We start from the raw sequence: 229,676 nt of genomic DNA on the forward strand, positions 1-229,676 counted from the left end.
AAGGACGGTGTCGGCAGTTGGAATGAGCGGTCCCCGCTTGCGGGACTAAGCTGCGGAAGGACAGCGAGGGGAGCGTCCCCTCACTGCCTGACCGCTCTGAGGAGCGATTAACGATGTTCGAGAGGTTCACCGACCGCGCGCGGCGGGTTGTCGTCCTGGCTCAGGAAGAAGCCCGGATGCTCAACCACAACTACATCGGCACCGAGCACATCCTCCTGGGCCTGATCCACGAGGGTGAGGGTGTCGCCGCTAAGGCCCTGGAGAGCCTCGGGATTTCGCTCGAGGCGGTCCGCCAGCAGGTGGAGGAGATCATCGGCCAGGGCCAGCAGGCCCCGTCCGGGCACATCCCCTTCACTCCCCGTGCCAAGAAGGTCCTGGAGCTGTCGCTCCGCGAGGCCCTTCAGCTGGGCCACAACTACATCGGCACGGAGCACATCCTGCTCGGCCTGATCCGTGAGGGCGAGGGTGTCGCCGCCCAGGTCCTGGTCAAGCTGGGCGCAGACCTCAACCGGGTGCGGCAGCAGGTCATCCAGCTGCTCTCCGGTTACCAGGGCAAGGAGACCGCCGCCGCCGGCGGTCCTGCCGAGGGCACCCCCTCCACGTCCCTGGTCCTCGACCAGTTCGGCCGGAATCTCACCCAGGCCGCTCGTGAGTCCAAGCTCGACCCGGTCATCGGGCGCGAGAAGGAGATCGAGCGGGTCATGCAGGTGCTGTCCCGCCGTACGAAGAACAACCCGGTCCTGATCGGTGAGCCCGGTGTCGGCAAGACCGCCGTCGTCGAGGGCCTCGCTCAGGCGATCGTCAAGGGCGAGGTGCCCGAGACCCTCAAGGACAAGCACCTCTACACCCTGGACCTGGGTGCGCTGGTCGCCGGTTCCCGCTACCGCGGTGACTTCGAGGAGCGCCTGAAGAAGGTGCTGAAGGAGATCCGCACCCGCGGCGACATCATCCTGTTCATCGACGAGCTGCACACGCTCGTCGGTGCGGGTGCCGCCGAGGGCGCCATCGACGCGGCTTCGATCCTGAAGCCGATGCTGGCCCGCGGTGAGCTGCAGACCATCGGCGCCACCACACTCGACGAATACCGCAAGCACCTCGAGAAGGACGCGGCCCTCGAGCGCCGCTTCCAGCCGATCCAGGTGGCGGAGCCTTCCCTCCCCCACACGATCGAGATCCTCAAGGGCCTGCGCGACCGTTACGAGGCACACCACCGCGTCTCCATCACGGACGAGGCTCTCGTCCAGGCCGCGACGCTCGCGGACCGTTACATCTCGGACCGCTTCCTCCCGGACAAGGCGATCGACCTGATCGACGAGGCGGGTTCCCGGATGCGGATCCGCCGGATGACCGCGCCGCCGGACCTGCGCGAGTTCGACGAGAAGATCGCGGGCGTGCGCCGCGACAAGGAGTCCGCGATCGACTCGCAGGACTTCGAGAAGGCGGCTTCTCTCCGCGACAAGGAGAAGCAGCTCCTGGCCGCGAAGGCCAAGCGGGAGAAGGAGTGGAAGGCCGGCGACATGGACGTCGTCGCCGAGGTCGACGGCGAGCTGATCGCCGAGGTCCTCGCGACCGCCACCGGCATCCCGGTCTTCAAGCTGACCGAGGAGGAGTCCTCGCGCCTGCTGCGCATGGAGGACGAGCTCCACAAGCGGGTCATCGGCCAGAAGGACGCCGTCAAGGCGCTCTCGAAGGCGATCCGTCGTACGCGTGCGGGTCTGAAGGACCCGAAGCGGCCGGGTGGTTCGTTCATCTTCGCGGGCCCGTCCGGTGTCGGTAAGACCGAGCTGTCCAAGGCGCTCGCCGAGTTCCTGTTCGGTGACGAGGACGCGCTGATCTCCCTCGACATGTCGGAGTTCAGCGAGAAGCACACGGTCTCGCGTCTGTTCGGTTCGCCTCCCGGCTACGTGGGCTACGAAGAGGGCGGGCAGCTGACCGAGAAGGTCCGCCGCAAGCCGTTCTCCGTCGTCCTGTTCGACGAGGTCGAGAAGGCCCACCCGGACATCTTCAACTCGCTGCTCCAGATCCTGGAGGACGGTCGTCTGACCGACTCCCAGGGCCGGGTCGTGGACTTCAAGAACACGGTCATCATCATGACGACCAACCTCGGCACCCGGGACATCTCCAAGGGCTTCAACCTGGGCTTCGCCGCCCAGGGCGACACGAAGTCCAACTACGAGCGCATGAAGAACAAGGTCGCGGACGAGCTCAAGCAGCACTTCCGCCCCGAGTTCCTCAACCGCGTCGACGACGTGGTCGTCTTCCCGCAGCTCACCCAGGACGACATCCTCCGGATCGTCGACCTGATGATCACCAAGGTCGACGAGCGCCTCAAGGACCGGGACATGGGCATCGAACTCGCCCAGTCCGCGAAGGAACTGCTCGCGAAGAAGGGTTACGACCCCGTTCTGGGCGCGCGGCCGCTGCGCCGCACGATCCAGCGCGAGATCGAGGACACCCTCTCCGAGAAGATCCTCTTCGGGGAGCTGCGTCCGGGCCACATCGTGGTCGTCGACACGGAGGGCGAGGGCGAGACCAAGACCTTCACCTTCCGTGGCGAGGAGAAGTCGGCCCTGCCCGACGTCCCCCCGATCGAGCAGGCGGCCGGCGGCGCCGGTCCGAACCTGAGCAAGGACGCGTAACCCTCCGGGGTTCGCGGCACCAAGGGGTGGCCCTGGGACTTCGGTCCCGGGGCCGCCCCTTTTTTTCGTGGGCCGTGCTCACAGCACGCTGTCGGTCCTCTCGATGACGGGACGGCTCGGGAAGAGCCCGAGGACGTGGTCCGGTACGCCGGTCACGTCCGGAGCGAGGTGAAGGGTGACCGTACGCACCCCCGGAAAGAGACCGGGTGCTTTCGTCAGGTCCTCATTGCCGGAGAACTTGTTGAGCCGCAGACGGGTGACGCGTGGGAGAACCGGGCCCGCCTCCCACCCGGTCGCATTCCAGTTGACGCGCAATTCCTCCAGCGCGGGCAGCCGGGTGATCTCCGCGAACTCCGGAGGGGTGAGCCTTACCGGAAGGTTGGCGAGGCTCAGCGTCTTCACCGAGTGCCTGTGGCGCAGGCCGCGCAGTCTGGTGAACGCGAGCGCGTTCCTGGTGAATCGTAGATATTCCAGGGGCAGTTCCCTGGGGAGAGCCGCGTCGAGGGAGTCGGTGCGCAGGGGGATGCCGATGTCGAGCGAGTTCAGGGTGGACGAGCCGGACAGGGGGCTCAGGGAGTCCGGTGCTTCGAGGCCCGGCAGCAGGGCGAGCGACAGCCAGGTGAGGGGCAGCTCGGCGAGCGGTGTCAGGTCGTCGAGGGGGAGACCGCTGAGGTCCAGGCGGGTGAGCCGGCCCTGGTCCGACAGGAACCGCAGGTCACGCAGGCCACGATTGTCGCGTACGACGAGCTCGCGCAGCTGGCCGGGGCGGAGGGCGGAGCGGATGTCGGCCGGGTCGATGTCGCCGACGAGCTGGAGCAGGGACGGTCCGCCCAGTTCGCGCAGTACCCGCAGTTCGGAGGCCGACTGCGCGGTGAAGTACAGCCCCTCCGGCCGGAGATGGGCGATGACCTCCTCCGCGTACCGCTCCGTGTCGAACCGGTGCCAGGTCCACGTCAGCTGGGCCCGTACCGGCAGGGAGGGGTGCGAGCGGAAGCGGGCCAGCACGGGGATGGCGGCGTCCGTACCGACCAGGGAGGCGGTGACGACCACGGCCCGCGCCTCGGCGTCGGTGAGTCCGTCGGGCCCGGGGAGGAGTTCCAGGACGAGCGGCCCGGCCTGGGCGAGCGCGCGGGCCTCCTGCGACGTACGAGGAGGGATGAGCGGGGCGGCGTTCCCCTCCACGACGGCTCGGATACGCGGGTCGAGTTCCGTCGCGTGTTCCAGGGAGGCGAGCGCGAGGAGCCGTACGCGGGTGCCGGCCGGTTCGTCGAGCCGCCCCGCCGTCTCGCTCAAGTCGCCCAGCAGCTGGGCCCGTTCACGCGGCCGTGCATGCGCCACCGCCATCCGGATGACGTCCGCCCACTGCTCGTCGACGGCATTGCGGACGAGCATCCCGAAGTCGCCGTCCTCGACCGCGGCCTTCGCTCCCAGATAGTCCTGGAAGGTGCGGTGGACGAACTCGACGGTGCCGAGGGCGGGTTCGCGCAGCAGGCCGCTGCGGACGAGGAGGTGGCGCAGGATCTGCTCGGCGTCGCCCTGTGCGGCGGCGGACGGCAGGGACGGCAGGACGTCGGCCACGATCCGCTGCGCGCGCTCCCGGTCCATCTCGGACTGGTTGTTGCGGATGAGCCAGTAGGCGAGGCGCTGGAGGAGCTGGATCTGGGGGAGCTCGGTGAGGTGGATGCCGTGGTCCTGGCCCGGCAGGAACATGTCCCGCTCCTCGTCGCGGCGCGACAGCAGCATCGACAGGGCGGCGTCGTACAACTCCTGCCGTCCGTGCGGCAGATAGCCGCGCCGGTCGCGGTGCAGGGCGCAGATGAGCCCGCACATCAGGGGGTTGGTGGCGAGGCGGCCGAGGGCGGGCTTGGTCCCGACGGCGTCGAGGAGCGAGCGTTCGTAGCCGTCGAGGCGTTCGGTGTCGGAGGCGTCGATGCGGGCGGCGGTGTGCCAGCGGCGGACGAACGCGGCGACGTCGTCGCGGTCCATGGGGGAGAGCATGAGTTCGGTGAAGCCGTCCGGGGTGAGCCAGTTCTCACGCACGGCGGAGGGGCGGGAGGTCACCAGCCACTGGTTGCCGGGGTAGACGTCCAGCAGCTCGCGCAGCCATCGCCGGGTCCGCTCCCGTTCCCGCTCGGGTATCTCGTCGATCCCGTCGACGAGGAGCAGCCCGCGCCGGGCGCTCAGCACCCGGTCCGCCCAGCCGTCCGGCTGGGTGGCGTGGAAGGGGACGCGGACGGCGTCGAGGAAGCCGTCGGGGGCGGGCAGTCCGCCGGGCCGCCGTACGAGGCTCCGCAGCGGCAGCACGAACGGAACGCGGTCGCCGCGCTCCCCCCGGGCCGTGGTCACGGCCAGCCACTGCACGAGCGTGGTCTTGCCGGAACCGGCGACACCGCGCAGCAGCACCAAGTCGTGCTCCGCGAATGCCTGTTCGGCGGGCAGGGTGGTGTGGGGGGCGGCGATTCCGGCGGTGGTGTCGTTGTCCTCCGCGGGACGCAGTGCCTGGATGCTGAGGTAGGCGGCGTCGAGGGGCCAGCGCTCGGGGGAGTTCACGAGGTCGATGCCGTAGATGGTGAGGCGGCTGTGCTTGGTGGCGACGTAGGCGAGATAGCGCTCCTCGAAGGAGGGGTCCGTGCCGCCGGTCGGGGGAGTCCGGGCGATCAACTCGTCGATCTTCGCGATGAGTTCGCTCTGCCGCCGGGTCTGCTCGACGAGCGTGCGGGCCACAAAGGTGGAGCGCTGGGTGAAGAAGTGCAGGATGTGCAGGCAGGCGTTTTCGAGGAGACGCTCGTAGAAGAGGGTGGCGTCGAGGGAGAGATGGCGGTCGGGGGCCTCGCTCGCGACCCGCAGATGCAGGGCGAGGGTCTGGTGACCGAGCCGCACGGCCTGTACGTCCGTCATGTCGAGGTCGCCGAGGGAGTGCAGGGTGCGGGCGAGGGCGTGCACGACGGCGGGCTCCTCGTCCACCGGGAGCGGCCGCTCGCCCTCCGACTTGACGGCTCTCCGGACCAACTCGGCCGCGAGCTTGGTGAGTTCCTTCTCGGCGAGGGCGCGTTTCTCACCCTTGAACGACACGAACTCCGATACGCGTACGGGCTTTTCGACGAGCCCGGCTCCCGGCCCCTCGGCCACGAAGAGCTTCTTGACGAGCGGGGTGACCACGCTCGAGGCCAGCTTGACGCCGATGGACGCTGCTTCCATGTCGCTCCCCCGCGGGCATGGTGGGTCGGTCGAAGGTGATCAATTGTGGGTCAGCCGACGGCATGCGGGCATCACTCGGTTTCGGCGACGGTGACGTGCGCCGTGCAGACGCAACGTGGTGAGCGCGCGGAGCCCGGCGAGACCGCCGACTCCCCGCGGGGTCAGCTCCCGCAGCCGGAGGGGGCTGGTCAGCACCTCCGGGGCGAGGACCGACAGCATGTCGTGCGTCTCGTACTCGCCGTTGAACCTGGCCCCGGACCGTGGCCCGATGCCGCGCGGCGCCGTCCGCTGTCCGGAATTGCGCACCCCGAGGGCGAGGAGCCTGCGGCTGCGGACGTCCGTGACCGCCGTCTTCTCGTCCGGCGGGAACGGGCGCTCGCCCGGTGAGTCCACCGCCTCCCGGACGAGCCGCGCGGCGAGTTTCGCCACGCCCTTCTCCGCCGGCGACCGCTGCTCGCCGCGGAAGGAGACCAGAGCGGACAGGCGTACCGGCCGGTCCACCGGGCCCGCGCCGGGCGCCTCGCGTACGAAGAGCTTCTTCACCAGCGGTGCGACGAGGCTCGAGGCCGGCCGCGTGCCGAGGACCACGGGATCCATCTGCCGTTCCCCCTGAACACCGTCCCGAAGCAGGGCAGTCAGAGTAGCCCGCGTCACATTGCCAAGTCCCCTGATCTTGGCGGCTGGTGACATGGCGCACAGGCGATTTGTCCGGTACTAGGCCGAATAGTGGATGCGCATAGACGGGCAAAAAGGACTTTCGACCCAGAGTCCCGGGTGGGGTTCCCATGGTGCTGACCGGGTTGTATGCCGAATGTCCGTTCTGTCAAGGGTCGTAAGTTTTCGGGCGAACTACGAGCTTTCGTCGTAGATCACAGGTTTGGGGGTCTGTGGGGGGAGGGGTTACCAAGGGATGGTCCACGCGGCGAGTACGTCGATCGCCGGGTGGTTTCTTGTGCCCCCGCCCCCGTCATCACGAGGTATCCATGTCGAAGCGCGTCACGTCCCGTCTCTCCCGTACGTCCCTGATCCGTAAGCGTGCGGCCGCCCTGGCCGTGGGCCTGGGGGCCTCGGCCGTGCTGGGCGCCGGGGTCGCGTCCGCCGCCGACACCGGGCTCCACGCCAGTGCGGCCGGTGCCGTGCAGACCCAGGCCGCCGCGGCCAAGAAGGCGCCCTCCGCCTCCTGGATCGACCCGGTCAAGAAGTACGCGCTCTCCGCGGGCTTCAACCAGGCCGGCGGCATGTGGGCCCACAAGCACTCCGGTCAGGACTTCGCCGTGCCCAGCGGTACCGAGGTCCTCGCCGCGCACGGCGGCACCGTCGTCAAGGCCGGCGGCAACGGCGCCGGTGACGGTCCCGCGTACGGCAACGCCATCGTCATCAAGCACGGCAACGGCACCTACTCCCAGTACGCCCATCTGTCGCGCATCGACGTGCGGATCGGGCAGGTCGTCGCCACCGGTCAGCACATCGCGCTCTCCGGCAACACCGGTAACTCCAGCGGCCCGCACCTGCACTTCGAGATCCGTACGACCCCGAACTACGGGTCCGGCATCGACCCCGTCGCCTTCCTCCGGGCCCACGGCGTCACCGTCTGACGAGCCCCGGAGGACTCAGGCGGCGCCGTGCGCCTGGGTCACCAAGTCGATCGCGACCTCCAGGACAGCCTTGCGCTTGTCCTCGGGGTCGCCTTCGACGTCTTTGAGGACGAACATCCCCGCGTGCATCGTGAAGAGCGCGCTGACGCAGCGGACCTGGTCGGTCAGCGCGGCCTCCGGCTCCCTGATGATGTCGAGCATGCTGAGCATGCGGTCCTTGAACGTCTCGCCGACGCTCAGTTCGCGCACCGTCGCCTGGTTCTCCTGCATGAAACGGAAGAGCGGCGCCGCGCCGGTGAGGGCCTCGCTGTAGCGGGTCAGGACCTGCTGCTTGGTCTCCAGGGTGTGTGGCTGCTGCCGGCCCCAGTCGATCAGCTCGTCCAGCGGCCTCGTCAGGTCCTCGAAGAGGCTGATGAGGATCTCTTCCTTGGTCTTGAAGTGGTAGTAGAGCGCCGCCTTCGTGACATCGAGGTGCTCCGCGATCTCGCGCAGTGACGTCTTCTCGTAGCCCTGCTCGGAGAAGAGTTCGAGGGCCACGTCCTGGATGCGCTGGCGGGTGTCCCCGCGGCGCTGTCGCTTGGTGCCGTCCATGGTGCCGCCCATCCTCGTACTCCTCGCGCTCCCCTGAAAACTTACTTGCCGCCCGACTAGTGAAGCTAAACTTACTTGACGCCCGGCTAGTTACGGGTCTAGTTTCCCAGCGTAGTCAACTTGCCGGTCGGCAAGTAAGTAGTTCGGGCAGAGGCCGGCACGGTCAGCGGCACCTAGGGGAGTGGGAAAGTGGCGGACAACACAGGAGCGGGTGGCAGCGGCGACAGCGCCGTCGGCACCGAGAAACAGCCGCGCAGCGTACGGGTCGTACTGCTCGCGCTCATGATCGCGATGCTGCTCGCGATGCTGGACAACATGATCGTCGGCACCGCGATGCCGACCATCGTGGGCGAACTGGGCGGGCTCCAGCACCTGTCGTGGGTGGTCACCGCGTACACCCTCGCGACCGCCGCCTCCACCCCGCTGTGGGGCAAGATCGGCGACATGTACGGGCGCAAGGGCGCCTTCATGACCTCGATCGTGATCTTCCTGATCGGCTCCGCGCTGAGCGGCATGGCCCAGGACATGGGGCAGCTCATCGGGTTCCGGGCCGTTCAGGGCCTCGGTGCCGGCGGGCTCATGGTCGGCGTCATGGCCATCATCGGGGATCTCATTCCGCCCCGTGAGCGCGGCAAGTACCAGGGCATGATGGCCGGTGTGATGGCGCTCGCGATGATCGCCGGACCGCTGGTCGGCGGCACCATCACCGACCACCTGGGCTGGCGCTGGTCGTTCTACATCAACCTGCCGCTGGGCGCCGTGGCGCTGGCCGCCGTCAGCGCCGTGCTGCACCTGCCGAAGAAGCGCTCGCAGGCGCGGATCGACTACCTGGGCGCCGGTCTGCTGACCGTCGGCATCACCTCCATCGTGCTCGTCACCACCTGGGGCGGCAGCGAGTACGCCTGGGGCTCCGCCGTGATCATGGAGCTCATCGGGATCGGTGTCGCCGCGCTCGTGGGCTTCGTCTTCTGGCAGACCAAGGCGGCCGAGCCGGTCATGCCGCTGCACATCTTCCGCAGCCTCAACTTCACGCTGATGTCCGTCATCGGCTTCATCACCGGCTTCGTGATGTTCGGCGCCGTCCTCTTCCTGCCGCTGTACCAGCAGTCGGTGCAGGGCGCGTCCGCGACCAACTCCGGGCTGCTGCTCCTGCCGATGCTCGGCGCGATGCTGGCCGTCTCGATGGTCGCCGGACGGGTCACCACCAACAGCGGCAAGTACAAGGTCTTCCCGATCGTCGGCAGCGTGCTGATGACGGCGGGGCTGTTCCTGCTCGCCCAGATGGACACGGACACCAGCCGGTTCACCTCCGGTGTGTACATGGCGGTGCTCGGCGCGGGCATGGGCTGCCTGATGCAGATCACCATGCTGGTCGCGCAGAACAGCGTCGAGATGAAGGACATGGGCGTCGCCTCGTCCTCGACCACGCTGTTCCGGACCCTCGGCTCGTCCTTCGGCGTCGCGATCATGGGCGCGCTGTTCAACCAGCGGGTCGAGGACGAGATGGCCGCGCGGGCCGGGGCGCTGGGCTCCAAGGTGACCGAGCAGTCGGCGCAGCTGGACGCGGCGAGCCTGGCGAAGCTGCCGGTCGCGGCCCGGGAGGCGTACCAGTACGCGGTCTCCGCCGGTACGCACTCCGCGTTCCTGCTGGGCTCGGTGGTCGCCGTGGTCGCGCTGGTCGCCTCGGTGTTCGTGAAGGAGGTCCCGCTCAAGGGGGCGGGGCCGCAGAAGCCGGCCGAGGACGCGGCTGGGGACGCCGCGAGTGACGTGCCGCCGAAGCAGACGGTGGCAGAGTCCGTCTGATCCGACGCACGTCCACCTCGGTCCGAAGGCCCCCGGCGTTGTCCGCCCCGGGGGTCTTCGCCTGTCCGGGGCGGGGCGAGGCGGTGGCGAACCTGGGGTCCGTGGGGCGGTGCGATGCCGGCGGCCCGTAGCGGTGCCGGGCTCGCCCCGGAACCGGGCCGCTGTCAGCCGCCCGACAGTGGCAGCTCAGCCGCCCGACAGTGGCAGCATCGGGAAGCTCCCGGTGTTCGTCGGTGCGTGCTCCGGCAGCCACAGCACCGCCACCGCGCCCTCGGCCGGTACGTCGCCCGGGGCGCCCGCGGGGCGTACGTTGCGGAAGGTCAGCCGGGCGCCGAGCACCCGCGCCTGGCCCGCCGCGATCGTCAGTCCGAGGCCGTGCCCGTGGCCGGCACGGTCCGTGCTGCCCGTACGGAAGCGACGGGGGCCGTCGGCGAGCAGTTCCTCGGGGAAACCGGGACCGTGGTCGCGCACGCGGATCACCCGGCCCTCGACGGAGACCTCGATCGGCGGCTTGCCGTGCCGCGCCGCGTTGGCGAGCAGGTTGAACAGCACGCGCTCCAGACGGCGCGGGTCCGTCGTGACCTCCGACTCGTGGACCACCCGCACCTCGATGTCCGCGTCCTTCGCCGCCACCCGCCGGGACACGAACTCGCCGAGCATGATGTCCTGCAACTCGGCCCGCTCGGACGCCCCGTCGAGCCGCGCGACCTCCAGGACGTCCTCGACGAGCGTGCGCATGGCCTGCGCCCGGTCGCGGACGAGCTCCGTGGGGCGGCCGGGCGGCAGCAGCTCCGCGGCCGTCAGCAGGCCGGTCACCGGAGTGCGCAGCTCGTGCGCGATGTCGGCGGTGACCCGGCGCTCGGCCTCGATGCGCTGCTGGAGCGCGTCCGCCATCGCGTCCACGGCCCGCGCGAGATCGTCCGTCTCGTCGCGTACGACACCGCCGATGGCGTCCCGCACCCGTACGTCGCGCTCGCCCTGGGCGACCTGGTTCGCCGCGGCCGCCGCCTTGCGCAGCCGCCGCGACAGCTGGCCGCCGATGAGCACACCGAGCGCGGAGCCGCCGAAGACGACCGCGATCGAGCCGATGATCAGCGCCTGGTCGAGGTCCTTCATGATGTCCGCGCTGCGGTCCGTGAACCGGGTGTGCAGCGAGAGAACCCGGCCGTCCTTGAGCGGTACGGCGGCCCAGATGTCCGGCACGCCGTGCGGCCCGTCGGCCACGTACGTCGCCCGCCGGCCCTGCGTGACCTTCATCATCAGGTCCCTCGGGATGGCCGGGTCGTCGAGCTTGACCCCGAAGCTCTGGGCCCGGCCCGCCTCGTACATGCGCTCGGCGACCTGGATGCGCTCGTCCGCCAGGTCACGCGCGTTGTCCAGCATCGACACCCGCGCGGCGTTGTGCACGACCAGGCTCAGTGCGAGCGCCACCAGCGCGCCGACCAGCGCGATCGCCGCGCTGATCTTCCACCTCACACCGGTGCGGATGCCCGCGCCGACCCCTACGACACCGGACCGGACGCCCGCGCGCACGCCGGTGCCCGCTCCGGTCCGGGGGCGCGCGCGTCCCCCGTCGGCGCTGGTGCGGATGCCCGTGCGCCCCGGGCCCGCCGTACCGGCCGGACCCGGGCGCCGAAGATTCCCCCGCATACCCCTGCTCAGGCCTTCAACTTGTAGCCGAAGCCACGGACCGTGTCGATCCGGTCCTGGCCGATCTTCGTCCGCAGCCGCTGCACATGGACGTCCACGACCCGGGTGTCACCGCCCCAGCCGTAGTCCCACACACGTTCGAGCAGCTTGTCGCGGGACAGTACGGTGCCGGGCGCCGAGGAGAACTCGAGGAGCAGGCGCATCTCGGTCGGTGTCAGTGCCACCGGCTGTCCGGACCGCCGTACCTCCATGCCCTCGGTGTCGATCTCCAGTTCGCCGAACGTGAGCACGCCGCCGTCCGGTGCCGAGGAGTCCTCGGCCGGCCGGGAGTTCGGCCCGCTCGCGTGGCCGAAACGGCGCAGCACCGCGCGGATGCGTGCGACGAGGACCGCTCCGTCGAAGGGCTTGGTCACATAGTCGTCGGCGCCCGCCTCCAGGCCCAGCACGACATCGATCGAGTCGGCGCGCGCGGACAGCATGATCACGGGCACAGTCGACTCGTCCCGGATGCGGCGGCACAGCGAGACGCCGTCGAGCCCGGGGACCATGACGTCGAGGAGGGCGATGTCGGGGCGGTTCGCGCGGAACGCCTCCAGGCCCGACAGGCCGTCGGGCATGGCGGTGACCGCGAAGCCGTCGCGCTCCAGCGCGAGTTGGGTGGCCTCGCGGATGACGTCGTCGTCCTCGACGAACAGGACGTGGGTCTGCTCTGCCATCCGGTGCTCTCAGTTGCTTTCGGTCGGGGCCGGGGGCGGGCCGTCAGTTGGGGGCCGGGGTGGCCGAGTCCGTGCCGCCCACCGCGTTGCTGTACTCGGTGTGGGTGCGGGACTCCTCGGAGAAGCGGTTCGCCGACCAGCTGTAGGTGATCACTTCCTCGCTGGACGGATAGGAGACCGGGTCGTCCTTCTCGTACATCTGCTGGGTGACCACCAGCTCACCCCGGTCGATCTCCGCGTACACCGGCGGTTCCTCGGCCCTGAACACATTCTCGTACGAGTGGCCCTGCTCGCGATAGACGTACGAGCCGATGCCGACCGCGTCACCGCAGGTCATCACGTTGACCACGATGTCGTCCGCGGACCCTCCGGTCAGATCGCCGTACGACACGTCGACCGGGTACTCGTCGGCGACGCACGGCTTCAGGGCGCGCTTGACCGCCGCGCCGACCTTCGGGTCGTCCTTGACGAGCTTGACCGCGTCCACGGACTTGGGCGCCTTGCTGGGCGAGACCGTGGGGGTGGCCGCGCCCGCCGCCACCGAGTCGCTGCCCGCCGGGCCCTCGTCCCGGGCGCCGGTGCCGCCGGTGCCGCAGGCGGAGACAGAAAGGCCGAGGACGGCGAGCCCGGCCACCGCCGCGATCGCCGCCTTGAGGGCGCCCCTGGCCCGCAGGGACTCCGTTCCTAGGCCGCGCAACGCTCCCGCTCCTCACGCTCCAGCGCGCGTGCGTCCAGGTCGCGGCTCTCCAACTCCTCGCGGAGCCGGGCGAGCGCCCGGTGCAGCGTGCTCTTGACCGTTCCGGCCGACATGCCGAGCGCGGCGGCCGTCTCCTCCGTGGACATCTGCTCCCAGTGTCGCAGCACGACGACACTGCGTTGCTTCGGAGCGAGCACCTTCAGGATGTCCATCAGCAGGGCGCGGTCCGCGTGCTGCTCGGTGGAGTCGTCGACGGACGCGTCCGGGAGCTGCTCGGTGGGGACCTCCTCGAGCTTGCGGGCCCGCCACCACTCCGTCCGCGTGTTGATCATTACGCGGCGCAGGTACGCGTCCGCCAGCCGCTTGTCCGCGATCCCGTCCCAGCGGCCGTACGTCCGTACGAGAGCGGTCTGGAGCAGGTCCTGGGCGTCGACCGGGTCCGGGACCAGGCGGCGTGCACTGCGCAGCAGCGCGTCCTGCCGGGTACGTACGTACTCTTCGAACTCGAGCACCTCGCCGTGCGCCATGTTCAACCGCCTCCCGTTCCCCGTTTCCGACCTGTCCGCTGTCGGCTCTTCATCGCTGCCGCGCTTCTGGCTTTTCGCTTCGAAGCCGCTCGCACCGCGGCGTCCGCGGTACGCCAATGAAGCTACGGAGGTGTTGTCACGGGGTTGTCCGAGGCAGCCTGCGGCGAACGCTCGGCTGTCCGTCGGTTGTGTAACGGATGTAGGAACGGGGTAAGACGGGGCGGCGGATGGGGTGGAATTGGGGGTTTTTGTCGCGGGCGAGGCTGTGTTTCGAAGGCCGGGGGCTGTGTATCGGCAATCGATGGGCTGTGAAGAACGGCCGGCGGTCGGTGGACTCAGCTGTGGGGGAGGCGGTAGAGGCCGCCGGGGAGGGGCTCGACGAGGCCGTCGGCGACCAGGCCGTCCAGGGCGCGGGCGCGCTGCACCGGCTCGTCCCACACGCGGTCGAGCGCCGACTGCGGAACCGGGGTCACGGCTTCCCGCAGGACGGCGAGGAGCCTGCCGCGGACCTGACGGTCCGTACCGGCGTACGTCTGGCCGCGGCGCGGCGGCCCGTCGTGCTCGGGCTTGCCCGCGAGTCGCCAGGCGCACTGGCCGGCGATCGGGCAGCGGTGGCAGGTCTCGTTCTTCGCCGTGCAGACCAGCGCGCCGAGCTCCATGGACGCGGCGGCCCAGCGGGACGCGGTGCTCTCGTCCTCGGGGAGCAGCGCGCGGGCGAGCTTGCGCTCGGCTGCGGTGGTGGCGTTGGGCGGGTACTGCACACCGGTGACGGCGCGGGCGAAGACACGGCGGACGTTGGTGTCGAGAACGGCGTGGCGCTGGCCGTAGGCGAACGACGCGACGGCCGCGGCGGTGTATTCGCCGATGCCGGGCAGCGCGAGCAGCTGGGCGTGCTCCGTGGGTACGTCGCCGTTGTGGCGTTCCGTTATGGCGACGGCGGCGCCGTGCAGGCGCAGCGCGCGCCGGGGGTAGCCGAGGCGGCCCCAGGCGCGGACGGCTTCGCCGGGCGCCTCCTTGGCGAGGTCGGCGGGGCGGGGCCAGCGGGCGAGCCACTGCTCGTAGACGGGCAGCACGCGGTTGACCGGTGTCTGCTGCAACATGAACTCACTGACCATCACGCCCCAGGGGCCGGCGTCGGGGCGGCGCCACGGGAGGTCACGGGCGTGCTCGTCGAACCATGCGATGACCTGGGCGTGCAGGGCCTCGCCTGGGGCGCCGGGGGCGGGGGAGGTGGGGCTCGGGCTTTGGCTTGGCGTGGGCTTCGTGGGTGCAGTCATGGCGAAGTCGATCCTGCCATGCGGGGTGGTGTGGGTTCGCGTTCTGACGGGGGTGGGTCGGGGGTGTGCCGGGGTGGGGCGGGCGGTGCCGGGCCGTGCCGGGGTGTCCTGGCGTCGTCGGGGGCGTTGCGTGTGGGGGCTGTGGGGGCTGTGGGGGCTGTGGGGGCTGTGGGGGCTGTGGGGGCTGTGGGGACTGTGTCTGGGTGTCGTGGGCGGGGCGGGGCGGGGCGGGTGCGGGGCTGTGCGGTTGCGTCGGGGCGCTGGGACCGTGGTGGGGCGCTGGGACCGTGGTGGGTGGGGCCGTGCCGGTGTGCGGGCCCGTCGCGGCGCGGCGCTTCCTCTGTCCTCCTCGCCCGCCCCTCCACCCACCCGGCGTGGCGTCCGCCCCAAAGAGGGCAGGCGCTCGGGCAGTTGATCGGTGGTCGGCGTGGCGCGACCGTGATGATGATCTGGAAAAAGTTGAGGTGTGGGGCGGCGGGTGGGGCGAGCTGCGCTGCCGATCTCTCGTAGAGTTTGCGCCGTGGGATCTATGCGCAATCCGGTCGGGCCGCTTCCCTCCTCCATCTACTGGCGACGGAGGGCCGTTCTGCTGTCCGTGGTCGGTCTGTTGGCACTGCTCGTCGTGTGGGTGGTGGGATCCGGCGGCGGTGGCGGGAAGAACGGCGCGGACGGGTCCAACGGGAAGCACCCCACGTCCTCGATCACACCCGGGCCGTCCAGCTCCGGGCCCGCGATCAGCCAACACCCGGGCGGGCGCGACGAGTCGGGCAGTGGGGACGGCTCGGGTTCGGGTTCGGGGTCGGAATCCGGCTCCGGTTCGGGGTCAGGGTCCGGCGGTTCGGGAGGTGCGGCCGGAGGGTCCGACGACGGATCCAACGGTGGTGGCGGTGCCGACGGTCAGCTGCCCGCCGGTTCCACCCTCCCCAACTGCACCGCGAGCATCGTCAAGTTGACGCTGCGCAGTCTCCGTAACTCGTACGCCCCCGACCGGACGCCGACGTTCGAGCTGACCGCCAAGAACTCCTCGGGCAGCGACTGCAAGGTCGATTTCGGCCCGAAGAACTCGGTATTGACGATCACGCAGGCCGACGGCGACAACGACATCTGGTCCTCGGCCGACTGTCCCAAGGACTCCGGAAGCGCCCTGTTCCGTGTCCCGGCGGGCGACAGCGCGACGTACACGGTGAAGTGGGACCGCAAGCCCAGTGCCCCCGAGTGCGCCACGCCTCCGGCCGGTTCGGCCGCGGCGGGAACGTACCTGGTGGAGGCCAAGGCGCCGGGCTTCAAAAAGGCCCAGACGTCATTCGTCCTGGCGAAGGACTAGCCGGGGGGCCGACCGGATCCGCCCAGCCCCAGGGGGGCGACCGGAATGCACGGCCTCAGGAGGGCGGGCCGGATCCGCCCGGCCCCACGGGGGCGACCGGAATGCCCGGCCCCAGGAGGGCAGCGGGCCGGAAATGCCCGGCCCCAGGAAGGCAGCGGGCCGGAAATGCCCGGCCCCAGGAGGGCGGCAACCCGCCGACGCGAGTAAGCGACCCCACCCCCGTGCGGCCGCCCCCACACACCGCACCCCACCCCCGGCCAAGCCGCCGGCAGGCTAGACGTACCGCTCCAGAATCGAAGACTCCGCCAGCCGCGACAGCCCTTCCCGGACGCTGCGCGCCCGCGCCTCGCCCACGCCGTCGACCGTCTGCAGGTCGTCGACGCTCGCGGCGAGCAGCTTCTGCAGGCCGCCGAAGTGCTCCACGAGGCGGTCGATGATCGCACCCGGCAGGCGCGGCACCTTCGCGAGCAGACGGAACCCGCGCGGGGAGACCGCCGAGTCCAGTGCCTCGGGGGAACCCGTGTACCCCAGTGCCTTGGCCACGGTGGCGAGCTCGAGCAGCTCCGCGTGAGTGAGCGCGTCCAGCTCGTACAGCGCCTGGTCGACCGTGCGGGAGCGCTTGGCCGTCGGCTCGGGCACGTAGTCGCGGACCACCAGCTCGCGCTCGGGCTCCACGCCGGCGATCAGCTCGTCCAGCTGGAGGGCCAGAAGACGTCCGTCCGTGCCCAGTTCGACCACGTATTCGGCGATTTCGGTGGCGATGCGGCGCACCATCTCCAGACGCTGGGCCACCGCCGACACATCCCGGACCGTGACCAGATCCTCGATCTCCAGCGCGGAGAGGGTGCCCGCCACCTCGTCCAGACGGAGCTTGTAGCGCTCCAGGGTCGCCAGGGCCTGGTTGGCCCGGGACAGGATCGCCGCCGAGTCCTCCAGGACGCGGCGCATTCCGTCCACGTACAGCGCGACGAGCCGCATGGACTGGGAGACGGAGACCACGGGGAAGCCGACCTGCTTGCTCACCCGGTCCGCGGTGCGGTGGCGCGTGCCTGTCTCCTCGGTGGGGATCATGGGGTCGGGGACCAGCTGCACGCCCGCCCGGAGGATCTTGGAGAGATCCGAGGAGAGCACGATGCCGCCGTCGAGCTTGCACAGCTCACGCAGGCGCGTGGCGGTGAACTCGACGTCCAGCACGAAGCCGCCGGTACACATGGCTTCGACGGTCTTGTCGGACCCGAGCACGATGAGTCCGCCGGTGTTGCCCCGGAGAATCCGTTCAAGCCCGTCGCGCAGCGCCGTGCCGGGCGCCACGGCGCTCAGTGAGGCGCGCATCAGGCCATCGGCACCGGAGCTCCCGCCGGATTTTCCGGGAGCTGCTGCCCGGTCGTTGGCTGCCACTGCACTCCTCCGGTCGCAGGTTCTGAGGCGCTCCCGTTTCGCACACTTGGTTCGTACGGACGGGCGAGACCAGGGCAAAGTCTACCGGCGGTCCTCCTCGTCCCGTGGGGCCTCTCGCCGACGGGAGCGCGGAAGGACTCGCAGGGCGTCCCCGATGTCCGCCACTTCCAGGACCTTCATACCCGAAGGGATCTTGCCGGGGTCGGTCGGGACCAGGGCGTGAGTGAAGCCCAGGCGGTGTGCCTCGGCAAGCCGGCGCTGGACGCCCGTGACCCGTCTGACCTCGCCCGCGAGGCCCACCTCGCCGATCGCGACCAGGTTTTTCGGCAGCGGGGCGTCGCTCGCCGCGGAGGCCAGCGCGAGGGCGATCGCCAGGTCCGCGGCCGGCTCCGAGAGGCGTACGCCGCCGACCGTCGCCGAGTAGATGTCCCGTTTTCCGAGGGCGCTGATCCGGCCGCGCTGCTCCAGGACGGCCAGCATCATCGAGACGCGGGAGGTCTCCAGGCCGGACGTCGTGCGGCGCGGGGTCGGGATCTGGGTGTCGACCGTGAGGGCCTGCACCTCGGCCACCAGGGGGCGGCGGCCCTCCAGGGTCACGGTCAGGCAGGTGCCCGGAACGGGCTCGGCACGCCGGGTGAGGAACAGGCCGCTGGGGTCGGCCAGGCCCGTGATCCCCTCGTCGTGCAGCTCGAAGCAGCCGACCTCGTCCGTCGCCCCGTATCGGTTCTTGACGCCCCGAACGAGACGGAGGCGTGCGTGGCGGTCGCCCTCGAAGTGCAGGACGACGTCCACCAGGTGCTCGAGGAGGCGGGGGCCCGCGATCGTGCCGTCCTTGGTGACATGGCCCACCAGGAGCGTGGACATCCCGCGCTCCTTGGAGGCGCGGATGAGCGCCCCGGCGACCTCGCGGACCTGGGCCACGCCGCCCGGCGCCCCGTCGATCTCGGGCGACGCCACCGTCTGCACGGAATCCATGATCAGCAGCGACGGCTTCACCGCGTCCAAGTGGCCGAGGACGGCGGCCAGATCGGTCTCGGCCGCCAGATACAGGTGGTCGTCGATGGCCTTGATGCGGTCGGCGCGCATGCGCACCTGGCTCGCCGACTCCTCGCCCGTGACGTACAGCGTGCGGTGCTCGTCGCTCGCCGCCTTCGCCGCGACGTCGAGCAGGAGCGTGGACTTGCCGACGCCGGGCTCGCCCGCGAGGAGGACGACCGCGCCGGGGACGAGCCCGCCGCCCAGGACACGGTCCAGCTCGGGTACGCCGGTGGAGCGGGCGGTGGCCTGGCGCCCGTCGACCTGGCCGATGGGCAGGGCGGACGTGGTGACCCGGCCGGGCGTCGTGGTCCGCACCGCGGGCGTGCCGTACTCCTCGACCGTCCCCCAGGCCTGGCATTCGGGGCAGCGGCCGAGCCACTTGGCCGTCTGCCAGCCGCACTCCGTGCAGCGGTAGGACGGCCGATCCTTCGCGGTCTTCGTACGGGCAGCCATGCACGAACCGTAACCGAGCCCACTGACAACGCCGTCCGCGTACCGCGACCACGGCCGTACGGGGCCCCCGGCCGGGCAGGCCGCACATCAAGAAGCGCAGCCCGCACATCAAGAAGCCGGTCGCGGTTCTCCCGGGGCGGGCGGTGGGCGCGGGGCGACGTCATCGCGCCGGGGAGCGCCCGCCGCGCCCGCCGCCACCCCGCGATTCGGCCACCGTCCACCAGGAACGAGCCACGGAATCCTGGGTTCGTGTCCCCTTATGAGGGATCGTTTCACCCGTACGGAGTAAATGTGCGCAAGGGGGCAGAAGGGGCCACCTGTCGGCGCCTACGGTCGCACGAGTGATGAGCAGCAGTCCGGAAACCTTCACGCACACAACCGGCGCACACCGGGCGCACGGAGATGCACGCAAGCGGGTGACAGCGCCCCGAGGCGCGACGGCCCGCACCACGGCCCAGCGCCCGTCCGCGCGCTACGAGCCCTATCTGGACGGCCTGTTCACCTACTGCCTGTCGGTGCTGTGCGACCACGACGCCGCGACCGCCGCGCTCGGCGACGTCCTCGCGCTCGCCGAGCGCCGTCACCCGCGCGGCCCGGCGGCGGGTGACCGCCGGGCCTGGTTGTACGCCCTCGCCCGCTGGGCCTGTCTGCGCAAGCTCGCCGAGACCAGACGCCACCGGCAGGCCACCCACGCGGTCGGCCGGCGCGCGGCCCGCGAGGACGGCGAGAACCTCTCGACGCGGCCTGCCGCCGACCGGCGCACGGCCGAGCCGACCGGTTCCGTCCCGGCCACCGAGGAGGACCGGGCCCGGCGGCAGCGCGAACTCGCCCTGCTGGCCTGGCCGGAGGCCGCCGGCACCACCCCCGAGCAGCGCGAGGCGCTCGAACTCGCCGTACGCCACCAGCTCGGCGCCCCCGAGGTCGCCGCCGTCCTCGGCATGAATCTCACCGCGGCGCGCGAACTCCTCGCCGCCGCGGCCTGCGAGGTCGAACGCACCCGCGCGGTCCTCGCCGTCGTCGAGACCGGCAGCTGCCCGAGCGTCGCCCGTCTGACCGGCGACAACCAGCTCGTCCTCAGCTCCGCCCTGCGCCGCGAGCTCGTCCGGCACGTCGACGACTGCCCGTGCTGCCGCCGCACCGCGGAACGCGCGCTCCCGGACGCCGCCTGGCCCGGCACCAGCGTCACGCCCGCGGAGCTGCCCGTGCTGGAGGCCCCGCGCGCGGCCCTGCACCTGGCGATGGCGCACGTCCCACGCGCGCGTGGTGGCGCCCCCCGCTTCGACCGGCGGGGATTCCCGATGGACCCCAAGGACCGGGCGGCCCGTCGGGACCGCTTCCGCGCGCGTGCCGTCACGACAACGGTCGTCGCCACCGTCATCGCCGCCCCCGTCCTCGCCCTGTGGGCCGCCTACCGGGGCGCACCGCTCACCGGCGAGGGCGTGGACGGCCGCTCCGCCACCGCGAGCGAGGCCCACGCCACCGACACCCTCGACGGCGAGGAGGCGAGCGGCTACGAGAACGCGGGCAACGCGAGTGCGCGTCCCGTCTCCGGCTTCACCAAGGGCGGCCGCTCGCCCGACGTCTCCGTGGAGGTCGTCAGCGCGAAGACCGGGGGCAGGGCCGCCCACCTTTCCGTGACGGCCGGCCACAACGGCGACACGACCCTCGTCACCCTGACGGCGTCCGGGAGATCACCGGTCCACTGGTCGGCCCGCTCAGGAGCGCCCTGGCTCTATCTGAGCCGGTCCTCAGGAACCCTCGAACCCGGCGAATCGTTCACGATCAAGGTGTACGTCGATCATCTGCGCGAGCCGGTGGGTCCCTGGCACGCGAGCGTGTCGGTGGCACCCGCGGGCGCGGTGGTCACGATCGACGGATACGGGACCGCGGGCCCGCCCGCCCCGCGTCCGACCCCCAGCCACTGGACGCCGCCCGCCCCCGACCCGAGTGCCACGAGCCCGGACCCCACGCCCAGCGACCCGCCCCCCACCGCCGAGCCCACACCGACGCCGACCGACCCGACCCCCTCGGATCCGCCCGGCTCGACGCCTCCGTCCACCGACGGCGGTGCCCCGGACCCGTCCTCGTAGAGCTGTATCTCTCAGTTCACGATCTCTCAGTTCACAGGGTCGGCCGGATGAGGCGCCAACAGCGGCAGCTGCGAGGCCAGCCGCTCCTCGCACAGCTCGACCAGCCGGTCGTATCCCGGCTTGCCCATCAGCTCGATCAGCTCCGGCCGGTACGAGACGTACACCGGGTCGCCCGCGCCGTGCGCCGACGTCGCCGAGGTGCACCACCAGTGCAGGTCATGGCCACCCGGGCCCCATCCCCGACGGTCGTACTCACCGATGGACACCTGGAGCACACGCGTGTCGTCGGGCCGGTCGATCCACTCGTACGTCCGCCGCACGGGCAGCTGCCAGCACACGTCGGGCTTGGTCTCCAGCGGCTCGCGCCCCTCCTTCAGGGCGAGGATGTGCAGCGAGCACCCCGCACCGGCCGCGAACCCGGGCCGGTTCTGGAAGATGCAGGACCCCTGGTACGGCCGCGTCTGCCGGTCCCCATCCTCGTCCTCCGACACCCAGCCGGTGCGCAGGCCCACGTCATGGTTCTGCCAGATCTCCGGCGTGAGCCGCGCCACGTGCTCCGCCACCCGCTTCTCGTCGTCCTCGTCCGAGAAGTGCGCCCCCAGCGTGCAGCACCCGTCGTCCGCGCGGCCCGCCTGGATGCCCTGGCAGCCGCTTCCGAAGATGCAGTTCCAGCGCGAGGTCAGCCATGTCAGATCGCACCGGAAAACCTGCTCGTCGTCGGCGGGATCCGGAAACTCCACCCACGCACGCGCGAAGTCGAGCCCCTTCTCGTCGCTCACCTTCGGGGGCTTCGCCGACTTCGTGGCCGACGGGGACGCCTTCGCCTGCGCAGAGCCCTTGGAACCCTTGGAAGCCCTGGAGGATTTGTCGGCCTTCGCCTTTTTCGTCTTTGGCACGAGACAAGGGTAAGTCGCCGGAGCCCGCTCCGGGGACGGTCGATCGTCCCGTGGGCAGTAGCGTTCCGTACATGAGACTCGGTGTCCTCGACGTGGGTTCGAACACGGTGCATCTGCTGGTGGTGGATGCGCACCCGGGCGCGCGCCCCCTGCCCGCGCATTCGCACAAGGCGGAGCTGCGGCTCGCCCAACTCCTCGACGAGGGCGGCGCCGTCGGCCCCGAAGGCGTGGACAAACTCATCGGCGTCGTCCACGAAGCGTTGCAGGCGGCCGAGGACAAGGGTGTCGAGGACCTCCTTCCGTTCGCCACGTCCGCCGTGCGGGAGGCCACCAACGCGGATGACGTACTGGCCCGCGTCAAGGCCGAGACGGGCGTCGAGCTCCAGGTCCTGACCGGCGCGGAGGAGGCCCGCCTGACCTTCCTGGCGGCCCGCCGCTGGTTCGGCTGGTCCGCCGGAAAGCTGCTGGTCCTGGACATCGGCGGGGGCTCGCTGGAGATCGCGTACGGCATAGACGAGGAGCCGGACGCCGCGGTGTCGCTGCCACTGGGCGCGGGCCGTCTCACCGCGGGCTGGCTCCCGACCGACCCCGCCGACCCGGACGACGTCAGGGCGCTGCGCCGCCATGTCCGGGCCCAGATCGCCCGGACGGTCGGGGAGTTCAGCCGCTTCGGCGCGCCCGACCATGTCGTCGCCACGTCCAAGACCTTCAAGCAGCTGGCCCGCCTCGCCGGAGCCGCCCGCTCGGCCGAGGGCCTGTACGTCCAGCGGGAACTGAAGAGGGAGTCGCTTGAGGGCTGGGTCCCGCGCCTCGCCTCGATGACGGCGGAGGAGCGAGCGGAACTCCCCGGCGTCTCGGACGGCCGCTCCAGCCAACTCCTCGCGGGCGCGCTGGTCGCCGAGGGAGCGATGGATCTCTTCGCAGTGGAAACCCTGGAAATCTGCCCCTGGGCCCTACGCGAGGGCGTGATCCTACGACGCCTGGACCACATGGGCCCGGTATAGGACACCCGCCCCCCGGGCCAGGGGCGCGGCCGGCCAGGGGCGCGGCCGGCCAGGGGCGCGGCCGGACAGGCGCGCCCGGACAGAGGCGCCCGGACAGGGGCGCGGGGAACTGCGCGCCCAGCCCCACCCGACCGGCAGACACCCACGGCGGCGCCTGCCCACGTGGGCCCGGCGCAGGGCACCTGGTCACCCGGTCGACCTGAACCCCGGACAGGGGCGCGGGGAACTGCGCGCCCAGCCCCACCCGACCCGCACACACCCACCGCGCAAACCCGCAACGCCCCCCGGGCAGGAGCCCAGCAGCCTCCGGGCAGGAGCCCACGAGCCTCCGGGCAGGAGCCCACCAGCCCCCGGGCAGAAGCCCAACACCCCCCAGTCCAGCCCCCAACACCCCCCAGTCCCGGTCCCCACCACCCCCCTGGCCGAAGCCCACCACCCCCCACCCAACCGCCGGAGGCAACCCGTACGCTGTCCCTCGTGGCAGAACCAGTGGTGCGCATCCCGGATGCGAAGGTCGCGCTGTCCACGGCCTCCGTGTACCCGGAGTCGACGGCGACGGCCTTCGAGATCGCCGCGCGTCTCGGCTACGACGGCGTAGAGGTCATGGTGTGGACCGACCCGGTCAGCCAGGACATCGAGGCCCTCCGCCGCCTCAGCGACTACCACCGGATCCCGATCCTCGCCGTCCACGCCCCCTGCCTGCTGATCACCCAGCGCGTCTGGTCCACCGACCCCTGGGTCAAGCTCCAGCGCGCCAAGGCGGCCGCCGAGAAGCTCGGTGCCACCACCGTCGTCGTACACCCCCCCTTCCGCTGGCAGCGCCAGTACGCCCGCGACTTCGTCAGCGGAATCTGGCGCATGGCCAACGAGACGGACGTACGGTTCGCCGTCGAAAACATGTACCCGTGGCGCTATCGCGACCGCGAGATGCTCGCGTACGCCCCCGACTGGGACGTCACCAAGGACGACTACCGTCACTTCACGATCGATCTCAGCCATACCGCCACCGCCCGCACCGACGCCACGCAGATGATCGACCGGATGGGCGACCGCCTCGGCCACGTCCACCTCGCCGACGGCAACGGCTCCAACAAGGACGAGCACCTCGTGCCCGGCCGCGGCACCCAGCCCTGTGCCGAACTCCTGGAGCGTCTCGCCCGCACCGGCTTCGACGGCCACGTCGTCATCGAGGTCAACACGCGCCGCGCCATGTCCAGCGCGGAGCGCGAGGCCGACCTCGCGGAGGCCCTGGCCTTCACCCGCCTCCACCTCGCCTCCGCGGTCAAGGTGCCGCGCCGATGACGGAGGCCGACGCCCCCCGCCGCCGGGGGCGCCCCTCCCGTACGCAGACGGAGGCGGCCCCCGCCACCCGGGACCGCATCCTGGAGGCGGCCCGCGAGGAGTTCTCCGAACGCGGCTACGAGAAGACGTCCGTCCGCGGTATCGCCAAGGCGGCCGGCGTGGACTCCGCGCTCGTGCACCACTACTTCGGCACGAAGGAACAGGTATTCGAGGCGGCCATCGAGGTCGCCTTCGCGCCCGCCCTCAACGCCCCGGACGCCGTGGCGGACGGCCCCCTCGACGGCGTCGGCGAACGCCTGACCCGCTTCATCCTCGGTGTCTGGGAGAACCCGGCGACCCGTACGCCCCTGCTGGCGATCGTCCGCTCCGCCGTGAACAACGACACCGCGGCCGCCGTCTTCCGCCGCCTCATCGCCGCCCAGCTGCTGCGCCGCATCGCCGGACAGCTCGACTTCCCGGACGCGGAACTCCGTGCGGAGCTGGCGGCGGCCCAGCTGGTGGGGACGGCGATCCTGCGCTACGTGATCAAGGTGGAGCCGCTGGCCTCGGCGGACCCGGAACAGATCATCGCCAGGCTGGCCCCCGTGGTCCAGGGGCACCTGACAGCCCCCTGACACCCCCACCCCCACCGGCCCCCCCGGACCCCAGGACGTCCACCGCCGACGGCCGCGCGCCAACGCGTACGCACCGCCACCGACCGGCCGCACCCGAGACGTAGGCACCGCCGCCGACGGCCCGTACGTCGAGGCGTGCGCACCGCCACCGACGGTCCGCCCCCCCGAGGCGTACGCACCGCCCCCGACCGGCCGCACACCGAGACACGCATCCCACATTCCGGACACCGGTCCACCTCCCCGAGGCACCGGCGTACGCTCGACTTCAGTCATTACTCTCCGAAGGAGCGAGCGACGATGCCCGAGCTGAGGTCCCGCACAGTCACCCACGGTCGCAACATGGCGGGCGCCCGCGCCCTTATGCGCGCCTCCGGTGTACCGGGCGCGGACATCGGCCGGAAGCCGATCATCGCGGTCGCCAACTCCTTCACGGAGTTCGTGCCCGGCCACACCCACCTCCAGCCGGTCGGCCGGATCGTCAGCGAGGCCATCACGGCCGCCGGCGGCATCGCGCGCGAGTTCAACACGATCGCGGTCGACGACGGCATCGCGATGGGCCACGGCGGCATGCTGTACTCCCTCCCGTCCCGCGACCTGATCGCGGACTCGGTCGAGTACATGGTCGAGGCCCACTGCGCCGACGCCCTGATCTGCATCTCGAACTGCGACAAGATCACGCCCGGCATGCTCATGGCCGCTCTGCGCCTGAACATCCCGACGGTCTTCGTCTCCGGCGGCCCCATGGAGTCCGGCCGCGCCACCCTGGTCGACGGCACGGTCCGTACGCTCGACCTGGTCGACGCGATCTCCGACGCCGTGAACGACAAGATCTCGGACGAGGACATCCTCCGTATCGAGGAGAACGCCTGTCCCACCTGCGGCTCCTGCTCCGGCATGTTCACCGCCAACTCGATGAACTGCCTGACCGAGGCCATCGGCCTGAGCCTGCCCGGCAACGGCTCGGTCCTCGCCACGCACACGGCCCGCAAGGGTCTGTACGAGGACGCGGCCCGCACGGTCGTGGACATCACGCGCCGTTACTACGAGCAGGACGACGAGTCGGTCCTGCCCCGCAACATCGCCACGCACGCCGCCTTCGAGAACGCCATGGCCCTCGACATCGCCATGGGCGGCTCCACCAACACGATCCTGCACCTGCTGGCCGCCGCCCAGGAAGCGGGCGTCCCCTTCGGCCTGGACGAGATCAACGAGGTCTCGCGCCGCGTGCCCTGCCTCGCCAAGGTCGCCCCGAACGTCGCCAAGGACCGTACGTACTACATGGAGGACGTGCACCGCGCGGGCGGCATCCCGGCCCTGCTGGGCGAGCTGCACCGGGCCGGCCTGCTGAACGAGGACGTGCACTCGGTGCACAGCCCGTCCCTCTCCGACTGGCTGAAGACGTGGGACGTGCGGGCGGGTTCCCCGTCCCCCGAGGCCATCGAACTGTGGCACGCGGCCCCCGGCTGCGTCCGCTCCTCCGAGGCCTTCTCCCAGTCCGAGCGCTGGGAGGCGCTCGACGAGGACGCGGAGGGCGGCTGCATCCGCTCCGCCGAACACGCGTACTCCAAGGACGGCGGCCTCGCGGTCCTCAAGGGCAACCTGGCGGTCGACGGCTGCGTCGTGAAGACGGCGGGCGTCGACGAGTCGATCTGGACCTTCGAGGGCCCGGCGGTCGTCTGCGAGTCGCAGGACGAGGCCGTCGACAAGATCCTCCGCAAGGAGATCACCCACGGCGACGTGGTCGTCATCCGCTACGAGGGCCCCAAGGGCGGCCCCGGCATGCAGGAGATGCTCTACCCGACGTCGTTCCTGAAGGGCCGGGGCCTCGGCAAGACCTGTGCCCTGATCACGGACGGCCGTTTCTCCGGCGGCACCTCGGGCCTGTCGATCGGCCACGCCTCCCCCGAGGCGGCGTCCGGCGGCACGATCGCGCTGGTCCAGGACGGCGACCGCATCCGCATCGACATCCCGAACCGCACGATCGACCTCCTGGTGGACGAGGCCGAACTGTCCCGCCGCGACCAGGCCCTGAACGGCGTCTACGCCCCCGTGAACCGCGAGCGCAAGGTCTCCGCGGCCCTGCGCGCGTACGCCGCGATGGCCACGAGCGCGGACAAGGGCGCGGTCCGGGACGTGTCGAAGCTGGGCTGACCCCCGCTGCACCCGTACAGCCGAAAGGGGCCGTTCCTCCGGGAACGGCCCCTTCCGCGTCCCCGGGCCGCTACCGGCTCACCAGCCCGCCGGCTCACCAGCCCGCCAGCCCGCCAGCCCGCCAGCTCACCAGCCCCCCGGCCTGCGCGCGTCGACCGCGAACAACGACCCGTCGGGAGCCGCGGAGTACACCTTCCCGTCGGCGGCGACCGGCGACGGCAGCCCGGAGACGAGTGAGCCGTGTGCGCCGCCCAGCCGCGCCTTGGTCTGCCCGAGCAGCACACCCTTCGAGGCGTCGACGGCAAGGAGCCGTCCGTCCGCGCCCGCGAAGTAGACGCGGTCCCCGGCGGCGACGGGCGCCGAGGCGAAACTGACGGAGGTCTCCAGCCGCCAGAGCTCCTTGGACGTCCGGGTGTCGACGGCGACCAGCGCACCGCCGTTCGCGAGGACGTAGACCGTGTCCTTCCGCACCACGGCCTGGGCTCCCTGGAGCGGGAAACGCAGGCCGACGCGGCGGACCGTACGGCGGGTGACGTCGTAGCGCACCACCGCGTCCGTGTCCGAGTCGGCGGTGGTCGAGGCGAACCAGACCGCCCCGTCATGGGCACCCACCAGGCTCAGCACACCGTCGAACCGCCGCTGCCAGCGCGTGGCGCCGCTCTCCGGGTCCACCGCGGCCACCTTCGTCCCGGACCCGGCCGCCGCGACCGCGTACGCGAGCCCGTCCCCGTACGACACGAAGGCCGGCTGTGGCTGCCCGGGGATCCGGCGGCGCCACTTCTCCTCACCCGTGGCCGCGTCCAGCGCGGTCACCCGCGCGTCGGCGCCGGTGAGCAGGACGACCCCGCCGACCTGGGCGAAGCGACCGCCGTAGGCCGCGAGATCGTGACTCCAACGGGTCTTGCCGGTGGCGGGGTCGAGCGCCGCCAGCCGCTTTCCGCCTTCGCTGACGACGTGCAGCAGTCCGCCCGACAGCACGGGCGGCCGCACGGTGCCGTCGCTGTGCCGCTTCGCGTCGCCGCGTGACCACAGGACCTTCCCGTCGGCGGGATCGACGGCGGCGGCCAGGACACCGGGGCGGGTGCAGTACAGCCTGTGGGGCGCGTACGCGCACTGCGCCATGCCGGTGGCTTTCGAGCCGCCCGCGCTCAGCCCGATGTCCCACGGCTGGAAGGCGGCCTTCGACGGCGCCGCGTCCTGTTCGCGCGGGGCCCCGGTACCCGGGCCGAGGAGGACGAGGGCGCCGGCGACGCAAGCCAGCACGGCGACGGCGACGGCGGGAATCCACAGCCGACGCCCGAGACGCTTCCTGGCAGCCGGTGCGGCGACCGGCTCGGGCTGCCGCACCTGATGGGTCACCACGCGCTCGCCACCGTGCCCCGGTCCCGGCCCCGGTCCCGTCCCTGGTCCCGTCCCCGGTCCCGGTCCCGGTCGCCACGCCGACCCGGAACTCCCGTCCCGCTGCACGGGGATGAACGCCTGGGTGTCGTACGAGGCGGACACCGACCGAAGAGCCGTCATCAGCTCGTCCGGTGTGGGCCGGTCGTCCGGCTCCTTGGCGAGGCACCCGGCGACGAGTTCGGCCAACTCCTCCGGTACGCCCGTCAAGTCCGGCTCGTCATGGACGACTTGATACGCCACCAGATAGGGACTGTCGGAATCGAAGGGCCCGCTGCCGGTCGCCGCGTGCACGATCACGGACCCGAGCGCGAAGACGTCGGCGGCCGGCCCGACCTCCCGTGGCCTGCGGAACTGCTCGGGGGCCATGAACGGCGGCGTGCCGATCAACTTGCCCGTCTCGGTGCGCAGTTCACTGTCGGACGGCCGGGAAATACCGAAGTCGATGACTTTGGGGCCGTCCTCGGCCAGCAGGACGTTGCTGGGCTTGAGATCGCGGTGCACGACACCGGCGCGGTGGATGTCGCGCAGCGCCTCGGCGAGCCCCGCCATCAGGTGCCGCAGCCGGGCAGGAGGCAGGGCGCCGTTCCGCTTGACGTGTTCGGCGAGGGTCGGGCCCGGGATGAACAGCGTCGCCATCCAAGGGCGTCCGGCCCCCGGGTCCGCGTCCACGACGGGCGCGGTGAAGGCGCCGCTGACCCGCCGCGCGGCCGCGACCTCCTGCCGGAAACGCCCCCTGAACTCGGGGTCCTGGGCGTACTGGGCGTGCACCACCTTGACCGCGAGGCGCAACCCGGAGGCGGACCTGGCCAGATGTACGACCCCCATGCCACCGGAGCCGAGTGCCGCCTCCAACAGGTACTGCCCGGCGTACTGCGGATGTTCCGCTTCCGGATCCGTACCGGCGCTGCGCTGTGGCGGCATCACTCACCCCCGTGGGTCCGTCCGCTGCGCGACGCGCTGAGCCTAGTCGATGCTTCGTGCGAATCATCGGCGGCTTGCTAGCCTCGGCGCCCCACACGCATTGGCGTGAACTATTCAACGGGGGAGGCCGACATGGCCACGGAAGACATCCAGATCTCGGGTACGGAAGAGGCGGCCGAAGCCGACTCGAGCGCGGCGGCCACCCGCACCTACCCGGTCGCACCGGGCCACAGAGTCAACGTCCGCAGCGGTCCGGGCACGCACTACAGCATCGTCCGCACCCTGCCCGAGGGCGCGAGCGTTCCCATCTACTGCCAGCGCTCGGGGGACTCGGTCAGCGGACCGTACGGCACGACGAGCCTCTGGGACTGCATCGCCAACGCGCAGTACGTCTCGGACGCGTATGTGAAGACGGGCAGCGACGGGTACGTCGCTCCGCGCTGCTCCTGACCCCGAGGTGCCCCGGCCGGACCACGCGCCCGGCCGGGGGCCCGTCGCGGCCCGGAGCGATAATCGACGCGTGAGCGACGACGAGAACGGCACCCCGGCCACCCCCGCGGGCCCCCACCCCGAACCCCTCCGCTTCTTCGGCACGACCTGGGTGGACCACGAGGGCGGCTACGCGGCCCGCCGCGCCGGCGTGGCCGTCGGCTCGCTCGCGGCGGCGGTCGTCGGCTGCCTCGTCCTGCGGTTCGCCTACCAGGGCCTGGAGATCGCGGCCGTCGGCAGATTCGTGACGCTGATGGTCGTGGGCATGTTCGCGGTGTGCAGTGCGCTCGCGTTCGGTCACACCTGGGGCTCGTTCGGCAAGCGCCCCGACCCCGACCGCCAGGCCTCCCTGCGCGGACTCCTGGCCATCGGCTTCATCGGCTCCCTCCTCGCGTACTTCTTCCGGTCCCTCACGGAGGCCCCCGGCGAGAAACTCCACCGCGAGGAGTACGAGACGGCCCGCGAGCAGTACGCGAAGCGCACCGCCCGCCGCACCCCGCAATCCGTCCCGCATGCAGCGCAGCTCATAGCCCGGGGCCCGGCGTGCGGGGCCGCCCCACCACCGCACCGAAACCACTGGCCCGCATCCCCCACCCCCGCCACCATGGAGGTATGACCACCTCCGCGCACACCGCCCCGGGCCCGCTCCTTCAACGCCGCGGCCGCCCAGTACGCGGCGAACCGTCCTTCCTACCCACCCGCCCTCTTCGACGCGATCGAGGAACTCGCCGGGCGCCCCCTCGCCGGCTCGCGGACCGTGGACGTAGGCGCGGGCACGGGCATCGCGACCGCACTCCTCACCGCGCGCGGCGCCGACGTGATCGCGGTGGAGCCCGGCGACGGCATGGCCGCCCAGTTCCGCCGCACCCTCCCCGGCGTCCCCCTCCTGCGCGGCGACGGCAATGCCCTCCCCCTCGCCGACGCCTCCGCCGACTTCCTCACCTACGCGCAGGCCTGGCACTGGACCGACCCGGCCCGGTCGGTCCCGGAGGCGATGCGCGTCCTGCGCCCCGGCGGCGCGCTCGCCCTGTGGTGGAACACGGACGCCGCCGACGTCCCGTGGATCGCGGAGCAGTCGGAGCGCGTCAGGCGGTACTTCGGCGGCGAACACGGCAGCAAGCAGGGCGGGGGCGGCACCCGTGGCGACGCCGCGTTCGGGGGCGCGGTCCTGCGCCCCGACCACACCCACCGGGTCGTCCGCTGGAGCCGCACGGTCCCCGTCGACACCCATCTCGCCAACATCGGCAGCCACTCGATCTTCCTGCTCCTCGGCGAGGAGAGCACGAACACCTTCCTCACCGAGGAGCGCGGACACCTCCTCGCGACCTTCCCGGACGGCCTCGTCGAGGAGGTCTACGACGTCGTACTCATCGTGGCGACGCGCCCGTGACCTCGTGACGTACTGATCGGTGACGTACTGCTCGTCACGACCCGCCCGTCCCTACGGCGACGTACTGCTCGTCGCGACCCGCCCCTGACCCCCCTGCCGCGCGGCGGCCCATCCGTCCAGTGCCGCCGCGCACGCGTGATCCACATGCCGCAGCCCGCCGAGTTCCAGCCGTACCTCCCGGTCGTGCGGCAACGCCTCCAACGCGTCCAGCAGCTTCGGCAGCCGCAGAAACGTCGCGTGGCCGACGACCCGCACGACGATCCCCGCCGCCCCCAGATCCTCCGTCTCCACGTGCACATGGCTGATGTCCCACGCGGTCTTGGCGACGGCAAGCGCGAGCCCCACGAGTACGCCCTCGAACAGGTTCCCGATCACGATCGCCACCGCCGTCACACCGAGCACCACGGCCTCCCCCCGATGCGCCCGCCACAACGCCCCCAGCTCCCGTACGGGCACGAGCTTGGCCCCCGCGTGCACCAGCAGCCCGGCCAGCGCCGCCACCGGAATCACCCCGAGCACTTCCGGCAGCAGAGCCGTGAAGACGAGCAGCCACACCCCGTGCAGCACCCGTGACGCCTTGGTCCGCGCCCCGGCCCGCACATTCGCCGCGCTCCGCACGATCACCGCGGTCATCGGCAGCGCCCCCAGCACCCCGCACACGGCATTGCCGGTGCCCTGCGCGATCAGCTCCCGGTCGTAGTCGGTCCGCCTTCCCCCGTGCAGCCGGTCCACCGCGGCCGCGCTGAACAGCGACTCCGCGGAGGCGATCAGCGCGAAGGCGACCACCGTCCCGAGCACGCCCACTTCCGTGAGCCGCCCCAGATCACCGACCGAGGGCGGCCGTACGACATCCAGCAGGCCCCGCACCTCCACCCGCCGCACCGGCAGATCGAACAGAGCCGTCGCGGCCGACGCGAGCCCGACCGCCAGCAACGGCGCCGGCACGGCCCGCGCCCCGCGCCGCCAGCGCGGCCACAGCACCAGGACGAGCACGGTGGCACCGCCGGTCAACAGCGCCACCGGAGCCACGTCCCCCGGCAGCGAGACCAGCCCGGCCAGCTTCGCGGCCCCGCTCGCGGGCGAGGGAACGTCACCCATCGCGTACACCTGCCCGGCGACCAGTACGAGCCCGATCCCGGCGAGCATCCCCTGCACCACGGCCACGGACACGGCCCGGAACCACCGCCCCAGCCGCAGCACCCCGAGCGCCAGCTGCACCAGCCCGGCGCCGAGCACGAGCACGCCGAGCGCCTGAGGGCCGTACGTCTTCACGGCCTCGTACACCAGGACCGTCAGCCCAGCCGCAGGCCCGCTGACCTGCAAACTGCTGCCGGGCAGCGCCCCGGCGACCAGCCCGCCGACGATCCCGGTCACCAGCCCCAGTTCGGCCGGCACCCCGGATGCCACGGCGACTCCCACGCACAGCGGAAGCGCCACGAGGAACACGACGAGGGACGCGAACAGATCGGCTTTGCCGGACCGGTTCACGAGCTTGCCTACGGCATCTGCGACATCTACGACACGCATGACAACTGCACCTCCGGCTGCGAACGGATCAAACGGGAGATGCGTGGGCCGCCGAACCGGGGGAGGGCTCGGCGCGAGTTCGCGAGGAACCACGAGCAATCGCGAGGAACCACGAGCAATCGCGAGGAATGGCGGGGATCACGGGGAACAGGGCGCGGCATATGACCGTGCACTGAAATCCATTGTCAGGAAAGGGCGTTGATCGCGCACCGGCCCGTCGCCACCGTCTGGTGAGAGCGGAAGCACAAGCCCGCGGAGTCTCCCCTTCCGATCACTCCGCCGAGCGCCTGCGCCCTCCAGTGCGACCGCACTTGACGCCGCGCCCCCACTTGACGGTGCGGTGCCGCCGGAGCATTATTCATCATGTGATGAATATTCGGCGTCCTCGCCCACCCGACCCCGGCAACCCGGCCACTCCCGCCCTCGCCGTCCGCGCCGAGGGCCTCACCGTCGTACGCGGCACCCGCAAGGTCCTGAAAGGCCTCGACTTCGCCGTCCCGCCCGGTCGGATCACCGGCCTGCTCGGCCCTTCCGGCTGTGGCAAGTCGACCCTGATGCGCTCGATCGTCGGCACCCAGGCCAAGGTCACCGGCACCCTGGACGTCCTCGGCCTCCCGGCCGGCGACCCCGCCCTGCGCTCCCGCATCGGCTACGTCACCCAGGCCCCCTCCGTCTACGACGACCTCACGGTCCGCCAGAACCTCGACTACTTCGCCGCGATCCTCGACCCGGGCCGAGCCGCCGCCGAGCGCCGCCGCGCGCACGTCACCAGCGCCATCGCCGACGTCGACCTCGTCTCGCACGCCGACGCCCTCGCCGGCAACCTCTCCGGCGGCCAGCGCAGCCGCGTCTCCCTCGCGGTCGCTCTCCTCGGCACCCCGGAACTCCTCGTCCTCGACGAACCGACGGTCGGCCTGGACCCCGTCCTGCGCCGCGACCTGTGGACCCTCTTCCACGCCATCGCGGCCGACCGCGGCGCCACCCTCCTCGTGTCCTCCCATGTCATGGACGAGGCCGAGCGCTGCCACCGCCTCCTGCTCATGCGCGAGGGCGAGATCCTCGCCGACGGCACGCCGGACGCCCTCCGCACCCGTACGGCATCGGAGACCGTCGAAGCCGCCTTCCTGCGCCTGGTCGACGAGGCGAGCGCGGCGAGCCCCGCCGCGACAGCCCAAGGAAAGGAGCCGGTCCGATGACCACCACCGCGACCCCGACCACCACCGCCGGCCCCTTCGGCGGAAGCGCGATCAACCACTCCCGTACGACCGCGACGGCGGCCCGCGTCCTGCGCCAGCTCCGCCACGACCCGCGCACGATCGCGCTGATGATCCTCATCCCGTGCGTGATGCTGTTCCTGCTGCGCTACGTCTTCGACGGCAGTCCGCGCACCTTCGACTCCATCGGCGCCTCACTCCTCGGCATCTTCCCGTTGATCACGATGTTCCTCGTGACCTCGATCGCCACCCTGCGCGAGCGCACCTCGGGCACCCTGGAACGCCTCCTCGCCATGCCCCTCGGCAAAGGCGACCTGATCGCGGGCTACGCCCTCGCCTTCGGCGCCCTGGCGATCATCCAGTCGGCCCTGGCCACGGGGCTCGCGGTCTGGTTCCTGGGCCTCGACGTCACGGGCTCCCCCTGGCTCCTGCTCCTCGTCGCCCTCCTGGACGCCCTGCTCGGCACGGCTCTCGGCCTGTTCGTCTCCGCCTTCGCCTCCTCGGAGTTCCAGGCCGTCCAGTTCATGCCGGCCGTGATCTTCCCCCAACTCCTCCTCTGCGGCCTGTTCACCCCCCGCTCCGCCATGCACCCGGCCCTGGAGGCCATCTCCGACGTCCTCCCCATGTCGTACGCGGTGGACGGCATGAACGAGGTCCTGAAGCACACCGACATGACGGCGACCTTCGTACGCGACGCACTGATCGTGGCGGGCTGCGCCCTCCTGGTCCTGACCCTGGGCGCGGCAACCCTGCGCCGCCGCACGCCATGAACCACCGGCCGAGGGCTGTTGCGCCCGGACGGCTGTCCCGCCCAACGGACACCCCGGCAGCACGCCCGCCCCCGGTGCGAGGATGACCCCAGGACGACGCACCCCCCGGAGGGCACCCGCACCATGACCCAGAAAGTCGCAGTCCTCGGCACCGGCAAGATCGGCGAAGCCCTGCTCAGCGGAATGATCCGAGCGGGCTGGGCCCCCACCGACCTCCTGGTCACCGCCCGCCGCCCCGAGCGCGCCGAAGAGCTCCGCGCGCGCCACGGCGTCACCCCGGTCACCAACGCGGAGGCCGCCAAGACCGCCGACACCCTGATCCTGACGGTCAAGCCGCAGGACATGGGCACCCTCCTCACCGAGCTCGCGCCGCACGTCCCCACCGACCGCCTGGTCATCAGCGGCGCGGCAGGCATCCCCACCTCCTTCCTGGAGGAGCGCCTCGCTCAGGGCACCCCCGTCGTCCGGGTCATGACGAACACCCCCGCGCTCGTCGACGAGGCCATGTCCGTCATCTCCGCCGGCAGCCACGCCACCGCCGGGCACCTCGCGCACGCCGAGGAGATCTTCGGCGCGGTCGGCAAGACCCTGCGCGTCCCGGAATCCCAGCAGGACGCCTGCACCGCACTCTCCGGATCGGGCCCGGCGTACTTCTTCTATCTGGTCGAGGCCATGACGGACGCGGGCATCCTGCTGGGACTGCCCCGCGACAAGGCGCACGATCTGATCGTCCAGTCCGCGATCGGCGCCGCGATCATGCTCCGCGACAGCGGCGAGCACCCCGTCAAGCTCCGCGAGAACGTGACGTCACCGGCCGGCACGACGATCAACGCGATCCGCGAACTGGAGAACCACGGGGTACGCGCCGCACTGATCGCCGCCCTGGAGGCAGCCCGCGACCGCAGCCGCGAACTGGCCTCCGGCAGCAGCTGACCCGCCCCGGCGCGGCGGTTACGCCTCCAGCAACCCGATCGCCCGGTACGCCGCGTCGACTCTCGGCCTCGCCAGCTCTCGGGCCCGGCGCGCGCCGTCCCGCAACACGCCCTCCACGTAGCCCGGCTCCGCGCACAACGCCTTGTGCCTCTCCTGGAGAGGCCTGAGGAGCTCGACCACGGCCTCCGCGGTGTCCTTCTTCAAAGCTCCGTACGACGCGTACGCACCGCTCAGGGCTTCGGGGCTCCCACCCTCACACGCGGCCAGGATCTCCAGCAGATTGGACACCCCCGGCCGCGACTCCCGGTCGTACACCACGTCCCGCCCACTGTCGGTCACCGCACGCATGACCTTCTTCCGTACGGCCTCGGGCTCGTCGAGCAGATAGACGATCCCGGGCCCGACGTCATCGCTCTTGCCCATCTTCGACGTCGGCTCCTGCAGATTCATCACCCGGGCCGCCACCTCCGGACGGGTGGCCCGCGGCACGACGAAGGTGTGCCCGTACCGCTGGTTGAAGCGCACCGCGAGATCCCGGGTCAGCTCCACATGCTGAGTCTGGTCGTCCCCGACCGGCACCTCGTCCGTCCCGTACGCCAGGATGTCCGCCGCCATCAGTACCGGGTACGTCAGCAGCGACAGCCGCACACTCCCGCCGCGCTGCTGCTCCCGCGCGGCCTTCTCCCTGTACTGGATCATCCGCCGCATCTCGCCGTCCGTGGCGACGCACTCCATCAGATACGACAGCCGCGCGTGCTCATCGACATGACTCTGGACGAACACGGTGCACAGCTCCGGATCCAGCCCCGCCGCCAGCATCAGCGTCGCGGCCTGCCTACTGAGCCGGCGCACCCGCGCCGGATCGTGGTCCACGGTCAGCGCGTGCAGGTCGACGACGCAGAACAGCGCGTCGGCCCCGTGCTGATCGACGTCGACCCACCGCCGCACGGCCCCCAGGTAGTTCCCCAGCGTCAGATGCCCGGTCGGCTTGACCCCGCTGAAGATCCGCTTCATCTCTCCACCTCCTGGTCGAGACCGCCACCGCCGGCCGGCCGACCCTCTGGAGGGAGAAACGAGAACGGCCGCCGAGGCGGCGGCCGTTGAGTACATACGTGTGTACGGCCGCCGTCAGGCGGCCCACCACTGCTGGGTACACGTACGCGTAGTCATAGGGGCGAGAGTACGCCTCAGAGGGGCCTCCTGGAGTGAAGTTGACACGCCCCGACCCGATCCGTACTGTTCTCCGAGTTGTCCGACGTGAGCGCCGACCCAGGTCGGTCCCCGGACAGCCATTCCGCAGCAAGCACCCAACGAACGGTGACTCGTCATCGCCTCGTTTTCATGCGCGTTTGCGAAATGAGGAATCCGCGTTCGAAAGGACGCAACCCCGATTAGCTCGGGAGCAAGGATTCCGCTAAAGTCTCACTCGTCGGAACGGCCCAACGGCCACGAAGACAACTCCCGCTGACTGGGAATCAGGCCCGAAAGGATCTGATAGAGTCGGAACCGCCGGAAAGGGAAACGCGAAAGCGGAAACCTGGAAAGCACCGAGGAAATCGGATCGGAAAACGGTCTGATAGAGTCGGAAACGCAAGACCGAAGGGAAGCGCCCGGAGGAAAGCCTGAGAGAGTCTCTCGGGTGAGTACAAAGGAAGCGTCCGTTCCTTGAGAACTCAACAGCGTGCCAAAAATCAACGCCAGATATGTTGATACCCCGTCTCCGGCCGATCGGCTGGGACGAGGTTCCTTTGAAAAAGTCCTGCCGACGTTGTTCGGTAGGCGCACAGCGAGGACGCTGTGAACGGCTGGGCTTATTCCGCCCGGCTGTTCCGCTCTCGTGTGTGTCGTCCCGATTACGGGAAAACATTCACGGAGAGTTTGATCCTGGCTCAGGACGAACGCTGGCGGCGTGCTTAACACATGCAAGTCGAACGATGAAGCCCTTCGGGGTGGATTAGTGGCGAACGGGTGAGTAACACGTGGGCAATCTGCCCTGCACTCTGGGACAAGCCCTGGAAACGGGGTCTAATACCGGATAATACTCTCGCAGGCATCTGTGAGGGTTAAAAGCTCCGGCGGTGCAGGATGAGCCCGCGGCCTATCAGCTTGTTGGTGAGGTAGTGGCTCACCAAGGCGACGACGGGTAGCCGGCCTGAGAGGGCGACCGGCCACACTGGGACTGAGACACGGCCCAGACTCCTACGGGAGGCAGCAGTGGGGAATATTGCACAATGGGCGAAAGCCTGATGCAGCGACGCCGCGTGAGGGATGACGGCCTTCGGGTTGTAAACCTCTTTCAGCAGGGAAGAAGCGAAAGTGACGGTACCTGCAGAAGAAGCGCCGGCTAACTACGTGCCAGCAGCCGCGGTAATACGTAGGGCGCAAGCGTTGTCCGGAATTATTGGGCGTAAAGAGCTCGTAGGCGGCTTGTCACGTCGGGTGTGAAAGCCCGGGGCTTAACCCCGGGTCTGCATTCGATACGGGCTAGCTAGAGTGTGGTAGGGGAGATCGGAATTCCTGGTGTAGCGGTGAAATGCGCAGATATCAGGAGGAACACCGGTGGCGAAGGCGGATCTCTGGGCCATTACTGACGCTGAGGAGCGAAAGCGTGGGGAGCGAACAGGATTAGATACCCTGGTAGTCCACGCCGTAAACGGTGGGAACTAGGTGTTGGCGACATTCCACGTCGTCGGTGCCGCAGCTAACGCATTAAGTTCCCCGCCTGGGGAGTACGGCCGCAAGGCTAAAACTCAAAGGAATTGACGGGGGCCCGCACAAGCAGCGGAGCATGTGGCTTAATTCGACGCAACGCGAAGAACCTTACCAAGGCTTGACATACACCGGAAAGCATTAGAGATAGTGCCCCCCTTGTGGTCGGTGTACAGGTGGTGCATGGCTGTCGTCAGCTCGTGTCGTGAGATGTTGGGTTAAGTCCCGCAACGAGCGCAACCCTTGTTCTGTGTTGCCAGCATGCCCTTCGGGGTGATGGGGACTCACAGGAGACCGCCGGGGTCAACTCGGAGGAAGGTGGGGACGACGTCAAGTCATCATGCCCCTTATGTCTTGGGCTGCACACGTGCTACAATGGCCGATACAATGAGCTGCGATACCGCAAGGTGGAGCGAATCTCAAAAAGTCGGTCTCAGTTCGGATTGGGGTCTGCAACTCGACCCCATGAAGTTGGAGTTGCTAGTAATCGCAGATCAGCATTGCTGCGGTGAATACGTTCCCGGGCCTTGTACACACCGCCCGTCACGTCACGAAAGTCGGTAACACCCGAAGCCGGTGGCCCAACCCCTTGTGGGAGGGAGCTGTCGAAGGTGGGACTGGCGATTGGGACGAAGTCGTAACAAGGTAGCCGTACCGGAAGGTGCGGCTGGATCACCTCCTTTCTAAGGAGCACTTCTTACCGATCCCTTCGGGGTGAGGTCAGAGGCCAGTACATCAGCGACTGTCTGATGCTGGTTGCTCAAGGGTGGAACGTTGATTATTCGGCACACTCGACCTGCTCAGGTTGGCAAGTACTGCTTCGGCGTGGAAAGCGAACATGGGAGGGCGAGGGTGTCGGGCACGCTGTTGGGTGTCTGAGGGTACGGCCGATTGTGGCTGCCTTCAGTGCCGGCCCCGGTAAAGATCTGCTTCGGCGGGTTGTGACGGGTGGTTGGTCGTTGTTTGAGAACTGCACAGTGGACGCGAGCATCTGTGGCCAAGTTTTTAAGGGCGCACGGTGGATGCCTTGGCACCAGGAACCGATGAAGGACGTGGGAGGCCACGATAGTCCCCGGGGAGCCGTCAACCAGGCTTTGATCCGGGGGTTTCCGAATGGGGAAACCCGGCAGTCGTCATGGGCTGTCACCCATACCTGAACACATAGGGTATGTGGAGGGAACGCGGGGAAGTGAAACATCTCAGTACCCGCAGGAAGAGAAAACAACCGTGATTCCGGGAGTAGTGGCGAGCGAAACTGGATGAGGCCAAACCGTATGCGTGTGAGACCCGGCAGGGGTTGCGTATACGGGGTTGTGGGATCTCTCTTTTACGGTCTGCCGGCCGTGAGACGAGTCAGAAACCGTTGATGTAGGCGAAGGACATGCGAAAGGTCCGGCGTAGAGGGTAAGACCCCCGTAGTCGAAACATCAGCGGCTCGTTTGAGAGACACCCAAGTAGCACGGGGCCCGAGAAATCCCGTGTGAATCTGGCGGGACCACCCGCTAAGCCTAAATATTCCCTGGTGACCGATAGCGGATAGTACCGTGAGGGAATGGTGAAAAGTACCGCGGGAGCGGAGTGAAATAGTACCTGAAACCGTGTGCCTACAAGCCGTGGGAGCGTCGCGCATCGAGTTTACTCGGTGCGTCGTGACTGCGTGCCTTTTGAAGAATGAGCCTGCGAGTTTGCGGTGTGTTGCGAGGTTAACCCGTGTGGGGAAGCCGTAGCGAAAGCGAGTCCGAATAGGGCGATTTAGTAGCGCGCTCAAGACCCGAAGCGGAGTGATCTAGCCATGGGCAGGTTGAAGCGGAGGTAAGACTTCGTGGAGGACCGAACCCACCAGGGTTGAAAACCTGGGGGATGACCTGTGGTTAGGGGTGAAAGGCCAATCAAACTCCGTGATAGCTGGTTCTCCCCGAAATGCATTTAGGTGCAGCGTCGTGTGTTTCTTGCCGGAGGTAGAGCACTGGATAGGCGATGGGCCCTACCGGGTTACTGACCTTAGCCAAACTCCGAATGCCGGTAAGTGAGAGCGCGGCAGTGAGACTGTGGGGGATAAGCTCCATGGTCGAGAGGGAAACAGCCCAGAGCATCGACTAAGGCCCCTAAGCGTACGCTAAGTGGGAAAGGATGTGGAGTCGCACAGACAACCAGGAGGTTGGCTTAGAAGCAGCCACCCTTGAAAGAGTGCGTAATAGCTCACTGGTCTAGTGATTCCGCGCCGACAATGTAGCGGGGCTCAAGCGTACCGCCGAAGTCGTGTCATTCATACAATAGGGCCAACGCCTGTATGGATGGGTAGGGGAGCGTCGTGTGCCGGGTGAAGCCGCGCCGGAAGGCAGTGGTGGACGGTTCACGAGTGAGAATGCAGGCATGAGTAGCGATACACACGTGAGAAACGTGTGCGCCGATTGACTAAGGGTTCCTGGGTCAAGCTGATCTGCCCAGGGTAAGTCGGGACCTAAGGCGAGGCCGACAGGCGTAGTCGATGGATAACCGGTTGATATTCCGGTACCCGCTGTGAAGCGTCAAACATCGAGCCCATTAATGCTAAGGCCGTGAAGCCGCCCTGGAGCCTTCGGGCAAAGGGGAGTGGTGGAGCCGCTGACCCAAGGTGGTAGTAGGTGAGTGATGGGGTGACGCAGGAAGGTAGTCCATCCCGGGCGGTGGTTGTCCCGGGGTAAGGGTGTAGGCCGTGCGATAGGTAAATCCGTCGCGCATTAAGGCTGAGACCTGATGCCGAGCCGATTGTGGTGAAGTGGATGATCCTATGCTGTCGAGAAAAGCCTCTAGCGAGTTTCATGGCGGCCCGTACCCTAAACCGACTCAGGTGGTCAGGTAGAGAATACCGAGGCGTTCGGGTGAACTATGGTTAAGGAACTCGGCAAAATGCCCCCGTAACTTCGGGAGAAGGGGGGCCATCACTGGTGATCCAATTTACTTGGTGAGCTGGGGGTGGCCGCAGAGACCAGCGAGAAGCGACTGTTTACTAAAAACACAGGTCCGTGCGAAGCCGTAAGGCGATGTATACGGACTGACGCCTGCCCGGTGCTGGAACGTTAAGGGGACCGGTTAGTCAAACTTCGGTTTGGCGAAGCTGAGAACTTAAGCGCCAGTAAACGGCGGTGGTAACTATAACCATCCTAAGGTAGCGAAATTCCTTGTCGGGTAAGTTCCGACCTGCACGAATGGCGTAACGACTTCTCGACTGTCTCAACCATAGGCCCGGTGAAATTGCACTACGAGTAAAGATGCTCGTTTCGCGCAGCAGGACGGAAAGACCCCGGGACCTTTACTACAGTTTGATATTGGTGTTCGGTTCGGCTTGTGTAGGATAGCTGGGAGACTTTGAAGCCCGCACGCCAGTGTGGGTGGAGTCGTCGTTGAAATACCAGTCTGGTCGTGCTGGATGTCTAACCTGGGTCCGTGATCCGGATCAGGGACAGTGTCTGATGGGTAGTTTAACTGGGGCGGTTGCCTCCTAAAGAGTAACGGAGGCGCCCAAAGGTTCCCTCAGCCTGGTTGGCAATCAGGTGTTGAGTGTAAGTGCACAAGGGAGCTTGACTGTGAGACCGACGGGTCGAGCAGGGACGAAAGTCGGGACTAGTGATCCGGCGGTGGCTTGTGGAAGCGCCGTCGCTCAACGGATAAAAGGTACCCCGGGGATAACAGGCTGATCTTCCCCAAGAGTCCATATCGACGGGATGGTTTGGCACCTCGATGTCGGCTCGTCGCATCCTGGGGCTGGAGTCGGTCCCAAGGGTTGGGCTGTTCGCCCATTAAAGCGGTACGCGAGCTGGGTTTAGAACGTCGTGAGACAGTTCGGTCCCTATCCGCTGCGCGCGCAGGAATATTGAGAAGGGCTGTCCCTAGTACGAGAGGACCGGGACGGACGAACCTCTGGTGTGCCAGTTGTCCTGCCAAGGGCATGGCTGGTTGGCTACGTTCGGGAGGGATAACCGCTGAAAGCATCTAAGCGGGAAGCCTGCTTCGAGATGAGTATTCCCACCTCCTTGAGAGGGTAAGGCTCCCAGTAGACGACTGGGTTGATAGGCCAGATCTGGAAGGCGGGTAACCGCTGGAGGTGACTGGTACTAATAGGCCGAGGGCTTGTCCTCAGTTGCTCGCGTCCACTGTGTTGGTTCTGAAACCACGAACAACCCCATTCCATGGTCACGGGATGGTGCGGTTGACAGTTTCATAGTGTTTCGGTGGTCATAGCGTGAGGGAAACGCCCGGTTACATTCCGAACCCGGAAGCTAAGCCTTACAGCGCCGATGGTACTGCAGGGGGGACCCTGTGGGAGAGTAGGACGCCGCCGAACAAATTTTATAGAAAACCCCCGCCCGGGATTCCCGGTGCGGGGGTTTTCTGTTTTCCCGGGTCGTTTAGGGTCGAGCCATGCGCTATGACCTCGTCATCTTCGACAACGACGGCGTCCTCGTCGACAGTGAGCCCCTCTCCAACACGCTCCTCGCCGCCTATCTCACCGAGCTCGGCCATCCGACCTCGTACGAGGAGTCCCTCCGCGACTACATGGGCGCCGCCATGCATCGCGTACACGACCTCGTCCAGGAACGGACCGGGCAGCGGCTGCCCGACGACTTCGACGAGGTCTTCCACGGCCGGGTGTTCGCCGCGTTCGAGCGAGAGCTGGAACCCGTCGCCGGCGCCGTGGACATACTCGAGAAGCTCACCGCCGACGGGGTGCCGTACTGCGTCGCCTCGTCCGGGAGCCATGAGCGGATCCGGGTCGGGCACCGCAAGACCGGGCTCGACCGGTGGTTCGAGGACGGGCGGATCTTCAGTTCGCAGGACGTCGGGCGGGGGAAGCCGGCGCCGGATCTGTTCCTGTACGCGGCCGAGCGCATGGGCGTACCACCCAAGAGGTGTGTCGTCGTCGAGGACAGTCCCCTGGGCGTGCAGGCGGCGAACGCGGCGGGAATGGACGTCTTCGGGTACACCGCCATGACCCCCGCCGCCAAGCTCGCCGGTGCCACTCAACTCCTTTCCGACCTGGGAGAGTTGGCTGACCTGCTCGTATGACGGAGACCATGACGGTGGCCACCGGGCGGCACTGACATTTGTCACGCCCAGCTCCGGACGATCGTTTCTACTGCCGCACGGGGTCCGGCCGCGAAGCTGAGTACATCAGGAAGCGGGACGTACACAGTGACGACGGAGGGACCCGATCATGAGCATCACGGCCATCGAGACCAGCACCGAAGCGACCGCCGCCGCGGCGACCGGCACGGCCGCCGCCCGGCCCAGCTTCCTGCCGCTGATCCTGGACGTGGCGGTGCCGGTCGGGGCGTACTACCTCCTGAAGAACGGGTTCGGCATGAGCACCATGGCGGCGCTCGGCTGGAGCACCGTGGTGCCGGCCGTCCGGACCGTGTGGAGTGCGGTGAAGGAGCGCAAGGTCAACGCCCTCGCCGGGCTGATCCTCTTCGTCAACGTCGTCGCCCTGGCCCTCAGCCTCGTCGCCGGTGACCCGCGGCTGATGCTGGCCAAGGACAGCGGGGCCGGCAGCGCCATCGGCATCGGCATCCTGGTGTCCGTGAAGCTCGGCAAGCCGATGATGACGGCGGGCATGAAGCCGTTCCTCATCAAGGGCGACGCGGCCAAGAACGCCGCCTGGGACCGGCTCATCGCCACCTCCCCGCGGTTCCGGAAGGCCGAGCGGACCTTCTCTCTCATCTGGGGCGTGGCCCTGCTCGGCGAGTGCGTCCTGCGGGTCGTGGGCGCGTACACGCTGCCGATCGACACCATGGTCGGGCTCGGCACGGTCGTCATGATCACCACGATGGTCCTGGCCTTCCTGGTCAGCGGGCGCTTCGGCGTCGTTCCGATGGAGAAGATGCTGGAGGCCGAGCTCGCCGAGCAGGCCAAGTAGAAGCCCAGCCACACCGATCCAGCGCAGAGCTGAGCAGAATTCATCTTCGGCTTGATCTACCCACCGGTAAGTCGGGGCCCTACGCTCGCCGCCATGACAGATGTGCTGCGGCGCGGTAGGGCCTCGTTGGCGTTCGGCTTCTTCGCTCAGGGCGTCGCCTTCGCGCTGCTCGTGACGCGCATCCCGGCCATCCAGGACCGGTACGGGGTCTCCGACGCACTGCTCCCCGCCTTCCTGGCCGCCGTGCCGATCCTCGCCGGCGTCGGGAGCGTGACGACCGAGCATCTGGTGAAGCGCATACCGCCCAGCCGGGTGCTGCGCTGGTCCCAGCCCGTCGTGCTCCTTGCGCTGCTCGGGGTCGGGTGGGGGGACCGGCTCGTCGAACTGGCGGTCGCGCTGGGCGCCTTCGGGCTCGCGGTCGGCGCGCTCGACGCCTCGATGAACATGCTCGGGGTGAGCCTGCAACGGACGTACGGACGCAGCATCATGCTCGGCTTCCATGCCACGTACAGCCTGGGTGGGATCGTGGGTGCCTCGCTGGCCTGGGTCGGGGCGCACTGGCATATGGCGCTGTCGGTGTCGTATCTGCCGCTCGTGCTGGTGCTGCTTCCGGCCACGCTGGTGGGCAGCCGGTGGTACGTCGACGGGAGCGCCCCCTCTCCGCAGGCGCACGAGGCCGCGGCCACCCCGCTCGTGTTCAAGCTGCTGCTGCCGCTCTGTCTGGTGATGACCTTCGCGTACATCGGGGACTCGACCGTCTCGAACTGGAGCGCGAAGTACCTACAGGACGTGTTGGGCAGTTCGGAGCAACTGGCGACCCTGCCGTACAACGTCTACATGGTGACCACCCTGCTGGGGCGGGCCATCGGGGACTTCGGGGTGCGGCGGTTCGGGGCCGTGGCCGTCGTACGGGTCGGCGCGCTGGTGGCGGCGCTGGGTTTCGCGGTGGTGGCGGGCGCGCCGGGGGCCTGGGTGGGGATGCTCGGGTTCACCCTGCTGGGGCTCGGGCTGTGTGTGCTCGTGCCGGGGACCTTCGCGGCGGCCGGGCGGCTGTTTCCCGGGGCTTCGGACGCGGCCGTCGCGCGGCTCAATATCTTCAACTACGTCGGTTTCCTGATCGGCTCGCCGTTGGTGGGGGCGCTGGGGGACACCTGGAGCTACCGGGGTGCCATGCTCGTACCGATGGTGCTCGTCCTGGTGACACTGGTGTACGCCCGCTCGTTCGCGTCCGGAACGGACCGATACGGTGACAGACATGAGCGGCCGCGCACAGCTGATGTGGGACGAGGCAGTAACGGGCTATGACTTCGGTCCGGATCACCCGATGGATCCGGTCCGGCTGGCGTTGACCCGCCGGCTGGTCGACGCCTTCGGTCTCGACCGGGAGATCGAGGTGGTCTCGGCGAAGCCCGCCGGGGAGTCGACGCTGCGGCTCGTGCACCGCGAGGACTACATCGAGGCCGTGAAGGCCGCGTCCGCGGAGCCGGACGCGGCGGACGGGAAGTACGGGCTCGGGACCCTGGACGATCCCGCGTTCGCCGGGATGCACGAGGTGTCCGCGCTGATCGCCGGACAGTCCGTCGGGGCGGCCGAGGCCGTGTGGCACGGGGACGCGCTGCACGCCGTGAACTTCGCGGGCGGGCTGCATCACGCGATGCCCGGGGGCGCCTCCGGGTTCTGTATCTACAACGACGCCTCGCTCGCCATCGCGCGGCTGCTCGAGCTGGGTGCCGAGCGGGTCGCGTACATCGACGTCGACGTGCATCACGGGGACGGCGTGCAGGCGGCCTTCTGGGAGGACCCGCGGGTTCTGACCATCTCGCTGCACGAGCATCCGCAGACGCTGTTCCCGCAGACCGGGTGGCCGACCGAGACCGGGGCCGACCGGGCGGAGGGGTCGGCGGTCAATGTCGCCCTGCCCGCCGGGACCGGGGACGCCGGCTGGCTGCGTGCCTTTCACGCCGTGGTGCCGGAACTGATCGCCGATTTCCGGCCGCAGGTGCTGGTCACCCAGCACGGCGCCGACACCCACTTCGAGGACCCGCTCGCCCATCTCGCCGTGTCGCTGGACGCCCAGCGTGCCGTGCAGCTCGCGTGCCACGACCTGGCGCACCAGTACGCCGACGGGCGCTGGGTGGCGCTGGGCGGTGGCGGGTACGCGGTCGTGGACGTCGTACCGCGGTCCTGGACGCATCTCGTGGCGATCGCGGCGGGGCGTCCGCTGGAGCCCGAGTCCATGATCCCGGAGAGCTGGCGGCAGGAAGTCTTCGCCCGTACCCGGCAGTTGGCGCCGATGCGGATGACGGACGGGCGGTGGCCGGTGTCCTGGGCGGACTGGGAGTCCGGGTACGACCCGGCGGACCGGCTGGACCAGGCGGTGCTGGCGACCCGGAAGGCGGCGTTTCCGCTGCGCGGGATGTTGCCGTAGGGGCGTGCCGGACGTGCCCGGTGCGCCGGCCGTCGTCCCTGGCGCCGACGGCCGGGGCGGCGGGGGCGGCTGACGTTCGACCGCCTCGAACGGAGGCGCCGAGGATCGCACGATTACGCCGACTGTGGGGTGTTTTCCCATTTTGGGCATACGGGAGGGATGGGTGCGTCAGCATCGCTGACGTGTTGAGCACCGGAGCATTACGTGCGCATTTGCTGGCTGCCCGGCTGGCCGGGCCCGTGGCCACTTCGCGTGAGGAGAGCCTGCGCAGCTATCGGCTCTTCGCGGCGCGCGACCCCCGTGTCATGATCGGACTCGATCCCGAATGGACATGGGAGCCCCGGGATCTGATCGAGTTGATGGCGGACAAGTGCGGGGTTTCGGCCGATCCCACCCACACCTCCGGTCACGATGTGATCGATCCGGAGCGGACGCTGGAAGCCCTGGACGCCTTCGCCGCACGGCTCGGGAAAGCCGCACGGGACAAGGTGCCCGTCCTCCTCGGCACCGGCCACCCGCACCGTCTGCTCGGCTTCTACGCCGCCTTGGCGGACGCATTGTCGGCGGCGGGATGTACGGTTCTCACCCCAGCGCAGGGTCACTGTGTCGACATAACGACCCGGTTCGGTCTACGCACGTACAACCTGGACTACGTACGAGGAGTCGCGCTCGTCCGCGAACCCGATGTGCTGACCGCCGGTCGTGAGACCGGCGCACACAGCCATTCCCCCCTCCCGGTTCGCACCGCGCTGGCGGCTGCCGCGGAGGCCGGCGACCCCCTCCCGGAACTGGTCGTCGGGGACCATGGATGGGTCTGCGGGGCAGGTCAGCTGGGGTTCGAGGCCATAGGTCTGGCTGATACGGACGATCCCGCGCTCTTCGTCGGGGAGGCAGAGGGGCGGGTGTCCGTCGTCGTTCCACTTGATGACGCTGTGCGGTCTGATTACTACCGACCGCTTACTCGCTATGTACTCAATCGAGCGTGTCTGTCACAGTAGGCCGCCGATGGCATCCCCTCTTCCCCACTCGCATCACCCGCCCCTACATTGGGGAGTGAGCACGCAACGACGAAGAGTCACCGGAAGGGGAAGCCGGTGGCCGTCGAGTGCGGAAGGTTCAGGTGTGTCATGGCTGCAGCTGGCGAGAGGCCTCTGAACGAGGTTCAGTTCCTGACCGTGGCGGAAGTCGCCTCGGTGATGCGAGTGTCGAAGATGACCGTGTACCGGTTGGTGCACAGCGGTCATCTGCCGGCGATCCGGGTGGGAAGGTCCTTCCGGGTGCCGGAGCAAGCGGTTCACGAGTACCTCCGCGAGAGCTATGTGGGGGTGGAGACCGCCTGACGGCGTCCGGGGGATGCCCGGGAAGGCCCTGCGGGGCTGCCCCGGGATCCCCCGGATCTCCTCGATTACGACCTCAGCGCTCGGGCGGGTAGGCTAGCCCCTCGTAGGTCGTGTGGGCCCCGGCGCCCAGCACCGAGTGAAGAGAAGTGAGCGAGGGTAGTCGTGGGCTCTGTTATCAAGAAGCGGCGCAAGCGGATGGCCAAGAAGAAGCACCGCAAGCTGCTCAAGCGCACCCGCGTTCAGCGTCGCAACAAGAAGTAGGCGACGCCGCGAGAGCGCGTTCTGCCGGCCCCCCACCGTTCTGGTGGGGGGCCGCAGTCATATCCGGAGCCGAACGGGAACTCGTCCGGCCGTACGAGAGCCGTGAAGACCCGCTTTCGGGCGGCCGGAACCCGTTGTGCGTATGTCTGGACGGCGTCTTGGCTTGGTCTGACCGTACGCATGGCCGCCTTCGTCACTTCGTGCATCGGGGGGTCATCACAGCGCAACATCGACCCGCTAACGTGGCCGTACACGGGGAACACGGCAGAGTACGAGCAGCAGCACACCGATGTAGGCAGACGGCTGGAAGGAAGGCGCTGATCTTGGGCAAGGTCGTGCTCGTGACCGGAGTGGCCCGTCAGTTGGGGGGCCGGTTCGTACGACGGATCCAGCGTGACCCGAACGTCGACCGGGTGATCGCCGTCGACGCGGTCCGTCCCGAGCATCATCTGGGCGGTGCGGACTTCATCCAGGCCGACATAAGGCAGCCCACCATCGCGCGCGTGCTCGCCGAGCACTCCGTCGACACGGTCGTCCACATGGACGTGACCGGCACCGCGCTGGGCACCGGCAGCCGGGCCACGGTCAAGGAGACCAACGTCATCGGCACCATGCAGCTGCTGGGTGCCTGCCAGAAGTCCCCGACGGTCAAGCGGCTCGTCGTGAAGTCCAGTACGAACGTGTACGGGTCCGCGCCGCGCGATCCGGCCGTGTTCACCGAGACGACCCCGCCCAAGTCCCTGCCCAGCGGCGGCTTCGCCAAGGACACCGTGGAGGTCGAGGGGTATGTGCGCGGCTTCGCCCGCCGCCGCCCCGACGTGGCCGTGTGCGTGCTCAGGTTCGCGAACATTCTCGGCCCGAGCGCGGACTCGCCGCTCGCCTCGTACTTCTCGCTGCCGGTGCTGCCGACCGTGTTCGGCTACGACCCGCGGCTGCAGTTCGCGCACGAGGACGACGTGATCGACGTGCTGCGCATCGCCTCGTACGAGCCCCGGCGCGGAACTCTCAACAGCGGCACGTTCAATGTCGCGGGCGACGGCGTCCTGCTGCTGTCGCAGTGCGCACGCAGGCTCGGCCGTCCGACGGTCCCGCTGCTGCTGCCGGCGGTCACCTGGGTCGGCTCGGCGGTGCGTACGCTGGGCATGACGGACTTCTCGCCCGAGCAGATCCGGCTGTTGACGCACGGCCGGGTCGTGGCGACGAACCAGATGCGCGAGACGCTGGGATACGTGCCGAAGTACACGACCGCAGAAACGTTCGCGGACTTCGCGCGCAGCCGCGGTCCCGGACTTCTGCCGCCGGAGGCCCTCGCGGGGGCCGTCGACCGGATCGCCGCACTGCCCGCACTGGGCGGTGGCCACCCCCCGACGCAGAGCGCCAACTGAGGAGCGCACCAACGATGGCGGACGCCAAGGTCATTCCGTTCGACGACGACCGGTCCCGTGGGGCTGCCGTGCAGCGGCCGCCGCGGCGCCGGGGTGCGGGGAGCCGGCGAGGCGGCGAGCCCGCGGTGGTACGGGAGGTCCAGCCCCTGCCCGGGCGGGCTCTTCCGCAGGATGATGTTCCCGTGACGCGTGAGGAACAGCCGCCGCAGCGGCCGCAGGACGGCGGTCTGGAACGGCGGATCGCCGGAGGGCTGGCCTTCCTGCGGCGGCGGCTGACCGGGGACTACGAGGTCGACGACTTCGGCTACGACGAGGAGCTCACCGACCAGGTCCTCATGTCGCTGCTGCGGCCGGTGTACGAGAAGTACTTCCGGGTCGAGGTGAAGGGCATCGAGAACATCCCGGCGAAGGGCGGGGCGCTGATCGTCGCCAACCACTCGGGCACGCTCCCGCTGGACGGGCTGATGATGCAGGTCGCGGTCCACGACAACCATCCGGCGGGCCGTCACCTCCGGCTGCTGGCGGCCGACCTGGTCTTCATGCTGCCGGTGGTCAACGAGCTGGCCCGCAAGGCCGGTCACACCCTCGCGTGCGCCGAGGACGCCGAACGGCTCCTGGAGCGCGGTGAGCTGGTCGGTGTGATGCCGGAGGGCTTCAAGGGCATCGGCAAGCCGTTCGGCGAGCGCTACAAGCTCCAGCGTTTCGGCCGGGGCGGCTTCGTCTCCACGGCGCTGCGGCAGGGCACGCCGATCGTCCCGTGCTCGATCGTGGGTGCGGAGGAGATCTACCCGATGATCGGCAACGCGAAGACGCTCGCGCGGCTGCTCGGCTTCCCGTACTTCCCGATCACTCCGACGTTCCCGTGGCTCGGCCCGCTGGGCGCCGTTCCCCTGCCCACGAAGTGGACGATCCAGTTCGGCGAGCCGATCCCCACGGACGGCTACCCGCCGGAGGCGGCGGAGGACCCGATGCTGATGTTCAACCTGACGGACCAGGTCAGGGAACAGATCCAGCACACGCTGTACAAGCTGTTGGTGCAGCGCCGGTCCGTGTTTTTCTGATCCCGTCCGTACGACGGTGGGGCGCCCTTCCTGCGAAGGGCGCCCCACCGTCGTATGAGCTACTTCGTCTCCCCGCTGTCGATGCCCAGGCCCGGGAGGAGGCCCGGGAGCAGGGGCGGCAGGGTGACGTCCGGGGCGCCGCTGGTCGGAGGCTTGCTCGAGGCCGGCGAGCTGCTCGTGCTGTCCTTCGGCGGGTCCAGGAGGCCGCCCGTGTTGCCGCCGAGGAGGCCCTCCTCGCCGCTCTTCGACGTGGACGGCTGGGGCTTGCCGCTGCTGTCGCTGCCGGTGGCGGAGTCGCCGGTGGCGCTGGGCTCGGGCTGGTCCGTGCCGGCGGAGCGAGAGGACTCCGTGCCGGACCCATGCCGCTTGCCGGTGCCGCCGGGGGCCGGGGGCTGCGGCAGCAGTGACTGGAGCGGAGCGACCTCTTGGTCTATGGCGTCGAAGACCGACGAGACCTGCTGACTGACGTCGCCGAGCTGCACGGGCAGCCGGTCGCGCAGGGCGCCCCAGGCCTCGCGGTGCGAGCGGGAGAAGGTGGAGAGGGCCTGGATGGGGCCCAGTGAGCCGTCCCGCTCGTACGCCTCGTGCAGCAGGCGGTGGCCCTCGGCCGCGTCGTGCTGCATGCCGGACAGGGTGCGCCTGACCTCGCCCACGGACTCGTGGTCGAGGGGGCCGCCGCGGTCGCGCTCCATCAGCCGGCGGGCCTCGCTGAGCCTCGTCGAGGCCTGGTCGAGGTAGAGCTGTCCGCGGTCGCTGTCGCCGTGGACCAGCCCCAGTTTGACGTCCTCGATGCCCCGTTTGAGGCCGTAGAGGGAGTCACCCGGCAGGGCGTCGGAACTGGCAGCGGCCACTCCGCCGAACGAGGCCGCGGCCACACCGACGCTGAGTCCACCCGCGGCGAGGCCCTTCGTGAGCCGCGTACGCGGTCGCAACTTCCCCAGTCCGGTCGCCCGGTGAGCGCCCCGGGCCCGATGGGACCGCTGCTCGGGCACCGAAGGGTCCGCCGCCTCGCCTCCCGGCACCGTGCCGTCCCGCAGCATGGCCTCCATCGCGGCCACGAGCTGCGCCCGCTGCACGACCTTGACCTCGGGGTCCAGCTTCGGCTTCGGCAACTCGCCGAGACCGGTGGTGAGGGCCAACATGCGGCCCTGCCCGGTCCGTTCCGCGGCAGTCGGGGGCGGAGCGGGTCCATCGGGCTGCCCGGCCGCCGAGTCCCGGTCGGACTGCTCCTCCAGGGCCTGGGCGAAGGCGTTCGCCCGCCGGTGCGCCGATACGTTCGCGATCACTGGCGGCACCTCCTCTCGTCATGACGGTCGACTCCCCAGGGGGTCCTGAGGGTGCACGCCTTTCGACCGCTTGCACGATCGAGTGATCGTAGACGGCCGGAGTGTGACCACAGGGAGCCTGTATCCCGCGTAACGAGTGGCGCGGCACTTGGGTTACGGACGACGGATGATCGGACCGCGAAGTCAACGGACTTTCACGGAAGGTGAGTTGGGGGTCGCTCAGCGTACGGAGCCGCGATCCGCCGGTGCGGGGACGGATGCGCCGCTCGGCGCGGTGTTCGCTGTGCGGTGCTCACTGTGCGGTGCTCAGCGGACGTCGTCGGGGAGGAGTCGGGCGAGCGTGCGTACGGCCCGGTACTGGAGGGTCTTGATCGCGCCCTCGTTCTTGCCCATCACACGGGCGGTCTCGGCGACCGAGAGGCCCTGGAGGAAGCGCAGGGTCACGCACTCCTGCTGCTGGGGATTGAGCCGCCGTACGGCGTCGAGCAGGGCGGCGTTGGAGAGGGACTCCAGGACGGAGTCCTCGGGGGAGCGCTCGACCTCGTTGGCGTCGAGCATCTCGCCGGTGGTCACTTCCAGCCGGAAGCGGCTCGACTTGAAGTGGTCGGCGACGAGGTTGCGGGCGATCGTGACCAGCCAGGCGCCGAAGTCGCGGCCCTGCCAGGTGAACGTGCCGATGCGGCGCAGGGCGCGCAGGAACGTCTCGCTGGTGAGGTCCTCCGCGGTCGCCTTGCCGCCCACGCGGTAATAGATGTAGCGGTACACGGTGTCGCTGTACTGGTCGTAGAGGCGTCCGAAGGCGTCGGCCTCGCCGGCCTGGGCGCGCTCGACGAGGTCCATCATGCGGGCGCTGTCACTGTCGGCGGCCGGACGGCGTGCGGTGGTGGCGGCCGAGCTCGAACGGCCCCGTCTGCCACCGACCGCGGCGCTGCCCTCGGCCAGTGCGTAGCACGGGCCGAGCGGTGCGGCGGTGGCGAAGGCGGGGACGGCGTACGCGGTGGGGACGAAGCCGCGCAACAGGTCGAGGACCGTTGTGCGCAGCGTAGCCAGGCCCGAGGCGTCAACCCCGACGTGTGGGTACACGGGACTCCCAGAGGCAGAGCTTCCATCACGTGCAGTACGGAACCTTTCACCCGTCGTAGCGACGGAGGGGTACCGGATTGCGTCTGAGGAGAATAACGCTTCGTACAGGCAGCACTACACCCAGTTGCTCAAATCATCGATTACGTCGCTTCTGTTACGCATTGGCGCCTGATCAAGTGCCGAATCGTGAACGGTTGTTGATCGGATGAGTTCGGATTCCGTATGGGTGCGGGGCGTGTTGTGGCCGGGTGTGCGTAAGGGGACTGGCGGGAGCGGTGCGGGGGTAGGACAGAAAGAATGCCGGGCGCCCTCTCGTTGGAGAGGGCGCCCGGCATGGTGCTGAGCTGGGAGTTGTGGTGATCCGCCGTCAGCGGCGCAGCGGCGTCAGCGGCGCAGCGGCGTCAGCGGCGCAGCGGCGTCAGCGGCGTCGGCGGTGCAGTGCGATCGCCGCCGCGGTGCCGCCGGCCACCGCGCCCACGCCGGCCGCCGCCGGAATGCCGACCTTCGCCGCCTTGCGGCCCGTGCGGTAGTCGCGCAGTCGCCAGTCCAGGTTGCGGGCGTGCTTGCGGAGCTTGGCGTCCGGGTTGATCGCGTAGGGGTGGCCCACCAGGGACAGCATCGGGATGTCGTTGTGGGAGTCGCTGTACGCGGCGCAACGCGAGAGGTCCAGGCCCTCCGCCGCCGCCAGCGCGCGTACCGCCTCCGCCTTGGCCGGGCCGTGCAGCGGCTCGCCCACCAGCTTGCCCGTGTAGACGCCGTCGACCGACTCCGCGACCGTGCCCAGCGCGCCGGTCAGGCCGAGGCGGCGGGCGATGACCGTGGCGATCTCCACCGGCGCGGCCGTGACCAGCCACACCTTCTGGCCGGCGTCCAGGTGTGCCTGGGCCAGCGCGCGTGTCCCCGGCCAGATCCGCTCCGCCATGTACTCGTCGTAGATCTCCTCGCCGATCGACATCAGCTCGGAGACGCGGTGGCCCTTGACGATGGACAGCGCGGAGTCGCGGGCGTCCTGCATGTGCTCGGGGTCCTCGACCCCGGCCAGCCTGAACCACGCCTGCTGCCAGGCGAACCTGGCGAGGTCGCGGGTCTCGAAGAACTTCCGCTTGTACAGGCCCCGGCCGAAGTGGAAGAGCGCGGCGCCCTGCATCACGGTGTTGTCCAGGTCGAAGAAGGCGGCGGCCTTGTCGTCGCCGAGCACCGGGAACGCCGGTTCCTGGTCCGTGACGTCGGGCGCGGCTTCGTGCGCGAGTTCCTCCAGCTCCTGGGAGGACTTGCGCGCTGCCTCCGCCGAGGCCTCGCCTGCCAACACGCTCCGCGCGGTGGCGGAGCGCCTACGGGGAGTGAGCCATCCGAGAGCGGCCATGGCGTGAGCATAGCCAGTTTGTTCGGTGCTTCCGGAGTCGAGAGGTTTGGAGGCTGTGAACTCTCTGCGGCCGCACCGTTAAACAAGTGGTCCCGTCGGTGCGCCGCGGGGGCGCCGCGCGGCCGTTCGCGGGGTGAGAATGGCCGACATGAGTCCCATCTTTCGGCGAAAGGCCGCTCAGAGCGCCCCCCAGGACCGGCTCGTCACGCTGATCCGCAAGCCGGGGTGTCATCTGTGCGATGACGCACAGCAGGTCATCGAGAAGGTCTGCGGTGATCTCGGCGTCCCCTGGGAGCAGAAGGACATCACCCAGGACGCGGAGCTGCACCGTGAGTACTGGGAGCAGATTCCGGTCGTCCTGGTGGATGGCGCGCAGCACACCTTCTGGCGCGTGAACGAGGAACGCCTTCGCAAAGCCCTCACCCAGGGCCTGCCGGGCCGGTCCTGACCGGAGGGCCACCCTTCGTGACTGACCGAGTAGTCCAAACAGCCCGGAAAGTCGCTTAGGATCGGGGGCGGTTTGGTCTCGGGGGGCGTGGATCGTTGAGGAGTGTGTGCGGTTTTGCCCCCGTCGAGTGAGGAACGAAGGCGCCTGTGTGCCGGTTCCATACGCATACGCCGGGGGCGCGTGACCCCGGTCACGTTGGCCGGGCAAATCGGACACTATCTTTGTGCACGCGTTCACAAAGACATAGCCTGCTTTCGACGGGGCGGTCTAGGTACGTGTGACCGCCTGCAGCCCCGCGCTACCCGCAGGAGCACCGTGGCAACTGGCCGAACTCACCGACCGGCGACCCGCAGCCGAGGGATTCCCGAGGCCACCGTCGCCAGGCTTCCGCTGTACCTCCGAGCCCTCACCGCACTGTCGGAGCGCTCGGTACCCACGGTCTCCTCCGAGGAGCTCGCGGCCGCGGCGGGGGTCAACTCCGCGAAGCTGCGCAAGGACTTCTCGTACCTCGGGTCGTACGGCACGCGCGGTGTGGGCTACGACGTCGAGTATCTCGTGTACCAGATCTCCCGCGAACTGGGTCTGACCCAGGACTGGCCGGTTGTGATCGTCGGTATCGGTAACCTCGGCGCCGCGCTGGCCAATTACGGCGGGTTCGCCTCCCGTGGATTCCGGGTCGCCGCGCTGATCGACGCCGATCCGGCAATGGCCGGAAAGCCCGTCGCCGGGATCCCGGTCCAGCACACGGACGAGCTGGAAAAGATCATCGACGGCAACGGCGTCTCGATCGGGGTCATCGCGACTCCGGCCGGCGCGGCCCAGCAGGTCTGCGACCGGCTCGTCGCCGCGGGCGTCACCTCCATCCTGAACTTCGCGCCGACCGTGCTGACCGTCCCGGACGGCGTCGACGTGCGCAAGGTCGACCTCTCCATCGAGCTCCAGATCCTCGCCTTCCACGAGCAGCGCAAGGCGGGCGAGGAGGCCGCGGCCGAGGGCGCGATCCCGGCCGCCGCCTCCAAGGAGTCCGCCGACAAGGGGCCTGACGGGGACGTCCCCGCCGTGATGCCGGCATGAGTCTCCTCGTCGTCGGGCTGAGCCACCGCAGCGCTCCGGTCAGCGTTCTGGAGCGGGCCACGCTGACCGCGGACGCCCAGGTCAAGCTGCTCCAGGACACGGTCGCCGCGGAGCCTGCCACCGAGGCCGCGGTCCTTGCCACCTGCAACCGCATCGAGCTGTACGCCGACGTGGACAAGTTCCACGCGGGCGTCGCCGAGCTGTCCACGCTGCTCGCCCAGCACAGCGGGGTCGGGCTCGAGGAGCTCACTCCCTATCTCTACGTGCACTACGAGGACCGGGCCGTCCACCACCTCTTCTCGGTGGCCTGCGGCCTCGACTCGATGGTCGTGGGCGAGGGCCAGATCCTCGGCCAGATCAAGGACGCGCTGGCCACCGCGCAGGAACTGCACACCGCGGGACGGCTCCTCAACGACCTGTTCCAGCAGGCACTGCGGACCGGCAAGCGGGCGCACTCCGAGACCGGCATCGACCGCGCCGGACAGTCGCTGGTCACCTTCGGCCTGGAGCAGCTCTCCGCCGGTACGGCGGTCGAGGCCTGGGCCAAGGGCAAGCGGGCCCTGGTCATCGGTGCCGGCTCCATGTCCTCGCTGGCCGCCGCGACGCTCGCGCGTGCCGGGGTCGCCGAGGTCGTGATCGCCAACCGCACACCGGACCGCGCCGAGCGCCTCGCGCAGATCCTCACGGAGGGCGACGACACGGACGTGCTGGCCCGCGCGGTACCGATGGACGCGGTGCCGGCCGAGCTGACACGTGCCGACGTCGCCGTCTCCTGTACCGGCGCCACGGGTCTCGTCCTGACGGCCGAGGCGGTCGCGGCGGCGGTCGAGGGGCGTACGGGTACGCCGGTCGCCGTGCGTGAGGAGACCCCGGCCTCCGCGGCGGGCGGCCTCGCCCCCGCCGGTACCGACGAGGGCTGCCCCCTCGACCTGTCCGCGGTCCAGGGCGCCACGGGCTTCTCCGTGATGGGAGAGGCCGCGGTCGCCGGGATGGACGCGGCCACCCTGGAACAGCACGCGGCCTGGGTCGACCGGGGAACCGTCGACCGCCGCGACAGCCGCCGCACGCCCGAGGTCGAGGCCGAGCTGATCACCGCGCTCGCCGCCACGGTCGCCGCCGGCGGCCGTCTCCCCGAGCGCCGCCGGCCCGAGCCCGTCGTCGAGGCCCCCCGGCCCGCGCCCGCGCTCGCACTGCTCGACCTCGCGATGCCCCGTGACATCGACGCCGCCGTGCACCGGCTGCTCGGGGTGCGGCTCGTCGACATCGAGTCGCTCGCCGAGGCCTCCGCGGACGCGCCGATGGCCGCCGACGTGGACCTGGTGCGCCGGATCGTCGCCGACGAGGTGGCCGCCTTCGGCGCCGCCCAGCGCGCCGCGCACATCACCCCCACCGTCGTCGCCCTGCGCACGATGGCCGCCGACGTCGTCGCGAACGAGATCGCGCGGCTCGACGGACGGCTGCCCGGCCTCGACGAGAAGCAGCGCGGCGAGATCACCCAGACCGTGCGGCGCGTCGTCGACAAGCTGCTGCACGCGCCGACCGTACGGGTCAAGCAGCTCGCGGCCGAGCCCGGCGGCGCCGGGTACGCGGACGCGCTGCGGACCCTGTTCGACCTCGACCCCGAGACGGTCGCCGCCGTCTCCCGGGCCGACGACAGGGACACCAGTGACAGCACCGAGAACGCCAAGAACCGAGGGCGAGAATGAGTGAGCAGGCACTGCGGCTGGGGACCAGGCGCAGCAAGCTGGCCATGGCCCAGTCCGGGCAGGTGGCCGACGCCGTGAGGCAGGTGACCGGACGGCCCGTCGAGCTCGTGGAGATCACGACCTACGGCGACACCTCGCGCGAGCACCTGGCCCAGATCGGCGGCACCGGTGTGTTCGTGACCGCGCTGCGCGACGCGCTGCTGCGCGGCGAGGTCGACTTCGCCGTGCACTCCCTCAAGGATCTGCCGACCGCGCAGCCCGACGAGCTGGCCCTGGCCGCCGTACCGGTCCGCGAGGACCCGCGCGACGTGCTCGTCGCCCGCGACGGACTGACGTTCGAAGAGCTGGGCGCTCCTTCCCCGAAGGGGACCGCGCGGGTCGGCACCGGCTCGCCGCGCCGCATGGCCCAGCTGAACGCTTACGCGCGCAGCCACGGCCTGGCCGTCGAGACCGTCCCGATCCGCGGCAACGTCGACTCCCGGATCGGGTACGTCCGCAGCGGTGAGCTGGACGGCGTCGTACTCGCCGCCGCCGGGCTCCACCGGATCGGCCGGATCGACGAAGTGACCGAGTTCCTGCCGGTCGACACTGTTTTGCCCGCCCCCGGCCAGGGGGCCCTCGCGATCGAATGTGCCGCGGACAACGCGGACCTGATCGCTGCGCTCGCCGAGCTCGACGACCCGTTCACCCGGGCCGCCGTGACCGCCGAGCGATCCCTGCTCGCCGCCCTGGAGGCCGGCTGCAGTGCCCCTGTGGGGGCGCTGGCCGACCTGCTGGCCGACGGGCAGATTGTCACTGAGATGCGCCTGCGCGGCGTCGTCGGTACAACCGACGGCTCGACGCTGGTGCAGCTGTCCACCACCGGTCCCGTGCCCGAGACGCACGACCAGGCAATGGCGCTCGGTCGCGAACTCGCTGCCGAGATGCTCGCCAAGGGCGCGGCCGGTCTGATGGGGGAGCGAGAACATTGAGCCCCACCACCCTTCCCGCCGGTCCGGAACACGGGCACGTCACCTTCCTGGGTGCCGGTCCCGGAGATCCGGGACTGCTCACACTGCGCGCCGTGGAGGCGCTGGCGAGAGCGGACGTTCTTGTCGCCGAGCATGAGGTGCTCGACGTGGTCCGTACGCATGCCAGGCAAGGCGTCGCCGTGCTGAACACGTCTTCGGATGCGTATTCGGATACGTCGTCAGGTACGTATTCGGCCACAAGCACGCCTCAACTAGCGGTTGTTGACAGCACGTCGACGACCGCTGGGACCCCCGCGTCGAGGGATGCCGCCAATCTTGTCATGGAGGCCGCGCGGGGCGGCAGGCGGGTCGTGCGTGCGGTGTCCGGTGACCCCGGCCTCGACACGTACGCGGCCGAGGAGATGCTGGCGTGCGCCGCCGCGGGCGTGCCGTTCGAGGTGGTGCCCGGCATCGCGGCCGCCGTGGGTGTGCCCGCTTACGCGGGTGTGCCGCTGCGGGACGCGCAGGGCGCCGACGTGCGGTTCGTGGACGCCCGTTCGGCGTCGGAGCGGTGCTGGACCGAGGTGGGCGCGTCCGATGGGACCGTCGTCGTCTCGGCCACGCTGGATTCCGTGGCCGCGGCCGCGGGCGAGCTGGTCGCCGCCGGCCGTAAGCCCGACACTCCGATGTCGGTGACCATCGCCGGTACCACCACACGGCAGCGCACCTGGTCCGCCACGCTCGGGTCCATCGCGCAGACGCTGAAGCAGGCGAAGGTGCTGCCCTCGCCCGACGGCGGCCGACCGGTGATAGCCGTGGTCGGTGAGCGTTCCGCCGCCGCCCAGCGCGACCAGCTGTCGTGGTTCGAGTCCAAGCCGCTGTTCGGCTGGAAGGTGCTCGTGCCGCGGACGAAGGAGCAGGCGGCGTCGCTCTCCGACCAGCTGCGGTCGTACGGGGCCGTGCCGCACGAGGTGCCGACGATCGCCGTCGAACCGCCGCGGACGCCCCAGCAGATGGAGCGCGCGGTCAAGGGCCTGGTGACGGGCCGGTACGAGTGGATCGCCTTCACCTCGGTGAACGCGGTCAAGGCCGTGCGGGAGAAGTTCGAGGAGTACGGGCTCGATGCCCGGGCCTTCGCCGGGATCAAGGTCGCGGCGGTGGGCGAGCAGACCGCGAAGGCGCTGGTCGCCTTCGGTGTGAAGCCGGACCTGGTGCCGAGCGGTGAGCAGTCGGCCGCCGGTCTGCTGGAGGACTGGCCGCCGTACGACCCGGTCTTCGACCCGATCGACCGGGTGTTCCTGCCGCGGGCGGACATCGCGACCGAGACGCTGGTCGCCGGGCTCATCGAGCTGGGCTGGGAGGTCGACGACGTCACGGCGTACCGGACGGTGCGCGCGTCGCCGCCGCCGGCCGAGACGCGGGAGGCCATCAAGGGCGGTGGCTTCGACGCCGTGCTGTTCACGTCGTCCTCGACGGTGCGCAACCTGGTCGGCATCGCGGGCAAGCCGCACAACGTGACGGTGATCGCGTGCATCGGTCCCGCCACGGCCAAGACGGCCGAGGAGCACGGGCTGCGGGTGGACGTCATGGCTCCCGAGCCCTCGGTGCTCAAGCTGGCGGAGGCGCTGGCGGACTTCGGGCTGCGGCGCCGTGCGTCGGCGCTGGACGCCGGGGATCCGGTGACGCGGCCGAGCGAGCGGCGGCCGGGGTCGCGGCGGCGGCGTACGACGTAGCCGGGACGGCGCCGGGGTGGTGCCGGGGCGGGTGTCTCCGGGGGCTTTGCCCCCGGACTCCCTTTGCCCCGGACTCCCTCGGTGATCCCCGACTCGGCGTCGGCAAAGGTGCTCCCGCGGCGGGCGTAGCGTGGAGGGCATGACGAAGTACGGATCCTTCCCCGGTACGCGTCCCCGGCGGCTGCGTACGACCCCCGCTCTGCGGCGCATGGTCGCCGAGACCCGGCTGCACCCGGCCGACTTCATCCTCCCCGCGTTCGTGCGCGAGGGCGTGAGTGAGCCGGTGCCGATCACGGCCATGCCCGGCGTCGTGCAGCACACGCGCGACAGCCTGAAGAAGGCGGCGCTGGAGGCGCTGGAGGCCGGTGTCTCCGGGATCATGCTCTTCGGGGTGCCGGAGGACGCGAAGAAGGACGCCCAGGGGTCGGCGGGCACGGATCCGGACGGGATCCTCCAGGTCGCGCTGCGCGATGTGCGGGCCGAGGTCGGGGACGAGCTGATCGTCATGTCCGACCTGTGCCTCGACGAGTTCACCGACCACGGCCACTGCGGGGTGCTCGACGGGCAGGGCCGGGTCGACAACGACGCGACCCTGGAGCGGTACGCCGAGATGGCGCAGGTGCAGGCCGACGCGGGCGCGCATGTGGTCGGGCCGAGCGGGATGATGGACGGCCAGATCGGTGTCGTCCGGGACGCCCTGGACCAGATCGGGCGCGAGGACGTCTCCATCCTGGCGTACACCGCCAAGTACTCCTCCGCCTTCTACGGGCCCTTCCGGGAGGCCGTCGGCTCCTCGCTCAAGGGTGACCGCAAGACGTATCAGCAGGATCCCGCCAATGCGCGCGAGTCGCTGCGGGAGCTGGCCCTCGACCTGGAGGAGGGCGCCGACATGGTGATGGTCAAGCCGGCCGGTCCCTACCTCGACATCCTCGCGCGGGTCGCCGACGCGGTGGACGTACCGCTCGCGGCGTACCAGATCTCCGGCGAGTACTCGATGATCGAGGCCGCCGCGGAGAAGGGCTGGATCGACCGGGACAAGGCGATCCTGGAGACGCTGACCGGCATCAAGCGGGCCGGGGCACAGAACATCCTGACGTACTGGGCCACCGAGGTGGCGCAGAAGCTGCGCTGAGGACGGCGCCCGGCGTCTGCGGCGCGAACTCCCTTGCGGGTGACGTCAGTACGTGAGCGCGGTGTCCATGGACGACTGCCAGTACGTCACCGTGAGCCGGTCGTCGACGTGGACCCCCCTGGGCGGGAGCGCCGGGCGGGCGGTGCTGCCGTCCTTGAAGGTGATCGTGAGGGTCTTGGCCGTGGAGCCGGATGCGCCGCTGCCGTCGCCCGAGGACAGGAGCACGCCCGCGTAGGCGGACTCGCGGGGGGACAGCCGGACCGCCGCCCGCGGCCTGGTCTCCCGCGCCGCCGGGACGGACCGGGCCTCGCCGAACCGGGTGACCGGGTGGCCGGTGAGGGTGCAGGTCCTCGAACCGGTGTTGGTGAGGGTCAGGAGCAGGTGGTTCAGGGGGCGGGAGACCTCCGTGGCCATGATCCTGGTGGTGTCGGCGGTGCACGGGGGGCTGCCGGCGGTGGTGGTGCCTGGGGTGGTGTCCGCCGTGTCCGGTGCGGTCGTCGGCGTCGAACCGGTCGGCCGGGTCGCCGACTTGGACGCCGCGGACGGGTCCTCGTCGCGTACGCCCTCGCCGTTCTCGCACGCCGTGAGGGCGAGCGCCGCGAGCGCGACCGCGGCGGCGGCGAACAGCCGGGTACGGGCGGTGCGTTCGGACATGGGTCGGCCCCCTCTGGTGTGGCTGGTCGGCGTGGCCGCTCGACCGGTTGCCGGGAGCGGCGTGCTTGGATGGCCCAAGCTTGTGGGGTGATCCGTCCCGGCCGCCACAGTCGTCGGGTGATTCGGGACGCCGGGATGGCGGTACCGGCTCTGACCTGGGGGAATGTCATCCCTCTGGAATACGGTCCGGGACGCGGGTGAGGGAGAGAACGTGGCCGGGGACGAGTTCGCGGGACTGCTGAAGGAACTCAAGGAGCGGTCCGGACTCAGTTACGGGACGCTCGGGAAGCGGCTGCACATGAGTGCGTCGACGCTGCACCGGTACGTCAACGGGGAGGCCGTACCGGCGGATTACGCGCCCGTGGAGCGCTTCGCCCGGGTGTGCCGGGCGACGCCCGAGGAGCTGGTGGAGCTGCACCGGCGGTGGGTGCGGGCGGACGCGCTGCGGGGGCAGAAGGGGGCGCCCGAGCCGGCGGTGGCGTCGGCGGTGGCTGTGCCGGAGCCGGAGGTGGAGGCGGCTTCCGGGACCGAGGGTGCGCCTGAGCCGGATGCGGCCTCCGGGGCCGAAGATGCGCCTGAGGTGGAGTCGGACGCAGGAGCCGAGCCCGAATCGCCGGTACGGCGTCGGCGTACCGTCGTGCTCGCCGGTGCCGCCGTGGCCGCGGCCGTCGTGGCCGCCGCGCTCGTCGTGAACCTCGTGCCCGGCAAGGGCGACGACCACGGCCGCAAGCAGTCGGCGGGTGCCGCCGCCTCGTCCGCCGGCGTGACGTCCGACGGCACCGCGTCGGCCGGTGCGAAGAGCGCGTCGCCCTCGCCCTCGCCGTCCGCCTCGCGCGGCGCCGGTCCTGCCCCGTCCGGCTCCCGGAGTGTCGGGGCGGAGCGGACGCGGGGCCCGGACGACGGGGCCGCCGCGCCGATCGTCGTCGCCAACGCGTACAAGTGGGACAGCCCGTGCAGCCAGCACTACCTGGTGGACCGGGACGCCGCGCGGATGCCGCCACCGCCGACCGAGCCGGACGCGCGCGGGTGGGTCACCGCGCTCGGCGGGGTGCCCGCCGGGCAGCAGATGCTCGCGCTGACCGTGCAGGGCACCGGCAAGGCCACCGTCGTCCTGGAGTCGCTGCATGTGCGGGTGGCCAAGAAGGACGCGCCGCTCGCGTGGAACGACTACGAGATGGGCGTCGGATGCGGCGGCGGCGTGGAGACGCGGTCGTTCGAGGTGGATCTCGACGCCGGCCGGCCGGTGGCCGTGCCCAAGGCCGGTCAGCGGGACTTCCCCTACAAGGTCAGCGAGTCCGACCCCGAGGTGTTCTATGTGTTCGCGGACGCGCGGACCCATGACGTGAGCTGGAACCTGGAGCTGGAGTGGTCCAGCGGGACGAAGCACGGGACGGTCCGCGTCGACGACAACGGCGAGCTCTTCCGCACCAGCGGCAACGTGGGGCGTCCCGCGTACAACTACCCGCTGGGTTCCACAGAGTGGGGCAGGAACGCGTACGAGCCGAACGTCAAAGGCTGAGCGAAGGTGATCGGGTGGGCACCGAGATGATCGGGCGGGCACCAACAAGTCGCCCTGGGAGTTAGGTTGTTGCCCGTTGAATGACGCGACTCTCCAGGGAGAGGCCCTATGCCCGGTGACGCCCTCAGCCACGACCCCGCCGAGCTGAGAAAGAGGATCGACACCACCAAGGCGCATCCGGCGCGGGTCTACGACGTGTTTCTCGGTGGCAAGGACAACTACCCGGTGGACCGTGCCGCGGCCGCCGCGGCGCTCGCGGCGAACCCGCGCGGCTATCTGGACGTGCGGCACAACCGCGACTTCCTGCGGCGGGCGGTGACGCGGCTGGCGCAGGACGACGGCATCCGGCAGTTCCTGGACATCGGCACCGGTCTGCCGACGCAGGAGAACGTGCACCAGATCGCCCAGCGGATCAATCCGGACTCACGGGTCGTGTACGTCGACAACGACCCCGTCGTGCTCGCCCACGCGCGCGCCCTGCTGAACAGCGGCCCCGAGGGCGCCACCGACTACATCGACGCCGACCTCAAGAGCCCCGGGCAGATCCTGGAGGCGGCCGCCAAGACTCTCGACTTCGACCAGCCGGTCGCGCTCGTGCTCGTGGCGGTCCTGCACTTCGTGGAGGACGCGGAGGCCTACCCGATCGTGCGCGAGCTGGTGGAGGCGCTGCCGTCCGGCAGCCGGCTGGTGCTCAGCCATCTCACCGAGGACCTCAACGCCGAGAACATCCGCGCGGTCCAGCGGACTTTCACGGAGCGCGGCTTCACCTTCGTGCTGCGCACCAAGGGCGAGGTCGAGCGGTTCCTCACGGACAACGGCCTGGAGCTCGACGACCCGGGCGTCGTTCCCGCCCATCACTGGCGGCCCGACGACGCCGCTCCGGTGCCCGAGCAGCCGGACGCGTCCTACCTCGCCTCCCTCGACGACATCGAGAAGGTCCGCTACCGCGACATCAACGACGTCACGGACGCCGACATCAACGTGTACGCGGTCACCGGCAGGAAGGCGTAGGGCGCCCGCGGCCGTCGCGGACCGGGACTGAGCCTCGAGGAACGCCCTATCCGTCCGTGCCGAACCACGTCTCGGCGAGCGCGTCGAGGCGTGGGTGCGGCGGGGCCGGCATCTCCCGCAGATACCAGGCCAGATCGCTGTACACATGCAGCAGCGTATACGCGAGCAGTTGGTACGGGTCGTGCGGCGGCCGGCCGTACGCCTGGTAGAACCTCCGGAGCAGGCGGGGGTCACCGCGCGACATGAACAGGCCGACGCTCACGAAGTCGTACGCCGGGTCGCCGATCATGGCCGGCTCGAAGTCGAAGAGACCGGTCAGGCGCCACCCGTCCTGCGGGTCCACCGTCAGGTGCTCGCGCATGAACTCGGTGTGCAGCAGGACGCGTTCCCCCGACGCCGGCAGCCGTACCGCGTCCAGGAAGCCGGGGATCTGGTCCAGCCACGGCTTCGGCAGCCCGGCCGCGCGGTGGTGCTCCAGTACGCCGGCGCGCTGCCGGCGCAGGAACGTGCCCCAGTCCGCCGGTCCGACGACGTCGGCCAGCGGCTTCCAGTCCACGGAGTGCAGCGCGGCCAGGGTCTCGGCCGCCTCGTCGACGATCCGGTCCTGCTCGACGGCCGGGATCCGGGACCAGGCCGTCGAGAGGCTCACTCCGGGCAGCCGGGACATCAGCACGTAGCGCCAGCCGTTCTTGTACATCTCGCCGGCGTGCAAGCGGGGTGTCGGCACGGGCAGTTGACCCCAGAGGTGGGACAACACCCGTGCCTCTCTGACGCCTTCGGCCGCCTCGAAGCCCGGGAACAGCTTCAGTACCAGGGTCCCGCCGACCGCGTACACGGGCAGCGAACCATCGTCGAAACGGACCAACCGGGCACCGGTCAGCCCCAGATGGGCGCAGAGGTCCTGGGCCGCCGGTCGCAGCAGCGCCTCGTCCCTGACCATCGCGTCCAACTCTTCACTTGTGTCCACGCTGGGCAGCATGGGCGGCAGCCTAAGGGGCAACGGACGTCGTCCGCATCGGGAAACAAAACGTATGTAGTCGACATGTAGGCCCCCGGGGTGTCCGCCGGGAATGTCCCCTCACGCACCGGTGCGAAACGGACGTACACCTGCGCGAATCGGTCGTACAAGTGGTCGTATCAGTCCCACCAGAAGGACCAGGTCCGCCGGTTGAGGACCTCGTGTGCCGCGTAGGAGCGCAGCGTCTTGTGGTGGCCCCGCGTGATGTTGTCCGGGCAGAACGCGAAGTGCTCGGCGGCGACCGCTTCCGCCTCGGCCGGTGTGGTGGGCGGGGCCGCCACCGAGAGAACCAGCTGGTCGAAGGTGAGGGCCACGACCCGTATGCCGAAGCGGTCCTCCCAGGAGCGCAGAACGGCACACAGGCGGGCCGGGTCGCTCTCGTGGTTCAGCGGGCCGCTCCAGCCGAGGGCCGCCGGGATGTCCGCGCTGCGGCGGGCCGGGACCAGGGCGAGCCGCGGCTCCTTCAGCCAGGAGCCGTCGGCGGCGAGGGAGTCGGCCGTCCCGGCGGCATGGGCGTCGGGGTCGGCGCTCTCGTCGGGGCCGGCGCCGGCGTCGGTGGTGAGGTGTGCGGCGGGGGCGAGGCCGGGCCATACCGGGCCGAACGGTGCCACCGTCTCGTCACCGGACGCGGGTGTCCCGAAGACCTCCTCGGCCCGCTCCTCGCCCGGCCGGCCCTCGCCGTCGGACAGCTCGTCCGCCGCGTACTCCTCCCAGAACTCGGCCAGCACCTCCTCAGCGTCGTGATCACCCGGATAGGACGCCTCGGCGGGCATCAACTCCCATTCGTCCGGCTCTCCTTGAGGGCCGCCCACGTCCAGGAGCACCGGCAGCAGCCCCGCCGTCCGCCGGGCGGGCGTGAGCGCGGCCCAGGCGCCGGGGGTGGCGGGCCCGTCCGCGCACCACAGCAGCGGCTCGGGCCACGGCCCGTCGTGCGTCGCGTCGATCAGTCGCCCGGCCGGGAGTTCGAGCCCGAGCGTGCGTCCGCTCGGGTCGGCCGCCAGCTTCGGCAGCGGATTGGGAAGTGTCGCCATGCCCGTGACTGTAGGGGCGGCCACTGACAACCGGCGGGAGCCCAGATGGGGAGACCGCAAAGCCGGGACCGCTGCCGAACGCGGCAGAGCACCGGTTCACGGCTCATGCGGCAGTGGTGCCACAGCTGCCGGTACCGGTGCTCTTCGAGCGGGCGTGGGCCGTCAGAGGCGCTCGGGCGTCCTGATGCCGAGGAGGGCCATGCCCTGGTGGAGCGTGCGGGCGGTGAGGTCGCACAGGAAGAGGCGGTTCTCCGCGACCTCCTGCGCCGGCGCCGGCTTGATGACCGGGCACTGGTCGTAGAACGTCGTGTAGAGCGACGCCAGTTGGTACAGGTACGCCGCCAGCTTGTGCGGGGCGTACTCGGCGGCGACCTCGTCCAGCGTCTCCCCGAACCGGTCCAGGTGCAGTCCCAGCGCCCGCTCCGCCGGGGCCAGTTCGAGCTCCGGGTGGGCCAGCGGCGTACGGTCGCCGGCCTTGCCGAAGATCGACCGGATACGGGCGTACGCGTACTGGAGGTACACGGACGTGTCGCCGTTCAGCGACACCATCTGGTCCAGGTCGAACTTGTAGTCCCGGACGGCGGAGGTGGAGAGGTCCGCGTACTTCACGGCGCCGATACCGACGTACCGGCCGTTCTCCTCGATCTCCTGCTCGCTCAGGCCCACCTTCTCGGCCTTCTCCCGTACGACGGCGGTGGCGCGGTCGATCGCCTCGTCCAGGAGGTCGACCAGCCGAATCGTCTCACCCTCACGCGTCTTGAACGGCTTGCCGTCCTTGCCCAGGACCGTGCCGAACGCCAGCTGCTGCGCCTGCACGTCGTCGTTCAGCCAGCCCGCCCTGCGCGCGGTCTCGAAGACCATCTTGAAGTGCAGGGACTGACGGGCGTCCACCACGTAGATGAGGCTGTTCGCCTTCAGGTTGAAGACCCGGTCCCTGATCGCCGACAGGTCGGTCGCCGCGTAGCCGTAGCCGCCGTCCGACTTCTTCACGATCAGCGGGACCGGGTTGCCGTCCGGGCCCTTCACGTCGTCGAAGAACACGCACAGCGCACCGTCGGAGCGGACCGCGACGCCCGACTCCTCCAGCAGGCGGCAGGTCTCGTCCAGCATGTCGTTGTAGCCCGACTCGCCGACCACGTCCGGATCCCGGATCTCCAGGTCCAGCTTGTCGAAGACCGAGTAGAAGTAGATCTTCGACTCGTCCACGAACTTCTGCCACATGGCGAGGGTCTCGGGCTCGCCCGCCTGGAGGTCGACCACCCGGCGCCGCGCCCGCGTCTTGAACTCCTCGTCGGAGTCGAAGAGCGTCCGCGCCGCCTTGTAGAGCCGGTTCAGGTTCGACATGGCCTCCTCGCCGGAGACCTCCGCCGCGCCCTTGTGGTCCAGCTCGTGCGGGTGCTCGATCAGGTACTGGATGAGCATGCCGAACTGGGTGCCCCAGTCGCCGATGTGGTGCCGCCGCACCACGTTCTCGCCCGTGAACTCCAGGATCTGGACCACCGCGTCACCGATGACGGCAGACCGCAGGTGGCCTACGTGCATCTCCTTCGCCACGTTCGGCTGCGCGTAGTCGATCACCGTCGTGCCCGGGTGCTCGGCGAGCGGCACGCCGAGGCGCTCGCCGTCCTCGTACCGCGCCGCCAGGTTCCGGGTGATGGCCTGGTCGGTGATCGTGATGTTCAGGAAGCCGGGGCCGGAGACCTCGATGTCCTTGATCACCTCACCCGACTCGACCCGCGCCACGACCTGCGTCGCCAGGTCTCTCGGGTTCGCCTTCGCCTTCTTCGCGAGAGCCAGGATCCCGTTGGCCTGGAAGTCGGCCCGGTCGCTTCGGCGCAGCAGCGGGTCCGCGGAACCGGCCTCCGGCAGAGCTGCCGAGAGGGCGTCCGCGAGGCGCTGATGGACGGAAGCGGTGAGGGACGTGACCGAGGCCATGGAGTGGCTGCCGTTCTAGTCGGGTTCCAGGGTTTCTGCGTACAGGAAAGCCAGTATCCCACGCGGTGAAAAGCCGTTTTCGCGGTTGCGGCCCGAGCTGGGAGAATGGTCGGGTCAGCCGTACTGGCGTATGAGAAAGAAGGACGTGCCGATCGTGGCTCAGAGCACCGAGACCACCGACTGGGTCTCCCGTTTCGCGGACGAGGTCATCGAGGAGTCGGAGCGTCGGGCCCCGGGCAAACCTGTGGTCGTCGCGTCCGGCCTCTCCCCGTCCGGCCCGATCCACCTCGGCAACCTCCGCGAGGTCATGACCCCGCACCTGGTCGCCGACGAGGTCCGCCGCCGCGGGCACACGGTGCGCCACCTGATCTCCTGGGACGACTACGACCGCTACCGCAAGGTCCCGGCCGGCGTCCCCGGCGTCGACGAGTCCTGGGCCGAGCACATCGGCAAGCCACTGACGTCCGTGCCGGCCCCGAAGGGCTCCGCGTACCCGAACTGGGCCGAGCACTTCAAGGCCGCGATGATCGAGGCGCTGGCCGAGCTGGGCGTCGAGTACGACGGGATCAGCCAGACCGAGCAGTACACCTCGGGCGTCTACCGCGAGCAGGTCCTGTTCGCGATGAAGCACCGCGGTGACATCGACGCGATCCTCGACCAGTACCGCACCAAGAAGGCCCCCGCCAAGAAGCAGCAGGGCCAGAAGCCGGTCGACGAGGCCGAGCTGGAGGCCGCCGAGGGCTCGGGCGCCGCCGCGGAGGACGACGGCAGCTCCGGCTCCGCCGGCTACTTCCCGTACAAGCCGTACTGCGGCCGGTGCGAGAAGGACCTCACCACGGTCACCGCGTACGACGACGACACCACCGAGCTGAGCTACACCTGCACCGCCTGTGGCCACTCCGAGACCGTGCGGCTGAGCGAGTTCAACCGCGGCAAGCTGGTCTGGAAGGTCGACTGGCCGATGCGCTGGGCCTACGAGGGAGTGGTCTTCGAGCCGAGCGGTGTCGACCACTCGTCCCCGGGCTCCAGCTTCCAGGTGGGCGGCCAGATCGTCGGCATCTTCGGCGGCAAGCAGCCCATCGGACCCATGTACGCGTTCGTCGGCATCAGCGGCATGGCGAAGATGTCGTCCAGCAAGGGCGGCGTCCCCACCCCGGCCGACGCGCTCCAGATCATGGAGCCGCAGCTGCTGCGCTGGCTGTACGCCCGCCGCCGGCCCAACCAGTCGTTCAAGATCGCCTTCGACCAGGAGATCCAGCGGCTCTACGACGAGTGGGACAAGCTGGCGGCCAAGGTCGCCGACGGGGCCGTACTCCCGGCGGACGCCGCCGCGTACGCGCGTGCCATCGGCACCGCCGCCGGGGAACTGCCGAGGACCCCCCGCCCGATGCCCTACCGCACCCTCGCCTCCGTCGCCGACATCACCGCCGGCGCCGAGGACCAGACCCTGCGGATCCTGAGCGAGCTCGACCCCGAGAACCCGCTCACGTCCCTGGACGAGGTCCGGCCCCGGCTCGACAAGGCCGAGACCTGGATCAACACGCAGGTCCCGGCCGAGGAGCGCACCGTCGTGCGCGACGAGCCCGACGCCGACCTCCTGAAGTCCCTCGACGACCAGGGCCGCGAGTCGCTGCGGCTGCTGCTGGAGGGACTGGACTCCAACTGGTCCCTGGACGGCCTCACCCACCTCGTGTACGGCGTCCCGAAGGTGCGGGCCGGCTTCTCCGCCGACGCCACACCCAAGGAGCTGCCGCAGGAGATCAAGGTCGCCCAGCGGACCTTCTTCGCGCTGCTGTACCACCTGCTGGTCGGCCGTGACACCGGACCGCGTCTGCCCACGCTGCTCCTCGCGGTCGGGCAGGACCGGGTGCGCAAGCTGCTCGGCGCGTAACCCCGGCGGCTACGACGAAGGGGGCGCCCGGTGTTCGCCGGGCGCCCCCTTCGTCGTACACGAGCTCAAGATCGCCGTACGCCCGCGGGAGCGTACGCGAGCTCGGGAACTACGCGATGTGGTCCTCCTCCAGCTCCGTGTTGAAACGGTTCTGGAAGCGGTTCATATAGCGCTTCAGCTCGCTGTCGGTGAGCGTGACGCCATACGTGGCCTCGACGTTGTTGCCGAACTCACCCTTCGTGGGCAGCCCCTGGCCAGGCATTATCGACTGGCGGAACACCTGGTAGAAGCTCTCCTCGCGGGACTTCTCGTCCGAGAGCGGCGACTGCTCCACCCGCTGGGCGGGGATGGGCAACGGCTCCGGCTCCGGGGCGCCGCCGTCGCCCAGCTGGCGCGTACGGCCGGGGCCCGCCGGGATCGGAAAGTTGCCGGTCTCTTCCGGGTCCGGCTCATTCTGCTCGGGCCCCTGCTCCTCGTACCACTGCTCGTACGCCTCCTCAGGCTCGTACGACGGATCGTAGCCGCCCCCGTAGACGACCTGCTGTTGAGGTGCCTGGAACCACGGGCTCTGGTCCGGCCCCGGCTCCTCGGGGTATTCCGGTTGCTCGGGAGGCCGGTTGTCCTGAGGCGCCGCCGCCTGCTGCGGGGCGGGCGCCGGCCCGGCGGCAAGGCTGCCCGCGGCGGGGTCCGCGGCCTCGAGCTGCGGTTGCGGCTGCGGCGCCGGCGGCAGCAGCACCGGTTCGATACCCGCCGCCGCCAGGCCCGACGGCGCCGTCTGCGCCAGCGGGACGCCGTAGCGCGCCAGCCGCAGCGGCATCAGCGACTCCACCGGGGCCTTGCGGCGCCAGCCGCGGCCGAAGCGGGAGTGGAGGCGCGCCTGGTAGACGAGACGTTCCTGCTCCAGCTTGATGACCTGCTCGTAGGAGCGCAGCTCCCACAGCTTCATCCGGCGCCAGAGCAGGAAGGTGGGGACCGGGGAGAGCAGCCAGCGGGTGAGGCGTACGCCCTCCATGTGCTTGTCGGCCGTGATGTCGGCGATCCGGCCGATCGCGTGCCGGGCCGCCTCCACCGCGACCACGAAGAGGATGGGGATCACCGCGTGCATCCCGACCCCGAGGGGGTCCGGCCAGGCCGCCGCGCCGTTGAACGCGATCGTCGCCGCCGTGAGCAGCCACGCCGTCTGGCGCAGGAGGGGGAAGGGGATGCGGATCCAGGTGAGGAGGAGGTCCATGGCGAGCAGGACGCAGATCCCCGCGTCGATGCCGATCGGGAAGACGTACGAGAAGTTCCCGAAGCCCTTCTTGATCGCGAGCTCACGGACGGCCGCGTACGAACCGGCGAAGCCGATACCGGCGATGATGACCGCACCGGTGACGACCACGCCGATGAGAACCCGGTGCATCCGTGTCAGCTGGAGTGGCGCGGACACCTGTACTCCCCTCCCTGTGCATGTTGTTGCGCGCAACAGGGTGGCACATGCGTACGGCGAACGGGCGGCCGGTACGGCAGGAGCCCGATCCGTGGGAGGACCGGGCTCCGGCAAGTGCCCTGGTGGCGCTACGAATTGAGCGGCATCCGACGGCCAGGATCCGGGTCAGTTCTTCTTGGACGCCGACGCCGACGCCGACGCGGACGGCGAGGCGTCCTTCGAGGCGGACCCGGAGGCCGGCTTCGAGGCCGACTTGGACGGGGAGGCGCTCTTCGAGGCCTCCTTCGACGGCGCCGCGCTCTCGCTCGCCGTGCCGTCGCCCTGGTTCGCGGCGATGACCGCGGCCACCGTCTCCTTCGCGGCCTTCTCCGCCGCCTTCGTCAGGTCGGCGGCGTCGGGGGTCTTCTCACCGGCGAGTCCGGCGCCGTTGTAGTCGAGCGTGACGACCACGTTCTCGATCCGCGTCACGACCGTCTGCTGCTTGAAGGAACCCTCCTTCTTCTTCAGGTCGTACCGCACCGCCGTCGCCTCGTCGCCCGTCCCGGACACCGGCTGCGTCCTGGCGTTCTTCGCGCCCTCCACCGCCTGCGCGTCCTTGACCTGCTTCACGTAGTACTCCTGCGCGAGCTCGTTGCCCTCGCCGCGCGCCGCGTCCGAGTCGAAGCGCAGCAACGACACGTTCAGCCAGCGGAACTGCGAGCCCTTGACGCCGTTGTTGTCGAGGCTGTCCCAGGAGCAGCTGCCCCGCGTCCCCGACTCGTTCGAAGCGCCCGCTTTGCCGGACTTGTTCGCCTTCGGGACGAGATCCGCCAGCGTCTTCTTCGCCAGCGCGTCGCAGGGCTTGGGCAGCGTCGCGTACGCGGCCTCCTGCACGGCCTTCTCCGAGGCGCTCTGCGAGGGCTGCGCACTGCTCGTCGCGGCTTCCTTCTGCGCGTCGTCACCGGAGCCGGAGTCCGAGGAGCAGCCGGAGGCGACGAGCATCACCGGGACGGCGGCCGCGCAGACAAGGGCGACGCGGTGGAGTCGCGAGGTCCGGCGCGCCGGCTCCTCGCGCTGCTCGAGCGGTCGGCGCTGCTCGCACTGGTCTCGCTGGTCTCGCTGTGCAGGTCGGTGCATGGTTCCTTCACTCATGACGCTCGTGGTTCCACTCATGACGCTCGTGGATCGTGCGGTCGGATCGGGTCCGAGGGGCCACGGTACGCGGTGGAGAACCTGTGCGGTTCCCGTTCGGGGGCTTTGCGGATCGGGGCCGCCGACCGGCCCAAGGGGGCTACCCGGCGAACGAATCGGCGAGCTGCTGGGCCAGTTTCCGCACCCTGTCCTGCATTTCCTCGCTGTCGGGGACCGTGCCGGGATGCGCCGACTGCTCGTCGTACCCGATGCTCACGACGACGTTGGACGTGCGGAACACCACAGTCACGGTGCGCTGCCTGGCCGTGCTCAGCACGTCGTTCAGGAACGCCGCGTCGCCGAGATCGTCGAGGGTCCGGGGCTGGAGGTCGGCCGGGGTTCCGGTGGCCGTGGCACCGGCGGTCGCGGTGGCGGAGCCGGACGAAGAGGCGCCGCCGGAACCCGCACTCCTGCTGCTGTCGCCGGAGGGCGTGGGCGACGCCGAGCCGGACGGGCTCGTGCTCGTGGACGACTCGGAACCCTCGGAACCCTCGGAACCCTCGGGACCGGAGCCGCTCGCGGACGGCTCCGGAAGGTTCGCGTCCGTCTGCTTGGCCGCGAACACCTTCTGGGCGCGGGTGTCGTCGCTGACCGCGTTGTCGTACGAGACGACCCGCTCGAAGTCGACGAGCAGATGGTCCGTGGCGTCGGTCGACTCGGCCTTCCAACGGCAGCCGGAGCGGCGGTCGTTGTCATAGGTGGGCGTGGCCTCGCCCTGGTACGCCCGGTCGCGCTGCTCCTGGTCCGTGAGCTGCTCGATGCCGGGCAGCAGCGAGTCGAGCGTGCCCTGGCTCAGGGCGCTGCACGCGTCGGAGAGGGTGCGGTACTTGCCGGGCTGGGCGGCCGTGGCGCTCGGGCCGGTATCGCCGGGCTTCGGGTCGTCCGGCGGGCTGTCGCTGCCGGATCCGCCGGTGCAGGCGGCCAGCAGCGCCGCGAGGAGCACGGCGGCGCCGGGTACGTACGCCTTCCGCTGCACGGTGAGGCTCCTCTCGACGGTTCTCTGGTCCCCGGGGTCGGGGTGCGTCCAGTGGTGACACGGCTGGTTACGGCTGGTGAGGGCCGTAATTCGGTTGCCGCGAGGGGCGGGCCCCTGCAGACAATGTGTATCGCACGCACTGCCGTGAACGCCGGTCCGTTGTCCTGAACGTTGACCTTGGCGCTGGTTTTTGCGATCTGAGACTTCTGTTTGTTTTTCGGGGGAATGAGGACGATATGTCGTACGTGGAGATGCCGGGCGCGAAGGTTCCGATCCGTATGTGGACGGACCCGGCGACGGTCGAGGACGTCGCCCTGCGCCAGTTGCAGAACGTCGCGACCCTGCCCTGGATCAAGGGCCTCGCGGTCATGCCGGACGTGCACTACGGAAAGGGCGCGACGGTCGGATCGGTCATCGCGATGCAGGGCGCGGTGTGTCCCGCGGCGGTGGGGGTGGACATCGGGTGCGGCATGTCCGCCGTCAGGACGTCACTGACCGCCAATGACCTGCCGGGGGATCTTTCACGGCTTCGGTCGAAGATCGAGGAGGCCATTCCGGTGGGGCGGGGGATGCATGAGTCTCCGGTCGAGCCGGGGCGGTTCCATGGCATGGCCACGGCTGGCTGGGACGACTTCTGGGGGCGGTTCGACGGGGTTGCCGAGGCTGTGAAGTTCCGGCAGGGGCGGGCCATAAAGCAGATGGGAACGCTCGGCGGAGGGAATCACCTGATCGAAACTTGTCTCGATGAGTCAGGTTCGGTCTGGTTGATGCTGCACTCCGGTTCCCGGAACATCGGCAAGGAGCTGGCCGAGTACCACATCGGCGTCGCGCAGGGGCTCCCGCACAACCAGGGGCTCGTCGACCGTGATCTGGCGGTGTTCGTCTCGGACACACCGCAGATGGCGGCCTATCGAAATGACCTCTACTGGGCTCAGGAGTACGCCAAGTACAACCGCGCGATCATGATGGCACTCCTGAAGGACGTGATCCGGAAGGAGTTCAAGAAGGCGAAGCCCACCTTCGACCAGGAGATCTCCTGTCACCACAATTACGTCTCGGAGGAGCGGTACGAAGGCATGGACCTGCTGGTCACCCGCAAGGGCGCGATCCGCGCGGGTTCCGGTGAGTACGGGATCATCCCCGGATCGATGGGCACCAGCTCGTACATCGTGAAGGGGCGTGGAAACGAAAAGGCCTTCAACTCGGCCTCGCACGGCGCGGGCCGGCGTATGAGTCGCAACGCGGCGAAGCGGCGCTTCACGGTCCGGGATCTGGAAGAGCAGACGCGGGGAGTCGAGTGCCGTAAGGACTCCGGCGTGCTCGACGAGATCCCGGCGGCCTACAAGAACATCGACCAGGTGATGGAGCAGCAGCGCGATCTCGTCGAGGTCGTGGCAAAGCTGAAGCAGTTCATCTGTGTAAAGGGCTGATGCACGAGGTCCCCGGGGAAAGTCGGGGACCTCGCCCATCTGGTTATTGGTCGCTTGGCATGGGCACCTGGCCGGTGCGCAGGCGCCAAAGACGGATGCAGCAGCTCTTCTCGGTTCGGCCGAGTTCTTTTGCCGCTGCCGCGTCGTTGTTCAGCCTCAGCAGTACGCGGTCCTCCCAGCCGTTCCAACGCCGGCGGTCGGGCGCGACCTTCATGCCTTCCGGACGAACCCAAGCGCCCAGCGAGTCGGCGGCGGTTTGCTTACGCGCCAGCGACAGACAGTCTTTGTAGTAGAGGTGAGCCGCCAGCTCCTGGGCGTTCTCCTTCGTGTAAGGGATGTTGTAGATGCGGTCTCGGGCGTTGCGCTTGAGGGTGCGCTCGGCTCCTGTCACCTTCCCGGCGTAGAAGCACAGGTAGGCGCCGATGGCCGTGCTCTGCGTGGTGAGAGAGACGAACGGGTAGCCCTGGCTCGTGTAACCCACCGAACCGTCGGCGTCGATGACGCCTCGGAGGTAGTCGCGGTGGGAGAACTGTCCTTGTGGCGGGGCGACATCCTTGGAACCTGCGAAGAATCTCGATGTCCCGGACGCTGATCTCGACGGACAACTTGCCCTTCTGTCCCACTCCTTGCTCCAGGTGCCCGTCGGCTTGCAAGAACCCGAACATGTAGGCGTAGTGGGGGTCTTCGAGGTCCATGAACCCCGTCGTGTCGACGCCGAGGGCGTCGGTAAGCGTGCTTCGGTGCGCGCTAGGCTCGCGGTCAGCCATGAGGAAGATGGTCCTTCCTTGCTGGTCAGGCCCTCGGTCGGGATTGCCGTCCCGGCCGGGGGCCGTCCTGTTTGATGTTGTGGCGCGAGCCTAGGTCGGGAGTTCGGTCATCGCCCGGGTGATCGAGACGGTTCATCCGTGTGAGTGAGCCGCCGCGTCGTCGAGTCTTGTGGGGGCGAGGCCACCGGTCTGTCTGAGGGGGCCCATGCCGAGGCGGCTCCCCGGCTGCGCCTACTTCGTGTGGGTCACCGCGTAGATCATCACGAACGCGACGATGTGGATGCCGAAGAGGAAGTACGCGAGGTAGTACCAGACGTAGCGTTCCCGTTTCTTCTCCAGGGCCAGCCGCTGCTGCTCCCCGTCGCCGGCGGGCTCGGCCATCACGACTCCCGGTGGACCTTCGTGTTCGAGGCCTGTGCGCGGGGGCGGACGACGAGGAGGTCGATGTTGACGTGGCTGGGGCGGGTGATCGCCCAGGTGATGGTGTCGGCGACATCGTCGGCGGTGAGCGGTGCGGCCACGCCCGCGTAGACCTTGGCCGCCTTCTCCTGGTCGCCGCCGAAGCGGGTCAGCGCGAACTCGTCCGTCTTGACCATGCCGGGCGCGACCTCGATGACGCGGACGGGCGTGCCGACGATCTCCAGGCGGAGGGTCTCGGCGAGGACGTGCTCGGCGTGCTTGGCGGCGACATAGCCCGCGCCGCCCTCGTACGTGCCGTGCCCCGCGGTGGACGTGAGCACGACCACCGTGCCGTCGCCGCTCGCGGTGAGCGCGGGGAGCAGGGCCTGGGTGACGTTCAGCGTGCCGATGACGTTCGTCTCGTACATCTGGCGCCACTCCGCCGGGTCGCCGCTCGCGACCGGGTCGGCGCCCAGTGCGCCGCCCGCGTTGTTCACCAGGACGCCGATGGTCTTGAAGGCCGTGGCGAACTCGTCGACCGCCGCGCGGTCGGTGACGTCCAGCGCGTACGCCGTCGCCTCGTGGCCCGCCGCGCCCAGCTCCTTGGCGAGCGCCTCGATACGGTCCGTGCGGCGGGCGGTGAGGACGACGCGATAGCCCGCCTCGGCGAGCTGCCGGGCCGTCGCGGCACCGATTCCGCTGCTGGCGCCGGTGACGACGGCGATACGGGAGGCGGCGGACGGGGCGGCGGGGGCGGTCATGGACGTGACTCCTTGCGGTGCGCTTGCTCGTCGCTCTGGCGGGCTCTTGTGGGTATGCCTGCCAGGATAGGCCGGTGCCGTGCGCGCGGGGGCGGGTGCCGTCCCTCGGCTCAGTTGCCGCCCCGCGGCGCGTACATGATCACTGTCATTCCGGCGAGGCAGATGAGCGCGCCGGTGACGTCCCAGCGGTCGGGCCGGTAGCCGTCCGCGACCATGCCCCAGGCGAGCGAGCCGGCCACGAAGACGCCTCCGTACGCGGCGAGGATGCGGCCGAACTCGGCGTCCGGCTGGAGGGTGGCGACAAAGCCGTACACGCCCAGCGCCATGACGCCCGCGCCGATCCACAGCCAGCCGCGGTGTTCGCGCACGCCCTGCCAGACGAGCCAGGCGCCGCCGATCTCGAAGAGGGCGGCGGCGACGAAGAGGGCGGCGGAGCGGAGGACGAGCATGCGGTCACTGTGGCACGCGGTTTCTCGGCACGCGGTTTGTCGGGAGCGACCGGCCCCTGACCCACGAGACGTCTGCGTCGTACGATTTCTGCACCACGCAGACGAAAGGCGGGTGCCATGTCCGGGAAGGCCGACGGCGGCGGAAGCGCGCGGGAGCGGCTGCTCGACGAGCTGTCCGACGTGTCCCGGCGGTACATGGCCTCGTACGCCCTGTTCAACCAGGCCATCGCCGACCACCTGAAGCTGCATCCGACCGATCTCCAGTGCCTGAACCTGCTCGGCCTGGAGGCCGGGCCCGTGACGACCGGGCGGATCGCCGAGCTGACGGGGCTGACGACCGGTTCGGCGACGCGGCTCGTGGACCGGCTGGAGAAGGCGGGCTACGTCGTACGGGAGCGGGACGCGGCCGACCGGCGGCGGGTGCTGGTGGCGACCGTGCCGGAGCGGATGGCCGAGTTCGGGCGGCTGTGGGACCGGCTGGGCCCCCGGTGGTACATGCTCTTCGAGGAGCTGGACGCGAGTGAACTCGCCCTGATCATCGGCCATATGCGGCGCACGGTCGACTTCACCGCCGGACAGGTCGCCCGGCTGCGCGAGGGCGACATCTGAACCGGGGGCCCAACTCCCGCCCCGGCCCTAGTGCTCCTCCGCGTCGTACTGTTCCCGCGCCTCGTTGACCTGCTCGATGTGCAGCTCCGCCCAGTCCTTCACCGCGCTGAGCAGGCAGCTGAGGCTGGTGCCGAGGGGTGTCAGCTCGTAGTCGACGCGGACCGGTACGGAAGGGGTCACGGTCCGGGCGACGATCCCGTCGCGCTCCAGTGCGCGCAGCGTCTGCGTCAGCATCTTGGGGCTGACGCCCGCGATCTTGCGGCCGAGGTCGCTGTAGCGCATGGATCCGGCGGCGAGCGCGCTGACGACGAGGCTGACCCACTTGTCACTGATGCGGTCGAGAAGCTGGTTGGTGGGGCAGCTGCGGATGAACGCGTCGTACTCGCGTCGCGCCTGATCGCGCCGCTGGGCGGCGGTCATGGTCGCCATACGGGTCACCTCCCGGTGAGGTACGCACCTTCAGGTGCCTACTTTCCAAAAGATAGTAGCTCTTCCTAGGGTTGTTGCAACGGGAAAGAAAGCCATGTGAACCCCCGTGAAGCCCTGCAAAACCCTATGAATCTGGAGATGCTTCATGCGTGCTGTAGTCGTGACGTCCTTCGGTGGGCCCGAGGCCGTCGAGATCGTGGAGACCGGGGTGCCGGAGCCGGCTGCCCGGCAGGTGCGGATCAAGGTCGCGGCCGCCGCGCTCAACCCCGTTGACGCGGGCGTGCGTTCGGGTGTCTTCGGTGGCGCGGGCAAGCGGCTGGGGCTCGGCTGGGATGTGGCCGGGACCATCGACGCGGTGGGCGTGGCCACGGGCTGGACCGTCGGCGAGGAGGTGGTGGCTCTGGCGTACGGCGCCGCCAAGTCCCTCGGTACGCACGCCGATTACGTGGTCGTGGATGCGGACGCGGTCGCGAAGGCGCCGGTCTCGGTGGACGCGGTGCACGCCGCCACCGTGCCGCTCAACGCCCTCACCGCCGCGCAGGCCCTGGACCTGCTGGCCCTGGAGCCGGGGCAGCGTCTGCTGGTGACGGGTGCGGCGGGCGCCGTCGGCGGTTACGCCGCCCACCGCGGCATCGCGGTGACCGCGCTGGCCCGCGAGGCCGACGCGGAGCTCGTACGTTCCCTGGGGGCGGCCGAGTCGGTGACCGGGCCCGTGGCGCCGGGGAGTGTGGACGCGGTGCTGGACGCGGCGATCCTGGGCGCGGCGGCGCTGGAGTGGGTGCGGGACGGCGGCGCGTTCGCCGGTGTCATCCCGCAGGCGCAGCCGGCGTCGGAGCGCGGGGTGCGGACGGGCGCGGTCGAGGTGAGCCCCGACGGGGCGCGGCTCGCGGAGCTGGTGGCTCTGGTCGACGAGGGCGTGCTGACCCCGCGGGTGGCCGAGACGTACGCGCTGGCCGAGGTGGCCAAGGCGCACGCCCGGCTGGCGGAGGGGGGCCTGCGGGGGCGGGTCGTGCTGATCCCCTGATCCCTTGATCCCCTGATCTTCCGATGCCCAGGTTCCCTGGCCCCGGCTCCCCCCTGCGACTGCTAATGGTGCTCTTCGCGCGCCTTGCGCGGCAGCAGTCGTACGAGGGAGCAGCACAGCAGGGTCACGGCGGCGACCACGGTGAGGCTCACGGTCATGGCGTGGGTCGCGCCGCCGGCCGTGTGGAAGTAGACGGTGGTGACGGCGGCCGCTCCGACGGCGCCCGCGAGCTGCTGGGCCGCGCCGAGCGAACCGCCGGCGCTGCCCGCCTCCTCGTCCGTGATGTCGCCGAGGGTGACGTCGTACATGCTCCCGAAGCAGGTGCCCATCCCGAGGCCGATGACGAGCAGGGGCGGTACGAGGGTCCAGGCGCCCGTGTCCGTGCCGGAGAGGGCGACGAGGGTCAGCAGGTACGCCGTTCCGGCGAGGGTGATGAGCAGCCCGCCGAGGACCAGTCGGCGGCCGAGCCGGCCGATCAGCCGGTAGCAGGCGATGGACGCGATGACGATGCCGGCGGACAGCGGCATCAGGCCGAGCGCGGCCCCGGAGGGCGAGCGGCCGAGGCCCTGTTGCAGGAAGAGCGAGATGACGTAGAGGAGTCCGGCGACGGCGGCGAAGAAGACGGTGCCGAGAGCGAGTCCGGAGGTGAAGCCGCGGTTGCGGAGGAGGGAGGGCCGGATGAGGGGGTTCTCGGCGGTGCGCTGACGGTGGCAGAAGAGGGCGAACAGGACGAGGCCGGCGGCGGTGAGGAGGGCGGGCGTGGCGGTCCAGCCGTGTGCCGAGCCCTGGATCAGCCCGCCGAGCAGGCCGAGCATGGCGCCGCCGAGGAGGGCCGATCCGGGCCCGTCGACGGTGACCGCGCGGTCACCGGTGTCACGGGGGAGCAGCCGGGCGGCGGCGAGGAGCGCGGCTCCGCCGAGCACCAGGTTGATGAGGAACATCGGGCGCCAGCCGAGTCCGGCGAGGTCGGCGTCGACGAGGAACCCGGCGAGGACCGGGCCGCCGACGGCGGACAGGCCCATCACCGGTCCGAAGCAGCTGTAGGCCTTGCGTATCTGGTCGCGTGGCCAGGTGGCGCCGAGGATGCCGAAGCCCTGCGGGATGACGAGCGCGCCGAACGCGCCCTGGAACAGGCGGGCGACCACGAGCGCCTGCGGGTTCCAGGCGAGCCCGCAGACGAGCGAGGCGGCGGTGAACCCGCTGAGCCCGGCGAGGAACAGCCGGCGGCGGCCGTGGCGGTCGCCGAGCCGTCCGCCGAGGACGAGCAGCACGCCGAGCGCGAGCGCGTAGGAGGCGCCGAGCCACTGGACGAGGGCGGTGCCGCCGCCGAGGTCGGCGGCGATCGTCGGGGCGGCGATGTTCGTGATGGTGCTGTCGAGGAGGTCGAGGACGTCGGCGGCGAGAACGACCCCGAGGACCGCCCAGCGGGTGCGGGCGGGCAGCTGTTTTTCTTTTGCGTCATGCAGTATCTGCGTCACGCAGATAAATGTGGGTGAGGCGCCCGGGTGGTGTCAAGGCGAATACCGCGAATGCCGGTACGGGACCCGGCCCGGACCCCGGCTCGCTAGGGTGCCGGGGTATGAAGATCATCGACCTGGAGCCCGGCGACGCGCGGCTCGACGCCGAGATACTGCCCGTCCTGCGCGAACTGCGTCCGCACCTGACCCCGGAGCTCTTCGCGGAGGTGTACGCCGAGGGGTACGCGCAGGGCCTGCGCTTCACCGCCGCCTACGCCGACGACGGGACCTGTGCCGGTGTCGCCGGCTGGCGCGTGATCGTCAATACGAGCGCCCTGCGCAAGCTGTACGTCGACGACCTGGTGACCGCGGAGAGCGCCCGTTCCGGCGGGGTCGGCCATGCTCTCCTCGCGCACCTGGAGAGCCGCGCCCGCGTCCTCGGCTGCCATGTGCTGAACCTGGACTCCGGCACGAAGCGCACCGCCGCCCACCGCTTCTATCTGCGCGAACGCATGGACATCACCGGGTTCCACTTCGTGAAGCGGCTCGACTAGGTCCTGTCGTCGCGGAGCGGACGGGAGTCTGACGACAGGGCCCAGGGCGCTCGAACGACCAGGACGCTCGAACGCCGATGTTGTCTCCGGTCGACATCAGCCGGTGTGCGGGCCCGCCGCGTACGCCGTCGGTGGCACCCCCACCGTCGCGGTGAAGTCGCGCACCAGATGGGCCTGGTCCGCGTAGCCGAGGTCGGCGGCGAGGCCCGCCCAGTCCACCTCGCGGGAGTTCTCCGCGTGCTCCAGGGCCTGGTGGATGCGGTAGCGGAGGATGATCCACTTCGGGCCGACGCCGACGTACGCGGCGAACAGGCGCTGCATCACGCGTACGGACACGCCCTCCGCGCGGGCGAAGTCGCCGACGCGACGGATCGTACGGTCGGTGCGGATGCGGTCGACGAGGGCCATCGCGAGGTCGGCCTGGGGGTCGGGCCGCGGGCCGATGCTCAGCAGGAAGGCGTCCAGGGCGGCCACGCGCGCGTCCTCGTCGTCCGGGGTGAGGACGGCCGGGAGGTCGGCCCCCGGGGACACCTCCGGCAGGGGGACCCGGCGACCGGTCCACTCCGTCGCCGCGTGGTCCGGCGCGAAGGGGCGGAAGCCGCCGGGCCGGAACTTGATCCCGCACACCCGGCCCCGCCCCTGGAGCTTCTGTGTGAACAGCTCCAGCCCGATGCCCGCGACCTCGCCGAAGCCCTCCTGGCCCGCGTACTTCTGGAAGACGACATTGACGGACGGGTGCGGGACGACATGGGAGGCGTACGGCTGCGTCAGGTCCCAGTCGATCAGCCAGTAGTGCTCCAGATACGGGCGCAGCGGCTCGGCGGGCTCGCGGCGCCGGAAGTCGACGCGCGCGAAGAGCTCCGCGGCGTCGACGATGCCTTGGGTGTCCCGGCGTGGAGCGGCCATGAGGGGATCGTAGGGCGGGCCACTGACGGTCGGGCGGGTGGAAAGCCGCCGAGGGGACTGCCGCCGAGGGGATTGCCGCCGAGGCGGCGCCGCCGGGGCGGAGGGCGTGCCGCGGCGGGGGGTGGAATACCTCGGGGGGTGTGGTCGTTCAAGGGTATAGTTGAATCGTAAACAACCTGCGGAGGGTGAGCGACCATGCAGTTCGGGATCTTCAGCGTCGGCGATGTCACACCGGACCCGACCACGGGTCGGACGCCGACCGAGCGCGACCGCATCAAGGCCATGGTCGCGATCGCGCTGAAGGCGGAGGAGGTCGGCCTGGACGTCTTCGCGACCGGCGAGCACCACAACCCGCCGTTCGTGCCGTCGTCCCCGACCACGATGCTCGGCTACATAGCCGCGCGCACGGAGAAGCTGATCCTCTCCACCTCCACCACCCTCATCACCACCAACGACCCGGTGAAGATCGCCGAGGACTACGCGATGCTCCAGCAGCTCGCGGACGGCCGGGTGGACCTGATGATGGGCCGCGGCAACACCGGGCCGGTCTACCCGTGGTTCGGGAAGGACATCCGCCAGGGCATCAACCTCGCCATCGAGAACTACGCGCTGCTGCACCGCCTGTGGCGCGAGGACGTGGTGACGTGGGAGGGCCAGTTCCGTACGCCGTTGCAGTCGTTCACCTCGACGCCCCGGCCGCTGGACGGCGTACCGCCCTTCGTCTGGCACGGCTCGATCCGCTCTCCCGAGATCGCGGAGCAGGCCGCGTACTACGGTGACGGCTTCTTCCACAACAACATCTTCTGGCCGGCCGACCACACGAAGCAGATGGTCGAGCTGTACCGGGAGCGGTACGCGCACTACGGCCACGGCACGCCCGAGCAGGCGATCGTCGGGCTCGGCGGGCAGGTGTTCATGCGGCACAACTCGCAGGACGCGGTCCGCGAGTTCCGGCCGTACTTCGACAACGCGCCGGTGTACGGGCACGGGCCGTCGCTGGAGGACTTCACGGACCAGACGCCGCTGACGGTCGGCTCGCCGCAGCAGGTGATCGAGAAGACGCTGGCCTTCCGGGAGTACGCGGGCGACTACCAGCGCCAGCTCTTCCTGCTGGACCACGCGGGTCTGCCGCTGAAGACGGTCCTGGAGCAGCTCGACATCCTCGGCGAGGAGGTCGTACCGGTGCTGCGCGAGGAGTTCGCGAAGGGACGGCCGGCCCAGGTGCCGGACGCGCCGACGCACGCGTCGCGCGTGACGGCGGCCGCGGCCGCCAAGGAGGTGACGGTGTGATGAAGCTGGTCGTGGTCTCCGCGGGGCTGAGTGTGCCCTCGTCCACGCGGCTGCTGGCCGACCGGCTGGCGAAGGCGACCGCCGCGAGGGTCCCGGCGGAGGTGGAGGTCGTCGAACTGCGCGACCTCGCCGTCGAGATCGCGCACAACTTCACCAACGGGTTCCCCGGACGCGCGCTGGCCGCCGCGATCGGGGCGGTGACGGAGGCGGACGGCCTGATCGTCGTCACGCCGGTCTTCTCCGCCTCGTACAGCGGCTTGTTCAAGTCGTTCTTCGACGTGCTCGAACAGGGCGTGCTCGCCGGAAAGCCGGTGCTGATCGCGGCGACCGGCGGTTCCGCCCGGCACTCGCTGGTCCTGGAGCACGCGCTGCGCCCGTTGTTCGCCCACCTGCGGGCCGTGGTCGTACCGACGGGCGTCTACGCGGCCTCGGAGGACTGGGGAGCGGAGGGGCTGGCCGAGCGGATCGAGCGGGCGGCCGGGGAACTGGCGGGGCTCATGACGGGGCTCATGTCAGGGGTTTCGGCGGTGGGGCCGGCGCGTGACGCGCAGCCGCGGGCCGGGGCGGAGGTCTCGGCCGACGGCCCGGCGGCGGCCCCGGCGGAGGGGTCCGTACCCCGGCCCCGGGAGACCGTCGCGCAGTCCGCGACCGCCGGCCGCGGGTCTCGCACGGACGGTTTCCAGGTGGTGCCCTTCGAGCAGCAGCTCGCCGCCCTGCGCACGCGGTAGCGGTGGCGGGCTACGGCCCCGGGTGCTGCCCGCCTAGCGGGAGGCACCCGGGGCCGGTGCCAGCCAGGCCGTCCAGCCGTCGGTGCCCGGCAGCGGGTGCCGGGTCCAGTCGCGGGCGTAGCGCGGGGGCCGCTGGGCGTCGGCCGTCAGGACGGCCGTGGGCATCCGCTCGGCCCGCCGCAGTACGGAACTCGGCGTGGTGTTGCGGTTGTTGCCCTTCGTCGCGGCGGAGGCGCAGCCCGCGTCGTACCCCACCGGCTGCGCGTGCGAGCCCACGAGCAGGCAGGGTGCGCGCAGCCCGAGGGCGTTCAGTTCGTCGGCGGCGACACGGTAGCGCTGGTCCAAGGACGCCACCTGAGCGGTCATCCGGTGCAGCACCGGGTACTGCGCGACGAGTTGCAGGGCGACCAGACAGCCCACCGTGACCGCGAGGGCGGGCCGCGGCCGTGCGACACGGGTGAGCAGCCCGCCGACCGGCAGCGCCAGCAGGGCGTACGCGGGAAGCAGGAAGCGCGGCGCCGAGTAGCTGAGCAGGAGCAGGTACGGCGCGGAGAGGCAGACCGCGACGGCCAGCGGGACGAGCGTGCGGTCGGCCGGGACCCCCGTGCGCCGCTCGCGCAGGGCGACGGCCAGCGCGGCCAGCGCGAGCAGGGGCAGCGCCAGCCACCAGAGGGTGAGTTCGGGGTGGTGGACCGGACCCGAGCAGGGGCGGCACAGTTCGGGGCCGTTGAGGCTGCGCCAGGCGTTGAAGAGGTTGAGGTGCGGGTGCATGCCTCCCTCGGTGGCGCCGGAGACGTGCAGCCGCTGCGGTACGCCGCCGAAACGGCTGTACGCCTCCACGGTCCACTGCGTGGCGCCGGCCGCGAGACCGCCGAGCAGGTACGGCAGGGTGCGGCGGTGGGAGCGTACGCACCCGGCGGTCGCGAACAGCGGAAGGCCGAGCCAGGCCGCGTCCGGTACGCGCATCAGGGCGACCCCGGCCAGGCAGGCGGCGAGCCACCAGCGGGCGTTCGGTTCCCGGGGCGCGCGCAGGAACAGGCCGGTGGCCGCGACGGCGCCCAGCGCCACCCACAGGTTGGGCATCGCCTCCGGGCCGGAGATCTGGGCGATCCACAGGCCCGAGAACACCAGCGCGGCGAGGGCGGTCGTGGCGGGGCCGAGGAGCGGGCGCCAGACGCGGTACGCGGCGTACAGCGCGGCCGTCGACAGCAGGGCCAGCGCGATCCGCAGGGCGAGCACCGAGTCGGTCACCGCGAGGACGGGCGACACGAGGACGCTGATGCCGCGGGACCGGGGGGCGCTGAAGAAGGCGGCGGGCGTGCGGGGGTCGACCTGCGAGACGTAGACGGTCTCGTCCCAGCCGAGAACGTGCGCCAGGTGCGGGACGACGAGGGTCAGCTGGACCAGGAGGTAGAGGAGGGAGACGGCTTCGAGCCCGCGGCCCTGGGGGAACCTCGGGCGCCAGGGGGCCGTGGCGGTGCCGGGGGGAAGGGGGGCGGGGCGTTGGGGGGCGGTGCGGGTTTCGGCTCCGGTCGCGGTCCCGGTTTCGGTCCCGGGTTCCCGGCCCCGGTTCCCGGTCCCGGCCCCGGTCCCGGTCCCGGCCCCGGCCCCGGTCCCGGTCTTGGTCTTGGTCCCGGTGGTCCCCGCTCTCGTCTTCGTGCCCGCGGCATGGGCGGGGACCGTGGCGGTGGGGCCCGCGGGGCCGACCGCGATCCCGGCGGCCGCGCCCGCCGTGGCGATGGTCAGCAAGGTGGGCCGGAAGGCGGTCAGCAGGAGGGGCCGAAAGGTTTGTTCGGCGATGGCCCGGAGCGCGGGCCAGGGGGCGGGCCGCCACCGCCGAAGCGCTGCGGCCCACCCCCTCCGCCGCCCAGGCCGCACCCGGGTGGGGGGAGCCCCCGGCCCGGCCATGGGGGTCTGCGCGGGCGGTGCGACGGACGTGACGGGGACCGGTGCGGCCGGGACGGGGATCGCCGCGGTCGTGGCCGTGCTCGCGGGGCGCGTGGCCCCGCCCGCCGCTGTCGCGGCCGTATCGGCCGCGGTGTCCTCGTCCGTCACATGGGCCGTCATGCGCCACCTCTCTCCGTCTGCGGTCCGGCGGTCGGACCCTGGACGGACCGGAGCTCCAGTGCCGGGCCGGCACACCCTGCCGCCCCCGGCGTGCCGTCCGGTCACGTCTCCCGTGCTGTACGCGTCCTCGCCCCCGTCAGTTCAGGGCGGCGGCCGCCACCCCAGGCGCGCAGCCGGCGCCGGGCCGCCCGGACCGTGCGGCGGGCCCAGCCCCGTGCGCGCTCCCGCTGCCGGGACCACGCCCGCCCGGGGCGGGCCGCCCGCAGCTCGGCGAAGAGCCGCTCGTAGTGGTCGACGATCGGCTCGGGGTCGTAGCGGTGGGCGCTCGCGCGGGCCGCGGCGCCCATCGACCTGCGCAGATCGTCGTCCAGGACCAGGTCGAGCATCGCGTCGGCGAGGGCGCGGGTGTCGCGCACGGGCACCAGCCGGCCGTCCACGCGGTCCGTGATGATCTCGGCGGGGCCGAGGGGGCAGTCGGTGCTGACCACGGGCACCCCGCAGCGCATCGCCTCGACCAGCGTCATCCCGAACGACTCCGCGTCCGAGGCGCTGACCACCAGCGACGCCTGGGCGAACTCCGCCTCGATGGGCGTACGCACCCCCATCAGCCGGGCCTGACCGGCGAGCCCCAACCCGTCGATCAGCCCCTGCAACCGCTCCTTCTCGGCCCCGCCTCCATAGATGCGCAGTTCCCAGTCCGGATCCTTGGCGGCCACCGCGCAGAACGCCTCCAGCAGGACGTCGTACCGCTTCCCGGGGACCAGCCGGCCGGCGGCCGCGATCACCTTCGCCGTGCCGTCGGAGGGCGCGACGCCGACCTCCGGCACGATGTTCGGCACCGACACCACACGGACGCCGGGCAGGGGCATCCGCGTCCGGTACACCTCCGCGTCCGCCCCGGTCATCGTCACCACCGCGTCGAGGTCCCGGTAGTGGCGCGCGAGAACAGTGCGCAGCCGCTTGGCGTGCGCGTCGTGCCGCAGGTGCTCCTGTGCGATGCGCAGCGCACGGCGCGGCCCGAGGGCGATGTACACGTTGATGCCGGGCCGGGTGCCGATGACGACGTCCGCGTCGCAGCTCTCCAGATACGCCCGCGCCCGCAGGTCGGTGAGGCGCGTGTACTGGTGGTGGCGCTTGTCGGCCACCGGGAAGTCGACGGCCTCCCGCGCGTACGCCGGGTCCGCCAGGTCGGCGCTGCCCTCGCGGGTGTCCACCAGGGGGACGAGGGTGATCCGCGGGTCGACGGCGAAGCGCGGCTCGGCGCGGTGCCGGGACATCGACACGATCTCCACGTCGTGCCGCTCGGCCAGCGCCGAGGCGAGGTTGAGGGTGGTGCGGACGGTGCCGCCGATGGCATACGCGTTGTGCAGCAGGAACACGATCTTCCTGCGCCCGGCGCGGCTCGTCATGCGTGTCATCCGCTTCATTCAGTGCCTTCCCCTGCGCGGCCTCGGTCCTTCTGGACGCGCCTGACATGGGGGACACAGTGACCGGACGAGGTAAGTCACTGGCCCGGCCGCGGTGAGAGGCGGGTAAGAAGCCCACCCGCGCCCCGGCTCATCAGGTGGTATGCCGCCGCGGCCTTGGCAGACTGGCGGGGTGACCCAGACAGTTCTGCTCGCCGAGGACGACCGCGCCATCCGTCATGCCCTGGAACGCGCGCTGACGCTTGAGGGTTACGCGGTGACCGCCGTCGCCGACGGGGTCGAGGCGCTGGCCCAGGCCCACCGCACCCCGCCCGACGTGCTCCTGCTCGACGTGATGATGCCGGGCATCGACGGCCTCCAGGTGTGCCGCGTGCTGCGCGCCGAGGGCGACCGCACCCCGATCCTGATGCTCACCGCGCTGGTGGAGACGGCCGACCGGATCGCGGGTCTGGACGCGGGCGCCGACGACTACGTGGTGAAGCCGTTCGACGTGGAGGAGGTCTTCGCACGGCTGCGGGCCCTGCTGCGCCGCACCGGGAACGCCTCCCTCGACGCGCCGAAGGAGGAGCCGTCGCCCAGCGGGCAGGTGTCCGTGGCGGGGCTGCGGATGGACGTGCAGGCCCGGCGCGCCTGGCGCGGGGAGCGTGAGGTGGAGCTCACGCGCACCGAGTTCGACCTCCTGGAACTGCTCGTCCGCAACGCGGGCATCGTCCTCGACCACACCACCATCTACGACCGCATCTGGGGCTACGACTTCGGCCCGGGTTCCAAGAACCTCGCCGTGTACGTGGGCTATCTGCGGCGCAAGCTCGACCAGCCGGGGGCTCCAGCGCTCATCCACACGGTGCGGGGCGTGGGGTACGTCTTGAGGGAGGACTGAGTGCCCCTGGTGTCCCGGCTGCCCCGGAGCCTGCGCACGCGCTTGCGCGGCATCTCCTCACTGCGCGCCACCTTCACGCTGTCGTTCGCGGCGGTGGCCGTCGGGGTGACCGTCCTCGTCGGCTTCCTGAGCTACGACGCCGCCGCCCGGCTGGTCCGCCTGGACCAGCAGACCGTGTTCGCGCAGGTCGTGCACGACCTGCGCGAACAGGTGCGGCACGACGCACTGGACCCCGAGGACTTCGCCTCCTCCGACCCCGACCACGACGGCCCGCTCGACGACATCATCCGGCCCAGCCGTACGGACGTGCAGGTGCTCGGCCCCGGTGGCGCGGTCGCGGACCGGGGGCACCCGGTGCTGCCGGTGGCCGCCGCGGACCGGCAGGTCGCCGAGGCCTCCTCGGCCGGGAAGCTGGCGGAGCACAAGGAGGTCGAGGTGGCCGGCGACTTCTACCGGGTGGCGGCCGTCTCCCTCGGCCACGGGCGGGGCGCGGTGCAGATCGCGCAGCAGTTCAGCGACACGGAGGATCTGCTGCGCCAGCTTCAGCAGCGGACGTTCCTGCTGGTCGGCGGCGTTGTGATCGCGGCGGGACTGTTCGGCTGGTGGTTGGCCCGGCGGATAACGCGGCGGCTGGTCCGGCTCACCGCGGCCGCCGAGGACGTGGCCCGCACCCGGCGACTGGGCATTCAGGTGCCGGTCACCGGGCGCGACGAGGTGGCCCGGCTCGGCCGCGCCTTCGACCGCATGCTGGGCCGCCTGGCCCAGTCGGAGGAGGACCAGCGCCGCCTGGTCCAGGACGCGGGCCACGAACTCCGTACGCCGCTCACCTCGCTGCGTACGAACATCTCGATGCTCCGCCGCATCGACGAACTGCCACCCGCCGCCCGCGAGGAACTGGTCGCCGACCTGGCCCTCGAGTCGCGGGAACTGACCGACCTGGTCAACGAGCTGGTGGATCTGGCGGCCGGCCAGTCGGACACGGAGCCGGTGCAGCGGCTGGACCTGGGAGACCTCGCGGAGGACGTGGCGATCGTGGCCCGCCGCCGCACGGGCCGTGACGTCATCGTCCGCGTCACCGGCGACCCGACGGCCGACGGCCGCCCCGCGGCGTTGCAGCGGGCGCTGTCGAACCTGGTGGAGAACGCGGCGAAGTTCGACCGCGACGGCGAGGAGGCGATCGAGATCGTGGTGACGGGCGCGGCGGGGGCCGGGACGGTGCGCGGGCCCGGGACGGCCCGGCCGGACACGGCCCGCGCCTCGGACTCGGCCCGTTCGGAGGCGCTCCGTGCCTCGGGCTCGCTCCGCTCGGACGTGCTCCGCGCCTCGGGCTCGGCTCGTTCGGAGGTGCTCCGTGCGCCGGGCTCGGCCCGTTCGGACGGCGCGGCGCCGTCCGAGGCCGCCGTCGGGCCGGGCAGCGTGCGCGTCGAGGTCCGGGACCGCGGCCCCGGCATCGCGGACGCCGACCTGACGCGCGTCTTCGACCGCTTCTACCGGGCGGCCGACGCCCGCAGCCTGCCCGGCTCGGGGCTGGGCCTGTCGATCGTGCGCGAGGTCGCGATGTCGCACGGGGGCACACCGTTCGCCTACCGGCGCCGCGGCGGCGGGTCGGTCATCGGGTTCACCGTGGGTGGGGGTGCGCCGGGGGAGGGGGAGTGACCGGGCGCCTGCGCACGGCGGCCGGAGCCGGCTCGGGGTCTCAGCCGACGTGCACCCGGGGGCGCCGCCTCCGGTCCGGTTCCGCTTCCCGCAGTACCTCCCGGGTCACCGGCGCCACCTCCCCCTGGCCGAAGAGGAAGAAGCGCAGGAAGTTGGCGAAGGGGCTGCCCTCGGTCCACTCGAAGTAGATGTGCGGGGTGCCGCCGGTGGTGTCGCGGACGTGCAGGAGGAGGGCCGCCAGCGCGTTGGGGATCGAGGACGACTCCAGGGTCAGTACGCGGTAGCGGCCGTGCAGGACCTCGCCCCGTACGCTCAGACCCGCCTCGAACTCCGACGGGTCGAGGACCGTCACCTCGACGAAGACGAAGTCCTCCTGCGCCGGAATGTCGTTGTCGTGCCGGATCTGCTCGATCTTGTCGCGGTACTCGGCGATGTCGCGGTTGTCGGGCTCGTTGGCGATGAACCGGATCTTCCGGCTGGCGATGTCCCGTACGAACCGCTGCGCCAGCTCGTCCAGCGTCACGCTGGTGACGCGGAGTTCGAAGGCGCGCGCCAGCCGGGACAGCAGTGAGACGAGGATGATGCCCGCGATGAAACAGGCACCGATCTTGACGCCGTCCGGGCGTTCGATGACGTTGACGACGGTCGTGTAGAGGAAGACCGCCGAGATCACCGCGAAGCCGATAGCCGCGTTGCGCTGGCCCGCCTTGCGCGCCGCGATGGTCACCGCGATCGCGGCGGAGCTGATCAGCACCAGCACACCGGTGGCGTACGCGCCGCCCTGCGCGTCGACGTTCGCGTCGAAGATCCACGTCACCAGGAAGCCGACGAGCGTGAAGACGATGACCATCGGGCGGACGGCGCGCGCCCAGTGCGGGGCCATGCCGTAGCGGGGCAGATAGCGGGGCATGAGGTTGAGCAGGCCGGCCATCGCGGAGGCGCCGGCGAACCATAGGATGGCGATCGTCGAGACGTCGTACACCGTCCCGAAGGCGCCGCCCAGGTACTCGTGGGCCAGGTACGCGAGGGCGCGGCCGTTGGCCTGGCCGCCGGTTTCGAACTCGCTCTCCGGGATGAGGAGCGTCGTGATGAAGCTCGTGCAGATCAGGAACGCGCTCATGATGACGGCGGCCGTGGTCAGCAGCTTCTTCGTGCCCCGGATGCGGCCGGCCGGCCGGTCCTCCGTGTCGCCGGCGTCGCCCGCGACATGCGGCATGACCGCGACGCCGGTCTCGAAGCCGGAGAGGCCGAGCGCCAGCTTCGGGAAGACCAGCAGGGCCACGCCGACCATGGCAAAAACGTTTCCGTGCTCGGCGGTCAGCGCGGTGGACCAGTCGGTGACCACATGGCCGGCCGTGACCACGTGCCACAGGCCGGCGACCACGACCACCACGTTCAGCGCCAGGTAGAGGCCCACCAGGGCGACCGCGACCCCGATCGCCTCCAGGAAGCCCTTGAGGAACACCGCGCCGAGCAGTGCCACCAGGAACAGGGTGATCGGCATCTGGTAGCCGTGCAGGGCGCTCGTCAGATGCGGGTTCTCGACGAGGTGGGTGGAGGCGTCCGCCGCCGAAAGGGTGATGGTGATCAGGAAGTCGGTGGCGGCGAAGCCCAGCAGCGTCAGGACGAAGAGCTTGCCCTTCCAGAACGACAGCAGCCGCTCCAGCATCGCGATCGAGCCCTCACCGCGCGGGCTCTCCTCGGCGACCCGCCGGTACACGGGCAGCGCGCCCGCCAGGGTGACGATCACCAGCACGATCGTCGCGACGGGCGACAGCAGCCCGGCCGCCAGGGCGGCGATGCCCGGCTGGTAGCCGAGCGTGGAGAAGTAGTCGACACCGGTCAGGCACATGACCCGCCACCAGCGCTGCCCCTTGTGCGCGGGCTCGGGCGGGGCGTGCGGCCCCTGCGGGGGCCTGGCCATGTCGGACAGCCCCTCCAGCATCCACGCCCGCAGTCGCTTCGTGCGGTCGCGTGGGACGGTGGCGGCCATCTGCGGGCTCTCCTGACGTACGGCTTTGCGAACGGTTCCGGCCATCGAGGAGACGGCGGAAACAGCGTATGCAGAGAGTGACCCAGGGGCTCATGGATGCATGGGCCGAACGCATCAAGCTTCCGTTAAGACCGAATGGGCGGGTGGCAGCGGGGCATCGAGGCGGTGGCGTGCCTGGCCGAAAGAGGTCTGGTGCCGGCATGCCGAGCGGCCGGGGGGGGGCGTCGAACGGGCCCGGCGGCCTGCCCCCGACGGGGAGACCGGATGCGTTCCGCCCCTGGCGGGAGATCGGAGGGGCTCCGCCCTCGGCGGGATGGAGCCAAGGACAGCTACTGGAGCCCGCCCTCAAACGCTCAGGAACGGGCCGACTGGATCGCGGCGAACAAGGAGATCATCAAGGCTGCGGCACGGAACTCGGGGCTGCCGCCGGACATGGTGGGCGTGGGTTCACGAACAATCTGGACGAGGCAAGGAACGCACTGCGCTGATGACCAGCCCTTCCCACGTGGACGACGACCGCGGTTGCCTCCGTCTGGTCCTCGCTGTACCCCTCACCCTTCTCACGCTCATCGCCGCCTACTTCTGTTGGACCGCATTGACCATCAGTCCGTCCGGCACCTGGGACGACGACGCGTACGCCGGAATCGTTCTGTCCTGCGTCCTCACCATCGCGGCAGCCGGTGCCGCGGCGGCCCTGTGGCTGGTGCCTTCGGTGCGGAGGGCCACGCCATGGTGGTGGATGCTTCCGGTGCTCTTGTTGGGCGTGGTCGCAGGAGTGCGATGGGCCGTGAGCGGTTAGGCCCGCCGCCCTCGCCGCACCCCTGACGTTCACGGCGGCCGAGGCCCTCGGGCTGGTGATGGCCGTACTGGACGGCGACCATGACGCCGCCGACGCGGACGGCCCCGTGGGCAGCGCCGTCGGCAAGATCATGCGCGTGCTCCCGGAACCGGTCGCGGGCCTGGCCGAGGCGGTCCGCGGGGTGAGCGCCCGGGGCCGGGACCCCGCTGCCGTGAGCCCGCGCCCCGAGACCACGGCCGTCCTCGTCCGGTCGTGCGCCGCGCACCGCCGACTGCGGCTCGGCTACCGGACGCGCCCGGCGGGTCATGGAGGTCGACCCGTGGGGCGTCGTCGTACGCCACGGCCGGTGGTACCTCCTGTGCTGGTCGCACACCTGGTCGCACACCTGGTCGCACACGAGGAACGCCAGACGCGTCCTGCGGGTGGACCGGGTCGCCTCCGTCGACGTACTCGAGGAGACGTTCACCCCGCCGGCCGGTCTCGACCCGGTGGAGACGCTGGAGGAACACTTTGCCGACGGCTGCAAGTACCAGGTGGAGGTCGTGATCGACGCCCCCGCGGACACGGTCGCGGAGTGGCTCCCGCGGAACCTGGGCCGCCGGGAACCGATCGACGCGCACACGACCCGCCTCGTGGCCACGACCGACGAACCGGACTGGTACGCCGAACAACTCACGGTGATCAAGGCCCCGTTCCGCATCGTCGGGCCGCGCGAACTCCGGGAGGCCGCCGAGGCCGTCGGGCGACGCCTCCTCGGGGCCGCCGGCGCCGGCCGCCCGAGCCCGGGGAAGCAGCCGCCGCCGACGGCTGACGGGCCCGTCCCTCGTTCGGGACGGGTTCTCCGCTCCCCGGGCCGGTTTCTCAGGCCAGCTTCTTCAGCAGTTCCGTGGCCAGCGGGGCGGAAGAGGCCGGGTTCTGGCCGGTGACCAGGTTGCGGTCGACGACGACGTGCGGCGCCCACGGCTCGCCCTCCCGGACGTCGACGCCCGCCTCGACGAGACGGTCCTGGAGGAGCCACTTCGCCTTGTCGGCGAGCCCGGCCTGGATCTCCTCGGCGTTGGTGAACGCGGCGACGCGGTAGCCGGCGAAGGCGTTGGCGCCGTCCCCGTCCGTGGCGGCGAGCAGCGCGGCCGGGCCGTGGCAGACGACCCCGAGCGGCTTGCCGGAGCGCAGGGCGAGGGTCAGGAGCCGTCCCGAGCCGGCATGGACCGCGAGATCCTCCATCGGGCCGTGGCCACCGGGGTAGAAGACGGCGGCGTACTCGTCGAGGTCGACGTCCTCCAGCGCGACGGGGTGCTGGAGCTCGGAGAAGGAGGCCAGCGTGGCGGCGACCCGGTCGGCGCCTTCCTGACCGCCGTTGACCTCGGGGGCCAGGCTGCCCTGGTCCACGGTGGGCGCGACACCGCCGGGGGTGGCGACGACGACCTCGTGACCGGCCGCCTTGAACGCCTCGTACGGGGCGGCGGCCTCCTCGGCCCAGAAGCCGGTGGGGTGCTTGGTGCCGTCGGCCAGGGTCCAGTGGTCGGCGCCGGTGACGACGAACAGAATCTTCGACATGGGGTGCGCTTCCTTGAGTGGTGGAGGGGGAGTGCGGCGACGAGCCGAACGTGTCGGACGTGTCGAACGTAGGACGGACGACGGCTGGTTTCCAATGACAGATCCGATGGCTGCCATAGAAATCCGCATGGGTTCTACGCTCGCTGTCGTGAGCCATGAGATTCCTGATGGGCCGGCCGCCGCGCCCGCACCCGCCGACCTCAACCTCCTGCGCACGTTCCTCGCGGTCTACCGGTCCGGTTCCTTCACCGCCGCCGCCCACCTCCTGGGACTCTCCCAGCCCACGGTCACCACCCAGATCCGGTCCCTGGAGCGGCAGACGCGGCGGGAGTTGTTCGAACGGCTGCCGCGCGGGGTCGCGCCGACCACGGTCGCCGACGAACTCGCCGCCCGCGTCGCCGCCCCGCTCGACGCCCTCGCGGCGGCCACGGGACAGGGCACCCTCGAGGAGACGCGGGCCGAACCGGTCCATCTGGCCGGGCCCGCCGAATGGCTCAGCACGGTCGCGCTGCCCGCCCTCGGCCCGCTTCTCGCGCAGGGCGTACGGCTGCGGGTGACCACGGGGCTGACCGACGCGCTCCTCGACGAACTGCGCGCGGGCCGCCACGACCTGGTCGTCGCCACCAGCAGGCCGCGCGGCCGCACCCTGACAGCGGTGCCGCTGGCGGACGAGGAGTTCGTCCTGGTCGCCGCTCCCGTCTGGGCCGAGCGGATCGGGGAGCGGCTCGCGGCGGACGGTCCGGGTGTGCTGCACGAGGTGCCGTTGGTGACGTACGCCGAGGATCTGCCGATCGTCCGGCGCTACTGGCGGCACGTCTTCGGCCGGCGCCTCAACTGCCAGGCGGCCGTCACGGTGCCCGATCTGCGCGGGGTCAGGGCGGCCGTCGCGGGCGGCGCCGGGTTCAGCGTGCTGCCGCGCTATCTGTGCGCCGACGAGCTGACCTCCGGCGCGCTGGTCCTCCTGGCCGACCCCGAGGACCCGCCGATCAACACCAGCTTCCTCGCGCAGCGCCCCGGTGCCTTCGGCAACCCTCATGTGGCCCGGGTGCGGGACCACTTGCTGGAGGCGGCGCGGTCGTGGTGAGCCAGGCCCGGCCGCGGTGATCCACCGCGGGGGCGCACGCCTCGTCGGCCCCGCGCCCTACCGGTCCCGCACCCCCACCGGCCCCCGCTGATCCCCCTGCGGCTCCCCCCGCCGCACCGACCCGGGCGCCCGCGCCGGCGGGTGGTCCGCGCGGGCCGAGGAGCTGAGCTGCCACGGCACGCTGATGACCATCACACCCGGGGTGAACAGCAGCCGGCTCTTGAGCCACAGCGCCGACTGGTTGTGCAGCAGGTTCTCCCACCAGTGGCCGACGACGTACTCGGGGATGAACACGGCGACGACATCGCGCGGGCTCTCGCGGCGGACGGAGCGCACGTACTCCATGACCGGCCGGGTCACCTCGCGGTAGGGCGAGTCGAGGATCTTCAGCGGTACGTCGATGTCGTACTCCTCCCAGCGCCGCTCCAGCTCCGTCGCCGAGTCCCGGTCGACGGAGACCGTCAGCGCCTCCAGCCGGTCGGGCTTGAGGGCATGCGCGTACGCCAGCGCCCGCAGCGTCGGCTTGTGCAGGGTGGAGACGAGGACGATCCCGAACACCCTTGAAGGGGGCCTGAGTTCGATCTTCGGGTCGGTCACCGCCAGCTCCGCCGCCGTGGTGTCGTAGTGCCGCCGGATGCCGCGCATCATCACCCACAGCACCACGGCCGCGAGCACCGCCAGCCACGCGCCCTGCGTGAACTTGGTCGCCAGCACGATCACCAGGACGAGCCCGGTGACGACCGAGCCCACCGCGTTGATGACCCGCGCGACGTGGTGCCGTCTGCGCAGCGCCCCGTCGCGCTCCACGCGCAGCTCGCGGTTCCAGTGCCGGACCATGCCGAGCTGGGACAGCGTGAAGGAGGTGAACACGCCCAGGATGTAGAGGTGGATGAGGCTGGTGACGCTCGCCCGGAAGCCCCACAGCAGCAGTGCGGCGACGACCGCCAGGGCGAGGATGCCGTTGGAGAAGGCGAGCCGGTCGCCGCGGTTGTGCAACTGGTGGGGCAGATAGCGGTGCTGGGCCAGGATCGAGGCGAGCAGCGGGAAGCCGTTGAAGGCCGTGTTGGCGGCCAGGATCAGGACGAGGGCGGTCGCGGCCTGGATGACGTAGAAGCCGACGCTGTGCTCGCCGCCGAAGACCGCGGCGGCGATCTGCGCGATGACCGTCCGCTGGGTGTAGGAGGCGCAGTCGCCCGGCAGCCCCGTCAGGCGGCAGGCGTCGGACGTGATGCGCACCTTGGCGATCAGTGCGAGCGCGGTGACGCCGACGAACATGACGATGGCGAGGGTGCCCATGGCCACCAGGGTCGCGGCGGCGTTCTTCGACTTGGGCTTGCGGAAGGCGGGTACGCCGTTGGAGATCGCCTCCACGCCGGTCAGCGCCGTACAGCCGGAGGAGAACGCGCGCAGCACCAGCATGGTCAGCGCCAGGCCCGTGAGGTGGGCGTCCCCGGGGTCGGGGGTGATCCCGTACCGCGCGCTCTCGGCGACCGGCGGGTCCCCGAGGGCGTACCGGATCAGCCCCGTGACCACCATGACGAGCACGCCGCCGATGAAGAGGTACGTCGGCGCGGCGAAGGCCCGCCCCGACTCGCGCAGGCCCCGCAGGTTGACGGCGGTCAGGAGCGCGACGAAGACGAGGGCCAGCGGGACGCGGTACTCGGCGAGCCGGGGAACGGCGGAGATGATGTTGTCGACGCCGGAGGCGACCGAGACCGCCACGGTCATGACGTAGTCGACGAGCAGTGAGGCCGCGACGACCAGACCGGTCGAGGGGCCCAGGTTCGTGGACACGACCTCGAACGAGCCGCCACCGCTCGGATACGCGTGCACGACCTGGCGGTACGACAGCACGACGACCGCCATCAGGGCCACGACCGCCGCCGCGATCCACGGCGTGAAGTGGAGGTAGGCGAGGCCGCCGAGGGTGAGGACGAGCAGGATCTCCTGGGTCGCGTACGCCACCGAGGACAGCGGGTCGGAGGCGAAGACCGGCAGGGCGAGCCGCTTGGGCAGCAGGGCCTCGTGCAGCTCCTCGCTCCGCATGGCCCGGCCGATCACCAGACGCTTCAGGATCCCGGTCACGTTGAACACGGCGGGAGCGTATGCAGGGGGACGAACCGGAGAGAGCGGACCGTGGGCGTATCCGGTGTTAAGGGACCTTTAGGGTTCCGTCCGGCGCGTGCATATGGAGCAAGGGCGGCCGATTCGACCGCCCGCGCCTGCGACGTCTTCGACCGTCCGCGCCTGCGACGTCGCCCGTGACTCGGGCGGCCGGGGCTGTCGGGGCCGGCTGTCGGTAGCGACCTGTCGGTATCGGCAGTCGGCGGTCTGCGTGGTCAGCCGGGCGGCCGGTGGATCCACACCTCGCGCGGGGCGGCCCCGGGGCCGGGGGCCAGGGTGCCCAGCCGCGACCAGCCCCAGGCCCGCAGCACGTGACCGGCGGCCTCGGTGGGAGCGTCGTCGCCGTCGAGGTCCAGGGTGGTCACCACCAGGTCCGCGGGCCGTCGTTCCAGCAGCCGCTCCCGCAGCCGGGTGGCGATGCCCTGGCGCCGGAAGGCGGGCAGCACCATCAGCTCCGCCAGCACGAACACCCGCCCGGAGGCGGTGAACTCCTCGATGTCCGGCGGGAGTTCTCCGTCGAACCCCGACCACCACCCCCCGGTGCGGGAGGCGTGGAAGCCATAGGCGCAGCCGACGAGCCGCGCCGCCCCGGCGACGACCATGTCGAAGTCGGGACGCCGGACGTCCTGCTCGAACCGGCCGAGGAAGTCCTCCCGGTCCCGGTACTCGGTGCCCACGTCACCGCGGTACACCATGACGTGGACGTCGCCGATGTCGTTGCGCTGCTGCTCGGCCTGCCACCGGCTCAGCCGCCGCAGGAACACCTCCGCCGCCATGAACCGCCTCCCCCCGCCACTGGGGGCGCGCGCCCCTCGACCGGAATGGTGACACCGGAGACCGGCGAGGGGAACGGGGCGGCAGGCGGCCGGCCTCGTTCCCGCCGCGGTGCCACCGCCGCCGTTACCCGTCGGTCGGACGAAAATGTCTGCTGCCGGGGACGGAGGAAACCTGTACGGCGGGTAGACGATTTTTCATTCCCCCGGGTGGAGTGACATTCACAACCGTGCCTCACGCGCCGGTCCGTGCTAGTGTCGATTTCAGTTGCAGTTTTGGTTCCCAAGCATTTTGAGTGTTTTCGCCGGTTAACCCCGGCCATGCATCTCTGGATTTCCGGTTCTCCGGGCAGGGCAATCATCGCGGCGACGCGAGACCTCACACAGTGTGGGGCCTCCAGTACTGCCCCGAAGGAGAATGACATGGCTACTGGTACCGTGAAGTGGTTCAACGCGGAAAAGGGTTTCGGCTTCATCGAGCAGGACGGTGGCGGCGCTGACGTCTTCGCCCACTACTCGAACATCGCCACCCAGGGCTTCCGCGAGCTGCAGGAAGGCCAGAAGGTGACGTTCGACGTCACGCAGGGCCAGAAGGGCCCGCAGGCGGAGAACATCGTCCCGGCCTAACCCGGACGAAGCATCACGTGGCCGAGGCCCGCACCGCAAGGTGCGGGCCTCGGCTCGTTTGTGCGCCGCCGCGGCTGCGATCCGACGGCCCGGAGGAAATGCCGGTGAATCCGCTTGGCCGCATCCGGTGATTGCGGTAGTGCGGTCGACAAATGCTCCGGATACTCCGCCGTAATTCATCTGGCCGACAGGCAGATTCCCGCGCGTATTTTCGTACGGTGTCGGCTCGGTGTATCCGCCGACCCTCGTGGCGACGATCGCGGCCAAGCCGCGCGGCGCACCGGCATGCCAGTGGTGGTGCGCCGCGACGTGTGTACCGGCGATGCGAGTAGGGGCGCGGCGCGCCGCGTACCGGTCATGCCGGCGGTGGTGCCACTGGCATGACCGGGCCCCGAGGATCAGGCCCAGGGTGGGCTCATCGCGGGACGCGAACGGTGCCGCCCCGGATCAGAGCCGGCCGAGGATCCTGTTCATCTTCGCGATCTCGGCCGTCTGGTTCGTGATGACGGTGCCGGCCAGCTTCTTGGCGTCGGCGCTGCGGCCGCTCTTCTGTTCGTCCTCGGCCATGGTGATCGCACCCTCGTGGTGGTCGATCATCATCTGGGCGAACATCTTGTCGAAGGCGGTGCCCTGGGCGGCCTTCAGTGCCGTCATGTGCTCGTCGGACATCATCCCGGCCATGTCCGTGCCGCCCGCACCGTGCTGCATACCGGGCATGCCGCTCGCCGTGGACGAACCCGGCCTGCCCCAGGACTTCAGCCACCCTCGCATGGTGCTGATCTCGGGGTCCTGTGCCTTTTCGATCGCGGCGGCCAGGTCCTTGACGTCCTGGTCGGAGGCGCGGCCTTCGGCCAGTTCCGCCATCTCCACGGCCTGCTGGTGGTGCGGGATCATCTGCTGCGCGAACGTCACGTCCGCGCCGTTGAACCGCCCGGAGGAGGACGACGAGGAGGACGACGCGGAGGACGACGCGGCGGCGGAACCGCTGCCGTGGTGCATCCCGGGCATGGACGAGTCCTTCGGGTCGCCGGAGCCACAGGCCGCGAGCGTCAGCGCGAGAACAGCCGCCGTAGCGGCCGCCGAGAGGGCACGCCGGGGTGCGGAGGAACGCGGGGAAGTGAACATTTCAGGGGTCTTTCCGGGTGGGCGCACCACACCGGTGGCGCGCGGGTGAACAGGACACCTGGCCGGAGGGGCCGAACGGCCGGACTCCGGCGGGCGTCCGTCACGTCCGCGCGACGCACACCTGGAGGAGGAGATGGCGCCCGTATAGGGGCGGGCCGCGCCTGGCCGGTTCCCCGAAGACACCGGACCGCCCCGTCGGATGCCACGCCACCAGGGCCACCAGGCCGAGGAGCGCGAGCAGGCCCGTCGCGGGCAGGGGCGTCCGGTCGCGGGCCGGCGTGGACACGCACAGCTCTCCGCTCATCCCCGGCATGGCGACGCCGTGGGCAGGGGGAGCCGTCGGGGCCATGGCCGAGGCGCCCGGTGCCGTGGCACCCGGGGGACGCAGGGCGGCAGCGTCCATGCGGACGTCCTCGCCGTGCCCCGTGCCCGGAGACATGACCATCGCCGTCGAGCCGTGGCAGCCCTCGGCGGCGTTCGCCGGAGCCCCGTGCATGAAGAACAGCCCCAGCAGGACGGCGCACAGCACGAGCAGCCGAGCCACTCCCGGCCCCCGCCTCCGCCTGCCGTCCACGTCTGCCTTCCTTCTGCCCGTCAGTCGGTCTGCTCGTCAGCTCGTCGGTTCGTCAGCTCATCGAGCACCTGTCCGCCGACGATACCCCCGGAGGGTTCCCCGGACCCGCACATCGGTACGGATCCGCGAGTCCAGACGCTCACCGAACCCCGGACTCCGCCGTCGATTCCGTACCACCGCACCCCGAAGACGGCGCTTCACGAGAGGCGAAGGCCGAGTCTGTCCGCCCAGGCCGAGATGGCCCTGGCGATCAGCACGGGCTGGTCCTCCGGCGTGTGATGCCCGGCGACGGCTTCGGAGTGCTCGATCTCCAGGCCGGCGATGTTCGCCGCGCACCACGCGACGATGCCCTCGTGCATCATCGCCCCCGGTCCGGGCGCGAACGTGAGCAGCAGCTTGGGCACGTCCACGCTGGCCTTCAGCCACCGGTCGTACGCCTCGATCCGGGCCACCACGTCGGCAGGCTCGCCGCCCAGCGGCATCGAGCGCGGCCACCGAAGAAGCGGCAGCCTGCTCTCCCGGGTCGGGTACGGCTTGCGGTAGACATCGAGGTCGCCCTCGGTGAGCGCCGTGGCGGAGCTGCCGGGCAGGCCCTGCTCGATGAAGGCGTTGTCGTCGAGGATCATGGACTCGCCGACGCCCCGCGTCTTGATCGCCCGGAACAGCTCCCGGCCGCCTTCGGGGAACTCGGCCCAGGCCATCGGCTTGACGATGGTCTCGGTGAACGCGATGCCGCGCACCCGGTGCGGGTGGCGCGCGGCCCAGTCGAAGGCCAGCGCGCCACCCCAGTCGTGCCCGACCAGGATCACGTCGCGCAGATCGAGCGCGTCGAACCAGGCGTCCAGGTAACGGGCGTGGTCGGCGAAGGTGTAGTCGAGGGCGGGTTTGCCCGACTCGCCCATACCGATCAGGTCGGGGGCCAGCAGCCGTCCGGATCCCACGGCCGGCATGACGTCCCGCCACAGGTAGGACGACGTCGGGTTGCCGTGCAGGAAGACGATGGGCACCCCGGTGCCGGACTCCCGGTGGTACATGGTCGAGTCGAGGATGTGCTGTACAGGCATGGTTCAGTCCCTTATCGGAGGTTGAGCCGGGTGATGCGATCAACCGCGATCTCGATGACCACGAGGCCGGGCGGGGCGGGAGGCGGCGTTCCATAGCGCGCGGTGTAACGGCGTATGCCTTCGGCCACTCGCCTGGGTGCGTCGTGCACGATGGCGAGTCCTTCCAACGTCACCCACCGGAACCCCACCGCCTGGCAGAGCGCCGCGCGACCGCCCGGCCCGGCGATGACGTTCCTGGCTTTGCGTGTGGTGTCCACGGTCAGGACCCGGGCCGTCCCCGTCCGGCCCTCCCAGGTGAAGCGCACCGCGACGACGTGCGGCGAGTTGTCGGGACGCAGGGTGGTCAGGGTCGCCACCTGCGGTTCGGCGAGGAAATCCCCGACCGGAGTGCCCACCTGAGTACTCATCGGAGTGCACCCCGCGGGCTCACCGGAGTGCCCTCGTGTGCTCATCGCGGCGCCCACGGCGTACTCATCGTGGCGCCCACGGCGTGCTCATCGCGGCGCCCACCGCGCGCTCACCGGAAGGCCGCGGTGTTGCGTTCGGCCCAGGCGGCGAAGGTGCCCGGCGCCCGGCCCAGGACGCGTTCGACATCGGGGCTCACCCGCTGCTCGTCCTCGGTCGGTTCGCCCAGGATCGCCAGCGTGCCCTCGACCACCGGCAGCGGCATGAACCGCGCCATCAGCGCATGGGCCTCCTCCCGGGCCTGGTCGGTGAACCGCACCGGCTCGCCCAGCGCGGCCGCGATGGCCGCGGCACGCTCGCGCGGGGTGGTCGGTGCGGGACCGGTCAGGGTGTAGACGGCGCCCGGGTGAGCGTCCCGGCGCAGGGCGACGGCGGCGACCGCGGCCACGTCGTCGGGATCGATGAACGGCAGGCCGACGTCCCCGAAGGGCGCCGCGGCCTCCCGCCGTGTGCGGATCGACTCGGCCCAGGCGAAGGCGTTGGTCGCCATGCCGCCCGACCGCAGGACCGTCCACGCGAGCCCGGAGTCCCGTACGGCCTCCTCGAAGAGGCGCGGGTGCCGGTAGGTCTCCGGGCGGGTCCCCGCTCCCTGCGAGGACAGCAGCACGACCCTGCGGATCCCGGCGGACTTCGCCTCCTTCAGGACGCCGTGCGGGTCCTCGCCCGCCACCAGCAGGAACAGTGCCTCCGCCCCTTCGAACGCGGACCGCAGGCCGGCCGGCTCGGCCAGGTCGGCGGTCACCGCCCGCACCCCCGGCAGGACGTCGGCGTCGGTGATGTGCCGGGCCACGGCCGTCACCGGCACCCGCGCCTCGGTGAGCAGCCGCACCAGCGCTCGTCCGACGTTCCCGGTCGCACCAGTCACCACGATCATGTCGTTCCCCCAGCTTCGGTGATGAGTTAGTTGGCTGACTAACTCCGTGGGGCAAGACGCTAGCACGGCCGGGTGGGCGGCTGTCTATAGTTAGTCGGGTGACTGACTCAGTGAATTCCCGAAGTCCTCGGGCGAAGGACGCCGGCAAACGGCAGCGGCTCATGGCCGCCGCCGCCCGGATCCTGCACGAGCAGGGCGTGGAGCGCACGACCATCGCCGACATCGCCCGCGCCGCCGACGTCCCGGCCGGAAACGTGTACTACTACTTCAAGACCAAGGACGAGTTGGTCGAGGCGGCCCTCTCCCAGCACACCGAGTACCTGAAGGAACTCACGGGCCGGCTCGACCGGCTTCCGGACCCGCGCGAACGCCTCAAGGGCCTCGTCACGGCCTGGGTCGGCGCGCGTGACGTCGCGGCCCGCTACGGCTGCCCCACGGGCACCCTCGCCGTCGAACTCGACAAACGCGCCGAGGGCGGTCTCGATCTCTCGGTCGGCCAGGTCATCCGGCAGCTGCTGGAGTGGGTGGAACAGCAGTACCGCCAGATCGGGGTGCCCGAACCCGACGGGCACGCGCTGGCGCTCGTCGGCGCCTACCAGGGCATGTCGCTGCTCTCCAACGCTCTGCGCGACCCGGAGGTCATGACCCGCGAGGGAGCCCGCCTCCTTCGTGAACTCGACAGCCTGGCGTGACGCCGGCCCGACTCCGGGCCGTGCCGCGGCCGGGTGTGCGCGGTCCGAACGGTGCCGCCATCGATGATCCCGGGTCAATTTCGTTGACCACGAAGCGACTTCCCTTCCTCACGGCCCGAACGGTAAACGCTCGGTCACCTTTTGAGCGTAAGCCCGAGTGACACCTCTCGTATACGGAAAGTCATGACTCGCACACGCTGTGGGTTGGCCGCTACGACGAAGGGGCTGCGATGGACGCCACCGTGCCGAGGACGACGACGAGTACGCCACCAGGCGGGCCGAAACCCGGGCCGAAACCCGGGCCGAAACCCGGGCCGAAACCCGGGACGGCATCGAGGGCACCGGCGGAGCCGCCCGCGGAGGAGGACGACCTTCCCGCTGGTGCGGTCGAAAGCCGCGTGTTCTCCGCCCAGTTCACGTCGTCACCCCGAGGCGCACGGCTCGCCCGGCATCTCACGGCGCTCTGCATGACCGACTGGGGCTACCCGCCGTCATCGGACACGTCCGGCGTGGCCGCACTGCTGGTCGCCGAGCTGGCCGCCAACGCCGTACGGCACGGCCGGGCGCCCGGCCGGGACTTTCACCTCCGTATCGCCCTCGACGTGCGAACGCGGCTGATCCGCATCGAAGTGGCGGACGCTTCCGCGCGACAGCCCCGGTTCGGCTCGCAGACCGTCGCCCGGCCGGAGGACGAGTCCGGGCGCGGCCTGCTCCTCGTGGCGGTGCTCGCCGCGCGCTGGGGAACGGAACCCCGCACGCCCACCGGCAAGACGGTGTGGGCCGAAGTCGTTGCGGACGCGCCGGAAGCCGGATAGCTCCTTTCGGTGACCGCCGTCGCGGAACGGTCCGTTCGGCTCGGCCGAAGAGTACGCTGAAGGTACCGAGGATATTCCGCGCACCGGCTTCCACGCCTCTGTCGTTTTCGGCGATCGATTACACCGGGCCGGTTCCGGCCGGCCCGGGGCAGGGTTCGCGTCATGACTGCGACCGTTTCCTACCCGCCGCCGACACTCGAAGACCGGACCTCGTCCTCGTACTCCTCGTATCTCCGCCTGTCGCTGGCTCCCGTCGGTCCCGCACCGGCTCTGCTGGACGGCGCCTGGTGGCCCCGTTCCCGCGATCTCGACGCGGAACTTCCCGCGTTGACGGCCGTGCTCGATCCGCTGTGGGGGCGCATCACCCGGGTCACGGTGAATCCCACCTACTGGCCGGTCTTCCCGCGCAAGGTGCCCGTCGCCGGGCATGTGGTGAAGGTGGGCTGGTTCCTGGCCGAACAGGACCCGCACGAGCTGATGCTGCTCTCGTACCAAGTGGGCCGCTGGGACCTCCTGGTGATCCCACCGCGGACGCCTCCCGCCTCGGCCGCCTGGCTGATGGCCGCCGCGAGCGACCCCCTGGGCACATCGACCGCGAGCCGGTTGATGGAGGAGGCGGCACGCCTGCGGACGGTGGCCGAGACCGACCGGGCCGTGGAAGCGGTCTGGGACTCCGAAGGAGGGCATGAGGCGCGCGATCCGGCCTCACGTCCCCGCATTCCGGCAGTCGCCGCCGCGATACCGGGTCAGCCGAAGTGGATGTGAGCGGCCATGGAGATCTTTGTGAACGTGCTCGTGCTCCTGGCGATGATCGCCCTGGGCGTGCTCCTGATCCACCTGCTCAACTCGCAGCACGACGACCGCATCGCCGCCTTCCACTACGCGGACCGCTTCGCCGCCTTCCACCAGGCCCGCTCCCGGCCGACCGGCCCGGGGACCGGCGCCGCACCCGGAAGCGAGAGGGGTGAGCCCGATGCTCCCCGTGAGGCTGCTGGCAGACACCGGCAGTGAGCCGGTGCTCCCCGGCACCGCGGTGCTGCGGATGGAGACGACACCCAAGCGCACGGGGACGTTCGACGGCGCGTGGTGGCCACATTCCCGCGACCTCGCGAGCCAACTGACCGGCCTGCTCACCGCGTTGACCGCCCGGCTCGGTCCCCTCGCCCGCGTCGGCCTCGACGCGAGCGCCTGGGACGAGAGGCCGGGCCATCTGGTCGTCGAGGGGCATACGGTGCGCATCGACTGGTCCGCCGTCGAGGACAACACCATGATCATCACCCGGGGCGACCAGGACCACTTCCTGTTCCTGGTGATCCCTCCGCAGGCGGCTCCCGCGTCCGCACGCGCCGCGATGACCATGGCGGTACGGGACGACAACGACGCGTCGGCCGAACGGATCCTCACCGCGACCGGCGTCACCCCAATCGGCTCCTCCGACTAGGCCGGGATCTTCCCGTGCCCCGCGATCGGCTCTTCCGACTAGGCCGGGATCTTCCCGTGCCCCGCGCTCCCCGTGAAGGGCGGCCGGGCGTGGACAGGGAGCGGGCGCGAAGGGCCGGTTTCGGCCGTCGCGCCCGCCCGGCCCGCGGACTACGCTGCTGAACAGGACGTCCCAGACCCCGGCGGCACACCACCACTTGGACACGATGCCCGCCGAGGCGGACCTTCCGTCCGATCGCCCGGCGCATCCCCGGAAAACGGTCCGGCGACCGCGTCCACCAACTCGGGCTGCCGGACCGGCCGTTCACTCTGTCACCGCGCAGACCCGCACCTCTGCCGGTCGACGCGACGTCCGAACCGAGGAGCCATGGCCCTTCCCCAGCTGAACGTCCACCGGCACGACCGGAACACTCATGCTCTGCTCACCCTTGCGGGAGAGATCGACCTGACCACGGCGCCGTTGGTGCGCGCGGCGCTGACCGAGTGCCTGCGCGACGGCATCCGCACCGTCGACGTCGACCTCACGGCGATCACTTTCTGCGACGGCAGCGGGCTCAACGCCTTCCTCACGGCGTACCAGATCGCCCACGAGGCCGGAACGACGGTCCAACTGCACCATCCGCCTCCGCCCACGGCTCGCGTCATAGAGATCACCGGCTCCGGCTTCCTGCTGCACGAGCTCCACGCCCTCCCTCGGACACCCGCCGCGCGTCGGGTTCCCGCTGCCTCGGGCGGTGCGCTGTGACGGCCCCGCCCCGGCGGGAGCCGCAGCCGCCGGGAGGCGGAAGCGTGCCTTCCCCCAGGGACGCGACGGTGCGCCTGCGCCGGCTGAACCGCTGGCAGGCCGAGACCCTGCGGGAGGACCTGGCCGATCTGTACGTGGAGTCCTTCCAGGCGCGGCCCGGCGAGGAGTACCGGGGCCGGGAGGCGTTTCTGCGACGGCTCACCGGCGACATCCGGCGGCCCGGGTTCGCGCTGCTGATCGCGGAGGACACGGCCTTCGCCGGGTGCGCCTACGGATTCCCCGTACGACGCGAGGGCACATGGTGGCGGGGATTCGACGGCCCCCTCCCGCGGAGCGTCGAACAGCTCACCGCGTCCGGACATGTCTTCGCGATCACCGAGATCGTGGTGCACCCGCACGCACAGGACCCGGACCTCGCCCGCCGACTCCAGGAACGGCTGATCACCGACCACCACGCCTCGCTCGGCGCCACGATGGTGGATCAAGCCGACGCCGCGACCTGCGACGCCTTCCTGTCGTGGGGATGGCGGGACATCGGGGCGGTCCGTCGACCGCCGGACCCGGTGACGCGTCGTCCATCGGACCCAGCCGTCCGCCGGCCGGCGGACCCCGCCGCGCTACGGGTGCTGGTCCTGCCCCTCGGACCGCGCACGGCTACCCGCCCCGACGGGCTCGCTCACGAAAACCGCACCCAACGGCCCGACTGACGAACAACGGCCGGCCGGCCCGGATCACGCGCCGGCGACCGAGCAGGCGGCCAGGCGCGGGCCGCAGCCGTCCTGACGCCACGGACAAGAGCCGTCGGCCGGTCAGCTGTTCCTGCGGGCCACTCCGCCGTAGATGCCGATCGGTGGGGCGTCGAGCTTCGGCGGTTCGTCGGGTTGCCAGTCCGGGACCGGGACCAGGCCCGGGTCGACCAGGGTGAAGTCGCCGAAGAAGTCCAGGACCCGGGCGTGGGGGCGGAGGTTCAAGGTGGCGGTAGCGGCGTTGTAGACGGACGCCGCGTCCTCGCGCCGGTCCTCGTGGACGTCGCCCGTGGCGTGCGACAGGACGAGGTAGGAGCCGGTGGGCAGCGCGTCGCGGAGGGTGGCGACGATGCCGTCCGGGTCCTCCGCGTCGGCGATGAAGTGCACGACGGCGACCAGCAGCAGCGCCACCGGCTGGTCGAAGTCGATGGTCTTGCGCACCTCGGGGTGGTCGAGAAGGGCCCGGGGATCACGCAGGTCGGCCAGGATGACGGAGGTGTCGGTGGCGTCGTCCATGAGGGCCATCGAGTGGGCGCTGACGATCGGATCGTTGTCGACGTAGACGACGCGGGTCTCGGGAGCGATGGCGTGCGCGATCTGGTGCACGTTGGGCTCCGTGGGCAGGCCCGTGCCCACGTCGAGGATCTGTCGGACGCCGCCCTCCGCGACGACGTGCCGGACGGCGCGGTGCATGAAGCGCCGGTTGGCGCGGACGCCCGCCCGCACCTCCGGGGCCACCTTGATGAACTGCTCGGCGGCCTCCCGGTCGACCTCGTAGTTGTCCTTCCCGCCGAGGAAGTAGTCGTACATCCGGGCCGGGTGAGGCTTGCTCGTGTCGATCTTCAATGGCTGGGCGCCGCTGCCGCTGAGGGGAGAGGTCATGATGCCTGGCTCCGTCCTGGACTCGTACCCCGCCACCGGATGAACCGTGGTGAGTGACTGTCAGAACATCATCCTTGAAGTCGCTGTCGTGGGTCAGGACACTGTGGACGGCGGTCTGACGCCGAGGACGTCGAGCATCGCCCGGGTGGCGGGGCTGGGGTTGAATCGGCTCCACGCCAGATACTCGATGCGATGCGGCCCGTCGACCACCGGGACCAGCGCCAGTTCGGGGTCGTCGGCGGCCAGCGGTCGGATGAACGCCGACGGCAGCAGCGCGATGCCGAGCCCGCGCGTGATCAACCGGGTGATCAGCTCGACGACACCGGCCTCGTACGCGACGTCGCGGACCAGGCCCGCAGCGGCGAACGCCTGATCGGACTGGGCCCGGGCGGGTGTCCCGGCCACGAAGTCCACGTACGTCTCCTCGGCGATCTCGCGCAGCGTGACCTGGGAGACACCCGCGAGCCGGTGCCCGGCCGGCACCACCAGTACGTGCTCGTCGTGATCGAGAACAACGGTTTCCACACCGGGTGGCCGTTCGCCCTCCGGCAACCCGAGGAAGGCGATGTCCAGTTCGCCGTTCCGGATCGCCGCCACCAGTTCGTCGCTGCGCCCGGAACGGAGCAGGACATGGACGTCCGGGTGCTGGGCGCGGTACCGCTGCAGCAACTCGGGTACGTCAACGGCAGCCGTGGTCACGATCACGCCGACGGCGAGCCGGCCGCGTACCACGCCGGTCGCGGCCGCAGCATCGGCAACGGCGCGGTCGGCAGCGGCCAGGCACTCGCGCGCGCCGACGAGAAACGCCGCTCCGGCGCTGGTCAGCTCGACGCGGCGGCTGGATCGGGCGAACAGCTTGACCCCGAGCTCCCGTTCCAGGCCGGCGATCCGGTGACTGAGTGACGACTGCACCACGGAGCAGCGCTCCGCGGCGCGGGTGAAGTTGCGGGTTTCGGCGACGGCGACGACGTATCGCATCTGCTGGAGATCCACGCGGCCATCGTTCTGATTCATGGCTGCGATGACAAGCATGCTTTGGAAACATGATGGGTCGCTGCCGAGACTTCGGCACATGCATTCCTCGACCGAGCGGTCACCGGGCTCGCTGCGGACCTCGTACGCGCAGCAGGTGGCGACCGTCGCACTGACCGCACTCGCTCCCGCGTCCTGGGGCACCACGTACGCCGTGACCACGGAACTGTTACCGCCGGGGCATCCGCTGTTCGCCGGGTTGATGCGCGCCTTGCCCGCTGGGCTGCTCGGCCTGGCGATCACCCGCGTGCCCCCGCGCGGGGACTGGTGGTGGAAGGCCGCAGTCCTCGGCGTGCTCAACATCGGCGCCTTGTTCCCCTTGTTGTTCCTGGCGGCCGAACGACTCCCCGGCGGTGTCGCCGCCACCCTCAGCGCCACGCAGCCGCTGCTGGTCGCCGGGCTGGCCATCGCGGTGCTCCGGGACCGGCCGACGGCCTGGCGGTGGACCTGGGGTGCGATCGGCGTGATCGGCGTGGGACTCGTCGTGCTCGGGCCACAGGCCCGGCTGGACGGCGTCGGGGTGCTCGTCGGCCTCGGTGGTACGGCCGCCATGGTCGGTGGGGTCGTCCTCACCAAGCGCTGGGGCCGTCCCGCGGAGGTCGGGCCACTGACCCTGGCCGGCTGGCAACTGACGGCCGGCGGCCTGCTGCTGCTCCCGCTCACCCTCGCGATCGAGGGAGTGCCGCAGCGGATCGACGCCGGAGCGGTCGGCGGCTACCTGTGGCTCGGCAGCATGGGTGGGCTGATCGCGTACACGCTGTGGTTCCGCGGGATCGGAAAGCTGCCGGTCGGCGTGTCCGCACCGCTGGTGCTGCTGTCTCCGCTGGTCGCGACCCTGGTCGGCATCGTGCTGGGCGAGTCGCTGGGCCTGCCGCAGACCCTTGGTTTCGTCCTCGCCCTGGCCGCCTTGCTCGCCACGCAGCTCAATGCCCCGAACGTCTTCGGCCGCATCGCGCGCGGCGGCCCGGCAGAAGACCCCATTCCAGACCGCATTCCAGACCCCAGTCGAGAAGACCAGATTCGAGGAGGACGGATTCGATGAGTACAGGTTCGATGAGGGCGGGCATGACGATCGCTGTGCTCGGCGCCACCGGGATGGTCGGCAGCCGGGTGATCACCGAGGCCGGTGCCCGCGGACACCGGGTGCTTGCTCTGTCCCGGAAGCCTGCGAGCGAGGACCCGAACGTGACGCTGATCGCGGCCGATGCGAACGACCCGTCAGCCGTACGCGAGGCGCTCGCCGGCGTCGCCTCGAACCGCGCCGCGGACGCCGTCGTGCTGACCGTGCGGACCCATCCGGTCGACCAGGAGTTCTTGATCGGCGCCACCCGTACGGTGCTGGACATCGCCGCACAACTCGGGATTCGCGTCCTCGTGGTCGGCGGCGCCGGCGCATTGCGCAGCCCGGACGACCACGATCTGCTGGTCGCCGACAACCCGACGTATGTGCCCGCCGAATGGAAGACCACAGCCGCCGCCGGGATCGCTCAGTTGCGGGCCTGCCAGGCCCATGCCGATGCCGACTGGGTCTACCTGAGCCCGCCGGCCCTGCTCGAGCCCGGTGAACGAACCGGCCGCTATCGGCGCGGCACCGACACCTTGCTCACCAGCGCAGACGGCCGATCGTGGATCAGCGCCGAGGACCTGGCCGTCGCCGTGGTCGACGAACTCGAGACCCCCGGCCGCGAACGTCTCATCACGGTCGCCCACCGCGACGAACCCCCGTCAGCGTGAGCCGGTGAACGGGCACTGCCGAGGGCGGGGCCCGAAATCCCCGCCCACACCGTGAACCCCAGGTCAGGTCAGGGCCACACCAAGCAGTACGGCTGATGCCCCGCCTCATGCAGGCGATGCGAGAAGTCCTGCCACTCGTGCAGCAGCTGGTACACGTTGAACGCGTCCCGTGGGCCGCCCCGGTCCGGCACCGTCGACCAGATGAACGCCGCGGCGCCCACCGCCTCCTCGCCGATGCCGCGCAGTGGGTCCACGACCGTCATGGGGAGTTTGACCACCGCGTAGTCGGGGTGCAGGACGACCAGCTCCAGTGGGGGCACCTTGCTCAGGGGGACGCCCTCGATGCCGGTGAGGACCATCGCGGCCATCGTCTCCGGCTTGATCTTCGTGAACATGCCGTTCATGCCGAGCTCGTCCCCGCCGAGCTCCTCGGGGCGCATCGAGATCGGGACGCGGGCCGCGGTCGCGCCGTCGGGCGCGCCGAAGTATTTGTACGTCACCCCCACCCGACCACCATTCCCGCTCCCTGCCCCGAGCCGGTCAACCCTGCGGTCCCTATAGTCCATACCGTCGATACGGGCCGTGCGGTCGATCCGCTCAGGCTCACCGCGCGAACTCTGGAATCCCGGAGCGCCCGGCAATCCCAAAGATCCCAAAGATCCCTGTGAACCCGCAGCTCCCAGCGGTCCTGTCGCTCCCGAAGGTCCCTGCGGGTCCGCAGCTCCGGAAGGCCCGAAGAGTCCGGAAGGTCCCTGTGACCCCGGAGTGGCTCCCGACGGTCCGGAAGGCCCCTGCGGTCCCGGAGCGGCTCCCGAAGGTCCCGAAGGTCCTTGTGATCCCGGAGGCCCGGAAGGCCCCGAAGGTGCGGAAGATCCCTGCGGTCCCGGAGTTCCGGAAGGGCCGGAAGGCCCCTGCGGTCCCGGAGCGGCTCCCGAAGGTCCGGAAGATCCCTGCGGTCCCGAAGCGCCGGCGGGTCCCGAAGATCCCGACGAACCCGAGGATCCCGACGAGCCCTGTGCCTGACGTCTCTCGGCCGCTTCCTCCGCGTCGCGCCGGTGCCTTCCCCGCCGGGCACGCCGAGGACCGAGGTCATCGGTCCCCTCGCCCAGTCCGCCACCGCGATGCATATCTCCACCCGACTGCTGTTCTGGGACGCGTGGCCCCCGCCGCGCAACCCGATCATCGTGTCAGTGACCTCCCCCACGGCGTCCCGCCGAAACGTGCGGTGAAACACCTGTCCGCGGGATCTTGGCGGCCTCTGACACCATGGCTTGTGTGAGCTATCCGTACGAAGCCCCAGTTTCGCAGACTCTTTTCGAGCGCGCGGCGGCCGTCACGCCCGGCGGCGTGAACTCTCCGGTGCGCGCCTTCCGCGCCGTGGGCGGTACGCCCCGGTTCATGGTGTCCGGTAACGGTCCATACCTGACCGATGCCGACGGCCGTACATATGTCGACCTTGTTTGTTCGTGGGGGCCGATGATCCTCGGCCATTCCCACCCCGAGGTCATCGCCGCCGTCCAGGAGGCCGTCGCGCGCGGCACCTCCTTCGGTACGCCCGGTGAGGGCGAGGTGGCGCTCGCCGAGGAGATCGTCGCCCGCGTCGAGCCTGTCGAGCAGGTGCGGCTCGTGTCCAGCGGGACCGAGGCGACCATGTCCGCCATCCGGCTCGCCCGCGGCTTCACCCGGCGGGCGAAGGTGATCAAGTTCGCCGGGTGCTACCACGGGCACGTCGACTCGCTCCTGGCCGCGGCCGGCAGCGGACTGGCGACGTTCGCGCTGCCCGACACCCCGGGCGTCACCGGCGCCCAGGCCGGCGACACCATCGTCCTCCCCTACAACGACCTCGATGCCGTGCGCGAGGCCTTCCGTGCCCACCCGGGCGAGATCGCCTGCGTCATCACCGAGGCCTCGCCCGGCAACATGGGCGTCGTCCCGCCGGCGCCCGGGTTCAACCAGGGGCTCAAGGACGCGTGCGCCGAGAACGGCGCGCTGTACATCTCCGACGAGGTCATGACCGGCTTCCGGACCAGCAAGGCCGGCTGGTACGGCGTCGACGGCGTCCGGCCCGACCTCATGACCTTCGGCAAGGTCATGGGCGGTGGCTTCCCCGCCGCCGCCTTCGGTGGCCGGCGGGACGTCATGGCGCACCTCGCGCCCGCCGGGCCCGTCTACCAGGCCGGCACCCTCTCCGGTAACCCCGTGGCGACCGCCGCCGGGCTCGCCCAGCTGCGACTCCTCGACGACGCGGCCTACGCGAAGGTCGACGCCGTGTCGGCCGAGATCCGTACGCTCGTCACGGACGCGCTCACCAAGGAAGGCGTCGCCCACCGGCTGCAGAACGCCTCCAACATGTTCTCCGTCTTCTTCACCGACCGACCCGTGAACAACTACGAGGACGCCAAGGGCCAGGAGTCCTTCCGGTTCACCGCGTTCTTCCACTCGCTGCTGGCGCAGGGCGTCTATCTGCCGCCGTCGTCCTTCGAGTCATGGTTCGTCTCCACCGCCCACGACGAGCAGGCCGTCCAGCGGATCGCCGACGCCCTGCCCGCCGCCGCCCGTGCCGCCGCGGAGGCCACCGCATGAGCATCCCCTCGTCCGACCAGGACATCACCGTCGTCCACGTCATGCGGCACGGCGAAGTCGCCAACCCGGACGGGGTCCTGTACGGGCGCCTGGCCGGCTACCACCTCTCCGAGCTCGGGCGGCAGATGGCCGACCGGGTCGCCGAGCACCTCGCCTCACGTGACGTGACCCACGTCGTGGCGTCCCCGCTGGAGCGGGCGCAGGAGACGGCCACCCCGATCGCCAAGGCGCACGGTCTCGACCTCGCCGTCGACGAGCGGCTGATCGAGGCGGAGAACGTGTTCCAGGGCAAGACCTTCGGCGTGGGCGACGGCGCGCTGCGGCGGCCCGAGAACTGGAAGCACCTCACCAACCCCTTCAAGCCGTCCTGGGGCGAGCCGTACGTGGAACAGGTCGTACGGATGATGGGGGCGCTGGACGCGGCCAAGGACGCCGCCCGCGGTCATGAGGCCGTGTGCGTCAGCCATCAGCTGCCGATCTGGACCCTGCGCAGCTTCGTGGAGAAGCGGCGGCTGTGGCACGACCCGCGCAAGCGGCAGTGCACGCTGGCGTCGCTGACGACCTTCACGTACCAGGGCGACAGGATCGTGTCCGTCGGCTACAGCGAGCCCGCCCGGGAACTCGTACCGGCTCATCTCCTCGCGGGCGCCAAGCCGGTGAAGGGGAAGGACAAGGCGTTCGGGGCGTGATAACACGTACGTCCCGCATCAAGGCGTACGCCTCGCCATAAGACGTATTCAGTCACGGCATCCACACTCATCTTCACAAAAACACGTAAATATAAGTGCGATTGACGGAACCCCCGTCTTCGTCGCGCCCTCTCAACGAGTGACCACCGAGAGGGCGCGATGAGATGGGGACGCAATGCGGGACATCAGCCGGCGGGGACTGATCGGGCTCGGAGCGGGGGCCGCCGCGGCGATGGGACTGGCTGCCTGCGGTACCCAGGAGCAGGACGGCGGGAGCCACTCCGGCGGTTCCGGCAAGGGGAAGCCGGGTAAGCCCGAACACACCGCACGTCCCCTCGGTGACGGTTCCACCTCGAACACCGGCAAGCAGCCGCGCCAGCCGGGAAAGCCGGTTCCGCTGGAGCCCGGCCAGACCCCGCCGCAGTTCGTGATCTTTTCCTGGGACGGCGCCGGAGAAGTCGGCAATGGTCTGTTCCCGCGTTTTCTGGAGCTTGCGAAGGAACACGACGCGCATATGACGTTCTTCCTCTCGGGGATCTATCTCCTCCCCGAGTCGAAAAAGCGCCTCTATCGTCCGCCGAACAATGCGCCGGGCGCCTCCGACATCGGTTATCTGACGGACGACCACATCAAGGCGACCCTGAAGAACGTCCGCCAGGCCTGGCTCGACGGCCACGAGATCGGCACGCACTTCAACGGCCACTTCTGCTCCGGCTACGGCACGGTCGCCAACTGGACGCCCAAGCAGTGGCGCAGCGAGATCGACCAGGCGAAGTCGTTCGTGAAGGAGTGGCGCACCAACACCGGGTGGACCGACCTGGCGCCGCTCCCGTTCGACTACGACAAGGAGCTGATCGGCGGCCGTACGCCCTGTCTCCTCGGCCAGAACAACCTGCTGCCGACCGCCCGCGACCTGGGCTGGCGCTACGACGCGTCCTCGCCCGGCGGCCGTCAGCGCTGGCCGGAGAAGAAGGCGGGCGTGTGGGACCTGCCGCTTCAGGCGATCCCGTTCCCCGGGCACACCTTCGAGGTGCTCTCGATGGACTACAACATCCTCGCCAACCAGTCGATCAACTCGACCAAGGCGCCGTCCTACAACTACCCGGGCTGGCGCACCCAGGCGACCAACTCCTACATAGCCGGATTCAAGCGGGCATACGAGACAAACCGCGCACCCTTCTTCATAGGCAACCACTTCGAGGAGTGGAACGGCGGCATCTACATGGACGCCGTCGAGCGGGCCTTCAAATACATCGCGCGGGAGAAGGAGAAGGGCGGCGACGTACGCCTCGTCTCCTTCCGGCAGTTCGTGGACTGGATGGACGTACAGCCGCCCGAGGTGCTGGCCAAGCTCCGGTCCCTGGACGTGGGGCAGCAACCGGCCGGTGGCTGGAAGGCGTTCCTCGGCGAGGCCGGCAAGGGCTCTTCCGCGGGGGCCGGAAACGCCGCCTGAAATGCGGGTTTCCGCCCGCAAGGGGGGTGGGCAAGATCCCCGGAACGGACATGCGAAACTTTTCACATGAGTGCCGCCTGCCGCGTCCACCAGCGCCTGAACCGCACGAACCGCACCCGTAGCCGCGCCGCCCTGCTGAGCGCGGGGGCGGCCGTCGCCGCCCTCGTCCTGTCCGCGTGCAGTTCCGGGGGCACGCACGGGGGAGGGGGCGACACCAACTTCGTCGCCGGCAAGGACGGCATCTCCACCGTCGCCAAGGGCAGCCGGGTCGACGCCCCCGACCTGTCCGGCAAGACGGTCGACGGCAAGCAGCTCGACGTCGCCGACTACAAGGGCAAGGTCGTCGTCCTCAACGTGTGGGGCTCCTGGTGCCCGCCGTGCCGGGCCGAGGCGCCGAACTTCGTCAAGGTCGCCAAGGACACCGCGGCGCAGGGCGTGCAGTTCGTCGGCCTCAACACCCGTGACCCCGGCACCGCTCCGGCCAAGGCGTTCGAGAAGGAGCAGGGGATCACGTACCCCAGCCTGTACGATCCGACGGGCAAGCTGATGCTCCGCTTCAAGAAGGGCACGCTCAACCCGCAGACGATCCCCTCCACGCTCGTCATCGACCGGGACGGGAAGATCGCGGCCCGGACGCTCCAGGCTCTCACCGAAGAGAAGCTGCGCGAGATGCTCGATCCGATCCTCGCGGAGAAGTGACCCGACGTGTCCCTTCTCGTCGCGTCCACGGACCTCGCCGCGGTGGCCGACAAGAACGCCACGGTCTACAGCGGGGCCCTGCTGCTCGCTCTGCCGGTCGCCGTGCTCGGCGGCCTCGTCTCCTTCTTCTCGCCGTGCGTGCTGCCGCTCGTACCCGGCTATCTGTCGTACGTCACCGGGGTCACCGGTACCGATCTGGCGGAGGCCAGACGGGGGCGGATGGTCGCGGGCGCCAGCCTGTTCGTGCTCGGGTTCACCGCCGTGTTCGTCTCCGGCGGGGCGCTGTTCGGGTACTTCGGGACGACCCTGCACGAGTACCAGGACACGCTCAGCAAGGTCCTCGGCGTGCTGATGATCGCGATGGGCGTGTTCTTCATGGGGCTGATGCCCTGGCTCACGCAGCGCGAGTTCCGCTTCCACAAGCGGCCGGTGACCGGCCTGGTGGGCGCCCCCGTTCTCGGCGCGCTCTTCGGCATCGGCTGGACGCCGTGCCTGGGCCCGACACTCACCTCCGTCATCTCTCTCTCCATGGAGCAGGCGAGCGCGGGCCGCGGGGCCATACTGACCGTCGCGTACTGCGTCGGTCTGGGCGTGCCCTTCGTCTTCGCCGCCGTCGCCTTCCGCAAGGCGCTCGGTGCCTTCGACTGGGTCAAGCGCCACTACGCGTGGGTGATGCGCATCGGCGGCGGCATGATGATCGTGACCGGCCTGCTGCTGCTGACGGGTGCGTGGGACAGCATCGTGCAGCAGATGCAGACCTGGTCCGACGGCTTCACGGTAGGGATCTGATCCATGAGCACCACTGACACCGGCAAGACGACGGATCCGGCCGCCGCCGGGCAGCCCGTCGACGGAGGAGCCGACGGCGATCTCGGCGAAGCCGGATCCCAGCTGTCCACCGCCCCGGTGGAGACGGCCATGCCCGGCTCCTTCGGGGGGCCCCGCGCACCCGGTGCCATCGGATGGCTCGCCTGGACCCTTCGCGAGGTCATCGGCTGGTCCCGCTGGTTCTGGCGGCAGCTGACCTCCATGCGGGTCGCGCTGATCCTGCTCTTCCTGCTGTCGCTGGGCGCGATCCCCGGGTCGCTGATCCCGCAGTCCGGGACCGACGCGGCGAAGGTGCAGGAGTTCAAGGACGCGCACACCACGCTGGGCCCGGTCTACGACAGGCTCGGACTGTTCCACGTCTACAGCTCGGTGTGGTTCTCGGCGATCTACATCCTCCTGTTCGTCTCGCTCATCGGCTGCATCGTGCCGCGGACCTGGCAGTTCGTGGGGCAGTTGCGCGGCCGTCCGCCGGGCGCGCCGAAGCGGCTGAACCGGCTGCCCGCGTACGCGACCTGGCGCACCGGGGCCGAGCCGGAGCAGGTCCGTGAGGTGGCGCTCAAGGTGCTCGAGCGGCGCCGGTTCCGGGCGCATGCCGCCGGGGACGCCGTAGCCGCCGAGAAGGGCTATCTGCGCGAGACCGGCAACCTGCTCTTCCACATCGCGCTGATCGTGATGCTGGTCGCCTTCGCCTGGGGCCAGCTCTTCAAGTCCGAGGGCAACAAGCTGATCGTCGAGGGCGGCGGCTTCTCCAACACGCTGGCGCTGTACGACGACTTCAAGTCCGGCAGCCTCTTCAGCACCGACGACCTCACGCCGTTCAGCTTCGACCTGAAGAACTTCACCGGCACCTACGAGCTGACGGGCCCCAACAAGGGCACCCCGCGCACGTACCAGGCGGACGTCACCTACAGCGTGGGCGCCTACGGCAAGGAGAAGAAGACCACCGTCAAGGTCAACGAGCCGCTGGAGATCGGCGACTCGAAGGTCTACCTCACCGCCCACGGCTACGCGCCCGTCGTCACCGTCCGGGACGGCAAGGGCAACGTCGTCCTCCATGACGCCGTGCCGATGCTGCCGCTCGACTCGAACGTCACCTCGCAGGGCGCGATCAAGGTCATGGACGGCTACCGGAACGCGCGGGGCGTCAAGGAGCAGCTCGGCTTCGCGGCCTTCTTCGTGCCGTCCTTCGCGGGTGACGGCAACGGCACGATGTTCTCCCAGTTCCCCGCGCTGCTCAATCCGCGGCTCGCGGTGTCCGCGTACCACGGCAGCCTGGGCGTCGACGCGGGCATCCCGCAGAACGTGTACCAGCTCGACACCTCCCGGCTGAAGCAGTTCAAGACCGCCAAGGGCGCCATCCTCAAGCAGCGGCTGAAGCCCGGTCAGACCATGAAGCTGCCGAACGGCGCCGGCTCGATCACCTTCGAGAAGGACGTCAAGGAGTGGGCGAACTTCCAGGTCACGCAGCAGCCCGGCAGCGACTGGGCACTGGCCGGAGCCTTCGGCGCGATCCTCGGTCTCGCCGGGTCGCTCTTCATCCAGCGCCGCCGCGTCTGGGTGCGGGCCACCACGGGCGCCGACGGTGTCACCGTCGTCGAGATGGCCGGCCTGGGCCGCAGCGAGTCCGCGAAGCTCCCCGAGGAACTCGGCGACCTGGCCGCGCTCGTGCACGAGCAGGCGCCCACCAAGACCGACGAACCCGACCCCGCCGTCGCACCCCCCGTACCTGCCGAAGGGGCTGAGAAGCAGTGACTCTCGCCACCGCAACCAACGAACACCTCGCCAACATCAGCAACACGCTGATCTACTCCGCGATGGCCGTCTACACCCTGGCCTTCTTCGCGTACATCGCCGAGTGGCTCTTCGGCAGCCGCAGCAAGGTCGGCCGCACGGCCGCCGCGCTCACCCACAAGACCGCGGCGAAGGCGCCCGCGGTCACCGTGAAGTCGGCGGGCGGCACCGCCGTCCTGGACCGGCCGCAGGTCGTCACCCGGTCCGCGCCCGGCGCCCGTGACGTGCCCGACGGGCCCGGCGCGCACGGTGGGGACGAACAGGGCGACCTCTACGGCCGTATCGCCGTGTCCCTCACCGTGCTCGCCTTCGCCGTCGAGGCGGCGGGTGTGGTCGCCCGCGCCCTGTCGGTGCAGCGTGCGCCGTGGGGCAACATGTACGAGTTCAACATCACCTTCTCCACCGTCGCCGTCGGGGTGTACCTCGCGCTGCTCGCGCTGAAGAAGAACATCCGCTGGCTCGGCCTCCCCCTGGTCACCACGGTCCTCCTCGACCTCGGGCTCGCCGTCACCGTCCTGTACACCGCCAGCGACCAGTTGGTTCCCGCACTCCACTCGTACTGGCTGTACATCCACGTCTCGACCGCGATCCTCTGCGGCGCCGTCTTCTACGTGGGCGCGGTCGGCGCGCTGCTCTACCTGTTCAAGGACTCGTACGAGAACAAGCTCGCGACCGGCGGGCAGCCCGGCCGTTTCGCGACCTCCGTCATGGAGCGGCTGCCCGCCTCGGCCTCCCTCGACAAGTTCTCCTACCGCGTGAACGCCGCCGTCTTCCCGCTGTGGACCTTCACGATCATCGCGGGCGCGATCTGGGCGGGCGACGCCTGGGGCCGCTACTGGGGCTGGGACCCCAAGGAGACCTGGGCGTTCATCACCTGGGTCGCCTACGCCTGCTACCTGCACGCCCGGGCCACGGCCGGCTGGAAGGGCCGCAAGGCCGCGTACATCGCGCTCATCGCGTTCGCCTGCTGGCTGTTCAACTACTACGGCGTCAACATCTTCGTCTCCGGCAAGCACTCGTACGCCGGGGTCTGACAGAACTCCGACTGAACAAAGCGGCCCGCCCCCCGAGGGGCGGGCCGTTCGGGTTGTCCGGGGGGCCGGGGGCCGCAGGTCAGCGCCCTTCACGCGTGCGGAAGCCCGGTTCGCGGGCCACGCTGGTGTCATGACCCATCCCCTCGATCCCCTCGATCCCCGCGATCCCCGCGATCCCGCTCATCCCGCTGGTCCTACCGGTCCCATTGGTCCCATCGGCTCCATCGGTGCCATCGAGAAGGGGCCCGTCGAGACCCGGGGGAACGCGTACGTACGGCACTACCGGCTAAGTTTTCCCCAGCCTGTGGACAAAGTCTGGGCGACGGTGGCGACCTCCGAGGGGCTGCGGGCGTGGCTGGCCGTCGCCGAGCCGTTCGAGCCGCGGCTCGGCGGTGCGGTCGGGCTCCAGGGCGAGGGCCGGATCACCGCCTGGGACGTCGAGCGGGTCGCCGAGTACACGGTGCAGGGGCGGGGCCGGGTCCGCTTCCACCTGGAACCCGCACACCCCACCGGCACGACGGTCCGCTTCACCCACGAGTCCGACGAGGCCACGGACCCCGGCTGGCACGCCCGCTTCGAGCGGCTGGTCCGGGCGGTCGCGGACCAAGGCCGGTAAGGCAGGGTCCGTAGGCCGGGCTCCTAGGACGGCGGCAGGCACTCCTTGGCCGGTGGCCGGCCCTCCGGCCAGGCCATCCTGAGGAAGCGGGCGCGGGCGTCGGGGGTCAGTTCCACGATCGGCACGGCCTTGTCGTACGGGTTGCCGTGGGCGTCCAGGCAGATCCATCCGCTCGCCCCGTTCACCCGCAGCTGCTTGCCCTTGACCTGCGGCCACTGGAGGCCCACGTCCGCGAGCGCCGGGATCCCGCCGGTCGGTGAGGCCCCGCGGATGCCGCGCACGGCGAGCCGCATGGCGTCGTACGCGATGATCAGCTGGCCGTCGGACAGGTCGACCGAACCGATCGGGCCGACCTCCTTGTCCCGCTTGCCGAGGGCCAGCAGGTCCGTGAGCACCTTCGCGTCCGCCGCGCCGCCGCCCGTCCTCGCCGCGTCCTTCGCCCAGGCGTCCGGATGGGCGAGGGCCGTGTAGCGCACGGACAACAGGGTGTCCCTGAGGGCACTGGGGTCGAGGTCCTTGTCGCCGGTGAGGTACGAGCCCTCGTCGCCGGTGAGCAGGGTGAACCGGCGGTCGCTGCACCCGCGGGCGCCCAACGCGTTGATGAACTGCCGCAGTTGGGTGTGCCGGCCCGCGAACAGCACCGTGTCCGTGCTCTTCGGCGTGTCGCACAGGATGTTGGTGATCTGCGCGAACACGTTGGCGGTGCTGCCCTCCTTGCTGCGGTCCGTGGGCGGCGTGAACGGCTGCGCCCCGTAGCGCGAGCCCTTGAGCATCTTCTCGAAGGACCGCTGGATCGTCCGCGTGTACGGGTCGCCCGTCCGGTCGTACACCAGGAACGCCCTGGTGGCCGAGACCTTGGCGAAGGAGGCGAGCGCGCGGGCCTCGTCGGTGTTGGTGGGGGAGACCCGGGCGAGCCCGGGGAAGGGATCCTTGCCGTTCTGCCCGTTGGCGAGGTCGTCGGCCGTGATGGACGAGCCGACGACGGGGATGCCGCGCGCGGTCAGCGCCTTGACGGCCTTCTTGTTGTTCTCGGTGCTCAGGCCCACCCCGGTCACCGCGCGCAGCCGGTTTCGCCCCTTCGTCATGCCCTCCAGCTGGTCGACCGTCTGCCGCCAGTGCGCGCCCGTGGCACCGGGGTTGGCCAGCACCAGGCGGATCTTCGGCTTCAGGCCGGTGGAGTCGTGGTTGGCCTGGTACTGGGCCAGATAGGCGCCCTGGAGCTCGTGCAGCACATCGCCGAGGTTGTCGGCGTCGGTCGCGGTGAAGGGTTCGAGCAGCGCGACGGTGACATAACTGCCGGGCTTCAGGCGGGCGTTCTCGCGGTGGATCGCCCGTACGGTGTCGGCGAACTGCGGACGTCCGAAGGCGTACGTCGTCCACGAGACGCCCACGCACTCCTGGCTGCCCCGGGGCCGGACGACCCCGGGAGCGCAGGAGCGGTTCTCCTTCGTCGCCGTCATGCCGCCCCACACCCCGAGGCTCACGAGAACGGCCGCGAGCGCCAGGGCGACATACCGACGGAATCGAATCTCCCAGACGTCCTCGCGCAGCCATGTCCACACCCGTGCCATCACCGGCCCCCGTCCCCGCTGTCGTGGTCGTCGCCCGGGATGCGGAAGGGGCGGCCGGCGAGCGCGTCCGACGGCCAGTCCCGCGAGGCCCGCCACAGCAGGGCGTTGCCCGCGGGCCGCAGATTCGACAGCTGCTCCAGCTCGAAGCGCAGCCGCTCGGTCACCTTCGGGTCGGGCAGCACCAGTGGGTCGGTGAGCTGCCAGACGGCGTGCAGCAGCCGTCGTACCCGCAGATGCAGTACGGCGTTCACACTGTCCGGCGGCTGCTGGTCCGCGTCCGTGTGCCCGAGCGCGACGGAGGACCGGTGGTCGTGGCCGTCGAAGTCGCGGCCGTCGGGGTCGTGCGCGTGGTAATAGGGCGCGGACGCGATGAAGACGAGGGACGCCAGCCAGCTGCGGGTGTCGGCGCGCGGGAAGGTGTCCCGCAGGTGCGCCACCGCGAAGTCGGCCTTGCCCAGGGCGAGTTCGTGATGCAGTCGGTAGCGGGCGCTGTCCGGTGGGTCCTCGTCGCCGTAGTGGTCGATGAGCGTGCGGTGCGCGGCCCGCCACCGCTCGTGGTCCGGGTCGCCGTGGTGCAGCCGCAGCAGGAGCAGCGCGCGCAGGAAGGGATCGCCGACGAACTGCCCGGAGGCCGCCGCCCAGCCCTCCGCCCCGAGCCGCTCCTCCAGATCGAGCACGCCCGAGGTGCCGAAGTCCTCCGGGAGCTGGGCCTCGGCGAGCGCGCACGCCGAGTCGCGGTCGTGGGCGGCGGCGAGCACGGTCAGCTCGTCGAGCCGGCCGCCGGGCACGAGCCGGTCGAGGAGTTCCTGGTAGGCGGGGCGGCCGTCGTGGTCCTCGTGCATCGCGACATCGGCGGTGAGCAGTTCTCCCAGGGAGGCGGCCCCCTGGGGCAGGTTCTGCCTCGCCGACTCGGCGAGCAGGGTGATGCCGAGCGGGCTGCCGCCGGTCAGCCGGTGGGTGGCGTGCGGGAGCTGGGGCGGCACGTCCAGGCCGTGCGAGGCGGCGCCCACGAGGTGCAGTGTGTCGTCGGGGGTCAGCGGCGGCAGCGAGACGAGCAGCGCACGGGAGGACGGTGAGGCACCCGGCTCCCAGCCGGTCCCCCGGGCCACCTCGGGCAGGGCGCGGCGGCCCGCGTTGCGCAGCGCCGGGTGGGTGTACCCGCGGAGAGCCGCGAAGAAGACGACCTGGTCGGCGATGCCGTCGGCACGGTCGCGCAGCACCGACTCCAGGACGCCGAGGCCCGCCGGCCGCTGCACGTTGTCGATCAGGACGACCGGACGGCCCAGGCGGTGCGAGCGCTGCATGACGCCCGCGTACGCGTCGTCGAGATCGGCCAGCAGGGCCCGTACGAGATGGCGCTCGGCGTGCGTGCGGGAGTCGCCGCCCGCCCTGAAGTGCCGGGAGAGCAGGATGAGTCCGAGCTTGGGGTTGCCGCCCGCGTTGGGATAGTCGCGGTACCAGGTGGCGGCCCTGCGCAGCCGGCGGGTGGCCGGGCCGATGCCCTCGGCGAACGCCTCCAGGGTGGCCTCGATGATCGGCGCCACGACCGGACCCGTACCGCTCATCGAGGCGATCAGCTTGGCGACGACCTTGCTCACCCAGCGGCCCGCGAATCCCGACAGCACGGACCCCGTCTCGTTCAGCAGCAGGATCCGCTCGGCCTCCTGCCGGATGCGCGGCACGTCCCGGTCGCTCCAGCCGCCCGCCGCGACGGCGAGCAGCCCGGACGCGAGCCGTGGAAAACCGATCCGTCCGGCGCCCCGCACCGGCTCCGCGAGCTGCTCGGCGACCGTGGTGAGCGCCTGGCCCACCGGTGACCAGGCCTCCGCGGGCCGCTCGGGCGGCGGAGCGGCGAACTGCTGCTCCTCGCCGTCGATCAGCGCGACCGGGGTGTGGCCGTGGTAGGCGTCCCGCAGCTCACGCAGTGCGGCGCTCTTGCCGAGCCCGCGACCGCCCGCGAGCACCACGAACGGCAGCTCCCCCGCGTGCTCGTACGGCGACGAGCGGAGCTGGTACGGGCGCAGGCCGATGAGTCGTGGAGCGAGACCGGGCGGATCGCTGTCGAACAGCGCCCCGCGTCCGTGCAGCCCTCTGTGCACCGCATCTCCCCCCGGCGCGGTCCGTCCCGATGTGCTGCTGTGAGGTGTATCAACACCAGCGTAAATAGGGGGACTTGGTTCGGGATAGGGCGCGTGGTGTCCGTTGGGTTACGAAAGTTGCCCGCTGATCAGTCGACTGTGATCGAATTCAGCTTCTCCCGTAGGTACGTGTGGGAGTCGACCGGTTCGTATGCGACGCGGCCCACCGGCGCCGGGACCGACTCCACGAGTGTCCCCGGTGTGCACTCGCCGAAGTAGACCAGCGACATCAGCTCCTCGGCGGGCGCGTCGGCGGGCGGGGGCAGCACGCGGTGCCGTCCCGAGCGCCACCGGTCTCCCGTCCAACGGGCCATCAGATCGCCGATGTTGATGGTGAACGCCGCCGGGTCGAAGGGCGCGTCCGCCCAGCCGCCGTCGTCCGTGTACACCTGGAGACCGCCCTTGCCGGCCTGGCGGTCGAGGATCGTGACCGTGCCGAAGTCGGTGTGCGGGCCGATGCGGAACTGGCCGGGGGCCGGGTCGCCGGTCACCTCCGTGCCCGGGTACCAGTTGATGTTGAAGCCGTAGGTCGGATGGGTCATGTGCTTCGTGAAGAAGTCCGGCTCCAGGCCGAGGGCCTCGCCGAGGAGCGTGAGGAGGCGGTCCTCCAGCCCGGCCATCTCCGCCAGATACTCCTCGCACGGTTCTCGCAGCTCGGGTGCCTCGGCGGGCCAGACGTTCGGCGCGTACCACTCCGCGTTGGTCTCCGGGTCCTCGAACGGCTCGTGCGTCGCGAACGTCAGCGACTCCTTGAGGTCGGGCGGGGTCTCGGTGCCCTCGGAGTAGCCGTTGGCCTCGGCACCGGGACCGAGCCAGCCGCGCCCGCCGACCCGGGCGGCGTACCGCTGCTTGGTCTCGGCGGGCAGCGTGAAGAAGGCGCGGGCGGCCACCCGGATGCGGGTGCGGAGGGACGGGTCCACGCCGTGGCCGGTGACCAGGAGGAAGCCGGCGGTCCGAAGGGCGTCGTCGACGGTGCGGGCGATCCGCGCCCGGGCGTCGGGGTCGCCGGAGAGCCAGGGGCGCAGGTCGACGGTCGGGATGCGGGGGGTACGGGCGTCACTCACCGATGTCCTCGTTCCACAGTGCCGGGTTGTTCTTGATGAAGCCGCGCAGCAGGGCGGTGCACTCGGGATCGTCGAGGAGCACGATCTCCACGCCGTGCTCCGCCAGCCAGTCGTGGCCGCCGTGGAAGGTGGCCGCCTCGCCCACCACGACCCGCGAGATGCCGAACTGGCGGACCAGGCCGGAGCAGTACCAGCACGGCGAGAGGGTCGTCACCATCGTCGTACCGCGGTACGTCCGCTGCCGTCCGGCGCTGCGGAACGCCGCCGTCTCCGCGTGCATCGACGGGTCGTCGTCCTGGACGCGGCGGTTGTGGCCGCGGCCGAGCAGGGCGCCGTCCGCGCCGTACAGCGCGGCGCCGATGGGGATGCCGCCCTCGGCCAGCCCGGCGCGGGCCTCCTCGACGGCCGTGGCGAGCCATGCGCGTGCCTGTGCCTGATCCATGACCTGATCCATGTCCTCACTCGCGTGCGGCGAAAACACGCGGGCGGCGGGCGGCGGCCCGCGCACGGTGGCGTGACCGTCAGCGGCCCCGCTGTCCGTGCAGCCGGGCCAGCGCGCGGAAGGACTCCTTCGGCCCGACGTCGTGTCACCGTCCTGGGACCAGTCCGGGAAGCGGCCCGTGTCCCGCCGTCCGCCGATGGTCTACGGAGGGGCGCCGAAAGTGTGGCCTCCCACACCCGCGGCGCACGGTCAGACGGAGAGCCGGAGGTCGATCCAGGGGACGGTGTCGCCCGGCAGCAGATAGCGCTCGGTCTCGGCGAACCCGTGCTTCAGGGCGAACCGCAGGCCGTCCGGGTTGGAACTCAGGACGACGGTCTCGATCACCTGCGCGCCGAGTGCGCGAGCGTGCTTCAGCCCCCGCTCGTACATCTCCCCGCCGAAACCCCGCCCGCGGTGGGCGGCGAGAACGCGGGCGATCACCGTGGCGGTGGCCGGGGCGTCCGGGGTCGGGGCGTCCGCGGGCGGGCGCACGGTCGAGCAGCCGACCAGGACGTCGTCGAGGTAGGCGACCTCCAGGCGGTTGCGGCCGGCGCGCTCACGTACGTCGTCGAGGGACAGGACATGCGCGGGGATGATCGTGTTGTGGACGTGCCGCCAGTCCTGGAGGGACCGGGGAGAGGCCTCGCCGCCCACGTGTTCGAAGCGAAGAAGGGTCACCGGAGCAGCAAATCGGCGCGCATGACGGCACGTCAACCACGTTTACGGACCGGGTCCGGCCACCGGGCCGCCCCGGCCCCCACCGACCGGGACCGGCACCGCGACCCCGGTCGACCGGTCCCGTCAGTCCTTGGAGTCCTCGCCGCTCTCGCGCCGGCGCAGTTCCTCCTCGCGGCGGCGCAGATCGGCCTCCCAGTCCTTCAGCAGTGCCTCGTCCTTCTTGCTCTCGGCCTTGAGGGACTGGAGGAACTCGGGATTGTCGTCGGGCGCGACGAACTCGGCGCGGTGGTTGCGATGCCATTCGGACGGCGTCGAACCGCCCGCCGGGCCGCGCCGCGCCCGGCCCGCGACGAGCCAGGCGATCGGGCCGACGAGCACCTCGCCGAAGAGCAGGATGATGATCACCCACACCACCTTCGGCAGCCCCCGCACCTCCTCCTCGGGGGTGTTCAGGCAGTCGATGAAGGCGTAGATCCACAGCGCCAGGACCAGCAGGAACGGCAGATACCTGAGCATGGTCGAGCGATCCCCCAGAGAACGACGGCGGGGCGGCTAAGGCCCCGGTGACGGGCACAGGGTAGCGGGTACCGGATACTGGACCGCATGGCTTACGACGATCTTCGCTCGCTGCTGAGGGCGCTGGAGCGCGAGGGCGACCTCAAGCGCATCAAGGCCGAGGTCGACCCGTATCTGGAGGTCGGGGAGATCGTCGACCGGGTGCAGAAGGCGGGCGGCCCGGCGCTGCTGTTCGAGAACGTGCGCGGGTCGGCGATGCCGCTCGCGATGAACGTGTTCGGCACGGACCGGCGGCTGCTCAAGGCCCTCGGGCTGAAGTCGTACGGCGAGATCACCGACAAGATCGGCGGCCTGCTGAAGCCGGAGCTGCCGCACGGGTTCGTCGGGGTGCGCGAGGCGTTCGGCAAGCTGGGCGCGATGACGCACGTGCCGCCGAGGAAGGTGAAGGACGCCCCGGTCCAGGAGGTCGTCCTGCGCGGGGACGACGTCGACCTCGACCAGCTCCCGGCCCTGTTCACCTGGCCCCAGGACGGCGGCTCGTTCTTCAACCTGGGCCTGACCCACACCAAGGACCCCGAGAGCGGCATCCGCAATCTCGGGCTCTACCGCCTCCAGCGCCACGACAAGCGCACCATCGGCATGCACTGGCAGATCCACAAGGACAGCCGGAACCACTACCAGGTGGCCGCGCGGCGGGGCGAGAGGCTGCCCGTCGCGATCGCCTTCGGGTGCCCGCCCGCGGTGACGTACGCTTCCACGGCCCCGCTGCCCGGGGACATCGACGAGTACCTCTTCGCCGGGTTCATCCAGGGCAAGCGGATCGAGATGGTCGACTGCAAGACGGTCCCGCTCCAGGTCCCGGCGCAGGCCGAGGTCGTACTGGAGGGGTGGCTGGAGCCGGGCGAGATGCTCCCCGAGGGGCCGTTCGGCGACCACACCGGCTTCTACACGCCGCAGGAGCCGTTCCCCGCGCTGAAGATCGACTGTGTGACGATGCGGAAGCGTCCGCTGCTCCAGTCGATCGTGGTCGGCCGGCCGCCGACGGAGGACGGACCGCTGGGCCGGGCGACGGAGCGTTTCTTCCTGCCCCTGTTGAAGATCATCGTGCCGGACATCGTGGACTACCACCTGCCCGAGGCGGGCGGCTTCCACAACTGCGCGATCGTCTCCATCGACAAGAAGTACCCGAAGCACGCCCAGAAGGTGATGCACGCGGTCTGGGGCGCGCACATGATGTCCCTGACCAAGCTGATCGTGATCGTCGACTCCGACTGCGACGTGCACGATCTGCACGAGGTCGCCTGGCGGGCGCTCGGCAACACGGACTACGCCCGCGACCTCACGGTCGTCGAAGGCCCCGTTGACCATCTCGACCACGCCTCGTACCAGCAGTTCTGGGGCGGCAAGGCGGGGATCGACGCGACGCGGAAGTGGCCCGAGGAGGGCTACACCCGGGACGGCGGGTGGCCCGAGATGGTGCTCTCCGACGCGGAGACGGCGGCGAAGGTCGACCGCCGCTGGAAGGAGTACGGACTGTGACCTCCGCATCCGCGGCGCTCCCGCAGCAGCCCGGCCGCACCAAGGCCTTCCTGCGCCTGGTGATGATCGAGCACTCCGTCTTCGCGCTGCCCTTCGCCTACATCGCCGCGCTGACCGCGATGTTCCAGTGGGACAGGAACATCCACTGGGTGAGGCTGCTGCTCGTCACGGTCGCGATGGTCGGTCTGCGCACCTTCGCCATGGCGGCCAACCGGATCATCGACCGGGAGATCGACGCCCGCAATCCCCGTACGGCCCACCGTGAGCTGGTCACCGGCGCGATGTCGGTGCGGCACGCGTGGACGGGCGCGCTGGTGGCGCTGGTCTTCTTCCTGGGCGCGGCGGCGCTGCTGAACCCGCTGTGCCTGGCCCTCGCCCCCATCGCGGTGATCCCGATGGTGGTGTACCCGTACGGCAAGCGGTTCACGAACTTCCCGCAGGCGATCCTGGGTCTGGCCCAGGCGATGGGACCGGTCGGCGGCTGGCTGGCGATCAGCGGCGAGTGGTCCTGGGACGCGGTGATCCTGGGTCTCGCGGTCGGCGTCTGGATCGGCGGCTTCGATCTGATCTACGCCTGCCAGGACGTCGAGACGGACCGTGAGGTCGGGGTGATGTCGGTGCCGGCGCGCTTCGGCATCCAGGCCGCGATCTGGGGCGCCCGTGTCTGCCACGCCATCACCACGGCGCTCCTCGTCTGGTACGCCTTCGCCACCGACGCGGGTGCGTTCTTCTGGTTCGGCCTGGTCATCGTCGCGGGCGCGTTCCTCTACGAGCACTCCATCGTCAAGCCGCACGACCTGTCCCGCCTGAACCGGGCGTTCTTCTCTACGAACGGTTTCATCGGGATCAGCCTGTTCGTGTGTGCGCTGGGTGATTTGCTGGTGCGCGGGCTCACCGTGTAGCCGGTTCAGGTGATCGGAGCACCCGGCCGCCCCACGGCGAACCGGCGAGCCGTACGGTTTCGCGGAGTGCCCCCGCACACGCGGGATGGCCCGAGGGCTGTGCCGATGAACCCGTTCACGCTCGATTGCTCCCCGCGCACGCGGGGATCGTGAGGCCCGCTCGCCTTCCGGTGGACCCGAAGGTGTCCGGCCGCTCCTGAACGTCGTCCGACTCGCCGGTAGGCTCAGGGTGTGAACGCAGGAGAATCGCAGCGCGTGCCTTGGATCGTAGGGGTGTCCGGTGCATCCGGTACGCCGTACGCCGCCGCGGTGCTGCGGGCGCTTGTGGAGCGGGGAGAGAGCGTCGACCTGGTCGTCAGCAGGGCCTCCCGGCTCACGCTGCTCGACGAGACCGGTCTGCCCTTCCGGGACGCCCACTGGCGGGACGATCTGCGGGCGTGGCTGGCGCGGGGCGCCGACGGGAAGCCGGACACCTTCGACGCCTTCGAGGACCATCTCGACGCCGTACGGCACTGGAGCGCCGGTGACCTGGCAGCGGGGCCGTCCTCCGGTTCGTACCCCTCGAAGGGCATGCTCATCGTGCCCGCCTCCACGGCCTGCGTCGCCGGAGTCGCCCTCGGCCTGTCGAAGGACCTGTTGCAGCGCGCCGCGAGCGTGACGCTCAAGGAGGGGCGCAAGCTGGTCGTCGCCGTGCGGGAGACCCCGCTGAACGGGCAGACGCTGCGGCACCTGGTCTCCCTGGACGAGGCGGGCGCCACCGTGCTGCCCGCCTCGCCGGCGTTCTACGCGGGGGCCACGCACATCCAGGACCTGGTGGACTTCGTCGCCGGGCGGGTGCTCGACGCGGCGGGCGTCGAGCACCACCTGTACCGCCGGTGGGAGGGCGAACTCGGCGGCGGCTCCCGCGGCGGCACCACCTGAGCAACGCGCAACTCGCACGACCACTCATCACTTTCAGGAACTCTCCAGACCTTTTCAGCGGAAGGCTTCGATCGCATGGACGCGGTGGACAGGCAGCTCATCCAGGCCCTCAGGGAGAACGGCCGGGCCTCCTACGCGGAGCTGGGGCGCCTCGTCGGTCTGTCGGGACCCAGCGTCACCGACCGCATCAACCGGCTGGAGGCGGCCGGGGTCATCACCGGTTACCGCGCCACCGTCGACTCCGCCTCGCTCGGTCTCGGCGTCACGGCCCTGATCGGCATCTCGCTCTCCGACGCCGCCGACCACGAGGACGTGGCCCACCGGCTGCGGGACCTCAGCGAGATCGAGGACTGCTGGTTCATCGCGGGCGACGACTCGTTCATGCTCAAGGTGCGCTCGAGCGACGTGGACGAGCTGGAGAAGACCATCCGCCGGCTGTCCGGAACGAAGGGTGTCTCCCGGACCCGTACGACGATCGTGCTCTCCACGAAGTGGGAGAACCGGGTCGGAGAGTTGCCCGAAGAGGGCTAGGGCACGACGTGCCTGATGGGGGCCCCTCCCGCCCGGAGGGTGGGGGAGTACGGTTTACGAAGGCTGTCTGAGGAAGAGGTAGAGGCATGGATGTCGGGCTCAAGCGCGAGCTGGAGGACAAGGTCCGGGCCGGTGAGCGGCTGACCCGCGAGGACGGCATCGCGCTCTACGAGTCGGACGACCTGGCCTGGCTGGGCGGGCTCGCCCACGAGGTGCGGACGCGGAAGAACGGCGACGTCGTCCACTTCAACGTCAACCGCCACCTCAACATGACGAACGTGTGCACCGCGTCCTGCGCGTACTGCTCGTTCCAGCGCAAGCCGGGCGAGAAGGACGCGTACACGATGCGCATCGAGGAGGCCGTCCGCCTCGCCAAGACGATGGAGGGCGAGAACCTCACCGAGCTGCACATCGTCAACGGCCTGCACCCGAACCTGCCGTGGCGCTACTACCCGCGGTCCCTGAGCGAGCTGAAGAAGGCGCTGCCGAACGTCTCGCTGAAGGCCTTCACGGCGACGGAGATCCACCACTTCGAGACGATCTCCGGGCTGTCCGCCTCCGAGATCCTCGACGAGCTGATCGAGGCCGGTCTGGAGTCGCTGACCGGCGGCGGCGCGGAGATCTTCGACTGGGAGGTCCGGCAGCACATCGTCGACCACCGCACCCACTGGGAAGACTGGTCGCGCATCCACCGGCTGGCGCACGAGAAGGGGCTCAAGACCCCGTCCACCATGCTGTACGGGCACATCGAGGAGCCCCGCCACCGCGTCGACCACGTGCTGCGGCTGCGGGAACTCCAGGACGAGACCGGCGGCTTCCAGGTCTTCATCCCGCTGCGCTACCAGCACGACTTCGTCGACATGAAGGACGGCAAGGTCCGCAACCGGCTCCAGGCGCGCACGCAGATGGCGACCGGCGCCGAGGCCCTGAAGACCTTCGCGGTCTCCCGCCTCCTCTTCGACAACGTCCCGCACGTCAAGGTCTTCTGGGTGATGCACGGCGTGCAGACCGCCCAGCTCGCGCTCCAGCACGGCGCCGACGACATGGACGGCTCGGTCGTCGAGTACAAGATCACGCACGACGCGGACAACTACGGCACGCCGAACAAGCTGACCCGTGAGGACCTGCTCGACCTGATCCGCGACGCCGGTTTCCGTCCGGTCGAGCGGAACACGCGGTACGAGATCATCCGCGAGTACGACGGCCCGGACCCGGCGCGCCGGGAGTCGCCGCAGCCGATGCGGGTCTGACCGCACGATGGCGCCCACCTTCGAACTGGACCCCGCGATCACGCCCGCCCTGCGGGAGGGCGTGCTCGCGCTGTGGGCGGACGTGTCGAACGCGGGCGGCTCCGTCGGCTTCGTGCCGCCGGTGACCGTGGACGACATACGGCCGGAACTGGTGAAGCACTTCGTCGCCCTGGCGGAGGGGCGGACCCGGCTTCTCGTCGGGCGGGACGACGAGGGGGCGGTCGCCGCGACGGCGTTCCTCACGCACAACACCCACCGGCTGATGCGGCACTGGGTGTGGCTCTACACGGTGATGGTGCACCCCCGCCACCAGGGCAAGGGCTACGGGCGGGACCTGCTGGCCGCCGCCGAGGACGCCGCCTCGGGCCTCGACGGGATCGAGGCGATACGGCTCACCTGCCGGGGCGGCGAGGGGCTGGAGAACTTCTACGCGTCCTGCGGCTACAAGGAGGTCGGCCGCGTGCCCGGCGCGATACGGGTGGCGCCCGGGGACGAGCGGGACGACATCACCATGCTGCTGCCGCTGGCGCGCACCGGGTACTGAAGGCCCCCCTGCAAGATCGCGGGGCGATCGTGCTTCACTGGACGGTGCCCTTTGGCATCGTTGGGAACCGTTCGGAACGGAAGAGTGGATTGAGATGCTCCGCTACACACTGATGCGCCTCGGGATCTTCGTGGGCTGCCTCGTGGTCGTCTGGGGTCTCGTCTACTCCGGTATCGCTCCCCGCGGCCTCGGTGACTCCAACTACATGTGGGTCGTCCTGCTCTCGCTCGTGATCTCCGCGCCGATCAGCTTCGTGGTGCTGCGGGGGGAGCGCGACCGGGCGTCGGCCGAGGTGATCGCACGGGTCGACCGGGCGAAGGCGAACCTGGAGGCCAACCGCAACCAGGAGGACGTCGCGGACGACGCGGCGCGGGCACAGGGCCGGGCTTCCTAGCCGACGGCGACAGCGCCACGCCGTTCGGCGGCGGCTGCGGGGCACTCGTTTCCCGGCCGGTCCGTCGGCAGGCAAACCGTACGCTTGCCCGTATGGGCGCAGTGAAGAACAAGCGGATGCCTCGTGCGGTACGCGAACAGCAGATGCTGGACGCCGCCGTGCACACCTTCGGACAGCGGGGGTACCGGGCCGCCTCGATGGACGAGATCGCCGAACTGGCGGGCGTGTCCAAGCCGTTGGTGTACCTGTACCTGAACTCCAAGGAAGACCTCTTCACCGCCTGCATCCGGCGTGAGGCGAAGGCGCTGACCGCCGCGGTGCGCGCGGGCGTACGGCCGGGGCTGCCCGCCGACCGCCAGCTCTGGGACGGGCTGACGGCGTTCTTCACGCACACCGCGCAGAACCCCGACGCATGGTCCGTCCTGCACCTCCAGGCGCGGACGCACGGCGAGCCGTTCGCCGCCGAAGTCACCGCGATGCGCGAGGAGATCGTCGCGTTCGTCACCCAGCTGATCGTGGTCGCCGCGCGTGCCGCACACCGGAACCCGTCCCTCCCGGAGCGTGAAGTGGCCGGGCTCGCGGAGGCGTTGGTCGGTGCGGCCGAGTCGCTCGCGGCCTGGGCCAACACCGCCCCGGGCGTCTCCGCCAAACAGGCCGCGGCCACCTTGATGAACTTCGCCTGGGCGGGACTGGGCGACCTCATGGAGGGCCGCCCCTGGGCCCCGTCGGCCTGAGGAACGACCGGCCGACCGGGACCCTGGTCAGGCGGAGTTCGCGCGATACTCGCGCAGTTCGCCGGTGAGGTGCACCCGCTCCCCGCCCCGCAGCTCGAACCGCCCCCCGTCGGCCGCGTACGTCACGGTGCCCGGCAGCAGCACGGGCGACTTGAACTCGGCCCGCAGTTGGACGGAGGCGTCGGCCGGCTGCTCGGCGAGGCAGCGGGCGACGGTCCACATCCCGTGCGCGATGGCCCGCGGGAAGCCGAACAGGCGGGCGGTGAGCGGGTGCAGGTGGATCGGGTTGCGGTCCCCGGAGACGGCCGCGTACCGCCGCCCGACGTCCGCGGCGAGCCGCCACTCGGCGACCACGGGCAGGGGCTTCGGCTCGGCGGACGGCACGGGTGCGGCCGTGCGGGCGTCCGCTGCGGTGCGGGCGTCCGTCGCGGTGCGCGCGTCCGCCGGGGTGCGGGCGTCCGTCGCGGTGCGCGCGTCCGCCGGGGTGCGGGCGTCCGTCGCCCTCCGGTGCCGCGCCAGATAGGTGCTCCTCGACTCCCATACGAGGCTGCCGTCCACCCGCGCCCCGGTCACCACGGTCGCCTCCGTACCGCGCCGGTGGGGCGTCAGTCCCTCGACGTGCACGGCGAGTTCGTACTCCCCGGTGGCGGCCGGCTCCCGCAGCCGCGTGACCTCGATCGAGGTGTGCACGAGCCCGAGCAGCGGCAGCGGGAAGGCCCGGCTCGCCATGATCCGCATGGCGAGGGGAAAACCGAGGACGTGCGGATAGGTGAGGGGCAGCGCGTCGGCGCCGGTGGGGAAACCGCAGGCGCGCTCATAGGCGGCGAGCCGCGCGAGATCGATCCGCACACCGGACAGGACGAGCCGGCTGTGCGGGAAGGCCGCGTCGGGCCGGGGCCGCTTGAACGGCGACAGCACGGCACCACGGGCGAGAAGGGGAAGCAGGGTCTGCACGGTCGGCTCCCGGCTCGGTCCTAATTTACTCTGGAGTAAGGTTACCGGGGGTAAGGCTACTCAAAGGGCAGGGGCGGGTCGAGATGGGTGACCCCGGCCGAGTGCGCCGACGGCGTTACAGGAGCGCCCGTGAGGTTGCACATCCCCAGCTCCGGACCATCTCGGAACCCGCACGAACTCCCCACTCCGGCCCCGTACGATCCACCTTCTACCACCGGTAACACGGCCGCGGGCGACACCGGCGGTGAACGACCCCCTACGCACGGCACGTACGACAAGCAGCAGAGAACCAGTTCGCTGCCCGCCCCAGGAGCCGCCCTGTGTCCACCCCGTACCCGACCTCGTCGTCGTTCGACCCCGCCGCGCCCGCCTCCGTCGAGCCCGAGATCCGGCGGCTGGACGGGGTGGTGCGCGAGGTGGCCGTGCCGCCGCTCGTCGGGCAGGTGACGCACGGTTCGCTCGCGGACATCCCGTTCGACAACGCGGACGTGGCGCCCGAAGACGTGGTCCTCAGCCGGAAGACGCCGGACGGCGGCTGGACCGATGTGACGGCGGCCGAGTTCGCCGGCCAGGTGCTGGCCGTGGCCAAGGGGCTGATCGCCGAGGGGCTGATGCCGGGCGACCGCCTCGCGATCATGGCGCGTACGACGTACGAGTGGACGCTCCTCGACTTCGCCGCGTGGGCGGCGGGCCTGGTGACCGTCCCCGTCTACCCCACCTCCTCCGTCTTCCAGACCCGCTGGATCCTCCAGGACTCGGGAGCCGTCGCGCTCGCCACGGAGTCCGCGGGCCAGGCGGCCGCCCTCGGCCCGGAGCTCTCCCGCCTGCCCGATCTGCGGCACGTGTGGGTCTTCGACAAGGGACATGTGGAGCGTCTGGCGGAACTGGGGCGCGATGTCCAGGACCAGGAAGTCGCCGTACGACGCGGGGTGCTGGGCCCCGACACCCTGGCCACCCTCGTCTACACCTCGGGCACGACGGGGACCCCCAAGGGCTGCGCCCTCACGCACGGCAACTTCTTCGCGGAGATCGACAACGCGGTCGAACTCCTCTACCCCATCTTCAAGTCGAAGACGAAGGAGGAGGCGTCGACGCTCCTCTTCCTGCCCCTGTCGCACGTCTTCGGCCGGATGGTCGCGGTCGCCTGCGTCCGCGCACGGGTGCGCCTGGGCCATGCGCCGAGCCTCACGACGGAGGATCTGCTCGCGGACCTCGCGAGCTTCCGGCCGACCTGTCTGCTGGCCATCCCGTACATGCTGGAGAAGGTCTTCAACGGGGCCCGGGCGACGGCCGAGAAGGGCGGCCGGGCGTCTTCCTTCGACCGGGCGGTCTCCGTGGCCCGCAAGTACGGCGAGGCGATGGAGACCCGGCAGCAGGGCACCGGCTCCGGCCCCAGCCGGGGCCTGAAGGCGGGCCGCGCCCTCTACGACCCCCTGGTCTACCGCCGCATCCGCAACGCGCTGGGCGGCAGGGTGCGGTATGTGATCTGCGGCGGCTCCCCGCTGGGCCGCCCGCTGGCCGCGTTCTACGCCGGTGCGGGCATCGAGATCTACGAGGGCTACGGACTGACGGAGACGACGGGCGCGGCCACGGTCACGCCTCCGCACAAAACCCGCCTGGGCACGGTGGGCTGGCCGCTGCCCGGCACCCGGGTCCGGATCGCGGCCGACGGGGAGATCCTGCTCAGCGGCGGCCAGGTGTTCCGCGGCTACTGGGATCCGCACGCGGGCGGGGTGGTCCCGGCGACGCCGGACGGCTGGTTCGCGACGGGCGACATAGGCCGGCTGGACGACGAGGGCCATCTGACGATCACGGGCCGCAAGAAGGAGATCCTGATCACCGCGGGCGGCAAGAACGTGGCCCCGGCGCCGCTGGAGAACTGGCTCCGCTCGCATCCGCTGATCTCGCAGGCCTTGGTGGTGGGTGACGGCCGCCCCTATGTCACGGCCCTGCTCACCCTCGATCCCGAGGGCATCACGCACTGGCGCCAGATGAACGGCAAGCACGGCGTCCCGCCGGAACTCCTCATGGACGACGAGGAGTTGTTCTCGGTACTGCAACGCGCGGTGGACGAGGCGAACAAGCTCGTCTCCCGCCCGGAGTCGATCCGCCGCTTCGCCGTCCTGCCGGTGGACTTCACGGAGGAGGCGGGGCATCTGACGCCGTCGATGAAGCTGAGGCGGGAGGCGATCGCCCGGGACTTCGGGCGGGAGATCGAGGGGATGTACGCGCAATAGGGCCGTTCCCGAGGCGGCGAGGCCCGGTTGCGGAACAGCATGAGCATCACAAAAGCGCCCCCGCTAGGGTCGGTACATGAACCCACGACGACGCCTCGCGGCCTACGGCGTGCCCGGCGCCCTCGCGATCGTTCTGCTGCTCGTCGCGGCGGCGTATCTCCGCCCCGGCGGCGAGGTGGAGGCGGCGGTCCCCGCCGTGGACGCGAAGACCGGCCGCATCTGCCGGGCCCTGGCACACGACCTGCCCGACACCGTGGCCGGTCTGAAGCGCCGGGCGACGGACCCCTCGTCGCCGCTCACCGCGGCATGGGGGGACCCCGCGATCGTGCTGCGCTGCGGTGTCCCGCGACCGGCCGAGATGAACAGCGCCGGCGCGGTGGGCGCGGACCTCAAGGGGGTCGGCTGGATGCTGGGCAGCCGCGTCGTGGACGGCCGGCACCTGTGCACCACCACGCTCCGCGAGATCTACGTCGAGGTGAGCGTCCCCACGCGGTACGGCGACGTCTTCGCCCTGGAGGGCCTGGCCGCCGCCGTGCGGAAGAACGTCCCCGAGGGCATCAGCGACCAGTCCTGACACCCTGACCCCGCCCGGCACAAAGGCAGGAGCCCCGACACCTGACGGCGCGGGGCTCCTTGGGTACTGCATCCGTTCCGGATCAAAGCATTGGGCTCAGGAGAGCCGAAGGCTTAGAGCGGGGTGACGTTCTCCGCCTGCGGGCCCTTCGGACCCTGCGTGACGTCGAAGGAAACCGACTGGTTCTCTTCGAGAGAGCGGAATCCGCTCGCGTTGATCGCGGAGTAGTGGACGAAGACGTCCGGGCCGCCGCCTTCCTGGGCGATGAAACCAAAGCCCTTTTCGGCGTTAAACCACTTCACGGTTCCGGTAGCCATAAGCCCTCCTTGGGCCCAAAGGGTTGCCCTGCTCCAGAACCTGCAAGTGTATAAACAACTGCATACGTCTGAAAACGACTAGAGCCCGCGGTCACATGCTCCGCAGGCTCTGTACTGCAAGGGAAACCAAACTGCAACTTGCGGCGAGCCTAGCACGCAGGCAGCCGAATGCAATAGAGGGAAAGATCACGTCACCCGGATGTTTGACCAGGTCGGGTGAAGGGTTGACGACCGGGTGTACGCGCCCTGTCGCAGGCCTTGACACAAGAGGTGCGCGGGGTTTCGAAAACCACACCGGGACCCTGGAGCCTGCACCGTACCTCATGGGGTCTAGCCTCACGATGTGGACAATTCTCGCACCCGGCCGCGCGTCGGCCACATCCAGTTCCTGAACTGCCTGCCGCTGTACTGGGGGCTCGCGCGGACCGGGACGCTCCTCGACTTCGAGCTGACCAAGGACACTCCGGAGAAGCTCAGCGAGAAGCTGGTGCGGGGTGATCTCGACATCGGTCCCATCACGCTCGTCGAATTCCTCAAGCACGCCGACGAGCTGGTCGCCTTCCCGGACATCGCCGTCGGCTGCGACGGCCCGGTGATGTCCTGCGTGATCGTCTCCCAGGTCCCCCTGGACCAGCTCGACGGCGCCCGCGTCGCCCTCGGCTCGACCTCGCGCACCTCCGTGCGCCTCGCCCAGCTGCTGCTGGCCGAGCAGGTCGGCGTGCAGCCCTCGTACTACACCTGCCCGCCGGACCTCCCCCTGATGATGCGGGAGGCCGACGCCGCCGTCCTCATCGGCGACGCGGCGCTGCGCGCCAACCTGAGCGAGGGCCCGAAGTTCGGGCTCGAGGTGCACGACCTGGGCGCCATGTGGAAGAAGTGGACGGGGCTGCCGTTCGTCTTCGCCGTGTGGGCCGCCCGCCGCGACTACCTGGAGCGCGAGCCGGTCGTCACCCGCAAGGTGCACGAGGCCTTCCTCTCGTCCCGGGACCTCTCCCTCGACGAGGTCGGCAAGGTCGCCGAACAGGCCGCGCGCTGGGAGGCCTTCGACCAGGCCGTCCTGGAGCGGTACTTCACCACCCTCGACTTCCGCTTCGGCGCCGCGCAGCTGAAGGCGGTCGCGGAGTTCGCGCGCCGCGTCGGCCCGACGACCGGCTTCTCCGCGGACGTGAACGTGGACCTGCTGACGCCCTGAGAACCGCCCGCGCGTCGCGTACGGCACTACCCTGCTCAGGGAGTGCGGAGCCGGAGCGTACGGGGGAGGGGTGGCGCCATGCAGCCGCTCGAAGTCGGCGAACCCACGGTCGTGGGGCCCTACCGGCTGCTCGGCCGGCTCGGCTCCGGCGGTATGGGCCGCGTCTATCTGGGGCGCAGTACGGGCGGCCGCACGGTCGCGGTCAAGATCGTGCACCCGCACTTCGCCCTCGACGAGGAGTTCCGCGCCCGCTTCCGGCGCGAGGTGGAGGCGGCGCGCCGGGTCGGCGGCGCCTGGACCGCGCCGGTGCTCGACGCCGACCCGGAGGCGTCCGTGCCCTGGGTCGCGACCGGGTACGCGGCGGGTCCCTCGCTGGCCGCCGCCGTCACCGACGGCGGACCGCTGCCCACCCATTCCGTACGGGCCCTGGGCGCCGGACTCGCGGAGGCGCTGTCGGCGGTGCACGGACTGGGCCTCGTCCACCGGGACGTGAAGCCCTCGAACGTGCTCCTCACCCTCGACGGGCCCCTGCTCATCGACTTCGGTATCGCCCGCGCCACCGACGGCACGGCCTCCCTGACCTCCACGGGCGTCTCCGTCGGCTCGCCCGGCTACATGTCGCCCGAGCAGATCCTCGGCAAGGGGATCGCGGGCGCGGCGGACGTCTTCTCGCTGGGCGCGGTCCTGGCGTACGCGGGAACCGGCGCACCTCCCTTCCCCGGCGACTCCTCGGCCTCGCTCCTCTACAAGGTCGTGCACGAGGAGCCCGAACTCGGCTCGCTGGAGGGGGAGTTGCGGGAGCTGGTCGCCCACTGCCTGGCCAAGGACCCGGACGGGCGGCCCGGCCCCGCCGAGGTGGCCGAGCGGCTCGCCCCGCAGGGCGCGGCCCGGCTGGTCACGGGCGGCTGGCTGCCGGGACCCCTGGTGGAGCAGGTCAGCCGCAGCGCCGTGCAGCTGCTGAACCTGGACGTGGCGGGGGCGGCGGAGGCGGTGCCCTCGGGGCCCGTGGAGTTCAGCACTCCTTCGGTGCGGCCGCCGACCGGTGTCTTCGGACCGCCGCCCGACCTGGCCACGCCCGCCTATATGCCGGCGCCCCGCCCCGCGGAGGCGCAGCCGCGCCCCGAGCCGCAGCCGCAACCACAGCCGCAACCGCAGTCACAGCCGCCCGCGCAGCCGCAGGACGCCGTGCCGGGAGTGCCGCTGGCCGTCGCCCCCGAGTCCGGGCCGCCCGGCAGGGTCTCGGTGAGCGTGGCCGCGACCTCGGCGCCCGGAACCGGTGGCCGGGGGCGCCGGGTGAGTTGCACGGTCGCGCTGGCTGTCGCGGGCGCGCTGGCGACCGTGACCGTGGGGTCCGCGTTCCTCTTCGGCCTGCTGGAGGGCGGGGATTCGAGCGGCGGCGACAGCAGCGGGAGCGCGGACAGTCCGCCCGCCGCGACCGCGAGCGCCAGCCGGTCGGACCCCGGTGACGGGGCGGACGGTGCCGTCCCCAAGTCCTACCTGGGCACCTGGGAGGGCGACGCCCTCGCCCTGGGCGGCACACTGCCCGCGGGCACGTTCCGCGTGACCATCGGCGAGGCCGCCGTCGGCAAGGAGATCGGCACCTTCCGGTCGACCGATCAGCTCGGCGGCACCTGCGACGACGTACTCCTTCTCAAGAAGGCCACGGCGCAGCAGCTCGTCGCCACGAGCGTGGCCAAGGACACCAACCCCTCGACGTGCACGACCGGGAGGCACGAGGTGCGGCTGACGCCCGTCGGGGACGACCTCAGCTACGAGACGGACAATCAGGCGGCCGGGAATCCGACATCACGGATGTCGAAGGTCAAGTAGTCGGCGGGGGAGGGCCGTTCGGGGCCTGCCGGCGGAAGTACGCGGCCAGGCCGCCGGCCAGCAGGGCCGTGCCGGTCACGGTCGCGGCGAGGCCCACGGCCCACACGTAGGGGTACTGCGTGTGGACCCAGCAGGCGCCGCCCTCGCGGTAGCAGTCGTACCCGCGGTGGCGTTTCTTCGGCACGAACGCCGCGAAGACCACGAGGAGCAGCAGCGCCGACAGCGCCGCACCGGCCAGGGCCGACGCGGACCAGCCGAGCGAACGGGCCCTGCTCCGACGCCAGTTCACCCGGCCGAACGACGTGAGCGCGGCGGCCGCGGCCCACGGCAGCAGCACGCCCACGGTGGCCGCGAAGCCGTACCCCCCGCCGGGCCAGCCGGGAGCCGTGCCGCGCCAGATGTCCGGCCCCCAGGCCCGGTCCGCGACGGCGAATCCGATCAGCAGCGCGGCCACGGCCAGAGCGACCGCACAGCCCAGTACCGTCTCCCGCTTCGACCCCCGGGACCCTCGCACGGGCCCGCGGTCGCGCACATGCGCGTAGCGGAGTGCGGCACCCGCCGCCTTCCGCCGCTTCGGCCGTGCCGATCCGCCCACGCGTCCCGCCCCTCCCCGTCCCACGGCGACGGCCGCCGCCGGTGACCCATGCTGACGAAATCCGCGCCCTCCCCGCAATGTGATCCGCTCCGTAAGGTGTCGGCGTGGACGTGGACTTCGATGTCTGGCTGACCGGCCCTGCCGCTCTGTGGGGTGCGGCGGCGGGTCTGCTCGTGCCCCGGGCCGCGTATCGCCTCTGCGTGGAACCCGACGAGCCGTGGCGCGACCGGTGTCCGCGGGGGCACCCGATCACCGGTGGCCCCGGCGGCTGGCTCGGACGGGCGCGGTGCCCGGACGGCACGGTGTACGGGCCCTCCGCCGTCCTCGTCTGCGCCGCCACCGCCCTGGTCTGCGCGGCCCTCGCCCTCGCCACCGGCACCCGCCCCGAACTGGCCGTCTGGCTGCTGCTCGCGCCCCTCGCCGTGCTGCTGACGATCGTGGACTTCCGGGTGCAGCGGCTGCCGGACGTGCTCACGCTCCCGCTCGCGGGTGCCGCGGCCGCCCTGCTGGGCGTGGCCGCGCTCGCGCCCGAGCACGCGGGGGAGTGGCTGACCGCGCTGCTCGGGGCGCTCGCGCTCGGCGGCGCGTACTTCGTCCTCTTCCTCGTCAACCCGAACGGCATGGGCTTCGGCGACGTCAAACTGGCGCTGGGGCTCGGGGCGGTGCTCGGCTGGTACGGGTGGAGCACGGTCGTCCTGGGCACGTTCGCCGGGTTCCTGTTCGGCGGGCTGTACGGGCTGGGGCTCGTGGCCTCGCGGCGGGCCGGGCGCAGGACGTCGATCCCGTTCGGGCCGTTTCTGATCGCGGGGGCGTTCGTGGGGCTGCTGATCGGGGCTTACACCAGTTAGTGCCGCTCACGTGGGGCAGCGCTGCTCGCACCCGCTAGCGCTGCCTGACGTCGGGTGGCGGACGGCCCTGGCGTAGGCTGGTTCGGACTGTCCACAACCCTTACGAAAGGGACGCTCCGGTGACCGAGAAGGCCGACCTTCAGTCCGTCCTCGACCGTGCCGCCGCGGGCGGGCGGATCACCCCCGAGGAGGCGCTCGACCTCTACCGGGACGCCCCGCTGCACGCGCTGGGCGCCGCCGCCGACGCCGTACGCCGGCGGAGGTACGCAGGGACCGAGCACATCGCCACGTACATCATCGAGCGGAACATCAACTACACGAACGTGTGCGTCACGGCGTGCAAGTTCTGCGCCTTCTACGCGGCCCCCAAGGACACGGCCAAGGGCTGGACCCGCGACCTCGACGACATCCTGCGCCGCTGCGCGGAGACCGTCGAACTCGGCGGCACGCAGATCATGTTCCAGGGCGGACACCACCCCGACTACGGCGTCGAGTACTACGAGAAGCACTTCGCCGCGATCAAGGAAGCCTTCCCGCAGCTGGTCATCCACTCCCTCGGCGCGTCCGAGGTCGAGCACATGGCCCGGATCTCCGGCGTCTCCGTCGAGGAGGCGATCCAGCGCATCCACACCGCCGGCCTCGACTCCTTCGCGGGCGCGGGCGCGGAGCTCCTGCCCGAGCGGCCCCGCAAGGCGATCGCCCCCCTCAAGGAGTCCGGGGAGCGCTGGCTGGAGATCATGGAGACGGCGCACCGGCTGGGGGTCGAGTCGACGTCCACCATGCTGATGGGCACGGGCGAGACCAACGCCGAGCGCATCGAGCACCTGCGGATGATCCGTGACGTACAGGACCGGACGGGCGGCTTCCGGGCCTTCATCCCGTACACGTACCAGCCGGAGAACAACCACCTCAAGGGCCGTACGCAGGCCACGCTCTTCGAGTACCTGCGGATGATCGCCATCGCCCGCCTCTTCTTCGACAACGTGGCCCACATCCAGGGCTCGTGGCTGACCACCGGCAAGGAGGTCGGCCAGCTCTCCCTGCACTACGGCGCGGACGACCTCGGCTCGATCATGCTGGAGGAGAACGTCGTCTCCTCGGCCGGCGCCAAGCACCGCTCGAACCGCATGGAGATCATCGACCTGATCCGCAAGGCGGGACGGGTGCCGGCCCAGCGCGCGACGACGTACGAGCACCTCGTCGTGCACGACGACCCGGCGAACGACCCGGTCGACGAGCGGGTCATGTCCCACATCTCGTCGACGGCGATCGAGGGCGGAACGGCGCACCCCGAGCTGAAGCTCCTCACCTCCAACTAGCGTCCCGGTGCTGACCATTCACGCCGCCGACGAACTGCGGTACACGTGGGACGACCCGGAGCCGGTCAAGGACGGCGCCGTCGCCGTGCAGGGCGTCCGGGTCGCCGCCACGGGGTCACTGGCCGAGCTCCAGGAGCGGTTCCCGGGGGCTCGTGTACGGCGCTGGCCCGGTGTCCTCGGGCCCGCCCGCGTCCACGAGGGCCCGCTCCCGGACGCGCCGACACCGCGTGAACGCGTTCACGCGGTGCTGAAGCTGGGCGCGGTGGCCGTGCTGGAGGAGTACGCCGGTACGCCCGAACTCCGGGCAGCCGCCGAGCGGAACGACGTCGTCGTCCTGTCCCGCGGCCGGCGCACGGCGATCGTCGACATGGGCCGCGCCGACCTCGCGGTCTTCGACGGGGCGGGCGCGTGCATCGCCACGGTGTGCGCCGGGCGCCTGGTCCACCGCCGCCGTTAGGGTCCCTCCGGCGGGCGGCCACGGGGCCCGGTCACCCCGCGAACGCCTCGGCGAACGCGCCGCTCGTCTGCTTCACCCCGCTGCAGTCGGTCGCCGCGTCGTTCGACTTCGAGCCGTCGTCACACTGCTGGTCCCGGAACGTCGACCACATCGACACCCACGCCACGCCCTTCTCCTCTGCGAACGACCGCACCTGGGCCGCGTCCGCGAGCGTGAACGTCTCGTTGTCGACGTCGTTGACACCGATCATCGAGGTCAGGGCGAGGCCCTGCCAGGCGCCCTTGCTCGACAGCCCGAACACGTCCGCCAGTTGGTCGTGGGCCGCCTCGGCCGAGGTGAGGGCGTAGTCGCCCATGTCGCCGTCGTACGAACTGCCGTAGTTCATCGTCATGATGTTGACGGTGGCGACCTGTACGGAGTTGTCGTTCGCGGACTCCAGCAGGGCGATGCTGTCGTCGTCCAGGCCCGCGGGCATGACCGGCAGCGTGAAGGAGACGCTCAGGTCGGAGCGGTCCTTCTGCAGCAGCGCGATCGCTTGGGAACGCAGCTCGACCGAGGCCGAGTCCGTGAGCGTGTCGCCCTCGATGTCGAAGTCGGCCAGCGTCGCCCCGGCGGCGTCCAGCGCCGCACCGTAGGCCTCCGCGAGCTTCGACGCGCTGGAGCAGGTTTCGGCCAGTTCCTTCCCGGACGCCCCGCCGAAGGAGACGCGGACGCTCGCACCGGATTCCTTCAGCGCCGAAATCCGCGATGCCACCGCCGAGTTGCCGATCGCGTACGTCCCGTTCCACTTCGGCGTGCAGTCGCTGCCGTCCGAGATCACGAAGGCCAGGTTGTACGTCGACGGCGACCCGGCCGGGTCCATGTCCGAGGCGGTCGTGGCACTCACGTACGGGGCGTACGCGGTGCTGGACGTCTGTGCCTGCCGCGTCGGTGAGCCGGTCGGTGAGCCGGCCGGTGAGCTGGTCCCCGACGGCTCGGAGGAGGCCGTGTCCGACGAGCCGTCACCGCCCGAGGAGCACCCCGCACAGGCCATGGTCACCAGGCAAACAATCCCGGCGGCCGGCTTCAGGAAACTCCTCATTGCGCATGCACCCGCTCTCGTGATTTCTGTCTCAGGATGGAAACAAAGCGCGATTCCCAAGTGGAAAGGTGTCACACCCGACCGTGGACCTTGAATGCGGGAGAGGCACGGAATCCCCGTGAGGGAAAGTGCATAAGACGGATAAGTCGGGTGCTGAAAGGGTGCATATCGCCCATATGTGTCGGTCATTGGCTGCGCAGACGTTCTGGGATTCTCTCAGGAAAGTGACAGGATGGACCGTTTCTCATGGGCGCCTCACATGTGAAGCAAAGGAGTCGGCACATAAAGGGCCCCTAATATCCGGGGAATGCAATCCGAGTCCGACATCGAAAACCGTTCCCCTGTGCGCGGCCGCGGCCGCAAACGCGGCAATGGGTCCGAAGAGGGCCCCGTATTCGTTGACAACTCCGGGCGCAGGTCACGACTGCTGCGCCGGTTCGGGATCCTCGTCTGCGTGGCCTGTCTGGGCTACGTGGTCGTGCTCGGCATGGCGTTCATGGGGTGGGGCACCTCGCTGAGCAACTCGATCACGCCCTTCGGCGGCGGCCAGGCCGCCCCCGGCGGCGGGGGTCTCGGGCCGCAGGGCGGCGGCGCTCGCACCGGCACCCCGCCCTCGGGCGTCCCCACCGGAGCGCCCACGGGCGCCGCCCCGTCGGCGGCAGTGACCCCCGGCGCGGCCTCCTCCACCGGCGCCAACTGACCCGGAGCGCAGACACACCCATGACTAAGACGACGCCTTCGCGCGGCCGCCGGCGCGCCCCTTCCCGGATGGAACGGGCCGCCGGCAAGGCCGCCGCGCTGCAGAAACCGCGCGTGATCCTCGCCCTGCTGCTCCTGCTGGGCCTGACGAGTGTGATGCTCCTTGACGGCTACCTGCGGGGCGAGGTTTTCAGCGACCAGCGCGTACGCGACAGCGCCGCCTACGACAAGGTGCCGAAGAAGATCCTCGAAGCGGGCCCGATCTTCACGTCCAGCAACGGCACGGTGGACCCGAAGTCGGTACCGAAGAAGACCATCGTCCTGACCTTCGACGACGGTCCGAACCCCACGTACACCGAGAAGGTCCTCAAGATCCTCCAGGACAACGACGTGCCCGGCACGTTCTTCCTGGTCGGCTCGATGGTCACGCGTTACCCGGACGCCGTGAAGGACATGGTCGACCAGGGCAACGAGGTCGGCATCCACACCTTCACGCACGTCGACCTCTCGTACCAGAGCACCGCGCGCGTCGAACGCGAGCTGAACCAGACCCAGCTCGCCCTCGCGGGGGCGGCGGGCATCACGACGACGCTGTTCCGCGCGCCGTACTCGGCGGAGGCCGACGCCATCGACAACTACAGCTGGCCGGTCTACCAGCGGATGGCCAAGCTGGGCTACACCAGCGTGTTCATCGACACCGACAGCGACGACTGGAAGCAGCCGGGCGTCGCGAGCATCATCAAGACGGCCACGCCGAAGAAGAACAACGGCGCCTCGGTCCTGTTCCACGACGCGGGCGGCGACCGCGACCAGACCCTGGTGGCGTTGCCGAAGTACATCAAGAAGATGAAGGCGAAGGGCTACACCTTCACCACCGTCAGCGGCGCCCTGGCCAAGGACCGGGCGTCGACCGCCGCCGGCAGGGCGGGCGCGGGGACCGGGACCGGGCAGCAGCCGATCGATCAGACGGCGAACGGCGGGGCGGCGAACGGTGGGACGGCGAACGGTGGGACGGCGAACGGTGGGACGGCGAACGGCCGGCAGCCCGGCGCGGCTGCCGGCACGGGCACGGCCACCGGCGCGACCGCGACCTCGATCGAGCAGGCCGCCCACCGGAAGGCCACCGGCGCGACCCTGTACGAGGGCAAGGCCCTGGTCGCGGCGGTCGCCCTCGCCGAGTGGAGCATGCCGGCGCTCGCGTCCGGTCTGGTCGTCGTGGGCGTCGCCGTCATGGGCCGGTTCGCGATGATGCTCGTCCTCGCCCGCACCCACTACCGGCAGCGCAACAAGCGCCGGTTCAGCTGGGGGCCGGAGATCACCAGGCCGGTCAGCGTGATCGTGCCCGCGTACAACGAGAAGGAGTGCATCGAGAACACGATCAACTCCCTCGCGCAGTCCACGCATCCGATCGAGATCATCGTCGTCGACGACGGCTCGACGGACGGCACGGCCGACATCGTGGAGGCCATGCGGATACCCAACGTCCGGGTCCTGCGCCAGGAGAACGCGGGCAAGCCTGCCGCGCTCAACAACGGAGTGCGCAACGCCAGTTACGACATCGTCGTGATGATGGACGGCGACACCGTCTTCGAAGCGGACACCGTGCGCCGGCTCGTGCAGCCCTTCGCGGACGACGAGGTCGGCGCGGTCGCGGGCAACGCCAAGGTCGGCAACCGCGACACCGTCATCGGCGCCTGGCAGCACATCGAGTACGTGATGGGCTTCAACCTCGACCGCCGCATGTACGACCTGCTGCGCTGCATGCCCACCATTCCGGGCGCCATCGGCGCGTTCCGCCGCGAGGCGGTCCTGGAGGTCGGCGGGATGAGCGAGGACACGCTCGCCGAGGACACCGACATCACCATCGCCATGCACCGGGGCGGCTGGCGGGTCGTCTACGAGGAGCACGCGCGCGCGTGGACCGAGGCGCCCGGCTCGCTGAAGCAGCTGTGGTCCCAGCGCTACCGCTGGTCGTACGGCACCATGCAGGCGCTGTGGAAGCACCGCAAGTCCCTGACGGACCGGGGTCCATCGGGCCGCTTCGGCCGGGTCGGGATGCCGCTCGTCGTGATCTTCCAGATCGTCACGCCCGTCTTCGCGCCGCTGATCGACGTCTTCACGGTCTACTCGATGATCTTCGTGGACTTCTGGGCGTCCCTGCTCGCCTGGCTGGCGGTGCTCGTCGTCCAACTCGTCTGCGCCGCCTACGCGTTCCGGCTCGACCGCGAGAAGTACCGGTATCTCCTGATGATGCCGCTGCAACAGCTCGCGTACCGCCAGATGATGTACCTCGTCCTGATCCACTCCTGCATCACGGCCCTCACCGGCGGCCGCCTGCGCTGGCAGAAGCTGAAGCGCACGGGCGAGGTCGGCACCCCGGCGGGGGTGAGCTGATGAGCTGGGGACCCGAGCAGCAACAGGGGTACGGCTACGGGCAGCAGCCACAGCCGCAGTCACAGCCGTACGGGCAGCCCTCGCAGTCACAGCCTCAGCCGTACGGACAGCAGCAGCCACTGGCACAGCCGTACGGGCAGCAGTATCCGCCGCCGTACGGGCAGCAGCAGCCGTACGGGCAGGGGTACGTCCAGCCCGGACCGTACGAGCAGCAGTGGCAGCACGCTCCCGCGCAGCCGGAGGCCGCGGCCGTCACCAGCACGGTCCAGATGGATCCGGTCCCGGCGGCACCCGAAGCGGAAGCGCCCGAGGGCGCGACATCGGGGGCGGACGCCCCGGCACCGGGGGCGGACGCTCCGGAACCCCGGCCGAAGGCGAAAGCCGGCGGGCGCGACCGCTACTTCGACGCGCTGCGCGCCGTCGCGCTGGTCCGTGTCGTGACGTACCACACCTTCGGCTGGGCCTGGGCCGGCCTGGTCTTCCCGTCCATGGGTGTGATGTTCGCGCTCGCCGGCACCCTGATGGCGAAGTCGCTGGAGCGTCCCGCGCTCAAGGTGGTCAAGAGCCGGATGCGCCGGCTCCTGCCCCCCTTCTGGTTCTGGGGAGTCTTCGTCGTGCTGGCGATGATGATCCATGGCTGGATGCCGGGCTGGGAGATCGTCTACTGGATCGTGCCGGTCGGCGACCCGCCGGGCAACGCGTGGGGCTCGCAGGCGTACGAGATCCTCTGGTACCTGCGCACGTACCTCTGGTTCGTCTGGCTCTCCCCGGTGCTCCTGTGGGTGTTTCGCAAGGCGCCGATCCCGGTGCTGCTGCTCTCCCTCGTCCCGATCGTGGTCTTCCAGTTCGGCTGGCAGCCGCCGTGGAACCGCTTCGGCAGCGCGCTGACGGACATCGCCACCTATCTGTTCTGCTGGCTCGTCGGCTTCGCGCACCGCGAGGGCGTGCTCCAGCGGCTGAAGCCCGTCGCGGTGGTCGCGCTGTCGCTGGCCGCGCTCGCGTACGGCGGCTGGTACGCCTTCGCGCACCAGGGGGAGTTCGGCACCTACGACCTGGACGAGAACCCGCTCGCCCAGGCCTTCTGGTCGGCCGGCTTCGTGGCGCTGCTGATGTACTTCAAGGCGCACTACGACGTCGACTTCGCGTGGCTGGCCCGCTTCAAGCGGCTCGACCGGATCGTGACGATCTTCAACGGGCGAGCGGTGACGATCTATCTGTGGCACGAGATCGCGCTGATCCTCGCGGTCCCGCTGATCGACCAGTTCTGGAAGGTGCCCGCCTTCGAGAAGTGGCTGCCGCTGGAGAGCCAGTGGTTCATGTTCGGCATCGGCTGGGCGCTGATCTGGATCGCCGTCCCGCTGGTGGGCTGGGTCGAGGACGTGGCCGCGAAGAAGAAGCCGAAGCTGCTGCCCTGAGGAGCAGTTCACCGACCGGCGTACGGGCCGGGCGCCTCCGACGCGCCCGGCCCGTGCTGCCACAATGGGGGCGTGACCCGCGCATCTCTGGACAAGCAGCCGCACGAAGTCGCCTCGATGTTCGACGACGTGGCGGAACGGTACGACCTGACGAACGACCTGCTGTCGCTCGGACAGGACCGGGTGTGGCGCCGGGAGGTCGCGAAGGCGGTCGACGCCCGGCCCGCGCAGAAGATCCTGGACCTGGCGGCGGGCACCGCCACCTCCTCGCTCCCCTTCGCCCGTGCGGGTGCGTACGTCGTCCCCTGTGACTTCTCCCTCGGGATGCTTCGCGTCGGCAAGAAGAACCACCCCTGGCTGCCGCTCACGGCGGGCGACGCGACGAAGCTGCCCTTCAAGGACGACACCTTCGACGCGGTGACGATCTCCTTCGGGCTGCGCAATGTCCAGGACACCGATACCGCGCTGAGCGAGCTGTACCGGGTGACCAAGCCGGGCGGCCGCGTCGTGATCTGCGAGTTCTCGCACCCGACGTGGGCGCCGTTCCGCACGGTCTACACCGAGTACCTGATGCGCGCGCTGCCGCCGGTCGCCCGTGCCGTCTCGTCCAACCCCGACGCGTACGTCTATCTCGCCGAGTCGATCCGCGCCTGGCCGACCCAGCCCGAGCTGGCCGAGCGGCTGCGCAAGGCCGGCTGGTCGAAGGTGGCGTGGCGGAACCTGACGGGCGGAGTCGTGGCGCTGCACCGGGGATTCAAGGCCGTCTAGCCCCAGATTCCTGAGGTGCCGGTCAATTCATCCGTACGAGGGTGGGGCTGACGGGAACCGGTCAACGAAAATCTCCGTCCGTTGCTTACGTCCGATCACGGCATGAGACTTATGAATGACGGAGCGTTTGCATGGCGTCGTACTGCCCGCACTGCGGGGCACCCTCTCCCGCCGAGGCCCGCTTCTGCATGCGGTGCGGGCGCGAACGGGTAGCGGTGGCGTCCGACGCGTCCGACGTATCCGACGCGTCCGAAGCACCCGACGCATCTGCGCCCGAGGTGTCTGCGGCGCCCGAGGTGCCCGAGGTGTCCGCCGTTTCGCCGGTCGCGCCTCCCGCCGTCCCGCCCGTCGCGCCTCCCGTCGGCCCGCCGCCCCCGGCGTACGCCCCCGGTCCCGCCCGGCCCTCGCCCGTCGGCGCCTTCCTCGGCCGTACCTTCCGCGGTGACTGGGCCGGAGCCGCACAGGCCGCGCTGTGGCCCGTAGGACTGCTGCTGGTCTCCGCCGTGGCCCTGGGAATCCCCAAGTACGGGCAGGACTCCGAGGAATTCGTCGGCTTCGGCGACCGGCTGCGGATCGCGCTGGCGCTGCTGCTCCAGGCGCTCGGCGGCGGCTTCGAGGTGAAGGCCGCGTCGGGCTCCGGCTACGGCTACGGCTCCGGTACCGGGTTCGGCGGCGGCTACGACCAGGGAGCGGCCGGGGACGTCACGGGCGGGGGTTCCTTCTCGCTGGTGCCGCTGACGGTCACGGTCCTGTGGATCGCCGCGCTCTGCGTCGGCGTACGCCTCCTGCGCGGGCGGCTCGCGGTGCGCGCCCCGGGCAGTCCGACCGCCGGACTCGAGGCCGCCGTGCGGGTGGCGCTCCTGGTGACCGGAGCCGTACTGCTCCTCGGCCTCTTCGCCCAGCCCACCATCGCGGGCGTCGAGATCTCCGCCTCCCCGGCGCTCTCCGCACTGGGTGCCCTGCTGCTCTCCCTCGCCGTGGCCTGCGGCGTGCTGCACCGCGTCGGCCCGGACCAGTGGTGGGCCGCTCACCCCGGCGCCCGGACGCTGCTGCGCGCCACGGGTACGGCGCTGCGCGCCCTGACCGTCGTCCTCGCGCTCTGCTCGGTCGTCGCGTTCATCACCGTCGCCCGGCTCGACGACCTGGACCAGGCGTGGAGCGCGGACGGCGTCTCACCGCTCCTGGTCGCGCTCCTCGTACTGCCCAACCTCGCCGTGCTGGCGCTCGGTCTTTCCTGGGGCGTGCCCGTCGGGGCGCGGGCGCAGGGGAGTTCGCCGTACGGCGGCGGCTACGAGCACCACGCCTTCGGGCTCTCCGAACTGGCCGACGTCACCAACGCCTGGGCGGTCGTGGGCGCGCTGGCGCTCGGTGTGGTCTGCGCGCTGATCCTGGGCGTCGTCGCCGCGCGCCGCTCGACGAGCCGCGGGGAACAGCTGCTGGCGGCGGGCGTCTTCCTCGGCCTGTTCCTGATCCTGGCCGGGCTCGGCGGCCTCGGCACCGAGATGTCGGGCAGTACGTCCTCGGACTTCGGTTCCTCGGGCCTGTCCGCGGGCGGCACGCTCGACGCGGGGCTGAGCTTCCCCGAGGCACTGCTCTTCGGGCTGCTGTGGATCTCCGCGGCGACGTTCGTGGCGCCGTATCTGGTGCGGGTGGCCGGCGGACGGACGGGCATGAGCGCACCGCCCACGGTTCCGCCGGGCCCGCCGGTTTCCCCGGTTTCCCCGGTTTCCCCGGTTTCCCCGGTTTCCCCGGTTCCGCCGGTTCCGCCGGTTTCCCCGGTTCCGCAGACTCCGGTGGGCCGGCCGATGCCGCCCGTGCCGCCGGTGCCGAGCACGCCCGCGCACACTCCCACCGCGTACGACCTCCACGCCTTCCCACTCGGCCCGCAGCCGCCCGCCGCCGCCCCGAAGCCCCGCAGCCGCGCCGTGGTCTGGGCTGTGACGCTCGCCGTCGCGTTCGTCGTGGGCGGGGGCGCGGCGGCCGGTGTGCTGGTCTGGCAGGACCACCAGAAGGGCGATACGTCCTCCGGCAAACCGAGGACGAAGCCGACGGCGACGGCCTCCGACTCGCCGTCGGCGACGCCGTTCGCGGACCCGACGAGCGGGGCGACGGACACGGCCACGGACGAAGCGACGGACAGGGCGACGGACGGGGCCACCGGCGAAGCCACTGCCTCCCCCTTCGAACTTCCCGCCGGCTACCACCGGTTGGACGACCCCTTCGGTTTCTCCCTCGCCGTACCCGACGTCTGGGCGCGCGAGGGCGTGAAGAACGGCACGCAGGTGACGTACGCGGGCTCGACCGGTCTGGAGCACGTGCAGGTCGGCGTCATCGCGAACGCGGGCTACACCTCGTACGACAACTTCCTGACCCTGGAGAAGACGGCGAAGAAGAAGGACGCCGGCTACCAGCGGATCAGGCTGGAGCGGAACACCTTCCAGGGCCGCGACGGCGCGATCTGGGAGTACACGTACACCGACGGGTCCGGCCGCACCGTCCACGCGGCGGACCAGGGCTATGTCGCCGAGGACGGCACCGAGTACGCGATCATGCTCGTCGGCAAGGACGAGCTGTGGGAGGGCGGCCTGGCCGAGACGTTCCGGGTCGCCCTCGACTCCTGGCAGCTCACCTGAGGACCTTGAAGGGGTCACCCGGTTCGTCCAGCTCGCGGCGCAGCCCGCCCGGTGGCGGAATGGGCCGGCGCGGCTCGTGCACCCCCGCGCCCCCGCCGCCCCCGCCCTCGCCGAGGTCGAACCACACGGTGACCACGGCACCGCGCGGCACCTCCGTGCCGGGCGGGGGATATTGGCGCACGACGAAGTCGAGGAACGTGAGAGGGGAGTCGGGGCGGTCCGGCGCGGCGAGCAGCACGCCGCCCGCCTCGGCCGTCTCGCGCGCGTCCACGGCCATCAGGCCGACAAGCCGCGGCACGCGCACTTCGGGTGTTTTGGGCGGTATATGCACAGATGTCACCCCCAGCGGTACTGGAAGGGTAACCGCACGGGGGTGTCGGCCGGAAGCGTCAGATGTCTTTCTGTAGCAGTTGGTTACATACAGTCACAGCTCGCGTCGGTAGCAGTGCCCGAGTCGCTGGGCGGTCGGCGTGGTGAAGGTCTCCACCAGCTCCATGCCGAGACGTCGGGTCACGGCGATGGAGCGTTCGTTGCGGGCGTCGACCATGGCGACGACGCCGGACACGCCCGCCGCGCGCACCCGTTCGAGGGTGGCGTGCGCGGCGGCGGTGACGTACCCCTTGCCCCAGTGGGCCCGCCCGAGCCGCCAGCCGATCTCGATCTCGCCCTTCGGGCCCCACTCGTGCGGCCACGGCTGCGCGCCCGTGAAGCCGATGACCTCGCCCGACTCGTCGAGCAAGGTCCACAGACAGAAGCCGCGCTCGGCGTCGTGCCTGCGCTGACGGGCGGTGAGCTCCTCGTAGACCGACAGTTCGGCGGCCTTGCCGCCGTGGAACTCCATGACCTCGGGGTCGGCGAAGATCCGGTGCCAGGCGAAGGCGTCCTCGTCGGTGGGGACGCGCAGCCGTACGTCGGGGAGAGCTCTGTTCACAGGGGCAGCCCTTCAGGCAGGTGGGTCGGTACCGCTGAATAGACTGCCCATGTCCAGTGCCCGTCAGCACGTTGATTTCGAGTCTTGGGGAGCCCCCGCCGTGACCGAGCCCCAGCCCCTCTCCGAACACACCGCCGATGTGATCGTCGTCGGGGCCGGGCCAGCCGGTTCGACGACGGCGTACTACCTGGCGAAGGCCGGTCTGGACGTCCTCCTGCTGGAGAAGACCGCCTTCCCGCGCGAGAAGGTCTGTGGCGACGGCCTGACGCCGCGCGCCACGAAGCAGCTGGTCGCGATGGGCATCGACATCTCCGAGGAGGCGGGCTGGCTCAGGAACAAGGGCCTGCGCATCATCGGCGGCGGTGTCCGGCTCCAGCTGGACTGGCCGGATCTCGCCTCGTTCCCGGACTACGGCCTCGTCCGCAAGCGCGACGACTTCGACGAGCAACTGGCCCGTCAGGCACAGAAGGCGGGCGCGCGGCTGTACGAGCGCTGCAACGTCGGCGCGCCGATCATCGACGACCGCACGGGCCGCATCACAGGCGTCCACGCGAAGCTCGGTGACGCCGACTCGAAGGAGAAGCGCGAGGTCACCTTCCACGCCCCGCTGGTGGTGGCGGCGGACGGCAACTCGACGCGCCTGTCCCTGGCGATGGGCCTGCATCGCCGCGAGGACCGCCCGATGGGCGTGGCCGTGCGTACGTACTTCACGAGCCCGCGGCACGAGGACGACTACCTCGAGTCCTGGCTGGAGCTGTGGGACCGCCGAGGCCCCGGCGAGGACCGGCTCCTGCCGGGCTACGGCTGGATCTTCGGCATGGGCGACGGCACGTCCAACGTCGGCCTCGGCGTCCTCAACACCTCCGACTCCTTCAAGGAACTGGACTGGCGGGAAGTCCTGAAGGCGTGGTGCGCCTCGATGCCGGAGGACTGGGGATACACGCCCGAGAACATGACGGGCCCGATCCGCGGCGCCGCGCTGCCGATGGCCTTCAACCGTCAGCCCCACTACACGCGCGGGCTGCTGCTCGTCGGCGACGCCGGCGGCCTGGTGAACCCGTTCAACGGCGAGGGCATCGCGTACGCCATGGAGTCCGGCCAGCTCGCGGCCGACGTCATCGTCCAGGCCCACGCCCGTGCGACCCCCGCCCAGCGTGAGATCGCGCTCCAGCGCTACCCGCGCGTGCTCAAGGACACGTACGGCGGCTACTACACGCTGGGCCGGGCCTTCGTGAAGCTGATCGGCAACCCGAAGGTCATGAAGATCGCGGCGGAGCGCGGCCTCACGCACCCGCTCCTGATGAAGTTCACCCTGAAGATGCTCGCCAACCTGACGGACCCCACGGGCGGCGACGCGATGGACCGGATCATCAACGGGCTGTCGAAGGTGGCGCCGAAGGCGTGACGCCCCGGTGCGGGCGGCATGACGCAACACGGCTCCACGCCCCGCGTGACCGTCCGCCCGCGCTGCCCGCGCCTTCTCCGCCCGCTGTCCCTCTGCCATGACTCCCGGCGATCCGGGCGTCGAGCGGTGTGCGATCCGGGTGCGCGATCCGGGAGTTGACCGACATGTCCGGTGTGAGGTGATGTGACTGTGGGGCGCCCGTCCCGAAGGAGGGGCGCCCCACAGACGGGACTTCGGCGCGTCGCCGGGTCAGAGCACGCGCACCGCACCGGTCGGCGGGTCGTACGAGAGGGGCTTCTCGACGACGCCGGTGGACGGGTTCTGCGCGCCGACGAACATGCCGTCGCCGACGTACACCCCCACGTGGTACGCGCTGCCCGCGCCACCCCAGTACAGGATGTCGCCCGGCTGCAGGTTGCTCAGCGAGACCTGGGTGCCCGCCGTCGACTGGTCCTGCGAGACGCGCGGCAGACTCACACCGACCTGCTTGAACGCGGCCTGGACGAGGCCGGAGCAGTCCCACGAGTTGGGGCCGGTGCCGCCGGAGACGTACGCGTCGCCGATCTGCGCCTTGACGAACGCGATGACCGCCGCGGCCGAACCGGTGGCCGTGGACGTGGACGTGGACGTCGACGTGCCCGTAGAGGCGCTCGCCGAGGCGCTGAGGGTGGCCCGCTCGGCGCTGCGCGAGGCGGCACGCTCGGCAGCTGCCCTGCGTGCGGCCTCGGCCTTCTTCGTGGCCTCCGCCTTCTTCTTCGCGTCGGCCAGGTCCGACTTGGCCTGCTTTGCGGCCTTGGCGGCGGCCGCGTCACGCTCGGCCTGCAGCTCGTAGTTGGCCGCTGCCTGCTGGGTGGCGTCCGCGGACTGCGCGACCTGAGTGGCCAGGTCGGCCGTCAGGGTGGGCAGTTCCACGGTCTGCGTCACGGGTTCGGCCGCGTTCGCCGCACCGGCAGCGCCGGCCACTGCCAGGGTGCTGAGAACGCCACCGGCGACTCCGGCGCGCACCGAGATTTTCGGGGTGCTGCGGCGGGGCTTCCGATGGCTTCGTATGTGAGCGGTGTGGGACATGGGTACAAGCGGTACCAGGGGCTCCTCCATACCTTCAAGAAACGTGTGGTGCGCCACAGTTGTTCAATCGATGCCCCGAATCCTGGGCGCGCCGTTCTTTATTGACGCCGTAACGGGCATTGCGGACACCGCGGATCAAGCCTGTGATCACGGTCTTTCATCGTTACGCCCGAATTGCCCTGCACCTACCACCGGTTGTGCCCGGTGGCCAAGCCCGGTTTATTTGACCCCCCTGCGGATGTGGCACAGGTCACAGTTCGGCCGCCCGAGCGAGGGCGTCCCGCGCGGGGCCGACGAGCGCGCCCGCTCGTGAATGCGTGCACGCGTCCACTTCCGTCCGCTTCTCTTCCCTCGGGGGTGTGAACGGGCCCCACTATCAAGGGATCTGGTCCAGCACCAATTTGCCCTGAGTGGACGCGCCTTGATAATGCAAGACCGCCTCGACCAGCGGCGACGAGGGAAAATGTCACCGCTTGGTGATCACTCGGATGCTTCGCGTATGAAGATCACCGCTCATCCGGCTTCATGATCCTTCGCCAGGTGGCAGAGATCACAAACTCCTTACTTACCCCCGTGTCGCAGATCACAGACCGCCGGGCATAGGATGCGCAGCAGTTGGGCTTGTGACCTGCTTCACATGTACGCGATCTTCGTCGGGACGCACGGGGTTCGTGGGACGTGTGAGGCGGGAGTGCTCGCCCGACGCAACCTCCCCCAAGGTCTCGGCTCCGCTCGACCAGGGGGGACCCCCATGCAGTCAGTGCCGACTGAGAGGAGCGAGGAGCGTGAACGCGTATGCGCCGATCCTCGTACTGGGAGCCCTCGGGGCAGGCTTTGCGATCTTCTCCGTGGTCATGGCCACGCTGATCGGTCCGAAGCGGTACAACCGGGCCAAGCTCGAGGCGTACGAGTGCGGTATCGAGCCGACCCCCACGCCGGCCGGCGGCGGGCGCTTCCCCATCAAGTACTACCTGACGGCGATGCTCTTCATCGTCTTCGACATCGAGATCGTCTTCCTCTACCCCTGGGCCGTCACCTTCGACGCCCTGGGTGTTTTCGGGCTCGTGGAGATGCTGCTCTTCGTGCTCACCGTCTTCGTCGCGTACGCGTACGTATGGCGGCGCGGCGGTCTGGAATGGGACTGAGGGGCCTTTAACGACATGGGACTCGAAGAAAAGCTGCCGAGCGGATTCCTGCTGACGACCGTCGAGCAGGCCGCGGGCTGGGTGCGCAAGGCGTCCGTCTTCCCCGCCACCTTCGGCCTGGCGTGCTGCGCCATCGAGATGATGACCACCGGCGCCGGCCGCTACGACCTCGCGCGCTTCGGCATGGAGGTCTTCCGCGGCTCACCGCGCCAGGCGGATCTGATGATCGTGGCCGGCCGGGTCAGCCAGAAGATGGCGCCGGTGCTCAGGCAGGTCTATGACCAGATGCCCAACCCCAAGTGGGTGATCTCCATGGGGGTCTGCGCGTCATCGGGCGGAATGTTCAACAACTACGCGATCGTCCAGGGCGTCGACCACATCGTGCCGGTCGACATCTATCTGCCCGGCTGCCCGCCGCGGCCCGAGATGCTCATCGACGCGATCCTCAAGCTCCATCAGAAGATCCAGAGCTCCAAGCTCGGCGTGAACGCCGAGGAGGCGGCCCGCGAGGCGGAGGAAGCGGCGCTCAAGGCGCTCCCGACGATCGAGATGAAGGGGCTGCTGCGGTGAGCGACGCCAACGCCAACGGCAACGGGGTCAACCCCGAGAAGGACCTCGGCGCCTCCAACCTCCCCGGCCAGCGTGGCGAGGGGGGCGAGGAGATCCGCCTCCAGCGCGGCATGTTCGGCGCCAACAACGGCGGCGACACCTCCGGCTACGGCGGCCTGGTCCGCTCCATCCGGCTCCCCGGCCCGGCCGCCCGCCCCTACGGCGGCTGGTTCGACGAGGTCGCCGACGAGCTGGAGGGCGCCCTGGAAGAACAGGGACTCGTCCCCGGGAACGCCATCGAGAAGACGGTCGTCGACCGCGACGAGCTGACGTTCCACATCGAACGCGAGTACCTGCTCCGCGTCGCCCAGACCCTGCGCGACGACCCGGCCCTCCGCTTCGAACTGTGTACGGGCGTGAGCGCAGTGCACTACCTGGAGGACAAGGGCCGCGAGCTGCACGCCGTCTACCACCTGCGCTCGATCACCCACAACAGGTTGATCCGCCTCGAAGTCAGCGCCCCCGACGCCGACCCGCACATCCCGTCGCTCGTCTCCGTCTATCCGACGAACGACTGGCACGAGCGGGAGACGTACGACTTCTTCGGCCTGATCTTCGACGGTCACCCGGCGCTGACGCGGATCATGATGCCGGACGACTGGCAGGGCTTCCCGCAGCGCAAGGACTACCCCCTCGGCGGCATCCCCGTCGAGTACAAGGGCGCCCAGATCCCGGCTCCGGACCAGCGGAGGTCGTACTCGTGAGCACTTCCCACGCATCCGCCGCTTCGGCGCGCGAGACCACGGAAGGGACCGTCTACACGGTCACCGGCGGCGACTGGGACGAGGTCGTCCAGTCCGCCGCCAAGTCCGACGACGAGCGCATCGTCGTCAACATGGGTCCGCAGCACCCGTCCACCCACGGGGTGCTCCGCCTCATCCTGGAGATCGACGGCGAGACGGTCACCGAGGCCCGCTGCGGCATCGGTTACCTGCACACCGGCATCGAGAAGAACCTCGAGTACCGGACGTGGACCCAGGGCACCACGTTCGTGACGCGCATGGACTACCTGACGCCGTTCTTCAACGAGACCGCGTACTGCCTCGCCGTCGAGAAACTCCTCGGCATCGAGAACGAGATCCCGGACCGCGCCTCGATCATCCGGGTGCTCCTGATGGAGCTGAACCGGATGTCCTCGCACCTGGTGTGCATCGCCACCGGCGGCATGGAACTCGGCGCCACCACGATCATGATCTACGGCTTCCGTGATCGTGAACTCATTCTCGACATCTACGAGCTGATCACCGGCCTGCGGATGAACCACGCGTACATCCGTCCCGGCGGACTCGCCCAGGACCTGCCGCCGGGCGCGGTGGACCAGATCCGCGAGTTCGTGAAGAAGATGAAGAAGAACCTCCCCGAGTACGACAAGCTCGCCACCGGGAACCCCATCTTCAAGGCCCGTATGCAGGACGTCGGCTATCTCGACCTGGCGGGCTGTATGGCCCTCGGGGCCACGGGCCCGATCCTCCGCTCCGCCGGCCTCCCGCACGACCTGCGCAAGTCGCAGCCCTACTGCGGCTACGAGACGTACGACTTCGACGTCCCGACCGCCGACACCTGCGACTCCTACGGGCGCTTCCTGATCCGCCTGGAGGAGATGCGCCAGTCCCTGCGGATCGTCGAGCAGTGCCTGGACCGGCTCGCTCCCGGACCGGTCATGGTCGCCGACAAGAAGATCGCCTGGCCCGCCCAGCTCGCCCTGGGACCTGACGGGCTCGGCAACTCCCTCGATCACATCAAGAAGATCATGGGCACCTCCATGGAGGCCCTGATCCACCACTTCAAGCTGGTGACCGAGGGCTTCCGCGTCCCGCCGGGACAGACGTACTCGGCGGTCGAGTCACCCAAGGGCGAACTAGGGGTGCACGCCGTGTCCGACGGCGGCACCCGCCCCTACCGGGTCCACTTCCGCGACCCGTCCTTCACCAACCTGCAGGCCATGGCGGCGATGTGCGAGGGCGGCCAGGTCGCCGACGTCATCGTCGCCGTCGCGTCCATCGACCCCGTGATGGGAGGCGTCGACCGGTGACCACCAGTTCCTCGGAGCAGGGCGTCAGCCTGGGCATGCCCCGACTGCCCGCGCCCGACTACCCGGACGACGTTCGAGCCCGGCTGGAGCGGGACGGGCGCGAGATCATCGCCCGCTACCCGGACTCCCGCTCGGCGCTCCTGCCGTTGCTGCACCTCGTGCAGGCGGAGGAGGGCCATGTCACGCGCACCGGCATGCAGTTCTGCGCCGACATCCTCGGCCTGACCACGGCGGAGGTCACCGCGGTCGCCACCTTCTACACCATGTACCGGCGGCGGCCGTCCGGTGACTACCAGGTGGGCGTCTGCACCAACACCCTGTGCGCGGTGATGGGCGGCGACGCGATCTTCTCCGCCCTCCAGGACCACCTGGGCGTCGGCAACGGAGAGACCACCGACGACGGCAAGGTCACCCTGGAGCACATCGAGTGCAACGCGGCCTGCGACTTCGCTCCGGTCGTGATGGTCAACTGGGAGTTCTTCGACAACCAGACCGTGGCCAGCGCCAAGCGGCTCGTCGACGACCTGCGCGCGGGAGCGCCGGTCGAGCCCACGCGCGGTGCCCCCTTGTGCACGTTCAAGGACACCGCCCGCATCCTGGCCGGCTTCCCCGACGAGCGGGACGGGGCCGTCGAGGCGAGCGGCAGCGCGGGACCCGCCTCGCTGACCGGCCTGCGCCTGGCCAAGGGAGAGAGCGCCCCCGCGCGCGTGGTCCACCCGAGGGGCTCCGGTGCCCCCCAGGACGAGCCGCCGCACGAACCGTCTCCGGCCGAGCACCTGAGCTCGCACGACGCGCCGCAGGACACGTCGGACTCCGACCCGTCCCACCCGGCGGGTCCTGTTGCCGAGGAGGGGGAGTGATGACCTTGGCACCCGAGATCAACGAGACCAGTCCCGAGAAGCTGCTCGCACCCGTGCTGTCCGCCTTCTGGGACGAGGAGAAGTCCTGGACGCTGGACGTCTACCGAAGGCACGAGGGGTACGAGGGCCTGCGCAAGGCGCTCGCCATGTCGCCGGACGACCTCATCGCGTACGTCAAGGACTCCGGTCTGCGCGGCCGCGGCGGTGCCGGATTCCCCACGGGAATGAAATGGCAGTTCATTCCTCAGGGCGATGGAAAGCCGCACTATCTAGTTGTCAACGCCGACGAATCGGAACCGGGAACCTGTAAGGACATCCCGCTCCTCTTCGCGAACCCGCATAGCCTCATCGAGGGCATGGTGATCGCGTGCTATGCCATCCGGTCGTCGCATGCCTTCATCTATCTGCGCGGTGAAGTGGTCCCCGTGTTGCGGCGGTTGCACGAGGCCGTACGAGAGGCCTACGCGGCGGGCTACCTCGGCAAGAACATCCTGGGCAGTGGCCTCGACCTCGAAATCACCGTGCACGCGGGCGCGGGCGCGTACATCTGCGGTGAGGAGACCGCACTGCTCGACTCGCTCGAAGGCCGCCGTGGTCAACCGCGGCTCCGTCCCCCCTTTCCTGCTGTCGCGGGCCTCTATGCGTGCCCGACTGTTGTAAATAACGTCGAGTCGATCGCGTCAGTTCCCGCAATTCTGCACAAGGGCAAGGAATGGTTCAGGTCGATGGGCAGCGAGAAGTCCCCGGGCTTCACGCTCTACTCGCTCAGCGGCCACGTCGCCAGCCCCGGCCAGTACGAGGCCCCGCTCGGCATCACACTCCGCCAACTCCTCGACATGAGCGGCGGGATGCGGCCGGGCCACCGGCTGAAGTTCTGGACGCCGGGCGGCTCCTCGACGCCGATGTTCACCGACGAGCACCTCGACGTGCCCCTTGACTACGAGGGCGTGGGCGCGGCCGGTTCCATGCTCGGCACCAAGGCGCTCCAGTGCTTCGACGAGACCACCTGCGTCGTCCGGGCGGTCACCCGCTGGACCGAGTTCTACGCCCACGAGTCCTGCGGCAAGTGCACGCCGTGCCGTGAAGGGACGTACTGGCTCGTGCAGTTGCTGCGCGACATCGAGGCCGGCAAGGGCGTCATGACCGACCTCGACAAGCTGAACGACATCGCCGACAACATCAACGGCAAGTCCTTCTGCGCCCTCGGCGACGGCGCCGCCTCGCCGATCTTCTCCTCGCTCAAGTACTTCCGTGAGGAGTACGAGCAGCACATCACGGGCCGCGGCTGCCCCTTTGACCCGGCCAGGTCGACGGCCTGGGCCGACCGCACGGAGGTGAACGCATGACTGTGACCACCAGCGCTCCCTCCGGAGGGGGAGAGGCGGCGCTCCCGCCGGAAGATCTCGTCTCGCTGACGATCGACGGCGCCGAGATCAGCGTGCCCAAGGGCACCCTGGTCATCCGGGCCGCCGAGCAGCTCGGCATCGAGATCCCCCGCTTCTGCGACCACCCGCTCCTCGACCCGGCCGGCGCCTGTCGCCAGTGCATCGTCGAGGTCGAGGGCCAGCGCAAGCCCATGGCGTCCTGCACGATCACGTGTACGGACGGAATGGTGGTGAAGACTCACCTCACTTCCCCGGCCGCCGAAAAGGCCCAGCACGGCGTGATGGAGCTGCTGCTCATCAACCACCCGCTGGACTGCCCGGTCTGCGACAAGGGCGGTGAGTGCCCACTGCAGAACCAGGCGATGTCGCACGGCAACTCCGAGTCCCGCTTCGAGGGAAAGAAGCGGACGTACGAGAAGCCCGTCGCGATCTCCACCCAGGTGCTGCTCGACCGCGAACGGTGTGTGTTGTGCGCCCGGTGCACACGGTTCAGCAACCAGATCGCGGGCGACCCGATGATCGAGCTGCTCGAGCGGGGCGCGCTCCAGCAGGTCGGCATCGGCGACGGCGACCCCTTCGAGTCGTACTTCTCCGGGAACACCATCCAGATCTGCCCCGTGGGCGCGCTGACCTCGGCGGCGTACCGCTTCCGCTCACGCCCGTTCGACCTCGTCTCGTCGCACTCGGTGTGCGAGCACTGCTCCGGCGGCTGTGCGACCCGCACCGACCACCGGCGCGGCAAGGTCATGCGGCGCCTGGCATCCCCCGATCCCGAGGTCAACGAGGAGTGGCTCTGCGACAAGGGGCGCTTCGGGTTCCGGTACGCGCAGCAGCGGGACCGGCTCGAGACGCCTCTCGTACGGGGTGAATCCGGTGAACTGGAACCCGCGTCCTGGCCCGAGGCGCTGGAGGCCGCCGCGCAGGGACTGCTGGCCGCTCGGGGTCGCGCGGGCGTTCTGACCGGCGGCCGCCTGACCGTCGAGGACGCCTACGCGTACAGCAAGTTCGCGCGCGTGGCGCTCGACACGAACGACATCGACTTCCGCGCGCGCGTGCACAGCAGCGAGGAGGCCGACTTCCTGGCCGCCCGGATCGCCGGACGCGGCCGCGACCTCGACGGTACGGGCATCACGTACACCTCGCTGGAGAAGGCGCCCGCCGTCCTGCTCGTCGGCTTCGAGTCCGAGGAGGAGGCGCCCGGCGTCTTCCTGCGGCTGCGCAAGGCCTGGCAGAAACACGGGCAGCGGACCTTCTCGCTCGCCACCCACGCCACCCGGGGCCTGGCGAAGGCCGGCGGCACGCTGCTGCCCGCCGCACCCGGTACCGAGCCCGAGTGGCTGGACGCCCTGGCGAGCGGGGCCGGCCTGGAGGGCGACGGCGCGAAGGCCGCCGAGGCGCTGCGCACCGGGGGCGCGGTGATCGTCGTCGGTGAGCGACTGGCCGGCGTGGCGGGCGGGCTCACCGCCGCCGTACGGGCGGCGTCCGCGACCGGCGCCGAACTGGTGTGGATCCCCCGCCGGGCCGGGGAGCGCGGCGCCATCGAGGTGGGCGCGCTGCCGTCGCTGCTGCCGGGCGGCCGTCCGGCCACCGACCCGCGCGCGCGGGACGAGGTCGCGGCGGCCTGGGGAGTCTCCGGACTCCCGCACCGCTACGGCCGCGACACCGGCCAGATCGTCGAGGCCGCCGCCGGCGGCGAACTGCGGGCCCTGGTGGTGGCGGGCGTCGAGGTCGCGGATCTGCCCGACCCGGCACGCGCGCGTGCCGCTCTTTCCGAAGTCGGCTTCCTGGTGTCGCTCGAACTGCGGCCCAGCGAGGTCACCGGACTCGCGGACGTCGTGCTGCCGGTCGCCGCGGTGGCCGAGAAGGCGGGCGCCTTCCTCAACTGGGAGGGCCGGGCCCGCTTCTTCGAGGCCGCGCTCAAGCCCGACCACATGACCCGCAGGCTGGCGCCCACCGACGCGCGGGTCCTGCAGATGCTGGCCGACGCCATGGACGTACACCTGGGGCTGCCCGATCTGCGCACCGCGCGCTCGGAGATCGACCGCCTCGGCGCCTGGGACGGGCTGCGGGCGACGGACCCCCGCGAGGGTTCCGCGCAGCTGCCGCGTCCGGCCGCCGGGGAGGCCGTGCTGGCGGGCCACCGGCTGCTGCTCGACCAGGGCCGTCTCCAGGAGGGCGACGACGCACTCGCCGGGACCCGGCACGCCGCACGCGCGCGTGTGTCGGCCGCCACGGCCGCCGAGGCGGGCGTCAAGGACGGCGACCTGCTCGCCGTCACCGGTCCCGCCGGGACGGTCGAACTCCCGCTGCAGATCACCGAGATGCCCGACCGCGTGGTCTGGCTCCCGCTGAACTCCGCCGGGCAAGGCGTGGCCTCCGACACCGGGGCCCTGCCCGGCGCACTCGTCCGCATCGGTGCGGCGACACTCGCCGCCGAGGCTCCCAAGGAGGTGCAGGCATGACTCCGTACCTCGCCGCCGAAGACCTGTCGATGTTCGGCCGCGACCCCTGGTGGCTGGTCGTCGTCAAAGCCGTCTTCTGCTTCGCCTTCCTGATGATCACCGTGCTGTTCTCCATCGTGTGGGAGCGCAAGGTCGTCGCCTGGATGCAGCTGCGCATCGGCCCCAACCGGCACGGCCCCTGGGGCATGCTCCAGTCGCTCGCCGATGGCATCAAGCTGATGCTCAAGGAAGATCTCATCGTCAAGCGCGCCGACAAGGTGGTGTACGTCCTCGCGCCGATCGTCGCGGCCATCCCGGCCTTCATGGCGATCGCCGTGATCCCCTTCGGGCCGGCCGACAACGAGATCTCGATCTTCGGCCACCGTACGGCGATGCAGCTCACCGACCTGCCGATCGCGATGCTCTACATCCTCGCGGTCGCGTCGGTCGGCATCTACGGGATCGTGCTCGCGGGTTGGAGTTCCGGATCCACGTACCCGCTGCTGGGCGGCCTGCGCTCCTGCGCGCAGATGATCTCCTACGAGATCGCCATGGGCGCCGCGTTCGCCTCGGTGTTCCTCTACTCCGGGTCGATGTCGACCTCGACGATCGTCGAGCAGCAGCACGACCGCTGGTACATCGTCCTGCTGCCGGTCTCGTTCGTGATCTACATCGTGACGATGGTCGGCGAGACCAACCGCGCCCCCTTCGACATGCCGGAGTCCGAGGGGGACCTGGTCGGCGGCTTCAACACCGAGTACTCGTCCATCAAGTTCGCGATGTTCATGCTCGCCGAGTACGTGAACATGGTGACGGTCTCGGCCGTGTCGACGACGCTCTTCCTGGGCGGCTGGCGGGCTCCCTGGCCGATCAGCACCTTCTGGGAGGGCGCCAACCACGGCTGGTGGCCGATGCTCTGGTTCGTGGTGAAGGTGCAGCTGCTGCTGTTCTTCTTCATCTGGCTGCGCGGCACTCTGCCCCGCGTCCGCTACGACCAGCTGATGAAGCTCGGCTGGAAGGTCCTCATCCCGGTCTCCGTGGTCTGGCTGATGCTCGTCGCGACCGTGCGGACCCTGCGGAACGAGAACTACGACTTCGCCGACATCGCGCTGTACGTCGGCGGCGGCGTCCTCGTCCTCCTGCTGCTGTCCTTCGTCGCCGACATGTTCCGCGAGAAGTCGAAGGAGGCCGCCGCGCCCGCCGAGGAGCCCGCCGCCTTCGACCCGATGGCGGGCGGCTTCCCCGTACCGCCGCTGCCGGGACAGACGCTCCCGCCGGTGCCGCGACGCCGCCCGCGCCGCGATCGCGAGTTGATTGTCAGTGGCGGGCCGGATACTGCGAGTGACGGACCTGCGAACGGAAAGGAGGCGTCCGATGGCTGAGGAACCCAAGGAGACCGGTCCCGGTTTCCAGAACCCCGTCGCCGGCTTCGGCGTGACCTTCAAGGCCATGTTCAAGAAGCGGCTGACCGAGCAGTACCCGGAGCAGCAGAAGACCACCGCCCCGCGGTTCCACGGCAGGCATCAGCTCAACCGCCATCCGGACGGCCTGGAGAAGTGCGTCGGCTGCGAGCTGTGCGCCTGGGCGTGTCCCGCCGACGCCATCTATGTGGAGGGCGCCGACAACACGGACGAGGAGCGCTACTCGCCGGGCGAGCGGTACGGGCGGGTCTACCAGATCAACTACGCCCGCTGCATCCTGTGCGGCCTGTGCATCGAGGCATGCCCCACGCGCGCGCTGACGATGACGAACGAGTTCGAGCTGGCCGACTCCAGCCGCGCCAACCTCATCTACACCAAGGAGCAGCTGCTCGCCGGACTGGACGACAACATGGTCGACAGCCCGCACGCCATCTACCCCGGGATGGACGAGCAGGACTACTACCGGGGTCTGGTCACGGAGGCCGCCCCCGGCACCGAGCGCCAGGTCGCCGTCTCCAAGGGCGAGAAGCCTCAGGACGAGGGGGTGGAGGCATGAGCGCGCAGCTCGCCGCCTACTCCACCTCCACCGGTGAGGCCTTCCAGTTCTGGATCCTCGGCACCGTCGCCGTGATCGGCGCCCTGTGCACCGTCCTCATGAAGAAGGCCGTGCACAGCGCCCTCTGCCTCGCCGGCACCATGATCATCCTGGCGGTGTTCTACCTCGCCAACGGCGCCTACTTCCTGGGCGTCGTGCAGATCGTCGTCTACACCGGCGCGATCATGATGCTGTTCCTGTTCGTGGTGATGCTCGTCGGCGTCACCGCGGCGGACTCGCTGAAGGAGACCATCAAGGGCCAGCGCTGGCTGGCCCTGGTGTGCGGGCTCGGTTTCGGCACCCTGCTGTTCGCGGGCATCGGCAACGCGTCCATCAAGGAGTTCGACGGCCTCGGCACGGCCAATGCGAACGGCAACGTGGAGGGCCTCGCCGCCCTCATCTTCACCAAGTACGTGTTCGCCTTCGAAATCACCGGCGCCCTGCTCATCACGGCCGCCGTCGGCGCCATGGTGCTCACCCACCGCGAGCGCACCGAGCGGGCCAAGACCCAGCGCGAGCTGTCCGAGCAGCGCGTACGCGAGGGCAAGCACCTGCCGCCGCTGCCGGCCCCCGGCGTCTACGCCCGGCACAACGCGGTGGACATCGCGGGCCTCCTCCCGGACGGCACCCCGTCCGAGCTGACCGTCAACAAGACGCTGCGGGAGCGCGGCCAGATCCGTGACGTGTCCACCGAGGCGCTGAACGACCTGAAGGCTCTGGAGCGCCGGGCCGAGGAGCGCCTGGAGCGGACCGACGTCGAGCCGGTGAGCCCGAAGCGGACCGAGGAGGCGTCGAAGTGAACCCCGTCAACTACCTGTATCTCGCCGCCCTGTTGTTCACGATCGGCGCCACCGGCGTACTGATCAGACGGAACGCGATCGTGGTGTTCATGTGTGTCGAGCTGATGCTCAACGCCTGCAATCTCGCGTTCGTCGCCTTCTCCCGGCTGCACGGCAATCTCGACGGCCAGATCATCGCCTTCTTCACGATGGTCGTCGCCGCCGCGGAGGTCGTGGTCGGGCTCGCGATCATCGTGTCGCTGTTCCGTTCCCGCCACTCGGCCTCGGTCGACGACGCCAGCCTGATGAAGCTGTAAGGGGCGCTGGACCGTGACTAACCCTGAGAACCTGATCGCGCTGCTGGTGGCGGCGCCTCTGCTCGGAGCGGCCGTACTGCTGTGCGGTGGCCGGCGGCTCGATGCCGTCGGCCACTGGATCGGCACGGTCCTCGCGGCGGCCTCCTTCGTGATCGGCGTGGTGCTCTTCGCCGACATGCTGGGCAAGGGCGCCGAGGAGCGGACCTTCACGCAGCACCTGTTCAGCTGGATCCCGGTCGCCGGCTTCAAGGCCGACGTCGGCTTCCAGCTCGACCAGCTGTCGATGACGTTCGTCCTGCTGATCACCGGCGTCGGCTCACTCATCCACCTGTACTCGGTCGGGTACATGGAGCACGACGAGCGCCGCCGCCGGTTCTTCGGCTATCTGAACCTGTTCCTCGCGGCGATGCTGCTGCTCGTCCTCGCCGACAACTACCTGCTGTTGTACGTCGGCTGGGAGGGCGTCGGCCTCGCCTCCTACCTGCTGATCGGCTTCTGGCAGCACAAGCCCAGCGCCGCCACCGCCGCGAAGAAGGCCTTCCTGGTCAACCGCGTCGGCGACATGGGCCTGTCGATCGCGATCATGCTGATGTTCACGACGTTCGGGACGTTCGCGTTCGGACCCGTCTTCACCCACGTGGGTGACACCGGCGAGGGCAAGCTCACCGCCATCGGCCTGATGCTGTTGCTCGCGGCCTGCGGCAAGTCCGCCCAGGTGCCGTTGCAGTCGTGGCTCGGGGACGCGATGGAGGGCCCGACCCCGGTCTCGGCCCTCATCCACGCCGCGACCATGGTGACCGCCGGTGTGTATCTGATCGTCCGCTCCGGCGCGATCTTCAACGCGGCGCCCGACGCACAGCTCGTCGTCACCGTCGTCGGTGCGGTGACGCTCCTGTTCGGTGCGATCGTCGGTTGCGCGAAGGACGACATCAAGAAGGCGCTCGCCGGGTCGACCATGTCGCAGATCGGCTACATGGTGCTGGCGGCGGGTCTCGGCCCGATCGGCTACGTCTTCGCGATCATGCACCTGGTGACGCACGGCTTCTTCAAGGCCGGGCTCTTCCTCGGCGCCGGTTCGGTCATGCACGGCATGAACGACGAGGTGGACATGAGGAAGTACGGCGGCCTCAGGAAGTACATGCCGATCACGTTCATCACCTTCGGCCTCGGCTACCTCGCCATCATCGGCTTCCCGGGTCTGTCCGGCTTCTTCTCCAAGGACAAGATCATCGAGGCGGCCTTCGCCAAGGGCGGCACCGAGGGCTGGATCCTCGGCGGCGCGGCCCTGCTCGGCGCGGCCATCACCGCGTACTACATGACGCGCGTGATGCTGATGACCTTCTTCGGGGAGAAGCGCTGGCAGCCCGATGCGGAGGGCCATGAGCCGCATCCGCACGAGTCGCCGAGTTCCATGACGATCCCGATGATCGTGCTGGCCTTCGGATCGGTCTTCGCCGGCGGGTTCTTCAGCATCGGCGACCGTTTCCTGCACTGGCTGGAGCCGGTCACCGGGCACTCGGAGGGCAACTCGCCCGTCAGCGCCCTCTCGGTCACGGTGGCCACCATGGTGTTGCTCGTCGTCGGCGCCGGAATCGCGTACGCCCAGTACGGGCGTCGCCCCGTCCCGGTGCTCGCCCCGCGCGGCTCCCTGCTCACCAGGGCCGCCCGGCGCGATCTGCTCCAGGACGACTTCAACCACGTCGTGCTCGTCCGCGGCGGGGAGCACCTCACGCGCTCCCTGGTGTACGTCGACCACACCCTGGTCGACGGCGTCGTCAACGGCACGGCGGCCTCGGTCGGCGGGCTCTCCGGACGGCTCCGCAAGCTCCAGAACGGCTATGCGCGGTCGTACGCGGTCTCGATGTTCGGCGGTGTGGCGGTCCTCATCGCCTTGACCCTGCTGATGAGGGCGGTCTGATACCGATGTCCTTTCCTCTGCTGACAGCGACGGCGGTGCTCCCGGCCCTCGGGGCGCTCGCCACGGCCGCCGTGCCGGCCGCGCGACGCACCGCCGCCAAGTGGCTGGCGCTGGCCGTCTCACTGGCCACGCTGGTGCTCGCCGCGGTGGTCCTGGTCCGCTTCGAGCCGGGCGGCGCCCGCTACCAGCTCACCGAATCCCACCCCTGGATCAAGGACTTCGGGGTGCGGTACGAGCTGGGCGTGGACGGCATCGGGGTGGCGCTGGTCGCGCTGACCGCGCTGCTGATCCCGTTCATCATTCTGGCGGGGTGGCACGACGCCGATCCGTTGGAGACCCGGTCCTCACGCTGGCGGCCGACCCAGGGCTTCTTCGCTCTGATCCTGGCCGTCGAGGCGATGGTGATCCTCTCCTTCGAGGCCACCGACGTCTTCCTCTTCTACATCTTCTTCGAAGCCATGCTGATCCCGATGTACTTCCTCATCGGAGGCTTCGGGGACCGCGCCCACGGCGCGTATCAATCCGCCGTCACCGCGGCGCAGCGCGACGAGGCGGCGGCGACGCAACGCTCGTACGCCGCCGTGAAGTTCCTCCTCTACAACCTGGTCGGCGGCCTGATCATGCTGGCCGCGGTGATCGGCCTCTACGTGGTGGCCGGGAACTTCTCGCTCCAGGAGATCGTGCAGGCGCGGGCCAACGGCTCGCTGCACATGGCGACCAGCACCGAGCGGTGGCTGTTCCTCGGGTTCTTCTTCGCCTTCGCGGTGAAGGCGCCGCTGTGGCCGCTGCACACCTGGCTGCCCAACGCCATGGGGGAATCCACCGCCCCGGTCGCCGTACTGATCACGGCGGTCGTCGACAAGGTGGGCACGTTCGCGATGCTCCGCTTCTGTCTCGGGCTGTTCCCGGAGGCGTCGAAGTGGGCGACGCCCGTCATCCTCGTGCTCGCACTGATCAGCATCGTCTACGGGGCGCTGCTCGCGGTCGGTCAGCGGGACATCAAGCGGCTGGTGGCGTACGCGTCGATCTCGCACTTCGGATTCATCGTCCTGGGCATCTTCGCGATGACCAGCCAGGGCCAGTCCGGCGCGACGCTCTACATGGTCAACCACGGGATCTCGACGGCCGCCCTGATGCTGGTCGCCGGCTTCCTGATCTCCCGGCGCGGATCGCGGCTCATCGCCGACTACGGGGGCGTGCAGAAGGTCGCGCCGGTGCTCGCCGGCACGTTCCTGATCGGGGGCCTGGCCACCCTGTCGCTCCCCGGCCTCGCGCCGTTCGTGAGTGAATTCCTGGTCCTGGTCGGCACGTTCACGCGCTACCCGGCGGTCGGGATCATCGCCACCTTCGGCATCGTCCTGGCCGCGCTCTACACCCTCGTCCTCTACCAGCGCACGATGACGGGCCCGGTGAAGGCGGAGGTCGCCGAGATGCCGGACCTCAGGGCGCGGGAACTCCTGGTGGTCGCCCCGCTGATCGCGCTGCTGATCTTCCTGGGCGTCTACCCGAAGCCGGTCACCGACATCGTCAACCCAGCGGTCCAGCAGACCATGTCCGACGTACACGAGAAGGACCCCAAGCCCGAGGTGGAGGCGGCCAAGTGAGCGCATCAGCCGTCCACAGCCTGTGGACAACGGCGGCCGATCCGATTTCCAAGATCGACGCACCCAAGATCGAATACGGGCAATTGTCGCCCACCCTGATCGTCATCGGGGCGGCTCTCGTCGGAGTGCTGGTCGAGGCGTTCGTCCCGCGCAAGTCCCGCTACTACGCCCAGGTGTTCGTGTCCGTCGTCGCGCTCGCCGCCGCCTTCGCGGCCGTGGTGGCGCTCGCGGCGGGCGGATACGGCACCACGAAGGCGCACATCGCGGCCATGGGCGCGATCGCCGTCGACGGACCGGCCCTGTTCCTCCAGGGCACGATCCTGCTCGCCGGACTGCTCGGCGTGTTCACCTTCGCCGAACGGCGCCTCGACCCGGAGGTACACGGCAACCGGGTCGACTCCTTCGCCGCGCAGGCCGCGTCCGTGCCGGGCAGCGACAGCGAGAAAGCGGCGGTCAAGGCAGGGTTCACCACCACCGAGGTGTTCCCGCTGCTCCTCTTCGCCGTCGGCGGCATGCTGATCTTCCCGTCGGCCAACGACCTGCTGACGCTCTTCGTGGCCCTGGAAGTCTTCTCGCTGCCCCTGTACCTGCTGTGCGCCGTGGCCCGCCGCAAGCGGCTCATGTCGCAGGAGGCCGCCGTCAAGTACTTCCTGCTCGGCGCCTTCGCCTCCGCGTTCACCCTCTTCGGCATCGCGCTCCTGTACGGATACGCGGGCTCGATGTCGTACGCGACGATCGCGCAGGTCGTCGACGGCACCGTGCAGAACGTCGACCCGGCGCTCGCCGGCACCATGGGCAACGACGCGCTGCTGCTCGTCGGCGCCGCGATGCTGGTGATGGGGCTGCTGTTCAAGGTGGGCGCGGTGCCGTTCCACATGTGGACGCCGGACGTGTACCAGGGCGCGCCGACCCCGGTCACCGGCTTCATGGCGGCGGCGACCAAGGTGGCGGCGTTCGGCGCGCTGCTGCGGCTCCTGTACGTGGTCCTGCCGGGCCTGCGCTGGGACTGGCGGCCGGTCATGTGGGCCGTCGCGATCGTCACCATGCTCGGCGGTGCGATCGTCGCGATCACCCAGACCGACATCAAACGGCTGCTCGCGTACTCGTCGATCGCGCACGCGGGCTTCATCCTCGCGGGTGTCATCGCGACGACCCCGGACGGTGTCTCGTCCGTCCTCTTCTACCTGGGCGCCTACTCGTTCGTGACGATCGGGGCCTTCGCGGTGGTCACACTCGTCCGGGACGCGGGCGGCGAGGCCACCCACCTGTCCAAGTGGGCGGGGCTCGGGCGCAGGTCGCCGCTGGTGGCGGCCGTGTTCGCGGTCTTCCTGCTGGCCTTCGCGGGCATTCCGCTGACCTCCGGGTTCGCCGGAAAGTTCGCCGTGTTCAAGGCGGCGGCGGAGGGCGGCGCGGCCCCGCTCGTCGTGGTCGGTGTGATCTCGTCGGCGATCGCCGCGTTCTTCTACATCCGGGTGATCGTGCTGATGTTCTTCAGCGAGCCGCGTCCGGAGGGGCCGACGGTGGCCGTGCCGTCGCCGCTGACGACGACGGTGATCGGGGTGGGCGTGGTGGTCACGCTGGTGCTGGGGGTCGCACCGCAGTACTTCCTGGATCTGGCCGGTTAGTCGGGGGTCTTCGTCCGCTGACGTTCGGTTGAGCTTCGGGACCCGGTCTCCTGCGGAGCCGCCTCCCGACGCATGTCCGGGAGGCCGGTGGTCAGGAGGCCGGTGGTCAGGAGGCGGGTGGTCAGGAGGCCGGGCGCTCGGAGGCAGCCGACGGGCCGGGTCGGCGCCCGGCCGGGATACGTACGGGCGCCGACCGGCTGAGCGGCGCCGGGTACGCGGCGGAGCCGGCGACGGGAGCCGGGCACGCAGGGGAGCCGGCGACCGGAGCCGGGCACGCAGGAGAGCCGGTCGGTCGCAGCCTGTGGATAACTCCGACGGTGTCGGCGCGGAGCCCTATGGTGGCTGTCGTGGGCGAAGCACGACGGACGGGGGACAGGCGATGGGCGGGACGGGTGTGGTGACCGGAATGAGCACGGCGGAGGCACTGGACGAGAGCGAGGCGCTGACCACGCTTCACCGCGTCTTCGGGTACGAGGCCTTCCGCGGTGAGCAGGAAGCGGTCATCGAGCACGTGGTGGCCGGCGGCGACGCGGTCGTCCTCATGCCGACCGGCGGCGGCAAGTCGCTGTGCTACCAGATCCCGGCCCTGGTCAGACCCGGTACGGGGGTGGTCGTCTCGCCCCTCATCGCGCTGATGCAGGACCAGGTGGACGCGCTGCGGGCGCTGGGCGTGCGCGCCGGGTTCATCAACTCGACGCAGGACTTCGACGAGCGGCGCACGATGGAGGCCGCGTTCCTGGCCGGGGAGCTGGACCTGCTCTACCTGGCTCCGGAGCGCCTGCGGCTGGAAGGGACCCTCGATCTGCTCTCACGCGGCAAGATCTCGGTCTTCGCCATCGACGAGGCGCACTGTGTGTCGCAGTGGGGTCACGACTTCCGCCCCGACTATCTGGCGCTGTCGCTGCTGGGCGAGCGGTGGCCGGACGTGCCGCGGCTCGCGCTCACGGCGACGGCCACGCACGCGACGCACCAGGAGATCACCCAGCGCCTGGGCATGCCGACCGCCCGGCACTTCGTGGCGAGCTTCGACCGCCCCAACATCCAGTACCGGATCGTGCCCAAGGCCGACCCCAAGAAGCAGCTGCTGTCCTTCCTGAGCGACGAGCACGCGGGCGACGCGGGCATCGTCTACTGCCTCTCGCGGAACTCGGTGGAGAAGACGGCCGAGTTCCTCTCCCGCAACGGTATCGAGGCGGTGCCGTACCACGCGGGCCTGGACGCGGGCACCCGTGCGGCCCACCAGTCCCGCTTCCTGCGTGAGGAAGGCCTCGTCGTGGTCGCGACGATCGCCTTCGGCATGGGCATCGACAAGCCGGACGTGCGGTTCGTCGCCCACCTCGACCTGCCGAAGTCCGTCGAGGGCTACTACCAGGAGACAGGCCGTGCGGGCCGCGACGGACTGCCGTCCACGGCCTGGATGGCCTACGGGCTGAACGACGTCATACAACAGCGGAAGCTGATCCAGGGCGGCGAGGGCGACGAGGCGTTCCGGCGCCGGGCCGCCGCCCACCTGGACGCGATGCTGGGGCTGTGCGAGACGGCACAGTGCCGCCGCGGCCAGCTGCTCGCCTACTTCGGCCAGGACCCGCAGTCCGGCGGCTGCGGCAACTGCGACACATGCCTCGTGCCGCCCGACACCTGGGACGGCACGATCGCGGCGCAGAAGGTGCTGTCCACGGTGTGGCGCCTGGAGCGGGAGCGACGCCAGAAGTTCGGTGCGGTGCAGATCATCGACATCCTGCTGGGGCGGCGCACGGCGAAGGTGATCCAGTTCGACCACGACCAGCTGTCCGTGTTCGGCATCGGCGAGGAGCTGACCGAAGGAGAATGGCGCGGAGTCGTACGGCAGATACTGGCGCAGGGGCTGCTCGCGGTCGAGGGCGAGTACGGGACGCTGGTGCTGACGGAGGCGAGCGGGACGGTGCTGCGGCGCGAGCGGGAGGTGCCGCTGCGCAAGGATCCGCCGAAGCCGACGGCATCCCGGTCCTCGGCGGGCTCCGGCGCGGGCTCCGCCAAGGGCGAGCGCAAGCCGAAGGCGGCCGTGGCCGAGCTCTCGCCGGAACTTCAGCCGGCCTTCGAGGCCCTGCGCGCCTGGCGCGCCGAGCAGGCGCGCGAGCAGGGCGTCCCGGCGTACGTCATCTTCCACGACGCCACGCTCCGGGAGATCGTCACGGCGTGGCCGTCCTCGGTGGCGGAGCTGGGCACCATCAGCGGGGTGGGCGAGAAGAAGCTGGCGACGTACGGGGAGGGCGTGCTGGGGGCACTCGCCGCGCTGGGCGGGACACCCGGTGATGACACCCAGAAGTCCCCGACGGCCGAAGCCGAGCCGGCTCCGGACTGGCCCGAGATGGACGAGGAACCGGAGCCGGAGGAGTGGATGTAGTGCGGGGGACAGCCCCTGATCAGCCCGCGTCAGCAACCCTGCGGGTCAGTACACCTGGCACGGTGGACCGGCCGTCCGTCACAGGGCGCGTGACGCGTACGCCCTGACGTCCGCGTCGGAGTCGGTGGTGGCGGTGGCGAGGGCCGCGCGGGCGTCGGGGGAGCCGGGTCCCTCGGATTCCGCGTGGCGGACCAACGCCAGTACCGCCGCCTTGCGGACGTCGGCGTTCGGGTCGGCGAGCGACTTGGACAGGGCGGGCACGGCAGCGTCGGCGGCCGCCGCGGACAGTGCGGTGGCGGCGCCGGAGCGGACCTGCCAGGCGGCGTCGGACCGGGCGGCGACGGCCCGGGCGGTCAGCAGCGGCGGGCACCCGGTGGCGGCCAGCGCCTCGAAGGCGGCGGCGCGGACGAGTGCGTCGGTGTCTCCCGTGAGCCGGTCGAGGGCGGCCAGGACACCGTCGTCGGTGGAGTCCGCTGCGGTGGGGCCGGCGGGGTGCTTCGAGCCCAGGGTGGCCAGGGCTTTGGCGACGGCGACGCGGACCTCCCGGGAGGGGTCGGCCGCGGCGAGGAGCAGCGCCCGGTCCGCGTCGACGGAGACCAGTGCCCGTACCGCTTCGATGCGGACCGCGGCCTCGGTGTCGGCCAGCGCGGCGGCGAAGAGGCCGGTGTCTCCCATCCGCAGGGCTCGCAGCACGTCGAGGGCGGCGGCACGGACGACGGGATCGTCGTGGGTGACGGCGCGGGTGAGGGGTTCGCCCAGGGCCGGTTCGGGGGTGAGGGTCTCGACGAGTTCACGGAGGGAGGCCGCGGCGGTGGTGCGTACGGCGGGGTGGAGGTCGGCGAGCGCGGTGGCGAGCGCCGGGCCCGTGCCGGGCGGCACGGTTTCGGTGAGGATCGTGACGGCCGTTCGGCGGACGGCGGGTTCGGGGTCCGCCAAGTACGGTGCGACGGTCGCGAGGTCGGCGTCTTCCTCCGCGAGGGCGAGGAGTTCGAGCAGCCGGGGCGAGGTGACCTCGCTCGCGCCACTCTCGTCCTCGCCGGTGATCCCCGTGGTCCCTGTGGTCCCCGTGATCCCGGGGGTGTCCGTTATCCCGGTCGTGAGGGGCTCCGGCGGTGAGGCCATCGGTGCCGTCTCCCGGGCCCCCGCCGTGGCCACTCCCTCCGGGTGCACCTCGCCCAGATGGCGCGAGGCGCCCCCGGTCGGGGTGAATTCGTCGACCGGGACCAGGTACGGGGCCACGGGTCGGGCCGTGAACTCCATGGAGCCGGAGGGGGACTTGTGCAGGTCGAGGTGGTGGAACCAGGACGCGTCGTCGCGGGCCGGGTGGTCCGTGCGGTCGTGGTACAGGCCCCAGCGGGACTCCGTGCGGGCGAGAGAGGCGCGGGCCGCCATTTCCGCGCAGTCGCGGATGAAGGTGACTTCGGCGCAGCGCATCAGTTCGTGCGGGGTGCGGGCGCCCATCGCGGCGATGTCCGCGCGCATCCGCTCGAAGGACTCCAGGGCCAGGGACAGGCGGGCGCCGGACTTGGGCGGGGCCACGTAGTCGTTCACGAAGCGGCGGAGTTTGTACTCGACCTGGGGCTGCGGCGGGCCGTCCGGGTGGCGCAGTGGGCGGTAGATCAGCTCGTGGGCCTCGTGGAGTTGGCCGGCGGGCAGCTCGCCCTCGTACGCCCGGAACCGGGACGCGTCCGCGCCCGCCAGGTCGCCGAAGACGAATGCGCCGATCATGTAGTTGTGCGGGACGCAGGCCAGGTCGCCGGCGGCGTACAGGCGCGGCACGGTCGTGCGGGCGTGCTCGTCGACACGTACGCCGGAGGCCGAGTGGCCGCCGCACAGGCCGATTTCGGAGATGTGCATCTCGATGTCGTGGGTGCGGTAGTCGTGTCCCCGGCCGGAGTGGAAGGTGCCGCGCGTGGGGCGTTCCGTGGTGTGCAGGATCGACTCCAGCGCGGTGATCGACTCCTCCGGGAGGTGGCTCAGCTTGAGGTAGACCGGTCCCCGGTCGGAGGCGACCTCGGCCGCGAACTCCGCCATCATCTGGCCCGACCAGTAGTCGGAGTCGACGAAGCGTTCGCCGTGCCGGTTGACCTGGTAGCCGCCGAAGGGGTTGGCGACGTAGGCGCAGGCCGGCCCGTTGTAGTCCTTGATCAGCGGGTTGATCTGGAAGCACTCGATGCCGGTCAGTTCGGCGCCCGCGTGGTACGCCATCGCGTAGCCGTCGCCCGCGTTCGTCGGGTTCTCGTACGTGCCGTACAGATAGCCGGAGGCGGGCAGACCGAGCCGGCCGCAGGCTCCCGTCGCCAGGATCACGGCGCCCGCCCGGACGGAGACGAACTGTCCCGTACGGGTGTTGAAGCCCGCCGCCCCCACGGCGCGCCCCTCGGCCGTCAGTACGCGCACCGGCATCACACGGTTCTCGATGCGGATGCGTTCGCGCATCTCGCGCCGCCGCAGCTGCCGGTACAGGACCTTCTTGACGTCCTTGCCCTCGGGCATCGGCAGGACGTACGAACCGGAGCGGTGGACCTGGCGGACCGCGTACTCGCCGTGTTCGTCCTTCTCGAACTTCACGCCGTACGACTCCAGCCGCTGCACCATCGCGAAGCCGCGGGTGGCGGTCTGGCGGACGGTGGACTGGTCGACGATGCCGTCGTTGGCGCGGGTGATCTCGGCGACGTAGTCGTCGGGTTCGGCGCGGCCGGGGATGACGGCGTTGTTGACGCCGTCCATGCCCATGGCGAGGGCGCCGGAGTGGCGGACGTGCGCCTTCTCCAGCAGGAGGACGTCCGCGCCGTGTTCGGCGGCCGTCAGCGCGGCCATCGTGCCGGCCGTGCCGCCGCCGATGACGAGGACGTCGCAGCTGAGTTCTTCGGCGTCGGTGAGGGCGGGGATCTCCACCGGGGTCCCTTTCAGGTACTGGGCTTCAGACAGGGGGTTTCAGGCAGTCAGGTGCTTCAGGTGCTTCAGGGGCCGAGTGACGTGAGGACCTCGCGCCGCAGGGCGTGCCGCGCCGGGTCGTCGTGGGCCGAGCGGTCGCGGGGGCGCGGCACGTCCCGTACGCCGAGGAGGCGGCCCGCGCCGAGCAGGGCCACGCGGTCGCCCAGGAACAGGGCTTCGTCCACGTCGTGGGTGACGAAGACGACGGTGGCGCCGGTGCCGTGCAGCACCTCGACGAGGAGGTCCTGCATGCCGGCCCGGGTCTGGGCGTCGAGGGCGCCGAAGGGTTCGTCCATGAGGAGGGCGCGGGGCCGGCCGGCCAGGGCGCGGGCGAGCTGGACACGTTGGCGCTGGCCGCCGGACACGTGGTGCGGCAGTTGTCGGTGCTGTGCGGCGAGTCCGACGCGGGCGAGCCAGGCCGCGGCCTGTTCCCGTCGCGCGGGACGCCGGACACCCCGTATGGACAAGGGGAGTTCCACGTTCGCGCGCAGGGTGCGCCAGGGGAGCAGGGCGTCCTCCTGGAAGACCAGCGCGCGTTCGGCGCCGGGGGAGGTGAGGGGGCGGCCGTCCTGTTCCACGGTTCCGGCGAGGGCGGGCAGCAGCCCGGCGAAGGTGCGCAGCAGGGTCGACTTGCCGCAGCCGGAGGGCCCGACGACGGTGAGGATCTCGCCGGGGGCCACCTCGAGGTCCACCCCGCTGAGCGCGGGGGTGCCCGGGCGGCCGAGCGTGGCCGAGCGCAGGACGAGCCCGGCTCCGGACGCGGCTCCGGGCGCGGCTTCGGCCCCGGTCTCGCTCTTGGCTCCGAGTCCGGCTCCGGGATCAGCGGACAAGCTGGTCACGGGGCACCTCCTCCTCGGTCTTCGGACCGGCGGTGACGACGGCGGGCGCGACGGGTGGTGCGGTGGCGCGTACGCGTGCGCCGGGGACGTACGACGTACGGGGCAGCCAGCGCGTCAGCCGGCGGCCCGCGACCTCCACGGCGGTGGATGTCGCCCAGCCCAGTACTCCGATCGTCACCATGCCGACGAACACCCCGGGGTAGTCCACGACCGTGTAGTCCTGCCAGGTGCGGTAGCCGACGCCGTACTGGCCGGAGATCATCTCGGCGGAGATCACACAGATCCACGAGACGCCGATGCCGACCGAGAGGCCGCCGAAGATGCCGGGCAGCGCGCCCGGCAGGACGACCGAGCCGAGGACCCGCCACCGTCCGGCGCCCATGGTGCGAACCGCCTCCTCCCACACCGGAGTCAGGGCGCGCACGGCGTGCCGGGTGGAGACCAGCACCGGGAAGTACGCGGCTGTGCAGGTGATGAAGACGATGCCCTGTTCGTTGGAGGGGAAGAGCAGGATCGCGACCGGGACCAGCGCGATCGCCGGGATCGGGCGGAGCACTTCCAGCGGGGGGCCGAGGAGGTCCTCGGCGAGGCGGGAGCGCGCCACCAGGACGCCCGTCGCCACGCCCAGGACCGCCGCCAGCAGAAAGCCGGTGAGGATGCGGGTGAGGCTGTCGGTGAGGTCCGTCCAGTAGTCGTCGCCGCCGAGGCGGCCGGCGAAGGCGCGGGCCACGTCGGCGACCGTCGGGAACTGGGAGAAGCGCAGCCACAGGTCGACGTTCCGGCTGGTCAGCAGCTGCCAGGTGGCGAGCGCGGCCGCCAGGGAGCCGATGCGCAGCGCATAGCGGGTCATGAGGCCGCCCGGGCCAGCGCCGCGGCGTACGAGACGGTGCGCGCGCCCTGGTGCCCGGCGACGTACGCCCGAGCGGTGGCCGGTGCGACGAACGGGAGCAGCCGGTCGCCGTCCGCCACCCACACCGCCTTGTCCGCGAACCACGGGGTGCCGGTGGTGGCGTCGGGGACGTACGCGGCGCGGATGCCGTCACGATGTGCGGCCAGATGGCGCAGCAGCGCGGTCGGGGTGGCGAAGGAACGGGTCCGGGTGGCGCCCTTCGGCCAGACCTCGCTCGCGGCCGGGGCGGGCGCCGCGGTGAGTCCCGCGGTGTACGACGAGCCGAGCGCCTTCTTCGCGTACCGGTCGTCGACAAAGGCGTCCACGTCGACATTTCCGATCAGTTTCGCCGACTTCAGGACCGACACGTCCTGCTTGAGCGCCGAGATCAGCCGCGGCTTCAGCGCCGGGTCGAAGGTGGCGATGCCGTGCGCGCCGTTGTAGAGGTAGACGACCTCGGCGGGCAGGCCGGTGGCTTCGGCGACCTTCTCGGCGGCGGTGACGGGGTGGTCGTTCAGATAGTCCGTCGCCTCTGCCTGGGCCTTCAGGAAGGCTTGGAGTACGGCGGGGCGGCGCTTGGCGAAGTCCTCGCGGGCCGTGACCCCGTGGAACGTCGGCAGGTTCAGTTCCGCGCCGTCGTACAGGGCCTTGGCCTTGCCCTGGTAGGCGAGCAGGCCCGGCCAGGCGACGAACTGGGAGAGGGCGTCCGCGCTGCCCGCGGAGAGTGCCGAAGCACCTACCGCGGGCTGCTGGTTGAGCTTCTCGATGCCCTTGTCCGGGTCGATTCCGGCGCGCCGCAGGGCGCGTACGAGGGTGCCGTCGGCCGCCGAGCCGATGCTCGTCGACACCTTTTTGCCGCGCAGGTCCTTGAGGGACGCGAGGTGCGAGTTCGGCGCGGTGACGATGGTGTTGAGGCCGCCGCGCAGGTTGTAGCCGGTGACCGAGACCAGGTGGGTGGGCTTGCCGAGCTGCGTGCCGCGGGCCGCGTTGATCAGCAGGGGGAAGTCGCCCATCGAGCCGATGTCGATCTTCCCGGCGGTCATCTGGGCGGTGATGGGGGCGCCGGTGGCGTAGTCCTGCCACTTCACCTTGTAGGTGACGCCGTCGCCCAGGGAGTTCAGCTCCCGCTCGAAGGAGCCGAGCGAGCGGAGCAGGGTGCCCGCGGTGACGGTGTTGATGGTCTTGGACTGGTAGCCGACGGTGACGGTGACCGTGTCGCCGGAGCCGGCCCGCGTGTCACCGCCGCAGCCGGTCAGCGGGAGGAGAAGGGCACCCGCCGCTACTGCAACTGTCGTGCGTTTCATGGAAGTTCGGGCCTCTCACCGGAGCAGATAGGGCATGTTGACCGTGACCGCGCCGGTGGGACAGCGGGCCGCGCACGGGCCGCAGTACCAGCACTCGTCGACGTGCATGTACGCCTTGCCGTTGCTCTCGTCGATGGCGAGGGAGTCCAGCGGGCACATGTCCACGCAGAGCGTGCAGCCGTCGATGCACTTCGACTCGTCGATGGTCACGGGCACGTCGGCCCGCTGGGGCGCCAAGGGCATGGCTGTCTCCAGGAATCAGTACGGCGAGGGGATGGCGGGGCTACAGGGATGGCGGGGCTACGGAGATGCCGGGGCTACCGGGAGCGGTGCAGCAGGCCGCTCATCGTGATGCGGTCGCCGCGGAAGCGGATGAACTCCAGGTCGACGGGGCGGCCGTCGGCGAGGTGGGTGAGCCGTTCCAGCATCAGTACGGCCGCGCCGCGTGGTGCCTGGAGTACGGCGGCCGAGTGCGCGTCCGCGTTCACCGCCTCCAGGGTGATCTCGGCGTGCCCGAGGGGCTGTCCGGTGATCGCTTCCAGGAGCCGGAAGACGTCGGTGTTCTCCAGGTCGGCGCCGAGCAGGGCGGTGCCGAGGTCGAGCGGGACGTAGGTGAGGTCGAGGGAGAGGGGGAGGCCGTCGAGGCGGCGCAGCCGCTCGATGTAGAGGACGTCGGCGCCGGGGGGTACGCGCAGGCGTTCGGCGACCGGGGCGGGGGCGGCGACGGGGCCGACCGTACGGATCTCGTTGCTGACCTGGCCGTGTTCGCGCAGGGTCTCCGCGAGTCCCATCAGCCGGTCGAGCCCGTGCGGGTACTTCTGGGCGACGACGACCGTGCCGACGCCGGGGAGCCGTTCCACGAGACCCTCGGCCCTGAGGAGGTCGAGGGCCTGGCGGACGGTGCCCCGCGTGGCGCGGTAGTCGGCGCCGAGGGCGGCCTCGTGGGGGAGGGTGCCGTCCGGGAAACCGCCGGTCAGCACTTGGTGACGGAGCAGGTCGGCGAGTTGCCTGGCCCGGTCCGCGCGCAGCCTTCGCCGGTGGGCGGCGACGGTGGTCGCGCCCTGGCCGGCGTGGTCTCGGATGCGTTCGGCGGGCATGGGTCGGACGATACCGACGGGCTCGCGGGTGTGGTGTTGCCGGAGTGTTGCGCCACCTGCCGCTCCGTCGGACATGCCGTTGACCTGCGGGTTCGGCGGAGCCGGGGCAAGATCTGCCACCGTTCTTCGAAGCGTGCCGTTTTCGAAGCGCGCCGTTTTTCGTGGCATGCCGTTCGTCGAAGCGTGCCGTTCGCCCGAGTGTGCCGCTTCGCGGGGCGATCGCCGAAACGGCTGGAGCTCTGCTGACGTCAAGCCCGTGAAAGTCCCGGACGGACGACGTGCACTCACCGCCGTTGGCGCCGCTGATCGCGGCCTGTGTCAAGACCTGTGTCCAGCGGTGAGTGCAAGGCCCCGTCGGCCGAAGGGTCGTGTCAGACGGTCGGCACCACGCGGCCGGTGACCTCGCCGAGGCCCACCCGCGTCCCGTCCGGCCCCGGTGCCCACGCCGTCAGCGTCACGACATCCCCGTCCTCCACGAACGTCCGCTTGCCGTCGGGGAGTTCGAGGGCGTCCCGGCCGTTCCAGGTCAGCTCGAGGAGGGAGCCGCGCTGGTTCTCCTGAGGGCCGCTCACCGTGCCCGAGCCGTACAGGTCGCCCGTCCGCAGCGACGCCCCGTTCACCGTCATGTGCGCGAGCTGCTGCGCGGCCGTCCAGTACATGGTGGAGAACGGCGGCTCCGAGACCGTATGACCGTTGATCCGGACGGAGATGCGCAGGTCGTAGCCGCCCGGCTCCTCGTCCGCGTCGTCCAGATAGGGCAGCAGCGGGTAGGTGCGCGCCGGGGGCGCCACCCGCGCGTCCTCCAGCGCGTCCAGTGGGGTGATCCACGCCGACACCGACGTGGCGAACGACTTGCCGAGGAACGGGCCCAGCGGGACGTACTCCCAGGCCTGGATGTCGCGCGCCGACCAGTCGTTCAACAGGCACAGCCCGAAGACGTGGTCCCGGAAGTCGCCGAGGCCCACCGACCGGCCCATCGGCGACGGCGTACCCACCACGAAGCCGACCTCCGCCTCGATGTCCAGCCGGACCGAAGGGCCGAAGACGGGCGCCGCGTCCGTGGGGGCCTTGCGCTGGCCGGACGGGCGTACGACCTCCGTGCCCGACACCACCACCGTGCCGGAGCGGCCGTGGTAGCCGATCGGCAGATGCTTCCAGTTGGGGGTCAGGGGGTCGGGCGCGTCCGGGCGGAAGATCTGCCCGACGTTTCGCGCGTGGTTCTCGGAGGCGTAGAAGTCGACGTAGTCGGCGACCTCGAAGGGCAGGTGCAGGGTCACCGAGGAGAGCGGATGCAGGAACGGTGCGACGGCCTCCTGGTGGGCGGGGACCGTCACCCACGCCGTGATCGCGCGCCGCACGTCCGACCATGCCGTGCGGCCCGCCGCGAGGAGCGCGTTGAGGGTCGGCCGCGCCAGCAGGGAGGCGTACGGGGAGCCGAGTGCGCGGGCTGCCGCGCCCGCGTCGAGCACGTGGTCGCCGAGCCGGACGCCCACGCTCCGGTCGGCCTGCTCGCCGGAGCCCGCCGGGGAGAACACGCCGTACGGAAGATTGTGCGGGCCGAAGGGATCGCCCTCGGGGACATCGAAGGGGGGCATCGGGTGCTGCCTCGCTTTCCGTGTGGTTGCGGCACACGTTACGGGTGCGTTGCCGCTCTTGGGCAGTGCCTAAAGAGTTCGCAATGTCCGAATAGGTCTTGTCGGAGGGTTCAATTCCGGCTTAGCGTCCTTTGGGGACATGGACGGGGTGGGTCCGGTCCGTAGGGGGGACACGTGGGGGGACCCGTGGCCAGAAGCACCGGCAGCGTGCCGTTCGACGCGGACCGTGACGTGCCGGGGCTGATCGTCAAGTTCGGCGACTACCCGCTGCATCACGGCGGTGTGGGCGCCATCCGCAGCCTGGGACGGCTCGGCATACCGATGTATGCGATGACCGAAGACCGTTACACGCCCGCGGCGGCCTCGCGCTATCTGCGCCGCGCCTTCGTCTGGCCGACCACCGGAACGGAGGAACCGGAACGGCTCGTGGAAGGGCTGCTGCGCATCGGGCACCTGATCGGCCGTCCGGCCGTCCTCATCCCGACCGACGAAGAGGCGGCCGTCCTGATCGCCGAGCACCAGGAGGCACTGGCCGACCGGGGCCGCTTCCTCTTCCCGCGGGTCGACGCCAAGCTCCCGCGCCGGCTCGCCAGCAAACAGGGGCTGCACGAACTGTGCGTGGAGCACGGCATCCCCAGCCCGGCGGCCGCCTTCCCGCAGTCGTACGACGACATCGTGCGCTTCGCCGAGAAGGCCCGCTTCCCGCTCGTGGCCAAGAACCGCGAAGCGTTCGTCCGCCGGTCCCGGCCCGCGGTGAACGGCACGACGCGGATCGCCACCCGCGAGGGACTGCTCACGCTCGCCCGCGACTGGGGCGACCACCCCGGAGTGATCCTCCAGGAGTACCTGCCGAGAGAGGAGGCCGAAGACTGGATCGTGCACGCCTACTTCGACGCGGACTCGACCCCGCTCGCCATGTTCACCGGCGTGAAGGTCCGCTCCTGGCCGCCGCACGCCGGGATGACGGCGAACGCGTACGTCGTGGACAATCCGGAACTCGCCGACCTCGCCGCGCGTTTCATCAAGCAGATCGGCTTCAGCGGCGTCATCGACCTCGACCTGCGCTTCGACCGGCGCGACGGCCAGTACAAGCTCCTCGACTTCAACCCACGGATGGGCGCCCAGTTCCGCCTCTTCGAGAACGAGTCGGGGGTGGACGTCGTCCGCGCCATGCACCTCGACCTGACCGGGCGCACGGTTCCGGAGGGGGAACAGCGCGCCGGCCACCGCTACATCGTGGAGAACATCGACCTGCCGGCCCTGCTCGCCTACCGCCGCAGCGGCTATACGACGCCGCACGCGCCGGCCCGCGCGAGCGGTACGGAGCTGGCCTGGCTCGCGGGTGACGACCTGCGGCCGTTCTTCACGATGCTCGCGCGCTTCGTGCGGCCGGGCGCGAAGCACCTGTATCAGCTGTGGCGGACCAACCGCCGCGGCGGCACCAACAGTTCCACTGCGAAGTAGGCACGAGTGCGCGCTCCGCGCCGCACCGCACGTCCTGGGGAGGGACTTCGTGATTCAACCGGTAGCAGTCATCGGTGCCGGGCCGTTCGGCCTGTCCACCGCGGCCCATCTGAGGGCGCGCGGTATCCCGGTCCGCGTCTTCGGTGATCCCATGGTGAGCTGGCGCGACCACATGCCCGCCGGAATGCTGCTGAAGTCGACTCCGGCGGCATCCACCATCGACGCCCCCCAACGCGGCCACCGCCTCGTCGACTACTGCGACGCGGCCGGCATCGCCCGGCTCGTCACGGACGAGGACATCATCCCCGTGGAGACATTCATCGGGTACGGGCGGTGGTTCCAGGAGCAGCTGGTGCCCGGCCTGGAGCAGGTGCGGGTCGTCTCGGTGGACCGCAAGGCGGGCGGTGGCTTCGAACTCAAGCTGGACTCGGGTGAGTTGTTCACCGCGCGGGCGGTCGTGGTGGCGACGGGCCTGTCCGGGCTGGCCCATCTGCCCGCCGAACTCGCGGGAGCGGCCGTGGACGGCCCCACCCCCACCGGCCCGGTCTCGCACAGCTCCCAGCACCACGACCTGAGCCGGTTCGCGGGCAAGGAACTCGTGGTCGTCGGCGCGGGCCAGTCCGCGCTGGAGACCGCCGCGCTGGCCGCCGAGGCGGGTGCGCACGTGCGCGTGGTCTCCCGGGGCCGGGGCAGGGTGTCCTTCGGCGCGCCGCCGTGGAAGCAGCCGAGGCTGCGCCCCGAGTCGCCCTTCGGCCGCGCCTGGTCGCTGTGGGCGCTGAGCTACTACCCCCACCCGTACCGGTATCTGCCCGCCGAGGCCCGCCACTACCTGGTACGCCGGGTGCTCGGCCCGCTCGGCGCATGGTGGCTGCGGGACCGCTTCGAGGGCAAGGTGGAGGTGCGTGAGGTGGCGTCCGTCGCCCGCGCCCACGCGTCCGAGGGATCACCGGTCCTCACACTCCGGACACACGGCGGCCGTACGCAGGAGCTGCCGGCCGACCATGTCATCGCGGCGACCGGCTACCGCGTCGACATCGCCGCGATGGACTTCCTCGGGCACGAGCTGCGCACGGAACTGGTGGTGAGCCGGGGCACGCCGAAACTGGGCGCGGGGTTCCGGTCGTCCGTGCCGGGCCTGTACTTCACGGGCCTGCCGGCCGCGGCGTCGTACGGACCGGTGATGCGCTTCGTGTGCGGTACCGAGTTCGCGTCCCCGCGCCTGGCGAAGCACCTGGCGGGGGCGCACGGCTGAGGCGGCGGCCGCACCGAAGGGGCGCGCCGGGAATCGCGCCCCTTCCTCGGCCGGACGCTCGACGACCCGGCGGGTCAGGGCGTCGACGCCGTACGCCCGGTCCGCGACGAGAGCGAACGGCGGGTGGGCGGTCTGCCGGCCGAGCTGTCCCACCGACCCCGCCGGACGGTCAACGGCCCCCGCGGCCGAACGCCCCCGCGATCAACGGCCCCTGTGACGGGCGTCGTTGCGCACGAGATACCGGACGTCGTCCGGTTCCCGCCGGGCCGATGGGGCGTTCGATCCGTATCCTCTCGATCATGGCCGCTCCCACCGCATATTCACTCATCGCCACTGACCTGGACGGAACGCTGCTGCGCCGCGACGACACGTTCTCCGACCGGTCCCTCGCCGCGCTGGCGAGGGCGGCCGGGGCCGGCGCCCAGCACCTCGTGGTGACGGGACGGCCGGCCCCCAGGGTGCGACCACTGCTCGACGCCCTCGGCACCAGGGGGCTCGCGGTGTGCGGACAGGGCGCGCAGCTGTACGACGCCGGCGCGAACCGTCTGCTGTGGTCGGTGACCCTGGACCGTGAGCTGGCCGAGACCGCGCTCGGCAAGATCGAGGCCGAGGTCGGAGAGGTGTACGCGGCCGTCGACCAGGACGGCGTGGACGGGCTGACGCTGATCGAGCCGGGCTATCTCATGCCGCACCCGACGCTTCCGGCCGTACGGGTGCCGCGGCGGGACGACCTGTGGACCGAGCCCATCAGCAAGGTCCTGCTGCGCCATCCCCTGCTCTCCGACGACGAGTTGGCGTCCGAGGCCCGCGGAGCCGTCGGTTCGCTCGCCACGGTCACCATGTCGGGACCCGGCACCGTCGAACTCCAGCCATGCGGCATCACCAAGGCGACCGGGCTCGCCCTCGCCGCCGATCACCTGGGCCTCACCCCGGCGCGGACCATCGCCTTCGGCGACATGCCCAACGACATCCCCATGTTCGACTGGGCGGCCCACGGCGTCGCCATGGCCAACGCCCATCCCGAGCTCAAGGCCGTCGCCGACGAGATCACCACGTCGAACGAGGACGACGGCATCGCCGTCGTCCTCGAGCGGTTGTTCCCCGGCCGGTAAGCGGCCGGAAGGTCGGCTCAGTACGCCCCGAAGACGTTGTCGATCGAGCCGTACCTCGCGGCGGCGTAGTTGCACGCCGCCGTGATGTTCGCCACCGGGTTGTAGGGGTCGAACGCGGTGCCGGGCACGTGGTACGCGGCGAACGTCGGGTCGATGACCTGGAGGAGACCCTTGGACGGGGTGCCCTTCGCGGCGTTGGAGTCCCAGTTGTTGATGGCGAGCGGGTTGCCGGACGACTCGCGGATGACGTTGCGGTAGATGCCGTTGTACGTGCCCGGAATGTTGTGCTTTGCCATGATGTCCAGGGACTCACGGATCCAGCCGTCGAGGTTGTTGGTGTACGTCACGGCGGAGGACGGAGCGGCCGCGGTGGTGGCGGGGGTGGCGGCGGACGCGCCGGTCGCCCCCAGGAGCGGCAGGGCGAGGACGGCGACACCCGTTCCCGCGACGGCGAGGGTGCGGGCGAATCGGGCGGGCATGGCGAACGCGGGCATGTCGAATTTCCTCTCCGGCGCCTGCGAGGTGAGCTGTCGGGTTCGGGCTGGAGATGCCCGGCCGCGTCCGAGGACGCGGCTTCACCCCGAGCCGCTCCGGCGTGGTGACCGGACGGCGACTTACCTGGTTTCCCCGCTCCTGCCGTGCGTGAGTGAGTGGTGGATTGATCGGGCGGCGGCAGGATTTGGCGATCCGCCCGGGTCCGGAACGTATGCGAGAGCACATGTCGGGAACAAGTGGCGAAATCACAGCACGGTGTATTTGACCTTGATGCCAGGCAAAAGGATCATTTGATGCATTAGGGAGACAGGGGTCAACTTGCCTTTCGCAAAGGGGAAGTTGACGTTCCGGATGTGGGGTGGCGATCCACGCCCGCGTGACCCAATTCACGTGCGTGGATGGAATTTTACGGAGCTACCACCCAATACGGGCAACTCGGGCACGGTTTTCCTGGAGCGCCCACCGCGCGCTAAGCGCGGATACTTCATGCCATTTCGGACAGTTCCGGCTATCCCGCTGTCCGGGGAATCCTCTTCCGCCACGTCCGGTGGAACACCACCTCGTCACCGTCCTTGCAGATCACCTCGTCCGAGGTGATGAAGTCCGCCGCGTCGCAGGTGACTTCGGACCGCGTCCGCACGCTCGCGTCCCACGCCAGGTCCGGGCGGTGCAGCCGGATCGACCAGTCCGAGCGGGTGCGGGCCGACAGGGGGTCGGACGCGTCGACCGTGTAGGTCTCCCGGGCGTCCTCGGTGAGCTCCAGCCCGTCGGGGTACACCCGGGTACCGCCGTGACGCGGGTCGTCCTCGAAACGCGGGTCGTCCTCCAGGCGCCACCGGCCGGCCGCCACATCGCGTACGACCAGCCGCTCCGGCCGGGGTTCGTCGAGAGTGACCGGGCTGACGACACCGAGCGGCTCGGCCTGCTCCGGCTCCTCGAAGCGAATGGCCGGGTCCGACTCCCTTGCCCGCACCGGCAGTTGGAGCGCACTGCCCGCCGGGTCCAGTGTGAAGCCGGCCTCCGAGCCCGGCTGCGGCCAGATCCACGGCCAGTACGCGGAGGAGACCGCGAGGCGGATGCGGTGGCCGGGCGGGAAGGCGTGTCCGATGCCGTTCAGCTCGAAGGTCACGTCCTCCGTCGCGCCCGGCTGCCATGCCGTGGCGCGGTCACGGCCGTGGCGTGCCGACAGGTTCAGGACGCCCCGGGTGAGGAGGGTCGACGAGCCGTCGGGGAACACCTCGCACAGCCGCGCGATCACCTGCCCCCGGGGTGCCCACGAGGTCAGCCGCAGCCGCACCCTCGGCCGCCCCAGCACCCAGGTCTCCGCCGCCACTTCGAACTCGAAGCACGCCGACTTCGCGTCCTCGTCGCGCTGGTCGGGCGGCAGGTCGGCGTCGTTCCCCACGGGCAGCAAGCGGCCGGCGTCCACCCCCGTGTGCATCGGCGACCGGACGAGCACGGGCGCGCCCTGGAGCCCGTACGACACCGGGGTCACGGCGGGCGACGGCCACGCGGCGTCCCCCACCCAGCGGCCCGGCAGGACGTCGTACACCGTCGCCGGAGGATGCGAGTCGCCGATGTACGAGCGGAGCAGCGGCTCGGCCATCACTCCGTTCGTGCCTGTGCCTGTGTCCGTGTCCGTGTCCGTGTCCGTGTCCTTGAGCCAGTGGTCCCACCAGCGCAGCGTCTCCTGGAGGAAGCCGATCGCCGGGCCGGGCGGCAGGCCGCGGTCCGGGTACTGGTGCGACCACGGGCCGATCAGCCCCCGCACACGATCGGGCGGAAGGCACTCGACCAGCCGCAGCACCGTGTCGCGGTACGGGTCGTGCCAGCCGCCGACGGCGAGGACGGCGGCCCTGATCGCGCCGTAGTCCTCGCGGACGCCGCCGGGGCGCCAGTAGCCGTCCCGCGTCTGGTGCTCCAGCCAGGTGTGGATGAAGGGGGTCACCGACTCCAGGCGTTCGGTCCACATGTCCCGCCACATCACCGCGCCCACGTGCGCCGGGTCCGGGGGGCGGGAGGCGAACGCGAGCATCGTCGCCGCCCAGGCGTGCATGCCGACCGCGAGGACGGAGCCTCCCCGGTAGTGGACGTCGTGGTCGTAGCGGTCGTCCGGCGAGCAGACCGTGACGACCGCCTTGAGCGGCTCGGGCGCGCGGGCCGCGATCCGCAGGGCGTCGAAGCCGCCCCAGGAGATGCCGAACATGCCGACCCGCCCGCTGCACCAGGGCTGGGCCGCCAGCCACTCGATCACCTCCACCCCGTCGGCCGCCTCCGCCTCCGCGTGGGTGTCGCCCGGCATGCCCTCCGAGTTGCCGTGCCCGCGGATGTCCACCCGGACGGAGGCGTAGCCGTGACCCGCGTACCAGGGGTGGCGCTGCCAGTCGCGGGCGGCGGTCTCGTCCGTGAGGCGGTACGGGAGGTACTCCAGCAGGGCGGGGACCGGCTCGCCGGTCAGCGGGCGCCACACGCGCGCGTACAGCCGTGTTCCGTCCTGGAGCGGGACGAGGAGGTCGTCGTGGGTGGTCTCGTAGGGAAAGGACGTCCGGATGCGCGCGCTCATCGGGGTGACCTACGGGACACTGTATCCACTCCCGTTTGTATCGCTACATATACCTTGTTATCACCTGATCAAGAACATACCGGTCGTGATCCGATACCGCCCGGCCTGGAACCGTGGGCGCTCGTGGTGATCGAAACGTGACCGGATACGCTGACTTGAGTGATGGCAGCGACAGATCGACAAACAGCTCGACAAGCGCGAGTGTTCGACGGGCGACGTCATCGAGCTAGTGACCGACCTTGAGACCGACCGTGTGATCGTCAGTAGACGTCAGCAGACAGGAGACCCCTCGTGACCGTCGTCGGGCCGTTCGGGCTGAGCGTGCGGGACCAGGCTCTCGAAGCCGATGTCCAGGCCGGGTTGGCGGCTGTCGAGGAGGGTTTGCTCGAAGCCACCAAGAGCGAGGTCCCGTTCATCACGGAGGCCGCGCAGCATCTCGTGCGCGCGGGCGGGAAGCGGTTCAGGCCGCTGCTCGTGATGCTCGCCGCGCGGTTCGGTGATCCGTACGCGCCGGGGCTCGTGCCCTCGGCCGTGGTGGTGGAACTGACCCACCTCGCCACGCTGTACCACGACGACGTCATGGACGAGGCGGACGTGCGACGCGGGGTCCCCAGCGCGAACGCCCGCTGGGGCAACTCGGTCGCGGTCCTCACCGGCGACTTCCTCTTCGCCCGCGCCTCGCACATCCTCGCCGACCTCGGCCCGGAGGCGGTGCGCGTCCAGGCGGAGGCGTTCGAGCGGCTGGTGACCGGGCAGATCCTGGAGACCGCTGGGCCGATGGACGGCCGCGACCCCGTGGAGCACTACCTGGAGGTGCTGAGCGGCAAGACCGGGGCGCTGGTGGCGGTGGCGTGCCGGTTCGGGGCGATGATGTCCGGGGCCGACGAGACGGTCGTGGACGTGCTCACGCAGTACGGGGAGCGGCTGGGCGTGGCCTTCCAGCTCGCCGACGACGTGCTCGACATCGCCTCCGACTCGCACGAGTCCGGGAAGACGCCCGGCACGGATCTGCGCGAAGGCATTCCGACGCTGCCGGTGCTGCGGCTGCGGGAGCGGGTGGCCCGGCTCGGGCTGGCCGAGGACATCGCCCTGTGCGAGCTGCTGGACTCCGACCTGACGGACGACGCGCGGCACGCGGAGGCGCTGACCCGGCTGCGGGCGCACCCCGCGCTGGAGCAGGCCCGCAAGGACACCGTGCGGTACGTGGAGGACGCGCGGGCCGCCCTGGCGCCGCTGGCGGAGTGCAACGCGAAGGCCGCGCTGATCGAGCTGTGCGACGCGGTGGTGCACCGGGCCGGGTGAGGCCGGGTTGGTTTCTGCCCGATACCGGCAGGTCGTCCGTGTTGTGATGCAGGTCACATCCTTAGAATGAGTCCAGGCTGAGATTCATTCCGTACTCCCGCACAGAAGCTGACACAGGGGGTGTCAGTCGGTAAACGGGGAGTTTTCCGATCATGGGTACTGACGCTACGTTCGCGAAGCGCCGCAAGAACCTGATCATCACCGGTGTCGCGGTGGCCGCCGCGGCCGGAGTGGCCGCCGCCGTCATCCCGGCGGTCGCCGCCGGCGGGAACGGCGGGGCGGGCCACGGCACGGCCCACACCGGGCACGGGGGCCAGAGCATCGTCACGCAGGGCGGTGCCGTCGGCGGCAGCGGCGGCAGTGGGGGCGCCATCCTCGCCGCCAGTCTCCGAGGGGCCAACGAGGTCCCGGTCGCCGGCGGTCCCGCCGTCGGCGACAAGGACGGCGCGGCCCTGGAGTTCATCAGGGTCAAGGGGGACACCGTGTCCGTCGCCGTGACCTGGCGCGGCACCGGAAAGCCGACCCTGCTCCACATCCACCAGGGCGCCAAGGGGACCAACGGCGGCGTCAAGATCGACTTCAGCGAGCTCCTGGAGAAGGGCGTCCGGCACCACAGCGTCGTCGGGTCCGTCAAGGTCAAGGACGCCGCGCTGCTCTCGCAGTTGAAGACCGACCCGGGGGCGTTCTACGCCAATCTGCACACCGCGCAGTTCCCGGGCGGAGCCGTCCGCGGCCAGCTCCACAAGGTCACCACCGCCTTCGACTTCCGGCACGCCCTGAACAACTTCCAGGCATCGGTGGTCAAGGGCAAGCAGATCTACGAGTGCAAGCCCGCCGAGGGCGGCGGCTACGCGTTCGCCCAGCGGGACGTCGCCGCGCGGCTCGGCGGCGACATCGCGCACTCGTTCGTGAAGCCCAACTCCGGTACTCCACAGTGGGTCGCCCCCGACCGCAGCGCCGTCACCGGCACGCTCATCAGCAAGACGGCCAACGGCGACAAGAACATCCCGGAGCTCGACCTCAAGGCCACCCGGTCCGGCAAGCACCGGGGGCTGCTGGCCCACACGGCCGAGATCCTGCGTCTGAACACCGTGGGCGGGGTAGCCCCGGCCGGCTCCTGCTCGCCGGGCACGGTCGTGGGCGTGCCGTACCAGGCCGACTACGTGTTCGTGCAGCGCTGACCAGGAGGTCACCCGGGTGGCGCCTGCCCCGCACGACCCCTACGGGTCGGGGGAGGCGTCACCCCTGTCATGTCATACCCCAGCAGTACACGGAGTTGAGCCCGGGGTCTGACGCTTCTTCGCGGCCGATTTGGTCATATGGAAGTCACCACTTCACAGCAATTCGGGTGAGAATGGCGGCCAGAGGGTGGGGGCACCTCCCCGCGCGAGCGAAGTCCGAGCTCGGGGGAAGTGCAGGACGGTAGGCCGCCGCCGACGACGGAGGTAAGGCACACATGGCACCGTACGAATCCGACGACAGCACCAGGGCCGACGAGGCCGAGGACGTGCGCGCCGGCCGACGCAAGGCCACGCGGTACGTCGTCCCGGTCACGGTGGTGGGGTTGGCGGCGGCGACCATCGGGCTCGTCCCGGCGCTCGCCGACTCCGGCGACCCGGACCTGCCGAAGATCACCGCACAGCAACTCATCGAGAAGATCGCCAAGTCGGACGTCCAGCAGCTGTCCGGCACGGTGAAGATCAGCACCGACCTGGGCCTGCCGGACCTGGGCGGGCTGGAGAGCGGCTTCCTGTCCGGCGCGGCCCAGGGCTCCGGCGGGGACGGCTCGTCCGCCGACCCCTCGGCCAAGCTGATGGAGCTGGCCTCCGGCACGCACACGCTGCGCGTCGCGGCCGACGGCGAGGACAAGCAGAAGCTCTCGCTCCTGGACAAGGCCGCCGAGTACAGCATCATCCGCAACGGCGCCGACGTCTGGGCGTACGACAGCGCGTCGAACGAGGCGTACCACGCGAAGGACGCGGCGAGCGGCGAGAAGTCGGACAAGGCCCGGCCTGACGACGTGCCGGCCACGCCGAAGGAGATGGCCGACGAGGCGCTGAAGGCGGTCGACGACACGACGTCCGTGGCGGTCGACGGCACGGCCCAGGTCGCGGGCCGCGACGCGTACAAGCTGGTCATCAAGCCGAAGCAGTCCGGCTCCACGGTCGGCGCGATCACCATCGCGGTGGACGCGAAGACGGGGCTGCCGCTGAAGTTCACGCTGACCCCGGCCAAGGGCGGCGCGGCCGTCGTGGACGCGGGCTTCACCCAGGTCACCTTCGCCAAGCCGTCGGCGTCGACGTTCGACTTCACGCCGCCGAAGGGCACGAAGGTCACCCAGGACGGTGACGGGGCGAAGGTCCCCGAGCACTCCGGGAAGCCCGGTTCCGGCAAGGACCTCGGCGCGGGTCTCGACGGTCTCAAGACCATGGGCAAGGGCTGGAGCACCATCGTCCGGCTCGACGACGGAGGCGGCTCGGGCCTGCCGACCGGCTCCGACTCGTCCGGCAACAGCGACGTCTCCGGGTTCCTGAACTCCCTCGGCGACCACGTCAGCGGCTCGTTCGGCTCGGGCACGGTCTTCTCGACCCGCCTGGTCAACGCGCTGATCACGGACGACGGCAAGGTGTACGCGGGTGCGGTCACCAAGGACGCGCTGGTGAAGGCGGCGAACGCCGGAAAGTGAGTGCCGCGTCGGGCTCGGCGAAGTGAGGGAGCGTATGGAGGAACTGTCCGCCGCGGAGCCGGGCCCCGAGCCGGGCCCGGAGCCGGAGTCGGCTCCGGAGTCGGAGTCGGAGCCGGGGCCGGCGGGTGCGGGTGACGCCCCGGGGGACGGGGTGATCGTCACCCGCGCCCTCACCAAGCGCTACCGCGGCGGACAGCTCGCCGTCGACGGGCTCGATCTGACCGTCCCGGCGGGCAGCGTCTTCGGCTTCCTCGGGCCCAACGGCTCCGGCAAGACCACCACCATCCGCATGCTGATGGGCCTGATCGAGCCGACCTCGGGCACGGCGCGCGTCCTGGGGCGGCCCATGCCCCGCTCCGCGCGCACCGTGCTCCCGCACATCGGCGCCCTCATCGAGGGCCCGGCCCTCTACGGCTTCCTCTCGGGGCGCGACAACCTCCTGCGGTACGACGCCGCCGACCCGACCGCCGACCCGCGCACCCGGCGTACGCGGGTCGCGGCCACGCTGGACCGGGTGGGCCTGACGGCCGCCGCCGGCAAGAAGGCGAAGGCGTACTCGCTGGGCATGAAGCAGCGGCTCGGGCTCGCGGCCGCGCTCCTCCAGCCCCGCCGCCTCCTCGTCCTGGACGAGCCGACCAACGGCCTCGACCCGCAGGGCATGCGCGAGATCCGTTCCCTGGTGCGGGAGCTGGCCTCCGACGGCACCACCGTCTTCCTCTCCTCCCACCTGCTCGACGAGATCGAGCAGGTGTGCACGCACGCGGCGGTGATGGCGCAGGGACGTCTGATCACCCAGGGCGCGGTGGCGGATCTCGCCGCCGGGGCGCGCGGACGCCTGGTGGTGACCACCCCGGACGTGACGGATGCGGCACGGGTGCTGAAGGAACAGGGCGTGGCCGACATCGTGGTGGCCGAGGACCGGGTGACCGGGGAACCCCCGGACGGCGAACTCGCCGAGCTGAACGCCGCGTTGGTCACGGCCGCCGTCCGCGTACGCGGCTTCGGCGTCGAACGGGCCTCACTGGAGGACGCGTTCGTGGCGCTGACGGGGGAGGGCTTCGATGTCGCGGGCTGAGGCAGTGACGACCGCGGCGGCCGGAGAGGTACGCCGTCCGAGCCCGCTGTGGACCCTCGGCCTGCTGCGCAGCGAACTGGTCACCACCTTCCGCCGCTGGCGCACGCTCGCCCTCCTCGCCGTCCTGGCGGCCGTACCGGTCCTTGTCGGGATCGCGGTCAAGATCGAGACGAACGACGGTTCCGGGCCCGGCGGGGGCGGCGGCGAGGGCCCGGCGTTCATCACCCAGATCACCAACAACGGACTGTTCCTGGTCTTCACGGCGCTGGCCGCGACACTGCCGTTCTTCCTGCCGATGGCGATCGGTGTCATCGCGGGCGACGCGATCGCCGGCGAGGCGAACGCGGGCACCCTGCGCTACCTGCTGGTCGCCCCCGCGGGCCGCACCCGCCTGCTGCTCACCAAGTACGCGACGACGATGGCCTTCTGCGTCGTCGCCACCCTGGTCGTCGCGGTCTCGGCGCTCGCGGTCGGCGCGCTGCTGTTCCCGCTGGGGGAGCTGACGACGATCTCGGGCACCCGGATCAGCTTCGGCGAAGGACTGGCCCGCGCCCTGCTGATCGCCCTGGTGGTCGCCGCGTCGCTCGTCGGTGTGGCGGCGCTCGGCCTGTTCGTCTCGACGCTGACCAACAGCGGCATCGCGGCGATGGCGACGACCGTGGGCCTGCTGATCACCGTCCAGATCCTCGACCAGATCCCCCAACTGCACGCACTCCAGCCGTACTTCTTCTCGCACTACTGGCTGTCGTTCGCCGACCTCATGCGGGACCCCGTCTACTGGGACGACCTGCTCCACAACCTGGGCCTGCAAGCCCTCTACGCGGCGGTCTTCGGCTCGGCGGCCTGGGCGCGCTTCACGGCGAAGGACATCACCGCGTAACTGCTTCCGGCCGCCGCAGCCGCTTCCGGGCAGCTCTCAGACAGCTTGGTGCGGGAAACGGGCGAGCTCCGGCTCCCGCGCGAAGAACGTCTTCGCGCGCGTCAGCGCCTCGGTGTCCTTGCGGACGTCGCCGGGGGCGCTGCCGTTGCCGAGGAGGACGCCGCCGAAGCGCATGCCCAGGTACGCGGCGGTGTTGTTGAGCGTGCCGGCGAGAGGATCGGCGACGGAGGGCTCGTCGGCGGCGAGCACGGTGACGCCCCAGAGGTTCCGGCCCGCCATGGTCTTCTTGAAGTCGAGACCGGGGACACGCAGCCAGTCGGACCAGTGGTCGAGGTAGCGCTTGGTGTGGCTGGACACCGAGTACCAGTAGAGCGGCGAGGCGATCACCACGTCGGTCGCGGCGACGGTGGCGTCGAGCAGCAGCGCGAGTTCGTCGTCCGCGGGGCGGCCGTGGTCGGTGTCGTGCCGCTGATCCCCGAAGTCGGGCAGGCGGTGACCGGCGAGGCTGATCCACTGCTGCTCCACATCGCCGGGCAGCTGCTCGGCGGCCGCGCGGGCGAGCAGCTCCGTGTTGCCGTTGCTGCGGCTGCTGCCGAGGACGAAGAGGAAGCGGCGAGGCATGACGACTCCTTGGATGCTGGAACGCACGGCGACTATATGCACAGACAATATGTGCATGTGCATGCAGCCGTCCAGGGTGCGCCGGCACGGGCCGGCTGCCGGGGAACCCCTCGGGACGTCAGTGGTGGGTGCTGCCGGGGTACCCCTCGGGACGTCAGTGGTGGGTGCTGCCGGGGTACCCCTCGGGACGGCCGCGGTGGGGAGGTCAGCGCGGCGCTCTTCTCCCGGTCTGCGGAGCCGGTGTGCCGGTCAGGCGGCCCAGTTGTTCGCACTCGCGCGGTGGGGGACCGTCCAGCTCACCGGTCCGCCATGCGGGCACCCACGGCACCCGGTACACATCGATCACCGATTCGATGACCTTGATCCGCTGGGCGAGTTGACGCGGCAGGCGCCCCGGCGCGTCCGCGACCAGGACGACGGCGTCGAGGTCGAGCCCCGGCGGCGCCTCGCCCCGCCGGAAGGTGTCGACGGTGTGCGAGACGGCGTCAAGACCGGCCGCGTGCGTACGCCCGACCAGGAGTACCGACGCCGGTTCGCCGCGCTCGGGCCGGGGCCAGTTCCGTCCGGCGTCGTGGCCGCCGAAGACGTTGGCGAGCGTCGTGGTGCCCGCCCCGCCGTGGGTGGCGACCCAGGAGAACCGCCGCGGGCTGGCGCTGACCTGGGCGGCCTCCCGGCGCGGCTGCGGCTCGCCGCCGCCCACCGGCCCGCGGATCCAGATCTCGGGCCCGCCCGGTCCGTGCTCCGGCTGCGCGCTCCCCTGCATCACCACTCTCCTCCTGGTCGTCCCCCATTCTTCGGGTCCGGTGAACGGCCGAACCAACGGGGTGCCGGTTCCTGGGACGAGTCTGTGACGCCGTGGTGACGCGAGACGCGGGCGGGAACCGGGAGACTTGACTCGGTACATCAGTACATCAGTACAGAGGCCACGGGGACGGCGCGTGCGACGGCCGGGTCCGGCACCGTGGCCGACGCTGAGACGAGGAGGGGAACCGTGGCGCGTACGGGAACGAACGTCGCGCGGTCCGGCCCGCGTACGCTGGCATACACCCCTTCGCCGACCGGTTCCCCAACCGATTCCTCAGCCGACCGACCCGAGTGAGGGAACGATGTCTCGACTCAGCCGCGAACACAGGCGGGGGCGCTCCGCCGCGGGATCCGGGCCCCGGACGGACGCGGACGCCGGGGTGACCCCGATCGAGGTCCGGGTGCCGGTCGCCCAGGACGGAACGCCGGGTGGCGGCGCGACGGTCGGCGGCATGCCGGTCGTCGCGAGAGCGGGGGAGACGCTCCAGGAAGCCGTGCTGAACTACCTCCACCGTCTCACCCTCGCCACCGGCCACCCCGTCCTCGCGTCGGTCCACGACGAACGGATCGGGTGCGTGGTGCCGATCCGGGTGCACGGGGACGGGTCGAGCGAGTTCACGGGCGAGCCGGTGCGGGTGGGAACGCCGGCCGGGGGTACGGGAGCGGCCGGTGGCGGGGAAGCCGCGGCGCCTCCGCCTCCGCCTCCGCCCCCGCCATCGCCCCCGCGGCCGGTGGTCGAGCCGCCCGTGCCGCAGCGGCCTGTCGCCGGTCCGGTGGGCCCGCCCGTGCCGGGTGACGCGCCCCAGGGGCCGCCGCCGCGCCGTGACAAGGCCACGCACCTGCTGCGGGCGGTGGCGGAGCCGACGCCCGCCGCGCAGTGGACGCCCCCGCAGCAGTCCGTCGCACCGGCACCGGCTCCCGCTCCCGCTCCCGTGGAGCGTCCCGCCTCGACGCCGACGCATGTGCTGCGTGCCCTGCCCGAATCGGCTGCGACGCACCAGCCCGAGCAGGTCCAGGCCCCCGAGGCGCCCAAGGGGCCCAAGGTGCCGGAGGGGGCCGAGGCGGTGGCGAGCGAGGCGGAGGAGACGCCCGTACGCGCCGGAGGCACCGTCTCGACGTTCGTTCTGCGTGCCGTGCCGGAACAGGCCCCTTGGATCACTGTGGCGCCCGGCCTCGCACAGGCGCTCCCGGGCGCCCCCACCGGCCAAGGCGCCCCGGCTCCGGCCCCCGGTACCGTCTCGCCCCCGACCGGAGCGTTCGGCCCCGCCCCGACGACGGCCACACCGCCGCCCGGGCCCGCGCCATGGGAACCGGCGCCCGCACCGGAACCGGCACCTGCACCCGCACCGGCACCGGCACAGGGGCGTACGCCCACCCCTGACGCCGGCCCGAACATCGACTCCGGCTCCGGATCCGGCGCTGACCCCGACCTGGACCCGTACGCGGCCCCCGCCTGGAAGCCCACCCCCGCGCCGAGGACCGTCCCCGTGGCCGAGGTCGAGGAGGTCAAGGAACCTCCCGTGCGGGAATTCGACTCGGTGGCCGAGGCCGTACTGGCGCCGGAGTCGGGGTCAGGGCCCGACGGTGCCGCCGCCGGACCGCTCGCCGCACCCATGGCCCGGATCAACGAGGCCGTGAAGCAGGGCCGGATCGAGGAGGCGGCCGCGATGGCCGAGGAGGCCGTCCACGGGGCCGCCGCCACCCTCGGCCCGGAGCATCCGGACGTTCTGCGGCTGCGTGAACTCACCGCGTACATCGCGTACTTGGCCGGAGACGCCCTGCGCTCCTTCCACCTCTCCCTCGACCTGGCCCGGCTCCGCCGCCGCGCTCGCGACCCGCGTGGCGCCTACGGCAACGTCCAGAGCGCGGCCGCCGCCTGGCGTGCCGTCCGCGACCCGGTCCAGGGCCTCCACCTCGGCCGGGACCTCATCGGCGTGTGGACCGAACTCGCCGCCGAGCCGGGCCCCGCCGCCGAGGATCTCGACCAGCTCGAGTCGGCCCGCAACCGCATGGGCCGCCTCGCCGAACGCGCCCGCACCCTCACCGAGAACCCGTAGGACCCACAGGACCCACAGGACCCGTAGACCCGAAGAACCCACAGGACCCGTAGACCCGAAGAACCCGTAGGGCCCGTAGAACTCAGGGCCCTACGGGTTCGGTTCCACTCGGGTTCTACTCCGGTTCTACCCCGGCGTTACGAGGACAGCGACCACACCGCGTACGCCAGCGCGTCCGCGTTCCGGTCGAGTGCCGTGTCGTTGATGTTCGACGACGTGTCGCACGAGGAGTGGTAGCAGGCGTCGAAGGCCTTGCCCGACGTACCGCCCCACTTCGCCGCCTGGGCCGCCGTCTTGATGTAGTCCGCGCCGCTGAACAGGCCGCCGACGGGAATGCCCGCGTTCTTGAACGGAGCGTGGTCGGAGCGGCCGTCGCCCTCGGTCTCCGGCTCCGTCGCGATGCCGAGGCCCGTGAAGTAGGTCTTGAAGGTCTTCTCGATGGTCGGGTCGTCGTCGTAGACGAAGTAGCCGGGGTTCGGCGAGCCGATCATGTCGAAGTTCAGATAGCCGCTGATCGCCGAACGGTTGGCGGTGGAGAGACTGTTGACGTAGTAGCGCGAGCCGACCATGCCCAGTTCCTCGGCGCCCCACCAGGCGAATCTGAGGTGCTTGGTGGGCTGGTAGTTCGTGCGGGCGACGGCCAGCGCGGTCTCCAGGACCGCCGCCGAGCCGGAACCGTTGTCGTTGATGCCGGGCCCGGCCGTGACGCTGTCCAGGTGTGAGCCGGACATGACAACCTGATTTGTGTTGCCGCCGGGCCAGTCGGCGATCAGGTTGTACCCGGTGCGGCTGGAGGACGTGAACTGCTGGACGGTCGTGGTGAATCCGGCCGCGTCCAGCTTGGCCTTCACATAGTCGAGGGACGCCTTGTAGCCGGTGCGGCCGTGCGCGCGGTTGCCGCCGTTGGCGGTGGCGATGGACTGGAGCTGGGCGAGATGGGCCTTCACGTTGGCCACGGGGAGATCGGGCGCGGCGGCGGCCGCCACCGGGGCCGGTGCGGCCCCGGATATCGCGCCGCCGGTGAGGAGCGTGGCGGCCGCGACGACGAGAGCCGTCGAGGCGCGCCCAGGAACGGAGAGCTTCATGTGGGGGGCTCCGAATTCCATGGGGAATCCACGGGTGACCCAGGAGTGGGGCACCGGGATCCCCTGGCGAATGGGGTGCCTGGATGGTGAATGTGCGACTAACTCTCCGTCAAGAGCGATATTCGGTCACGGGTGTTCGTATACCGGCGTGATCTGCTCGTCCGCGACGATGCGGCTCGGCGCCGTCCGGAGCGCGCGCGACGCCCGGTGGGCCGCCCGCAGCGCGTCCCAGGTCAGCAGCGACAGCGCGAGCCAGACCAGTGCGAAGCCCGCCCAGCGCTCCGGCGGCATGGCTTCGTGGAAGTAGAGGATGCCCAGCAGGAACTGGAAGACGGGCGCCAGGTACTGGAGCAGGCCGAGCGTGGAGAGCGGTACGCGGATCGCGGCGGCGCCGAAGCAGACGAGGGGGATCGCGGTGACCACGCCGGTGGAGGCGAGCAGCGCCGCGTGACCCGCGCCGCCCTGGGTGCCGAAGGTCGAGCCGCCGCTCGCCGTCAGCCACAGCAGATAGGCGAGCGCGGGCAGGAACTGGATCGCGGTCTCGGCGGCCAGTGACTCGATGCCGCCGAGGTTGACCTTCTTCTTCACCAGGCCGTACGTCCCGAAGGAGAAGGCGAGGCACAGGGAGATCCACGGCGGCTGGCCGTAGCCGACGGTGAGGACGACCACGGCGGTGAAGGCGACGCCCACCGCCGCCCACTGCCAGGGCCGCATCCGTTCCTTGAGGATCAGGACGCCCAGCGCGATGGTGACAAGCGGATTGATGAAGTACCCGAGCGACGCCTCGACCACGTGTCCGGCGTTCACCGCCCAGATGTAGACGCCCCAGTTGACGGTGATGACCGCCGCGGCGACCGTGACGAGGGCCAGTTTGCGCGGCTGCCGCAGCAGTTCGCCGGCCCAGGCCCAGCGCCGCATGACCAGCAGCGCGACGGCGACGAGGGCGAGGGACCAGACCATCCGGTGGGCGAGGATCTCGACCGCCCCGGCGGGCTTCAGCAGCGGCCAGTACAGGGGGACGAGCCCCCACATGCCGTACGCGGCGACTCCGTTCAGCAGACCTGTCCGCTGCTCGCTCTTCGACCCCGTCGCGCCCTTCGACTGCACGGCCACCGACACCTCCCTCACGCGCGGCTGCTCCCGCACAGCCTCCACGAAGGTAGCGCCGACCACCCCCGGCTGTCATGCCCGTATCGCCATACGGTCATGACAGCCGGGGGTGCGTCCCCGAGTGGCGCGTCAGCCCTTGAGGGCCACCGCGATCGAGTCGGCGATCGGCGTGGTCGGACGGCCGGTCAGGCGGGAGAGGTCGCCGCTGTCGATGACCAGCTCGCCCTTCTGGATGGACGCGTCCACGCCCGCCAGGATCGTGGCGAAGGGCCCGGGCAGTCCCGCGCCGGTCAGGATGCCGACGAGGGCTTCCGGGGAGACGGCGTTGTCGGCGATCTCCTTGCCGGTCTGCCGGCTCAGCTCGGCCGCGTACTCGGCGAGGCTCCACGCGGCGTCGCCGCCCAGCTCGTACGTCTTGTTCTCGTGGCCCTCGCCGGTCAGTACGGCGACGGCGGCGGCCGCGTAGTCGGCGCGGGCGGCGGAGGAGATCCGGCCCTCGCCGGCGGCGTGGGTGACGGCGTTGTGCTCCAGTACCGGGGCGAGCTGCTCGGTGTAGTTCTCGTTGTACCAGCCGTTGCGCAGCAGCGCGTACGGCACTCCGGAGGCCAAGATCGCCTCCTCGGTGCCGCGGTGGTCGTCGGCGAGGGCGGCCGTCAGGCTGCCGGGGGCGCTGGTGTACGCGAGGAGCGCCACGCCGGCGGCCTTGGCGGCGTTCAGGACGACCTTGTGCTGGCCGACGCGGCCCTTGTCGAACTCGTTGCCGGAGATGAGGAGCACGCGGTCGCCGGCGGCGAGGAGGCCGTCGAAGGTCTCGGGGGTGTTGTAGTCGGCGACCGCGATCCGCACACCGCGGGCCGCGAGGGGGGCGGCCTTCTCCGCGCTGCGGACGACCGCGGTGATCTGGTCGGCCGGGACCTTCTCCAGCAGCTGCTCGATGACGAGGCTGCCGAGGTGGCCGGTGGCGCCGGTGACGACGATGCTCATGACGGAATCTCCTTGTGGGCGGGTATGGCACTAACCCTAGGAGGTGCACTAACTCAGCGAAAGTACCCACTTTGAAGTAAGGTACTGGCATGTCCGTAAGCACCCCAGCAGTCAGCGGGGCGCCGGCCGCCACGCAGCCCGCCGCCACGCCGTCCGCCGGCAAGACCGCCGCCACGCAGTCCGCCGGCAAGTACGACATCGCCGAGGCGATGTGCCCGTACCGCCTGGTGCTCGAGCACGTCACCAGCCGCTGGGGCGTCCTCGTCCTCATCGAGCTGCTGGAGCGCTCGTACCGCTTCAGCGAGCTGCGCCGCGCGATCGGCCGGGTCAGCGAGAAGATGCTCACGCAGACCCTGCAGACCCTGGAGCGCGACGGACTCGTCCACCGGGACGCGAAGCCCGTCATCCCGCCGCGCGTCGACTACTCGCTCACCGACGTCGGGCGCGAGGCGGCCACGCAGGTGCGGGCGCTGGCCGTGTGGACCGAGAAGCGGATGGACGACGTGGAGCGGGCCCGCCGGTCGTACGACGAGGCCCGGGCCGCTGGGGCCCGGGCCTCGTGAAGGTGCGCGCGGCTCAGCCGACGACCGTCCAGGTGTCCCCGCCCGCGAGCAGCGCGGCCAGGTCGCCCTTGCCGTTCTGCTCGATCGCCGTGTCCAGCTGCTCGGACATCTGCGCGTCGTAGACCGGCCGCTCCGCGGCACGGAACACACCGATCGGGGTGTGGTGCAGGGTGTCCGGGTCGGCGAGGCGGGAGAGGGCGAAGGCCGTGGTCGGGGACGCGGAGTGCGCGTCGTGGACCAGGATCCGCGCCTCGTTCTCCGGGGTCACGGTGACGACCTTCAGGTCGCCGGTCAGCGGGTCGCGTACGACACCCTTGGCGGCGTCCGCGCCGAAGCGGATCTGCTTCCCGTGCTCCAGCCGGATCACGGCCTCTTCGGCCTGCTGTTTGTCCTTGAGGACCTCGAAGGCGCCGTCGTTGAAGATGTTGCAGTTCTGGTAGATCTCCACCAGCGCCGTGCCGGGGTGGGCGGCCGCCTGGCGCAGCACGTCCGTCAGATGCTTGCGGTCGGAGTCCACCGTCCGCGCCACGAACGACGCCTCCGCGCCGATGGCGAGCGACACCGGGTTGAAGGGCGCGTCCAGCGAGCCCATCGGCGTCGACTTGGTGATCTTGCCGACCTCCGAGGTGGGGGAGTACTGGCCCTTGGTGAGGCCGTAGATCCGGTTGTTGAACAGCAGGATCTTGAGGTTCACATTGCGGCGCAGGGCGTGGATGAGGTGGTTGCCGCCGATGGACAGCGCGTCGCCGTCACCCGTGACCACCCAGACCGACAGGTCGCGGCGGGAGGAGGCGAGGCCCGTGGCGATGGCGGGGGCGCGGCCGTGGATGGAGTGCATGCCGTACGTGTTCATGTAGTACGGGAAGCGGGACGAGCAGCCGATGCCCGAGACGAAGACGATGTTCTCCTTGGCGAGCCCGAGCTCGGGCATGAAGCCCTGCACGGCGGCCAGGACCGCGTAGTCACCGCAGCCGGGGCACCAGCGCACTTCCTGATCGGACTTGAAGTCCTTCATGGACTGCCTGGCCTCGGCCTTGGGGACCAGGGAAAGCGCCTCGATCGTGCCCGTGCCTTCCGTGGACGTCTCAGTCATCGATGGCCTCCTTCAGAGCCGTGGCGAGTTGCTCAGCCTTGAACGGCATTCCGTTGACCTGGTTGTACGAGTGGGCGTCCACCAGGTACTTCGCCCGGATGAGTGTGGCGAGCTGACCGAGGTTCATCTCGGGGATCACCACCTTGTCGTACCCCTTCAGCACCGCGCCGAGGTTCGACGGGAAGGGGTTGAGGTGGCGCAGATGCGCCTGCGCGATGGACTCCCCGGCCGTCCGCAGCCGTCGTACGGCCGCGGTGATGGGCCCGTAGGTCGAACCCCAGCCCAGTACGAGGGCGCTCGCCCCGTCCGGGTCGTCGACCTCGATGTCGGGGACGTCGATGCCGTCGATCTTCGCCTGGCGGGTACGCACCATGAAGTCGTGGTTGGCGGGGTCGTACGAGATGTTGCCCGTGCCGTCCTGCTTCTCGATGCCGCCGATGCGGTGCTCCAGACCCGGCGTGCCCGGGATCGCCCACGGGCGGGCCAGGGTCCCCGGGTCACGTTTGTAGGGCCAGAACACCTCGGTGCCGTCGTCCAGGGTGTGGTTCGGTCCCTGGGCGAACCGCACGCGCAGATCGGGGAGCCCGTCGGTCTCCGGGATGCGCCAGGGCTCGCTGCCGTTGGCCAGATAGCCGTCGGAGAGCAGGAACACCGGCGTGCGGTACGTCAGCGCGATCCGCGCCGCCTCGATGGCGGCCTCGAAGCAGTCGGCCGGCGTGCGCGGCGCGACCACCGGGACCGGTGCCTCGCCGTTGCGGCCGTACATCGCCTGGAGCAGGTCCGCCTGCTCGGTCTTGGTCGGCAGGCCGGTCGACGGGCCGCCGCGCTGGATGTCGACCACCAGCAGCGGCAGCTCGAGGGAGACGGCCAGCCCGATCGTCTCCGACTTGAGGGCCACACCCGGCCCGGAGGTCGTGGTGACCGCCAGCGAACCGCCGAAGGCGGCCCCCAGCGCCGCGCCGATGCCCGCGATCTCGTCCTCGGCCTGGAAGGTGCGGACGCCGAAGTTCTTGTGCTTGCTCAGCTCGTGCAGGATGTCGGAGGCCGGGGTGATCGGGTACGAGCCCAGGTACAGCGGCAGATCCGCCTGGCGGGAGGCCGCGATCAGGCCGTACGACAGGGCCAGGTTCCCGGAGATGTTGCGGTAGGTGCCGGCCGGGAAGGCGGACTGGGCCGGGGCGACCTCGTAGGAGACCGCGAAGTCCTCCGTCGTCTCGCCGAAGTTCCAGCCGGCCCGGAACGCGGCGATATTGGCCGCCGCGATGGCCGGCTTCTTGGCGAACTTGGTGGTCAGGAACTTCTCGGTGCCCTCGGTCGGCCGGTGGTACATCCACGACAGCAGCCCCAGCGCGAACATGTTCTTGCTGCGCTCGGCCTCCTTGCGGGAGAGCTCGAACTCCTTGAGCGCCTCGACCGTGAGGGTGGTCAGGGGGACGGGGTGGACGCTGTAGCCGTCCAGCGAGCCGTCCTCCAGCGGACTCGTGCCGTACCCGACCTTCTGCATGGCGCGCTTGGTGAACTCGTCCGTGTTGACGATGACCTCCGCGCCGCGCGGCAGGTCGCTCACGTTCGCCTTGAGGGCGGCCGGGTTCATCGCCACGAGGACGTTCGGCGCGTCGCCGGGGGTCAGGATGTCGTGGTCCGCGAAGTGCAACTGGAAGGAGGAGACCCCGGGCAGCGTGCCCGCGGGGGCCCGGATCTCGGCGGGGAAGTTCGGCAGGGTCGAGAGGTCGTTTCCGAAGGACGCCGTCTCTGAGGTGAAGCGGTCACCGGTGAGTTGCATACCGTCACCGGAGTCCCCGGCGAACCGGATGATCACGCGATCGAGTCGGCGTACGTCCTTCGCGCCCGCCGGTTTGCGCTGCTCTCCCACGACGGGTTCGTCGGCCTGTTCCGTTGTACTGCTGACCTGGCTGGTCACTGAACTGGACCTCCTTCGAGGCGGCTGTCCGGGAGCGGTCGTGCCGGCGACCTTCCCAGGGTCAACCCTACGTCGGTAAGGGTCGCCTTCCCTCGGCCGTTCGCATGATGGACGCCGATTTGAGACGGCCGGACACCCTGACTTGTCATGATTTACTCGCCCCCCGGCGCTTCCCCTGAAGACGCTCCGCGCTCATCCTTCGGTTCTGGTGCTCAATGGACTGCCGCATGGCATTCGTTGATTGTCGGACGCGTGACTGACACGTGTCTGACACAGTGTCAGTCGATCAGGAGTTCAGATAGGTGAGCACTGCCAGAACACGCCGGTGATCGCCGTCGCTCGGGGACAATCCGAGCTTCAGGAAGATATTGCTGACGTGTTTTTCGACCGCGCCGTCGCTCACGACCAGCTGTCGGGCGATCGCCGAATTGGTCCGCCCCTCGGCCATCAGGCCCAGCACCTCCCGCTCCCTCGGGGTGAGCCCCGTGAGCACATCCTGCCGACGGCTGCGCCCGAGCAGCTGCGCCACGACCTCCGGATCCAGCGCGGTACCCCCCTGGGCCACCCGGACGACCGCGTCGACGAACTCGCGCACCTCGGCCACCCGGTCCTTGAGCAGATAGCCGACACCGCGGCTGGAACCGGCGAGCAGCTCGGTGGCGTACCGCTCCTCGACGTACTGCGACAGCACGAGCACCCCGACCTCGGGGTGCGCCTTGCGCAGCTGTACGGCCGCCCTGACCCCTTCGTCGGTGTGTGTCGGTGGCATGCGCACGTCCGCCACCACCACGTCCGGCAGCTCGTCCTGGGCCGCCAGCTCGCCGATGGTCTTGATCAGTGCGTCGCCGTCGCCGACACCCGCCACGACGTCATGCCCGCGGTCGGTCAGCAACCGGGTCAGGCCCTCCCTGAGCAGCACTGAATCCTCGGCGATGACCACCCGCACCCTGTCCTCCACGATCCTCGGCCCCCCACACCCCGCCCCAGGCCCGTTGTGGCCCGTACGCCAGTCCCAGCATTCCAGCATTCGGACCCGGACGGGCCCTGGCCACGGGAATACAGGGGTGGGGGTTCCCGATTTCGGACCCCGAGCGGCCGATAACGGATCTTCGGTGGCTGATCGGTGGCTGGTCGGGGGTCGCTCGGGGACAGGCCGATGGCAGGGCGGGCGTCGGTCGGTGGCGGGGCTGGGGGGCCTTGTGGGGGGCGATCGGGTTCGTGAGGGGTGGCACGGGGGTGTCCGCGGGGGTGTCCGCGGGGGTGCCGGGCGGTTTCGAGGGTGGCGCGGGCGGTGTGGGGCGGTTTCGAGGGTGGCGCGCGGGATGTGGGGCGGTTTTGAGGGGGTGTGGGGGTGCGGGGGCGGTTTCGAGGGGGCGCGGAGGTGCAGGTAGGGGGCTCCTGCTGGGGCAGAGGGGGGCGCGGCGGCGCGCGGTCGCTCCCTCGGCGTGGGCCCCCGTGCGCCCCCGGGGCCTCACCCCCGCCAGGGCAGCTCCGCGGTGATCCGAGTGGGCCCGGCCACCGGCGAGTCGACCACCAGAATCCCGTCCACCGCGTCCAGCCGTCCCGCGAGCCCGGCCAGCCCGGACCCGCCGGAGACGTCCGCACCGCCCACCCCGTTGTCCACGACCTGGAGCAGCAGCCGGTTCTCCACCCGCCACACATCCACCGTCGCCCGAGTCGCCCGGGCGTGTTTGCTGACGTTCTGGAGCAGCTCGGACACCGTGAAGTACGCGATCCCCTCGATCGCCGGCGCCGGCCGCGCGGGCAGATCCACCTCGACCTGCACCGGCACCGTGCAGCGCGAGGCCACGGCGGACAGCGCCGCGTCCAGCCCCCGGTCCGTCAGCACCGCCGGATGGATCCCGCGCGCCAGATCCCGCAGCTCCTGCAACGCCGTCTTCACCTCGCCGTGCGCCTCGTCCACCATCCGTGCCGCCTCCCGCGGATCCTCCGCCAGCTTCTCCTTGGCCAGACCGAGGTCCATGGCGAGAGCCACCAGGCGGGCCTGCGCCCCGTCGTGCAGATCGCGTTCGATGCGCCGCAGATCGGCGGCGGCCGTGTCGATCACCACGCCACGGTCCGACTCCAGCTCCACCACCCGTGTGGCCAGCCGCGAAGGGCCGAGCAGCCCGTGCACCAGCAACCGGTCGACCGTGGTCAGCGCCCGCACGATCCAGGGCGTCGCCATCGTGAACAACAGCCCCACCAGGGCGGTCACCGTGATCTCGAACGGGTTGTCGAGGTAGATGCTGTGCGCCTGGTCGCCGTACAGCTGAAGGCCGCCCTGGCCGCCGTACATCGGAAAGACCCAGAACCACAGCGGGTACGTCAGCAGCGCCCACCCGTACGCCCAGAAGTTCAGCGCCACGACGAACGCGAACACGGCCCACGGGAACTGGAGCACCGCGTACAGCAGATGCCGCCACGACGCCCCGCTCTTGAGCATCGCCCCCATCCACGCCATCGGCCCGTGGCCCTTCATCCGCAGCGGCTCCGGATCGGCCACCTCAAGGCCCAGCAGCCGCCGCGCCCGCGCCCGCTCCAGCACTCCGAAACCGCGGCATCCGGCCAGTGCCGCCGCCAGCACCGGGATCCCCAGGAACGTGACCAGCAGTCCGGCGCCGAGCGCGAACATCGTGACGGCGTATATGAACATCGCGATGCCGACCGGCAGACCGAGCATCAGATAGCCGAACTCGCGCCAGCTACGGGCCTCGATCGGCGCCCTCAACGGTGCCGGGAGCCGGTGCCGTCGCTCCCCGGCGCCCGGGGATCCAGGGCTGTCCCAGTCTCCGTATCCCTGCCCGTACTGCGTGGCCATCGGCGTCATCCGTTCTGCTCGGTCCTGCTCGGTCCTGCGCGTTCCCACTCGTGTTGCGCGTTCCGCTCGTGTTGCTCGTTCCGCTGGTGCTGCTCGTGTTGCTGGTCCCGCTCGTGCTGCTTCTCGGCTTCTACGTCCACCTTGCTGGCCGCGCGCCCGCCGGACCATGGAGCGCGTCGGCGTCCTGGGCCGGGGGTTTTCCCTACCTCCGCGCCGCGCGTATGAAGAAGCGGCCGTACGCCCCGCGTACGACCGCCCCACCCCGCCCGCTCCGGCTCGTCCTCCGAGTCGGACCGGCTGCCCGTGTCGGTTCGTCCTCCGAGTCGGACCCGCCGGCCTGTGACGGCTCACCCCGGCTCACGCCCGGCCGTGTGCGGCTACGGCCGGGGTTCCTCCCGCCGGTCGCGCCACGGCAGTTCCGCCGTGATCGTGGTCGGGCCGCCCACCGGCGACTCGATGACGAACAGCCCGTCGACCGCGCCGAGCCGGTCCGCGAGCCCCGCCATCCCCGTACCGCCTCCGACGTCGGCCCCGCCCCGCCCGTCGTCCCACACCTGTATGAGCAGCCGCTGGTCCGCCCGCCACACATCGACGGACGCCGAACGGGCCCCGCTGTGCTTGCTGACGTTCTGCAGCAGCTCGGAGACCGTGAAGTACGCGATGCCCTCGATGGCCGCGGCCGGTCTCGTCGGCAGGTCGGCGGTCACCTTCACCGGCACCGTGCAGCGAGAGGCGACGGACGACAGCGCGGCGTCGAGACCGCGGTCGGTGAGGACCGCGGGGTGGATGCCACGCGCGAGGTCGCGCAGCTCCTGGAGCGCGAGCTTCACCTCGCCGTGCGCCTCGTCCACCATGGCCGCGACGCTTTCGTCGGCCTGGCCCTCCAGCAACTTCTCCTTGGCCAGACCGAGCCCCATCGCCAGGTTCACCAGCCGCGCCTGCGCCCCGTCGTGCAGATCGCGTTCGATGCGCCGCAGGTCGGCGGCCGCCGTGTCCACGACGACCCCGCGGTCCGACTCCAACTCGGCGATGCGCTGCTCCAGTTCGTCGGAGGGGGAGAGCAGCACGCGCACCATCGCCCGGTCCACACTGGTCAGCCCGCGCGCGATGAACGGCAGCACCGGCCACGCGACGAACAGCGACACCAACGTGACCGAGAAGGTCACGACGCCCCAGGGCAGCCGGATGAACTCGTACAGGAACGTCCGCCAGCCCACCGGGTCCTTCAGCCCCATCCACAACTGCTGGAACAGCCCACCACTGCCCTTGCGCAACGGCAGCGGACTCGGCTCGTCCACCCGCACATCGAGCAGCAGCCTGGCCCGGGCCCGCTCCACCTTGCCCAGCTGCCGCGCCCCCAACAGCCCGGCCGCGAGCAACGGGAAACCGATCACGGTCACCGTCAGCCCAGCCCCCGTGAACAGCACCGTCACGACATAGGTGAAGCCGATCAGCGCCATCGGCAGGTTCGCGAGGAGATGCGCGATCTCCCGCCAGGTGTGCCCGTCCAGGGCGAGACGCAGGGGCGGCAGCCGCTCGCCGTCCCGGGTGTCCCGGCTGCCAGGGAGCGGCAGCCGCTCGCCTTCCCGGAGGCCGGGGCTTGTGATGCGTTCGGTCATAGCCGTCAGCGTGCCTGGCGGCGAGCCGCGGCGCCATGAGGTGGACCGCCACGATCCACTGGGGAAAACCCCACCCCGGGCTTCACCCTGGGTCCCGCCCCGGACCCCTTGGATCAGGTCAGGGACCCCTTTGATCAGGTCTGGGCACGACGGGCTGCTTACCCTTTCTTTAGCAGGCCCTAGACTCCCGTGCGTACAGATCGTCGAACACAGGGTTCACGCGAGTCACAGGGTCAAGGAGTAAGGGGCTGAGGTGCCGGAGCCGACCGTCGTCACGGGGACCGGGGCTGGGACCGCTGGGAATGCGGTCGCGGCGGACCACCTCCAGTCCTATTTCCACTCCTATTCGGTCGTGGGACTGCTCGCCGTCGTCGGTGTGCTGTTCGTCGCCGTGGCCTTCGGGGCGGGACACCTGCTGCGGCCCGTGGTCCCCACCCCCGAGAAACTCCTGACCTACGAGTGCGGAGTCGATCCCGTCGGCGAGGGCTGGGCCCACACCCAGGTCCGCTACTACGTCTACGCGTTCCTGTACGTGATCTTCGCGGTCGACTCGATCTTCCTCTTCCCCTGGGCGACGGTCTTCGCCGCGCCCGGCTACGGCGCGGCGACGCTCGTGGAAATGTTCATCTTCCTGGGCTTCCTGGCCGTCGGCCTGCTGTACGCATACAAGAAGGGCGTCCTGGCATGGACGTGACCCCCGAACCTGTTCTGCTCCCGGAGCCGAAGCGGCTGGGCGCACTCGCCCGCCTGGCACCCGAGCCGATGAAGGTGGTCCTGAACTGGGGCCGCCGCTACTCGCTCTGGGTCTTCAACTTCGGCCTGGCCTGCTGCGCGATCGAGTTCATCGCCGCGTCGATGGCCCGGCACGACTTCATCCGCCTCGGTGTGATCCCGTTCGCGCCCGGGCCGCGCCAGGCCGACCTGATGGTCGTCTCGGGCACGGTCACGGACAAGATGGCCCCGGCCGTCAAGCGGCTGTACGAGCAGATGCCCGAGCCGAAGTACGTCATCTCGTTCGGCGCCTGCTCGAACTGCGGCGGCCCGTACTGGGACTCGTACTCCGTGACCAAGGGCGTCGACCAGATCATCCCGGTCGACGTGTACGTACCCGGCTGCCCGCCCCGCCCCGAGGCACTGCTCCAAGGCATCCTCAAGCTCCAGGAGAAGATCGCACGGGAGTCGCTGAGCGAGCGGTACGGCTCGCCCCGCCCTTCGGCGGCCGCACTCCAGAGCGACCTGGTCCGGCCGCCGGCCGCGGGCACAGGCGCGGGCACGGCCGAGGGGGGCGCCCGATGACTGCCGTCGGCTGGCTCCCCGCTCCCGCCGAGGAGCTCTTCGGTACGGAGGCCACGGCCGAGGCGTCGTACGAGGTCCTGACGGTCGACGTACCCCCGACCTCCTGGATCTCCGCCCTGGAGACGGCACGCGACGCTCTGGGCTGCACCTACTTCGACTGGCTGAGCGCGGTCGACGAACCGGGCAGGGGATTCCTGGTCTCGGCCCACGTCGTCGCCCTGCCCTCACCCCCGTCCCCGTCTCAGCCCCCGTCCCCATCCCCGTCTCAGCCTCCGTCTCCGTCTTCGGTGCGCCGCCTCCTCGTCCGTACGACGGTCCCGCACGAGGCGCCCGTCCTCCCCACCGCCGTGGGGGTCTACGCGGGCGCGGGCTGGCACGAGCGCGAGACCCACGAGATGTTCGGCGTGACCTTCGAGGGCCACCCGGCGCTGGACCCCCTGCTCCTGCCCGAGGGCTTCGAGGGCCACCCCCTTCGCAAGGACTTCGTGCTGGCCGCGCGGGTGGCCAAGGCGTGGCCCGGTGCGAAGGAACCGGGCGAGTCGGACCACGGAGGCCCGAAGCGCCGCCAGATGCTCCCCCCGGGCGTCCCCGACCCGAACGACTGGGGCCCGCTGAAGGGCCAACTCCCCCCGGCCCCGGCCCGCCCGGCGCGCGGCGCGGCCCGGGCGGCAGGCGAACGCCCGGCCCGCGCCGCAGGCGAACGCCCCGTCCGCCGCACGCGTACGGCGGGGGAGGGCTCGGCGAGCCAGGCGGCGGCGCCCGCGACCCCGCCCCCCACAGAGGCGCCGTCCACGCCCCGCCGCGCGCGAACCGTGTCCGAGGGATCGGTGAGCCAGACGGCCACGCCCGGCACCACCCCCGACGCCTCCACGGAGGTTCCGACTGCACCGCGCCGCGCGCGAACCGCTTCCGAGGGCTCGGTGACGCAGCGCCCGTCGGCTACGGAGCCGACGCCGCCCGCGGCCGGCCCGCGCCGCGCACGCAGCGCGAGCGAGGGCTCGGCGACGCAGCGGGTGCGGCCCGATACGGCCAAGGCGGCCGATACGGCCAAGGCGGCCGATACGGCCAAGGCGGCCGATACGGCCAAGGCGGCCGAGGCGACTGACGCGGCCGACGCACCCGCACCGGCCGACACACCCGCACCGGCCGGCACCGGCGAGGACGCGCCGACGGCGGCGCGCACCACCCCGAAGCCCGCCCCGCGCAGCTCGGACGCCCCCTGGCACCACGCCCGCCCCGCCTTCGACGAGCCCGAAGCCGAAGCCGCACCCGAACCCACCCCGAAACCCCCGACCGAGACCGGCGCGGGCGGGGCGGATGCAGACGCGGATGCGGATGCGAACGCGGATACGGCCGGTGCCGGTTCCGGCGCCGACGCGGCCGACGCCGGTGCCGAAGCCGGTACCGACGCGGCCGACGCCGACTCCGAAGTCCGCCCCGCCGGCCCCCGCCCGGAGACGTCCCCGGACACGACCCCCACCCCCGAAGACCCCACAGGAGGCCGGCAGTGAACGACGCTCTCGACGTCGCCCTGCGACTCCTCGTGGTGTTCGTCGTGTTCCTGACGTTCCCCCTGATCGTGGGTCAGACGGAGCACAAGGTGATGGCGCACATGCAGGGCCGCCTCGGCCCGATGTACGCCGGCGGCTTCCACGGCTGGGCCCAACTCGTCGCCGACGGTGTGAAGTTCGCGCAGAAGGAAGACGTCGTACCGGCCGGCGCGGACCGCCGCATCTTCCAGCTCGCCCCCGCCGTGGCCCTCCTTCCGTACCTCCTGGTGCTCCTCGCCATCCCCATCGGACCGGGCGAAGGCGCCGTCGGCGAGGTCGTCGACGCGGGCATCTTCTTCGTCCTCGCGGTGATGGGCGTAGGAGTCCTCGGCTCCCTCATGGCCGGCTGGGCCTCCGCCAACAAGTTCTCCCTCCTCGGCGGCCTCCGCACAGCCGCCCAGCTCCTCGCCTACGAACTCCCGATGCTGCTCACCGCCGCCTCGGTGGCGATGGCGGCCGGCACAGTCTCCCTCCTCGGCATCGTCGACGCCTTCCAGTGGTGGTGGCTGCCCTGGCAGATCGTCGGCGCGATCGTCTTCTTCGTAGCCGGCCTCGCCGAGCTCCAACGACCCCCCTTCGACATGCCCGTCGCCGACTCGGAGATCATCTTCGGCGCGTACACGGAGTACACCGGTCTCCGCTTCGCGCTGTTCCTCCTCGCCGAGTACGCCGGAATCGTCGTCCTGTGCGGCCTGACCACCGTCCTCTTCCTGGGCGGCTGGCACGGCCCCTGGGGTGCCGACGGCCTCGGCTGGGTCTGGACCCTGCTGAAGACCGCGCTCCTCGCCTTCGTCGTGATCTGGCTGCGCGTCACCTACCCCCGCCTCCGCGAGGACCAGCTCCAAAAACTCTCCTGGACCCTCCTCGTTCCGCTCTCCCTCGCCCAGATCGCCCTCACCGGCATCGTCAAGGTGGTGATCTCGTAACCATGGCCCCCATTCCTGGCTCCGGCCTCGCCAAGGGCCTGGCCGTCACCCTCCGCACGATGACGAAGAAGACCGTCACCGCGCAGTACCCGGACGCCCAGCCCGAACTCCCGCCCCGCTCCCGCGGCGTCATCGGCCTCTTCGAGGAGAACTGCACGGTCTGCATGCTGTGCGCCCGCGAGTGCCCGGACTGGTGCATCTACATCGACTCCCACAAGGAGACGGTCCCGCCCGCCGCCCCCGGCGGCCGCGAGCGCAGCCGCAACGTCCTCGACCGCTTCGCCATCGACTTCTCCCTCTGCATGTACTGCGGTATCTGCATCGAGGTCTGCCCCTTCGACGCCCTGTTCTGGTCACCGGAGTTCGAGTACGCCGAGACCGACATCCACGAACTCACCCACGAGCGCGACAAGCTCCGCGAGTGGATGTGGACCGTCCCGGCCCCGCCGGCCCTCGACCCCGCCGCCGAGGAACCGAAGGAGATCGCCGCAGCCCGCAAAACCGCGGAGAAGCTCGCGGCAGCACAGGCCGCGGCAGCACAGACTGATGCGGCGCAGGCCGAGGCAGCGCAGGCCGAGGCAGCTGCCGAGGCCGGGTCCGCCGCCGAAGGCGCGCCCGACGCCGCCCCGAAGCCGCAGGAGGGAGAAGCGTGACCCCCGCAGCAGCTCACGTCGCGACCGCGGTCGCCGCCGAATCCCACGGCTTCCTCTCCCCGACCGGCATCGAGATCGCCTTCCTCCTCGTCGGCCTCGTCACCTTCGGCGCCGCGATCGTCACCGTCACCACCAAGCAGCTCGTACATGCCGCCCTGTGGCTGGTGGCGACCCTCGGCGGTCTCGCCGTGGAGTACCTCCTGCTCACCGCCGAGTTCATCGCCTGGGTGCAGGTCCTCATCTACGTCGGCTCCGTCGTCGTCCTCCTCCTGTTCGGTCTGATGCTCACCAAGGCCCCCATCGGCCGCTCCCCGGACGCCGACTCCGGCAACCGCTGGGCCGCCCTCACCGTGGCCGTCGCCTCCGCCGCCACCCTGGTCTGGGTCGTCGTCGACGCCTTCCGCACGACGTGGCTCGACCTGAACGGCGCCGCCGCCGGCTCCACCGCCGTCACCGGCGCGAGCCTCTTCCAGAACTGGGTCCTTCCCTTCGAAGCCCTTTCCGTCCTCCTCCTCGCCGCCCTGGTCGGCGCGATCGTCCTCTCCCGCAAGGCGAAGGCGGACGCGGCGACCACCACGAGCCTCCCGAGCGCCCGGAGCGAAAAGGAAGGGGCCCGCTGATGCACCTCGCCTATCCCGCCGTGCTCTCCGCCCTCCTCTTCTCCACGGGCCTGTACGGCGTCCTCGCCCGCCGTAACGCGATCCTGGTCCTGATGTCCGTCGAGCTGATGCTCAACGCCGTCAACCTCAACCTCGTCGCCTTCGACGTCTGGCTGTCCAAGACCGCCCGGGACACCCTTCACTCCGGCCAGGCCCTCACCCTGTTCACCATCGCCATCGCCGCCGCCGAGATCGGCATCGGCCTGGCGATCGTCCTCGCCGTCTACCGAAACCGCGGCACCTCGGACATCGACAAGCTCCGCGACACCGCCGAGGGCCCCGAGCCCGACGGCCCCGGAACCGACGGCTCCGCACCCACCGCGGCCGAGAAGGCTGAGGCCACCGCGTGACCACGACCACCCTCGCCGTCCTCGTCCCCCTCCTTCCGTTCCTGGCCGCCGCGGCCGGCCTCCTGCTGGGCCGCACGGCACCCGGCTTCGTACGCCCCCTCGCCGTCCTGCCGACCCTGACAGCGTTCGCCCTCGCCGTGGTGGTCGCCGTACGCCAGGGCGGCGGCCAGGCCATCGACGCCGCCACCGAGCTCACGCCCACCGGCTCGGTCCCCATCGAGCTCGCCCTGCACATCGACGGCTTCGCCGCCCTCGTCGCCGTCCTGGTCGGCCTGGTCGCGTCCTGCGTGCAGATCTACTCGACGGGCTATCTGCGCGACGACCCGCGCTACCCCTCGTACTCCGCTCTCGTCTCCCTCTTCACCTCCGCGATGCTGCTCGTCGTCTACTCCGGCGACCTGATGCTGCTCCTGGTCGGCTGGGAGATCATGGGCATCTGCTCGTACTTCCTGGTCGGCCACTACTGGGAGACGTCCGAAGCACGCGCCGCCTCCATCAAGGCCTTCCTGGTCACCAAGCTCGGCGACGTCCCCTTCCTCATCGGCCTGTTCGCCCTCGCCACCGACGCCGGGTCCTTCCGCATCACGAAGGTCCTCGGCGCCGTCGCGAACGGCGGACTCGACCACCCGACGCTGATCGCCCTGCTCCTCCTCGCCGGTGTGGCGGGCAAGTCGGCGCAGTTCCCGCTGCACACCTGGCTCCCCGACGCGATGGCCGGTCCCACGCCCGTCTCCGCGCTGATCCACGCCGCGACGATGGTCGCCGCCGGTGTCTACTTCATCGCCCGGCTCCTCCCGGTCTTCGCCGCCTCCTCGGCCGCATTGGTCGTCCTCGCCGTCATGGCCGCCGTCACGATGCTCGGCTCCGGGCTCGCCGCGCTCGCCCAGGACGACATCAAACGCGTCCTCGCGTACTCGACGATCGGCCAGCTCGGCTACATGACCGGCGCTCTCGCCGTCGGCGACCGCGGTGCCGCCGTCTTCCACCTCCTGTCCCACGGCGTCTTCAAGGCGCTGCTGTTCCTCGCGGCGGGCGTGATCATCCACGCGGCCGGTACCAACTCGCTGGCCTCCATGTCCCGGATGAAGGACCTGCGCGCCCGCATCCCCGACGCCTACTGGACGATGACCGTGGCGCTCCTCGCGCTTGCCGCGGTCCCGCCCTTCGCGGGCTTCTTCTCCAAGGAGTCCGTCCTGGGCGCCGCCGAGCACGTCGCCACCGGCCACACCGAGCACGCCCCCGGCGCCGCGGGCTGGATCGTCCTCGTCGCCGCCCTGCTCACCGCCGTACTCACCGCCGCGTACGCGACCCGCCTGTGGCTGCTCGCCTTCCGTGGCCGGGGCGTCGAAGCTCCCGATCACGGCAGGCAGCCCGTGGTGATGACCGCCGTGCTGTGGGTGCTCGCCGTCCCGTCACTCGCCTTCGGACTGGCCTACGGGCTGCTGCCCGACTGGTTCGACGGCCGCGACCTGGCGCCCACCCTCACCACATCGGTCCTCGGCACAGGGCTCGCCCTGACCGGCGGACTCATCACCTACGGCGCCTGGCGGCACACCTCCGCGCTGGCGGTCCGCGTCCCGCTGGGTGCGGTCGTGGCCCACCCCGAGGGCGACGCCGCGCACGTCGAGGCCGAGGCCATCGCCATTCACGAGTCGGTGTACGGAGACGTGGCCTACGCACCCGACCCGGCGGACCCGGGCCGGCTGCTGCTCGGCCCGCTGCACCGCCACGCGGCCGTCGGCTTCCACCTCGACGCCGTGTACGCGACGCTCTTCGTCCGCCCGGTGCAGGCGGCGGCAAGCCTCGTCCGGTTCCTCGACCGTGAGGTCGTCGACACCTACGTAAGCGGCGCGAGCGCCGTGCCCCGGCTGCTCGGCGCGGCCGTACGGCGCGCCCAGACCGGCAATGTGCAGACCTATGTGAGCGCGCTGCTCGCCGGCACCGTCGTCCTGGCGGTCGCCGCCCTCCTCGTCGCCACAGGAGCGTGAGCAGGCGTGATCGATATCAACGAGTCAGTGATGCAGATCCTTCTCGCGTTCATCGTCGTCGGCCCGCTCATCGGGGCCGCCGCCGCTCTTCTGCCGGCCCCGCCCGGGCTGAAGGGGAAGTCGCCCGACCAGGCCGTGCTGCGGCACGGCGTGACCGTCACCGGTGCGGTGCTCATCGCCGCGATCGCCCTGACGCTCGGCTTCGACCACGACCACCCGTCAAAGATGCAGGCCACGACGGACATCAGCTGGATCCCCGCACTCCATGTGCGCATCCACCTCGGCATCGACGGCATTTCCCTCCCCCTTCTGGTCCTGACGGCGCTGCTGACCTTCCTCTGCGCGCTGTACTCCTACTTCAAAATGCCTGCGGGCCCCACCCCTAAGGCCTTCGTCGCGCTCGTCCTCGTCCTCGAGTCCGGCACCCTCGCGACCTTCGCCGTCCTCGATCTGCTGCTGTTCTTCCTCGCGTTCGAGATGGTGCTCATCCCGATGTACTTCCTCATCGCCCGGTGGGGCGGTGCGGAACGCCAGGCCGCGGCCTGGAAGTTCATCCTCTACACACTGCTCGGTTCCGTCGTCATGCTGCTGGGCCTGCTCCTGATCGGAATCAAGGCGGGCACATTCGACATGGTGGCACTCGCCACTGACAACGGCCGGTCGCTGACCACATCCGTGCAGGTCATCGCCGTTTTGGCGATCGGGATCGGGCTCGCGGTCAAGACGCCGATGTGGCCGCTGCACAGCTGGCTCCCGGACGCCCACACCGCCGCGCCGACGGTCGGCTCCGTCCTGCTGGCCGGCGTGCTGCTGAAGATGGGTACGTACGGGTTCGTCCGGATTCTGCTGCCGATCGCGCCCGACGGACTCCGCACCTTCGCGCCGTACCTCGCCGCGTTCGCCGTGGTCGGAATCATCTACGGATCCCTGGCCTGCCTCGCCCTCGCCAAACAGGGCGCGAAGGGCGATCTCAAGCGGCTCATCGCCTACTCCTCCGTCGGCCACATGGGCTTCGTCCTGCTCGGCATCGCGACGATGACCCCGACCGGCGTGAACGGCGCGCTCTTCGCCAACATCGCCCACGGCCTCATCACCGGCCTCCTCTTCTTCCTGGTCGGCGCGCTCAAGGACCGCACCGGCAGCACCGACCTCGACACCCTCGCCGAGAAGACCGGCGCCGCCCTCTACGCCAAGGCCCCACGCCTCGGCGGTCTGCTCGCCTTCGGCGCCGTCGCCTCACTCGGGCTGCCCGGCCTCGCCGGGTTCTGGGGCGAAATGCTCGCTCTGTTCGGCGCGTTCAAGCCCGCCGACGACCTCAGCCGCCCCGCGTTCCTGACGTTCATGGCCATCGCCGCCTTCGGCACCCTGCTCACCGCCGCGTACATGCTCGTCGTCGTGCGCCGCGTCTGCATGGGCGCCGTCCCACAGGAGTCCGGACAGATCTCGACCCTCGCCGACGTGCAGAGCTACGAGTTCGCCGCCTGGACACCGCTCGTCGCCCTCACCGTCGTCGCCGGACTCTGGCCCAGGGCCCTCCTCGGCCTGACCGACCCGGCCGTGCAGCAGCTCCTCGCAGGAGGCACCCGATGAGCTCCCTGGTCCAGTCCGTCGACTGGCTCGCGATCGCCCCGCCCACGCTCGCGGCGGTCGTCGGACTCGTCGTGCTCGTCGCCGACCTCTTCATCGGCGACCACAAGAAGGCGCTCCTCGGATGGGTGTCCGTCGCGGGGCTCGCCGCCTCGGCGCTCCTGCTGCTGCCCCTCCTGGACGGAGACCGCGCCACCTTCTGCCTGACGGGCGACGCGAACACCTGCAGCTACACGGCGGACCACTTCACCCTCGCCATCCAGTTCCTGGTCCTCGGCGGGGCGCTCCTCGCGGCCCTCCTGTCGGTCACCGCCCTGAAGGACGCCGACAGGGAAATTCCCGAAGGGGAATTCTGGTTCCTGCTGCTCTCCTCGGCCGCCGGCGCCGCCCTGCTGCCCGCCTCCCGCGATCTGGCGACCCTCATCGTCGCCCTGGAGGTCGCCTCTCTGCCCGCCTTCGCACTCGTCGGCATCAAGCGCGGCGACAAGAAGTCCTCCGAAGCGGCCCTGAAGTTCTTCCTCTCGTCCGTCACGGCGACCGCGGTCAGCCTCATGGGCGTCAGCTTCGTGTACGCGTCCACGGGCACGCTCTACCTCACCGAGATCGCCCGCAAGATCCAGCACGTCGACGGCCAGCTCCACACGCTCGCCCAGACCGGCGTCGTGCTCACCCTCGTCGGCTTCGCCTTCAAGACGGCCGCCGTCCCCTTCCACTTCTGGGTGCCCGACACCTACGTGGGGGCGCCCCTGCCGATCGCCGCCTACCTGTCCGTCGTCGGCAAGGCGGTCGGCTTCTCCGGGCTGATCCTCGTCACCGTCGTCGCCTTCCCCTCGTACGCGGACGTCTGGGGTCCGGCGCTCGCCGCGCTGGCCGCCCTCACCATGACCGTCGGCAACGTCGGTGCCCTGCGCCAGCAGGCCACGCGCGCGTACAGCGCGGTACGGCTGCTGGCCTGGTCCTCCGTCGGCCAGGCCGGCTACCTCCTGGTGCCGATCGCCGCCGCGGCGTACTCGAAGGACGCCGAGAAGGCCATCGGATCGACCGTGGCGTACGCCCTCATGTACGCGGCCGTGAACCTCGGAGCCTTCGCCGTGGCCGCCCTGGTGGGCCGTACGAAGGTGCTGAACCGCGTCAGCGACTACCGCGGCCTGTACGCCTCGAACCCCCTCGCGGCCCTGCTCCTGGGCTTCTTCCTGCTCTGTCTGGCCGGACTGCCGCCGGGCATCATCGGCCTGTTCGCGAAGGTCACCGTCTTCTCGGCCGCCGTCGACGCGGGCCTTGGCTGGCTGGCCGTGGTGATGGCCGTCAACGTAGTGATCGCGCTCTTCTACTACCTCCAGTGGACGACGCTGCTGTTCCGCGCTCCCGAGGGCGAGCCCGAGAAGCACCGCGTCCCGGCACCGCTGACGGCCGCGATCGCCCTGACCGCCGTGCTGGGAGTCGCCCTCTCCGGAGCGCCCCAGCTGGTCCTGCGCTTCTCGGACACCGGCCTCTTCTGAAATCGGACACCGGCCTCCGCTGAAACCGCGGGGCACGCGCGCGTGGATCGTCATCCGCCACCACCCGGACGGCCCACGCGCGCCGGTGCGCGCACAAGGGAACTAGTGCTCCTCGCCTGGCGTTGACCAGTACGGGAGGGTCCACTGAGAGGTGGAGTCAACAGCATCCGCAGACAAAGGGTTCCCCTGCCGCACCACTTGGAGGGCGTACCGTGCACCGCCGGCACAACGGGCTCAAGACCGCCGTACTCCTCGGGGGACTGTCCGCACTCATCATCGTCATCGGCAGCTTCTTCGGGCGTACGGGTCTGGTCGTCGCACTCTTCATCGCGATCGGCACCAACGCCTACGCGTACTGGAACAGCGACAAGCTGGCTCTACGCGCGATGCGCGCGCGCCCGGTGAGCGAGTTCGAGGCCCCCACGCTGTACCGCATGGTCCGCGAGCTCTCCACCCAGGCCCGCCAGCCCATGCCGCGCCTGTACATCTCTCCCACGGAAGCACCGAACGCGTTCGCGACCGGCCGCAACCCGCGCAACGCGGCCGTGTGCTGCACCGAGGGGATCCTGCGGATCCTGGACGAGCGCGAACTGCGCGGTGTCATCGGCCACGAACTCAGCCACGTCTACAACCGCGACATCCTCATCTCCTCGGTCGCCGGAGCCCTCGCCTCGGTGATCATGTTCCTGGTCAACTTCGCCTGGCTGATCCCGGTCGGCCGCTCCAGCGACGACGACGGCCCCGGCCTCCTGGGCATGCTCCTGATCATGATCCTGGGCCCGCTCGCCGCCACGATCATCCAGCTCGCCATCAGCCGCTCCAGGGAGTACGAGGCGGACGCGTCCGGCGCCCAGCTCACCGGCGACCCCCTCGCCCTCGCCAGCGCCCTCCGCAAGCTCGACGCGGGCATCAAGCAACTGCCACTGCCCCCCGAACCACGTATCGAGACCGCGAGCCACATGATGATCGCGAATCCCTTCCGCCCGGGCCAGGGTCTCTCCAAGATGTTCTCCACCCACCCGCCGATGACGGAGCGCATCGCCCGTCTGGAGCAGATGGCAGGTCGTCACCAGTGAAGACAATCCTGAACGTCATTTGGCTCGTCCTGAGCGGCTTCTGGCTGTTCCTCGGCTACCTGCTCGCGGGTGTGCTCCTCTGCATCACGATCATCGGCATCCCGTTCGGCATCGCCGCATTCCGCATCGGCGTATACGCCCTGTGGCCCTTCGGATATACGACGGTCGAGCGCCGCGACGCGGGCGCGCCCTCCTGTATCGGCAACGTCCTGTGGCTGGTCCTCGCGGGCTGGTGGCTGGCCCTTGCCCACATCGTCACGGGCATCGCCCTGTGCCTCACGATCATCGGCATCCCGTTCGGCATCGCCAACTTCAAGCTGCTCCCCATTTCACTGCTCCCGCTGGGACGCGAAATCGTACGCACGGACGAGCCCTTCGCGACACGCTGACAGAACGGGAACGGGAACGGGAACGGGAACGGGAACGGGGGCCCGGCCGGCGGACCGGAAGGCCCACAGCCCGCCGGTTATCCACAGGCCCGCTCGATTGTCAGTGCCGCGCTGCATGATGAATCCATGACCGAGACCGAGCAGTTGCTGGAGAAGGTGGCGGAAGAGGCCCGCAACACCCGGCCGTGGGGCTGGCCTTCGCTCCCCGAGCCCGTGGACACGGCCGCGCTGGCCCGCGCCGAGGCCGCCCTCGGCTTCCCCTTGCCTCCCCTGCTCGCCGCGCTCTACCTGCGGATAGGAGACGGCGGATTCGGCCCGGAGTACGGCCTGTTGCCCCTGCTCGACAGCCCGCCGTCGGGCGAGCCGGCCGTTGTCCCGCAGTACCTCGCCAACCGCGAGAGCGGCCGCAAGGACCCCGACTGGCCCTGGCCCGAGGGAATCCTGCCGATATCCCACTGGGGCTGTGGAATGTATGCGTGCGTGGACTGCCGCACCCCGCAGGGCACGGTCCTGCTCTTCGAGCCGAACGCCGACGACGCCCACCACGCCTGGTACGTGGACGCGCCCGGACTCGCGGAGTGGCTGCGCACCTGGCTGGACGGAACAGGCTGGTACGACGAGTCCAATGACGATATGGACCTGGCCCCTTGGGCCGACTTCCATATACGCACGGACGCCGCGCGGACCTCCTAGCCGAGCGCCCCACACCCACGTCGGCTACCGGGCCGGCGGCCACGGAGGCCACCGGGTTGCCGCTGCTGCTACGGCCGCCGCGAAGCCCCCCACCGCCGCATGCCGTACGCGGCCGCCCCCAGACCCAGTACAGCCGCGCCCACGCCCACCGACACCGCCGGCAGTGCGAACGCCAATGTCACGCACCCGAGGAGCCCGACCGCCGGAACGGCGCGCGACGCCGGTGCCGAACTCAGGGTCCAGGCGGACGCGTTGGCGACCGCGTAGTAGGCCAGCACCCCGAAGGAGGAGAAACCGATCGCGCCCCGCACATCCACCGTTGCGGCCAGGGCGGCGACCACCGCGCCCACGGCCAGCTCCGCCCGGTGCGGCACCTGGAAGCGAGGGTGCACGGCGGCCAGGGCCCCCGGCAGCTGCCGGTCCCGCGCCATGGCCAGCGTTGTCCGTGAGACGCCCAGGATGAGGGCGAGCAGGGAGCCGAGCGCGGCCACCGCCGCGCCCACCCGCACCACCGGCACGAGACCGGGCACGCCCGCCGCCCGCACCGCGTCGGCCAGCGGCGCCGGTGCGTGTCCCAGCGCGTCGGCCCCCAGTACAGAAAGGACACCGACGGCGACAGCCGCGTACACCACCAGGGCGATGCCCAGGGCCAGCGGGATGGCGCGCGGGATGGTCCGCTCCGGATCGCGTACCTCCTCACCGAGGGTGGCGATCCGCGCGTACCCGGCGAACGCGAAGAACAGCAGACCAGCCGCCTGAAGCACCCCGCCCGCGCCGCCGGAGAGCCCGACGGCCAGCCGCCCGGCGTCCGCGGCCCCGGAGCCGAGACAGACGACCACCACGGAAGCGAGGACCGCCAGGACCACCGCCACGATCGCCCGCGTCAGCAGGGCCGACTTCTGCATGCCGCCGTAGTTCACCGCGGTCAGCGCCACCACGGCGGCGACCGCCACCGCGTGCGCCTGCCCCGGCCAGACGTACGCCCCCACGGTGAGCGCCATCGCCGCGCAGGAGGCGGTCTTCCCGACGATGAACGCCCAGCCCGCCAGGTAGCCCCAGAAGGCCCCGAGCCGCTCGCGCCCGTAGACATACGTGCCGCCCGACGCGGGGTACAGGGCGGCCAGCCGGGCCGAGGACATCGCGTTGCAGTACGCGACGACGGCCGCGACCGCCAGACCGAGCAGCAGTCCGGACCCCGCGGCCCGTGCCGCCGGACCCAGCGCCGCGAAGATCCCGGCCCCGACCATCGACCCGAGCCCGACGACGACGGCGTCCCCGACCCCGAGGGTCCGCCGCAACCCAAAGCCCCCGGATGGCCCCGCCCCGGACTGTGTCATGGACCGCACCCTACTGATCAGCGCAACCGGCAGCCGTCGGCGAGGCGTCCTCAGCGACAGCGGCGGCACATGAACGCGGCACATGAACACAGCCTGGCCGGAGCAGGAGTACAGCGCAGGCACAGTGCGGAGAGGCAGGGTCACGGCATGGGTATCGTCGGCTGGATCATTCTGGGGCTGTTGGCAGGCGCCATCGCCAAATTCCTGCTCCCGGGCCGTGACCCGGGCGGCTTCATCGGCACGACCGTCATCGGTGTCGCGGGGGCCTTCATCGGGGGCTGGATATCGGCACGTTGGCTGGACCACCCGATCACCAAGCAGTTCTACGACGGCGCCACCTGGGCGGCGGCGATCGGCGGCTCGCTGGTCCTGCTGATCATCTACCGCCTCCTGTTCGGAGACTCACGCCGCTGAGTGCGCATCCCCGAGTCGCAGCCGACCGGAGATGACGAGAGACGAGAACGGAAGGGTGGGCACCGCGGGGGTGCCCACCCTTCCGGCGGTGTACGTCGTACGCCGTGGTCGACGCCGTACACGCGGTGATCCAGCGTTGATCTACCGGTAGTTCACGAACTGCAGGGCGAAGTCGAAGTCCTGGCCCTTGAGCAGCGCCTGCACGGCTTGCAGGTCGTCACGGCTCTTCGAGCTGACGCGCAGCTCGTCGCCCTGCACCTGGGCCTTCACGCCCTTCGGGCCCTCGTCGCGAATGACCTTCGCGACCTTCTTCGCGTTCTCCTGGGAGATGCCCTCCTCGATCGACGCGAAGATCTTGTACTCCTTGCCGGACAGCTGCGGCTCACCGGCGTCCAGCGCCTTCAGCGAGATGCCACGCTTGATCAGCTTGGTCTCGAACACGTCGAGGATGGCCTTCACCCGCTCCTCGGAGTTCGCCTGCATCAGGATCTTCTCGCCGGACCAGGCGATGGAGGCGCCCACGTTCTTGAAGTCGTAGCGCTGCGAGATTTCCTTGGCGGCCTGGTTGAGGGCGTTGTCGACCTCCTGCCGCTCGACCTTCGAGACGATGTCGAAACTGGAGTCGGCCATGTCCTGTGGCTCCTTGTATCGGGTTGGTTCGGGGTGTTCCGGGGTGCATGGGGCGCGGCCGTCGATGCCCGCGTCGGACCCGGGCCGCATCCGCATAAGCCTAGCCACCCCCTCCCCTCCGAGCGTCGATCTATCGAGTGGCGAAGCACCCCCGGGCATCGGGTATCGTTTACGTCGTTGCCACGGAGCACCGCCGAAAAGCGGTTCGAAGGGCGGCAAACCCGGCGGTGTGCCCGAGCGGCCAAAGGGAGCAGACTGTAAATCTGCCGGCTCAGCCTTCCCAGGTTCGAATCCTGGCGCCGCCACATGAAGGTAGACCCCCTCCGAACTGCGGAAACGTGGATCGGAGGGGGTCTCTTCGTTATCGAACGCGATCTTTCGATTTGAATCGAAAATCGGCGATTTGCCACACTGTGTCCCGACCGGATCCCATTCCTGATCTCGCCTGCGTCCCCCAGGCGTCCCCCCAGGCGTCCCCCGGGGGACGGGGGCGCGCGGTCACTCCGGCTCGTTCCACTCCAGCAGGGCAGCGTCGTTCCGGCGGTTGCCCGCTCCTGGGTCTGCGCGAGTACCTCCGCGTACACCCTGAACAGCACCGCGATCGTGTGGCCTGCTCGCCGGGCGCACTCCATCGGGTCCACGCCGGAACTCGGCCAGAAGGAGACCCCGGCGCCACGCGGGTCGTAGGGCCGCCGCGCGAGCAGGGAGGCGGCTTCGGACTCGGTGAGTACCCTTTCACGAGCCGTTGCCCGCCCAGAGTTCCCCGTACCCGGTTTCTTGCAGCAGCCCCCCGCGATTGGTTCGAAACAACCGTCCGTCAGGCGCCGTGCCCTGGGTGGCGATGTGCTGCCGGTGCTGCCGGAGCTGCCGGACGAAGTGAGGGAGGGATGGGTACCGGTCGCGAGTCCTTCTCCGCTCGGGCCTTGAGATGCCGGGCTTGGTGCGCCTCCCGTCACCTCTTGCGCCGACTTCGGGACGGTCCACTTCACCGTGGTGAGCAGGTTGACTCAGGCAGGCACGCTTGCGCTTCACGGTGCGGGCCGCAGCCGCTTTGCCATCGAGCTTCAACGCCAGGGCGGCAAGCGGGAGTCGGACGGTTGCGGGGTCTTCGAGGGCAGCGACAGGTGCCGAGTTCTTGGCCATCCAGTGGAGTGTGCGTTCAACGTCCTCCGGTGGTTCCTCGGTCCCGCCGCAGGAGATGGGTCTCCGGCAAGCCTGCTCGGTTCCGGGCTGCACCAAAGGCTTTTCGGACGTCCTGGCGGGCGGCGTCTTTCGCGTCCACGCTGAGGAGAACTCGGGGGCCCGATTCACAAGAGCCGACTCACCTGTCTCGATAAGTCGGCTCTGAACTGGCGAACAGTCGAACCTCGTCGGCTCCCGCCCCGGGCTCTGCGGCAGGGGCGGCGCCATGCCTTGGATCTGACGGCAACGTCGGCAGCCGGGCGCGGCCTTGGGCAGCTCCCCGAGCACACGCCACGTTCTGTCTCGCGCTCGACACGCACCGCGCAAACCGGCGGCTCAGCACTCACCGAGCCGCCGGTTTTCGATTGTCAAGCCACGTCTTGTAGTGACGTGCCGGGAGGCCTCCGGTCCTGGTTT

The 229,676-nt window shown here is 70.5% G+C and carries 201 protein-coding genes, 1 tRNA gene, 3 rRNA genes, 1 pseudogene and 1 riboswitch; of the genes and pseudogenes, 127 read left to right on the forward strand and 79 right to left on the reverse strand.

Features of this window, described 5'->3' with window-relative positions:
* Positions 1-113 precede the first annotated feature (113 nt).
* Positions 114-2,639, forward strand: coding sequence for an ATP-dependent Clp protease ATP-binding subunit (locus tag GTY58_RS24575; RefSeq protein ID WP_010986121.1), 2,526 nt, complete (start codon positions 114-116; stop codon positions 2,637-2,639).
* Positions 2,640-2,717: 78 nt separating this feature from the next.
* On the opposite strand, the gene GTY58_RS24580 is transcribed toward GTY58_RS24575, so the two are convergent.
* Both GTY58_RS24580 and GTY58_RS41705 read right to left on the reverse strand, forming a co-directional pair.
* Positions 2,718-5,837: an NACHT domain-containing protein gene (locus GTY58_RS24580; protein ID WP_010986122.1), complete on the reverse strand. Its 3,120-nt coding sequence runs from the start codon at positions 5,835-5,837 to the stop codon at positions 2,718-2,720.
* Between the two features lie 39 nt (positions 5,838-5,876).
* Complete coding sequence (locus tag GTY58_RS41705; RefSeq protein ID WP_010986123.1) at positions 5,877-6,434, reverse strand: hypothetical protein; 558 nt, start codon at positions 6,432-6,434, stop codon at positions 5,877-5,879.
* A 386-nt stretch (positions 6,435-6,820) separates the two neighbouring features.
* On the opposite strand from GTY58_RS41705, the gene GTY58_RS24590 reads away from it, so the two are divergent.
* The gene (locus GTY58_RS24590) at positions 6,821-7,432 is read left to right on the forward strand and encodes a M23 family metallopeptidase (protein WP_010986124.1); all 612 of its coding nucleotides are present in this window, start codon (positions 6,821-6,823) and stop codon (positions 7,430-7,432) included.
* A 15-nt stretch (positions 7,433-7,447) separates the two neighbouring features.
* On the opposite strand, the gene GTY58_RS24595 is transcribed toward GTY58_RS24590, so the two are convergent.
* Positions 7,448-8,035, reverse strand: coding sequence for a TetR/AcrR family transcriptional regulator (locus GTY58_RS24595; protein WP_037652358.1), 588 nt, complete (start codon positions 8,033-8,035; stop codon positions 7,448-7,450).
* A 177-nt stretch (positions 8,036-8,212) separates the two neighbouring features.
* Between GTY58_RS24595 and GTY58_RS24600 the strand changes: the two genes are divergently transcribed.
* Positions 8,213-9,826: an MDR family MFS transporter gene (locus GTY58_RS24600; RefSeq protein WP_010986126.1), complete on the forward strand. Its 1,614-nt coding sequence runs from the start codon at positions 8,213-8,215 to the stop codon at positions 9,824-9,826.
* Between the two features lie 186 nt (positions 9,827-10,012).
* On the opposite strand, the gene cseC is transcribed toward GTY58_RS24600, so the two are convergent.
* The 5 genes from cseC to GTY58_RS24625 form a co-directional block, all read right to left on the reverse strand.
* Positions 10,013-11,476: a two-component system sensor histidine kinase CseC gene (gene cseC, locus GTY58_RS24605; protein ID WP_010986127.1), complete on the reverse strand. Its 1,464-nt coding sequence runs from the start codon at positions 11,474-11,476 to the stop codon at positions 10,013-10,015.
* A gap of 8 nt (positions 11,477-11,484) precedes the next feature.
* A complete protein-coding gene (gene cseB, locus GTY58_RS24610; RefSeq protein WP_010986128.1) occupies positions 11,485-12,192 on the reverse strand; it encodes a two-component system response regulator CseB in 708 nt (235 codons plus the stop codon).
* Positions 12,193-12,235: 43 nt separating this feature from the next.
* Complete coding sequence (locus GTY58_RS24615; RefSeq protein WP_037652360.1) at positions 12,236-12,889, reverse strand: lipoprotein CseA; 654 nt, start codon at positions 12,887-12,889, stop codon at positions 12,236-12,238.
* Positions 12,877-13,416, reverse strand: a complete 540-nt coding sequence (locus GTY58_RS24620) for a SigE family RNA polymerase sigma factor (RefSeq protein ID WP_010986130.1) — start codon at positions 13,414-13,416, stop codon at positions 12,877-12,879. The genes GTY58_RS24615 and GTY58_RS24620 overlap by 13 nt, the downstream gene beginning before the upstream one ends.
* A gap of 335 nt (positions 13,417-13,751) precedes the next feature.
* The gene (locus tag GTY58_RS24625; protein WP_010986131.1) at positions 13,752-14,693 is read right to left on the reverse strand and encodes an A/G-specific adenine glycosylase; all 942 of its coding nucleotides are present in this window, start codon (positions 14,691-14,693) and stop codon (positions 13,752-13,754) included.
* A 520-nt stretch (positions 14,694-15,213) separates the two neighbouring features.
* Here GTY58_RS24625 and GTY58_RS24630 point away from each other — a divergent pair.
* Positions 15,214-16,017 (forward strand): hypothetical protein, encoded by an 804-nt coding sequence (locus GTY58_RS24630; RefSeq protein WP_037652361.1) that lies wholly within the window; start codon positions 15,214-15,216, stop codon positions 16,015-16,017.
* 273 nt (positions 16,018-16,290) lie between these two features.
* On the opposite strand, the gene disA is transcribed toward GTY58_RS24630, so the two are convergent.
* Together disA and radA are read right to left on the reverse strand one after the other, a co-directional pair.
* On the reverse strand, positions 16,291-17,415 hold the full coding sequence (gene disA / locus GTY58_RS24635; protein ID WP_010986133.1) for a DNA integrity scanning diadenylate cyclase DisA: 1,125 nt from the start codon (positions 17,413-17,415) through the stop codon (positions 16,291-16,293).
* Between the two features lie 81 nt (positions 17,416-17,496).
* Positions 17,497-18,906: a DNA repair protein RadA gene (gene radA, locus GTY58_RS24640; RefSeq protein WP_010986134.1), complete on the reverse strand. Its 1,410-nt coding sequence runs from the start codon at positions 18,904-18,906 to the stop codon at positions 17,497-17,499.
* Positions 18,907-19,250: 344 nt separating this feature from the next.
* Here radA and GTY58_RS24645 point away from each other — a divergent pair, with 344 nt between their 5' ends.
* The gene (locus tag GTY58_RS24645; protein ID WP_202497497.1) at positions 19,251-20,996 is read left to right on the forward strand and encodes a sigma-70 family RNA polymerase sigma factor; all 1,746 of its coding nucleotides are present in this window, start codon (positions 19,251-19,253) and stop codon (positions 20,994-20,996) included.
* A 26-nt stretch (positions 20,997-21,022) separates the two neighbouring features.
* Here the strand turns inward: GTY58_RS24645 and GTY58_RS24650 are convergent, their stop codons facing one another.
* Positions 21,023-21,892, reverse strand: a complete 870-nt coding sequence (locus GTY58_RS24650) for a hypothetical protein (protein ID WP_010986136.1) — start codon at positions 21,890-21,892, stop codon at positions 21,023-21,025.
* 71 nt (positions 21,893-21,963) lie between these two features.
* Here GTY58_RS24650 and GTY58_RS24655 point away from each other — a divergent pair, with 71 nt between their 5' ends.
* From GTY58_RS24655 to ilvD, 4 genes are all read left to right on the forward strand, one after another.
* The gene (locus GTY58_RS24655; RefSeq protein WP_010986137.1) at positions 21,964-22,896 is read left to right on the forward strand and encodes a Ppx/GppA phosphatase family protein; all 933 of its coding nucleotides are present in this window, start codon (positions 21,964-21,966) and stop codon (positions 22,894-22,896) included.
* Positions 22,897-23,373: 477 nt separating this feature from the next.
* On the forward strand, positions 23,374-24,198 hold the full coding sequence (locus GTY58_RS24660; protein ID WP_078234465.1) for a sugar phosphate isomerase/epimerase: 825 nt from the start codon (positions 23,374-23,376) through the stop codon (positions 24,196-24,198).
* The gene (locus GTY58_RS24665) at positions 24,195-24,812 is read left to right on the forward strand and encodes a TetR family transcriptional regulator (protein WP_010986139.1); all 618 of its coding nucleotides are present in this window, start codon (positions 24,195-24,197) and stop codon (positions 24,810-24,812) included. The genes GTY58_RS24660 and GTY58_RS24665 overlap by 4 nt, the downstream gene beginning before the upstream one ends.
* Before the next feature lie 297 nt (positions 24,813-25,109).
* Positions 25,110-26,963, forward strand: coding sequence for a dihydroxy-acid dehydratase (ilvD, locus tag GTY58_RS24670; protein ID WP_010986140.1), 1,854 nt, complete (start codon positions 25,110-25,112; stop codon positions 26,961-26,963).
* 126 nt (positions 26,964-27,089) lie between these two features.
* Here ilvD and GTY58_RS24675 read toward each other — a convergent pair whose 3' ends face one another.
* The gene (locus tag GTY58_RS24675; protein ID WP_037652363.1) at positions 27,090-29,285 is read right to left on the reverse strand and encodes a serine/threonine-protein kinase; all 2,196 of its coding nucleotides are present in this window, start codon (positions 29,283-29,285) and stop codon (positions 27,090-27,092) included.
* 132 nt (positions 29,286-29,417) lie between these two features.
* Between GTY58_RS24675 and GTY58_RS24680 the strand changes: the two genes are divergently transcribed.
* The 3 genes from GTY58_RS24680 to GTY58_RS24690 all read left to right on the forward strand — a co-directional run bounded on the left by GTY58_RS24680 (position 29,418) and on the right by GTY58_RS24690 (position 31,164).
* Entirely contained in the window at positions 29,418-29,735 is a 318-nt protein-coding gene (locus tag GTY58_RS24680) for an SH3 domain-containing protein (protein WP_037652364.1), read from the forward strand.
* A gap of 70 nt (positions 29,736-29,805) precedes the next feature.
* Complete coding sequence (locus GTY58_RS24685; RefSeq protein ID WP_010986143.1) at positions 29,806-30,390, forward strand: hypothetical protein; 585 nt, start codon at positions 29,806-29,808, stop codon at positions 30,388-30,390.
* 141 nt (positions 30,391-30,531) lie between these two features.
* The gene (locus GTY58_RS24690; RefSeq protein ID WP_010986144.1) at positions 30,532-31,164 is read left to right on the forward strand and encodes a methyltransferase domain-containing protein; all 633 of its coding nucleotides are present in this window, start codon (positions 30,532-30,534) and stop codon (positions 31,162-31,164) included.
* A gap of 51 nt (positions 31,165-31,215) precedes the next feature.
* Here the strand turns inward: GTY58_RS24690 and GTY58_RS24695 are convergent, their stop codons facing one another.
* Positions 31,216-32,691, reverse strand: coding sequence for a SulP family inorganic anion transporter (locus GTY58_RS24695; protein WP_010986145.1), 1,476 nt, complete (start codon positions 32,689-32,691; stop codon positions 31,216-31,218).
* Between the two features lie 368 nt (positions 32,692-33,059).
* Here GTY58_RS24695 and GTY58_RS24700 point away from each other — a divergent pair, with 368 nt between their 5' ends.
* From GTY58_RS24700 to proC, 3 genes are all read left to right on the forward strand, one after another.
* Positions 33,060-33,887, forward strand: a complete 828-nt coding sequence (locus tag GTY58_RS24700) for an ABC transporter ATP-binding protein (RefSeq protein WP_010986146.1) — start codon at positions 33,060-33,062, stop codon at positions 33,885-33,887.
* Complete coding sequence (locus tag GTY58_RS24705; protein WP_010986147.1) at positions 33,884-34,675, forward strand: ABC transporter permease; 792 nt, start codon at positions 33,884-33,886, stop codon at positions 34,673-34,675. The genes GTY58_RS24700 and GTY58_RS24705 overlap by 4 nt, the downstream gene beginning before the upstream one ends.
* A gap of 123 nt (positions 34,676-34,798) precedes the next feature.
* On the forward strand, positions 34,799-35,608 hold the full coding sequence (proC, locus tag GTY58_RS24710) for a pyrroline-5-carboxylate reductase (RefSeq protein WP_010986148.1): 810 nt from the start codon (positions 34,799-34,801) through the stop codon (positions 35,606-35,608).
* Between the two features lie 18 nt (positions 35,609-35,626).
* Here proC and trpS read toward each other — a convergent pair whose 3' ends face one another.
* The gene (trpS, locus tag GTY58_RS24715; RefSeq protein ID WP_010986149.1) at positions 35,627-36,622 is read right to left on the reverse strand and encodes a tryptophan--tRNA ligase; all 996 of its coding nucleotides are present in this window, start codon (positions 36,620-36,622) and stop codon (positions 35,627-35,629) included.
* Positions 36,623-37,474: 852 nt separating this feature from the next.
* Between trpS and GTY58_RS24720 the strand changes: the two genes are divergently transcribed.
* From GTY58_RS24720 to GTY58_RS24775, 12 genes are all read left to right on the forward strand, one after another.
* Positions 37,475-39,000: ribosomal RNA gene (locus GTY58_RS24720) — 16S ribosomal RNA — on the forward strand.
* A 312-nt stretch (positions 39,001-39,312) separates the two neighbouring features.
* Positions 39,313-42,435 (forward strand): 23S ribosomal RNA (locus GTY58_RS24725).
* An 89-nt stretch (positions 42,436-42,524) separates the two neighbouring features.
* Positions 42,525-42,641 (forward strand): 5S ribosomal RNA (rrf, locus tag GTY58_RS24730).
* The 16S, 23S and 5S rRNA genes sit together here, the layout of an rRNA operon.
* A 77-nt stretch (positions 42,642-42,718) precedes the next feature.
* Entirely contained in the window at positions 42,719-43,363 is a 645-nt protein-coding gene (locus GTY58_RS24735; RefSeq protein ID WP_010986150.1) for an HAD family hydrolase, read from the forward strand.
* A 148-nt stretch (positions 43,364-43,511) separates the two neighbouring features.
* The gene (locus GTY58_RS24740) at positions 43,512-44,213 is read left to right on the forward strand and encodes a VC0807 family protein (protein ID WP_010986151.1); all 702 of its coding nucleotides are present in this window, start codon (positions 43,512-43,514) and stop codon (positions 44,211-44,213) included.
* A 93-nt stretch (positions 44,214-44,306) separates the two neighbouring features.
* A complete protein-coding gene (locus GTY58_RS24745; protein ID WP_010986152.1) occupies positions 44,307-45,518 on the forward strand; it encodes an MFS transporter in 1,212 nt (403 codons plus the stop codon).
* Positions 45,469-46,641, forward strand: coding sequence for an acetoin utilization protein AcuC (locus tag GTY58_RS24750; protein ID WP_037648015.1), 1,173 nt, complete (start codon positions 45,469-45,471; stop codon positions 46,639-46,641). The genes GTY58_RS24745 and GTY58_RS24750 overlap by 50 nt, the downstream gene beginning before the upstream one ends.
* A gap of 182 nt (positions 46,642-46,823) precedes the next feature.
* The gene (locus tag GTY58_RS24755; RefSeq protein WP_010986154.1) at positions 46,824-47,639 is read left to right on the forward strand and encodes a phosphatase; all 816 of its coding nucleotides are present in this window, start codon (positions 46,824-46,826) and stop codon (positions 47,637-47,639) included.
* A gap of 129 nt (positions 47,640-47,768) precedes the next feature.
* A complete protein-coding gene (locus tag GTY58_RS24760; RefSeq protein ID WP_004984898.1) occupies positions 47,769-47,981 on the forward strand; it encodes a helix-turn-helix domain-containing protein in 213 nt (70 codons plus the stop codon).
* Between the two features lie 162 nt (positions 47,982-48,143).
* Positions 48,144-48,242, forward strand: coding sequence for an AURKAIP1/COX24 domain-containing protein (locus GTY58_RS24765; RefSeq protein ID WP_003948845.1), 99 nt, complete (start codon positions 48,144-48,146; stop codon positions 48,240-48,242).
* 323 nt (positions 48,243-48,565) lie between these two features.
* Positions 48,566-49,627 (forward strand): NAD-dependent epimerase/dehydratase family protein, encoded by a 1,062-nt coding sequence (locus GTY58_RS24770; protein WP_037648014.1) that lies wholly within the window; start codon positions 48,566-48,568, stop codon positions 49,625-49,627.
* Between the two features lie 14 nt (positions 49,628-49,641).
* On the forward strand, positions 49,642-50,688 hold the full coding sequence (locus GTY58_RS24775) for a lysophospholipid acyltransferase family protein (RefSeq protein WP_010986156.1): 1,047 nt from the start codon (positions 49,642-49,644) through the stop codon (positions 50,686-50,688).
* A gap of 59 nt (positions 50,689-50,747) precedes the next feature.
* On the opposite strand, the gene GTY58_RS24780 is transcribed toward GTY58_RS24775, so the two are convergent.
* The 3 genes from GTY58_RS24780 to GTY58_RS24790 all read right to left on the reverse strand — a co-directional run bounded on the left by GTY58_RS24780 (position 50,748) and on the right by GTY58_RS24790 (position 54,420).
* Positions 50,748-51,974, reverse strand: a complete 1,227-nt coding sequence (locus tag GTY58_RS24780) for a DUF5667 domain-containing protein (RefSeq protein WP_037648013.1) — start codon at positions 51,972-51,974, stop codon at positions 50,748-50,750.
* Positions 51,975-52,280: 306 nt separating this feature from the next.
* Positions 52,281-53,057 (reverse strand): ECF subfamily RNA polymerase sigma factor, BldN family, encoded by a 777-nt coding sequence (locus tag GTY58_RS24785; protein WP_010986158.1) that lies wholly within the window; start codon positions 53,055-53,057, stop codon positions 52,281-52,283.
* A gap of 418 nt (positions 53,058-53,475) precedes the next feature.
* A complete protein-coding gene (locus GTY58_RS24790) occupies positions 53,476-54,420 on the reverse strand; it encodes an HAD-IB family hydrolase (RefSeq protein ID WP_078234366.1) in 945 nt (314 codons plus the stop codon).
* A 139-nt stretch (positions 54,421-54,559) separates the two neighbouring features.
* On the opposite strand from GTY58_RS24790, the gene GTY58_RS24795 reads away from it, so the two are divergent.
* The 6 genes from GTY58_RS24795 to hemB all read left to right on the forward strand — a co-directional run bounded on the left by GTY58_RS24795 (position 54,560) and on the right by hemB (position 61,463).
* Positions 54,560-54,868 (forward strand): glutaredoxin family protein, encoded by a 309-nt coding sequence (locus tag GTY58_RS24795; protein ID WP_010986160.1) that lies wholly within the window; start codon positions 54,560-54,562, stop codon positions 54,866-54,868.
* A 315-nt stretch (positions 54,869-55,183) separates the two neighbouring features.
* Positions 55,184-55,942: a redox-sensing transcriptional repressor Rex gene (locus GTY58_RS24800; RefSeq protein ID WP_010986161.1), complete on the forward strand. Its 759-nt coding sequence runs from the start codon at positions 55,184-55,186 to the stop codon at positions 55,940-55,942.
* On the forward strand, positions 55,939-57,648 hold the full coding sequence (locus GTY58_RS24805) for a glutamyl-tRNA reductase (RefSeq protein ID WP_010986162.1): 1,710 nt from the start codon (positions 55,939-55,941) through the stop codon (positions 57,646-57,648). Before GTY58_RS24800 ends, GTY58_RS24805 begins: the two co-directional genes overlap by 4 nt.
* Positions 57,645-58,619 carry a hydroxymethylbilane synthase gene (gene hemC / locus GTY58_RS24810; protein ID WP_010986163.1) on the forward strand — a complete coding sequence of 325 codons (975 nt, stop codon included), beginning with the start codon at positions 57,645-57,647 and terminating at the stop codon, positions 58,617-58,619. The genes GTY58_RS24805 and hemC overlap by 4 nt, the downstream gene beginning before the upstream one ends.
* Complete coding sequence (locus GTY58_RS24815) at positions 58,616-60,331, forward strand: uroporphyrinogen-III synthase (RefSeq protein WP_010986164.1); 1,716 nt, start codon at positions 58,616-58,618, stop codon at positions 60,329-60,331. The genes hemC and GTY58_RS24815 overlap by 4 nt, the downstream gene beginning before the upstream one ends.
* Positions 60,332-60,470: 139 nt before the next feature.
* Positions 60,471-61,463 carry a porphobilinogen synthase gene (gene hemB, locus GTY58_RS24820; protein ID WP_010986165.1) on the forward strand — a complete coding sequence of 331 codons (993 nt, stop codon included), beginning with the start codon at positions 60,471-60,473 and terminating at the stop codon, positions 61,461-61,463.
* 45 nt (positions 61,464-61,508) lie between these two features.
* On the opposite strand, the gene GTY58_RS24825 is transcribed toward hemB, so the two are convergent.
* Positions 61,509-62,117: a DUF4232 domain-containing protein gene (locus GTY58_RS24825; protein WP_042493515.1), complete on the reverse strand. Its 609-nt coding sequence runs from the start codon at positions 62,115-62,117 to the stop codon at positions 61,509-61,511.
* 211 nt (positions 62,118-62,328) lie between these two features.
* Between GTY58_RS24825 and GTY58_RS24830 the strand changes: the two genes are divergently transcribed.
* On the forward strand, positions 62,329-63,636 hold the full coding sequence (locus tag GTY58_RS24830) for a helix-turn-helix transcriptional regulator (RefSeq protein ID WP_037648009.1): 1,308 nt from the start codon (positions 62,329-62,331) through the stop codon (positions 63,634-63,636).
* A gap of 108 nt (positions 63,637-63,744) precedes the next feature.
* Positions 63,745-64,647 carry an SAM-dependent methyltransferase gene (locus tag GTY58_RS24835; protein ID WP_010986168.1) on the forward strand — a complete coding sequence of 301 codons (903 nt, stop codon included), beginning with the start codon at positions 63,745-63,747 and terminating at the stop codon, positions 64,645-64,647.
* 46 nt (positions 64,648-64,693) lie between these two features.
* Here GTY58_RS24835 and GTY58_RS24840 read toward each other — a convergent pair whose 3' ends face one another.
* From GTY58_RS24840 to argS, 3 genes are all read right to left on the reverse strand, one after another.
* Positions 64,694-65,626 carry an aminoglycoside phosphotransferase family protein gene (locus tag GTY58_RS24840; protein ID WP_037648007.1) on the reverse strand — a complete coding sequence of 311 codons (933 nt, stop codon included), beginning with the start codon at positions 65,624-65,626 and terminating at the stop codon, positions 64,694-64,696.
* Between the two features lie 158 nt (positions 65,627-65,784).
* Positions 65,785-66,696: a DUF4253 domain-containing protein gene (locus GTY58_RS24845; RefSeq protein ID WP_010986170.1), complete on the reverse strand. Its 912-nt coding sequence runs from the start codon at positions 66,694-66,696 to the stop codon at positions 65,785-65,787.
* Between the two features lie 162 nt (positions 66,697-66,858).
* Complete coding sequence (gene argS / locus GTY58_RS24850; RefSeq protein ID WP_010986171.1) at positions 66,859-68,631, reverse strand: arginine--tRNA ligase; 1,773 nt, start codon at positions 68,629-68,631, stop codon at positions 66,859-66,861.
* 145 nt (positions 68,632-68,776) lie between these two features.
* Here argS and lysS point away from each other — a divergent pair, with 145 nt between their 5' ends.
* Entirely contained in the window at positions 68,777-70,522 is a 1,746-nt protein-coding gene (gene lysS / locus GTY58_RS24855) for a lysine--tRNA ligase (protein ID WP_037648074.1), read from the forward strand.
* Positions 70,523-70,631: 109 nt separating this feature from the next.
* Here the strand turns inward: lysS and GTY58_RS24860 are convergent, their stop codons facing one another.
* The 3 genes from GTY58_RS24860 to GTY58_RS24870 form a co-directional block, all read right to left on the reverse strand.
* On the reverse strand, positions 70,632-71,951 hold the full coding sequence (locus tag GTY58_RS24860; protein ID WP_010986173.1) for a DUF2637 domain-containing protein: 1,320 nt from the start codon (positions 71,949-71,951) through the stop codon (positions 70,632-70,634).
* 165 nt (positions 71,952-72,116) lie between these two features.
* Positions 72,117-73,082: a DUF3558 family protein gene (locus GTY58_RS24865; protein WP_037648005.1), complete on the reverse strand. Its 966-nt coding sequence runs from the start codon at positions 73,080-73,082 to the stop codon at positions 72,117-72,119.
* 139 nt (positions 73,083-73,221) lie between these two features.
* Positions 73,222-74,097 carry a hypothetical protein gene (locus GTY58_RS24870; protein WP_010986175.1) on the reverse strand — a complete coding sequence of 292 codons (876 nt, stop codon included), beginning with the start codon at positions 74,095-74,097 and terminating at the stop codon, positions 73,222-73,224.
* Between the two features lie 236 nt (positions 74,098-74,333).
* On the opposite strand from GTY58_RS24870, the gene GTY58_RS24875 reads away from it, so the two are divergent.
* Entirely contained in the window at positions 74,334-75,527 is a 1,194-nt protein-coding gene (locus GTY58_RS24875) for an RtcB family protein (RefSeq protein ID WP_010986176.1), read from the forward strand.
* 43 nt (positions 75,528-75,570) lie between these two features.
* On the opposite strand, the gene GTY58_RS24880 is transcribed toward GTY58_RS24875, so the two are convergent.
* From GTY58_RS24880 to GTY58_RS24890, 4 genes are all read right to left on the reverse strand, one after another.
* Positions 75,571-76,008 (reverse strand): hypothetical protein, encoded by a 438-nt coding sequence (locus tag GTY58_RS24880; protein WP_010986177.1) that lies wholly within the window; start codon positions 76,006-76,008, stop codon positions 75,571-75,573.
* Positions 76,009-76,525: 517 nt separating this feature from the next.
* Complete coding sequence (locus GTY58_RS39780) at positions 76,526-76,675, reverse strand: hypothetical protein (protein WP_167544200.1); 150 nt, start codon at positions 76,673-76,675, stop codon at positions 76,526-76,528.
* Positions 76,675-77,454 (reverse strand): SDR family NAD(P)-dependent oxidoreductase, encoded by a 780-nt coding sequence (locus GTY58_RS24885; RefSeq protein ID WP_010986178.1) that lies wholly within the window; start codon positions 77,452-77,454, stop codon positions 76,675-76,677. The genes GTY58_RS39780 and GTY58_RS24885 overlap by 1 nt, the downstream gene beginning before the upstream one ends.
* Before the next feature lie 110 nt (positions 77,455-77,564).
* On the reverse strand, positions 77,565-77,903 hold the full coding sequence (locus GTY58_RS24890) for a YnfA family protein (protein ID WP_010986179.1): 339 nt from the start codon (positions 77,901-77,903) through the stop codon (positions 77,565-77,567).
* A gap of 117 nt (positions 77,904-78,020) precedes the next feature.
* Here GTY58_RS24890 and GTY58_RS24895 point away from each other — a divergent pair, with 117 nt between their 5' ends.
* Positions 78,021-78,512: a MarR family transcriptional regulator gene (locus GTY58_RS24895; protein ID WP_010986180.1), complete on the forward strand. Its 492-nt coding sequence runs from the start codon at positions 78,021-78,023 to the stop codon at positions 78,510-78,512.
* 27 nt (positions 78,513-78,539) lie between these two features.
* Here the strand turns inward: GTY58_RS24895 and GTY58_RS24900 are convergent, their stop codons facing one another.
* On the reverse strand, positions 78,540-78,941 hold the full coding sequence (locus GTY58_RS24900; RefSeq protein WP_037648000.1) for a helix-turn-helix domain-containing protein: 402 nt from the start codon (positions 78,939-78,941) through the stop codon (positions 78,540-78,542).
* 145 nt (positions 78,942-79,086) lie between these two features.
* On the opposite strand from GTY58_RS24900, the gene GTY58_RS24905 reads away from it, so the two are divergent.
* Positions 79,087-79,965 (forward strand): NADP-dependent oxidoreductase, encoded by an 879-nt coding sequence (locus tag GTY58_RS24905; protein WP_010986182.1) that lies wholly within the window; start codon positions 79,087-79,089, stop codon positions 79,963-79,965.
* 62 nt (positions 79,966-80,027) lie between these two features.
* On the opposite strand, the gene GTY58_RS24910 is transcribed toward GTY58_RS24905, so the two are convergent.
* Positions 80,028-81,443: an MFS transporter gene (locus GTY58_RS24910; protein ID WP_010986183.1), complete on the reverse strand. Its 1,416-nt coding sequence runs from the start codon at positions 81,441-81,443 to the stop codon at positions 80,028-80,030.
* 101 nt (positions 81,444-81,544) lie between these two features.
* Here GTY58_RS24910 and GTY58_RS24915 point away from each other — a divergent pair, with 101 nt between their 5' ends.
* Positions 81,545-81,976: a GNAT family N-acetyltransferase gene (locus GTY58_RS24915; RefSeq protein ID WP_037647995.1), complete on the forward strand. Its 432-nt coding sequence runs from the start codon at positions 81,545-81,547 to the stop codon at positions 81,974-81,976.
* Positions 81,977-82,072: 96 nt separating this feature from the next.
* Here GTY58_RS24915 and GTY58_RS24920 read toward each other — a convergent pair whose 3' ends face one another.
* A complete protein-coding gene (locus tag GTY58_RS24920) occupies positions 82,073-82,882 on the reverse strand; it encodes a helix-turn-helix domain-containing protein (protein ID WP_010986185.1) in 810 nt (269 codons plus the stop codon).
* A gap of 195 nt (positions 82,883-83,077) precedes the next feature.
* Here GTY58_RS24920 and GTY58_RS24925 point away from each other — a divergent pair, with 195 nt between their 5' ends.
* Both GTY58_RS24925 and GTY58_RS24930 read left to right on the forward strand, forming a co-directional pair.
* Positions 83,078-84,172, forward strand: coding sequence for an LLM class flavin-dependent oxidoreductase (locus GTY58_RS24925; RefSeq protein ID WP_010986186.1), 1,095 nt, complete (start codon positions 83,078-83,080; stop codon positions 84,170-84,172).
* On the forward strand, positions 84,172-84,900 hold the full coding sequence (locus GTY58_RS24930) for an FMN reductase (RefSeq protein ID WP_010986187.1): 729 nt from the start codon (positions 84,172-84,174) through the stop codon (positions 84,898-84,900). Before GTY58_RS24925 ends, GTY58_RS24930 begins: the two co-directional genes overlap by 1 nt.
* A gap of 33 nt (positions 84,901-84,933) precedes the next feature.
* Here the strand turns inward: GTY58_RS24930 and GTY58_RS24935 are convergent, their stop codons facing one another.
* Complete coding sequence (locus GTY58_RS24935) at positions 84,934-86,967, reverse strand: pyridoxamine 5'-phosphate oxidase family protein (RefSeq protein WP_237528884.1); 2,034 nt, start codon at positions 86,965-86,967, stop codon at positions 84,934-84,936.
* Between the two features lie 101 nt (positions 86,968-87,068).
* Positions 87,069-88,376: a glycosyltransferase family 4 protein gene (locus GTY58_RS24940; protein WP_107083071.1), complete on the reverse strand. Its 1,308-nt coding sequence runs from the start codon at positions 88,374-88,376 to the stop codon at positions 87,069-87,071.
* 190 nt (positions 88,377-88,566) lie between these two features.
* On the opposite strand from GTY58_RS24940, the gene GTY58_RS24945 reads away from it, so the two are divergent.
* The gene (locus GTY58_RS24945; RefSeq protein ID WP_037647993.1) at positions 88,567-89,274 is read left to right on the forward strand and encodes a response regulator transcription factor; all 708 of its coding nucleotides are present in this window, start codon (positions 88,567-88,569) and stop codon (positions 89,272-89,274) included.
* A complete protein-coding gene (locus tag GTY58_RS24950) occupies positions 89,275-90,930 on the forward strand; it encodes a HAMP domain-containing sensor histidine kinase (protein ID WP_010986191.1) in 1,656 nt (551 codons plus the stop codon).
* 40 nt (positions 90,931-90,970) lie between these two features.
* Here GTY58_RS24950 and GTY58_RS24955 read toward each other — a convergent pair whose 3' ends face one another.
* Positions 90,971-92,923 carry an APC family permease gene (locus GTY58_RS24955; protein WP_037647990.1) on the reverse strand — a complete coding sequence of 651 codons (1,953 nt, stop codon included), beginning with the start codon at positions 92,921-92,923 and terminating at the stop codon, positions 90,971-90,973.
* Positions 92,924-93,410: 487 nt separating this feature from the next.
* Here GTY58_RS24955 and GTY58_RS24960 point away from each other — a divergent pair, with 487 nt between their 5' ends.
* Positions 93,411-93,722, forward strand: a complete 312-nt coding sequence (locus tag GTY58_RS24960; protein WP_037647986.1) for a hypothetical protein — start codon at positions 93,411-93,413, stop codon at positions 93,720-93,722.
* A gap of 305 nt (positions 93,723-94,027) precedes the next feature.
* Positions 94,028-94,648 carry a WYL domain-containing protein gene (locus GTY58_RS24965; protein ID WP_010986194.1) on the forward strand — a complete coding sequence of 207 codons (621 nt, stop codon included), beginning with the start codon at positions 94,028-94,030 and terminating at the stop codon, positions 94,646-94,648.
* On the opposite strand, the gene GTY58_RS24970 is transcribed toward GTY58_RS24965, so the two are convergent.
* On the reverse strand, positions 94,584-95,279 hold the full coding sequence (locus GTY58_RS24970) for a type 1 glutamine amidotransferase domain-containing protein (RefSeq protein ID WP_010986195.1): 696 nt from the start codon (positions 95,277-95,279) through the stop codon (positions 94,584-94,586). The two genes, GTY58_RS24965 and GTY58_RS24970, sit on opposite strands and share 65 nt — an antisense overlap.
* 148 nt (positions 95,280-95,427) lie before the next feature.
* Here GTY58_RS24970 and GTY58_RS24975 point away from each other — a divergent pair, with 148 nt between their 5' ends.
* A complete protein-coding gene (locus tag GTY58_RS24975; protein ID WP_242432181.1) occupies positions 95,428-96,363 on the forward strand; it encodes a LysR family transcriptional regulator in 936 nt (311 codons plus the stop codon).
* 57 nt (positions 96,364-96,420) lie between these two features.
* Here GTY58_RS24975 and GTY58_RS24980 read toward each other — a convergent pair whose 3' ends face one another.
* Positions 96,421-98,457 (reverse strand): APC family permease, encoded by a 2,037-nt coding sequence (locus tag GTY58_RS24980; RefSeq protein WP_010986197.1) that lies wholly within the window; start codon positions 98,455-98,457, stop codon positions 96,421-96,423.
* Between the two features lie 245 nt (positions 98,458-98,702).
* Positions 98,703-99,263 carry a GNAT family N-acetyltransferase gene (locus tag GTY58_RS24985; RefSeq protein WP_010986198.1) on the reverse strand — a complete coding sequence of 187 codons (561 nt, stop codon included), beginning with the start codon at positions 99,261-99,263 and terminating at the stop codon, positions 98,703-98,705.
* A gap of 420 nt (positions 99,264-99,683) precedes the next feature.
* On the opposite strand from GTY58_RS24985, the gene GTY58_RS24990 reads away from it, so the two are divergent.
* Positions 99,684-99,887, forward strand: coding sequence for a cold-shock protein (locus GTY58_RS24990; RefSeq protein WP_010986199.1), 204 nt, complete (start codon positions 99,684-99,686; stop codon positions 99,885-99,887).
* Positions 99,888-100,334: 447 nt separating this feature from the next.
* Here GTY58_RS24990 and GTY58_RS24995 read toward each other — a convergent pair whose 3' ends face one another.
* From GTY58_RS24995 to GTY58_RS25015, 5 genes are all read right to left on the reverse strand, one after another.
* On the reverse strand, positions 100,335-101,012 hold the full coding sequence (locus GTY58_RS24995; protein WP_010986200.1) for a DUF305 domain-containing protein: 678 nt from the start codon (positions 101,010-101,012) through the stop codon (positions 100,335-100,337).
* A 100-nt stretch (positions 101,013-101,112) separates the two neighbouring features.
* Complete coding sequence (locus tag GTY58_RS25000) at positions 101,113-101,586, reverse strand: hypothetical protein (RefSeq protein ID WP_010986201.1); 474 nt, start codon at positions 101,584-101,586, stop codon at positions 101,113-101,115.
* Between the two features lie 197 nt (positions 101,587-101,783).
* On the reverse strand, positions 101,784-102,650 hold the full coding sequence (locus GTY58_RS25005; protein ID WP_010986202.1) for a haloalkane dehalogenase: 867 nt from the start codon (positions 102,648-102,650) through the stop codon (positions 101,784-101,786).
* A gap of 11 nt (positions 102,651-102,661) precedes the next feature.
* A complete protein-coding gene (locus tag GTY58_RS25010) occupies positions 102,662-103,057 on the reverse strand; it encodes a pyridoxamine 5'-phosphate oxidase family protein (protein ID WP_037647983.1) in 396 nt (131 codons plus the stop codon).
* Positions 103,058-103,167: 110 nt separating this feature from the next.
* On the reverse strand, positions 103,168-103,989 hold the full coding sequence (locus GTY58_RS25015; protein ID WP_010986204.1) for an NAD(P)H-binding protein: 822 nt from the start codon (positions 103,987-103,989) through the stop codon (positions 103,168-103,170).
* Positions 103,990-104,150: 161 nt separating this feature from the next.
* Here GTY58_RS25015 and GTY58_RS25020 point away from each other — a divergent pair, with 161 nt between their 5' ends.
* The 7 genes from GTY58_RS25020 to GTY58_RS25045 all read left to right on the forward strand — a co-directional run bounded on the left by GTY58_RS25020 (position 104,151) and on the right by GTY58_RS25045 (position 108,388).
* Positions 104,151-104,681: a TetR/AcrR family transcriptional regulator gene (locus GTY58_RS25020; protein ID WP_042493526.1), complete on the forward strand. Its 531-nt coding sequence runs from the start codon at positions 104,151-104,153 to the stop codon at positions 104,679-104,681.
* A 398-nt stretch (positions 104,682-105,079) separates the two neighbouring features.
* Entirely contained in the window at positions 105,080-105,496 is a 417-nt protein-coding gene (locus GTY58_RS39785; RefSeq protein WP_037647977.1) for an ATP-binding protein, read from the forward strand.
* 162 nt (positions 105,497-105,658) lie between these two features.
* Entirely contained in the window at positions 105,659-106,261 is a 603-nt protein-coding gene (locus GTY58_RS25030) for a DUF5994 family protein (RefSeq protein WP_010986207.1), read from the forward strand.
* A gap of 6 nt (positions 106,262-106,267) precedes the next feature.
* Positions 106,268-106,507, forward strand: coding sequence for a hypothetical protein (locus tag GTY58_RS39790; RefSeq protein ID WP_010986208.1), 240 nt, complete (start codon positions 106,268-106,270; stop codon positions 106,505-106,507).
* Positions 106,470-106,937 (forward strand): DUF5994 family protein, encoded by a 468-nt coding sequence (locus GTY58_RS25035; protein ID WP_010986209.1) that lies wholly within the window; start codon positions 106,470-106,472, stop codon positions 106,935-106,937. Before GTY58_RS39790 ends, GTY58_RS25035 begins: the two co-directional genes overlap by 38 nt.
* A gap of 366 nt (positions 106,938-107,303) precedes the next feature.
* Positions 107,304-107,681 carry an STAS domain-containing protein gene (locus tag GTY58_RS25040; RefSeq protein WP_010986210.1) on the forward strand — a complete coding sequence of 126 codons (378 nt, stop codon included), beginning with the start codon at positions 107,304-107,306 and terminating at the stop codon, positions 107,679-107,681.
* Between the two features lie 44 nt (positions 107,682-107,725).
* Positions 107,726-108,388, forward strand: a complete 663-nt coding sequence (locus GTY58_RS25045; RefSeq protein WP_242432180.1) for a hypothetical protein — start codon at positions 107,726-107,728, stop codon at positions 108,386-108,388.
* A gap of 102 nt (positions 108,389-108,490) precedes the next feature.
* Here the strand turns inward: GTY58_RS25045 and GTY58_RS25050 are convergent, their stop codons facing one another.
* Both GTY58_RS25050 and GTY58_RS25055 read right to left on the reverse strand, forming a co-directional pair.
* Entirely contained in the window at positions 108,491-109,309 is an 819-nt protein-coding gene (locus GTY58_RS25050) for an SAM-dependent methyltransferase (RefSeq protein WP_037647974.1), read from the reverse strand.
* 93 nt (positions 109,310-109,402) lie between these two features.
* Complete coding sequence (locus GTY58_RS25055) at positions 109,403-110,302, reverse strand: LysR family transcriptional regulator (RefSeq protein ID WP_037647971.1); 900 nt, start codon at positions 110,300-110,302, stop codon at positions 109,403-109,405.
* A 79-nt stretch (positions 110,303-110,381) separates the two neighbouring features.
* On the opposite strand from GTY58_RS25055, the gene GTY58_RS25060 reads away from it, so the two are divergent.
* Together GTY58_RS25060 and GTY58_RS25065 are read left to right on the forward strand one after the other, a co-directional pair.
* Positions 110,382-111,383, forward strand: coding sequence for an EamA family transporter (locus GTY58_RS25060; protein ID WP_010986214.1), 1,002 nt, complete (start codon positions 110,382-110,384; stop codon positions 111,381-111,383).
* Positions 111,384-111,406: 23 nt separating this feature from the next.
* Complete coding sequence (locus GTY58_RS25065; RefSeq protein WP_010986215.1) at positions 111,407-112,075, forward strand: NAD(P)H-binding protein; 669 nt, start codon at positions 111,407-111,409, stop codon at positions 112,073-112,075.
* A 68-nt stretch (positions 112,076-112,143) separates the two neighbouring features.
* Here GTY58_RS25065 and GTY58_RS40870 read toward each other — a convergent pair whose 3' ends face one another.
* Positions 112,144-112,581 (reverse strand): hypothetical protein, encoded by a 438-nt coding sequence (locus GTY58_RS40870; RefSeq protein ID WP_010986216.1) that lies wholly within the window; start codon positions 112,579-112,581, stop codon positions 112,144-112,146.
* A gap of 760 nt (positions 112,582-113,341) precedes the next feature.
* Between GTY58_RS40870 and hemL the strand changes: the two genes are divergently transcribed.
* The 8 genes from hemL to GTY58_RS40875 all read left to right on the forward strand — a co-directional run bounded on the left by hemL (position 113,342) and on the right by GTY58_RS40875 (position 121,768).
* Positions 113,342-114,658: a glutamate-1-semialdehyde 2,1-aminomutase gene (gene hemL, locus GTY58_RS25075; protein WP_010986218.1), complete on the forward strand. Its 1,317-nt coding sequence runs from the start codon at positions 113,342-113,344 to the stop codon at positions 114,656-114,658.
* Complete coding sequence (locus GTY58_RS25080; protein WP_010986219.1) at positions 114,655-115,347, forward strand: histidine phosphatase family protein; 693 nt, start codon at positions 114,655-114,657, stop codon at positions 115,345-115,347. Before hemL ends, GTY58_RS25080 begins: the two co-directional genes overlap by 4 nt.
* Positions 115,348-115,522: 175 nt before the next feature.
* Positions 115,523-116,800, forward strand: a complete 1,278-nt coding sequence (locus tag GTY58_RS25085; RefSeq protein ID WP_010986220.1) for a hypothetical protein — start codon at positions 115,523-115,525, stop codon at positions 116,798-116,800.
* Between the two features lie 66 nt (positions 116,801-116,866).
* The gene (locus tag GTY58_RS25090) at positions 116,867-117,499 is read left to right on the forward strand and encodes a TlpA disulfide reductase family protein (RefSeq protein ID WP_010986221.1); all 633 of its coding nucleotides are present in this window, start codon (positions 116,867-116,869) and stop codon (positions 117,497-117,499) included.
* Between the two features lie 6 nt (positions 117,500-117,505).
* On the forward strand, positions 117,506-118,288 hold the full coding sequence (locus GTY58_RS25095; protein WP_010986222.1) for a cytochrome c biogenesis protein CcdA: 783 nt from the start codon (positions 117,506-117,508) through the stop codon (positions 118,286-118,288).
* Positions 118,289-118,291: 3 nt separating this feature from the next.
* Positions 118,292-120,079: a cytochrome c biogenesis protein ResB gene (locus tag GTY58_RS25100; protein WP_010986223.1), complete on the forward strand. Its 1,788-nt coding sequence runs from the start codon at positions 118,292-118,294 to the stop codon at positions 120,077-120,079.
* Positions 120,076-121,152, forward strand: coding sequence for a c-type cytochrome biogenesis protein CcsB (gene ccsB / locus GTY58_RS25105; protein WP_010986224.1), 1,077 nt, complete (start codon positions 120,076-120,078; stop codon positions 121,150-121,152). Before GTY58_RS25100 ends, ccsB begins: the two co-directional genes overlap by 4 nt.
* 304 nt (positions 121,153-121,456) lie before the next feature.
* A complete protein-coding gene (locus GTY58_RS40875; protein ID WP_242432179.1) occupies positions 121,457-121,768 on the forward strand; it encodes an SRPBCC domain-containing protein in 312 nt (103 codons plus the stop codon).
* Between the two features lie 23 nt (positions 121,769-121,791).
* Here GTY58_RS40875 and GTY58_RS25115 read toward each other — a convergent pair whose 3' ends face one another.
* The 6 genes from GTY58_RS25115 to GTY58_RS25140 form a co-directional block, all read right to left on the reverse strand.
* Positions 121,792-123,339, reverse strand: coding sequence for an ABC transporter substrate-binding protein (locus GTY58_RS25115; protein WP_010986226.1), 1,548 nt, complete (start codon positions 123,337-123,339; stop codon positions 121,792-121,794).
* Positions 123,339-125,438, reverse strand: coding sequence for a hypothetical protein (locus tag GTY58_RS25120; protein WP_010986227.1), 2,100 nt, complete (start codon positions 125,436-125,438; stop codon positions 123,339-123,341). The genes GTY58_RS25115 and GTY58_RS25120 overlap by 1 nt, the downstream gene beginning before the upstream one ends.
* Before the next feature lie 128 nt (positions 125,439-125,566).
* On the reverse strand, positions 125,567-126,541 hold the full coding sequence (locus tag GTY58_RS25125) for a 2-oxoglutarate and iron-dependent oxygenase domain-containing protein (protein ID WP_010986228.1): 975 nt from the start codon (positions 126,539-126,541) through the stop codon (positions 125,567-125,569).
* A complete protein-coding gene (locus tag GTY58_RS25130) occupies positions 126,534-126,983 on the reverse strand; it encodes a nucleoside deaminase (protein WP_107083067.1) in 450 nt (149 codons plus the stop codon). Before GTY58_RS25130 ends, GTY58_RS25125 begins: the two co-directional genes overlap by 8 nt.
* A gap of 249 nt (positions 126,984-127,232) precedes the next feature.
* Complete coding sequence (locus GTY58_RS25135) at positions 127,233-127,700, reverse strand: GNAT family N-acetyltransferase (RefSeq protein WP_037647967.1); 468 nt, start codon at positions 127,698-127,700, stop codon at positions 127,233-127,235.
* A 123-nt stretch (positions 127,701-127,823) separates the two neighbouring features.
* Complete coding sequence (locus GTY58_RS25140; RefSeq protein WP_010986231.1) at positions 127,824-128,216, reverse strand: PLD nuclease N-terminal domain-containing protein; 393 nt, start codon at positions 128,214-128,216, stop codon at positions 127,824-127,826.
* A gap of 87 nt (positions 128,217-128,303) precedes the next feature.
* Here GTY58_RS25140 and GTY58_RS25145 point away from each other — a divergent pair, with 87 nt between their 5' ends.
* From GTY58_RS25145 to GTY58_RS25180, 8 genes are all read left to right on the forward strand, one after another.
* Positions 128,304-129,755: a menaquinone biosynthesis decarboxylase gene (locus GTY58_RS25145; RefSeq protein ID WP_010986232.1), complete on the forward strand. Its 1,452-nt coding sequence runs from the start codon at positions 128,304-128,306 to the stop codon at positions 129,753-129,755.
* On the forward strand, positions 129,752-130,657 hold the full coding sequence (gene mqnP, locus GTY58_RS25150; RefSeq protein WP_010986233.1) for a menaquinone biosynthesis prenyltransferase MqnP: 906 nt from the start codon (positions 129,752-129,754) through the stop codon (positions 130,655-130,657). The genes GTY58_RS25145 and mqnP overlap by 4 nt, the downstream gene beginning before the upstream one ends.
* Positions 130,658-130,888: 231 nt before the next feature.
* A complete protein-coding gene (locus GTY58_RS25155) occupies positions 130,889-131,578 on the forward strand; it encodes a UbiX family flavin prenyltransferase (protein ID WP_078936643.1) in 690 nt (229 codons plus the stop codon).
* Positions 131,579-131,653: 75 nt separating this feature from the next.
* On the forward strand, positions 131,654-132,109 hold the full coding sequence (locus GTY58_RS25160) for an Lrp/AsnC family transcriptional regulator (RefSeq protein ID WP_010986235.1): 456 nt from the start codon (positions 131,654-131,656) through the stop codon (positions 132,107-132,109).
* Positions 132,110-132,195: 86 nt separating this feature from the next.
* A complete protein-coding gene (gene mqnE / locus GTY58_RS25165; RefSeq protein WP_010986236.1) occupies positions 132,196-133,359 on the forward strand; it encodes an aminofutalosine synthase MqnE in 1,164 nt (387 codons plus the stop codon).
* A 7-nt stretch (positions 133,360-133,366) separates the two neighbouring features.
* The gene (locus tag GTY58_RS25170; RefSeq protein WP_010986237.1) at positions 133,367-133,903 is read left to right on the forward strand and encodes a GNAT family N-acetyltransferase; all 537 of its coding nucleotides are present in this window, start codon (positions 133,367-133,369) and stop codon (positions 133,901-133,903) included.
* Positions 133,904-133,997: 94 nt separating this feature from the next.
* Complete coding sequence (locus tag GTY58_RS25175) at positions 133,998-134,297, forward strand: DUF4229 domain-containing protein (protein ID WP_010986238.1); 300 nt, start codon at positions 133,998-134,000, stop codon at positions 134,295-134,297.
* A gap of 92 nt (positions 134,298-134,389) precedes the next feature.
* Entirely contained in the window at positions 134,390-135,031 is a 642-nt protein-coding gene (locus tag GTY58_RS25180) for a TetR/AcrR family transcriptional regulator (protein ID WP_010986239.1), read from the forward strand.
* Between the two features lie 27 nt (positions 135,032-135,058).
* On the opposite strand, the gene GTY58_RS25185 is transcribed toward GTY58_RS25180, so the two are convergent.
* Complete coding sequence (locus GTY58_RS25185) at positions 135,059-135,985, reverse strand: MaoC/PaaZ C-terminal domain-containing protein (RefSeq protein WP_010986240.1); 927 nt, start codon at positions 135,983-135,985, stop codon at positions 135,059-135,061.
* Positions 135,986-136,305: 320 nt separating this feature from the next.
* On the opposite strand from GTY58_RS25185, the gene GTY58_RS25190 reads away from it, so the two are divergent.
* On the forward strand, positions 136,306-138,222 hold the full coding sequence (locus tag GTY58_RS25190) for an AMP-dependent synthetase/ligase (protein WP_010986241.1): 1,917 nt from the start codon (positions 136,306-136,308) through the stop codon (positions 138,220-138,222).
* A 76-nt stretch (positions 138,223-138,298) separates the two neighbouring features.
* A complete protein-coding gene (locus GTY58_RS25195) occupies positions 138,299-138,796 on the forward strand; it encodes a DUF3515 domain-containing protein (RefSeq protein ID WP_010986242.1) in 498 nt (165 codons plus the stop codon).
* 113 nt (positions 138,797-138,909) lie between these two features.
* Here GTY58_RS25195 and GTY58_RS25200 read toward each other — a convergent pair whose 3' ends face one another.
* The gene (locus GTY58_RS25200) at positions 138,910-139,113 is read right to left on the reverse strand and encodes a cold-shock protein (protein ID WP_010986243.1); all 204 of its coding nucleotides are present in this window, start codon (positions 139,111-139,113) and stop codon (positions 138,910-138,912) included.
* 343 nt (positions 139,114-139,456) lie between these two features.
* On the opposite strand from GTY58_RS25200, the gene GTY58_RS25205 reads away from it, so the two are divergent.
* Together GTY58_RS25205 and GTY58_RS25210 are read left to right on the forward strand one after the other, a co-directional pair.
* Positions 139,457-140,305 carry a menaquinone biosynthesis protein gene (locus GTY58_RS25205; RefSeq protein WP_010986244.1) on the forward strand — a complete coding sequence of 283 codons (849 nt, stop codon included), beginning with the start codon at positions 139,457-139,459 and terminating at the stop codon, positions 140,303-140,305.
* A 78-nt stretch (positions 140,306-140,383) separates the two neighbouring features.
* The gene (locus GTY58_RS25210) at positions 140,384-142,135 is read left to right on the forward strand and encodes a serine/threonine-protein kinase (RefSeq protein ID WP_010986245.1); all 1,752 of its coding nucleotides are present in this window, start codon (positions 140,384-140,386) and stop codon (positions 142,133-142,135) included.
* Here the strand turns inward: GTY58_RS25210 and GTY58_RS25215 are convergent.
* Positions 142,128-142,730, reverse strand: coding sequence for a hypothetical protein (locus GTY58_RS25215; protein WP_037647958.1), 603 nt, complete (start codon positions 142,728-142,730; stop codon positions 142,128-142,130). The two genes, GTY58_RS25210 and GTY58_RS25215, sit on opposite strands and share 8 nt — an antisense overlap.
* Positions 142,731-142,834: 104 nt before the next feature.
* Here GTY58_RS25215 and GTY58_RS25220 point away from each other — a divergent pair, with 104 nt between their 5' ends.
* The 3 genes from GTY58_RS25220 to GTY58_RS25230 all read left to right on the forward strand — a co-directional run bounded on the left by GTY58_RS25220 (position 142,835) and on the right by GTY58_RS25230 (position 145,354).
* Positions 142,835-143,578 carry a prepilin peptidase gene (locus tag GTY58_RS25220; RefSeq protein WP_010986247.1) on the forward strand — a complete coding sequence of 248 codons (744 nt, stop codon included), beginning with the start codon at positions 142,835-142,837 and terminating at the stop codon, positions 143,576-143,578.
* A 119-nt stretch (positions 143,579-143,697) separates the two neighbouring features.
* On the forward strand, positions 143,698-144,897 hold the full coding sequence (mqnC, locus tag GTY58_RS25225; protein WP_010986248.1) for a cyclic dehypoxanthinyl futalosine synthase: 1,200 nt from the start codon (positions 143,698-143,700) through the stop codon (positions 144,895-144,897).
* A 7-nt stretch (positions 144,898-144,904) separates the two neighbouring features.
* A complete protein-coding gene (locus tag GTY58_RS25230) occupies positions 144,905-145,354 on the forward strand; it encodes a hypothetical protein (RefSeq protein WP_010986249.1) in 450 nt (149 codons plus the stop codon).
* A 31-nt stretch (positions 145,355-145,385) separates the two neighbouring features.
* On the opposite strand, the gene GTY58_RS25235 is transcribed toward GTY58_RS25230, so the two are convergent.
* Entirely contained in the window at positions 145,386-146,435 is a 1,050-nt protein-coding gene (locus GTY58_RS25235; RefSeq protein ID WP_010986250.1) for a chitinase, read from the reverse strand.
* Between the two features lie 307 nt (positions 146,436-146,742).
* Here GTY58_RS25235 and GTY58_RS25240 point away from each other — a divergent pair, with 307 nt between their 5' ends.
* The 5 genes from GTY58_RS25240 to GTY58_RS41385 all read left to right on the forward strand — a co-directional run bounded on the left by GTY58_RS25240 (position 146,743) and on the right by GTY58_RS41385 (position 154,344).
* Positions 146,743-147,135: a hypothetical protein gene (locus GTY58_RS25240; protein WP_010986251.1), complete on the forward strand. Its 393-nt coding sequence runs from the start codon at positions 146,743-146,745 to the stop codon at positions 147,133-147,135.
* Between the two features lie 20 nt (positions 147,136-147,155).
* A complete protein-coding gene (locus tag GTY58_RS25245) occupies positions 147,156-149,528 on the forward strand; it encodes a bifunctional polysaccharide deacetylase/glycosyltransferase family 2 protein (RefSeq protein ID WP_010986252.1) in 2,373 nt (790 codons plus the stop codon).
* Positions 149,528-150,943 (forward strand): acyltransferase, encoded by a 1,416-nt coding sequence (locus GTY58_RS25250; RefSeq protein WP_010986253.1) that lies wholly within the window; start codon positions 149,528-149,530, stop codon positions 150,941-150,943. Before GTY58_RS25245 ends, GTY58_RS25250 begins: the two co-directional genes overlap by 1 nt.
* Positions 150,944-151,015: 72 nt before the next feature.
* A complete protein-coding gene (locus GTY58_RS25255) occupies positions 151,016-151,711 on the forward strand; it encodes a demethylmenaquinone methyltransferase (RefSeq protein WP_010986254.1) in 696 nt (231 codons plus the stop codon).
* A gap of 131 nt (positions 151,712-151,842) precedes the next feature.
* Positions 151,843-154,344, forward strand: coding sequence for a zinc ribbon domain-containing protein (locus GTY58_RS41385; protein ID WP_010986255.1), 2,502 nt, complete (start codon positions 151,843-151,845; stop codon positions 154,342-154,344).
* Here GTY58_RS41385 and GTY58_RS25265 read toward each other — a convergent pair.
* Both GTY58_RS25265 and GTY58_RS25270 read right to left on the reverse strand, forming a co-directional pair.
* Positions 154,337-154,675: a PASTA domain-containing protein gene (locus GTY58_RS25265; RefSeq protein WP_078234364.1), complete on the reverse strand. Its 339-nt coding sequence runs from the start codon at positions 154,673-154,675 to the stop codon at positions 154,337-154,339. The genes GTY58_RS41385 and GTY58_RS25265 overlap by 8 nt on opposite strands.
* 93 nt (positions 154,676-154,768) lie before the next feature.
* Positions 154,769-155,275 carry a GNAT family N-acetyltransferase gene (locus GTY58_RS25270; protein ID WP_010986257.1) on the reverse strand — a complete coding sequence of 169 codons (507 nt, stop codon included), beginning with the start codon at positions 155,273-155,275 and terminating at the stop codon, positions 154,769-154,771.
* 100 nt (positions 155,276-155,375) lie between these two features.
* Between GTY58_RS25270 and GTY58_RS25275 the strand changes: the two genes are divergently transcribed.
* On the forward strand, positions 155,376-156,680 hold the full coding sequence (locus tag GTY58_RS25275; RefSeq protein ID WP_010986258.1) for a geranylgeranyl reductase family protein: 1,305 nt from the start codon (positions 155,376-155,378) through the stop codon (positions 156,678-156,680).
* Between the two features lie 249 nt (positions 156,681-156,929).
* Here the strand turns inward: GTY58_RS25275 and GTY58_RS25280 are convergent, their stop codons facing one another.
* Positions 156,930-157,748, reverse strand: a complete 819-nt coding sequence (locus tag GTY58_RS25280; protein WP_010986259.1) for a C40 family peptidase — start codon at positions 157,746-157,748, stop codon at positions 156,930-156,932.
* 785 nt (positions 157,749-158,533) lie between these two features.
* Here GTY58_RS25280 and GTY58_RS25285 point away from each other — a divergent pair.
* The 15 genes from GTY58_RS25285 to recQ all read left to right on the forward strand — a co-directional run bounded on the left by GTY58_RS25285 (position 158,534) and on the right by recQ (position 176,862).
* Complete coding sequence (locus GTY58_RS25285) at positions 158,534-158,893, forward strand: NADH-quinone oxidoreductase subunit A (protein WP_007383963.1); 360 nt, start codon at positions 158,534-158,536, stop codon at positions 158,891-158,893.
* Positions 158,894-158,908: 15 nt separating this feature from the next.
* Positions 158,909-159,463 carry an NADH-quinone oxidoreductase subunit B gene (locus GTY58_RS25290; RefSeq protein ID WP_006382209.1) on the forward strand — a complete coding sequence of 185 codons (555 nt, stop codon included), beginning with the start codon at positions 158,909-158,911 and terminating at the stop codon, positions 159,461-159,463.
* Positions 159,460-160,206 carry an NADH-quinone oxidoreductase subunit C gene (locus tag GTY58_RS25295; RefSeq protein WP_010986260.1) on the forward strand — a complete coding sequence of 249 codons (747 nt, stop codon included), beginning with the start codon at positions 159,460-159,462 and terminating at the stop codon, positions 160,204-160,206. The genes GTY58_RS25290 and GTY58_RS25295 overlap by 4 nt, the downstream gene beginning before the upstream one ends.
* Complete coding sequence (locus tag GTY58_RS25300; RefSeq protein ID WP_010986261.1) at positions 160,203-161,534, forward strand: NADH-quinone oxidoreductase subunit D; 1,332 nt, start codon at positions 160,203-160,205, stop codon at positions 161,532-161,534. The genes GTY58_RS25295 and GTY58_RS25300 overlap by 4 nt, the downstream gene beginning before the upstream one ends.
* Positions 161,531-162,394 carry an NADH-quinone oxidoreductase subunit NuoE gene (gene nuoE, locus GTY58_RS25305; protein WP_010986262.1) on the forward strand — a complete coding sequence of 288 codons (864 nt, stop codon included), beginning with the start codon at positions 161,531-161,533 and terminating at the stop codon, positions 162,392-162,394. Before GTY58_RS25300 ends, nuoE begins: the two co-directional genes overlap by 4 nt.
* Positions 162,391-163,740, forward strand: coding sequence for an NADH-quinone oxidoreductase subunit NuoF (nuoF, locus tag GTY58_RS25310; protein ID WP_010986263.1), 1,350 nt, complete (start codon positions 162,391-162,393; stop codon positions 163,738-163,740). The genes nuoE and nuoF overlap by 4 nt, the downstream gene beginning before the upstream one ends.
* Positions 163,737-166,241 (forward strand): NADH-quinone oxidoreductase subunit G, encoded by a 2,505-nt coding sequence (locus GTY58_RS25315; protein WP_010986264.1) that lies wholly within the window; start codon positions 163,737-163,739, stop codon positions 166,239-166,241. The genes nuoF and GTY58_RS25315 overlap by 4 nt, the downstream gene beginning before the upstream one ends.
* Complete coding sequence (nuoH, locus tag GTY58_RS25320; protein ID WP_010986265.1) at positions 166,238-167,602, forward strand: NADH-quinone oxidoreductase subunit NuoH; 1,365 nt, start codon at positions 166,238-166,240, stop codon at positions 167,600-167,602. The genes GTY58_RS25315 and nuoH overlap by 4 nt, the downstream gene beginning before the upstream one ends.
* A complete protein-coding gene (nuoI, locus tag GTY58_RS25325) occupies positions 167,595-168,197 on the forward strand; it encodes an NADH-quinone oxidoreductase subunit NuoI (RefSeq protein ID WP_010986266.1) in 603 nt (200 codons plus the stop codon). The genes nuoH and nuoI overlap by 8 nt, the downstream gene beginning before the upstream one ends.
* Positions 168,194-169,036 carry an NADH-quinone oxidoreductase subunit J gene (locus GTY58_RS25330; protein WP_010986267.1) on the forward strand — a complete coding sequence of 281 codons (843 nt, stop codon included), beginning with the start codon at positions 168,194-168,196 and terminating at the stop codon, positions 169,034-169,036. The genes nuoI and GTY58_RS25330 overlap by 4 nt, the downstream gene beginning before the upstream one ends.
* Entirely contained in the window at positions 169,033-169,332 is a 300-nt protein-coding gene (nuoK, locus tag GTY58_RS25335; RefSeq protein WP_006133113.1) for an NADH-quinone oxidoreductase subunit NuoK, read from the forward strand. Before GTY58_RS25330 ends, nuoK (GTY58_RS25335) begins: the two co-directional genes overlap by 4 nt.
* Before the next feature lie 13 nt (positions 169,333-169,345).
* Entirely contained in the window at positions 169,346-171,250 is a 1,905-nt protein-coding gene (gene nuoL, locus GTY58_RS25340) for an NADH-quinone oxidoreductase subunit L (protein ID WP_010986268.1), read from the forward strand.
* A gap of 5 nt (positions 171,251-171,255) precedes the next feature.
* Entirely contained in the window at positions 171,256-172,854 is a 1,599-nt protein-coding gene (locus GTY58_RS25345; RefSeq protein ID WP_010986269.1) for an NADH-quinone oxidoreductase subunit M, read from the forward strand.
* Positions 172,851-174,479 carry an NADH-quinone oxidoreductase subunit NuoN gene (nuoN, locus tag GTY58_RS25350; protein ID WP_010986270.1) on the forward strand — a complete coding sequence of 543 codons (1,629 nt, stop codon included), beginning with the start codon at positions 172,851-172,853 and terminating at the stop codon, positions 174,477-174,479. The genes GTY58_RS25345 and nuoN overlap by 4 nt, the downstream gene beginning before the upstream one ends.
* A 379-nt stretch (positions 174,480-174,858) precedes the next feature.
* Entirely contained in the window at positions 174,859-176,862 is a 2,004-nt protein-coding gene (gene recQ / locus GTY58_RS25355; protein WP_037647946.1) for a DNA helicase RecQ, read from the forward strand.
* Between the two features lie 78 nt (positions 176,863-176,940).
* Here the strand turns inward: recQ and GTY58_RS25360 are convergent, their stop codons facing one another.
* The 7 genes from GTY58_RS25360 to fahA form a co-directional block, all read right to left on the reverse strand.
* Entirely contained in the window at positions 176,941-179,754 is a 2,814-nt protein-coding gene (locus GTY58_RS25360; protein ID WP_242432183.1) for a fumarate reductase/succinate dehydrogenase flavoprotein subunit, read from the reverse strand.
* A gap of 71 nt (positions 179,755-179,825) precedes the next feature.
* On the reverse strand, positions 179,826-180,539 hold the full coding sequence (locus GTY58_RS25365; protein ID WP_202498334.1) for an ABC transporter ATP-binding protein: 714 nt from the start codon (positions 180,537-180,539) through the stop codon (positions 179,826-179,828).
* 79 nt (positions 180,540-180,618) lie between these two features.
* Complete coding sequence (locus GTY58_RS25370) at positions 180,619-181,488, reverse strand: ABC transporter permease (protein WP_010986274.1); 870 nt, start codon at positions 181,486-181,488, stop codon at positions 180,619-180,621.
* The gene (locus GTY58_RS25375) at positions 181,485-182,831 is read right to left on the reverse strand and encodes an ABC transporter substrate-binding protein (RefSeq protein WP_010986275.1); all 1,347 of its coding nucleotides are present in this window, start codon (positions 182,829-182,831) and stop codon (positions 181,485-181,487) included. Before GTY58_RS25375 ends, GTY58_RS25370 begins: the two co-directional genes overlap by 4 nt.
* A gap of 15 nt (positions 182,832-182,846) precedes the next feature.
* Positions 182,847-183,074 (reverse strand): ferredoxin family protein, encoded by a 228-nt coding sequence (locus GTY58_RS25380; RefSeq protein ID WP_010986276.1) that lies wholly within the window; start codon positions 183,072-183,074, stop codon positions 182,847-182,849.
* 74 nt (positions 183,075-183,148) lie between these two features.
* Positions 183,149-183,928, reverse strand: coding sequence for a GntR family transcriptional regulator (locus GTY58_RS25385; protein ID WP_010986277.1), 780 nt, complete (start codon positions 183,926-183,928; stop codon positions 183,149-183,151).
* 371 nt (positions 183,929-184,299) lie between these two features.
* A complete protein-coding gene (gene fahA, locus GTY58_RS25390) occupies positions 184,300-185,523 on the reverse strand; it encodes a fumarylacetoacetase (protein WP_010986278.1) in 1,224 nt (407 codons plus the stop codon).
* A gap of 186 nt (positions 185,524-185,709) precedes the next feature.
* On the opposite strand from fahA, the gene GTY58_RS25395 reads away from it, so the two are divergent.
* From GTY58_RS25395 to GTY58_RS25405, 4 genes and pseudogenes are all read left to right on the forward strand, one after another.
* Positions 185,710-186,987 (forward strand): ATP-grasp domain-containing protein, encoded by a 1,278-nt coding sequence (locus GTY58_RS25395; protein ID WP_242432178.1) that lies wholly within the window; start codon positions 185,710-185,712, stop codon positions 186,985-186,987.
* A gap of 49 nt (positions 186,988-187,036) precedes the next feature.
* Positions 187,037-188,239: an FAD-dependent oxidoreductase gene (locus GTY58_RS25400; protein WP_010986280.1), complete on the forward strand. Its 1,203-nt coding sequence runs from the start codon at positions 187,037-187,039 to the stop codon at positions 188,237-188,239.
* 57 nt (positions 188,240-188,296) lie between these two features.
* Positions 188,297-188,386: pseudogene (locus GTY58_RS40885) on the forward strand (phosphotyrosine protein phosphatase); the annotation flags it as partial.
* 152 nt (positions 188,387-188,538) lie between these two features.
* Complete coding sequence (locus GTY58_RS25405; RefSeq protein WP_010986281.1) at positions 188,539-189,351, forward strand: Cof-type HAD-IIB family hydrolase; 813 nt, start codon at positions 188,539-188,541, stop codon at positions 189,349-189,351.
* A gap of 17 nt (positions 189,352-189,368) precedes the next feature.
* Here GTY58_RS25405 and GTY58_RS25410 read toward each other — a convergent pair whose 3' ends face one another.
* Together GTY58_RS25410 and GTY58_RS25415 are read right to left on the reverse strand one after the other, a co-directional pair.
* Positions 189,369-189,845, reverse strand: a complete 477-nt coding sequence (locus GTY58_RS25410; RefSeq protein WP_010986282.1) for a transglycosylase SLT domain-containing protein — start codon at positions 189,843-189,845, stop codon at positions 189,369-189,371.
* A 3-nt stretch (positions 189,846-189,848) separates the two neighbouring features.
* Positions 189,849-190,014: riboswitch (cyclic di-AMP (ydaO/yuaA leader) on the reverse strand.
* A gap of 340 nt (positions 190,015-190,354) precedes the next feature.
* Positions 190,355-192,409: a CocE/NonD family hydrolase gene (locus GTY58_RS25415; protein ID WP_010986283.1), complete on the reverse strand. Its 2,055-nt coding sequence runs from the start codon at positions 192,407-192,409 to the stop codon at positions 190,355-190,357.
* 291 nt (positions 192,410-192,700) lie between these two features.
* Here GTY58_RS25415 and GTY58_RS25420 point away from each other — a divergent pair, with 291 nt between their 5' ends.
* From GTY58_RS25420 to GTY58_RS25440, 5 genes are all read left to right on the forward strand, one after another.
* Positions 192,701-193,711, forward strand: a complete 1,011-nt coding sequence (locus GTY58_RS25420) for a polyprenyl synthetase family protein (protein ID WP_010986284.1) — start codon at positions 192,701-192,703, stop codon at positions 193,709-193,711.
* A gap of 152 nt (positions 193,712-193,863) precedes the next feature.
* Positions 193,864-194,892, forward strand: a complete 1,029-nt coding sequence (locus GTY58_RS25425; RefSeq protein ID WP_010986285.1) for a CHRD domain-containing protein — start codon at positions 193,864-193,866, stop codon at positions 194,890-194,892.
* Between the two features lie 275 nt (positions 194,893-195,167).
* Positions 195,168-196,397 (forward strand): sigma-E factor regulatory protein RseB domain-containing protein, encoded by a 1,230-nt coding sequence (locus GTY58_RS25430; protein WP_010986286.1) that lies wholly within the window; start codon positions 195,168-195,170, stop codon positions 196,395-196,397.
* 34 nt (positions 196,398-196,431) lie between these two features.
* The gene (locus tag GTY58_RS25435) at positions 196,432-197,472 is read left to right on the forward strand and encodes an ABC transporter ATP-binding protein (protein ID WP_010986287.1); all 1,041 of its coding nucleotides are present in this window, start codon (positions 196,432-196,434) and stop codon (positions 197,470-197,472) included.
* Positions 197,459-198,352: an ABC transporter permease gene (locus tag GTY58_RS25440; protein WP_010986288.1), complete on the forward strand. Its 894-nt coding sequence runs from the start codon at positions 197,459-197,461 to the stop codon at positions 198,350-198,352. The genes GTY58_RS25435 and GTY58_RS25440 overlap by 14 nt, the downstream gene beginning before the upstream one ends.
* Before the next feature lie 36 nt (positions 198,353-198,388).
* On the opposite strand, the gene GTY58_RS25445 is transcribed toward GTY58_RS25440, so the two are convergent.
* Together GTY58_RS25445 and GTY58_RS25450 are read right to left on the reverse strand one after the other, a co-directional pair.
* On the reverse strand, positions 198,389-198,973 hold the full coding sequence (locus tag GTY58_RS25445) for an NAD(P)H-dependent oxidoreductase (protein WP_010986289.1): 585 nt from the start codon (positions 198,971-198,973) through the stop codon (positions 198,389-198,391).
* Between the two features lie 205 nt (positions 198,974-199,178).
* Complete coding sequence (locus GTY58_RS25450) at positions 199,179-199,736, reverse strand: DUF6668 family protein (RefSeq protein ID WP_037647940.1); 558 nt, start codon at positions 199,734-199,736, stop codon at positions 199,179-199,181.
* Between the two features lie 343 nt (positions 199,737-200,079).
* On the opposite strand from GTY58_RS25450, the gene GTY58_RS25455 reads away from it, so the two are divergent.
* Complete coding sequence (locus GTY58_RS25455; protein WP_010986291.1) at positions 200,080-201,834, forward strand: hypothetical protein; 1,755 nt, start codon at positions 200,080-200,082, stop codon at positions 201,832-201,834.
* A gap of 137 nt (positions 201,835-201,971) precedes the next feature.
* Here GTY58_RS25455 and GTY58_RS25460 read toward each other — a convergent pair whose 3' ends face one another.
* The 3 genes from GTY58_RS25460 to GTY58_RS25470 all read right to left on the reverse strand — a co-directional run bounded on the left by GTY58_RS25460 (position 201,972) and on the right by GTY58_RS25470 (position 205,013).
* Entirely contained in the window at positions 201,972-202,919 is a 948-nt protein-coding gene (locus GTY58_RS25460; protein ID WP_010986292.1) for a M28 family metallopeptidase, read from the reverse strand.
* A gap of 126 nt (positions 202,920-203,045) precedes the next feature.
* Entirely contained in the window at positions 203,046-204,032 is a 987-nt protein-coding gene (gene rarD / locus GTY58_RS25465) for an EamA family transporter RarD (RefSeq protein ID WP_107083065.1), read from the reverse strand.
* A 126-nt stretch (positions 204,033-204,158) separates the two neighbouring features.
* On the reverse strand, positions 204,159-205,013 hold the full coding sequence (locus GTY58_RS25470; protein WP_010986294.1) for an SDR family oxidoreductase: 855 nt from the start codon (positions 205,011-205,013) through the stop codon (positions 204,159-204,161).
* A gap of 209 nt (positions 205,014-205,222) precedes the next feature.
* Here GTY58_RS25470 and GTY58_RS25475 point away from each other — a divergent pair, with 209 nt between their 5' ends.
* On the forward strand, positions 205,223-205,576 hold the full coding sequence (locus GTY58_RS25475; protein ID WP_042494511.1) for a helix-turn-helix domain-containing protein: 354 nt from the start codon (positions 205,223-205,225) through the stop codon (positions 205,574-205,576).
* Positions 205,577-205,589: 13 nt separating this feature from the next.
* Here the strand turns inward: GTY58_RS25475 and GTY58_RS25480 are convergent, their stop codons facing one another.
* From GTY58_RS25480 to GTY58_RS25500, 5 genes are all read right to left on the reverse strand, one after another.
* Positions 205,590-206,669, reverse strand: a complete 1,080-nt coding sequence (locus GTY58_RS25480) for a 2-oxoacid:ferredoxin oxidoreductase subunit beta (RefSeq protein ID WP_010986296.1) — start codon at positions 206,667-206,669, stop codon at positions 205,590-205,592.
* Complete coding sequence (locus GTY58_RS25485; protein ID WP_010986297.1) at positions 206,662-208,590, reverse strand: 2-oxoacid:acceptor oxidoreductase subunit alpha; 1,929 nt, start codon at positions 208,588-208,590, stop codon at positions 206,662-206,664. The genes GTY58_RS25480 and GTY58_RS25485 overlap by 8 nt, the downstream gene beginning before the upstream one ends.
* Positions 208,591-208,876: 286 nt before the next feature.
* Positions 208,877-209,536, reverse strand: a complete 660-nt coding sequence (locus tag GTY58_RS25490) for a response regulator transcription factor (protein WP_037648042.1) — start codon at positions 209,534-209,536, stop codon at positions 208,877-208,879.
* Positions 209,537-210,061: 525 nt separating this feature from the next.
* On the reverse strand, positions 210,062-211,411 hold the full coding sequence (locus GTY58_RS25495) for a sensor histidine kinase (RefSeq protein WP_037648039.1): 1,350 nt from the start codon (positions 211,409-211,411) through the stop codon (positions 210,062-210,064).
* Positions 211,412-211,788: 377 nt separating this feature from the next.
* On the reverse strand, positions 211,789-213,030 hold the full coding sequence (locus GTY58_RS25500) for a sensor histidine kinase (protein ID WP_010986300.1): 1,242 nt from the start codon (positions 213,028-213,030) through the stop codon (positions 211,789-211,791).
* Positions 213,031-213,283: 253 nt separating this feature from the next.
* Between GTY58_RS25500 and GTY58_RS25505 the strand changes: the two genes are divergently transcribed.
* The 13 genes from GTY58_RS25505 (at position 213,284) to GTY58_RS25565 (ending at position 225,696) form a co-directional block, all read left to right on the forward strand.
* The gene (locus GTY58_RS25505; protein WP_010986301.1) at positions 213,284-213,724 is read left to right on the forward strand and encodes an NADH-quinone oxidoreductase subunit A; all 441 of its coding nucleotides are present in this window, start codon (positions 213,284-213,286) and stop codon (positions 213,722-213,724) included.
* Entirely contained in the window at positions 213,715-214,326 is a 612-nt protein-coding gene (locus GTY58_RS25510) for an NADH-quinone oxidoreductase subunit B (protein ID WP_010986302.1), read from the forward strand. The genes GTY58_RS25505 and GTY58_RS25510 overlap by 10 nt, the downstream gene beginning before the upstream one ends.
* Complete coding sequence (locus GTY58_RS25515; protein WP_010986303.1) at positions 214,323-215,837, forward strand: NADH-quinone oxidoreductase subunit C; 1,515 nt, start codon at positions 214,323-214,325, stop codon at positions 215,835-215,837. The genes GTY58_RS25510 and GTY58_RS25515 overlap by 4 nt, the downstream gene beginning before the upstream one ends.
* On the forward strand, positions 215,834-216,802 hold the full coding sequence (locus GTY58_RS25520; RefSeq protein WP_010986304.1) for a complex I subunit 1 family protein: 969 nt from the start codon (positions 215,834-215,836) through the stop codon (positions 216,800-216,802). Before GTY58_RS25515 ends, GTY58_RS25520 begins: the two co-directional genes overlap by 4 nt.
* A 2-nt stretch (positions 216,803-216,804) precedes the next feature.
* Positions 216,805-217,455: an NADH-quinone oxidoreductase subunit I gene (locus GTY58_RS25525; RefSeq protein WP_010986305.1), complete on the forward strand. Its 651-nt coding sequence runs from the start codon at positions 216,805-216,807 to the stop codon at positions 217,453-217,455.
* A complete protein-coding gene (locus tag GTY58_RS25530) occupies positions 217,452-218,075 on the forward strand; it encodes an NADH-quinone oxidoreductase subunit J (RefSeq protein ID WP_010986306.1) in 624 nt (207 codons plus the stop codon). The genes GTY58_RS25525 and GTY58_RS25530 overlap by 4 nt, the downstream gene beginning before the upstream one ends.
* Positions 218,075-218,464 (forward strand): NADH-quinone oxidoreductase subunit NuoK, encoded by a 390-nt coding sequence (nuoK, locus tag GTY58_RS25535; protein ID WP_010986307.1) that lies wholly within the window; start codon positions 218,075-218,077, stop codon positions 218,462-218,464. The genes GTY58_RS25530 and nuoK (GTY58_RS25535) overlap by 1 nt, the downstream gene beginning before the upstream one ends.
* Complete coding sequence (locus GTY58_RS25540; protein ID WP_010986308.1) at positions 218,461-220,452, forward strand: NADH-quinone oxidoreductase subunit L; 1,992 nt, start codon at positions 218,461-218,463, stop codon at positions 220,450-220,452. Before nuoK (GTY58_RS25535) ends, GTY58_RS25540 begins: the two co-directional genes overlap by 4 nt.
* Before the next feature lie 6 nt (positions 220,453-220,458).
* The gene (locus GTY58_RS25545) at positions 220,459-222,042 is read left to right on the forward strand and encodes an NADH-quinone oxidoreductase subunit M (protein ID WP_010986309.1); all 1,584 of its coding nucleotides are present in this window, start codon (positions 220,459-220,461) and stop codon (positions 222,040-222,042) included.
* Entirely contained in the window at positions 222,039-223,538 is a 1,500-nt protein-coding gene (locus tag GTY58_RS25550) for an NADH-quinone oxidoreductase subunit N (protein WP_010986310.1), read from the forward strand. Before GTY58_RS25545 ends, GTY58_RS25550 begins: the two co-directional genes overlap by 4 nt.
* Before the next feature lie 212 nt (positions 223,539-223,750).
* Positions 223,751-224,614 carry a zinc metalloprotease HtpX gene (htpX, locus tag GTY58_RS25555; RefSeq protein WP_010986311.1) on the forward strand — a complete coding sequence of 288 codons (864 nt, stop codon included), beginning with the start codon at positions 223,751-223,753 and terminating at the stop codon, positions 224,612-224,614.
* Positions 224,611-225,003: a YccF domain-containing protein gene (locus GTY58_RS25560; RefSeq protein ID WP_010986312.1), complete on the forward strand. Its 393-nt coding sequence runs from the start codon at positions 224,611-224,613 to the stop codon at positions 225,001-225,003. The genes htpX and GTY58_RS25560 overlap by 4 nt, the downstream gene beginning before the upstream one ends.
* A 126-nt stretch (positions 225,004-225,129) precedes the next feature.
* Positions 225,130-225,696 carry an SMI1/KNR4 family protein gene (locus GTY58_RS25565; protein WP_010986313.1) on the forward strand — a complete coding sequence of 189 codons (567 nt, stop codon included), beginning with the start codon at positions 225,130-225,132 and terminating at the stop codon, positions 225,694-225,696.
* A 68-nt stretch (positions 225,697-225,764) separates the two neighbouring features.
* Here the strand turns inward: GTY58_RS25565 and GTY58_RS25570 are convergent, their stop codons facing one another.
* Entirely contained in the window at positions 225,765-227,033 is a 1,269-nt protein-coding gene (locus GTY58_RS25570; RefSeq protein ID WP_010986314.1) for an APC family permease, read from the reverse strand.
* Between the two features lie 147 nt (positions 227,034-227,180).
* Between GTY58_RS25570 and GTY58_RS25575 the strand changes: the two genes are divergently transcribed.
* Positions 227,181-227,447, forward strand: a complete 267-nt coding sequence (locus GTY58_RS25575) for a GlsB/YeaQ/YmgE family stress response membrane protein (protein ID WP_010986315.1) — start codon at positions 227,181-227,183, stop codon at positions 227,445-227,447.
* Positions 227,448-227,588: 141 nt separating this feature from the next.
* Here the strand turns inward: GTY58_RS25575 and GTY58_RS25580 are convergent, their stop codons facing one another.
* Positions 227,589-228,077, reverse strand: coding sequence for a YajQ family cyclic di-GMP-binding protein (locus GTY58_RS25580; RefSeq protein WP_010986316.1), 489 nt, complete (start codon positions 228,075-228,077; stop codon positions 227,589-227,591).
* A gap of 223 nt (positions 228,078-228,300) precedes the next feature.
* Here GTY58_RS25580 and GTY58_RS25585 point away from each other — a divergent pair.
* A tRNA-Tyr gene (locus tag GTY58_RS25585) sits at positions 228,301-228,382 on the forward strand.
* The last annotated feature ends 1,294 nt before the right edge of the window (positions 228,383-229,676 follow it).

It is taken from the genome of Streptomyces sp. SID5469, assembly GCF_009862865.1.
Classification (GTDB): Bacteria; Actinomycetota; Actinomycetes; order Streptomycetales; family Streptomycetaceae; genus Streptomyces; species Streptomyces avermitilis.

Excerpts from the sequence above, each read along its gene's own strand:
- GTY58_RS24575 (WP_010986121.1), top strand. The coding sequence starts at position 114 with ATGTTCGAGAGGTTCACCGACCGCGCGCGGCGGGTTGTCGTCCTGGCT.
- GTY58_RS24580 (WP_010986122.1), bottom strand. The coding sequence starts at position 5,837 with ATGGAAGCAGCGTCCATCGGCGTCAAGCTGGCCTCGAGCGTGGTCACC.
- GTY58_RS41705 (WP_010986123.1), bottom strand. The coding sequence starts at position 6,434 with ATGGATCCCGTGGTCCTCGGCACGCGGCCGGCCTCGAGCCTCGTCGCA.
- GTY58_RS24590 (WP_010986124.1), top strand. The coding sequence starts at position 6,821 with ATGTCGAAGCGCGTCACGTCCCGTCTCTCCCGTACGTCCCTGATCCGT.
- GTY58_RS24595 (WP_037652358.1), bottom strand. The coding sequence starts at position 8,035 with ATGGGCGGCACCATGGACGGCACCAAGCGACAGCGCCGCGGGGACACC.
- cseC (WP_010986127.1), bottom strand. The coding sequence starts at position 11,476 with ATGCGGGGGAATCTTCGGCGCCCGGGTCCGGCCGGTACGGCGGGCCCG.
- cseB (WP_010986128.1), bottom strand. The coding sequence starts at position 12,192 with ATGGCAGAGCAGACCCACGTCCTGTTCGTCGAGGACGACGACGTCATC.
- GTY58_RS24620 (WP_010986130.1), bottom strand. The coding sequence starts at position 13,416 with ATGGCGCACGGCGAGGTGCTCGAGTTCGAAGAGTACGTACGTACCCGG.
- GTY58_RS24625 (WP_010986131.1), bottom strand. The coding sequence starts at position 14,693 with ATGACTGCACCCACGAAGCCCACGCCAAGCCAAAGCCCGAGCCCCACC.
- radA (WP_010986134.1), bottom strand. The coding sequence starts at position 18,906 with ATGGCTGCCCGTACGAAGACCGCGAAGGATCGGCCGTCCTACCGCTGC.
- GTY58_RS24645 (WP_202497497.1), top strand. The coding sequence starts at position 19,251 with ATGAGCAGCAGTCCGGAAACCTTCACGCACACAACCGGCGCACACCGG.
- GTY58_RS24655 (WP_010986137.1), top strand. The coding sequence starts at position 21,964 with ATGAGACTCGGTGTCCTCGACGTGGGTTCGAACACGGTGCATCTGCTG.
- GTY58_RS24665 (WP_010986139.1), top strand. The coding sequence starts at position 24,195 with ATGACGGAGGCCGACGCCCCCCGCCGCCGGGGGCGCCCCTCCCGTACG.
- ilvD (WP_010986140.1), top strand. The coding sequence starts at position 25,110 with ATGCCCGAGCTGAGGTCCCGCACAGTCACCCACGGTCGCAACATGGCG.
- GTY58_RS24675 (WP_037652363.1), bottom strand. The coding sequence starts at position 29,285 with ATGCCGCCACAGCGCAGCGCCGGTACGGATCCGGAAGCGGAACATCCG.
- GTY58_RS24680 (WP_037652364.1), top strand. The coding sequence starts at position 29,418 with ATGGCCACGGAAGACATCCAGATCTCGGGTACGGAAGAGGCGGCCGAA.
- GTY58_RS24695 (WP_010986145.1), bottom strand. The coding sequence starts at position 32,691 with ATGCGTGTCGTAGATGTCGCAGATGCCGTAGGCAAGCTCGTGAACCGG.
- GTY58_RS24700 (WP_010986146.1), top strand. The coding sequence starts at position 33,060 with ATGAATATTCGGCGTCCTCGCCCACCCGACCCCGGCAACCCGGCCACT.
- GTY58_RS24705 (WP_010986147.1), top strand. The coding sequence starts at position 33,884 with ATGACCACCACCGCGACCCCGACCACCACCGCCGGCCCCTTCGGCGGA.
- proC (WP_010986148.1), top strand. The coding sequence starts at position 34,799 with ATGACCCAGAAAGTCGCAGTCCTCGGCACCGGCAAGATCGGCGAAGCC.
- trpS (WP_010986149.1), bottom strand. The coding sequence starts at position 36,622 with ATGAAGCGGATCTTCAGCGGGGTCAAGCCGACCGGGCATCTGACGCTG.
- GTY58_RS24735 (WP_010986150.1), top strand. The coding sequence starts at position 42,719 with ATGCGCTATGACCTCGTCATCTTCGACAACGACGGCGTCCTCGTCGAC.
- GTY58_RS24740 (WP_010986151.1), top strand. The coding sequence starts at position 43,512 with ATGAGCATCACGGCCATCGAGACCAGCACCGAAGCGACCGCCGCCGCG.
- GTY58_RS24745 (WP_010986152.1), top strand. The coding sequence starts at position 44,307 with ATGACAGATGTGCTGCGGCGCGGTAGGGCCTCGTTGGCGTTCGGCTTC.
- GTY58_RS24750 (WP_037648015.1), top strand. The coding sequence starts at position 45,469 with ATGAGCGGCCGCGCACAGCTGATGTGGGACGAGGCAGTAACGGGCTAT.
- GTY58_RS24760 (WP_004984898.1), top strand. The coding sequence starts at position 47,769 with ATGGCTGCAGCTGGCGAGAGGCCTCTGAACGAGGTTCAGTTCCTGACC.
- GTY58_RS24775 (WP_010986156.1), top strand. The coding sequence starts at position 49,642 with ATGGCGGACGCCAAGGTCATTCCGTTCGACGACGACCGGTCCCGTGGG.
- GTY58_RS24790 (WP_078234366.1), bottom strand. The coding sequence starts at position 54,420 with ATGGCCGCTCTCGGATGGCTCACTCCCCGTAGGCGCTCCGCCACCGCG.
- GTY58_RS24795 (WP_010986160.1), top strand. The coding sequence starts at position 54,560 with ATGGCCGACATGAGTCCCATCTTTCGGCGAAAGGCCGCTCAGAGCGCC.
- GTY58_RS24805 (WP_010986162.1), top strand. The coding sequence starts at position 55,939 with ATGAGTCTCCTCGTCGTCGGGCTGAGCCACCGCAGCGCTCCGGTCAGC.
- hemC (WP_010986163.1), top strand. The coding sequence starts at position 57,645 with ATGAGTGAGCAGGCACTGCGGCTGGGGACCAGGCGCAGCAAGCTGGCC.
- hemB (WP_010986165.1), top strand. The coding sequence starts at position 60,471 with ATGACGAAGTACGGATCCTTCCCCGGTACGCGTCCCCGGCGGCTGCGT.
- GTY58_RS24825 (WP_042493515.1), bottom strand. The coding sequence starts at position 62,117 with ATGTCCGAACGCACCGCCCGTACCCGGCTGTTCGCCGCCGCCGCGGTC.
- GTY58_RS24835 (WP_010986168.1), top strand. The coding sequence starts at position 63,745 with ATGCCCGGTGACGCCCTCAGCCACGACCCCGCCGAGCTGAGAAAGAGG.
- GTY58_RS24840 (WP_037648007.1), bottom strand. The coding sequence starts at position 65,626 with ATGCTGCCCAGCGTGGACACAAGTGAAGAGTTGGACGCGATGGTCAGG.
- GTY58_RS24845 (WP_010986170.1), bottom strand. The coding sequence starts at position 66,696 with ATGGCGACACTTCCCAATCCGCTGCCGAAGCTGGCGGCCGACCCGAGC.
- argS (WP_010986171.1), bottom strand. The coding sequence starts at position 68,631 with ATGGCCTCGGTCACGTCCCTCACCGCTTCCGTCCATCAGCGCCTCGCG.
- GTY58_RS24865 (WP_037648005.1), bottom strand. The coding sequence starts at position 73,082 with ATGAGTGAAGGAACCATGCACCGACCTGCACAGCGAGACCAGCGAGAC.
- GTY58_RS24875 (WP_010986176.1), top strand. The coding sequence starts at position 74,334 with ATGTCGTACGTGGAGATGCCGGGCGCGAAGGTTCCGATCCGTATGTGG.
- GTY58_RS39780 (WP_167544200.1), bottom strand. The coding sequence starts at position 76,675 with ATGGCCGAGCCCGCCGGCGACGGGGAGCAGCAGCGGCTGGCCCTGGAG.
- GTY58_RS24885 (WP_010986178.1), bottom strand. The coding sequence starts at position 77,454 with ATGACCGCCCCCGCCGCCCCGTCCGCCGCCTCCCGTATCGCCGTCGTC.
- GTY58_RS24890 (WP_010986179.1), bottom strand. The coding sequence starts at position 77,903 with ATGCTCGTCCTCCGCTCCGCCGCCCTCTTCGTCGCCGCCGCCCTCTTC.
- GTY58_RS24895 (WP_010986180.1), top strand. The coding sequence starts at position 78,021 with ATGTCCGGGAAGGCCGACGGCGGCGGAAGCGCGCGGGAGCGGCTGCTC.
- GTY58_RS24900 (WP_037648000.1), bottom strand. The coding sequence starts at position 78,941 with ATGGCGACCATGACCGCCGCCCAGCGGCGCGATCAGGCGCGACGCGAG.
- GTY58_RS24905 (WP_010986182.1), top strand. The coding sequence starts at position 79,087 with ATGCGTGCTGTAGTCGTGACGTCCTTCGGTGGGCCCGAGGCCGTCGAG.
- GTY58_RS24915 (WP_037647995.1), top strand. The coding sequence starts at position 81,545 with ATGAAGATCATCGACCTGGAGCCCGGCGACGCGCGGCTCGACGCCGAG.
- GTY58_RS24920 (WP_010986185.1), bottom strand. The coding sequence starts at position 82,882 with ATGGCCGCTCCACGCCGGGACACCCAAGGCATCGTCGACGCCGCGGAG.
- GTY58_RS24925 (WP_010986186.1), top strand. The coding sequence starts at position 83,078 with ATGCAGTTCGGGATCTTCAGCGTCGGCGATGTCACACCGGACCCGACC.
- GTY58_RS24930 (WP_010986187.1), top strand. The coding sequence starts at position 84,172 with ATGAAGCTGGTCGTGGTCTCCGCGGGGCTGAGTGTGCCCTCGTCCACG.
- GTY58_RS24935 (WP_237528884.1), bottom strand. The coding sequence starts at position 86,967 with ATGACGGCCCATGTGACGGACGAGGACACCGCGGCCGATACGGCCGCG.
- GTY58_RS24940 (WP_107083071.1), bottom strand. The coding sequence starts at position 88,376 with ATGACGAGCCGCGCCGGGCGCAGGAAGATCGTGTTCCTGCTGCACAAC.
- GTY58_RS24955 (WP_037647990.1), bottom strand. The coding sequence starts at position 92,923 with ATGGCCGCCACCGTCCCACGCGACCGCACGAAGCGACTGCGGGCGTGG.
- GTY58_RS24960 (WP_037647986.1), top strand. The coding sequence starts at position 93,411 with ATGACCAGCCCTTCCCACGTGGACGACGACCGCGGTTGCCTCCGTCTG.
- GTY58_RS24965 (WP_010986194.1), top strand. The coding sequence starts at position 94,028 with ATGGAGGTCGACCCGTGGGGCGTCGTCGTACGCCACGGCCGGTGGTAC.
- GTY58_RS24970 (WP_010986195.1), bottom strand. The coding sequence starts at position 95,279 with ATGTCGAAGATTCTGTTCGTCGTCACCGGCGCCGACCACTGGACCCTG.
- GTY58_RS24985 (WP_010986198.1), bottom strand. The coding sequence starts at position 99,263 with ATGGCGGCGGAGGTGTTCCTGCGGCGGCTGAGCCGGTGGCAGGCCGAG.
- GTY58_RS24990 (WP_010986199.1), top strand. The coding sequence starts at position 99,684 with ATGGCTACTGGTACCGTGAAGTGGTTCAACGCGGAAAAGGGTTTCGGC.
- GTY58_RS24995 (WP_010986200.1), bottom strand. The coding sequence starts at position 101,012 with ATGTTCACTTCCCCGCGTTCCTCCGCACCCCGGCGTGCCCTCTCGGCG.
- GTY58_RS25005 (WP_010986202.1), bottom strand. The coding sequence starts at position 102,650 with ATGCCTGTACAGCACATCCTCGACTCGACCATGTACCACCGGGAGTCC.
- GTY58_RS25010 (WP_037647983.1), bottom strand. The coding sequence starts at position 103,057 with ATGAGTACTCAGGTGGGCACTCCGGTCGGGGATTTCCTCGCCGAACCG.
- GTY58_RS25015 (WP_010986204.1), bottom strand. The coding sequence starts at position 103,989 with ATGATCGTGGTGACTGGTGCGACCGGGAACGTCGGACGAGCGCTGGTG.
- GTY58_RS25020 (WP_042493526.1), top strand. The coding sequence starts at position 104,151 with ATGGCCGCCGCCGCCCGGATCCTGCACGAGCAGGGCGTGGAGCGCACG.
- GTY58_RS25030 (WP_010986207.1), top strand. The coding sequence starts at position 105,659 with ATGACTGCGACCGTTTCCTACCCGCCGCCGACACTCGAAGACCGGACC.
- GTY58_RS39790 (WP_010986208.1), top strand. The coding sequence starts at position 106,268 with ATGGAGATCTTTGTGAACGTGCTCGTGCTCCTGGCGATGATCGCCCTG.
- GTY58_RS25035 (WP_010986209.1), top strand. The coding sequence starts at position 106,470 with ATGCTCCCCGTGAGGCTGCTGGCAGACACCGGCAGTGAGCCGGTGCTC.
- GTY58_RS25040 (WP_010986210.1), top strand. The coding sequence starts at position 107,304 with ATGGCCCTTCCCCAGCTGAACGTCCACCGGCACGACCGGAACACTCAT.
- GTY58_RS25050 (WP_037647974.1), bottom strand. The coding sequence starts at position 109,309 with ATGACCTCTCCCCTCAGCGGCAGCGGCGCCCAGCCATTGAAGATCGAC.
- GTY58_RS25060 (WP_010986214.1), top strand. The coding sequence starts at position 110,382 with ATGCATTCCTCGACCGAGCGGTCACCGGGCTCGCTGCGGACCTCGTAC.
- GTY58_RS25065 (WP_010986215.1), top strand. The coding sequence starts at position 111,407 with ATGACGATCGCTGTGCTCGGCGCCACCGGGATGGTCGGCAGCCGGGTG.
- hemL (WP_010986218.1), top strand. The coding sequence starts at position 113,342 with ATGGCTTGTGTGAGCTATCCGTACGAAGCCCCAGTTTCGCAGACTCTT.
- GTY58_RS25080 (WP_010986219.1), top strand. The coding sequence starts at position 114,655 with ATGAGCATCCCCTCGTCCGACCAGGACATCACCGTCGTCCACGTCATG.
- GTY58_RS25085 (WP_010986220.1), top strand. The coding sequence starts at position 115,523 with ATGCGGGACATCAGCCGGCGGGGACTGATCGGGCTCGGAGCGGGGGCC.
- GTY58_RS25090 (WP_010986221.1), top strand. The coding sequence starts at position 116,867 with ATGAGTGCCGCCTGCCGCGTCCACCAGCGCCTGAACCGCACGAACCGC.
- GTY58_RS25100 (WP_010986223.1), top strand. The coding sequence starts at position 118,292 with ATGAGCACCACTGACACCGGCAAGACGACGGATCCGGCCGCCGCCGGG.
- GTY58_RS25115 (WP_010986226.1), bottom strand. The coding sequence starts at position 123,339 with ATGGCACGGGTGTGGACATGGCTGCGCGAGGACGTCTGGGAGATTCGA.
- GTY58_RS25130 (WP_107083067.1), bottom strand. The coding sequence starts at position 126,983 with ATGGATCAGGCACAGGCACGCGCATGGCTCGCCACGGCCGTCGAGGAG.
- GTY58_RS25140 (WP_010986231.1), bottom strand. The coding sequence starts at position 128,216 with ATGCTCAGGTATCTGCCGTTCCTGCTGGTCCTGGCGCTGTGGATCTAC.
- GTY58_RS25145 (WP_010986232.1), top strand. The coding sequence starts at position 128,304 with ATGGCTTACGACGATCTTCGCTCGCTGCTGAGGGCGCTGGAGCGCGAG.
- GTY58_RS25160 (WP_010986235.1), top strand. The coding sequence starts at position 131,654 with ATGGACGCGGTGGACAGGCAGCTCATCCAGGCCCTCAGGGAGAACGGC.
- mqnE (WP_010986236.1), top strand. The coding sequence starts at position 132,196 with ATGGATGTCGGGCTCAAGCGCGAGCTGGAGGACAAGGTCCGGGCCGGT.
- GTY58_RS25170 (WP_010986237.1), top strand. The coding sequence starts at position 133,367 with ATGGCGCCCACCTTCGAACTGGACCCCGCGATCACGCCCGCCCTGCGG.
- GTY58_RS25175 (WP_010986238.1), top strand. The coding sequence starts at position 133,998 with ATGCTCCGCTACACACTGATGCGCCTCGGGATCTTCGTGGGCTGCCTC.
- GTY58_RS25180 (WP_010986239.1), top strand. The coding sequence starts at position 134,390 with ATGGGCGCAGTGAAGAACAAGCGGATGCCTCGTGCGGTACGCGAACAG.
- GTY58_RS25195 (WP_010986242.1), top strand. The coding sequence starts at position 138,299 with ATGAACCCACGACGACGCCTCGCGGCCTACGGCGTGCCCGGCGCCCTC.
- GTY58_RS25200 (WP_010986243.1), bottom strand. The coding sequence starts at position 139,113 with ATGGCTACCGGAACCGTGAAGTGGTTTAACGCCGAAAAGGGCTTTGGT.
- GTY58_RS25210 (WP_010986245.1), top strand. The coding sequence starts at position 140,384 with ATGCAGCCGCTCGAAGTCGGCGAACCCACGGTCGTGGGGCCCTACCGG.
- GTY58_RS25235 (WP_010986250.1), bottom strand. The coding sequence starts at position 146,435 with ATGAGGAGTTTCCTGAAGCCGGCCGCCGGGATTGTTTGCCTGGTGACC.
- GTY58_RS25240 (WP_010986251.1), top strand. The coding sequence starts at position 146,743 with ATGCAATCCGAGTCCGACATCGAAAACCGTTCCCCTGTGCGCGGCCGC.
- GTY58_RS25245 (WP_010986252.1), top strand. The coding sequence starts at position 147,156 with ATGACTAAGACGACGCCTTCGCGCGGCCGCCGGCGCGCCCCTTCCCGG.
- GTY58_RS25250 (WP_010986253.1), top strand. The coding sequence starts at position 149,528 with ATGAGCTGGGGACCCGAGCAGCAACAGGGGTACGGCTACGGGCAGCAG.
- GTY58_RS41385 (WP_010986255.1), top strand. The coding sequence starts at position 151,843 with ATGGCGTCGTACTGCCCGCACTGCGGGGCACCCTCTCCCGCCGAGGCC.
- GTY58_RS25280 (WP_010986259.1), bottom strand. The coding sequence starts at position 157,748 with ATGTCCCACACCGCTCACATACGAAGCCATCGGAAGCCCCGCCGCAGC.
- GTY58_RS25290 (WP_006382209.1), top strand. The coding sequence starts at position 158,909 with ATGGGACTCGAAGAAAAGCTGCCGAGCGGATTCCTGCTGACGACCGTC.
- GTY58_RS25315 (WP_010986264.1), top strand. The coding sequence starts at position 163,737 with ATGACTGTGACCACCAGCGCTCCCTCCGGAGGGGGAGAGGCGGCGCTC.
- nuoH (WP_010986265.1), top strand. The coding sequence starts at position 166,238 with ATGACTCCGTACCTCGCCGCCGAAGACCTGTCGATGTTCGGCCGCGAC.
- nuoI (WP_010986266.1), top strand. The coding sequence starts at position 167,595 with ATGGCTGAGGAACCCAAGGAGACCGGTCCCGGTTTCCAGAACCCCGTC.
- GTY58_RS25330 (WP_010986267.1), top strand. The coding sequence starts at position 168,194 with ATGAGCGCGCAGCTCGCCGCCTACTCCACCTCCACCGGTGAGGCCTTC.
- GTY58_RS25345 (WP_010986269.1), top strand. The coding sequence starts at position 171,256 with ATGTCCTTTCCTCTGCTGACAGCGACGGCGGTGCTCCCGGCCCTCGGG.
- recQ (WP_037647946.1), top strand. The coding sequence starts at position 174,859 with ATGGGCGGGACGGGTGTGGTGACCGGAATGAGCACGGCGGAGGCACTG.
- GTY58_RS25370 (WP_010986274.1), bottom strand. The coding sequence starts at position 181,488 with ATGACCCGCTATGCGCTGCGCATCGGCTCCCTGGCGGCCGCGCTCGCC.
- GTY58_RS25375 (WP_010986275.1), bottom strand. The coding sequence starts at position 182,831 with ATGAAACGCACGACAGTTGCAGTAGCGGCGGGTGCCCTTCTCCTCCCG.
- GTY58_RS25380 (WP_010986276.1), bottom strand. The coding sequence starts at position 183,074 with ATGCCCTTGGCGCCCCAGCGGGCCGACGTGCCCGTGACCATCGACGAG.
- GTY58_RS25385 (WP_010986277.1), bottom strand. The coding sequence starts at position 183,928 with ATGCCCGCCGAACGCATCCGAGACCACGCCGGCCAGGGCGCGACCACC.
- fahA (WP_010986278.1), bottom strand. The coding sequence starts at position 185,523 with ATGCCCCCCTTCGATGTCCCCGAGGGCGATCCCTTCGGCCCGCACAAT.
- GTY58_RS25405 (WP_010986281.1), top strand. The coding sequence starts at position 188,539 with ATGGCCGCTCCCACCGCATATTCACTCATCGCCACTGACCTGGACGGA.
- GTY58_RS25410 (WP_010986282.1), bottom strand. The coding sequence starts at position 189,845 with ATGCCCGCGTTCGCCATGCCCGCCCGATTCGCCCGCACCCTCGCCGTC.
- GTY58_RS25415 (WP_010986283.1), bottom strand. The coding sequence starts at position 192,409 with ATGAGCGCGCGCATCCGGACGTCCTTTCCCTACGAGACCACCCACGAC.
- GTY58_RS25425 (WP_010986285.1), top strand. The coding sequence starts at position 193,864 with ATGGGTACTGACGCTACGTTCGCGAAGCGCCGCAAGAACCTGATCATC.
- GTY58_RS25430 (WP_010986286.1), top strand. The coding sequence starts at position 195,168 with ATGGCACCGTACGAATCCGACGACAGCACCAGGGCCGACGAGGCCGAG.
- GTY58_RS25435 (WP_010986287.1), top strand. The coding sequence starts at position 196,432 with ATGGAGGAACTGTCCGCCGCGGAGCCGGGCCCCGAGCCGGGCCCGGAG.
- GTY58_RS25440 (WP_010986288.1), top strand. The coding sequence starts at position 197,459 with ATGTCGCGGGCTGAGGCAGTGACGACCGCGGCGGCCGGAGAGGTACGC.
- GTY58_RS25445 (WP_010986289.1), bottom strand. The coding sequence starts at position 198,973 with ATGCCTCGCCGCTTCCTCTTCGTCCTCGGCAGCAGCCGCAGCAACGGC.
- GTY58_RS25450 (WP_037647940.1), bottom strand. The coding sequence starts at position 199,736 with ATGCAGGGGAGCGCGCAGCCGGAGCACGGACCGGGCGGGCCCGAGATC.
- GTY58_RS25455 (WP_010986291.1), top strand. The coding sequence starts at position 200,080 with ATGTCTCGACTCAGCCGCGAACACAGGCGGGGGCGCTCCGCCGCGGGA.
- GTY58_RS25460 (WP_010986292.1), bottom strand. The coding sequence starts at position 202,919 with ATGAAGCTCTCCGTTCCTGGGCGCGCCTCGACGGCTCTCGTCGTCGCG.
- GTY58_RS25470 (WP_010986294.1), bottom strand. The coding sequence starts at position 205,013 with ATGAGCATCGTCGTCACCGGCGCCACCGGCCACCTCGGCAGCCTCGTC.
- GTY58_RS25475 (WP_042494511.1), top strand. The coding sequence starts at position 205,223 with ATGTGCCCGTACCGCCTGGTGCTCGAGCACGTCACCAGCCGCTGGGGC.
- GTY58_RS25480 (WP_010986296.1), bottom strand. The coding sequence starts at position 206,669 with ATGACTGAGACGTCCACGGAAGGCACGGGCACGATCGAGGCGCTTTCC.
- GTY58_RS25495 (WP_037648039.1), bottom strand. The coding sequence starts at position 211,411 with ATGGCCACGCAGTACGGGCAGGGATACGGAGACTGGGACAGCCCTGGA.
- GTY58_RS25500 (WP_010986300.1), bottom strand. The coding sequence starts at position 213,030 with ATGACCGAACGCATCACAAGCCCCGGCCTCCGGGAAGGCGAGCGGCTG.
- GTY58_RS25510 (WP_010986302.1), top strand. The coding sequence starts at position 213,715 with ATGGACGTGACCCCCGAACCTGTTCTGCTCCCGGAGCCGAAGCGGCTG.
- GTY58_RS25515 (WP_010986303.1), top strand. The coding sequence starts at position 214,323 with ATGACTGCCGTCGGCTGGCTCCCCGCTCCCGCCGAGGAGCTCTTCGGT.
- GTY58_RS25525 (WP_010986305.1), top strand. The coding sequence starts at position 216,805 with ATGGCCCCCATTCCTGGCTCCGGCCTCGCCAAGGGCCTGGCCGTCACC.
- nuoK (WP_010986307.1), top strand. The coding sequence starts at position 218,075 with ATGCACCTCGCCTATCCCGCCGTGCTCTCCGCCCTCCTCTTCTCCACG.
- GTY58_RS25550 (WP_010986310.1), top strand. The coding sequence starts at position 222,039 with ATGAGCTCCCTGGTCCAGTCCGTCGACTGGCTCGCGATCGCCCCGCCC.
- GTY58_RS25565 (WP_010986313.1), top strand. The coding sequence starts at position 225,130 with ATGACCGAGACCGAGCAGTTGCTGGAGAAGGTGGCGGAAGAGGCCCGC.
- GTY58_RS25570 (WP_010986314.1), bottom strand. The coding sequence starts at position 227,033 with ATGACACAGTCCGGGGCGGGGCCATCCGGGGGCTTTGGGTTGCGGCGG.
- GTY58_RS25575 (WP_010986315.1), top strand. The coding sequence starts at position 227,181 with ATGGGTATCGTCGGCTGGATCATTCTGGGGCTGTTGGCAGGCGCCATC.
- GTY58_RS25580 (WP_010986316.1), bottom strand. The coding sequence starts at position 228,077 with ATGGCCGACTCCAGTTTCGACATCGTCTCGAAGGTCGAGCGGCAGGAG.